This is a genomic window from Paenibacillus sp. FSL H8-0104, from assembly GCF_038050215.1.
In the GTDB taxonomy this organism is placed as follows: domain Bacteria; phylum Bacillota; class Bacilli; order Paenibacillales; family Paenibacillaceae; genus Paenibacillus; species Paenibacillus amylolyticus.
On record NZ_JBBOTC010000001.1, the window covers coordinates 5,882,499 to 6,113,184 of the forward strand.

Sequence of the window (230,686 nt, forward strand, 5' to 3'; positions counted from 1 at the left end):
TGTGTTATCCACGATCAAAGGAATTCCATGTTCATGAGCGATGGCTGCCACCGCTTCAATATCCAGTACATTCCCCTTTGGATTACCGATCGTTTCGGCATACAATGCTTTCGTTTTCTCCGTAATCGCTGCCCGGAAATTCTCAGGATCACTGGAATCCACAAATTTTACGTCCAGACCCAGTTTCGGCAAAGTCGTCGAGAACAGATTGTATGTACCTCCATACAAACTCGCCGAAGATACGATCTCATCACCTGCACCAGCAATATTCAGAAGTGAAAACGTTATGGCTGCCTGACCAGAAGCTGTAGCCAGCGCTCCAGCTCCGCCTTCCAACGCCGCAATCCGTTGCTCAAACACGTCGGTTGTTGGATTCATCAGACGGGTATAAATGTTGCCAAACTCTTTCAAACCAAACAAGTTAGCTGCATGCTCGGTGTCCTTGAATCCATAGGATGTTGTCTGATACAAGGGCACAGCTCGTGCGTTGGTGGTTGGATCAATCTCCTGGCCTGCATGAATTGCCAATGTTTCAAATGAAAGCTCACGTTCGTTTGACATAAATCTGAATCCTCCCTCAATATATACGTTCTTTAAGTTCCTGATGTCTTCGCATGGTGGCGTATGTTTTCCATATTCTCTCACAAGATGTCGCATTTGAAAAGACTTATTTCCGATTTTTCCGATAAGAAATATTAAATATGTATATTATCAATTTTTGTACCAAAAAAACCTTTGCACTCGCAAAGGTTTTTCAGCTACTTTGGCTTCGGTATGCAATACCTCATCCTGGGTTTGGTTAGACCCGAACTGCACTCCATACTTCACGCAAATGTTTGGCCGCAGGTACAGCTTCCTCCGCAGTTACGCCTTCAAGTGAAATATCGATATGTGGCTTATACGTTTTTAACAATTCAAAAAATAACGGGTAATCCAGTATCCCTGCCCCAGGTACCGGATTAAACTTCTCTCCCTGTGCATCAAAGGCTACATCTTTGGCATGGATCACAATCATGCGCTGATACAGCGATTCCATCACCTCGCGCAAGAAAGCCCCTTGATCTGCTGCATGTGGTTGTTTGATCAGATTACACGGATCGAACAGCATTCCCAGATTCGATGAAGGAATCTCTTCAAACAAACGTGTCATATGTTCATGGGTATGAAGAGTATGTGTGGACACAGGCTCAATCGCCGCATGCACCCCCCATTTCTCCGCTTCCTCAGCCAACTCCTCAACCGTTTCTTTCAGCACACTCCACGCCTTCTCTTCATATCCATCCGGATGTGTATCCTGATAGGTGTCCAAGCCCCCGGTCTCCGTTGCTACCATGCTGCAACCAAAATCCCGGGCATAACGCAGATGCTCCTTGAATCGATCAATGTCCGCACGTCGTCTTACCGGATCAGGGTCAATCGGATTAATATAACAGCCCAGTACTGCAATCTTCACCCCGCGCTGTGCAAATTGATCTCCAATCTCATTCGCTAGCCCTGGGCTCAGCTTGCCATTCGATGAGTCCACATCGGATAATGCTTTGGCCAGCGCCAGCTGTACGGAATTAAATCCGTTATCCGCAATCGTCTGCGCAAGCTGTGCTGTAGGCTGTTTGCCAAATGTATGTGCCAGAATACCAAGTTTCATCTCACTGCCTCCCTATGCTAATCCGATTATCAAGTGATTAACGTGCCATCCAGCCGCCATCGACATTCAGCACATGACCATTCAGATAATCCGAAGCGGCAGATGCCAGAAAGACAACCGGGCCTTTCAGATCTTCAGGTGTTCCCCAACGCCCAGCAGGAATACGAGCTGTAATATCCCGGTACCGATTCTCGTCCGCACGGATCTGGGTAGTATTATCGGTTTCCATATAACCAGGTGCGATACCGTTAATCTGGATTCCCTTCCCTGCCCATTCATTGGCGAGTGCTTTGGTTAAACCGGCAACGCCATGTTTACTGGCTGTATACCCTGGCACGTTGATCCCACCTTGATAGGACAACATGGATGCAATATTAATGATTTTGCCACTTCCGCGTTCAATCATATGTCTGCCTGCCAATTGGCTTAGGAAAAATACAGTGTTCAGGTTCAGACCAATTACATCATGCCAGTCCTGAACTGCATGATCAGCCGCAGGTGTGCGACGAATGATTCCGGCATTGTTGACGAGAATGTCAATTCTGCCCTGGAACGCAAGCGCCTGTTCGAACACAGCCGACAACTCATCTTCACGACTTAAATCCGCTTCAATCACATAAGCTTTGCGTCCGAGTGCTTCAATGGCACTTGCCGTTGCCGCAGGCTTGGAATACGAGACCAGCACCACATCAGCACCTGCTTCTGCCAAACCAATGGCCATCCCTTGTCCAAGTCCTCCCGAGGTACCTGTCACCAGTGCAACTTGTCCGCTTAAATCAAATGGGTTCATGAATGATTCCTCCGCATGGTTTTGATATGTAATCCTTAGATCCGTCCGTTCTTTTAATGCCATGAATAATGAATGAGGTTAACTTTGATAATCCACTGTGACACCGCTCTGCTCGTATAAGGCAGCCGTCTCTTCATCCAAACGACTATCGCTGATAATATAGTCCAGTTCCGAACACTGGGCGAAAGTTCGCAGTGCAAATTGTCCGAATTTATAATGATCCACAACGCCGTATACTTGCTGCGAGGCAGATATCATTGCTTTTTTCAAAGAAACCAGATCTCCCGTGTATATGGATAATCCAAATTCCGGATGAAGGGCTGTCGTGGATATAAAGGCTTTATGAATGTTAAGACTGGATATAAACGCAGCCGTATCATCCCCAACCAACATATTCCGTACACGAGCCCCGCCCGGCACAACCAGTCGCACTTGCTCCTTTTTGGTCAACTCCGCAATGATGAATAGATCATTAGTCACCACCGTCAGCGGTTGATTATCGAGACGTTTGGCCATCTCTAGCGTAGTGCTGCCACCATCGAGGGCAACGATATCTCCAGGTCGAATGTAAGCAAGGGCACGTTCAGCAATCTCCGTCTTCTCCGTATGATGCTTCTCGGTAACTCCGCGGCTATTCAAGATGCCGTACTGGTCATTCTGAGCCAGCATAGCACCACCATGGACACGTACGAGTAACCCCATACTCTCCAACTTGTCGAGATCCTCTCGCACAGTCTTCCCCGTCACCTGCAACAACTCACTCAGATCACTGACGGTTACTTCCTGGCGTTCCAGCAGAGCCTCCATAATTTTTTCATGTCTTTTCAATGGATTCATCATAATCAACTTCCTATACCACCTGAGTTAAATGGTAGTTTCGCACTTACACTTCGGGTACAGAAAACCTTCCGATCACTCTTATCCCCATATTTCCTTTGATCCCTTATTTAAAGGGAGAAATCTGGTGATAAAGGCGCACGCTTCGCTTCTTCTGGTCCTTTCTGTACCCTCCGTTCTAGTGTCTACCCTGTCCATTTAACTCAGACATCTGTAATTTATTATTTCAGGTCTTTCATCGCTACGCCGTCCATATCTTCGAACGTCTGGTTCTCACCAGCCATCGCCCAACAGAAGGTGTAATTGCTTGTACCCACACCACTGTGAATGGACCAGCTTGGGGAAATGATCGCCTGGCGATCACGTACAACTAGATGGCGCGTCTCGTTCGGCTCCCCCATCATGTGGAATACAACACCGTCTTCAGGCAAGTTCCAGTACAAGTATACTTCGGAACGGCGGTTATGGGTATGTGCAGGCATCGTGTTCCACATGTTACCCTTGTCGAGTTCGGTAATGCCCATCACCAACTGACAACTCTGAATTCCACCTTCTCCTTGGTGAATGTAACGATAGATCGTACGCTCATTGGAAGTTTCGATGCTGCCCAGATGATTCGGCTGAGCTTGTTCTTGCGTTGCTTTTACCGTTGGATAGGTGTGATGAGCCGGTGTGGATACAAAATAGAAATGGGCAGGTTGAGCCTTGTCACTGCTTGTGAACACAACTTCCTTAACACCTCTACCGATGTAGAGACATTCCTTCGCTCCAATCTCATAACCTTGTCCGTCCGCTGTCACTGTTCCGTGACCACCGACATTAATGATACCGATTTCACGACGCTCCAGGAAAAAGTTCGTTCCGATATCTTTCAGGTTCACTTCAAGGGTAATGTCCTTGCTCTCAGGTACAGCCGTTCCCACAATATAACGATCCACATGAGAATACACCGTTACCAATTCATCGGTTGCAAACAGTTGCTCCATCAAAAATTCCTCACGCAGGCGAGATGTATCATACGTTTTCACTTCATTGGGATGTGCAGCATAACGATTTTCCATTATTAATCCATTCCTTTCGTCATTTAAATTAGTTGGGATTGAGTTTGATAATGTTCATATAAGTTCATTTTAGTTCATTATGTATCTTTTGTGTACCTTTATTTTCGAAAAAGTAATTTATGTGATAAAACATTTATGATTCTAACTGCCTTCGATATAATACAAGACATGGTCAGTCAAAGGAGAGATGCAAGTTATGGATTACCAATCATGGATCGGAGTACCTACTCCTCCCAAGAAAATGGTTATTACCACAGATCAGATTGTCCAGTTCACACAAGGCTTTCCAGAAGAATTTCGTCCCGACGCAAGATCCATTCCTCTCACCTTTCCGATGATATGGTGGCAACAGACACACTTACCCTGGATGGAGCTTCCTGGGAAAATTATGATCCATGGCCAACAATCGTTTACATACGAACGTAAATTGAAGTATGATGCAGCTTTATTTTACAGGATTGAACTTGCAAACGTACGCGAAACAACTGGATCTTTGGGGAAGATCCAGCTCCTTGATTGTACAATGAAGGTTACGAACGTCATGAAACAACCCTTACTCGTTGCTAACACCACATTAATACTTCTAGACTCTCCAGCGTTGCAGCCTTCGTACTCCGAACTCGAGCCTGTGTATCCGCAATATCCCTCGGAGATTTATTATCAATGGGATGGGAAACACCGTCTCTCATCTGGTGAACTCCTGTTCGACGCTTGTCTTGGAACCATAACCAGTTCTATGCTCATCGCCTATGCAGCCGCATCGAGCGATAACAACCCAATTCATCTGGATGTTCTCAAAGCACATGAAGCAGGTGCACCTCGCCGAATTGCACAAGGTATGCTTATCGGTGGCATGATTGGAAACCGACTACAAATGCTGGGGTTGGATAACTGGATTCTATGCGATATAAAATACCGATTTCGCTCACCCGTGATGGAAGGGGACGTCGTCCATGTCCTCGTGAGTGTCATCAACACGGATAACCTCTCCCATCTGGCATGCAGTATCACAGTCTATATTGAACATCGACCGGGTGTTCCTTCTAACTCGCTAGCCTATGAAGGATCCGTTCGTTACACGGCCCGTTAATCCCACTCTCCAATTCGGACATGACCCTTGAGCAGATTGCGGGAAATAATCATGCGTTGAATCTCGTCTGTGCCCTCGAAGATTCTCCATACTCGCATTTCCCGATACCAACGCTCGATCGGCAAGTCCTTCGAATATCCGATTCCACCAAAAATCTGAAGGACCCGATCCACAATATCGTTTGCTCTACCTGCACCGTACAACTTGGACATCGTTGCATGATGTCTTGCATCCAGCCCCTGATCCACCCTCCAAGCAGTATATAATACCAGCCATTTCAGAGCCTCCAGCTCAACCGCAGAGTCGGCAATCATCCATTGGATGCTCTGCCGACTTGCCAACTGCTCTCCAAATGTCGACCTTTCTTTAACGTAATCAATGGCCATATGGATCAGCCTGCCAGATGCACCCACAGCAATAGCCGGAATCACCCAACGCCCTCGACTGATCCACTGCATCGCTGTTGTTAACCCCTGCCCCTCTTCACCGAGCACATTTCCGTTTGGCACGAACACTTGGTTAAACGTAAGTACAGAAGGACTTTTATCCCCACCCATCGTAGGAATCGGCTCTGACGTCCACCCCATGTCCCGGTCCACCAGAAAGCAAGTGATCCCTTTGCCCGGCTCTGCCTGGACATCAGTCACTGCAAAAACAATTGCAAAATCCGCCTCGTTTCCGTTTGTGATAAATACTTTCTCTCCATTGAGTACCCAACCATCCGCCACACGCTCAGCACTCATCTGAATTCGACTTGCATCGGAACCTGCCGAACGCTCCGTTATTGCAAAACAGGACTGTCTCTCGCCCGCAATAACGGGAAGCAAATACTTGTTCTGTTGTGTCTTGCTGTTGCAAAGGTACAGAATATTGTCCGCTTCCCCCCCGAAGACAAACGGAATACATGTGCGTCCTAGCTCCATTTTCAGGAGTGCACTAGTGACCGTCCCAAGATTTGCTCCCCCATACTCTTCTGGTGTCTCAATACCCCATAGGCCCTGTGTTTTCGCCTTTTGTTGAAGCTCTCTAATCTGTCTAAGTTCGATTCCGGGTCTTCCCTCACGCTCGTTACGCAATAATTCAGGTTCCAACGGAATCAGTAGCTCGTCCACAAAATGGCGTGCGGCGGATTGAATCTGCTTCTGTTGCTCTGTCAATTCAAAATTCATGTCAACCTCCCGTATAAAATGTCATCATTTGGGGCCAGAACAGCTGATCCATGATCACTTGAAAATTTCATGTTTCACAATTCCCCTGACTGCATACTGATGGTACAAGTCGATTAACTGATCTTCCGAAGGATGCTTGTAATACAAAACATCAAATTTCTCGTTAATACATTGGCACAAGATATCCAGGTCCGATGATGGTGTCTTATCTATAACCAACACTTCTCTATGGGCAGCTTCTGCCGAAATGGTCTGGATCAGTTCTGGGCCCTCGGCATAGACAACAATGATGCTGACAGGTAATCGATCCCCCTCGTAACCCTGATGTGCTCTTACAACCTTCTCAAAGCGAATATAACAATCCCACCATGATTTTCTAATCTCTGGGTCAAAAAATTCCTTTAAGATGTTTTGCGCCTGTACTTCAAACATCGGATGACATTCGAGGAAATAATCTAGATTCGTTTTCCAACCATCATAACGATTCTCATCAAACTCGGAAGGGTGAAAGATATGGAAGGTTAACGCTTTTTTGTTCAATACGAACGTTCCTCCAGCCTGTTGCAGACGATAGCCAAGCTCACTGTCTTCCAACCCCCATCCCTTGAACCCTTCGTCAAACATACCCGATCGGATCAGTACTTCTCTTGTTACCGAGAAATTGCAGCTGAAAGACAGATGCCACGCTGTGCGGAATGCGCTTCCATTTTCCGAAAAACGTTCCATGAGCTGAAATCGTTCATCTGCTTCTGATGATGTAATAGCAGTATGCACCCATCCCGAATTTAACGACGTTATATCGATGCTCTCTTCACCCAAATATCTTCGAAACCCTATGACAAGTTTCCCCTCGGCTAGCTTGTGCACTCTCAAATGTTCATAGATAAAGTCCGGTCCGGCGAGTTGATCTCCATCAAGGAACACGATCACATCTCCATTCGAGATAGTAATCCCCTTGTTTCGTGCCGCTGCCCGACTTGATTGCTCCGTAGAAGGAATGTAATTATATCGTATAGGAAAATCATACGTAAGCCTGCCGATCATCTCGCCCGTGCCGTCTATAGACCCGTTATCGATAACTACAACTTCGTATTGATCGCCTTCACACAAACGCTGTCTCGATAAGGAAGACAAACAGGCCTGAATCACTTCTTTCTGATTATGCGATAGAATAATTACACTAGCTTTCATACGTATCTCCTCCCACATGCCGGACTACCTTTTTATTTGCGTTTGGCACCAATAATAGTACAAATCCCAGGAAGGCAAGTGCTGCCGAACAGGCAATCACTATTTTAAAACCAAAATAATTTCCGACTGCTCCGGCTAGTAATCCACCACCCATGGAACCAATGATGTTTGCATTGTTGTACAACGTTGTGGCCGTACCTGTCATTTTAGGAACCAAATCCTGAAAAAAAGTCATTCCAACTCCAAGTACAATCGCGATAAAAATGGCACTGAATATCTGGATAGCAATGATCTGCCATCCCGATTGGGTAAACCAAAATAGTGAAAAATAGGCGACTCCAAACAATCCCGCGCATTTCATAACTGTGATACTACCAAACCTTTTGGCCAGTATTCCCAAAATGATCATGGTGGGAACCTGCAAGGCTGCGTTAACTCCCGAGATCATGCCAACGTCCAACTTCCCGCCTTGCAACTCTTGCGTAACATATAAGGGAGTTACAATTCCCCCCATCGTATTAGCCAACTCAAATGCCATGAAAGCAAGTAATGAAAATACAATCTGCGGTGCCATCAGCAGGCGCTTGAAGCTACGTACTGAGTCAGATGATAATTCCGTTCCGCCACCCGGTTCCCGAATCTCGTCTGCTCGAATCATCAGTACAAATACGGCAACGAGCATGTACATCAACGAAACAACCAGAAACAGGCCTGTGTACGAGAACTGGTAGATTATAAAAGAAGCCATTACAGGACCAAGAATCCAGGCCAGAGACACCAGAGCTCGCAATACAGCCATAACAACGGTGACATCTTCACTCGCCTCCCTCTCGACTACTTCTCTCGCAAGAGCAAATAATTGCGGAAAGGCCGAGAATGACAAGGCCATGAAAGTACAGGAAACCAGCATTAACACAATGTAACTGTCCGTATTTGCATAGAATACATAGCCTACAGAAGCAGATACACATGATCCAACAATGATCCACTTGCGCACAGGCTTTTTATCGGACAATCGACTAAACAGCGTACTAATGATAATGCCGCTTAACGATCCACACGCCATAAAGATCCCTAATGATAAGGGGCTCATTCCAGCCCGTTCTACTCCGAATAATGGCATGAATGGTAGCGTTAATCCGTATCCCAAACCAATAAAAAAAATACATACGGATAATAAAAGTAAGGCCGGACTTCTCAGGACAACCAAAAGACTTTTCAATAGAACCTTGCCCCCTCTTTACAACAACCGACGAATGAGTTCAGCTGCACGCTCGGCTCCTCCGTACTGCGAAGTACAGACGTTTTCCTTCAGCGCCATAGCCTTATCCATGTCTCCATTAGTCATCATCGCGTTAACGGTCTCAGCTAGAGCGGATCCCGTAACCTCATCTGGGGACATTACTCTGCCACCGCCAACGTCCTGTAACTGCTTGGCGTTAAACTCACGTTCTGCCCAGGTCGGAATGACCAACGACGGCGTGCCTGTTAAGATCGTCGTCATGCAACTTCCATGTCCGCCATGGTGAATCATGACATCGCTATGCTCGGCTGCCATAACTCCCGATACATATGAGGTGAAGTGTACATTAGGGGGAACTTCCACGCTGTCCCCTTCCAATGGATTAAAACCAGTAGCAATCAAAAGCTCCGTCGAAGTGTTACCGAGTGCTCTAACGGCTTCCCTGAAAATATGACCACCACTCTCCACACCCCATTCCACGAGACGACTTGTGTACACAAATACACGTGGCCTCCTGTCGTTGTCTGATTTCTTCAACCAGTTCGCAGGCATTCCTGTCTCATTTGTATCTCTCCATACCACGGGACCGATATATTCAATTGGAACGGGCAGCTTCCCGATCTGTACCGGATCAAAATCCGGTATGCTCGGAAGAAGGGCAAGATTACCCGCCAGAAATGTGAGAAGGTTGTCCGTTTTAGGCAGACCGTACTCAACCAACGCTCCGTTCAACACATTCGTGACATCTGGTATGTCTCCATATAATCCATAATTCGTTGTAAAAGGAAGACCACCTGGAAGTGTGCTGGACTGATTCATAGAAACGAGAGGAATGTCCAGCTTACAGGCAATGAACGCTGCGGGGACACTCGAATCGGAAATAACAAGGTCCGGTTTAAAACCGATGGTTACCCGCAGACGAGCTTCAAGCTCATTTCGCATGTAAACAGGGTCCGAGTACCCCATCATGGACAAAAAGTGATTCATATCCTTGAAGTTTGGGTGGAAAACCTGTCCCTTGGGAGCAGGAATAACTGGAATCGGAATATAGGTAAAACCCATCTGTTCCATCGCGCCCCCGGCATTTCCCCAGATTGTGAACGCCACCTCATGTCCCATCTCTCGTAACTTTAGTGCTATGGGAAGACAACGATTCACTCTCCCCATCCCGGCCATCATCCCAATAAAAATGCGTTTTTTCTTCAACAAAATTTCCTCCATCAATTCGTATATTTCGGAAATAGTTCTACACTTTCACGTAGGCTGACAACACTTGCTCAAAGAGTTCGCCTGCTTCCCAACCGTTCTCCCTACTGGATTGGGTGGCAACTATACGGTGCTCTGGAGGGGACCACACACCGATCTTTCCACCATTAACAGAGAAGATCTGACCGGTAACCCTACGGCAACGCGGCAGACATAAGGAAAGTATCAATTCGGCCACATCTTCCGTTGAACCTACTTTCCAGTACTCGGGAAACGACTCGCCTTTCATTTCAGCGGTCTGCTTCGCCCGTTCGATATAGGGCATTGTCATGTCAGTACGCGCTGCGGGAGAAACTGCATTCACATTAATGCCATAAGATTCAAGTTCCAGCGAAAGTGTCCACGTCATGCCTATCAATCCGGCTTTGGCAGCACTGTAATTTAATTGTCCGATCATTCCGGTCAAGCCCGCCACGGAGATCATATTAATAATGCTGCCTTCCCTTCGTTCCCTCATGCCCGGCAGAGCGGACCGGATACAAGCAAAGGCTCCCTTAAGATGCGATTTCAATACAAGATCCCACTCGGTTTCACTCATTTTATGGGCCATCTTATCGTGAACAACTCCGGCGTTGTTCACCAGGATATCAATCTTGCCAAATTCGCGAAGACCCTCCGATATGATGCGTTCACCACCGGCCATGCTTGCAACGGATTCAACGACCCCAATAGCGGTCCCACCCTGATCCCGAATCAACTGGACAACGTCCCATACCCCACCTTCTTGTACACCGTTGACTACTACCTTGGCTCCTTCTTGTGCCATACGTATTGCGGTTGCACGCCCAATTCCGCGGCTGGAACCCGTAATGACTGCTACCTGTCCCTCTAACAACAAAGACTGTTTCCTCCTATTCGCACTTCTCCCACAATGATGCAAGCCCGATCCCACCACCAATACCCAGTGTTGTGATTCCCCGAGCCCCCTTTATATGCCTCATCTCGTTGAATAGGCGTGTAACCAGGATGGCTCCCGATGCACCGAACGGGTGTCCAAGCGCCAGTGCCCCTCCTCCCACATTAACAATGTGAGTTGGAATATGCAGTTCCCTTAAAGAGGCCAGAACTTGTGAAGCGAACGCTTCATTGAATTCCACAAGATCAATGTCTTCCATTGCCAAGCGATTTCGGCTGAGCAACTTGGTAACGGCAGGGACCGGACCGATACCCAAGTAGTTCGGGTCAACCCCCACTGCCACACTGTCGATAAATTTCATTAGGGGTGTAAGTCCTAACGATAATGCTTTTCCCATTGACATGATTAAAACGATAGCGGCACCATCATTCAATGGACATGCATTACCAGCCGTCACTGTACCATCCTGTTCGAAAACAGATGGCAATGCTGCAAGCTTCGTAAGTGTTGTATTCGCCCGAGGACATTCGTCTGTATGAATGATTCTGAGTTGCTTACCCTCCGGGATAGACAATGGAACGATTTCGTTGTCGAAACGCCCGCTTTGTATTGAAGCAATCGCTTTCCTATGACTGGAAAGCGCATATTCGTCCTGGTCCATTCGAGTCACACCGTACTTCTTAGCAACGTTGTTAGCCGCCTTCCCCATATCCGGATCTCCGATCCATTCCGGAGAGAATCGTGTGCGAGTGATTACTTGAGGTACTACACTCCCGTACAGAGACAAGGGTTTCTCCAATCTCCAGGGTGCACGACTTGTGCTTTCGACACCACCAGCCAGATACACTTCCCCGGCACCTGATTGAATCAGCCTCGCTGCTAAATGAATAGCTTCAAGACCAGATCCGCATTGACGATCAATCGTCACGCCAGGGACCTCTACTGGGAGTTTGGCTTGTAACGCGGATAACCTGGCGATGTTGCCTCCCCCGCCTACTGCATTCCCCAATAGAACATCATCAATGTCACCGGGAGGGATGGGAATTTCGCTTAAAATGGCCTGAATGACTTCTGCAGCCAGTATCTCCGGCGGTGTCTCCTTAAACATCCCCCCGTATTTGCCGATTGCAGTTCGCTTCGCGGAAAGAATAACAGGAATCAACATATTGTTCATATCTTTATTTTCAGTAACTCGTTCAGTTTTGTTCGCGAAATCTTTCCACTCGTTGTATAGGGGAAGGCATCCACCCGCATAATTTCCTTTGGACACTTGTAGGTAGCAAGCTCACGACGGCACAATGATACAATCTCATCATCACTAACCTCGCTACCCATTCTGAGCTTGATAAGTGCGCTCACCTTTTGGCCCCAGTATACATCGGGTACACCTACAACGATGACCTCCTCAATGCCTTCCAATGTTAACAACAGCTTCTCGATTTCCTCCGGATATATATTAAGCCCTCCGCTAATAATCATGTTTTTCTTTCGACCAACCAGATATAAATAGCCTTCGGAATCTCGTGTTGCAAGGTCTCCCACAGTTGCCCATTCACCATGTACAACTTGGCTGGTTTCTTCCTCGGAACCATAATATCCGGCAAAGATCATCGGGCTCTTCACAAACAATTGTCCTACTGCGCCTTCGGTTACTTCCGTACTATCCGCTTCACGAATGGATACCTGCACACCGGCAAACGGTTTACCGATTGAATCAGGTTTATACCGATTTCCTTCCGGATCAAGTACTGTGACAAAGCTTAGCTCGGAGGCACCATAAAATTCATACAAACCTGCATTTTCAAATACCTCTTTCACCTTCCGTTTGGATTCTGGCGACCATTTATCACCTGACGTAATGAGAGATCTGACAGATGGCAGCGCAATAACTGAATCAGAAGCCATGAACGCTTTGTAGAGTGCTTCAAACATCGTAGGTACAAGATAAAGATGTGTAACCGCATGTGTTGCTAACGTCTCCAATACGTATTCCGCTCGGAATTTGCTTGTTAGATGGAATGTCCCGCCAATATACAACGTTTGAATGCACGCATATAACGTAAGTGAATAGACCAAAGAACCCGGCGCCAATACATGGTCTCCTGCATCATGCACGAATGTTTCACGCGCATATGCAAAGCTCTCGATCCATGAACGCTGAGAACGGAGATAGCCTTTCGGTCGTCCGGTCGTCCCGGAGGTATATCCCATGTAGAACAGGCTATCTTCAGTTGAGGATCGCTGTGGTTCGGCTTCTTCCCTTCTGAGAGAACGAGGTTCACCTGTATCCACAGTAATCACCCTTGTTGACGATGGAATATGAGGTATTCTGGCTTTGAACTCCACATCTATGACAAGCACACGAGGTTCACATTCATTAATAACCTCCGTCAGATTTGCATCGCTCCACTTGGGATCAAATACAGCAGCACACATTCCAATTTTGGTGGCTGCAAGAAAGTATTCGATCATCACGGCACTATTGTTCATCAGCAGGCCGACAAGAGGAAGTTCATCGGCTTCGAAATCTTCCTCAGTAGCCAGAATTGTATTTGCTGCCAGCTTTATTCCATGGTATAGCTCGGCGTACGAAATCTGCCGGGCATCATCAAAGATGGCAGTTTTCTCAGGATTCTGGGAAGCATGCATGCGTATCGCATCAGCCAGTAACATCATTTCACCTTCCTTACTGTATTAACTAAGGGGGTAGCCGGGAGCACTATCTCACCTGTTTTAACCAGATACAACCCTTTGTCCGATACACGAATATGCGGCAAATGTGAAGCTGTCAGAAATAAAAGAGAATACAGAGGATCACCAAATCGGTAACCGTGGACACGCATTTTCTCATTGAAATGATCCACACTAGCGCCGATTGATGCCACGCTCTCCAAGCTCATAGCTCCACTGAGAGGAAGAGGAATGTACAGTTGCTCCCCATCCACGAAATATACTAATATTCCTTCCCCGCGAACTTCCAACTCCTGAGACGCTTCGCGCATGGCAGACAGAGATCGCCCAAGTAAAAGTGTATCGTTCGAAGCGTTGTAAGTACTTGCTAATGCCTTGATCCCACACGCTAAACCTTTGATTCGGGTGTTAATCACCCAACTTCCGTTAACATCCAGCAATGTCATCCAGTTCTCATCCGTTTCCAATTCCGCTCGGGGATCAAAATGGTACGATTGGGTGATGACATCGTTCACCAGTTCAATACCGGTGTCGGTTCGAGTTTCCATCTGGTCCATCCTCAGGTTGACGATCGTTCGACGAGACGGAAAAGTGGAGCGCAACCAAGTGTGTATCTCTGCTTCATCTGGCTCTACTACTCGCCTTTGATTTTGGACCACCCACTCACCTCGTTGCAGGACATGTAGTGGATCAGGTTCATTTATGGAGGTTAAGACGTTCAAACAAGCCAGTCTGCCTGGTGCAATCCCGCCTAAGTCTTCATCCAGACCGTAATATACTGCCGGATTTAAGGTAGCAAGACGATAGGCATCCGCTACAGATATTCCCGTCTCCATACAGATCTTGATCATGCTGGCACAGCTCGTCCTCTTCACATAGTTTGGTGACGGGCCATCGCTGGTAAGCATCATTCGGTTCATATTGAACCGGGAATCACCTTTCATCCCTTTAAGGAGGTGTGGCAAATCAGGACGAATAGATGAGTATCGAAGAGAGGCGTGTAGCCCCGCTTTTAATCGTCTAAGTACATCTTCGGCATGGAGAGCTTCGTGGTCAGCTGTGATGCCCGCTGCAGCCATAGTACTTATTTTTTCATAAGATACGCCAGGCAAATGTCCTTCCGCCCTCATCCCATGATGAGCCTTCGTTAGATAAAGTTGCTCTACCAATACTTCGTCGTTCGCCAGCAGTTTGGGCCATTCGGTCAGTTCCCCGCTCTGTATCACAAGGTTATGTTGTAGCCACTTGTCCATAGTCATTGGATCAGCTCGATCAGGACGGTCAATGTTACACCACCATAGGAACATATGGTGACTTGTCTCCTCCAGCTTCTCAATGAATGACAAAGCTTCAGTTCCTAGAAACGTTAACAAAGACAGATTATCATTAATGGACAAGACCGTACCCTTCTGTAACAGAGCTTCTCCCCATGTATAAGGATTGTACATTTGGCATGGGTGTGCATGAGGTTCAATATATCCTGGAACAACAACATGACCTTTCTCCAATTCAACGACCTGGGTCTGGTCTGAAGTGGGTAGTTCCTTGGCTCCAACGTAGGCAATACGACTTCCGGACAGATAGATATTCGCTTGTTCAACTTCCCCTGTGTATACGTTCAAGTAAGATGCCTGTCTAATCCACATTGTCGCAGGCTGATCACCTTTAGATACTGAAATGAGTCTGTGATATTGCTGTAGATTTGTCGGGTAAATCCTCATAGCTTACCTCACTTTCGTAATGCCAACAAAAGTGCGAAACAAAAAATGGATATGATCAGCACTTTATAGTCGAGCTTTTTGAAAGCTAACGTTCTCAGTTGCGTTCGATTCATGCCAGGGCTATATCCGCGTGCCTCAACGGCCAGTGAAGCGCTTTCGGCTTTCTGGAACGCTAACAGAAGGATAGGGACTACAATTGGGATAAAACTTTGCAGACGACGAACGATATTACCGGAATTAAAACGAACACCTCTTGCCCGCTGTGCCTTCATCACGTTGTCGGTTTCATTCAACAGGATTGGAATAAAGCGGATCGTCCACGAGATCATCAACGCAAATTCCTGTGTAGGAACACCCAACCGCTTGGCAGGCTTCAACAGATCTTCAATAGCCTGTGCGAGATCACCCAGCTTTGTCGTAAGTGTCAACAATGAAGCGATGACGAGAAGAAGAATGATGCGAATGGCTATATTACCTGCTTTAATGACACCCTCCTCGTAGATCGAAAACACTCCCGCTTCAAGCCATAGCTCCCCCCCTTGTGTCAGAAAAATGTGAAACACAGATGTGACAATGACTATTAGCCAAACAGGTTTCAATCCTCTAACAATATAGGAGGGTGGTATTTGCGATATAGTGACTACACACACCACAAACACCGCAGACAATACGTATGAAAGCCATGAGTTCAACAGCATGACAGACAACATGAACAGGAACGCGATGACGAGTTTAGCTCTTGGATCAAGCCGGTGAATGATGGAGTTTCTGTGGACATACTGACCAATGATAAATGATTGAGATAAGGACATAACTACAATTCCTTCCTCTGAAAAAAATCAGCAATATATGACAAAATCCATTCTTTCTTTACCGACTCCAGCTGCAATTCAACGTTCAATTTTACATTTATGGCTTCCACGAGCTGGAGCGCTTTAGGCAGCTTTAATCCCATATCTTTCAACTCAACTTGATATTCAGTGAACAATTGGAGCGGAGTCGTATGTCTTTGCACTTGACCACGTTCAAATATAATCACTTCTTCGGCGTACTCGGCAACAGTCTCCATATCGTGCGTCACCATAATGATCGTACTCCCCTGTTCCTGCTGCCAGGAACAAAAGAGTTCCATCAGCTGCTCTTTTCCTTCCGAATCCAACCCTACCGTTGGCTCGTCGAGAATAAGTACCTCCGGGTTCATCGCTAACACACTTGCAATTGCCACTCTCCGCTTCTCTCCGCCACTTAATTCAAACGGTGATCTATTGCAGAAAGATTCGTCCAGACCTACCATGTGTAATGCATCCAAGCATGTACTACGTACTTTTTCGGCCGACCAGCCCAAGTTCTTGGGACCAAAAGAAATGTCTTTTATTACCGTATCCTCGAATAATTGATGCTCCGGGAATTGAAATACAATACCTACTTTATCGTAGAGAACGTGCGTTTTTTTTCGATCGGTTGTCATTCGAAAATCCCCTATATCAACTGTTCCATTTATAGGTTGCAAAAGCCCATTGAGCAGCTGTACAAAAGTTGACTTGCCTGATCCCGTTTTCCCCACAACAGCAATAATACGATTATCGCCCATGGTGAGTGTAATGTTGCTCAATACGTTGTTCTCCAGTGGTGTTCCAACATGATACGAGAAGTCCACTTCTTTTAGTGTAATTTGCATAAATCATCCACCAAATCTTCCAGAGTGAGTGCCGAAGAAGAGTGTAGCCCCTTCCGGTTCAGTGCCTCTCTTGCCTCGACAATAAAAGGAGCCGTTATCCCGGGAAAACGCCAGTATTCACCCTGAAACAAGACCTCGGGCGATCCATCATAACAAATGTCACCCTGATCAAGTACAATAACCCTCGAAGATGCTGCAATCTCCTCTAAGTCATGCGTAATTGTTACAATCGTAATTCCTTGTTTATGCAACTCTCCCATCAGCAATGCAATCTGATCTTTGCCTTCCGGGTCGAGCATTGAGGTAGATTCATCAAAAACAATAACTTCTGGTCCCATAGCGAGAACTCCCGCAATAGCGATACGCTGTTTTTGCCCTCCTGATAACGAATATACATCAGAATTATAATAATTCAGCATCCCCACTTGGCTCAATGCCTCTGTTACATGACGCTCGATATCTTCAGTAGGGACACAAACGTTTTGCAGGCCAAAGGCGATATCTTCAAACACTGTAGATGCTACAATTTGATTCTCTGGATTTTGAAAGATCATTCCAATTCTCTGACGAATGATACTTAAATCATTTTCATTGGATGTCACATAATCATTAAAAGTTACTTGGCCTGTGGTTGGAAGGAGTAACCCGTTCATTAACCTAGCTATGGTGGATTTCCCTGCTCCATTCCTTCCAGCAAACGCCACATATTCACCAGAACGAATATGAAGGTTAATATCGTTTAACATTGTTGCTCGGTTTGCATAACCAAACGTTACATTGGAAAAATGAATCACTGTAGTACCTCCATCACTTGGCGCGATTTACTTGTATAGAAGTGCTTAAGAATGTGCAGTCTCTGAATATCATAATGTTAGACCCCCGGAGTTTGCCTTTTCGTATCCTGGATCATTGTAGGACTTACCTTGAGAATTCTAACAGCAATAAGTGAAGCAAGCACTGCTTTGAGCAGGTCACCTGGAATGAAAACAAGGTTGCCTATGATAGCCTGTGTAATTGGTACATCCGTTATAAAGGACAGGAATGGAATACCCACTGCATACACAACAAGGATTCCGCCCACGATGTTGCTCAGTAGAAAGTTCCAAAATTTAATGCCTGCAACGGATGTACGTTGAACTAACAACCCAATCACAAAAGCAGCAATCGGATAACTAAGAACATACCCGCCTGTAGGTCCAACCAGAACACCCAAGCCCCCTCTGCCACCGGACAACAATGGAGCTCCTAAACCGATCAGAACAACAAAGAGCAAGAGACTTACCCCTCCCAATCGAGCACCAAGGATACTGCCTGCCAGCATCACGCCCAGCGTTTGGACTGTAATTGGCACAGGTATAAATGGTAGTGGAATCGGAGGTAACAGTCCAAGTACTGCAATAACAGCTGCCATAATCGCAGTAAACATCATATCTTTAATCTTCACAACAAGGCCCCCAATATGAATTAGTTATTAACTACGCATCCTTTATGTTGAGTTTTTCCAAGTCTTATGTACTACTGTATTAAGAGAACCTTCCCCTCGATACCCGATTCAGCCGCTGCAATAGCCTGTTGTACATTCGTTAGTTCATACGTCGCCCCAATGTTTGTCATGACAAGCCTCCCTGCTCTGACCAACTCCATTACCTCATGAAATACCTGTTCCCAGCGTTCTTGCGTACAGCGTTCCACCCAATGTTTTAACCAGAAAAGTTTCACATGAACTTGTGTTCCCCGGGTAACTTCATGCCATAACGGTGTGATCCCCGAAAGCAGTCCTACACTGATGACCGTGCCATTTGGCTTAAGGCAACTCACCAACTGTTCCCCATCTGTCCCTCCAATACAATCCACGGCTGCATCAGCACCGCACCCCTCTGTTAATTCCGTGATCCTAGCCTGGAGCAACTCTTTCGTTGTATTGATAACAGAAACTGCTCCAAGACGATACAGTTCAGCAGTATGACGATCATCTCTCGTAAGCGCAATCAATTTAAATCCATAGATTTTTGAGATCTGTGCAAAGATTCGCCCGATTGCAGATCCCCCTGCATTCACAATCAGGGTATCACCATACGTAAGCTTAAGCACCTCTGTACAGATCAACCAAGCCGTAACCGGATTAATATAGAGCTGACTTGCTGAGTGATCATCGATATCATTCGGCACAATGATTGTATGTTGCTCCAAAGTCTTCACGACGTCCTGCCAAGTATTCTCACCTTTTAGTGGCAAGACACGGCGACCCAACATTTGATTGGAAACTCCCGGCCCTACTGCTTCTACCACCCCCACACCCTCAAACCCGGGAACAGCTGGTAATCGGGTACGATGCGGGTAAGCTCCTCGAACAGGAATAATATCGGAGGGATTAATAGGTCGAGCATACATCCTCACTGCTAATTCACCGGGGCCAGGGGGTATCACATCTTTTTCTTCCATACATAATACTTCACTTGGTTCGCCAAAACGATAATAACGGATTACCCTTGCTTTCATTAGTACATCTCCTAAAATAATTTTGCTAAAATTGCTCTAACTAAAATATTGAATATATTTCCAGAGTGTATAACAATAGTATCACTGGTAAATTATTTCATCAACGACTTATTATGATATAATACAACTTTTTTTTCATTAAAATATGCGATAACTTCTGCTTAGAAAAAAAAGAGCCCCACAACCTTGAATTCCAAGGTCGTGAAGCTCTTTCATCATATCAATTAATGTGCAACAGCATTGTTAAGCATAATCCAGATCGAACCAATTACGATGGTCATCATAATCAGCAAACCGAAGATAAGAGCCATCACATTCCAGCGTGGTTTCTCTGTTTCACGGATATGCATGAAGAAGAAGAGTTGAACCACAAACTGAAGTGCTGCCGTGCCAAGAACAACAATGAGTGTTCCTGTTCTTTCCATCATATCATTGAGAACCACCACAAGTGGAATGATTGTCAGAACGACGGACAGAATGAAGCCGATGACATAAGACTTCAGTGAACCATGTTGCTCATGACCGTGGGAATCATGTGAGTTGTGCTCTGACATCTACATCACCCCCATGAGATAGACGATCGACAGGAGGAAAATCCATACGACGTCCAAGAAGTGCCAGTACAAGCTGATGACGTTAATTTTACCGCGAGTAACATCGGTAATACCACGTTTTTTCAGTTGTAACATAAGTCCAATCATCCAGATCAGACCAAGCGATACGTGAAGTCCGTGAGTTCCCACAAGGGTGAAGAATGCGCCAGAAGCAGCACTCGTTGTAAAGCTGAACCCTTCGTGAATCAACTCAATAAACTCATATACTTCCAGTGCGATAAAGCTTGCACCCAGAACGGCTGTAACTGCCAGCCAACTGATTAATTGTTTTACTTTGCCTTGATTCATCGCCAGTACGGCTAGTCCGCTCGTAAATGAACTTGTGAGCAAGATAAACGTTTCGGCAATAACACCAGGCATTTTGATCAATTCAGACAAAATCGGTCCGCCCGCCGTATTGTCACGCAACACAATGAAGGTTGCGAACAATACGGAGAACAGGATAACGTCGGAAATCAGGAAGAACCAGAAACCGAGAATTTTCATTTCCTGTGGATCATGATGTCCATGGTCGTGACCATGTGCATGATTCTCACCGTGCTTAGCGGCTGCTTGAGCCATCTATACCGACCCCCTTAACGACGCTTCGGTACGTTTAATTTCGTCAACCGGAATGTAATAATCCGTATCATATGAGAATGAACGGGCGATCATACAGATCCCTACGCCAGCGAGTCCGAGAATTGCCATCCACAACCATCCGAAGACAAAGCCGAAACCGGCGATGAACCAGAAGACAGACATGATGAACGGAATTCCAGAGTTCTTCGGCATATGAATCGGCTCAAGCGGTTGCTCTGGCGGATAGATGCCTTTGGCACGACGTTCTTTCTCTTCCCACCACTCATCAATATCATCTCCGCGCGGTGTAACGGCGAAGTTGTATTCAGGAGCTGGTGAAGGAATTGACCACTCCAGCGTACGGCCATCCCATGGATCGGCGGAAGCTTTGAGTGATTTGTATTTGCGAATACCGTCTGCGATTTGTGCAACTTGGAACAGGAATCCGACACCCATCAGGAATGCCCCGATTGTGGATACGAAGTTCAGTTCCCACCAGCCAGTATCCCAGCCGTATGTGCTCAGACGACGTGTCATACCCATTAGACCGACAGCGTACTGCGGCATGAAGCAGACATAGAAACCAATATTCCAAGTCCAGAATGCCCATTTGCCCAGTTTCTCTTCGAGTTGGAAACCGAACATTTTAGGCCACCAGTAGTACAGACCTGCGAAGTATCCGAAGACAACTCCACCGATCAATACTTGGTGGAAGTGGGCAATCAGGAAGTAACTGTTGTGGAACTGGAAGTCAGCAGGAGCAACGGATAACAGAACGCCTGTCATACCCCCGACAATAAAGCACGGGATAAAGGCAAGTGTCCACATCATCGGAGTCGCCATGCGAATCCTTCCTCGATACATGGTAAACAGCCAGTTGAATATCTTAACCCCTGTTGGAATAGCAATCAACATCGTAGTTACGGCGAAGAATGCATTCACGTCTGCTCCGGAACCCATCGTGAAGAAGTGATGCGCCCATGTGAAGAAGGACAGGAAGCTGATGATCAACATCGCGAATACCATCGATTTGTAGCCAAACAGTTTTTTCCGTGAGAAGGTACTCACAATCTCGGAGAAAACACCGAATGCCGGCAAGACGACAATGTATACCTCAGGGTGACCCCACATCCAGATCAAGTTTATATACATCATTGGGTTACCGCCCAGATCAAGTGTGAAGAAATGCGCCCCGGCAAACCTGTCGAGGAATAACAATGCAAGTGTCACGGTCAAGATCGGGAAAGCAAACAAGATAATGATACAAGTGGAGAATACCGACCATGTGAACATCGGCATTTTCATCCATCTCATGCCTGGCGCACGCATTTTAATGATGGTAACCAGGAAGTTGATACCGGTAGCCAAGGAACCGATACCCGATATCTGTATACCCCATATATAGAAGTTCTGTCCTACCCCCGGACTGTGTGACAGCTCCGATAGAGGCGGATAACTCAGCCATCCTGCATCCGGTGAACCACCGATAACGAATGACAGGTTAAACAGCATTGCTCCCAGGAAGAATAACCAGAAGCTCAGTGCATTCAGGAACGGGAACGCAACGTCCCTTGCTCCGATCTGTAATGGCACGATAACGTTAAATAGACCAAACATAAATGGCATCGCCATGAACAAGATCATGATCGTACCGTGAGTTGTGAAGACCTGATTATAATGCTCAGGATTCAGAAATTCATTGTTAGGCATAGCTAGCTGAAGGCGCATCATTAGCGCATCCACACCACCACGGAACAACATGATAATGGAAGCAATGATATACATGATACCGATCTTTTTGTGATCGACAGTCGTTAACCAGTTACGCCAGAGCCAGCCCCATTTTTTGAAATAAGTTAGCACCGCTACAATAGTAATCATGGTAATTCCGATAGCTACCATCGCACCATAAATGAGCGGATCACCGGTTACGAAAAACTCCGATGCAAACTCTTTAAGTCCCTCTAACATTGGGGGCCTCCTTTCGAATCTTTAGTTAGCACTCTTGTCCTCGTCTTGATTGGACGTATCAGTTGCATTTTGAATGGCTCCAGAAGCTTCTTTTGAAGTTCCATGCTTACTGTGAGCACTTTGACCATCTACTACATACTTGGTCACAATATTTTGGAACAATCCTTCTGGGAAGGCAGAATAATAAGCAACGTTGCTTGTGCCTGGCTCAGCCAGTGCTTTGTAACCTTCTGTAGTCAACGCCTGAGAACTCTGTTTCACTTCAGCTACCCAATTGTCAAAATCTTCGTCCGATGTAGCATTCACATCAAAACGCATTTCTCCAAAATGCTCACCTGTGAAGTTAGCGCCTGAACCCCAGTACTTGCCTTCATGATCTGCCTGCAGATACAAGGTCATCGCCATACCCGACATCGTATAAATCTGTCCTCCAAGTTGCGGAATCCAGAATGAGTTCATCGGTGAATCCGCAGTGAGTTCAAATTTCACGGGCCGGTCTGCCGGAATATTCAACGTATTAACCGTTGCAATTCCTTGTTCTGGATACATAAACAGCCATTTCCAGTCCAGTGAAGACACTTGGATGGTAATTGGTGCTTTCTCGTGAGCCAACGGCTTCGAAGGTTCCAAAACATACGTGTAACGAATCGTTACAATTGCAAGTATTCCAATAATAATAATTGGAATGGTCCACCATACAACCTCCGCTTTGGTGCTATGAGCCCAGTTAGGTTCATATGCTGCTTTGTTGTCCGGTTTCTCACGGTAACGCCATACGATTACGGCAGCCAAAATGAGTACTGGCACAATAATGACAGCACACAAAATTGTCGAGATGACAATCAAATCTCTCTGCGAAGCGCCAATTGGCCCCTTCGGATCCAGAACAACGTACTGTCCGCCTGCCAGCATTGGCCAGACAATCAATGCAATTGTAACCAACGTCAGGACAACCGGAATGATAATCCGGATTAGCGACCTAGGTTTCTTGTTCATTTTGATCCCCTCTCCTTAAATTCGCTCATACTGAAAAATCAGTATACTACTCTCTTCCTACTAAAGATATCAGAAATGAACAACTTTTTTGTTCTTGTTAACAAATTTGTCGATTTTACACCTTAAATGTGTGAATTTTTTCTCACAAATCGCTTGCATGCTTGATATTTGTACTTCGTAATCTTTACACTTCAAGTCACAAAATAAAACCCTTTGCAGTCCCGTTGAACAGTGTCAACGAATCCGCAAAGGGCTTTATTGACTGGATTCCGGGAACTCATCCAGTCTTATTATGAACGAATTAACGCAGGATTATAATCAATCGGCGCCTTCGTCTTCCCGGCGTGTATGAACAAGGCCAATCGCTTTGGCAATAACGTAAATAAACACACTACCTACAAGGAATCCAATACCAACCATCAAGCCAAGATTACGATCATTAAATTCGTTCAGATTGATCAGACACATGATCACTCCCGTAATGAGTGCGACCCATGCCAGAACTGTCATCGTCAAGACGGCGCGCCGCATATTTTTGTCTTTGCGCTCCAATTGGCTAACCATTGCTGTCTTCGATGCCATAGTAAACACTTCCTTTTCCCTTTTTGTAAGTGCTTTCCTTATACCAATATACCACATCAGTATGATTTTTAGTCAACAAATGTTCAAATTTTCTTCGCAATTTAGACACTTTATTTCAAATTTATCCGTTGACAAAACATTATTCATTTCTTTCTTACTTCTTATAACCCAAAAAACGTCTCTTCATAACAGGAACCGCACTTGACCTTATGAAACCTTTATGAACTACTCCTTTCCAACGGTAAAAATACAAAAAAAAGACGGCACATTGGAATACTCCAATGTTACCGTCATTCTCAGCTTTAATAAGGGAACCATATATAATGAGGACCTGCTCTACCCTTAAAACCTGCCAACCAACTATTGAGGATTATGTTCGTTCCGTGTCTCCAACCAATTATTCTTGATGACGTTCTGATACCAGTAATAACTCTCCTTCGGTGTTCTCACGAGTGAACGATAGTCCATATGAACAAGACCAAAACGCATACGGTAGCCTTCTGCCCACTCAAAATTATCCATCAGTGACCATGCCATGTACCCTTTCAGGTTAATACCGTCATTAATGATGCGGTGAATTTGAGCCAAATGCTGCTCATAATATGAAATCCGGCGATCATCGTTAATTTTTCCGTTCTCCAGGTCATCATTGATGCAGGCACCATTCTCTGTGATATATACATCCACATTGCCGTACTTTTGCAAGTAATGCATAAATTCATACAAACCACGTGATTCTACGGGCCAGCCAATATCGGTTTTGGTGAGGCCCATATCAACTTCTTCCGATTGCAGAGCACCTGCCTCAGGATTGAAGCGATTGATCCCCATCGTGTAATAGTTAATGCCGAGCAGATCGATTGGTTGCGAGATGATCTCCATATCGCCTTCCTGAATTGGTACGGTAGCCCCCGCTTCTGCGAACCAATCCACCATAAACTGCGGATATGAACCTTTGTAGATTGGATCAAGGAACCAATCGGTATTAAGCGCAATTGATCGGTCACACGCAGCTTGGTCCTCAGGAGATTTGCTGTACGGCTCAGCCCAGCACACGTTCGGAGCAATACCAATCTGACCGGTTGTTCCCAAGCGACGGAAGGATTGAACCGCTTTACCATGAGCAACCAGTAATCCATGTGCCACATTAATAGAAGTTTGCAGGTCTTTGTTTCCTGGCGCATGAATCCCCAGAAGGTTTGACAGGAACGCGATACACCATGGTTCATTGAATGTCAGCCAGAAGTTGATTTTGCCCGAGAATTCTTTGAAGATCACTTCGGCATATTTCACAAAAGCGTCTACAGTTCTGCGGTTGCCCCAGCCCCCGTCATCCTCCAGCGTTTGCGGAAGATCCCAGTGATACAGTGTGAGGAACGGTTCAATTCCAGCCTCGATCAATGCATCCACGAAGCGATGGTAGAAATCCAGACCTTCCCGATTGATCTCCCCATCTCCGTCTGGAATAATGCGCGGCCAGGCAATGGAGAACCGGTATGTATTAATCCCGAGTTTCTTCATCAGTTCGATGTCTTCCTCGTAACGGTGGTAACTGTCACATGCGACATCCCCATTGTCTCCGTTATATACCTTGCCAGGTGTGCGCGCAAACGTATCCCAGATGGATACCCCGCGTCCACCTTCCTGTGCAGCTCCTTCTATTTGATAGGAAGCTGTTGCTGTTCCCCAGCGAAAATCTTGCGGAAATTTAAAAATGGTCATGGTTGGCTCCTCCGTCTCATAATGACACGCGGATCGTCTGTCCTGCGGTCATGGTTAAAATAATTACATAATCGCCCTGAGGCGTAAGCTCTGCCTTGGCTTGTTCATGTCCTTCTACACGCAGCGGATAAGCACTGCGAACGGTCAGCGTGTCACTTCGTTCTGCTTTGATGACTGCTGACGCAAGCTTGTTGTCCGCCCATGTTATTCCCACTGTATAACTACCTCTTGCACGAAGCCCTTCAACTCGACCTTGAGTCCAGAGTTCAGGCAGTGCCGGCAGTAAATGTAACTCGTTCAAGTGACTCTGCAATAACATCTCGGCTATTCCAGCCGTGCCTCCAAAGTTACCATCGATCTGGAACGGCGGATGATCGTCAAACAGATTCGGATGTGTGGATCGGGCCAGCAACGTGCGCACAAACTGATGTGCCTGGCTGCCATCCAGCAGTCGTGCATACAGATTGATCAACCATGCACAGCTCCATCCTGTGTGCCCACCACCTTGTGAGATACGACGTTCAAGCGATACCCTTGCAGCTTCCACAAGTTCTGGTGTGTGCACTCGATTGATCTGCTCTCCCGGATACAGTCCATACAGATGGGAGACGTGACGATGCCCTGGCTCGGATTCGGCAAAATCCTTAAACCACTCCAGCAATTGTCCTTCGCTTCCAATTCGGAATGGATAGAGTTTCTCCAGAGCCTCACTCCACTCGCTTGCCAACATCTCATCTATATTTAGTTGCTTCGAGGCCTCAATACAGCGGCTGAACAGTTCACGAATTAACGTCATATCCATCGTTGAAGCCATGGATATACTGCGTGCCTCCCCAGCATCTGTGAGAAACTTGTTCTCTGGTGAAGTGGATGGAATCGTAACCAGATAACCATCGGGCCCTTCCACCAGCCAATCGAGACAGAACAGCGCCGCCTCTTTCATGATGGGATACGCACGTTCCTCAAGAAAACGCTGATCCCCGGTAAATTGGTAATGCTCCCATAGATGCGAGGTCAGCCACACGCCACCCATCGGCCAGAAAGCCCAGCTTGCATCTCCACCTGTCGGTGTAGAGGTTCTCCAGATATCCACGTTATGATGGGCAGTCCATCCACGGGCTCCATACAGAATCCGCGCCGTTCTTCGTCCTGTATCACTGAGATCGGTCAGCATATCAAACAGTGGCTCATGGCATTCACTGAGATTGCAGACTTCCGCTGGCCAGTAATTCATCTCCGTGTTGATGTTGATCGTGTAATCACTGTGCCATGGCGGCTCTACCTGATGATTCCAGATTCCCTGCAGATTGGCAGGCTGGCTGCCCGGACGCGAACTAGCCATTAACAGATATCTTCCATATTGAAAATAAAGTGCCTCCAGTCCAGGGTCTTGTTGCCCTGTCTGATAAGCCTGCAGCCGCTCATCTGTAGGTAATTCGGCGTTAGCCGATACCCCTAAATTAATAGAGACTCTGTTAAACAACGCGCTATGATCCTGAATATGTCGGTCACGAAGCGCTTCCGCGCCATGTGTGGTCGCTTTGGAGATCATCTCCTTGCATTCCTCTTCCAATACAAGATGATCCTTCACAGGTAACACATCGTAACTCTCAAAGGAGGTAGCCGCTGCCAGATAAAACACAACTTGATCAGCACCCTGAATATGTAACTTGCCTTCCGGATTGGAGACCTTCACCTGATCACCAGATGCCGTAAATGCTACACGGACAGCATAAGCCGTCCCCCGATCCTCTTCATAGAGAACGGATTCCGGGTGATCTCCGAAGTAATTGGACTCCACATGACTTGGGGTCCGACTGAACATGGTTAGAGCATCTCCCGAAGTCTCAACGCGATAAGGATGGGGACTGTCTAACGTAGCACTTACACTCACAGCGCCCTTCTGATCAGCAGTTAATGTACAGACCATCAGATCATCCGAAGCACTTGAATACACTTCACGTACGTATTGAGTTCCTTCCAATGAGTAGGTTGTGGTTGCAATACCCGATTCCAGATCAAGCTCCCGTTCAAATGCATCATATGAAAGATCATCCAGACCCTCATGGTGCAATAGAAAATGACCCATCGGTTGGTAGGCCTCTACATCACGACCAAGCATTTCACGGTTCAACAAATCCTCAGCTTCACCATACTGCCCAGACATGATCAACTCTCGCGTCTGTTTCAAATACCGCTGACTGCTGTATTGAATCGTATCCCGTGGAAACCCTGACCATAATGTATCTTCATTGAGCTGAATTCGTTCATCTGCTGCGCCACCGTACACCATGCCTCCAAGACGGCCGTTTCCGATGGGCAATGCTTCTTCCCAGCGTTTTGCCGGTTGTTGATACCATAGACGATTGATTTTAGGTTGGTTATTGTGTTGGGACATGATTAGCTCCTGTTCCTGAATAAGCAGTATATTTCTTATGTCATAAAACGTTTTCGGTAAGTGCTTACAATAATAAAATTATATGTGATTTCAAAATTTGCGTCAATGCAAATCATCACATCATTCCACAAAAAAAAGGCCCCATATAGGGCCCTTTCCTTGTGTAACCATGGATCGCAGACAATCCATATTATTTTACGTCTTTTCCTGTCCACAGAGAGACACGTTCCTTAACCCAAACCGTAAATTGTTTCTCCATTTCAACTGCACCCGCTTTGTCCAAATCAGCCAGTAAAGCATCATAGGTTGCATCAAAGTTTGCTGGTGTAGTCAGAACAGCTTCCGGAATCCGTTTACGGATGATATCCTGCGTTTTCTGGAACGTTACCTCATAGTCTGTACCGGAAGGTACGGACATGTTATACGCTGCGCCCCAATCCTTAACTGGCAGATCTTCTTCAGCCGGATAGAACTCTTTCCAAGTCGTGATACCGTAAGCTTTCAGCGTTTCTTTCTCTGCAGCCGTGTAACCAGCTACAATCTGCTCAGGGAAGTTTGTTGTGTAGTAGTTATCCGTAGAATCTTTTACACCATCACCGTATCTTGCGCTAAATATGTTATACATCCCAATTCCTGTTTCCTTGCTGAAATTGGAGTTGTCATTCGTTTTGCGGTCTTGAACGTCTTCTGGAATCACGCGTTTACCATCTTCTACGTTGTAATGTTCACCTTCGATACCCCAGTTTCTCAGAACTTGTCCTTCATCGGAAGCAAGCCAATCCATGAATTTGATGATACGCACTGGATCTTTGGCCGAAGTTGTAATCCCGATGCCATAACCGTCAAATCCGGCTGGTTGGAACGTATGATCCACAATCTCATCGTTAAGTGATACAGAGAAGTGAGCGTATGTGGCATCATCCTTACCTGATGATTTAAGCGCGTTCTCCGCTTCTTGATAGTTCCACTCTTGGTCAATCAGACCGAGGACACGGCCACTGGCAATTTTGGACTTGTATTGGTCATCCTTTTGAACAAAGGCATCTTTGTCCAGTAGGCCTTCATTGTACATTTTATTCAACCAGCGGAAATATTCTCTTTCCTCTGGACGTTTGTAGTGCAATTTGGCTTCATACGTTTCAGGGTCAATGTAATATTCACCATCATCCGGTGCACCTGTTGCCTGGAAAGCCGGGTTCGTTACCGTGATCATGATTTTCCAATCATCTGCATTCAATGTTAATGGAATGGTTGGTTGACCATCAATGGTTGGATGTTTTTCATAATAGGCTCTGAGTACATTCTCGTAATCCTCAAGTGTCTTCACTTCAGGGTATCCGAGCTCTTTCAATACTCTTTGCTGAATTTCAAATCCACCTGTAGCGTCAAACGTAACATTATCAACACCCATATTGGTTGGAATGGTATATATCGCTTGATCTTCCAAACTGTATTTCAAACGATTCATCTGTTCTCCGTAGATTTTTTTCAGATTGGGAGCATGCTCCTCAATCAGATCCGTGAGATCCAGCATCGCGCCTGCATCCACAAGCTTAGATAAGTTACCTTTAGGGTAGATCATATCAGGAAAGTCACCACTGGCAGCCATTAGCGCAATCTTCTGGTTACCACCATCGTTTACATCATACTCTGCTTCAATGGTAACGCCTGTTTGCTCCGTAATCTTTTTACCTACAGCATCTTGCATCTTGTTCCAGGTTGGACTAGCATCCGCCCCGAAGAATGTAACTGTGATCGGTTCGGTTCCGCTGGACTCCGAAGTCTCTTTGGTTCCCGAATTCCCGCAACCAGCTGTAACCAACATTGCACTTGCGAGCATCAACATTGCAAACGTCTTGGGTGTATTGCCTTTCATTTTGCCTCTCATTGTCTAGTTCCCCCTATTATTTATGAAGGTTTTATCTGTATAACAGGCTTTATGCCTGAGGATACCACTTTTTTTGAATGCGCTTTCGGTATCGTTCATTCCGACGTGTTTACTGAAGCTGACGTTTCGATTCTGCCAAAAGAAAGATTCTTCTTCTAACAAACGTAAAACGTTTTCGTAAATGGAATAAACCGCTTACTGAAAGTGCTTACATGATAGATTATAGGCTATCCATCACCTCACGTCAACAACAAAAAAAGCCCTTTCTCAAGGGCTTTTTTTGCTATGAAAATCAATAGCTTTCATGCTTGGTTTTCAAGCTTATTTCACATCTTTTCCAGTCCAGAGAGCTACACGTTCTTTGATCCAAACCGTGTATTGTTTCTCCATCTCCACTGCACCCGCTTTATCGAGTTCAGCCAGAAGACTATCATATACGCTGTCGAAGTTCTCAGGTTTGGCAAGGATCGCCTCTGGAATACGTTTACGTACGATATCCTGTGTTTTCTGGAACGTTACGTTGTAATCCGTGTCAGATGGTACAGGCATGTTGTATGCTGCGCCCCAATCTTTCAGCTTCAGATCATCGTCGGAAGGATAGAAATCTTTCCATGTTGTAATACCATAGGCTTTCAACGTTTCCTTCTCAGCGGCAGTGTAACCAGCTTGAATCTGTTCAGGGAAGTTCGTTGTATAGTAGTTATCCGTGGCATCTTTCACACCATCACCATATCTGGCGCTAAATATGTTATACATGCCTACGCCTGATTCTTTGGTAAAAGCAGAGTTATCATTGGTTTTGCGATCTTGTACGTCAGCCGGAATGATGCGTTTCCCATTCTCGACTTGGTAATGTTGGCCTTCAACGCCCCAGTTTCTCAGGACCTGACCTTCATCGGAAGCAAGCCAATCCATGAATTTGATAATACGTACTGGATCTTTGGCCGAAGTTGTGATTCCGATACCATAACCGTCAAATCCTGTCGGTTGGAACGTATGATCCACAATATCCTTGTTCAGGGATACGGAGAAGTGGGCATATGTTTTGTCTCCACCGTTAGATGATTTCAAAGCATTCTCCGCCTCACCATAGTTCCACTCTTGGTCAATTAGACCAAGTACACGGCCACTGGCAATTTTGGATTTGTATTGGTCATCCTTTTGAACAAATGTATCTTTATCAAGCAGACCCTCATTGTACATTTTGTTCAACCAACGGAAATATTCTTTTTCTTCAGGACGTTTGTAGTGTAGAACGGCTTCATACGTCTCAGGGTTGATATAATACTCACCGTCATCCGGTCCACCCGTAGCTTGGAATGCAGGGTTCGTTACCGTAATCATAATTTTCCAGTCATCTGCATTCAATGTTAACGGAATCGTCGGTTGACCATCAATCGTTGGATGTTTTTCATAATACGTTCTCAATACGTTCTCGTAGTCCTCAAGCGTTTTTACTTCAGGGTAGCCAAGCTCTTTCAATACTCTTTGTTGAATTTCGAATCCGCCCCTAGCGTCAAACTCAACGTTATCTACACCCATATTCGTCGGGATCGTGTAAATGGCTTGATCTTCCAAACTGTATTTCAGACGGTTCATCTGATCACCATAGATTTTTTTCAAGTTGGGAGCATGCTCCTCAATTAGATCGGTCAGGTCCAACATCGCGCCTGCATCCACAAGCTTAGACAAGTTGCCTTTAGGATAGATAATATCAGGGTAATCACCACTGGCAGCCATCAAAGGAATCTTTTGGTCACCACCATTATTCACATCATACTCAGCTTCAATTGTAACTCCCGTTGCCTTAGTAATTTCTTGACCGACAGCATCCTTCATGTTATTCCAGTTCGGACTCGCGTCTGCACCAAAGAATGTGAAGGTCACTGGACTGGTTGTATCTCCGGAATCAACCGGTTTCTCTGAAGCGTTAGTTCCTCCTCCACTGCCGCTGCATCCTGCTGTAATTGCAAGAGCACTGGCTAACAGAAGCATTGCGAATGTTTTTGGTGTTTTGCCCTTCATGTGTAATCCCCCTTATGGATATTAATGAAGCTGTATATTTGTATAACAGGCTGACCTGCAAATACCGTAACCAGATGAAACAAATGTTCTTCTCTTGCTTTACTTCCTCTTCATTCTGCAAATGTTTACTTTGAGATTCAGGTGTATGGCACGTGTTGTACAAGCGAATGTAAGTGCTTTCATACTTGAATAATAATCTCTCCTATATCCCTTGTCAATAGTGAATTTATAAAATTGAAAACGTTTTTTAGAAAACGTTTTAGATAAAAAAAGAACCCAAATATTCTGGGTTCTTTTTCGTTTTAGATCTGAATTGCTAATCGTTTATTTAGCTTCTTCACCGCTCCACAATTGAACACGGTTTTGAACGAGTTCTGTATATTGTTTCTCCATATCCTCTGCGCCTGCTTGGTTCACTTCTGTAATCATGCCGTCATAGATCGCATCGAACTGTTCAGGAGTACTCAGAATGGCTTCCGGGATACGCTTCCGGATGATATCCTGTGTTTTCTTGAAGATGACGTTGTAGTTGGAGTCACCTGGTGTTGGCAGATTGTATGCTGCTCCCCATGGTTTGATTGGGAACTCATCTTCACTCGGGAACAGATCTTTCCACGTCGTAGCACCGTAAGCTTTGAGTGTTTCTTTCTCTGCATCGGAATATGCTGCAACGATCTGTTCAGGGAAATTCGTAGTGTAGTAGTTATCCGTTGAATCCTTCACACCGTCTCCATAGTGACCGGACATATTGGTGTACAGTCCGATACCCGTTTCTTTCTGGAATACAGCTGCATTATTGGTTTTCTGATCCAGAATGTCGGCAGGAATGACACGTTTGCCGTCCTTCACTTCATACTGTTTGCCCTCAATTCCCCAGTTCATCAGCACTTGCCCTTCTTCAGAAGCCAGGTAATCGAAGAATTTGATCGTACGAACCGGGTCAGGATTCGATGTTGTAATCCCTACACCCCAACCGGATACAAAACCAGGGTCTTGGTAGGCATGATCCTTGATATCCTCGGACAGGGTTACTGGAAAGTGTGAATACGTTGCTTCAGTCTTACCAGCGGATTTCAATGCATTTTCTGCATCGGAATAACCCCAATCCTGGTCAATGACACCCAGAACACGTCCACTTGCAATTTTGGATTTGTATTGGTCTGTTTTCTGGATAAAGCTGTCCTGATCCAGCAATCCAGTGTTGTACATATGGTTCAACCAGCGGAAGTATTCTTTTTCCTCTGGACGTTTGTAATGCAGACTTGCTTCATACGTCTCTGGATCGATGTAGTATTCACCATCATCCGGAGCTCCTGTTGCCTGGAAGGCTGGGTTCGTTACGGTAATCATGATTCTCCAATCATCCGCGTCCAGTGTTAACGGGATGGTTGGCTGACCATCAATTGTTGGGTGTTTTTCTTTGTACGCCTTCAATACATTCTCGTAATCCTGAAGTGTACGTACTTCCGGATATCCGAGTTCTTTCAGTACACGGTGCTGAATGCCAAATCCACCACCTGCATCAAAGTACTTTTGGTCTACCGCATAATACGTTGGCAGCACATAAATAGCCTGATCTTCATTACTGTATTTCAACCGGTCCATGTAATTACCATACAGCTTCTTCAGATTGGGAGCATATTGGTCGATCAGATCTGTCAGATCGAGCATTGCTCCGGCATCCACCAGTTTGCTGAGTTCTCCTTTGGGGGAGACAATATCCGGATAGTCTCCGCTCGCCGCCATTAAGGATATTTTATCTTGACCACCACTAACGGCAAATTCACCGTTAAGGGTTATCCCTGTTTTTTCCGTAAGGACTTTACCTACTTCATCCTTCATGCCATTCCAGTTCGGACTGGGGTCAACGCTGAAGAAATCAAAAGTAAGTGGAGTTGTCTCTGCGCTTGTATCCTTGAACGACGTATCACTGCCGCTTCCTCCACCGCAACCTGCGAGTAAAGACATTGCAAGCACTGGTGCCAGTGCAATCTTCATTTTGGAACTTGCCATAATGGTAATCCTCCCTGTTTCATATGTCTGTTTGTCCGGGACTTTTTTGTCCCTGTCTATAGCTTCATGAATACCACACCGCAGCCCTATACGGTGAAGCGCAGACCAAATGGCTGCGCTTCGGGTATCCTGATGCTTCATTTGTAGATGTACGGCCGCTCTATGTGGCAGCCTGTACCCTATTGTTTAACCTTTTACTGCGCCCAGTGTCATACCACCAACAAAGTACTTCTGAAGGAATGGATATACAATGAGGATTGGAACCGTCACAACGATCGTAATCGCCATTTTGATCGATTCCGGTGAAATCTGTGTCATTTGCTGCGCCATATCATTGGCATTTCGTCCAGCACCTGAGCCCTGCTGTGTACTTTGCAATACTTTCATCAGCTCATATTGGAGCGTGGTCAGATGTGCCTTTGAACCATTATACAGGTACGTATCAAACCACGCATTCCATTGACCTACAGCCAGGAACAATGCGATGGTAGCAAGCACTGGTTTACACAGTGGCAAGATGATTCTGTAATAGATTGTAAAGTCATTCGCTCCATCCAGCTTCGCGGATTCCTGCAATGAGTATGGCAGGCCATCAATGAATGAACGGATGATAAACACGTTAAATGCACTGATCATGCCAGGCAATACATATACCCAGAATGTACCGATCAGGTCCAAGTCACGCATCAGGATGTACACCGGAATCAGACCACCGGAGAAATACATCGTGAGTGCGAGTGTTGTGGATACAAATTTTCTAAGTCCAAAGTCAGGTCTGCTCAGTGTAAAGGCGATCATAGATGAACTGATCAATCCGAGCACGGTACCTACAAGTGTACGCAGAATGGATATCTGCAAACCTTGTAACAATCCATCATATTGGAAAATCGTTTTGTAGTTCTGTAATGTGAATTCGCGAGGCCACAAGTAAATTCCGCCACGTACTGTATCTGTCGAGTTATTGAGTGAGATGGCTAGTACGTTAAGGAATGGATAAAGTGTTACAACCAGCACCATGGTCATCGCGAGGATGTTGAATATATCGAACAGTTTATCGCCCCGAGTAGCATTGAATGCTTTGTTCGCCATAATGTCGTCCCCTCCCTACATGATGCTTTCTTTTGTGAATTTTTTGAACAAGCCGTTCGCAGTAAACAGAAGGATGATACTGACAACGGAGTTGAATATACCTATGGCTGTACCATACGAGAATCGTCCCATATTCAAACCATAATTGAGCGCGTATAGATCAAGTACTTCCGAGTAGTCTGTGACCAGACTGTTTTGTAGCAAAAATTGCTTCTCGAAACCGATACTGATAAGATGTCCAATCGACATGATGAAAAGTACAGAAATCGTGGTCCGTATGCCAGGCAGCGTAATATGCCACATCTGTCTCCAGCGGTTGGCTCCATCTACACGGGAGGCTTCATACAGCTCATTGTCGATACCTGTAATCGCCGCCAGATAGATGATGGCATTCCAACCGGTTTCCTTCCACATATCTGAAGCGGTTACAATGTACCAGAACAAGTTCCCCTTGGCCATGAATTGGATCGGCTGATCGATAATGTTCAGTCCTACCAATAGATCATTGATAATCCCTCCATCGGTGGAGAGCATCTTCGTAATGATCCCGGCTACAACAACCCAGGATACAAAGTGAGGCAGATATGATACCGTTTGCACGGCACGTTTGAAGAACATGCCTCTCATTTCATTCAGGAGAATAGCGAAGAATATCGGTACGATAAAACCGACAACTAGTCCCATCAAGCTCATTGCAAGTGTATTTCGAAGTACCAGATAGAAACGATCATCACTGAACAGCTCTACAAAGTGTTTAAAACCAACCCACTCTTGATCACCAAACGATCTGGCAGGTTTATAATTTTGGAAAGCCATCGTCCATCCCCATAGTGGCAGATAGTTAAATACGAAAACCCAAGCTACGAATGGCAATGACATGAGATAGAGATATTTCTGCTGTTTCATTCTGTCCCAAATTCCGTTCCGCCGATTCTTTAAAGGCGGTTTGGGGTCACTGCTTCTGTTCGCGGAAGCGGATTTTTTTGTTAGCGTTTCCATCTCCGTTCCCCCTCCTCTGTTTTATAAAATAATCATACTCGATAGAGCGTTTTCAAAATACCATCTGGATTTTAGAGAAAATCATATAAAAATTAGATATCGACATATATAATCAGACATTAATTCGTTAAAATCAGTGATAAATTCTACTTTTAAATTATATAAAAGTAATATTAAGGTAAAATACTGTTGAAAGTGGTAAATATCGAAAACGTTTTATAGTAATCGTTTACTTCAATTACATGGCATACAAAAAGGACCCTTTCGGGTCCCTCTGGTTACAATGTAAACTGAATGGTTTGCAGTTTAACGATGCCGAGTAGTTGCGCTACGGATATGGAGGTTGCTGGACGGAATTGATCTCCATTCAGATACGCAAGCATCTCCTGAAATAAGTAGGCGGCTTCCGGACGCTTCATTACAGCCAGATTGGCAAACGGAAGTGAGGATATCAAAATCTTGCCCTTCCCTACTTTTGCCTCAAAGGCATAAGCGAGTCGTTTGGCCCGATGGAAATGGTCCACCACTTCGATCAGCGGCTCCACCCCGGGCAACGTATCCAAACATATCGCTGGTGTACCGTTCACCAAGTGATACCAATGCCAGTCCGAAGCCCCATCATGCGGGAAGGAGCCTAGTAGTGCTGGCCGATCTCTCAAATACATACCCATCGTTGCACCAGGCTGTGTAGCAAACATCAGGTAATTCCAGAATACAGGCAGATACTTGGTCTCCACTGAATCATATAACCCTTCTGCGGTTGGCTGTAGCCAAACACTCCCCCCGTTGACCACATAATCAACGACATTGGGTGTTAACGACTGAACGATAACCAAGTCAATCTCCCGATTTTTCAACAACTGGAATCCATCGATGCGATCTACGCAATCATCATGCGCTTCACCCAATAATGGCTTCAACTCTGCCACGGTATTCCAGAACCGATTCGAACCCGGATGAGACTCGTAAAAAGGAAACGACCAGCCATGCCATACATTCGCTACAGTTCTTTCCGAATCGCCTGATATCAGCTCCGCTTCGATCCGAAAAGATGCTGCCCCTTCATTAGGAGCGGTAGCGACGATGCTTCCCAGTGACATGACAGACCCACATTGGATATCTCCGGTCTTCCATGCCCCTTCAGTAAGCATCACATCATCGCTTATTAACCTCCACTGAATGACCGTGTCCTCAAGCGGCTCCTTACCGTAGTGAGAGATGCGTACATCGACATGAATGGGTTCTCCGGCGTAAAATGTACGCTCCTTGCAGCTTAACAACAGCACCACATCTGCGTTGAAACACATGAATTCTTCCGGTGTTGTAATGCCTTTGTCATCCCAAAATACATCCAGAATGCCCGTCGTAGCATGTCCCTGCCCTGGAAAATCACGAATGTCCAGAAGCTGTACGCCCGCAGCGTCCGGTGTTCGCCGAATTCGCTCCATGGCTTCTTTTAAGGAACGTACCAGATGGGTACCACTGACCTGTTGAAAATGCTCCAGGTCCCCCATCATACCTTTGTTTGTCAACGATTCTTCGATCGGTCGTAACCAGCTAGGACGCAATACGCCAGTATACTTCGCTCGCTCTTGGGGCCGCACATACATGGTGTACTGTGCATGTTCGTGCCCAATGACGGGATGCTCCGCGAGCCGAGTGACTGCATGATAGTCCAGCGTGGTATCCGGCACAGCAGAATATGCAGATTCCAACGGGGGATGCCAGTTCAAAGACTGAATATAATAATCACCTTCCCGCCCTTGCGCCGGAAGCTGTCCAAAACCTGTATTGTCCGTATATAACCGGGTCGGGTCCATATCCCTTGCCCTTGAGACCAATGCATTGAGTTCTGGGTGGCCATTCGGACCAATGAGTTCATTCCCCATGGAGAACATAACGAATGAGGGATGTCTATGCAGCGACTGAAGCACCCCGTCCAGTTCTTGTGTCAGATAGGTCAATACTTCAGCTGGCGCAGACTGATCCGATTGTTCAAAGAAACGAGACCAATGGGGAAGTTCTGCCTGCACCAACATGCCCGCTTCATCAGCAGCATCCCAGAAAGGCTCCGGCGCGCTCCACCCATGCAGTCGGACATGGTTAAAGCCATACGATCTGGCGATTCGAAATTGCTGAAGATAATGCTCCTTGTCCCAGACGGGATAACCCGTCAGTGGGAAGATACAGCAATCGACGTATCCACGCAAATATACTGGTGTCCCATTCAACTCAAGCTGCTTCCCGTTTGTTGCAAAGGAGCGTACACCAAATGATTGCTCCAGCCGATCCAGTTCCCGTTCACCGTCATGCAGACGGATCACTGCCTTGTATAATTCAGGGGATTCATCTGACCATCTTGCGACAGACTTTCCTGTCCCAAGTTCCAATCGCCACTGATCTATTAAAGCGTTGCTTTCATTTACACCTACTGAGCTTATATCCACATGCGCTGGAACACTCATATCCACATGACAACTATATCGATCAAGCCATGTGCCGTCCGGTTGCTGGATATCCACATGTAATTGCATCGATCTAGCGGAATCATTTGCGGGAGCGCTTACAGTACAATCAACCAGAATGGTTCCGTTCTCAGCATCTGTTTGAATATGTAACGTCTGTAATCGGCATGGGGGCAGACTGTCCAGATAAACACCACCCGTGATTCCACCCCAGGCTGTGGCCGTATGCAATGAATGAATATGGCTACCCGCCAGCGGAAGTTTCATCGTATTATCAACGCGCATCTCCACACGATTCACTTCTCCCTGCTTCACCAGAGAGGTAACATCCCACTTCTGTTGATTCACCAGACTATCCTGCTGCCCGGCATACTGTCCATTGATCCAGAGATGCGTTGTCCATCGGACACCTTCCAATCTGAATACATAGTGGCATCCGGGATCGTCTGATGGAACATGAACATCCTGAGCATACCAGGCTGAGCCTTCAAATTCGCGTACCTTGGTCCAAGTATCGAGCCTTTCGTATTCAGGCTCATCTCCGTATCCTTGCTCTTCCCATGAACCGGGAATCTGAATGGTCTCCCATGATGTATTTTCACACTGTGATGGCGGTAATATCTCTTGTTCAACGAGTATATCGGACTCCAGATCCAAACAAAACTGCCATGTTCCATTTAAGTTCAATGTATGACGCACAGCGCCTATATCAGACAAATTCATATCGTATAGCCATCCCTTCATCTGGATACTTGTAAATCCAGTCTAAAATGTGAAGCATTCGGTGACCATTGCTTATCATGGGAAGTGCATGGACAATATGATGAATCTGGAAATTTCTCAGGAATACCGAAAACGTTTTACACAATAGGTAGGGGCAAAGCCCAGCACTCCGTACTTATTCCTCGTTTATATCCGTAGCCGTTCCTTTAATTGATGATTGGGTTCTGGCCTGTTTGTAAGCGGATGGGGATTCCCCTACATATTTCTTGAACTTACCGTGGAAGTAGTCCACATTAGCATATCCCACTCTCGCCGCGACCTGATGGACCTTCAGTCCTTCGTCCAGCAATTCCTTGGCCTTTTCCATACGAACCTTGTCCAGAAATGCATTGAAATATTCTCCAGTATGATTCTTGAACAACTTACCCAAGTAACTGCTGTTATAGTTAAACACTTCTGCCAGCACTTCGAGTTTGAGATTTTCGCCAGGGTTACGCTGGATAAATTCAATCATCTGTTTCAATACAGTATCCTTGCTTCCCCCACCCATACGTTGAATAAGTCGATTCAAATGTTCCGATGCCATGACTTTGAGATCAGACATCGTAAATTGATGATAGACTTCATTAATCAGAACCGAATGTTCCTGCATAATGGAGTGCATATGTTGATTCGTCGCTGCAAGTTTGTTGAAAGCCAGGGAAAATACCTGTGAGAACGCCGTCTTAATCGCTTGCTCTGTTCGGTGATATGGAACCAGGCGCTCTTCCATCTCACCCAGCACCCGCATAACGGACTCACTACTGCGGATGTCTAACGCATAATACAGCTTGTCCGCGAGTTCGTCCTCAACTGGCTCATGTGCTCCGTCCACAGCTTCAACTTCTGGTTTAACAACGCTTTGGCCTTCGCTGCCTTCAGTCCACAGAATGATGCGTTGCTCCGTGAACAAGAAGCGTTCCCCGAGTAAACAATTTGCCTGCGTGTATGACTGCGCAATTTCAGAAGTGGAATGTACGGGTTCTCCTGCAGCACCATACATGTGAACCTCCCATTCTCCCAGCAGTCCTTCCAGCTCATCATACAGATTTCTTGCAGATGACTCGGATGTGATTATTTCCTTACTTAACAGTCCCAGACCAGAATGGAACGAGAATACAATGCCTCGGTCTTTATGGTCAAATGCTTCAATCAGTTTGCGTTTCATAACACTTCCCCGTTGCAGGTCGGGGGTTACATGCATCTCAAGCAGCACAATCTGATAGTGAGGCCAATGCAGCCCCAGACTATCTTCTTCCATGCTGCCCGCACCCTCCAGACTGTCAAAGAGCAAAGCCTCGATCTGATGCTCCCTAAAGACGGTATCTTCACCAGCATGACGTGCCATTGTCTCCCGTTCACGGGTCAGGATTGTAGCAATACGCTCCAGTTCACCAATAATCTCTTCTTCATCCACCGGTTTGAGCAGATAACCATCCACACCAAAACTGATGGCTTTCTTGGCATAATCAAAATCTGCGTAACCACTTAATATCAAAAAGTGCGAATCCGGATGATTCCGGCGCACTTCTTCAATCACATCCAGCCCGGTCATACCGGGCATGCGAATATCAATAATCGTCAGATCAGGCTCCAATTCCTCAAACCGGGAGATGGCCTCACGCCCGCTGGCAGCTGTAGCGATAACCTGGAATCCGTATTTTTCCCACTCGATAATGGTTGTCAGTCCCTCACGTATGCTCGGTTCGTCATCCACCAAAAACACTTTATACATGTTGGTCCCCTCCTGCTGGCAAAGTGAAAGAAACCTCTGTTCCTTCCCCATATACACTCGTAATCTGTAACCCATATGGCTCCCCGTACGTCAAGGTTAAGCGTTGATGTACATTACGCATGCCGATCCGACTCTTCTCCTGTTCCTCCGGTCCACAGATAAACTGCATCACCTCAGCCAGTCGTTCTGGCGTTATGCCTGCACCATTGTCATCCACACGGATCTGCACAATGTTCTCTACTAAACGAATACTTATATGAACACGGACTGTGCCCTCTTTGTTCTCCAGACCATGGACAATCGCATTCTCAACCAGAGGTTGAATAATCAAAGGCGGAATGTACATCTTCTCCACCTCGGGATCGATATGGATCTGGAACGCAAGTCGGTCGCCGTAACGAAATTTCTGAATTTCCAAATAGGAACGTACCATTTCAAGTTCAGCCCGGAAGGTTGTTTTTCCACTGCCAATCTCCAGACTCTTGCGCATTAGCTTGCCCAACAGCCTGACGATGTTGGCAATCTCTGCTTCTCCCTTGATATGCGCCTTCATCCGAATGGACTCCAGTGCATTAAACAAGAAATGGGGATTGATCTGGCTCGCCATCATTTTCAATTTAATCTCTTTTTGGGCGATTTCCAATTGATTGTTCTGTTCGGTCGCTTCTACCACCTGCGTCATGAGTTCATTGATACTTTTCACCATATAGTTGAACTGTCGTGACAGTTGCCCAATCTCATCGTTTCCATCAATCCGTGAAGTCACGTTCAGGTCTCCTAATGCCAGCTTGTTGAGGTGTTTACTCAGCCGGAGCAATCGATTCGAAGTGAGGAACGAGATAATATATACGAATAATAGGGCGATCACCAGCACCAGTATAATAAAAATCATGCCAATCAAGCTGACGGTGTTGGCGTCTTTGACGATATTTTTGGTGGCAAAAACCGAAATCACCTTCAGGCTGTTCATACTCGATCCAGGGCCCAGCTCATCAATAACAATATTAGATGGTTCCCCTCGGAAATCCCCCTCTATGGTGCCTTTCGCCTGATTCTGCAGATCAACGCCAAAATCAAGCTCATCCAGCGTTTTACCCACCAGCTCGGTATTCTTGGCCGCAACCACATACCCCTGCTCGTCCGTAATCATCGTCTCAAACTGTTCCTGACGCAACAATCCATTCAGCTCATCCTGATTGATCACAATCATCAACACGCCCTCGGTCCGATACTCGGCAAAAGGTACTTTGCGCACCAGGCTGAGCTTGTGTACAGGATTATCTTCCTTGTCCGGAATGTAGAACCACCCGATGCTGGTTGTTTTCAGTGCCTGTTGGTACCAGTAGCTCTCTTCCGTCTGCTTGTCTACCGGGATGAATTCGAGGTTGTTGATCAATGTTGGGTTAGTTGAGTAAAAACGAATGCCTGCTATCTCACGGTACAAACGCCTGTACTCCTGAAAGTCTTTGTATGCAAGATACGCTGAGGTTAGCTCTACAACGCTCTTGTACCGTTTATTGACGATCTCCTTGAGATCCGCATTAAACATTAATAGATTGGATATATCGGTTGGTACACGAAGCATGGTTGCCGTCTGGCTCTTGATTTTGTCCACATTGATGATCGTCTGTCCTATCGCATTGTCCAGGGCTTGCTGGCGAAAATAACTGGTCACAGCAAGACCAACAATCAGGACCGGAATCATGACAACCAGTACATAGGAAATGAGCAATTTATGCTTTAATTTGAGATTATTAGTGGTTCGTATCAACCTTTTCAACATGTCTGCACCTTCCGTCATCTGTATAAGCGCTTACATATAAACAGCAGGATCAGGATGTTCTGTCCTCAGAATTAATCATACCACATAACCGTCAGAATTCGGATTGTCATTGCAATGGGTACTATATTGCCAGGCTGTAAGCCAACCTACCTCTAGTAGAAGAGGCCGCCATTAACATGGCGACCGGGCTTACCGAATTTTTTCTACTGACAGAAGTTTAGTGACTCCTAGATGGGCGAAATCCCTGTTGAAGTGTTGGAAAAGCAAAAAAAGGCACTCCCACGATTGGAAGTGCCTCTCAGTATCAGATTTACTCATATGTTATTAAGGACGAGGTGTACTTACCCCATTGAGGATCAGTTTAGGATGAATATCGGCGCTCAGCGAAGCGGAAACTGCACAATATTTTTCCTCAGCCATCTGGATGGCTTTCCAGATGCGATAATCCGGGATATCGCCATCGACTTTGAAGATCAGATCAATGGATGTGAAGCCTTTGGGCATCTCTTCACTGCGTGTGCCTTGCGCTTCAATCTCAATCGACTCAATTTTGTCCAGGAAAGCGTCCAGAATCATCGTAATATCGATTCCCATACAGCCCCCGAGACCCGCCAGCAACAATTCCATCGGGGTCGCACCCTTGCTGTCACCACCATAAGCAGCAGTGGCATCCATGCCAACGGCGTAGCCAGAGGGTCCTTCGGAAGTAAACGCGCGTTTGCCTTTCCATACGGTTGTTACATTCATGATGTTATCCTTCTTTCTTACAATAGTTTAAGTTCAAGCGAAAAAGGTTTGCACTTGCCACTCCGATGACAGAATAACCTTCCGATCGCTGTTATCCCCAGATTTTTTTGATTCCCTTCTTCAAGGGGAAAATCAGGGGATAAAGGCGCACGCTCCGCTTCTTCAGGTTTCTTCCGTCCTCTCCATTCTTGTGCAAAAAGTTTAGTTGAACTGATATCGTTCATGACCTTAAATACCCGCTCGGAGTACGTTCGTTCTTCCGATCGCTGTTATCTTCATCAAAATTCAGTAATCTGTTGCAAGAAACGACGGGTGCGTTCTTGCGTTGGATGTTCAAAAAAGGCTTGTGGACTTGCCTCTTCCACAATTGACCCGTCCGCCATAAAGACGATTTTGTTCGCCACATTACGGGCAAACTTCAATTCATGCGTCACGACCAGCATCGTCATACCTTCCTCTGCAAGCTCCTTCATGACGGAAAGCACTTCTCCGACCAATTCAGGATCAAGAGCTGAAGTTGGCTCATCAAACAGCATCACTTCCGGCTCCATTGCAAGTGCACGTGCAATGGCGACCCGCTGCTGTTGTCCACCAGACAATCGGGATGGATACGCATCCTGCTTGTCCGACAAGCCGACCCGATCCAGCAGAATCCGGCCGCGTTCAGCCGCTTCGTCACGTTTGATTTTTTTCACCGTAACAAGACCTTCCATCACATTACCCAGCACTGTCTTGTGCGGATACAGATTGAATTGCTGGAACACCATGCCGGTCTGGCGACGAATCTCCAATACCCTGGCACGCTGGACTCGCAGCGGATCTGCGCTGTTAACCACAATGCCGTTCACTTCAATCTGTCCTCCGGATAACTCTTCCAGTCCATTCAGGCAGCGCAGCAAGGTACTTTTGCCTGAACCACTTGGGCCGAGCAATACAACAATATCTTTGGCATCGACATGAAGATCGATGTTCGTAAGTACTTCATTTTTCTGAAAACGTTTGGTAAGTCCAGTTGTTGTAATCATCGGTTCTCTCCTCCCATCAGTAAGCCCGGGCCAACCGGCGCTCCACTTGTTCCAGAATGGCCGAGAAGCCGATACTCATGATCCAGTAGATCACACCAATCGCCAGATAAAATGGCATGTTCAATGCATATTGTGATACCAGCAGTTGTGCTGAACGCAACAACTCGGTAACACCAATCGCCGCCACAAGTGATGTTTCCTTCAACATGCCAATGAAGGTGTTCCCCATCGGCGGAATCGCAATGCGCACAGCCTGCGGAAAGATAATCCGTCTCATCGCTTGAGCCGGGGTCATTCCCGTTGCATATGCAGCTTCTGTCTGTCCTTTAGGCACAGCCTGAATGGCTCCACGGAACGTCTCCGACAGAAACGCACCTGCATTCAGACTCAGTCCCAGACACGCTGCGGTGAGCGATCCCAAGGTCACTCCATAATCGACCAATCCGTAATAAATAACGAATAATTGCACCAGCAGCGGGGTTCCCCGCATAATGGATACATAAAACCTTGCGATCAACCTAAGCCACATCGGTCCCTTCAGACGAGCAATCGCAACAAGCACCCCGATGATGAACGCAAAAAACATGGAGATCACAGTTACATACAGCGTATAATAAGCCCCCTTCAGAAAGAAGGGGATATTCTCAAATACCAGTTCCATGGGTCAAATCTTCCCTTCGCCTTGCAGGTTCATTATTGCGCAGGCTCTTCACCAAACCATTTTTTGAAAATGGTATTGTACGTGCCATCATCTTTCATGCCTTTGAGAGCATCATTCAGTGCTGCTACGAGTTCCGGATTGTCTTTGCGAACAGCAATACCTGCCTGGTCACTCTTAATAGCTTCACCTACAGCTTTGATTTTCAATCCGTTGGCATCCACAATCGGTTTCAGAGCGTACATATTGTTGATTGTTGCATCAATCCGCCCAGCATTCAGATCTTTGAGTGAAGAGATGACATCGTCATAGGTTTTGATCGTGAAGTCTCCCACTTTTGGCAACACTTCATTACGCAGATATGATTCATCATTTGTACCCAGACCTACGCCAATCGTTTTCCCTTTGAAATCTTCCAGCTTGGTAATATCGTTATTATCTTCTTTTACAATAATTTTAACTTGGTTCGTAATATACGGATCACTGAAATCCAGTACTTTCTTACGATCATCGGTAATCGTCATCTGGCTAATGATCGCATCCAGCTTCTTCGCTTGCAGACTTGGTGTTAGACCGGAGAACTCCTGAGATACAAATTCAACTTCAACCCCAAGACGCTTCGCAACTTCACGTGCAATATCAGCATCGTAGCCGTCCATTTCTTTCTTATCGTTCAGGAAGTTGTACGGTGCGTATGTGCCCATCATGCCCACTTTGATAACGCCAGCAGACTTGATTTGCTCCAGTTCATTGCTTGCCTGTGCACCATTTGTACTTCCATTGTCTGCTGCTTTACTTCCACAAGCACTAAGTACCAGCACGGTCATCAGCAGAATTGCTGTCAAAGACCAGCCTTTACGAGTTTTCGATCCATATGTGTTGTTCATTACGTTAACTTCCTCTCAGTCGTGTATTAATCTGGATGTACATTGGGTTACTTTATTGTGACTAAACCGCAGTTGTACCCATTATTCCCTGCTATTTGTTTAATCATGTGAATCTTATGTGCCTAGCAGTCCGTAAAACTCAAAGCTTGCTGCCTCAGCTGCCAGCGATGAAGCTGTCATGGCTGAGAACTTGCTGTGCAACTCATCGGAACCGAACAACCAGCGTGATATCATGCCTTCAATCATGCTTACCAATAGCGCTGCTCGAAGTGGAACATTCATGCCCTTAGGCAACATGCCGAGTTCGATGGCACGTTCCATATTGTGACGAAACGCAGTTTCCACAGCATTACGTGTCTCCTCGACCAGGCGTTGTACGGATTCTTCCGTCACAATGCCCTTGAGTAACAGTTCCATAAAATAACGATTCTGCGCGGCAAACATGAACAGGTCAGTGAACAGCCTTTCCGATGCTTTCACCATATCTTCTACCGATCCGGCATCCTTGCGGTACCCTTGTCCAATCGACTCAAGTAACTCCTCCTTGCCCGTTAAGACAATCTCTGAAGCAATGGCTTCTTTACTCTTGAAGTGCCAGTAGAATGTTCCTTGCGCCACACCAGCCTCGCGAACGATATCGGAAATTTTCGTCTGATGGTAGCCTTGGGTTGCAAAACGCTCCATCGCTATGCGTATTATTTGGTCCCGGCGTTCTTCACCGGGTTCCAAACCGTTAATTTTGGTCATTCATGTAACCCTCCCGATTGATCAGTCAGTCAGTTAATTTATATCCTATGGGATAACTAGGTTTTTGTCAATATAGTTTTAAACAAATGGTTACAAGCATAAGTTGAAGTTGAGTGCATTTGTGATCATAATAGGTGATAGCCTTGTTCAAATGAACAGGCATGGTCAAGCAGGACAGCCTGTGCTGTCACCTGCATTTCAAGGAGGAAGAGAATTGGACATTATATCATCCATTATTATGGGCATCATCGAAGGTTTGACTGAGTTTTTGCCCGTGTCCTCTACTGGACACATGATTCTGACTGCCCATTTGCTGGGTTTATCGGAGGACAACGAGTCAGTCAAAACGTTTGAGGTGGTTGTTCAACTCGGAGCTGTACTTGCTGTTGTTGTACTGTACTGGAACAAATTCATTGATATGTTCCGCTTCACCGGAAGGAGCAGACCTTACTCCCGCCGCCTCAATCTGGGACATATCTTCCTGGCGATGGTTCCTGCCGTAGTCATCGGACTTGTATTCCGCGACTGGATCAAAGCACATTTGTTTGGTCCGGAAACAGTGCTGTACAGCCTCGTTATAGGTGGTATATTGATGATCGTAGCCGAACGCTGGAGTCGGAAGAGTGGGCGGATTACTACCCATGATGTCGATGATATTTCCTACAAACAGGCATTCGCGGTGGGTATATTTCAGATCTTGGCGTTGTGGCCAGGCTTCTCCCGTTCCGGGTCAACGATCTCAGGCGGTCTCTTTGCAGGGGTAAGCCGTGTAGCCGCTGCGGAGTTCACATTCCTCGTGTCTGTGCCAATTATGATTGGTGCTACGGGATATGACCTGTACAAAAGTATCGATCACCTGAACGGCAGTGATTTCCCAATCTTCGCGATTGGATTCATCGCTGCTTTCATCGTCGCCATGCTTGCGATCAAGACGTTCCTGTCCATTTTGAAAAAATTGAGCCTGACCGTCTTTGCTGTGTATCGCTTTGTCTTGGCAGCCGTGTTCTTTATTATTTTGATGTAAGCATTACAATTCAAGTAATTAGACAGGCAAAATCAATGGCGGCCTCACGTTCCCTTGGGAAGCGAGGCCGCCATATTTTATATTGCTATACTTCCTTTACTTCATCTTTCTGTTGCTTCACGATTCTGTTACTGCTCCAGAGACAGGAACATCCGTAATTAGAAGAAGTCTGATTCTTCATTACTTCCTTCTTTAGTGGGTTGGATCATTGGTGATGCCGACTAGGTTTACTATGTATCATGGACAACCATATTTATGTTCACTTCTGAAAAGCAGTCTGGCTAGTACCACTCTTTTACTTGAAAGTTCCGGTGTTTCTTTCGACTCTTCAATCTCTCACGCAGATTATATCTATTCTCCTTTTGTTCCTGCAGCAATTGCTTCACCCCGATCATCAACAATCGGTATCTTCGGTCATCATTGTGACTTAATTGGTGCATTTCTTCAAAAATTTCATTCTTCATACGGATCTTGTTCACTCCAAATATTCAGTTTGTTCTCACAGTATACATGGGAGCACTGAACAAATTCTAAACAAGCGTTGTTTCTCAACTTCAGTTATTCAAATGCACATTTGAATGCACATCATGCGTGCTGGGATGAAGCAGAAAAACCCCTTCCTGTCGCAGGACAAGAAGAGGTCTCCTTAGCTAAATTAATTAGTCAAACTGCTGATGCCTTTGTACACTTAAACTTTGGATTCAAGCGTCTCCAGATACTCGGAGATTTGAGCAGGTGTTTTAGCCCATTTGCTATGCAGATGTGCGATTTTCTTGCCGTTCTGGAAGACGAGCAGGCTTGGAATGCCGCGTACACCATTCTCTTCAGCAAACGGCTGGAACTTTTCTGCATCCAGCGCATAGAAGGTTTTGTCCGTATGTTGGTCGATAACATCCCCGATAAAACGATCCAGGTTTTTGCAATCCGGACACCAGGTTGTATCAAATTTAATGACGGTAAAACCATCAGAGTTAATTGTATCCAAATATTGCTGTTCACTTTGAATTCTTTCCATATGTCTTCTCTCCCTTATATGTTCCTTTTTTGGCTGATCTTCATTGTACCTCGTATAGTTACAATTGAAAATAGGCTTAATGGAGTTAACGATGCTGCTTGTACAGATTAGCGGGACTGAGTTCTCGTATTTCCTGAGTTTCCGCAGCGGTGAGTTCAGGCGAATTCGAAGCAGCAATATTATGCAACAACTGTTCTCTTGAACTGGCACCAGGGACAACTGTTGCTACGGCAGGATGGGATAAAGCGTAGCGAATAGCTGTCTGAGCCATACTGCGTTGGTCCGTAACAAGACGACTTAGCCCTTGCCGAATGGTATATAGTTGCTCTGGCGTATAGTCCAGATAACCTTTGTCTGCCTTGGCAGATCCGGAATCGGCAAGCACACCGCTAGCTACTGGTCCACGGGCAATTACGCTGATCCCCTTTTGTTCCAATAAAGGCAGTACTTCTTCTTCCGCTCTGCGGTCAGCAATGCTGTACTGGTTCATCACACTGACGATGGCTGCCCTCTTTACATACTCCCGAATCACATTGGGACGAATGGAGGAAATTCCGTAATATCGGATAAGTCCTTCCTTCTTCAGTTCCTCAAACGCTTCGATCGTCTCTTCGATAGGGTCGTCCAAGGTCCCGCCATGCAGCTGATACAGATCGATGTAATCGATCTGCAGACGCTTCAGACTTTCATGTACAGCCTGCTTAATGTAGGCTTTGGACGGGTCCCATGACCAGCCCTCTTTGCCAGGCAGACGACGATTACCTACTTTGGTCGCCACAATGACTTGGTCCCGACGCCCTTTAATAGCTTGTCCTACAATCTCTTCATTACGCCCTTCGTCATACAGATCGGCTGTATCCAACAGATTGACCCCATGATCCAGAGCCTCATGAATCAGACCCATAGCGTGCTCCATTTCAGTTCCAAGTGACATACATCCCAGCCCAATCTCAGACACCATCAGTTCGGATGTACCCAGACGATTTTTGTTCATATGTGCATCTCCCTCCATACGTTCTGCAAGTATCCATTGTATCATTCTTGCTGGCAAAAATCGCATTACACACAAAAACAAGGGACTGCTTTTGATTGCACAAAAAAACCTGGAACGACTTCATCTCCAGGTTTCTCATGATCATCATTTAAATTCAATCGATAAACGAACTATCGCAATCTATTTCACTTCCACACGTGGTCTGGTTTTACTTGTTCCATTGGACGAATTGGAGTTTTTCATCATACCCGAGACAGTGCTAAACAGCTTATCTCTTGCTTGTTTGTTCCTCATCAGATAAGTCACACCTGCGCCGATAGCCGTCATGATAATTCCTCTTCTTTTAGACATGTGCTTCTCCTCCTTCAGGATAAATGTACATCGTGTCTTGTTTGACAATTACCCTGTGGGAGCAAAACGAAACGAAGTGCAGGCTTGATCGCAGAAAAAAAGATGACCTCCGAATTAAAATTCAGCGGTCATCTTCCAATCGTCCTGTTGAAACATCAACCGAACGAGATAAATCATACAAGCTTTCGTACAATCAAGACAGACGTCCATGTCCAATTAATCAGATGGCGTTGCCACATGGGTCATTTCTTCATGTTTGTAGGTAGAACCATCGGCGGTCAGATAAAAGTGTCCGATGGGATGCAGATCTTCATCCAATTCGTAGACAAGCGGAATGCCTGTCGGGATATTGAGCGCCATCACGTCTGCTTCGGACAATTGGTCCAGATGCATGACGAGTGAACGGAGCGTGTTCCCATGCGCAGAGATCAGCACTCTTTTGCCAGCAGACACCATCGGTTTAATCTCCGCATTCCAGTACTCCAGTACACGCTTCGATGTATCCATCAAGTTCTCCGTAAAAGGGATGGTGCATCCGAGCCGCTTGTACTTGTCCAGATCCTGCACATATCGGTCATCGGTTTCGTCCAGTGCCGGGGGAGATACGTTCACGGATCGTCTCCATTCCTTTACTTGTTCTTCCCCATACTTCAGAGCAGTCTGCTGTTTATTCAGTCCTTGCAGCGCACCATAATGGCGTTCATTCAGCTTCCAAGTCTTCGTAATGGGAATCCACATGAGGTCCATTTCATCCAGCGCAATATCGAGTGTTCGGATAGAACGTTTCAGCACGGATGCATAGGCGTAATCAAAATCAAATCCCTGTTCCTTCATGATCTTCCCTGCTTTACGTGCTTCTGCGTAACCATCCGTTGTCAGATCCACATCAGTCCATCCGGTAAAACGATTCTCTACATTCCACATGCTCTGTCCATGGCGAATCAAAACAACTCTGTACATAAACGTGAACCCTCCTTCCATGGAAACATTACCAGCAAGTCAAACTAATTAGCACAGTGAAACGTTCATCACATTAATAATATGGTGCCATCATCAAGTATACTACGACACCTGTAGAACTGACGTACAGCCAGATTGGCATCGTCCAACGTGCAATTTTGCGGTGTTTCTTCAATTGATTCGTCCAACCCCACACAAGTGTGAACAACGCCAATGGAACAATCAGGGCTGCCAGTATACTATGGGTAATCAGAATGAAGAAATAGATCGAACGAATGATGCCCTCGCCGCCGTATTTGGACGTCTCTGGTGAGAGGTAATGAAACGTCAGATAGGTCACGAGGAATAACAGTGTCGTTGAGAATGCAGCAAGTATAAATCGTTTGTGCAGCTTCACATTCCGCTTGATAATAGCAATAAGCGCTGCGAGCAGGAAGATGAAGGTAAAGCTGTTAAACACGGCATTAAACCGCGGCAACACCGTAATATCAAAGGTTACATCACCTTTGTAACCAATCGATGGTGCGAAGAACAATAATAAAATAATGACATTAGCGAGAATGGAAATCGTGATAATGATGCCTGCGAAATTTTTATTACTCGTCGGGGACTGAATGTTCGGCTCCCCTTTGTTATTTTTGCCCAATGCAAAATCCTCCTCATATCCTAACTTCTATGTTCTATATCATTATATCTCGCCAATTCCGGGCTGTTAAGTGACAACACTCTGAACAAAAACCGCTTCACTCCCCTATAAAATGCCCCTTTGCGGCTATTTTCACTCAAATCCAATCCGGCTCCCATTTACCGAATCCTTCATTTGTGGTATAATTAACGCAATTAATCACATACGCGTTGAAACTGGAGGAGCCTGTCACCAAGGGCCCCTCTTTGTCTTTTTCAGGCACAGAACGGCACTCTGCTAATGCCGTTCTGTGCCTTTTTGTCTGTTTGAAGCGGAGGATGGATCGCCCTTGGGTTGGTTAACCTATATACGCTACTACTGGAGGGAAGAACACCTATGGAATTTATTTTGGTTCTTGCACTTATTTTAATCTTTACCAAACTCGCTGGTGATCTATCCGTAAGATTGGGTCAGCCATCCGTTTTGGGGAAACTGATTGTCGGTGTCATCCTCGGACCTGCAATTCTCGGTTGGGTTCAGCAAAGTGATTTCGTGCATTATATGGCTGAGATCGGGGTATTGCTGTTAATGTTCATTGCCGGACTGGAAACCGATCTGGAGCAGTTAAAGAAAAACTGGAAGGCGGCCTTTGCCGTAGCAGTCGGCGGTATTATTTTGCCTTTTATCGGAGGATACGGTTCGGCCGTAGCCTTTGGTATGTCACAGACACATGCGCTGTTCTTTGGACTTTTATTCTGTGCCACTTCCGTCAGCATATCGGTTCAGACACTGAAAGATATGGATCAACTCAGCTCGCGTGAGGGTACAACAATCCTTGGGGCAGCTGTCGTAGATGATGTCCTGGTCGTTGTCATTCTTGCCGTTATGATGAGCTTGCTGGGTACTGGTGGAGGAGACACTTCGATCTCTTTGCTTATTGGTAAAAAGCTGTTGTTCTTTGTTATCATCATCGCTGCCAGCTGGTTCCTTGTTCCACGCATCATGAAGTGGATGGCACCACTGAAAGTTACCGAGACCGTCATTACTGCGGGATTGATTATTTGTTTTGGCTTCTCGTACTTTGCAGAGTGGATGGGTGTTGCTGGAATCATAGGTGCATTTGCCGCTGGTATCGCCATCTCCCAAACTAACTTCAAACATGAAGTCGAAACCAAACTGGAACCGATCGCCTACGGAATTTTTGTTCCAGTTTTCTTTGTCAGTATCGGCTTAAATGTCACCTTTGACGGTGTCGGTTCACAAATCTGGTTTATTGTCGTTATCAGTCTTATCGCCATTGTTACCAAACTTATCGGTGGTGGAGCTGGTGCACGACTGACCGGATTTAATATGTCATCTTCATTAGCCATTGGCTCAGGAATGATTTCAAGAGGTGAGGTTGCACTCATTATCGCTTCAACCGGACTTGCCTCCGGATTACTTGATCCAGAATACTTTACCAGCGTTGTAATCATGGTTATTGTTACTACACTGGTTACTCCGCCACTCCTCAAAATCACCTTTGCACGCAAAAAAGGGGAAAAGCAAGTCGAAAGAGGAATTGAAGATTCTCATTTAAGTGGGTAAGGTATTGAAATCATTCTGTATTTAAAGCACGCCGCTTTGTTCCATTCTCTCCTTCTATCTCGAAGGTTGGAAATGGTCAGAGCGGCTTTTTATATATTCACAAAGTTATCCGTCCGTAGCCGTTACTCATTCAAGTTCGCTAAACTCATAGAAAAACAAAAAAAGACCACCTTACACTCAAGAGGTCTTCCATCCTTGCCTGTTGTTACAACAGGCTGTCCCATTTTAAGTTAACACGCCAACATAAAAACCAATCGAGATAAAGACAACACACCAGACGAATGCACCAATGCCCGATACAACTACGTACCTGCCAATTGCCATCTTGCTAATCCCGGAGAAACAACACATTAGATGACGAATGCCTGGAATGAAGTAACCCAGGATGATGGACCAATACCCATATTTGAGGAACCACGACTCCACCCTGCTGAATCGTTTGGCATTAACGCCGACCCACTTGCCGTATTTTTCAACCAGCGGCCTGCCCGCTTTTTTGCCAATCATGTAGCTAAGCAGCCCTCCGGTAAATGCACCACCAAAACTGACGGCGATGGATACGGAGTAATTCAATACCGAGATGGAGGCGAGATAACCAACAAAAGTCATCATCACCTCATCCGGAATCGGCATGCCAATAACGCCAAGAGCCAGTAGTCCGTATATTGCGAAATAACCATATTGACCAATAAATTCTTTTGCAAATTCCATACTGACTCGCTCCTTATTTCGGTTCCACAATATCCTTCTCATGTGAGGCTAACACTTGTTTTAGAGACGGGAATCGGATTTGGCTCACCATGAGACCGGATAATACAATAATGACAAGATAGGCTACACCATGTGTGAAATAAGGACTCCAGAGTGCGAAAAAGGACATCAGACCTCCCGCAAATGTAATCGGCATTCCGACAAAACCACTGCTTGGTGTCTTCTGACAGTTATAACGGGCCAGACGCAAAGCACCGCAAATCGGAAACAATGCAGTCAGTGCCATCCCCAGCACACTCACTTCAATCATGGAGTTCAGGTACAGAATCAGCACGGGCGCTGTTCCGAATGAAACTACATCCGCAAGCGAGTCCAGGGACTTACCGAACTCACCCTCACAATGCAATTTACGAGCCGCATACCCGTCAAACAGATCAAAGAACATCGCTACCCATATCATCATTACAGCCAGGGCAAATTCACCATGAATAGCCATAATGATTGCCAACATGCCTGAACTCAGATTCCCCAAGGTTAAAATCGATGGTAAAGACTTCATAAGATTTGACTCCCTTTCGTACTAGGCTTTAGGAAAAACAATATAAAAACGGACTCCATCCGGTGTATTCTCCACTCCATAACTGCACCCATGCAGATCAAGAATCTGCTTCGCAATGGCCAGACCAAGCCCGGTCCCCCCCATTTTACGATTACGTGAGCGCTCTACCCGATAGAACCTCTCCCATATATACTGCCGCTCAGTTTCAGCTATCTGCTCGCCCTTGTTCTCAATGGAAATATGGACAAAACCTTCACGCCTGCTGATCTCAATAGTTATATCGGTATGTGGTATCGCATGACGTATAGCATTCATCATGATATTGAAAATAACTTGCTCCAGCTTGCTTCGGTCACCCTCAACCGTCTGTTCTGTTGTGGATACAAGCACCACATCCAATCCTTTGTCCTTCAGTTGCGGACCCAGACGGCCGGCGATATCTTCAATCATGTCTGCCAGCGCAACAGCATCCGTATTTAATTGAACCGCTGAGGATTCCAGTCGCACCAGATCCAGCATCTCTTCAACCATCGTTTCCATTTTGATCGCCTCATCGGCAATGATCTCAATGTAACGCTCCCGTTTGCTCTCACTCACGCCATCTTTCAGCCCTTCAGAATATCCCTTAATAATGCTGATTGGAGTCTTAAGTTCATGTGATGCATCGGCAAAAAACTTGCGCTGACGCTGTTCAATCTCCTGCTTCATTTCCATATCTGTACGCATCTGCGTGTTGGCCTGCCTCAGCTCTTCCAGTGTCTGACCCAAGGTTCCCGATAAGGCATTAAGGCTGTTAGACAGACTGCCGATCTCATCATTACGCCGGATGGGTGATTTCACCGTGAAATCCAGCGTAGACATTTTCTTGGCGACATGGTTCAACGCCAAGAGCGGCTTCGTAATAATTCGGGACAGGAGTAACGCCAGCAACAGAATCAATATAAATGCCCCTATGCCGAAATACGCATAGAACAAACGTGTTGCCTCATTCGCTTCCCTCATCTCCTGTAGAGAGGTGAGCGAAAAGATCAGTTGTTGCTCGGGTCCGGAACGATGCACTGGAGCAATGGTGATGACATTGCGAACACCGCTCCAGCTATCCATCCATTCTTCATTGAGCATTTTGCCATTCGCCAAGGCAAGTTGGTCTTCGGTAGATAATGGGAACCGGCTATCCAGTGCTTGCACCAGCAGTCCCTGCCTCTGACTCCACGTTGCCAGATTGGGAAGAACTACCTCGGTTAATACGCCTGACCATTCCTTTACCGGTTCAATTGATTCCTGAAAGCTTTCTGTTCCCCATGCGGCAGAAGAAGCATCCTGGATTTTGAATGGATAGACCATGGATTCGCTTGCCGGACCTTTCACCGTCAGTTCTTGCCCATATTTCAGATGGGATGTAATCCAGCCAGCATTCTCACTATTGATAAACAAGGACAAGGACACTTTCACTTGACTTCCATCCTCTTGAAGCAACGTAATGTGGAACGGGTCATTAACCAGTCTTCCGGTATTCGTCAGAATGACCAGATGTGATTGATTCTGACGCATGAACTTCCCGGTCTCCTTAGCCAGCTGTAAATCACTCCAATGTCCATTGGAATATTGCTGTTCGAACTTGGACAGCTTTTTCTTCATACTGCTGACCTTTTGATGCTGATAGAAGTCGGGGAACCAGACCAACTGGGCAAAAACCGTCGTCCCATATAGAAGAACCAGACATCCTGCCATGACCAGGAAAAGCTTCATCGTTACGCCATTTCTTCTCATGCTTCTGCCTCGAAACGGTATCCAGTGCCAATCACCGTCCGGATACACTTGGCTTCATCACCCAATTTGCTCCGCAGCTTCTTGATGTGGGTATCTACAACACGTGAGTCCCCTTCAAAATCAAATCCCCAGATCCGATTCAAAATGGCATCCCGGGACAACACAATGCCTGCATTACGTACCAGATAAAGCAACAGATCATACTCCTTTGGTGCAAGTTCCACTTCAATTCCGTCCTTCTCCAGACGTCTGGCCCATGGATCAAGGGTTACCTGTCCGAAGCGAATCACACCTTGCTCTCGTCCAAATGCACCTTCAACACGCTTCATTAATGTCTCTGCACGTGCAACCAGCACACGTGGACTAAACGGCTTGGTAACGTAATCGTCTACGCCCAGCTGAAATCCATGAATTTTATCGTCATCCTCGGACCGTGCAGTCAGCATGATAATAGGTACGGTGGATTGGGATCGAATATGCCCACATAACGTCCATCCATCCATTTCGGGCATCAAAACATCCAGAATAACCAGATCCACCTCATGCAGAGCCAACAGTCCCAGTGCCTGTACTCCATGTTCTGCTTCTATGACGTTCCATTGTTCTTTTATGAAATAATCGGCCACAATCTCACGAATGCGGCTTTCATCTTCCACCAGAAGCACTGTTCTGATCATGGCCGACTCTCCTTTTTAGATTTCTGATGATAACATACCTATTCCATGTGTCGTTCATGTGTCCACACATGTTTTGGAATGCTCCCATGATATATACGATTAATATAAGCCAAAAGTTACTAGTTTTTATAAAAATTCGCATAAAAAAGAAGCCATCAACGAGCAAGCTCCTGCTCATTGACAGCCACTTGAATGAAATCGAAGTGTGTTATCCAGAATTGATGCGCTACTGTGCGCTCCCTGGCAACACTTAACGTTGTTGCTCCAGACGGTGTGCCACATGAAGTGTCGGACCAACAAAACGGTTCAGCGGGAATCCGCCGGCAATCGCTTTGGTCACGAAGGCTTTACCTTCACGAACAGCCTCTTTCACTGAAAGACCACGAGCCAATCCTGCGGTAATCGCCGCAGACGTTGTGCAGCCCGCACCATGAGTATATCCGGAGCCGACAACATCGGCTTCAAACCATTCGTAGTTGGTTCCATCATAGAGTAGATCCATTGCTTTACCCGGGCTAATGACACCTCTGTCCTTGATCAGAACATGTTTCGAGCCATGGGCATGAATTGCTGCTGCCGCTGCTTCCATTTGTTCCTTGGAGCGAATAGGTCCGCTCTTCGCCAGTTGGGATGCTTCGAACAGATTAGGTGTAACCAGATCAGCACCTGGCAACAGGAATTCGATCATCGCTTCCGTATTTTCCGGTTGCAGTACTTCGTCTGTACCTTTGCAGACCATTACCGGATCGATAACGATCTGTGGCAGACCGCTGCGGCGAATATGTTTTGCTACCAGTTCAATAATATCTACAGAACCGAGCATACCTGTCTTCATTGCATCGAAACCGATGCCGTCCAGAACCGTGCGAAGCTGCGCTTCAACCACATTTAATTCAACAGGAAAGACCTGGTGATCCCATGTTTCGGGCTCCATTGCCACAACCGTAGTAAGTACGGTCATGCCATACACACCCAGCTCCTGAAAAGTTTTCAAATCAGCTTGAATACCTGCACCGCCGCTCGTGTCCGAACCAGCTATTGTTAATGTTTTTGGAATCGTCATGGTAGTTGCATTCTCCTTCGTGTCTCAGTTGACATTATCCTATCCCTTGTACGAGCGGATGTCAATGGCATCTGAAGCCATACAGAGCATGGTTTTCCGAATGATTCAGTTCACATCTTTTGTCTCCAGACGAACCATGGACATCGAAGCAATCCATATCCCTATTGCTCCAAGGGTCAGAGGAATAATAATAAGAGAATGAATGGAAACTTCCGACCCGTTGAATCCGGAGCAGACAATCGAAACCAGCAAAATGGACGAGACCATTGTAGTTGTAACAGAATGCTTACGCATACCGAAGAATAGGGGAATGAGTGCCATACACGCAGCCGATAAAGAACTTATACTGTACTTCACCAGAAGTCCCAATATATCCCGATTCGTCAGTGATTCAGGAATGAAGGAGTAGAATTGATTAACAATCAACAATAGTGAGCCCATGAACAGATCGTTAACCATAATCATCACAAATGTAAAACCAAACACGATAATCAATTTGGCAGCGATGATTTTATGACGCTGGATGGGATAGGTGAACATGACGTTCATCGTTTTATTTCTATACTCACTGATCACCAGCTTGGATAATAAAGCTCCTGCAAATATGATAAAGGTCGCTCTCACAAACGTATCAATAATCATAAAGGCGGTCTGGTAATCGGCATAGGCATAATCTTCTGCTCCCACATCCACGAATCCAATCATGATCAGGAAAAGAAGAATGGCTATGCTGGCAATACCTGCACCTGCAAAATTACGTGCAAAACGGTGCTTCCGCATCTCAAGTCTGATTAGTTTAAGCAACGTCTTCATCCCCTTTCACAAGCTTCATGAAGTGTTCTTCCAGGGAATGAGCCCGTTTGGATATCGATTCGATCTCAATGCCGTGTTGGATCAGCTTGGTGTTCAGTTCTGATGGAATAATTCCCGGATCATAGATGCGTAACGTTTGGTCGTCAACCAGTTTATAATTACTCAAACCAAGCTGGTGTTCAATGACATAGGTCGCTTTGCGGATATCCACCGCCTGTAACTCGATGTACTCATTTTGACTTCCACGAATGCTCTCCATCGATACTTCCTCCACCAAACGACCGCCGCGAATGACACCAACTGTGTCCGCAATCTGCTCTATCTCGCCAAGAATGTGACTGGAGACCAACAGGGTAATGCGATACTCATTACTAAGGCGCTTGAACAAATCTCGCATCTCCCGGATCCCTACAGGGTCCAATCCGTTGATCGGTTCATCCAGAATGAGCAGTTCAGGTGTGGTTATAAGTGCACGAGCCAGTCCCAGCCTCTGCTTCATGCCCAAGGAGAAGTCTTTGACCGGTTTCTTGCCCGTATCCTTCAGCCCTACCATTTCCATCGTGTTGTCGATGATCTTTTTGTTGTGAAACCCCATGTATTCACAGTGAAGCTCCAGATTCTCGCGAGCAGACAGCCTATCGTAAAAAAAAGGATATTCAATTATGCTGCCCATTCGCTTCAGCACTTCATAGGAGGTCGGCGTTAGCTTCTCCCCAAACAGTTCTATCTCCCCTGTGGTTGGTTTGACGAGATTGGTGAGCATCTTCATGATGGTTGTTTTACCAGCACCATTCGGACCGAGGAATCCATAGATCTCACCTTGCTTGATATTCATATTGACGTTGGATACAACCTCCACCCCTTCATATACTTTGGTCACATCTATTGTTCGTGCGATATAATTCATCGTCCTTGTTCTCCTTTACGTCCCCTGTCCGGGTTCCTATATCTATATTGTAAAGAGAAAAGTCTTCTTTTTTATTAATCAAATCTTACAAAAACCTTAAGTCTGACCGGACACGCCAACGCAGGGTCTACCAAGCCTTTAAGGTAACCGAGAATACAGTCCGTTGATGTGGCACACTATGCAAGTGAATACTTCCACCCATCCGCTCAACTAGCCGTTTCGTAATGGTCAGACCCAGGCCACTGCCTTGATAGAGTCGATTGCGGGAATCCTCCAGTGTATACATGCGTTCAAACACACGGCTATGCTCGCTCTCAGGAATCCCTTTTCCCTGGTCCCAGATCTGTAGCGTCACAGGTCCACCTATCGCATGATCAAGTGAAAGCCCCAGTACCTTACCCTCTGCTCCATATTTCATTCCATTGGTAATGAGATTATCCAGCACACGGTCCAATGCTTCTTCATTCGCTTGCACGAAGATATCACCCGCAGGTATCTCCAGCTCCACATGCAATCCCAGATTCGTCAACATTTCATAAAAGGAAAGCATCTTCAACCGGCATAATTCACTTATATTCACTCGACTAAGCACTAGCTCCGTGTCTCCAGATTCCAGCTTCGCCAGATCAAAAAAGGAATGGATCAAACGCAGCACTTCCTGCGCCTTATCTTGTATTTTCTCCGTCATAATATTCCGTTCCTGATCGGTCAATGATGGGCTGTGCAGCAAGGTCTCGCTATAACCCAGCACAACGGTGAGTGGCGTTTTCAGATCATGCGAAATGTTGGAGAGCATATTACGCATCTCCTTCTCCTGGTTTGCATACCCTGCTTTGGCGCGGTGCGCATGATCCAGCAGCTGGTTCATGTCTTTCAGAAGCTGACTGACTTGGTCATCACTATTGAATACAAGCAAACGCTCAAAGGTGCCTTGATCCAAAATAGCGGATATTTTCTGATGAATATAGGACAGGTGTTGGGTGCGTTTCCGGAATTTCAACCACAATACAATGAAGGCAATGGACAGAATACCCGTCGTGATGGCAAAAATCAGTGTCATCCCTGCTCCGCCTCCAGCTTATATCCGATGCCCCAGAGTGTCTTGATATACTGGGGATCCGAAGGGTCCGCCTCCAGTTTCTCACGCAGACGACGCATATGTACGTTAATGATATTTTCGTCTCCATAATAGTGATCGTTCCAGACGGAAGCGTAGATCTGAGCCTTGGTGAACACTTTGCCAGGATGGGTAACCAACAGCTTCAGAATTCCAAATTCCTTGGATGTCAGCTTGACGGGTGTACCTTCACGTTCCACCTCGTACGTCTCCATGTCAACTACGAGTCCTCCAATGTGAATACGTTGATCTTTAGCCACTTCAGCCACAGGGGGAGTAGTATAATTGGCGCGGCGAATCGCGGCTTTGATGCGGGCAGTCAGTTCGATTAACGAGAAAGGTTTGCTCAAGTAATCATCTGCACCGAAGCCCAGACCTAACGCTTTGTCCACCTCCCCATCCTTCGCAGACAGAATGAGCACAGGTACCAGACTGACTGCCCGAATGGTTTGCAGCACATCCATCCCACTTTTGCGGGGCAGCATCAGATCCAGAATAACCAGATCATACCCGGGTTGTGACTGGCTGAACTGACGTTCTGCCTCTAAGCCGTCATATGCATAAGTGACGTCGTAGCCCTCTTTTTCCAAGTACGGCCCGACCATCTCACTAATTGAACGATCATCTTCAACAAGCAACAAGCGGTGACTTAACACATGTTTCCCTCCAACATGAACAGTTTTCTTTATTACCTCACAGTTTGTTTGAATTGGCAATGACATACGAAAAAACCTGACAGGATCACCACTTTGACATCAAGTGTATTTCCTACCAGGTCTATGAGAGTTTATAGATGAATGCTGTGCGTCTAATCTCTGTATCCGTTCTCGCTGTGTATCCAGCACAGTCCAATGGTTCCTGCACCTGCATGGATACTCACCACAGGGATAAACGGCATGATTTCGGTCTTTAATCTAGGCAGCAGAGCTGCAATTTGTTTTTTGATTGTAACGGCTTCTTCCTGATTGTTCGCATGCATAATGCACACATGCTTTACTTTCTCCATATCCAGCTTAAGCATATCCAGCATGCGCTCTTTTGTCCGCTTGAACGTGCGAATTTTCTCATTCACAACCACTTTGCCCTCTTCAAATCGAAGCAGCAGATGGATCTTGAGCAGTTGACTGATGATCAGCTGTGTGCCCGACACCCGGCCACTGCGGTGAAGATGCTGAAGACTGGCCGGAATGAGGTAAAAGGACATGTTATCAATCATCTGTTCAATGTTTACTTTGATCTCGGCAGCTGAACATCCCTGCTTCTGCCATTCCAGTCCTTGCATAATCATCTCACGGTGAGGATAGGCACCTGCCTTCGAATCAATTGCGGTCACCGTCACTCCTGCAATCTCTGCAGCCTGCATGGACGTATGCAGCGTTCCGCTAAGCTCTGTAGAGCAATGAATCGTAATAATCTCATCGTACTTGTCTTTGAGCGACTCATACAGTTCAATGAATTCGCCAATGGGTGGCTGCGAACTGCTCGCACGTGAAGCCTCCGCAAGTTTCTCATAGAACATTTCAGATGTAATGTCATCGGTTTCCCGGTAACATTCCTCTCCAAATACGATGCGCAGCGGTACGATGTAGATATGATTTTGCTCCGCAAAAACGGGATCCAGTGTACTGGTACTATCGGTGACCCATGCAATTTTCTTCATGACATCCTTCTCTCTTGCCGGATTGTTCGTTCTGTATCCTCAATCGTCAAGCACAAGCCCGGCGGTTTATTTAAAATTTGAATATTTCACATTGTAAACGTTTGCGATACTACCTCTCAATTATAAATGAACGGACAGACCGTTGTCTTGTGGCGCAATCATGAACACCCCTGTTAATACCATTATTAGCTAAAAAAATGTCTTGCCTGTGAAGGAATAAATTGGTATGCTGTTGTCCTTCTCTCTTTTTCGCCTTGACTGAAGTGAACGGAAACGCCGTTCAATCCACTTATCGGAGGTGTCACATGCTTTATTTCACTCTGGCTTCCAAAGCCTACTCCCGGAATCTGCAATACCGCGGGGCACACATGGTACATAACTTGGCAAGCGCCATGTTTGGTTACATGTATGCCTGCCTCTGGATCGGCATCGGGGCCGACCATACTCTCGGAGAATATGGGACACAGGGAATGATCAGTTACATTGCGTTCACGCAATCCTCTCTCTGGATCTCGGGTTTTCTCACGAACGGATTGGGTATTCCCTTATCCGTCAGGACAGGGCAGATCGCACTGGATCTGATGAGGCCTGTTCATCTGTTCACCCACCTGATGGCACGCGAATGGGGGCAGATTGCCTACCAGTTCGTGTACAAAAGTATTCCGATCTACCTGCTCTTCTCCATTGTCTTTTCCCTGCATTGGCCCTCAGACGTTTCAACACTATTCTATGCCGCACTTGGTCTTGCCGGCGCCGCATACTTATCCATCTGTATGAACTACATCATTGGTGCCACGTCGATGTGGACCACGGAGTCCTCTTGGCTTCACTGGGGCAATCACGCGATGATGAATCTGCTGGCTGGTTTTTTCATTCCGCTGGAATGGCTACCGAACTGGCTTGAACAACTTGCCTGGATATCATCCTACCCTTTCCTGCTCTATGTACCTACCCGAATCTATCTTGGTTTCGAAGATGGCTCCTTGTTATGGGGAACCTTGCTTTGGTGTGTCTTTATGACGTTGATCTGTCTTGCGATTACCCAAGTGTTACGTCGTAAAGTGGAGGTACAAGGCGGATGAAGCGAACTTCCTGGTTCAATTTATATAAAATGCTCATTCGAACAAGCATCCGCAGTCGGATGCAATACAAGTTCAATTTCATCATGGCGTCCGTACTGGCCGCTTTAATTCAGATCTCCGAGTTTCTGATGGTTGCTCTCGTGCTGCACAAATTCGGAGCAATTAAAGGCTGGTCCCTCCATGAGATCGGTTATCTCTTTGCCATCATGACGTTATCCAAAACACTGTATCGAACGTTCGGAAACGAAGTTCATCATCTGGAAAAATATCTGGTTAATGGTGAGCTTGATCAACTGTTAACACGTCCCATGCCCGTATTGCTAGCACTGCTGCCGCAAAACTTCCGCATCATGGCTGGGGAAGTCCTGCAAGGCGGGTTCATTCTCTGCTGGTCAGTGGCAGGCATGATGCATAGCGGACAGATTGGCTGGATCGCCATTCCCTTCTCCCTGCTCATTATTCTGACGGGCGCAGTCATTCTCTTTTCCATCGGACTTGCTACCGCCACACTCGGATTCTGGACCACACGTATCGAGGAATTACAGACGATCACTGAGGATGCAGCACGAACAGCTGCCCAATATCCGCTAACGTTATATCCCAAATGGATGTCTGGCATTCTGCTAACGGTGATTCCGGTAGGATTCGTCAACTACATTCCGTCACTTTACCTGTTACGGGGTGAAGGAGGAGCGTGGATTCTTGTTGCTGTTGCGGCGGTTGCCGTACTGAGTTTGGCTGCAAGTCTGCGTTTCTGGCAATTCGGCATGACCAAATATCAAAGTGCAGGTAGCTAAGGAGGCGTAACGAATCATGAACATGATCACAGCAAGGCATCTGCAAAAGGAATTCAAAACTCCTGTTATTCGCGAAGGACGTTTCTCCGGTCTACGTACGTTATTTTCACGTGAGTATGTGTCCAAGGAAGCGGTACGCGATATCAGTTTTGATATCGGTCCAGGGGAGTTTGTGGGTTACATCGGTCCGAACGGGGCTGGCAAGTCTACCACGATCAAAATGCTGACAGGTATTCTGCACCCAACCTCGGGTGAGGTAAGGCTTGACGGTATGAACCCGCATCAGGACAGGCGCAGGACCGTTGGTCGACTGGGCGTTGTGTTTGGACAGCGCAGTCAGCTCTGGTGGGATCTGCCCGTGAAAGATTCATATGATATTCTGGCCGAGATGTACGGCGTTCGTGCCGAGGATAAAAAGAAACGGCTGTCCCAGTTCGCCGAGCTGCTGGACCTCGAATCGTTCTGGGCCACGCCTGTCCGCAAGCTCTCGCTTGGACAGCGCATGCGTGCGGATCTCGCAGCTTCCATGCTGCATGATCCCGAACTGCTTTTTCTCGATGAACCAACGATTGGACTGGATGTGAACGCAAAGCGGAACATTCGTCAATTTCTACGTACATTAAATGAATCGTTTGGCAAAACGATTTTGCTTACCACACATGACATGGACGACATTGAGCAGTTATGCAGCCGGGTCATGGTGATTAACCATGGTCAACTGACATATGACGGCACGATCTCGTCACTTCGCGAAACCATCGGACTACCTACGCTGATTCGGGTAACGTTCCGAGGAGCGTTTCATATCCCGGATGTTGTGTCGTCCGCGATACATATTACTGGAATGGAAGGACAGATTGTCACCGTCGAAGTGAACCGGAAGGAATGGAGCACAATGGACATTCTGAAACAGTTGGAGCACTGGGGTGAGATTGAAGATGTAGAGATGAAAGAACCCGATTTTGAAGATATCATTCATCGGGTATATTAGTCGGCCCATTTTGTGAGGAAATAGGATGAAGACCTGTTCTTACGCCGTTACATGAAAGAGGGACATGGCGTACTGTAATAACGGAGGTGAAGTGTCATGCTTGTGACCAAACATGTCCTTCTAGCATCCACCGTACACGCTACTCCCTACTTCATTGTACGTGGCATGATGCCGGGACCCGTGATGTTCATTACATCCGGGGTTCACGGGAATGAAACGGCGAGTATGGCCGCTGCGCAAAAACTCGCAGATGATATTGCGACAGGTCGTCACGCCATTCAGCGAGGGCTGTTAATTATCGTGCCACGCGTGAACCAGCAAGCCTACGCTAAGAAAATCAGAGGCAAGCCAGATCTGAATCGTACGTTTCCACGTCGTATGTCAGGCAAGGCCAAGCATCCGCTCGCTGCGGCAGTTTTTCAGCTGGCGCGTGAACATCGGGCCGACTGGTGGCTTGATCTGCATGAAGCTAACGGCCTGTCACAGCTTAGTTCACGGGTGCTTGGACAGACGTTGATCACTAATCCCGGCAGTGGGACGATTCCAGCTTGCAGAAGAGTTATCGAACGGATGAATCGGTCGATTGCCATTCATGATCGTCATTTTAACCTCAAGCAGCATGAATTGCCGGGATCTGCCCGTACAGCGGCTTCAAGACTATTACAAGCCCGTTCCGTCACAGTGGAGACCTGTTGGAGTCTGAAACGCTCGACCCGTATCAAGTATCAGACGAAGATTGTGCACCATTTTCTGCGTGAAGCGGGTATGTCATGATCAAGACTATTAAGATAGAACGAAAAAAAACCTCCAACAGAGAGCGCCGAAGTACATCCTCAGGTGATCTCTATTGGAGGTGTTTTTTTATCTCTGCATCATGGCTTCCAGTATTTTATTACCCACGGGATCCAGCGGCATGAGTGGATAAAGGTCTTTTTTAGTTATAAACTTGAATATCGCATCCAGATACTCATCCACAATTGAGGCTGATCCAAAACAATAATTGGACAATAATACGATGCCTATACCCTGTTCCTTGTTTAAGGCTAAATAACTGCTAAAACCAAATGTCCCCCCGTTATGCCAGAGAATATTCTGATCTAAGAGCTTATCCTTATGCCATCCTAAATATAAATCCGAATCTCCAATCATTATAGGAACATGACTTTTTTGTATTGCAGAGGCTACCGGATGATCATCATTAAGGTTGGCCTGAACAAATAAACTCATATCGTGAACAGATGACTTGATCGCCCCAGCCCCTGCATGTACACTAAGATCCCAGTGAGGCATCTTTTTCCCCGTTGACGTATGTCCATCTACAAATCTGCCATTCTGTTCTGCATTCAGCATAGCTGCTGTCTCCGTCATGTTTAATGGACCTGTGATATATTTTTTCAGCAGATCGTCATATGTACTGCCTGATACTTTACATAGGATATAGCCCAGTAAGCCCACGCCGGTATTGGAATACTCAAATGAACCCATCTGATCCGCAAAGTCAGCATCCGATAAAAAAGCAAGTAAATCATCCTCGGTATAATCTGAATACGGATTCAATCGGTTTTTCGTGGGGTTCAGATTTGTGGCAAGTCTAGGTAATCCAGAGGTATGCGTAGCAAGACTTTTTAAGGTAACCTTATTCAAATAATCGTTTTTGCCATTGTGTATGTACTTGCCAACCGTGTCATCAGTGGAAAGCTGCTGTTGACGTTCCAATTCTAACAGAAGGATCGATGTAAAAACTTTGCTTACAGAGCCGATTTCGAACAATCTGTGTTCGGGAGAAGCCACGCTCTTCTTTTTGGGATTGCCCAATGAATGATATTCGATAACTCCCTTTGTAATAACGCCAATCTCAAGATGCAGATGTTTCTTTCCTTTGATGTAATCGGATACAAAACCTTGCAAATCCCTCATAGAAAATGTTACTCCTTTTGTGGTGTGAGTTTCATTATTGAAATTATTGAAATCACGTTAAACACCATTATGTATTGGCAAACTACACTATGTATTCTTTCTAAATCTCCGATTCCCTGCTCGTTAGTCAACTCCTGTTTTCTGCTAAACAGGAAAAGAGCCGCTATTACGGCTCTTTCTTTTGCACCCTGAACGATTGAATATAATTGTCGATATCGTCCTCCGGTGTATGCAACAGTCGTGCCAGATTAATCTGCAGCTGTTCCAGATGGTCAATATGCTTCTGAATGTCAGTGATGCGTTCGCGTACAAGGGTTTTTAACGTTTCCTTTTCCATGTCTTCCTGACTGAGTAACTGTAACGTATCCTGTATTTCCTTTAGAGAGTAACCCAGCGACTGGGCATCCTTAATAAATTTAATCTTCACCAAATAATCCTCAGTATACACCCGGTATCCGTTGGAGGAACGACCGGGAGCGGGCAGAATCCCGCTGTCCTCATAATAACGGAGGGTTGCCATACTTACACCGGTACGCTTAGCCAGCTCTCCTCTTGTCATGGTTTCCATAGATACCCTCCATCCTTCTGCTGGGTTATTCCGCTTTTTGGTGACGTAGCTTGGTATACTTGGTATCATAAGTGGCCTCAGGGAATTTAGATGAAGGGCCTTGCAACAACGGCTGCTCCTCCCCCTTCAAATAATGATCAAAGAAGGCCAGCGTATAGGATCTGGTAATATCCACATTATGTTCTGGCGTCATACCTCTGGCAAACATTTTTGGTGAAATTAACGAAATATCCGTAAAGCTTTGATGAAATAAATTCTCCACTGTCAGATAATAGGTATCATTAAGACTGTTTGACATCACCCGATCCAAATCAGGCTCAAACTCGGGATAAAATACTTTATCCTTGGCAGTGGCGTCCGGGTCCAGACTTTTGGCTGTCCCACCCGACATGATATACATAAACGGCTGTTTCAAGGCTGTTGTGGATACTTTACCCCAGAAACCGCCTTCCAAACTAAGTCCTGCTTTGAAACGGTCATCCTGAGCCAGCGCTTCCGCCGTGGTTGCACCGCCGTAGGAGTGACCAAAGATACCGACAGAATCCAGATCAAGCTTGCCTTCGAGCAATTGATTCGGATCATATGAATTCCACTGTGTGAGAGTGTCCAGTACAAAGCTTGCATCCTCTGCACGAATACCTATACCTTTTATATTATATTGATATAGTTCTTTGGAGGTTGGGAAGTCAGGGTCCGGCTGATAAGAAGCGACATCGCCATCCGAGAATGTAACTTGTGCAGATGTATACGGATGGTCGATACCAACCACAATGTAGCCGTTGCTCACAAGTTCCTCAATCGCGGTCATACTTTGAAAGCGAGTAGAACGTATCCCTGGTGAAAACAGTAAAACAGGATACTTGCTCTGTGCGGCAGATACCTCGGCACCTTTAACAACATGCGTCGGAATCGTGTCAAGGTAACTGAATACCACTGGTGGAATACCAAATACCAGGCTGATCGCCTCTCCCAATTCGGCAGGATAATGCTCTAGCGGCAATCCTTTGGCTGTTTCCTGATCTACAGGATACCAGACATTGATCATGAGTTCCCGCTTGTCGCCCGGTTCAACCGATTTCGTTTCTTCCCGGGAATCATCCGTTAACTGCTGCGAAAAGGTTCCTATGGCAAATGAACCCGTCGATTCGGGCATCGTGAATGCAGGGAATAACGACGTCAACACCATTGTACCTGCACTAAGAGCCAGCACCAGAATGGATGCCAAAATGGTTTTGAACCACGATCGACGTTTCTGTTTCTGTGTATTCTGAATATTGCGCCGTGACTTCCATAATTGAACGGACAATACAATCAGTAAAACAAAGGCCACGATATAGGTAGGCATCAACTGCAAACGAAAATGATCCATTCCCCCATGCAAAAGGATAGCCAGTGCCAGTGCCGACAACGTACCGCCCCCCACTACCCGATGTTTGGGAGCCACCCAAATAACCACTGCGCTAATAACTGTCACGATTACCAAAATCCATTCTAAAATTCTCATTATTCAGCCTCCAATATTTCTTGATAAAAAAAGAATAAACCTTGAAGCATACTTCAAGGTCAAGGCTGTATTTTAGAAAAGATTTTATCGAGGAATTCGTAAATCCCATTTCCGAAGTTCGGTCAACGTGCACGTTCCGGACGAGAAAGCCTTAATACCTGTTGAGTTCGGCCCAGGATAGATCCGTCCTGTCATCACTTGCTCCCCCTGCTGAATGAACACCTCAATGGAGCTGACATCCATAAAGATATGAAGTTCCAGTTTCCCGTCAAGCAGTTCCACTGTTGCAGCTCGTTCTCCGCCCGGCCCTTGTCCGGCCTGCTCGCGATTCAAGCATAAACGCCGCTGCTCTACATCATAGGAAATCACGGTTTCTTCATCCTCACCCGTGCGCAGCTTTAACCCAAAGTGTTGTGCCTGTTCCGCTTCGAATACAGCATACAGTTCGTAACGGTCTCCACTGATTCCAAGATCAAAATCATGTTCATCACCATTTAAATGTATACCATACTGCTCGTTGCCTTCCGACCTGTACTGTATAAGTTCGGGAAGTGGCTGGAATATCAAGCGTTCTCCCCTACGAATTAGTTGTCTCGGCAAAGTCATTGCTCCAGCCCACGCATGGGACTGTTGTGTCGGGATTTCCGTTTCCCACGTATCCATCCAGGCCACCATGATTCGTCTTCCCTGTGCATCAACCATCGTCTGAGGTGCGTAAAAGTCGAAGCCACAGTCCAGCGGAACGTACTGCTCGTACTTCAACACACCCCGGTCTTCATCCAGCGATCCCATCATATAAACGGTCGAATGTAAGTTGCGATAGTTGTCTCCCTGTGCAGGCATGCGCTGCGGAGACATGATCAGAATATCTCGGCCATCAAGTGTGAACAGATCGGGACATTCCCAATTGTCACCAAGCGTCCCGTCACTCTGGGCCATAATGTTGACATAACTCCAATCCAGCAAGTCCGTTGAACGGTATAACAGAATGACACCTTTGCCAGCAGCATCATTTGATCCAAGTACACAATAGTACACACTGTTTCGTTCAAACACTTTCGGATCACGGAAGTCCTTCGGACTGGTATGCTCTGGGATCTGATCCAGCCGAATGACCGGATTCATCGCGCTTTTGACAAAATCAATCCCATTGTCCGAGACAGCGATATTCTGTGTCTGTAAGTAATCGTTATCCTTGTCGGGTCCAGTCACGACATGTCCCGTGTACATCAGCACCAACTTGCCATCCTGCACGATTGCACTGCCGGAGAAACAGCCTCCACTGTCGTAGCTCTGATCAGGTGCCAGTGCAACAGGCAGATAAGACCATGTAACCAAATCACGGCTCACCGCATGGCCCCAGTGCATCGGCCCCCATACCGGTTCGTAGGGATAATGCTGATAGAACATATGATACATCCCATTGAAGTATATGAAGCCGTTGGGATCATTCATCCAGCCCACCTCTGGCATCAAATGATAGGCCATTCGATAGGTTGGATCAACCTGGTGTCGATGCGCCTTGATATATGCGTTCGCCCGGGCGAGTGTATAACTCTCCTTCGTTTGAGCCGAAGAACTCGTCAGTCCAAGGTCTGTCTCTTGCCTTGTGTCTATTTCCTGCTTCTCGTGTCGTTCCTGGTTCATATGTCCTTCACTCCTGTCTCTCTCTATATCACCCGACTGAACTTATTTGATTGCCCCTTGCATGACCCCCTGAATAATGTACTTCTGCGCAAACAGATAAACGATCAGGACAGGTAGCAGGGTCAACACCAGACCAGCCATCAATGGACCGTAATCCACTGTATATGTCCCATAAAAATAAAACGTGGACAACGGCAGCGTACGCTGCTCGGATGAAGTCAGTACTAGAGAAGGCAGCAAAAAATCATTCCATATCCACAATACATTCAGCACGCTAATCGTTACGGTTGTTGGCAGTAACACTGGCAGTACGATACGGAAAAAGGTCTGCACTCTGCCGCAGCCATCCATTAGAGCCGCTTCTTCAAGCTCCAGGGGAATACTTTTGATAAAGCCATGGTAGATAAATACGGCGAGCGGACTGCCAAAGCCAATATACATGTAGATCAGCGACCACTTGTTATCCAGCAGGCTGAGCGAGCCGTATATTTTAACCAATGGAATCATAATGGCCTGGAACGGAATAATCATCGCAGCTACCATCAGGAAAAAGAGATACTGATTCACCTTGCTTTTGTGACGAACAAAGTAATGGGCTGTCATCGCCGCAAAAAGAGCAATCAGTAATACACCTGCAATGGTAATGAGCAACGAATTGCTGAATGCGGATACATATCCCATTTTGTCAAACGCATTGACGTAATTATCGAATTGAAAGGAGCTTGGCAAGCCCAGCGGATCGGAGGTAATTGCCTGGTTAGCCTTGAACGAATTGACGATTAGAAGCACAAACGGAAATACAAACAAAATCATCACAATGATTAATGCAATAAACTTCATCCAGTTGAGAATGCGCGATTGTCCAGCCATCATGCCTCGACCTCCAGTTTTTTGCTGAAATAGACCTGGAGCAATGTAATGGCGGCTACAAGGATAAACAGAACAAAGGCTTCTGCCTGACCCAATCCGTAGTCACGAGCAAGAAAGGCCTGCTCATAAACATGCATGGATACCATCTCTGTGCTCTTGAAGGGCCCGCCACTGGTCAAAGAGACGTTCAGATCATACACCATGAATCCCCGTTGCAGTGACAAAAAGATGCATACAATAAACGAAGGAACCATCAGTGGCAATACAATGCGCGCCAGCATTTTGCGATTACTTGCCCCATCAATACTGGCTGCCTCCATAACATCCTTCGGCACATTCATCAGTCCTGCAATGTAGATAACCATCATATAACCGGCATACTGCCAAACGGTCAACACAACGAGAGCCCAGAACGCTTTATCCGGATCAGCTAACCAAGAGGTGGAGAACAGCGTGAGATTCATTTTTTGTCCTGCAAAGACGAGTACCTGATTAAAAATAAACTGCCAGATGAAACCAAGCACGATTCCACCCACCAGATTTGGCAGGAAAAATCCAGCCCGAAACCAGCCCTGTGCCTTCATTCCCCGAGTTACAACGTAAGCGAGCAGGAAGGCAACCGCATTGGTCAGCACAACGGTAATAAATACGTACTCCAGCGTCATCCCAAATGATTTCCAGAACACGGTGTCCTTGAACACACCGATGTAATTATCCCAGCCAACAAAGTTTTGATCGATGGCAATGCCATCCCAGTTCGTAAACGTCAAATAAATACCATACAAAAATGGAATAATCATCACCGTAGCAAACGCAAATAATGTCGGGCCAGTAAAGATCAGGCGGGTGCGCAGACGTGTCCATAATCCTTTTTCGGTCAGCATTGTCAACCTCCACTCTATCCAAATGATTAGCCTGGCGGTTATACCGGAAACAAGTCGAACAGACCTCGTGTGGAAGCTGTATGTTCACCATCTCCGGCGTACCGCAAGTCTCTCTCTATGTGCTGCACAGGGCTATGATTAATTCCTTTATTTCACGTTGCTCCAGTATGCCTGAATTTCACTGGCAAGTCCGGCACGGTCAATGACGTCAGCCAAATATTTCTGCATGGATGCACCCAGTTTGGACCAGTGATCCGCAGGAAGTGTGCTCATTGATTCCTCGATTTTGCCTGCCTTGATGTATTCACTAATGGATTTGCCAAGTGGATCGGTTGGCTCCAATGTAATGTTGCTGAATGCCGGAATAATACTGGCTTGATTCACCAGGAAATCCTGACCTTTTTCGTTATAAACGATCCAGTCCAAAAATTTCTTCGCTGCTTCCTGCTGCGCTGGTGTGCTCTTTTCCTTATCCAGCAATATTCGTTTGGATACGGCAGCAGAGATTTGCGTATTACCGAAATCATCTGGATTATTGCTCACAGGTACCGGGAGGAAGCCATATTTTCCATCTGCTGTATCAAAGCTTGAAATTTGTGGCCATGCCCAGTTGCCCTGGAACCAGATACCTACCTCACCCTTGCCAAGCACTTCAGGTCCACGCTCATAGGTTCCGGACAGTGGAGAAGCCTTGTCAATATTGTAGGTTTTCATCAGATCAAATGTATCTAACAAGCCATTAAACACGGCATTGGAAGCAAGGTCCACTTGACCTGCCTTCAGATCAGTAATGAATTGATCCACCTTCGCACGGTCTGAAGACTGCCCACCATATGCAAGCCCCAGATAATGCGCACCAAGCGACCAATCCATCGGAGATACAATCAAAGGTGATTTTCCAGTAGCAGCGATCTTTTGGAACAACTCATCAAGCTGTGCAGTGGTCTGTACAGACTTTGGATCGAATGTCCCACCTACCGCCTGATCCAAGACATTCTGGTTATAGATGAATCCATATCCTTCAATAGAGAACGGGAAGGCATAATTTTTGCCATCAAACGTTGTAGCCGCTGTGCTATTCTCCACAGCATCCTTCATCCAAGACTCGGATGTGAGGTCCAGAACACGATCTTTGAATTTCTCGACATCCCCTGTATCCAGCATCATCATCGTTGTAGGGCTGCCAGAGGCATACAAAGCAGACGCTTTTTCAAACGGAGACTGTCCACTGCCTACAGGTACAATTTCAAGTGTTATATTTGGATTTTCGGCATGAAAGTCTTTAGCCGCTTGTTCCAACTGACTGTTAATTTCCGACTTTGAATTAAGCAAGGTGATTTTGACACTCTCACTGTTGCTACCCTCTGAGGAGGAGTTGGACTCCGTCGCTGCTTTACCTCCACATGCCGACAATACAAGCATCATAATCAATGACAATACCGATAATTTCATCCATCTCTGTTCTCTTTTCATCTTGTTATGGCCCCCGATCAATAGTTTAAAAGGAAACGCTTACAAATCGAATTATAATGTCAAAGGTTTGACATGTCAATCGTTTGACATACCATTCAAAAAAAATTTCTACGACTTCATTTTTCCGTTGCAAAAGGACGAATATGAAAAAACGACCTGTATCAGGTCGTCTCTCTCTCCACGATGGTAACCGGCAAAATATGCTCCATTCCGATCTTCTCTTCCGCGAGTTGGCGCCGAATCAGATCAATCGCCAGCTTAGCCATGGCCTCCACCGGCTGCCTGATCGTTGTTATGCCAGGCATCGTATACGCTGCCGCACGACTGTCATCATAACCTATAATAGCGATATCGTCGGGTACCTTGCGCCCACCTAACACGATCTGCTTCAGCGCATGCACCGCCATCAGATCACTCGTTACAAAGAGACCGTCCACCTCCGGGTGCTGTACAAGCAGCTTATCCACCAATTCTGTATACTGATGCTGATCAAACACATTCAGATCGGTTTCATGAATCATGACCGGTTTGACTCCATGAGCCTGCAAGGTATCAACGAAACCTGTCGTCCGGCGATTGGACAGCATTTGCAATTCCAAATTACCGCAGATATGTGCCAAATGTCGTCTGTTCTTCGAGAGCAGCAATTCAGCAGCCATAACCCCTCCCTGATAGTTATCAGATGAGATAAACGGGATGTCTTCACCGATCTTACGATCAAAGGTCACGATTGGGGAATGCAGATTCATATACTCATCAACTTCCAGTGTATGACTTCCCATAATAATGCCATCCACGCGATTACCCTTAAGCATTTCCACATATTCACGCTCTTTGGAAGGGTCCATGTGGGAATTGCATAACATAATTTTAAATCCATTCTGGTAAGCATGATACTCAACATAGCTAGCCAGTTCTCCAAAAAACGGATGGGATACATCGGGAATAATCAAGCCTATTACATTTGATTGCTTACGCAGAAGAGAACGGGCAATTTCATTGGGTCGATAGTTCAGTTCGTCCATGGTTTGATACACTTTGTCCCGAGTCTTCTGACTGATATATCCCCGGTTGTTTAATACACGCGAGACGGTAGTTACAGAAACTCCTGCCCTGAGTGCAACATCATGAATAGTTGCCATAACAGCCTCTTTTCCTACAACATTCTTCATACCTTTAACATTATAAACCTATTGCTAAACCTGAACCAAAGCCTTGGTACCCGCCTGCTGCTTCATTCCGCTACAATTCTCGCTCTCGGCATGCTATGCATAGCTCCGTGCGTAACATGGACCTGTACCACATACGTACCTGGTTCTTCAAAGGTATGCTGGATTTCATACTGCCCTTCCTCTGCCTCCTTGGCAGTTATAGCCCCCTGATTCTCCAGTTCGTCCGCTGTCATCATACCTTGCTCCGGAGATACAGAAGGCGGATCATCAAGCTCATTCCAGATCTGAAATTGCACATGGTCAGCATGACTTAACGGTGCATCTCCCTGTGTAAGCTTCACCTGCAACCGTGTTGGTTCATGAAGAGAAGCTTTCTCTGGAACGTCAAGTTTCACTTTGATCATCTCCGGCATCTCGCCCGATTGTGACTGTTCTTCATAAGAGCATCCCACCGTCAGGAGGAGCAGAATAACGAAGGGCATGAACCAACGAGCTTGTCCGCTCATCACCATCTATCCTTTCTTATTAAGAAGATTTTGGTGTTTTGCCGATACCCCATAGCATCACGATGATGATAATAAAGGCGATCAGTGCCAGTAATGGAATCGTGATGAAACCAAACCAGTTCAAATAGTCGGTATAACATGGAACCTTACCGCACGCGACGGCATTACCTGTAGCCGAAAAAATACGCTGGATCGTTACATGATACAACGAAATGCCACCACCGACGAAACTAAGTGGGAGTACGTATTTGGTGATACCCACGTCATCCTTAAAGTAGGCAATGCCCAGCAAAATCGTTAGTGGATACATGAATATGCGCTGGTACCAGCACAGATCACATGGAAGAAAGCCCTTGATCTCACTGAAATAGAGACTCCCCCCTGTTGCGATAACGGAAACGGCCCAAGCGACAAATAACCGGGTATCCACATTTCTCGCTGGGCGCTCCGATTTTGATGATGTACTCATTCCTCTGTCCCCCTCTTCATTTTGCTTATACCAAATTATCATACATCATTCTAGACTCCATCGGCTATTCAAGCTGTTATGTAGGTCATTACTCGATGATTATACCAAATATTTGAACTTTTGGGTGAATACAAAAAAGCTGCCGTATGGGGCAGCTCTTTTGTTTGATTCATATGAAAACTTTATATTACATCGATTTAGTCAGCGTAATGGAACCATCTTTTTGTGCCCATTTCACGTCCCAGTTCAGAAGTTCAGCAATGAAGCGCAGAGGAACTTGCGTACGTCCATCTTTGTTTACAAATACAGTTGCACCCACATTTTTCTTCACGCCGTTTACTTCCATAACGTTGTTGTTCACCCAGAATTCAAGGGTATCATCGCCAGCCATTACCGTTACTTGTTGTGCTTTTTTGTCCCATTTCACCGTTGCACCGATACCTTCACTCAGGAAACGCAATGGAATGTATGTTGTGTTTTTCCAAAGCACTGGTGTGGTATCCATGTTGGTTGTTTTATCGTTAATTTTCAGCATTTTGCTGTTCAGTTGCATCCACACCGTTGTCATATCTGGCGCTGGTGCTGGTGTTGCTGGCTCTTGGAATTTGTCGTTGAATTGAGTCACGATGGCGTTACCCAGAGCTTGACCTACACCAAACATCACTTTGAAGCCTTCACGATTTGTTGTGTAAGAAGCATCATAGTTACCTGCTGCATATTGATTCAATACGTTTTGTACTTGATTTTCATGCGTTGTCAGCGCTTGTTGTCCTGCTGCTTTTGGCAGATTGCCAGCTGTTGCTGAATCCAGGAATGTAGCAAATTCTGTTGTAAATCCATCAATACGTTTCTCTACTGCTGCACGAGCCGCAGCATCGTTGTTTTTAACAGCTTTTACATAGTCGCTTTGTGCGTTAACGTGGTTCGTTACCCAAATTTTCTCGAAAGCATTGGCACCATCGTTACCGTAAACGGAAGCAATTGCTGCTTTGAAGTCAGCTGTGTTTCCAGCTTCAGTTGTAATCAGTGCGTTGGAAGCGGCTGTACGTCCATCAAATTGCTCTTGCATTTGCAGAGCCGAAAGCGCAAAGTGTTCGGAAGCCAAGTGGTTGAGTGCAGATCTCAGATCAGCTGCTTTTGTATCTGCTTTGGTATTTTCGAATTTCTCAGGCATTTGTGTAGTAATCGCTGTGGAGAGTGCTTTACTTACGTCGAACATTTCTTTGAAGCCTTCACGGTAAGCCTTGTATGCATCAGCGTAATCTCCAGCTACATACTCATCAAATACTTTTTGCACGAGATCTTCATGCACTTGCAGAGCCTGTTTAGCTGCTGCTTTTGGCAACTTGCCTTCGGTTGCTGTGCTCAGGAATGTGGAGAACTCATCCACGAAACCGTTGATGTTTGCCTGTGCTTGTTTGATTCCAGCCTGGTTGCCCATTTTGGTTGCTTTCACCAGATCATCTGTGTATTTGTTATGAGCGCGGAAGATGCGTTCGAATTCTTTGGCACCTGCGTCACCATATAGGGAAGCGATTGCTGGTTGCATATCCAGTGCATTCTGGTCGAGTGCTTTGTAGGCTGCATCTGCATCTTTTGCTCCGTCATATGCTTTGGCCATTGCCGTTACGGCGAGTGCAAAGTGCTCGGACAACAGGTGGTCCAGGTTTGCTCTCAGGTCAGCCGCAGGTGTGTTCACGGATGCTTTCATCATGGTCATTGGTGTCTGTGGTGCGGCAGCTGCTCCAGCGATCCCCGGCATCAACAGTGTCAAGCTAAGTACAGGTGCGATAAACTTCTTCATTTTCATTTTCATTACGTGTTCACTCCTCGATTATGTTGTGTGTATAATTTCTTTCCTCGTCGTCGTCTTCATAGGGTGTAACGCAGGGTTCTCTATTCTGGATCACTCTGTGGGCAAAAAAAGTTCACAGCTTTCAGTGAAGAAAGCTGCGAACTCCTGTTGTATCAAGGTTTTTTTGAATTAAAAAAATATAAAATTGTAGTGATCTTTCCGATCCAAGACCACATACATACTGTAATATAGATACTTCATTTTCCTTTATTTCTCAACTAAAGCTTACATCAAAGGTTATCCTGAAGTACAATAAAGACATATCATATTATTCGCGAAGGAGGTCCATTCATGACCTGGTTGCCTTATGTTTTAATTGTGGGTATCGCCTTGTTTGGAGGTATTGCTACCATGATCATCGGAAATTCCAAAGCCAATCAGACCAGCAACCCCGAATATGACCGCCGCACAAAGCAAAACCTTAGCAAACTTTCCTATGTATACGTTGGTGCGATTGTACTTGGTTTTGGCGGACTAATCCTCTATCTTTTTAACTAAAATGTTTCGATTCGGCAAAGAATACGTTCAACACACCAAGCAGCTTCCGTTTTCGTTCTACATTCTCCGTTTATATACACATGTTTACAAGTTGGAGATAATTCAGAATTATTCTGGATATGTTCGGGGTTTAATATAAAGCCATAAGGGACAGCGAGCCCATTAAACAAAACTAACCCCCAACTTGAAGGAGAGATATATGATGAAAAAAAACATGAAGAAATCCGTAGCAACGATGATGGTACTGGGCATGACATTAACAGGAGCAACGGGTGTATTTGCCGGAACGCAACTGGAGAAAATCTCTGCATACCTTAACCATGGAATCAGCTTTAATGTCGATGGCGCGGCTTACTCACCAACGGATGGCAATGGCAACAAACTTGCGCCAATTACTTATAACAACTCTACTTATCTGCCCGTACGAGCGCTTGCCGATGCACTGCATGTGCCTGTATCCTATGACGGCAAAAAAGGACAGGTCATTATCGGCCAAGCAACAAGCAATCCATCAGCTTTGACAAATGTAACGTATAGCGCAGCACAAAAAGAGGCGATTCAAAAAGCTTTTGCACAATTCGATGGGTTCGAGACCGCTTATGCCCCTCAGCAGATGATCGCAGGTGACACGTTCAAAAGTGTAGGTGCGGGTGGCGACGGCGTCAGTTTTGTTTTCAACCATATGAAAGTGGATGTGTCTCCAAGAGATTATTCGGACGGTTATACGAGCAAAGACGTGAAACTGTCCAATGGTGTTATTGCCAAATGGTACACACCAGATCAAACGGGCATGCTCACATTCCAACTGGATGATCGCTACGTTACCCTTAGCTCCCCGGATCATAAGCTGAGCCAAGCTCAGTTGCAACAAGTCGCTGTCTCTGTTCAAAAAGCCAACAGCAACAATGATCAAGGGATCACTGCATTCGCAGATGTGAACTATAGCAAACAACAATTGGATAACATTCGCAAAGCATTTGCGAAGTTTGACGGGTTCACAACAGCCTATGCCCCACAACATATGGTTGCTGGAGATACGTTCAAAAGCGTAGGTGCGGGTGGTGATGGTGTAAACTTTGTTTTTAATCGTATGAATGTAACGGTATCCCCTAAAGATTACTCGTTCAGCTATGATGGCAAAACGGTAAAACTGCCTAATGGCGTATCAGCCAAATGGTATACACCAGACCAAACGGATATGCTCACATTCAAGCTGGACGATCGTTATGTAACACTCAGCTCACCGAATAACCAATTGACTCACACTCAACTGGAGCAAATGGCGGTATCTGTACAAAAAGTGAAATAAACAAAAATAAACACACATCATTTCGGTCCCGCTCCATGAGCTGGGGCTGATTTGATGTGTGTTTTTTTGAATCTTTAGAATTTATTTTTATCAAATGGTTCTGGAAGCTTTAAGGAGTACACCATCGTTGATTTTCCTTCTTTCACGGGAACAATCACGTTAAGCACACCATCTTGTAACATGTTTTCTGGAATCTTGGCTGTGCTAAATCCCCACTTCCTCTCAGGTATGTCCGTTAAAGATACTTTCCCGAGCACCGAAGTGTAGTCTGGATTGATGAACAGCAACTCTGTAATTGAATCTTTAGAGGAGGAAATGGTCAATGTTCGATCAAAATTAAGCACCACACCATCAATTCGGTCTGGCACAGCTGATTCCATCGGCCTTGTATTTACCGGATCTAATTGGTAACTCTCCCCTACCCGATCCATCCATCGTGCTCTTGCATGAAAAGGAAGAATTTTGGAATCCATGGCTAGATCAGTTCCCTTTTCTTCATCGCTCATGCTTAATTGTTTGTTGTAACCAGTTGCTTTTGTTTCCGACACTTTGAGCCCCAAGTCCTTACTCCACTGACCTAAAGGAATAAAGGTCTGATTGTATAGCGTCAACAATTGTTTTGAAGGTTGATTCACACTGGAAGAACGCTGACCACGAGTGAAGGTGAGCCGATCCTTCCTGAGATTATATTGAATATGAAATGCTTTAGTGAATTCTTCTAAAGGAACATAATGCTGACCTTCCATATAGAAGGTGGGCTGCCCTTTATACTCCAATACACCCTGATCAGACTTAATAGCTACAGGTTCCATCGGGAAAAACACATTAGAGAACTGAAAAGAATTCCAATATTTTTTCCAGTCACTGTACGTACCATAATTCAATTTAAGATGTTTATTTTCTGAAATAACATATAAGGATGGCGGGTAAGAGCCTGGATTGGAAAAATACTGTTCAATAATATACTCATCCTCAGTAATCCACTGGATACTTTCGGTACGAGCGCGATAAGGAGAATCATAGGAACGAATCCGCTTAAGGGTCTTCAAATCATAGACTTGTACCTTGGACGACTCCATTTTACTATCCAGACCGTTCTCTGTGACCAGAACCAATGTTTTTCTTTCGGGTGAGATAAATGATTGCACATAGCCCACTCGCTCTTTAATCAGTGTAGTTTTTTTGCCATTTTTGGTTACAACCACAGTCCAGTCTGATTTCCGATCCCTCGTGTTGCCTTGAGAAACATTTAGATGAACATCTGCACTTACCTGAAAAGCTTTAGTAGACAAGCCCGTCTTCTGGTCGGGCTTCATCCACAAGTCGCTTACTTTGGCCTTCTTCCCCTTTATACCGCCATATTCAAGATAGTGACAATCTAAAGTATCTGTGCAATAAACCCCAAAATTACGGGTTTGTGGAATCGGTGATACCACATATTTGGTATCTGTAAAATCCCTTTCCAGCAAAAGCTTTCCGCGAGTGTATACTTTTTTTCCTGTGACCATGGAATAGTAGTTGGATTTAGGTACGTTTTTCTCATAGATCGTATAATATATTCCGATTTGAGGTTCCAAGTGGATACGGTTTTCGCCCTCATGGACCTTGCGAAGTGTGTTCGAGCTATAGTCATACTCGTACAAAACGTAATAATGCTGCTTATCATCCGTGGCATAATAAGTTATGTATCCTTTTAACCCTGCTGGTGTGTCACTAACGATAGGATCATACTGATGGGAAGTTGTCGTCAGACCGGTATGTATTCTAGGGAGAATAGCTGGATCGGTAAAATGGTACTCATTTTCTTTGAGTTCACCAGTATCAAAACTCGTTCGAAGCGTAGTCACGGTCACCTCCGTGCCTCTGATTGCAAAACGAATGTTATGTTGCACCCGATCTGTGGATGAAATGGATCGCTCTGCGTTCTGAGCCGTTTGAGTTATTGAAGTGGACGCTGAGACTGTGAATTGCGACATGCTGAGTATAAAAATTGAAACTAAACTGACGATGAGCCATTTGGATACTCTGGACATACTTAACTCCTTCTCTGTGTAATGGATTTGGTTGAGACTCGTTAAGTATAGAACTTTTGATCTAAATATTCATTACTTTTTCTTCCATCTTCTGGCCCTAATGGAACATTCCAAAGGACAGCGACAGATCTATTCATTTATCTGTCAACTGCCCTTTAGAATTCACTAAATCTCTTTCTACGTATGGATGCTACCGCTTAATAGCTGTTTCGGTTAACCCATCAAACCTTTAGTTCAGCCAAACGAACAACCCTACGATACATCATCGTATCCATCAAATCCTCCCAGTCAAGTTCGCTGGCATTCATGTCTCGATAATAGACCGCAGCAGCAGGCAAGAAACCAACCAGCGGCCCTGTTCCACCACATATCAGGCTCCCGCCGTCTCCGCCTTTGGGCATCACATCCCCAGACGAATCGAGCGTAAGCTCATACTTGTAGGGATCACCAGCAAATTGCGCCCCGAAGAAATTTGGCATTTCGAGATCATAAGGACAATCATCCTTTTCTTCAACCCGTGAAGAGGCCGTCTCTGCCAATCCATCCACAATTTCATCCACGCCTTCCAGACTTCCAAAGTGCTTCAATCTCATCGTATAGTCGAAGCTGTCACCCCAGGGAAATAACGTGCGACAACCGCCGCCATAGATATACTCCCATTCGTCTTCGGTTAGTAAACCAAAACCCGCTGCAGCTTCCTCCCTCACAACATCTTCCAACTCTATTCCTTCGTTGAACCACAGGATTCGGACTTCATTCTCACTTTGGCGAATCAGACGGAATTGTTGATGCAATTCATATTCACGTATTTCCGACTGCTTAAACTGCTCCAGTGCTGACGGGAAATCAGAATTTTCCTGTGCAAATGCTTCCTCCTTGGACACTTCAATCCAGCCAAGTGAGATCAGTTCGCATTCAACAAGCATCGGCGCAATGTTGACCATTCTTACAGGTGACATCTGACTCGCCAGAAACGAATCCACGTCCTCCACACCATACTCACTGACCGTTTCATGCAGGTCGGCTGAGGTCTCTTCGTTCATACCATGCTGCCAACGATACCAGCCGAGTGTTACTTGATCCCCAGGGACAAACACAAATCTCAGCCCATCCTCCGTAAATACACCTGTCTCCATCCGCTGACCAAATCGTTCAAATGTCTCGAGGCCCTCATATACCATACCATCTGGTAACTGACGAACAAGCTTACGCATCCAAGCCTCTTTGTCCTGAGCATTCAACGCCTGCCACATGTCTCGTCTCAATGCCTCCACAACTTCCCCCACCTTTCCTTATGCACTTTCACTTCACTAAAATACTTACTGGCTGGCACAGCACAATCTTACTTGTGTTGTTTACATTTTTATTTCTCTGCGGCCTGCAAAAGTTCCATCAATAATTCCTTCCGTCTTCCCTCGGCCTTGCGAGCAAGCGTTGAGAGTTTCTCCACTTTGCCAAAGATCGGATAGAGTACACGTTCCGCTTCATAATGCTCAAGTTCTTGAATTTGTCTAACCAGCAGTTCGAGTATTTCCTCATTCTCCAGTTCGGGCTGAATCTTCAGCTTCAGACTATCGGTCGAACGACGCAAGCTGGCGACTAACGCAGGTATGGCTTGAGCCGTGACACCCTGTTGTTCTACAAATGCCGCAATGAACTTATCCTGAATCAACTGATGCTCATCATCCACTTCACCCATGTAATATTCAACCAACGGGAAATACTGCTCATCCACAAGCCCCAGTCCAAAGGTTGCATAACTGCCCGGCATACAGCTTTTCTCTCCCTCGGTATCCTCGTAGAACTCAAACTCTTGGATAGCCTCACGCGCATACTCTTCCAGGAGTGGATGTAGCTCCGGGTACTCCAGTGCATTGGCAAAGAATCGGTGGGTATCCGACTTCGCGAGCCCTTTGATCGGCAAATACTGCTTTACGCTGGACTTGAGCTTGATCTTATAACTTTTCGGAAAGCCCTGTTTCAATAAATGAGTGATAAAGGTAAGTGCCTGTTGATAGGCACCAGCCTCTTCCTTACGAATGTGAATAGTCATCAGAGCAAATACATCATTTGCTTTGCATTCTACTTCTTCCGTTTTCACATGAATATCGTCCTTCGCATACGTTCCGCTACCTTCTGTCATCATACGTGCCGCACGTTTGCTACCGAGTTGCTTCGCGAGTTCCAGAAAAGTCACACCTTTGGATTTACTATAACTGGGCTCAAAACGTAGAATCATGACCGCCGCATATAATAGCAGATCGATTGATTGAGTTTCGGATGTTTGCGCCTTCCTAGGCTCGTCCAAATGTTGGCCTTCCTGTGTCTCAACGTTCGACTCCAGCGTTGCTCCTGGTTTTAGTGAATACTCATTGGTACGATAAGGCGAAGACTGAACATCATAATACTGTGGCAAAAACTGATTCTCCGCCCATGCCGTCACTGCAGAAGTTATCTCACCACGATGTTCCGCAAGTGCCTCCGGACGCCCCTGATTCAACTCTTGTATCCGGTCATACTGCCTGATCGTCCATGCTACATCCAACTCCGGGAACAACTTTGGATCGAGCAGATGACTTGTCAAAAAGAAGGATTCCAATGGCTTCGTTGGATATGTACTGTTCTCCAGATTCTTGTCCACATAGGTATGAATACGCTCAAGGAGCAGCTTTCTTTTCTCTGCGTTGATCCATTCCAATAAAGTCAGTTGCAGCTTGCCTTCGGTTGTTGGGAATTTCCCTCGCAAGGTGAAGCGGTAGTCAATCAACGGAGTATCTGCCAACTTGTCCAATCTTCCCTGAACAACCTCTACAAGCTTAGGCCCGATCTCGTTACGTACCTCTTCCTCGGTAAAGACTCCTGCCTGCTTTGATTTCACATCATCATCATCCAAACCCAGATCCAGGCTGTCTACCGTGGTCCGTCCAGGTTTGTAATCCAGTACAATATCATTAAAAATACCCATTTGCAGTGTGGTTCGCTTCACAACACTTTCCAAGTCATCCCGCTTTTCCTGTTCATCAAACCATTCATGGATCGTCGTCATCATCTCTTCCATCGCCTGATCATAAAGTGTACTCATCTAATCTCCTGCCTTCCCATGCATCTTATGATGTTCATCAAACACACTTGAACCTCTATGAATCCCGGGTCAATCCGGGACATCTATGTTATACATACGTATTGATGTTCGTATACTACCTATTATTTTACTCTCTCAAGTACAACGGAACAATAAGGCTTACGCACGGTTGCTTGCTAGTAAGAGAGATCTACGGATTCCTTTTTTTTCATATCTATGTACGCTCTCGGCATGCCCTCGCTATCGTCATCCCCACGTTGTATAATCATTGTATTCCTTTTCAGGAGGTCTGACTAAATGAGCTACAGCAAATACTTCCCCTTGGAAAACTATTTGAATCAAGTTTCAATCACCCTTACATACGCAGAGCTTGAGGAGATTCTCGGATTTACGTTACCCCCTACAGCGTATAATCGCGAACAATGGTGGGTGAATAATTCCAATAATCATACACAAGCACTATCCTGGTTAAATGCCGGATGGAAGGTTGAGAATGTGATTCTAGGAAAACAAGTAACTTTTGTCCGCTGCGAGTCATAATCGATCTGTACGATATAGATTAATAGTTATAACTCCAAAGGTTCTATTTTCCATAAATGTTATTCGAGACAAAAAAAGCAGGGTAGACTGATGAATTCATCAGTTCTCCCCTGCTTTGTAAATTAATTAACTGTCTTATACCACTCGTTCACTTCGGCGGTAATATCATCGCCGCCCATGGATTTCCACTTCGTCACAAACGCATCAAATTCCTCAATGCCTACCTGACCATAGATGATCTTGCTGAACGTATCTTTCTCCAACTTGTCGATTGCGTCCTTCTTCATTTTCATCGTCTCGGTTGGTGCCCCGGTGAACTTATTCTTAATGGCGTTATCTTTATTCGCAACGACCACCTCAGCGGCTACAAATACTTCCGGTTTGTTGGCAATCTTCGTATTTTTCTCAAAAGGAGTCTCCGGTTCCTTGCCCTTCGCAAGTTCCGCCAGCGTATCCATCATGAGATTCGGAATCCGTGCACCATCATACGTAATCGTATATTTGAGTGGTGATACGCCGTCCTTCACTTCAGCTTCACCAACGACTTTGCCATCCACGATGTCATAATCATATCCTTGTGCGAAGCCATGTTCGAACTCGCTTCCCACTTCCGGATTAGCAAAGTTGTCGAACAGATAATTTTGGTACGTGAAGAAAATCTCCGGGTTCGCCATGTCTTTGTTAATCAGTACAACGCCGTTACTTGCACCAGAACCATGCTGGTGGCTCTCACCTGTTGGTCCTGTAGGTAAAGCAATGGCCTTGTACGTGGCACCGTCCACATTTTTCTTCACATCATCAATCGGCCAGTTTGGCATCCAATGTGGTCCCACAATAATGCCTGCTTTACCTGCGGTGAACAATTCTGCTGCCTTGATCTCGTCATAGACACCCGCTTCTTTGGGCAGGTAACCTTTGGACAACCAATCTTTCATCGTTGCAAGGCCTTCCTTCACACCTGGCTGAATGGAGCCATATTGCAGTGTTCCGTCTCCGGCATCATTCCACTGTCCAGGCATCGTGTTGTACATGCCGAAGATCCAGCCGGATTCCGTCATCCAGGTATTGAGCGCATTTTTCATGCCCACGGTCAGACCATACGTATCTTTCTTACCGTTCCCATCCGGGTCCTGATTCGTAAAAGCATCCATGACCGTAACCAGTTCATCCATGGTTTTTGGTTCTTCCAGTCCCAGCTTCTTCAGCCAGTCTTCCCGGATAAACATGACCGAATCGCCGTTGTAGGCATAATCGAAGATTGGAATGCCATAACGCTCGCCCTCATACATGTATGGATACCATTCCTCGGATGCTGATTCGGATGCCTGTTTCCATGTGTCTGAAGCGTATTTGTCAAACAACTCGCCTGCATTGGCAAATTTGCCGGACTCAATTAATTCCCGGACCAGATTGTAGTCTCCCCGAATGGAGACGATATCCGGCAGTTCTTCGTTAGCGGACAGGGACAAGCGTAATTTCGTGTAAAATGCATCATTGGTCACCGATACAGCCCATGGCGTAGTCAGATCGATGCCAAGCCGTTCCTTGGCCCATTTGGTATGCACATTGTTCTGGGCTGTTTCCCCGTTCTTGAATTTCGTATCATCATTCCAGGCCCGCAAATAACTCATCTGTACCGCCGGTTCATACTTCCCATCTTGCAGAGCAAGTGGTGCAGCGGCTTCCTTCGCCGGTTCTTCCTTGGCCCCCGAACTACATGCCGTTACAGCAACCATCGTGATTGCGAGCAATGCCGTCATCATTTTTCTATACATGAACTAACCCCTCCTCAGGTAACTTGGATACCCTTACGTGCCAAATGCACCTCTGCATTTGCCATCATTCGATTTCAACCGCTCACGGGTACAAAATATGGACGAACAACACCATTTCGATCCTTATTTTGCTGATGCAAGTCGCTGATTGGATTGATGCCAAATGCACCTTACATGAAAAGGATAGTGCAGCCGGGGAGGCAAACATATATCACAATTTCAATGTTCATATCGATTTGTTAACCGTTCCGAAAATCTTGCGGGGTCAGTCCATAATGTTTGCGGAACACCTGAATGAAATAAGGTGTATTATTGTACCCCACTTCCTGACCAACTTCATAGATCTTCATCGCCGTATGCTTCAGCAAATGAACCGCACGTTCCATTCTGGAACGGATAATATAATCACTAATGCCTTCACCTGTGGATTGTTTGTACATTTTCGACAGATAGACGGGGTGCAGATGCACCTCTCCTGCAATGACTTGTAACGATAAATCCTCGCCAAGATGATGGTCAATCCATTGCTGTACCTGCCTAATCAGCGTTGATCCGGCATCCTGTCCCACATCGCTTGTGCTCTCTGCCCACTGCTGCATTACAGACCGAGTCCACGTTTCCAGACTACGCAGCGAGATACCATAACCATCCTTGAGCAACTGCTGGTACTGCTCCCCAAGCACTTCGGCTAACTGTCTTCCTTCCCGATGAGCCATATAGGAGAATGCTGCCGCCAGATAATGAAAAGCCACATACACATGTTCCGGGAACACACTGTTCGACAGTTCGGCAAAGATCTGATCAATCTTGCGGTGTGCATCCTCCATGCGCCCGGCTTCCAGTAACGTCGTCAGACCCGGTGGTTCATACAGCGCTGCAAGAGACTTCAACGTGGCCCCATTGGTTCCTGCCGCCGCATTCAAATGTAATCTTTTGCCCGCCTCGGCCTGCTTGCGAAGTGCACTCACAGCTTGATGATATAGCTGCGGCACCTGATCTGGGAAACGCCCCCTACGACTAACGGACAGGGAAATGGTCGCGTTCAGATACTGCCTCACACTGTGGATCAACCGCTCTCCAAGTCGGCCCATTAACATTTCTGGTTCGGCCTGAGTTTGTTTGGGACTGGCCATGAAGACCAGATCATCATAGGCATCATCCGTATGGCAGAGATGATAGGTACTGCCGTAGATCTCTTCCACTACATTCGAGATGGCGTACTTCATCAATCGAAACGCTTTATGTGTAGGTTGATGGTCATCATACCGGATGAGCAGCAGTTGCATTTTATCCTGTGGACGGAACTCAATCTCCAATTGCTCCAGCTTGCCTTGGAGTTCAGCATCCGCAAATTTATGGCCTAACAATACATCCTTCATCAGTTCTGCCCGCTTCTCGGGCAGATGTTCCCTCACGGAATACATGGCCCGCTGATGCAGCATTTGTTTCTCACCCTCAAGGCGAATCTGCACTACGGCCTGCTGCACGGATTCGATCAGTTCCTCATCTCGGACCGGCTTGAGCAGATAACTGACTGTCCCATGTTTGAGTGCCTGCTTCGCATAATCGAAGGAAGCATGCCCCGATAAAATAATACATTTGGTCTGTTCCCACTTTTGGCGGATGTGACTGACCAGATCCAGACCGGACATACCCGGCATACGGATATCCGTGATAATAATATGGACCTGATGTGATGCCATATGTTCCAAGGCTTCTTTGACTGAATAGGCTTTGAATACTTGACCAATCCCGTGTTCTCTCCACGGTATCGAGACAGCGATCGACTCGACTGCCGAATGTTCATCATCCACGACCATCAGATTCATCATGCGGTTGTTCCTCCTCAAACCATCGAATTTCTACACTAAGTCCACCATAGGGAATCGCTCCAAAATGAAGCCCCGACGACATCCCATATCGCGTAACGAGACGCTGGTGCACATTCCACGTGCCTGTTCCAATCTCCTCACCCATCGGTTCATTGATCTCCCGTTCCAATTCGGCAATCTCTTCCGCTGTCAGCGTGACACCATCATTGTCAACAAACAGGCTATATCTTGTATATTTCCGACCCTCAATATGTTCGGGTACCGCCATCCCCGTTACGACGACATGCCCACTGCCCTCCATCGGCTCAATGCCATGGATCACCGCATTCTCTACGATGGGTTGAATGAGCAGTCGCGGAATGTGAAGCTGCATCAGTTGCTGCGGTACGGCAATCTCGTAGGTCAGCCGGTTGGTCCGCATCTGTTGAATGGACAGATAATGGTCCAGCAGCCGAATCTCTTCTTCCACTGTTGTCATGTCATTCTCGCCCCGCGTAATGTAGCGATAGTAGTCTCCCAGACTTAGCGACATGGCAATAACCGCTTCACGGTTGCCAAGCTGGGTCATATTTTTGATATAAAACAGGCAGTTGTACAGGAAATGGGGATTGATCTGTGATTGTAGATGTTTCAATGTGGCTTCCCGTGAACGGATACGTTCCTCATATACCTTCTCGATCAGTTCCTGAATCTGCTCTGCCATATGGTTGAAGCTCTGGGTGAGATACGCGAATTCATCACGGGAGTGATCGACCGGAATCCGTGTAGACAGCTGCCCTTTGCGAATCTGTTGCAGCCCTCTCATCAAACGATGGATGGGCACCTGAACTTTTCGATACAAAAGCAGTGCAGCCCCGATACTCAGCACGAGCAGTAACAAAATGGAGGTAATAAACATATTTCGGCTCTTGTCCATCGGGGTTAACAAATCATCCAATACCACCGGGTTCACGTATACCGCTTGCAGTTGTTTGGAGTGCACATAGCTGACCAGATATTGTTTACCGCCCACCTCCAATTGATGATTGCCTTCCCTCTCCGGCCCGTTAAAGGGCATATCACGCATAATCGCTTCGACCAGTTCGGGGTCCGCCATACGATTCAGCAACGGATCGTTACCTGGTACCAGCAAGAAAGGATCTCCGCCTTGTGTCTCTTTGAAATCATCCAACATGGCAACCACGTTCATCGGGTCAAAATTAATCTCCATCACCGTTCGCACGCCTGTATTCACCGGTTTTTCATTCCACTCGTAGTTATCCGTGAAAAAGTAGGTGAAACTCCCCTTCTCCAGCTGCCATTGGCCAGGTTGCGGAAACGTCAACATCTTCTCATCGTAGACCGTCCGGCTGGACATGGTGGATAACACAAGTTCCGCTTGTGGCAGGACAATGGTAATATCGTTCTTCCAGCGGCTGGTGGACTGGTACAACGATAATTTGTCGAGAATATCCAGATAGATACTGTTCTTCTCATATTGGCTGGTGGAGTCCGTCATGTAACGGTAATGCAGGATACTCGGATCTCGCAGCAATGTCAGGCCATACAGCGAGAGCTGCTCGATATTTTTATCCACCTGCGAACTGAAATAATTGAACTGGTTCAGACTCGACTGTTGTTTCTCTTCAACGACCATGTCCACATTTGCCTGGTTCGCGTATGTATACAGCAGCAGAATGGGTACGAGCAGGCAGATTAAGAGAATGACCGTCTTCGCAAATACTGTGAATTTCATTGTTTCACCCTGTCCCTGAATTTGAAGTCGTTCTACACCGAAGTCCTATTTTATATTGAAAGCCCTTACAATTCTATATGATTTTTTGTTCTCCCGTTTTCCTATGACTTGAAGACCTCTGTTTCCTCAACAAGTTAATATTTCAACATCCGCATTGAAATGTTGTTCTATAGTCGACCTTTCTCCGTTGCTATAATTCAGTTGCTCCACTCTGTACAGAGGCTTATTCGCCTCACTTTCAGGGCTGGACGAGATAAAGGAGGGACCCTGATGGCTATCGAACAACCGTTAACAACCAATACGCCGGTGCGAAAAATGACACCCCATCCACGCAAACGTACCCGCTGGAATTTCAAACGCACGTGGCCGTTGCATCTGATGCTGCTGCCTGCTGTACTGCTCACATTACTGTTCGCCTATGTGCCCATGGGCGGCATTATTATTGCTTTTCAAGACTTCAAACCGTGGCTGGGGTTCACTGGATCCAAATGGGTGGGCTGGGATAACTTCAGGTTCATGTTCGAATATCCCGACAGCGTTCAGGTCATCTGGAACACGGTGCTGATTGCTTCGATGAAAATTGTGGCCGGACTTGTGGCCCCCGTGGTGTTCGCCATTTTGCTAAATGAGGTTCGGAACTCTACATTCAAACGTTTCTCACAGACCTTGGTGTATCTGCCCCATTTCCTGTCCTGGGTTGTCCTGGGCGGCATTCTGCTCGATATGTTATCACCGGAAGGTGGGCTGGTAAACCAGGTTTTAGCCGCGGCTAGTGTTGAACCGATCTTTTTTCTGGGAGATGGCGACTGGTTCCGTGTAACGGTGGTTGTCAGTGATGTGTGGAAGGAGTTTGGATTCGGAACGATTGTATTTCTGGCAGCACTGGCGGGTATTAACCCGGCATTGTATGAGGCTTCGGAGGTGGATGGGGCAACACGGCTTAGACAGACATTACATATTACCCTGCCTGCACTCGTACCGATGATTATCGTGGTAGGTACGTTATCGCTGGGCAACATCCTGAATGCAGGTTTTGACCAGATCTTTAACCTGTACAATCCGCTGGTATATGAGAAAGGCGATATTATCGATACCTTTGTCTACCGGATGGGAATTCTGAATGGCAAAATGAGCTTTGCGACCGCTGTTGGACTATTCAAATCATTTGTCGCGATGTTCCTGGTCATCTCTGCGTACCGGATGGCGTACAAAATCGCCAATTACCGTATTTTTTAAGAAGCATTTTGCATAAATCCAGACAGCGACTTTCAATAAGAAAGATAGAGATCGAAATGGTTCAGTTCGTCTATATCTTGTACACGCGAGCGATTCAAATCGAATTATGCAAAATGCAGAGGAGGAATCAAGGTGTATCACAAAACAACCGGGTACCGTATATTCAATGGTTTCAACCTGATATTCATCGCGGCCGTCTCGATCCTGTGCATCCTGCCGCTCGTCCATATTCTGGCGGTTTCCTTCAGTGGTAAAGCGGCAGCATCCGCCAATCTGGTAACACTATGGCCGATTGATTTTACGGTGGACGCCTATACCAAAACATTTGGTAACAGTAACTTTATCAGCGCACTCTGGATTTCAGTCCAACGTACCGTTCTTGGCACACTGCTCAGTATGACACTTGTTTTCCTGACGGCTTATCCGTTATCCAAGGAGAGTCTGCACTTTAAAGGACGTTCGTTATATGCGTGGTTTTTCATCTTCACGATGCTGTTCAGCGGGGGATTGATTCCATCCTATATTTTGATCCAGAAGCTTGGATTGATGAATACGATGTGGGCTCTCATTTTGCCGGGAGCGGTGGCTGTCTGGAACCTGATTCTCATGATGAACTTTTTCCGCAACGTGCCAAAAGAGCTGGAAGAAGCCGCATTTATCGATGGAGCCAACCATATCACAACCCTGTTCAAAATCTATCTGCCTGTTTCCATGCCCGCCATTGCCACGATCTCCTTATTCACCATGGTAGGTCAATGGAATTCCTGGTTTGACGGTTTGATCTATATGAATGATGCTTCCAAATATCCACTCGCCACGTTAATGCAGACCATAATTGTACAGCAAGATTTCTCCAACATGAACGTGGATGCAACGCAGCTCCAGAACATGTCTCAACGTACGGTGAACGCGGCTCAGATCTTTATTGGGGCTCTGCCGATTCTGCTCGTATATCCGTTCTTGCAGCGTTTCTTCGTAAAGGGGATTGTGCTCGGGGCGGTAAAAGAGTAAGGCAAACACACGGAATCCCTTCTTGGAATTCTTTGTTCAGAAAGATCATGATTTCAGTTGATTCGAGATCGTTCTCCCGCGAGTTGCATTGTTATATTCATTAATTAACTCATCCAGCACCATGGATTGGCGAATAACCTCCGGATGCCATAGTTCCGGGTATTGAGCTGCAATCTGGTAGAGCCTTTGCCGTGCATGTTCGATACATTCCTGAATGGTTTCCGGATTATGTACCATACTCCCGCCCCCTGTTGTCCTTGAATATCATCATCCAAAAAAGACCATCTAATATAATATTCGGAACAAGAGGGGATTTGGATTACCCCAAAATTAAAATTTTGGTTATTTTTTCTTGTAAAAGTTATGATTAGCGTGGATCACATGAGTTGATGTGCATATATGTTCAATACAAATAAACCGGATCGGCTGCGCCTGTCCGGTTTTATTCCTGCTGAGTTTTTCAATTTTCTCTATCATGCTCCATTCATCTTAATCCAACATCCTTAAAACGATTGCCTATCGTCTCTGGAAAGGCACGTTTAATCGCATCAATGGCACGTTGTTCCGTAGCCCCTGCCTTCCGGATAAGCTCAATTACTCTTTGCACACATTCCGGTTCTCTCGAATCCCAAGAGATGGAGTTGTCTATTTCCTCAATGATCATTGTGTACAGGTTTGCGAGTAGCTCATACTCGTCTATGAGCTGGTCCATTTGAATGGACAGATGCTTAAGTCCTGCAACATAAGAGGCAATATCCAATCTTGATTTGGCATAATAGCGAAGTACAGTTGCCGCTTGTTCTGCGTCATATGTTCCTGACTGCAAAGCAGCAGCAATAGCGGCATACGCAGCCGCTCCACAGGCGTAATCTTGGGGCGGCAGCATATAGTCATGGGTTTCCCATTTGTACACGGCCTGGATTAACGATTCCTTGCAGACTTCCCATAAATCGATAGGTGCACAGGCTTCCAGAACCTGATAATACCAGTAGGGTGTACTGTTCCTCCCAAACGAATCATAGGGCAGACGAATGATTTCATTACCTTTACTTTCACAGATGAATAACACCCGTTCCGCATCATCATATCCAATAACAATGACAAATTGATCGTGCCAGAGAATCGCACCTACGCCCCGGTCAATGGAAGCTTTGATATCCAGCAGAGCCTGCTTCTGATAGAGCGGAAAAGTCGGTTCAAATGAAAATCCACCATGTTGTCCCGTTGTCACACCAATGAAGTCTGCTGCGACAAAGTTCTCTGCCATCCAATTGTATGCGGAGATTGACTCTGACGTCAGACGCCGATCCACCACTAATCGGAATGCACTTGCTGTCATGCCTGCAATCATGTGGTGTGGCAAAACTGTCCACTGTTTATGTAATAAAATGCGAAACAACGCATCTGTATATGCGCTCACACCGCTCCATGATCTATATTCATCCGCAGAGGTTGGGGCTTGCGGGAAGCGAATAAAGTCCTGCAATACTTTGGCTGCCATCATCCGTCACTCCTTCCTCCCTCATTCTATCGTGCTGAATGTGCCCCCCACCGTGGTACAGTGGACCGTTTACGGTCAGGATACTTCCTGGATATCACTCGAAAATAATCAATAGCCTGCTCTTCCAATGCTTTTGCCTTCACTAGTACCCGTGCTAGATCTTCTGTCGTATCTGGTCGCAAGACACGTCTATTTTCCTGCTGAACTATATATCCTTTTATTTGCTCAATTAACGTCCCAAGCTGTTCATAACATGCATAAGCCTGGTCCAGTTCGTTCCATATCCCTCCAACATCCTGCAAATACATCCTTATTTCAGTTCGAGCATGGCAGAAGGATTCCAAAATATAAGCCGCACCGGATTCATCAAAATCCCCACTCCGTAGGGCCTCCACCCACACATCATATGCCTTTCTACCTGAAGCAATATTCTGATCAGGTAACAGTCGATAGGGAATATCCCAATCCTCAATCGCCAGTCTCAGGGATTCCAGCAGCATCTGTTGTTCAGGGATGCGGACCTGATCACCAAATACCTGACAATACCAAAATCCGGTAAAGTTCAAGCCAAAATTGTCATACAACAAAATCTGCGGTTCCTTGCTCCATCCGTCTTGCACATAAAAGATGCGGTCACTGTCATCATATCCATGAATAACACCGAACTCAGGAATCCAGTAAATCACACCAGTGCCTTCATCAATACTCCGTCTCACCCAATTCACTGCATCCTGCTGATAATAACCGAACGTGGAATGACGTGTACGTCCCCCATCCCAGATCGTGAATATCCCCAGGTTATCGACTCCGGGACGATGTGCTTCCCCCCATTGTCCATACGCTGTAACCGACATGGGAAGTAGTCTGCGATGTACCGACAGCTTGAAAGCCATGCCCGTATATCCGGCAAGTACAACCTTGGAACCTTGAAACTGGCCTGTATGGGTTAGTATCGCATGCAGACTATCCACGTACGATTTGGACTCCCGCTTCATGATGAGGTTATCTAAAATGTTCTCAGCCAAGGATGGATCTTCTCCTCTCTATGCTGCTTTATTCCACGTTTTGCTTACCTTGTATCGCGAGCCTGTCAATTAATCCTTCTGCGCTTTGCTGAAGCTTGCGTCTAAGCCACCCAGGAGACAAAAGTTCCTCCCATTCACTAACAAACAAATGCTGTAAGAAAGCGTCCGTGTCATAAAATTCAATTGAATAAATCTGATCGTGCCTAGCCTGGATACGATACCCTTGCCATAGGTCCATTTGCTGCAATTCCTTCAAGCGAACCTCAGCTACAAACGGTTTACGCACAGGCAGTGTTTCTTCCCATCCACCTAGGAGAGCATCTGACTTGTACTCAAATCTCTCATTCAAGATCGATACATGAACAATGCCCTCCAAGCGAATGGCCACTTGCTGTACAGGGTCTGCTTCATAACCCACCACGTAATCGGCGTTAAACTGGGAAATCATCTTTAATGGACACAAGGAAAACTGCCGTTCTCCATCGTGATCCCTGTAATGAATATGTACTCTGCGCAAGTCGGTTATGGCGTGGGACAACAATTCAAAGAATTGCAGCTGCTTCGGTTGCGCCGAAAACACTGGGAGCTCACTACTTCCCATCTGTTGTTCCTCCAACGTAAAACGCTCCAGTAAATGCGCTACACGTTTCACCGCATCCGATTGATCATAATCGTAATGCCGGTAACGATGCGCCAGATATTTCAGCACACGCTGCTCTTCTTCGGTCATATACAAATGGGGCAATCGAAAAGTCTGATCCTCATAACAATAGCCCCGATATTTTGCCATATACACCAAAGGGGCTCGCAAGGAACTTGCCATATATTCAATATCACGCTGAGCCTGACGACGGGAGATTTCAAATTCACGGGCAAGCCAGCTGCTATTCGGAAAACGTCCACCCCGAATCTGTTCGTCAAACCAGTGAATCCGATGCATGTTACTCATCTTCCCGCCCCCATCTCATCCATTCTTAATATATTCGATTATATCAAAAGACATGGCCCGTTCCGAAGAACAGGCCAGTTATGTTATACATGTGCCTTATCCACTCTGGATTGCACGGCTTTGAAGCATTTCTTGCATACTTTCAGACTTGTACCGTCTGTTTTTGTTTGCGTATACAACAATTTAATTCGGGTACTGCTACACACCGGGCATGTTCCCCGGCCTCTGGAAGGAAGACTCCACAAAACGCGTCCTCTTTTAGTTTTTGCCAATGGTTGTGAACCTCTTTTCGATATGGTTTGTGTGTTCACCGTTATTATATAGGGCCTGGTACGACACAGAATGTCGCATCAGTTTTAGAAGTATTTCAAAAAATAAAAATGTCCCCTCTTCGACCTGAAGAAAGGACAACCTTTAGGAAGGATCTGTGCTCGACTGAGTTGCGGCCTGCAATAACGGTTGCAGGAGTCCTGGAAAGCGCGTTTCCAAATCATCGGATCGCAGGGTGAGAAAATGCTGTGTGCCCTGCACTCTGACCCGAATGACTCCAGCTTCTCGCAGGGTCCGAATGTGATGCGACATCGTTGACTTCACAACAGGTGCATGAAAATGACTGCACGGTTGCTCCCCGCTTCTCGCTGCTTCGGCAACAATCCCAAGACGGGTCGGGTCGCTTAACGCATACAATACGGAGGAAAGTTCAATATCTGACACCTGTGGATGATGTAAAATCTTCATACTGTAGTCCCCTTTTCTCAGACTATCCATTGTATTTTAACACAGATCCATGATATATTTCTAATGTTCGACACCAATCGAACTTTAATGATTTCGTTATGTAACCCCTGCCTGTTTGGCACGGGATTGACATCATACTACATTTTGCAAATGTTACACACCGTTTCTGAAATGTTGCGAAATACACATCACTCTAGGAGGTTTTTATGAACAACACCGCAACCGCATCATCAGGGGAACGGACCGGAATACAGGAAGGATTAATTGTAAGCTTGCTTGGCTTCACCGTTGTACTCGTTGTGATGAATACAATGATGTTTAATCTGGCCCTGCCCAAAATTGCAGCCGAATTTATGCTTACATCCGTCGCTTCCTCATGGATTGTTACAGGGTATTCTATTGTATTTGCCATTTCTTCGATTACGTTCTCACGTCTATCGGATTTCATACCTATTCGTACATTATTCACGACCGGGCTTACGTTACTTGGTGCGGCATCCGTTCTCGGGTTCTTCAGTAATCATTTCATCATTTTGCTCATTGCACGTCTGATCCAGGCTGCGGGTGCTGCTTCGGTTCCGGGGCTTGCCATTGTGCTAATTACCCGGTACATTCCGAATGATCGCCGGGGTAAATCGATGGCTGTCATCATGTCCGCCAGTTCACTTGGTCTTGGACTCGGTCCCGTCATCGGCGGAAGTATTACTCAGTTTCTGGGATGGCATGATCTGTTTATCGTTACAGGATTAACGTTATTCTTGATTCCTGTATTTTTCAAACTGCTTCCTCGGGAAACACCGCAAAAAGGTTCATTTGACCTGCTGGGTGCCGTGCTTCTCGCCATCGGTACTACCGGTGTGCTGTTATTCCTGACTTCCCGTCAGTGGTTCACGCTTGTCATCGGTGCTGCGGCACTGCTTCTGTTCTGGCTCCGAATTCGGCGCGCGGCAGATCCGTTTGTTCAACCTGCTTTGTTTAAAGACAAAAAATATATGATGCTCAGCTCGCTGGGGATTGTATCGTACATTAATAACTTCTCAACGTTGTTCCTGTTACCTCAAATTTTGGCGCATCTATATGGACTGACACCTGCTCAATCGGGACTCGTCATCTTCCCGGGTGCAGTTGTGTCCATGCTGCTGTCCAACCGGATCGGCCGCATGATTGACCGACATGGCAATACGTTGCTACTGAAGTTTGCCCCATGGCTACTACTGGCAGCTGCCGGACTATTCGCCTTATTTGCAGACAATAACATCTACGCCATCATGGCCGTGTATGTCCTGCTCAGCGTAGGCTTCTCTTCCCTAACCACCAGCGTGTCCAATGAATTGTCTGGAAATCTGACTATGGATCAGGTGGGCGCAGGTATGGGGCTGTTCCAACTCAGTCAGTTCTTCAGCGGTGCTTTCAGTGTTGCTGTTACTGGCGTAGCATTAACGGCGATGCAAAACATGCCACTGTCCTCAGCGTACACCAATATTTTCTGGGGCATGACTGTGGTCGCACTGGCATCCGTTATTTTCTCTCAGGTGTATCTGAGAATGCAGTCACGGAAAGTCACGAAAACAAGTCATCAGATTTAATATCATAACTAACCAAAAGAAGTCAGCAAGGGACCCTCGGGTTCTGAACCTGGCTTTTTTTCTACCTATTTTCTATGCATGATGCATGTGTCAGCTGCCCTCTTCCACTAACACAAAACAGCCCCAAGGATGCGTTCATCACACTCCTCGGGGCTATTATTTTATGGTTGACCAACTTCTCTATTCTTCTAAACTGAGTATACTATTCAAACAGGTCCAAACGAAGACGTTTCAGACTTGTATGTTTGATGTACCACTGGCCGTCGATTTTGACAAAAGTTTCGTGGTAATGCCCAAATCCGTGGAATGATTTGTTCTCATTGCCCTCCGGGAACGTGACCCAATCTTCCATTGGGGAGATGACCTTTGCTTCGTTCTCAGATACAAATTCAACTTCGGCGCTATGAACATGGTGCACGGTTACGGCAACATCCACCAGATCACGGAATACTTGTACGATCGTATCACGGCCTGTTAATACCGGAATTGGATTGCCTTCTGTGCTGAAATCGGCCACTGCATCCGGAGCAAACACATCACTCAAGGTATCCCACTGTTTCGTATCAATATAGCGGCAATAACGTGCCTTGGTATTCCGAATGTTTTCAAGCGCGAGCAATTGTTCCAGTCCTGTGATCGTTGATTGGCCCATGTGTTGTCCCTCCAGAGATGTAAAATGTGATGTAAGATTAGGATCATGTATGTATGCATACTATACCTTCCTTATTGTACCATTCGCCTTCTATTAGGTACAACGATACAAAAAAATCTTTCCTTACCTCTCACGAGGTTGAGGAAAGATCTGGATATACCTATGTGGCAGACGAGTTAACCACGTCGATTGAAGCTTCACTTCTATCTGCAAGTTACAGGGAATGTGCACCCTTCATCTGGGAAGCCAGTTCTGACATTTTTTTATTGTTCAAAAAACTTTCCATCTCTTCTTCCGCCTGCACCATCACCTGCTGGATCAAACAGCCTGCGTTATGATTCTGGGAACATTCGAACAGGGACGCCTGACCTTCAATCGCATGAATGATCTCCAGGAAAGAAGGATCCGGATTTTTACGACTAAGCCGGTAGCCACCATTGGCGCCAGAAGTTGATTCGATCATGCCCGCCTTAACCAATTTGGTCAATATTTTGGACAGATAGGTTGGGGATACCTTCTGCAATTCTGCAAGTTGGTGTACACTAACCAGCTGTTCGGGGGCAGTACTTACAAGATGAAGCATCGTATGCAAAGCATAATTTGTCGCTTTTGAATATTTCATGAGGGCACCTCATTATACACGGATTTAATTTATCCATAATAGACTTGATTGAGCTCTGTGTCAAACCACTATACCTCAAGCACTGGCAACATCGAAAAGATACGGGTTAATTGTGATACAATCCGCGATAATCCGTAGGTGTCATCCCCTCATGGGCCATGAACTGGCGGTTAAAATAACTGGCATTGGGATACCCCGCTTCCTCCGCGATTTGTCCAATGTTGGCCGTAGGCCGTTCGAGTAACCATTGCTTCGCCATCTGTAGTCGTGAACGAGTGATAAATTCCATGGGCGTCATCTCCACAGCACTCTTGAACATTTTGCAAAAGTAATACGAACTCACACCTGCAAGATCCGCCCAATCCTGCAACAGGAAAGGTTGACAGGCCTCCTGCTGCATCTGTGGAAGAAGTGCAAGAACCCGATTCTCCGCCTTACTTGTGGTACGTGTACTCTTTAAAGGTACTGCATGCTGCACGAACTCGGCGAGTACGGCATAGGTCAGTGTGGATAGCTGAGCCGGACGCAGCATGGTGTTCTGTTCCGCTTCAGTGAGCAAGGCCAGATGAGCCTCTTCCCAAGAGCTGCGTTGCCGCAGTGTCCACAATAGATTGCGATGTAACCCCCGCTCGATCATATAATCATGCAGACGTTCACCGTAAAAATGAACCCATCGTACATCCCATGGATCATCTTCACTACTATAATAATGCTGCCGCTGCTGCGGGAAATAGAGAAACGCCTGACCTGCGCGAAGCTCATGCACCACCCCGTCCACTTCTACATATCCCTTGCCCGAAGCGACGTAGTGAATATTAAAGTTGTTCAGTGCGCCGGCCTCACGCAACACGGCATGCTGGACGTGGTCCATATAATGTCCAACGGACTCGGGATAACAAAAATATGGAATATCCTGCAGGGTAAGCAATACGGTTTGTCTCATCATAGCCGGTTCTCCTTGATCAACAATATTGTGTTAACTAACTTCAATATATTATCATTTTAATTCATTGATCTATTCTTTATAATCACAATATACATTTATAAACGGGAGGATACAACACATGAATTCAGTTCAAAAATTGCGTTGGGGCATTCTTGGTAGCGCTAGCATTGCTGTGGAATCCGTAATTCCAGGCCTGCAACAATCCGAGTTAAATGAAGTAACCGCGATTGCCAGTCGAGACGAAGATAAAGCCAAACAGACGGCCGAGAAACTTGGGATCGACAAGGCTTATGGCAGTTATGAAGCTTTGCTCGCTGATGATTCCATCGATGCCGTATATATCCCACTGCCGAATCATCTTCATCGAGAATGGACGATCCGGGCTGCTGAAGCAGGCAAACATATTTTGTGCGAGAAACCACTGGCTCTGACAGAACAGGAAGCTCAGGAGATGGTTCAAGCTTGTGCAGATGCAGGTGTGCATCTGGCTGAAGCATTCATGTACCGCCATCATCCAAGATATGAGCAGATCCGAGATATCATTGCCAGCGGTGAGATTGGTGAGATTCGTGGTATGCACAGCACATTTTCATTTAATAACTCCAATGCATCCGGCAATGTCCGCTTTCGGCGGGATTGGGGCGGAGGTGCACTGTATGATATCGGATGTTATTCCATCAGCGTAGCACGTCTGCTGCTTGGTCAAGAACCAAGTGCAGTTACCGTTATTGGAATGTTCTCCCCACAGCATGATCAAGTCGATATGATGGCTTCCGGACTGCTGGAATTCGATAATCACGTTGGCGTGACGTTTGACAGCAGCATGTGGGCAGCATTCCGCAACACGCTGGAGGTATTGGGATCCGACGGGATTATTGAAGTCCCTTCGGCATTTATCAGCGGACAGGGCCGCAGTTCCAACTTCTATGTAACGGCTGGTGGTGAACGCAGAGAGATTGAAGTCCCGCAAGTGAACCACTACTCTCTACAGGGAGATGATATGGCACGTGCTGTACTTCAGGGCAAGGATCTGCGCTTCGCCCCTTCCGATGCGGTAGCTAATATGAAAGTACTGGAAGCTTGCCTTCGTTCAGCGGAAGAACGTACACGAATTACACTATAATTGAGAGGATGAACTGACTTATGGAATATATCGAAATTGCTGGTGCAGGTAAACGTGTCTCCAGATTGATTAAAGGAACCGATTATTTCGTGCATAATGCCTACGATAAAGCAGCTACGAACATGGATGCTTTTCTGTCGATTGGCGGTAACACTGTAGATACAGCACATATCTATTGTGGTGGACAGAGTGAAGAAGTCCTTGGTCGTTACATGAAAGAACGTGGTAACCGCGACCAGATCGTCATTCTCACCAAAGGCGCGCATCATGACCAGAATGGGCCACGTGTGAACGCTGATGCCATCCGCAGTGACTTGATGGAAAGTCTGGAGCGTCTTCAGACAGATCACGTAGAGATGTATGCCTTGCACCGGGATGATCCCAATACCCCTGTCAGTGTTATTCTTGAAGCACTGAACGAACATATTGAATCCGGTAAAATCGGCGCAATTGGCGCCTCCAACTGGACCTGGCAGCGGCTCGAGGAAGCCAATGCATATGCTGCGGCAAATGGCCTGAAGGGCTTCACATTCAGCAGTCCAAATCTCAGTCTCGCCAAAGCAAACGAACCGTTCTGGGAAGGCTGTGTGTCAGCAGATGCAGAGACGTTGGCATGGCATGAGCAAACCAAACTACCATTGCTATCCTGGTCCTCCCAAGCACGTGGTTTCTTCACTGGAAGATTCACACCTGAAGTTAGGGATAACGAAGATCTGGTGCGTGTATTCTACAGTGATGATAACTGGGAACGGTTGCATCGGGCCGAACAATTGGCTAATTCGAAGAAAACATCACCTATTCAGATTGCACTCGCTTATGTATTGAATCAGACGTTCCCAACCTGTGCGCTGATTGGTGCCCAGAATCAGGCGGAGCTGCTGTCCTGTGACGAAGGTTCCCGCATCACGCTGACTCCTGCTGAAATAACATGGCTGGATCTGGGCAGTAATGTACCGGCTGGCATCTAAAGAAAATTAATCATTCATCAACAAATACAGAAGGACTTACCCCAGAGCACATCTCTGAAGGTAAGTCCTTTATATCATAGATTAAGCCATATAGAATGTTAGAAATTGCAATGTCATTCGGTTGGATTACAGTTTAACGATCTGACCTGTTTTCTCGGATTCGAATGCTGCCAAGATCACTTGCAGGGAACGCAAGCCCTCTTCCCCGGAAATCGCTGGAGGTGTTTGAGTGACAATCGACTCTACAAATGCGTCAATCACACCACTCGGCACTTGTTTCTCGTTGGTAGCCATGGCACCAACTTTGTACGTCTCAACTGTACCATTGGTCAGCTCAACGATAACTTCATCGCCTTCCACTGTTCCGATCTTCATAACACCATTCTCGCACCACAGCACTGTACTGTTGTCTCCAGCTCTGTATTGTGTCCAGCTTGCTACGAGCGTTCCGATCGCTCCGCTCTTCATACGCAGCAAACAAGTTGCGTTATCGTCAACTTTAGTGCCTTCCTTGTGCAGTGTGCTGATGAAACCAGCTACTTCAGATACTTCATCATTGAGCAAGTAACGGATGAAGTCTGATTTGTGCACGCCCAGGTCGCCCATAGCGCCCATAATCGCTTCTTCTTTACGGAAGAACCAGCTTTCAGCTCCGTCCACACTCCATCCTTCCGGACCCGGGTGACCAAATGATGTACGGAAATTCAGGACTTTACCGAGTTTGCCGGATTCGAGAATTTCTTTTGCTTTTACGTGAGGAGGCATCAAACGCTGGTTGTGTCCAACCATCAAATACACGCCATTTTTCTTGGCAGCTTCGATCATTTGCTCGCCTTCTTCAGTGGATACTGCCATTGGTTTCTCAACTAATACATGCTTGCCTGCATTTGCAGCAGCAATCGCCATTGGCGCATGCAGATAGTTTGGTGTACACACACTAACGGCATCCACCGTCTCGTTTGCAAGCAATTCTTCGTAACTGGAATACGCTTTACCGCCGTAAGTCTCGGCCATCTTCTCCGCACGCTCCACAATCGGATCGGCAAAAGCGACAAGTTCTACGTTCTCATTGGCAGCGTACTCTGGAATATGTCTGCGCTCGGCAATGGCTCCACAGCCGAATACAGCAACTTTAATTTTACTCATGTACATAAGTCTCCTTTGACAAATAGATTAGCATTTTTCATGGTCCGATGGTCCATTAGAATTGATTCAGGTAGTTTTCTTTCAACCAGTTGTAGCTGTTGGATACGCTCTCAAGCGGAGGATTCTGACATACGTCTTGTTCCACGATCAGCCATTCCACGCCTGCATTCGTAGCGCCTTCAATAACAGCTGGCAGGTCAACCGAACCTTGTCCCAATTCCAGTGTTTTCATCTGGCCCTGTTCGTCTTTGCTGAAGTCCTTCAGATGAAGCAGCGGCAAGCGACCCGCATATTGTTTAATATACTCGATCGGATTTTGTCCCGCAAATTGTACCCAACATACGTCCATTTCCACTTTTACCGCTTCCGGTGATGTTTGAGCGAACATGGCATCAAAGGCATTGGCATCGCCAACCTGGCCGTGGAATTCAAAGTCATGGTTATGGTATCCGAAGATCAACCCTTGTTTCGCTGCTTCAGCTCCATATTGTTGTAACTCAGCGAATAGCTTGGTCCAACCTTCTGCATTCTCAGGACGATCTTCTGGCATCAGGTAAGGGCAAATGATATATTGTGCACCAATTGTTTTTAGGTAATCGATTTGTTTTTGCAAGTCTTCGCGCATCGCATGTAGTGAAACGTGGCTGCTGAATCCTTTCAGTCCAAGTTCATCTAGTAGCGCTTTCATTTCCTCAGCTGGAATATCGCCATATCCGGCAAACTCCACACCTTCATATCCAAGGGCCGCTACCTTACGCAACGTACCACGAAAATCTGCTGCAGTTTCATCACGGAGTGTAAACAATTGCAAACCAATATTAAGTTTTTTCATGTAGGATACACCTCTGTTCTCAAATTTGCTTTCATTGCTCTATCTGGTATCATCCTAACGCAAAACAGGCTAGAATGAACATATACAATATAGTCAGAACATGAACTATCTGATCAAATTTTATTTCCATCATTTTGCATCAATTGAATGTACCTAATTTCAACTGAAGATATTTACACTGGCACTCCGATGACAGAACAACCTTCCGATCGCTGTTATCCCCAGATTTTTTTAATTTCCTTTTCAAAAGGATAAAATCCGGTGATAAAGGCGAACACTCCGTTTCTTCAGGTTCTTTCTGTCCTCTCCGTTTTCGTGTAAATGTTAAGTTAAACTTATGATGTAAAAGGATGTACATATTGGGGGATTTTATCTTTGGATACGTTAGAGACATCTGTACTGATCTGTGACTACTCATACCACTATAAGGCGTTCACTCATAATATGAAGGGCGAGTTGCAAACCTATCTGTTCCGTCTGCAGACCGAAGGCTCGTGCAAAGTATATGTACAGGATGAAGAATTCAGGATGACTAGCGGGGATTTGCTGCTCTTAAAGCCTGGTGACGACTATCATCTCGTGGTCGATGAACCACATAAGGAAGGACGTTTGTCCAGCGGAGATTATTATCTGTTCTGCGAGGGCAGCTGGATCGAGAACTGGTGGAAACGGCAGCACCGATCTACCGTGAGCCGAATTGGACTGGATGACAAGCTCATCAGCCTGTGGAGAAATATGTTACTTGAGAAACGTCGCGGACCTCTTGAGGAAAATGCGGAGCTAAAGGATGCGTTACTGCGCGGATTATGTCTGTATATCGACCGGGCAATTAAAGAGAATATTCAGACCGATCGGGCAGTTTCCTCTGCGCTGAAGTTAAAACGTTTTATAGAGGAGCATGCCACGGTTACGTTCAAGCTTGATGAAGCGGCTCGTTATGCGGGCCTCAGCCTGTCACGTGCAGTCCGTTTATTTAAGGAGCACTACAATCAGACCATGATTCAATATGCGATTGAGATCCGTTTGAATGCGGCGCTGGAACGAATGAAATACAGTGAAATGACACTGGAGCATATTGCCGAATCCTGCGGTTTTGCAAGTTACTCCTATTTCCACCGGGTATTCCGGGCGCACTTCGGTGTGTCTCCGGCGGAGTATCTCAAATCCAGACAGCATGAGCCTATCGATGATCTGGAACATGTATGATATTCAGTATCAGAAACCCATGACCTTAAAGAGTTCATGGGTTATTTTGATACATTGAACTGTAATCAATTTTCAGTACGACTGGAAGTCAGAACGTTTTTTATAAAATGAAGTTCACTTCAATATTTTTTCATGTGACTCCTACAGAACAAGACTGTACAATTATAGAGACAGTCACTTTACAAATTCATACATATCCATTAAATTCACATCTATCATACTGGAGCGATACATATGCTAACCCACCAGCGCAAAGTCCTCATCATCGAGGATGAATCAGATATTTCGCGCATTCTGCGAGATTATTTAACCAAAAATCAATATGAAGCCGCCGTGGCAGCCACTGGACAAGACGGACTTCAGATTATGGAGCTTATTCAACCAGACTACATCATTCTGGATATCATGCTTCCGGACATGGACGGGATCGAGGTCTGTCGAGAGATCAGAAGGCGCAATAATATCCCCATCCTCATTCTAAGTGCCAGAGGCAGTGATACCGATAAGGTACTTGGTCTTGGCTTTGGAGCAGACGACTATATGACCAAGCCCTTCTCGCTGAGCGAATTGTTAGCACGAATTAATGCCCACTTCAGGCGTTATGACAGCATGACATCCGTTGGAGACAGAACAGATCTGCTGCATCTTGGAAACCTGGTGATTGATAAAAAAGCCTATAAAGTTACATTAAACGGATCGGAAGTTTCTCTGTCTGCCAAGGAATTTGAACTACTTCATTACTTGGCAAGCCACAAGAATCAGGTATTCTCCAAAGCCCAGTTGCTCGACGCCATCTGGGGATATGCAACCTACGGTGATGAAAATACCGTAACCGTATACATTCGCAGACTGCGTGAAAAAATTGAGGCAGATGCCTCGCATCCGACCGTTCTGAAGACGGTATGGGGTGTCGGTTACAAATTCAATTACGAATAAGTGAGATTGGAGGCACCCACATGTCATTGAACAGCTGGTCCAAACGCTGGTTGTTAACAACACTTGGGCTTCTCATTATTATCGTTTTAAGTACCCTTGCACTGTCGATGATGCTGTTACAAGATCGAAATTCAGGCGAATCCAATCTGTCCCTGAATCAGGTTCGACTCAAGGTCAATCCGATCTTACTCGCTTTGGAGCAAAATCATCAGCATCTTAATGAGCAAAATATTCGTGAAGTCATACGTTCCACCGCCAGAGAGACCGGGGTTCTGCTTACCTATCTAAACTTGGATGGAAAAGTCATTCTGTCCTCCGACCCCACCTCTGAAGGAACGCAAGTTAATCTGCGTTCAGCCCTTCATTATGATCTGCATCATGCCACGCAGGCCGCGGACGGTAACGATTTGCTTGATATTGCGTTTCCCGTGATGGACGGACCGGTGGGAAGTCAGATCGGCAATGCTATCTTTTCCATCCCCCAAGCCATGGTTACGGTTCAGCAATCGATGACTTTTCCGGTTATATTGATTAGCGCACTCATACTCCTGTCACTGATTCTGAGCTTATTTCTATTCTGGATGAAACGAAAACTGGACAAACACCTGCTCTCTCCCATCCATCAATTGAAGCAACATGCGGAATCCATGCTTAAAGGCAATTATGAGGAAAAAATCCAGTACAACCGAAACGATGAATTGCTCGAAGTATATGCCATGTTTGATCTAATGCGCACAGAGATTAAACATATGAGCGAGCAGCGTATTCAGCAGGAACAAGCACAAAAAGAACTCATCACCAATATATCTCATGACATTAAAACACCAATTACCACAATAAAAGCATACATAGAAGCTATTGAGGAAGGACTATGCAACGATCAGGAGACGCTAATGGAATACATGGGAGTCATGCGAACCCATACGGATAAAACAGTCCGACTTGTGGAGGATCTGCTGGTTCATGCACTTCAGGAACTGGGGCAAATTTCGGTGGAAACCCGTGAAATATACAGTGGGCCTATACTAGAGACGTTGTTGAAACCTATTGAACATGTTGTCCTAACAAAGGGGCTTAGCTATAAAGGACCCAACTACATCCCCAATGTGTTAATCGCTATCGACCCCACTCGAATTGAACAGGTGATCTCCAATCTTGCCGCCAATGCCCTCAAGCATACAGTTCCAGGAGACACGATCCGTATAGATATGGAACTGGAATCCGGACACTTGAAAGTGACGATTGCCGATTCGGGTCAGGGAATACGTGTACAGGACATGCCGTTTGTTTTTCAGCGTTACTTCAGAGGCCATACGAGTCATGCAGAACAACATATTCAGGAAGGTACAGGGCTGGGCCTTTCTATCTGCCAAAGCATTATTGAAGCACACAGAGGTCATATTTCCTTTACTAGTAAAGAAGGACAAGGTACAACCTTCCGGTTCTATCTGCCGATCTGCTGAGCACCCTCCACAGCTGTAATACTTTATTCATAATTTGATAAGGCTTCCTCAACATCCCTCCTCTAGAATGAATCCTATACTGTACTCGGGAGTGATTCAATTTGTCGAAAAAGGTGATTATCCGTGCACAGAATCTGTGCAAAACGTACAACAGCGGAAGTGAGCAACATCATGCCATCCGTAATGTTGATCTCGATATCTATGAAGGGGAATTCACGGTCATCATGGGTAACTCTGGCTCTGGCAAATCAACCCTCCTATATCTGCTAAGCGGACTGGATCAGATTACAGCAGGTGAGGTTTATTTTCGTGACCAGCGGATTGACGCTTATAGTGAACGGGCAATGTCCGACTTCCGCACCCGCCGAATCGGTTATATCTATCAAAGTATCAATCTGGTCCCAGACCTTTCCATCAAAGAGAACATTGCTTTACCGGGATATATTGCAGGAAACAAAAAGAAGGACATCCTATCCCGCGCTGCTGAGCTGATGAATGCCATGGATATTGATGGACAGCGTAACCGCCTCCCATCCCAAACTTCCGGAGGACAGCAGCAACGAGCTGCGATTGCACGGGCTTTGATCAATTCGCCGGATATCATTTTTGCGGATGAACCGACCGGAAGCTTAAATATGGAACATGGCACAGCCGTTCTCGATATCCTTACAGAAATTCATCGAAAAGGACAGTCTGTTGTTATGGTGACGCATGATATCAAGGCCGCCTGTCGGGCAGATCGCCTGATCTATATTCAAGACGGCAAGATTGGCGGAATCCTTGAGTTTGACACCTATGACAAACATCAAATTCAGGATCGTGAAGCGATTATCTTCGCTTTGGTTACGGGGAAGGAATAACGATGGCAGTCATATTTAAACTTAGCTTGTCGTATCTGAGTAGGAACAAAATACAAAATGCGCTGATTGCGCTGCTCCTGCTTCTCTCGACACTTCTTGTATCTACAGCTATTGTCATTCTGGCGAACACAGGCAATCAGTTTTATGAAATGCATACCCGAACTCATGGATCTCATCAGATCCTGACGTTTGAAAAAGGGCTCAATGACCCTGACGCTGTGCACAACTGGTGGGCTTCTCAGGATGGAGTTCAGGTGTCCCCTTTGCTAACGTATCGTACATTGTCAGGCATCATTTTGAATGAAACTCACATCCCTAACATCTACCTGTACATGTTTAATACGCCTCCGCCGCCTTGGGGTGTGGATGAACTGATTTTCTCAAGCGGGACGCCCGACACAGTTCCCGAACAAGGCTCCGTCTGGATTCCAACGTCCATGGCAAATACCTATCATATTTCCGTAGGTGATACCATTGGCTTCAAAACCGGCTCAAGCACACTCGAATTGAATGTATCGGGCATTGTCATCGATGTACCATACGGGGCACCATTCTCCAATACAGCACGGGTCTGGATGAATCCTACCGATTATCAACATGATCTCGCGACACTTGCTGGCAACGAGAATCGTATGATGGGCATCCATTTTAACGATTACAGTATGAATTCGGTGTATTGGGAACGGTACAATCGTGAGACAGGTATTCCGTTTCTGGAATCCAAAATGGAGTTCGAGGCCATTGCCTCTTTCTATCTGATCATCAATCAGGTTATTGGATTCATCATGATATTCATGGGTGTTGTCATGCTCTCTATTGCCCTGATGACCATCGGGTTTACGATTGCGGATGCCATCCTGGCCAATTACAGAACAATAGGAATCCTCAAATCACTAGGTCTGACTTCCCGAAAAACGATAGGCACCTATGTTATTCAATATGCATTGATATCCATCGTAGCCATTATCCCTGGACTTGCACTCAGTATATGGATATCCAAATGGATCATTAATATTTCTGTATCCTCTCTTCGAGTGGGGAATCAGAACATTCCAGTCCAAGGATTGGATGCGGCCATACTGGCCGGCGTACTACTATTTGCTCTAGTGATTCTGTTCACTGTGTTATATGCCAAAAAGGCACGCAGCATACAGCCCGTGCAGGCTATTCGTTATGGTATGTCGGAGACAGATCACAGCCGGATGGCTGGGAAAATGAATTCGCCATGGGCACACTGGATCGGATTTACACGACTGCCTGTCACCGCCGTACTTGGATTCCGACATGTGTTCAAAAACACCAAAAGCTCTGTTCTAACACTCCTGCTAGCCACCATGGCTTCCTCCGTACTTGTTCTGGGTTATGTTCTGCTGACCAGTATAACCGGAATTGAACAGACCGCAGCTAAATGGGGATATGACAATGCCAATATCGCAGCAGTAGTCGTGAACAAAGGTACCTTTCCAAAGACTGAACTGAAACAAACGTTAGAAGAGGATATACGGATTAGTAATGCAGGCTGGCAAGGGAACACAACGGGTGTAATTAGCCCGGAGTCTTTGGCATCAGTAGAGGGCCAATCCATCAGTCTCAACTTGAGTGTACTGGACGGGAGTTATCAGGAACTTGGATTCGAAACGTTAAAAGGGGTTAACCCACAACATGCAAATGAAATTGCCATTGGTGTAAGTATAGCCAAAACATCAAATAAAGATCTCGGTGATCTTATCGATATCTATATTGAAGGAGAAAAGCGTACATTCCTCATCACAGGCATCTATCAGGCGATCGCCAACATGTCTGTTTCAGGCAGAATCACCATTGATGCCATGAGAAGTGTGAACCCCGGTTATAGTGAATTTGATGTTATCTTCATCAATGTGAATGATATGGCACAAGCGGGTAAGGTTGCCTCTGAATTAAATGAGCAATTTAAAGATTTTGCTTCGGTAGTCACTCAGAAGACTTTGCTTGATTCGGTTTACGCGGAAGCCGCTAACATCCTGATCTATCCGATGAGCCTGATCGGATTGCTGTTTATCATTGTGACGTTCATCATTATTTTCAGTACCTGTAGAATCAATATTCGTAAAGAAAGCAGAAAGTACGGGATATACAAATCGCTGGGAATGACATCCCGCCAAATCCGGTTGTCGCTCACCATGGGAATGTTCATACTGTCCTCCGTGGGAGCCATACTGGGTATTTTCGTCGGCGTATATCTGCTGCCTCTTCTACTCGAAATGATCCTTTCCGGTTATGGTATCGTACAACTTCCACTGATCCTGCATTGGGGTGGAATGGTACTGTTCACCTGTCTAAGCATCATTGCAGCCAGCCTTGGATCGTGGTTCTCTTCGAGAATCATTCGGGAAGCATCGCCACGTATGCTGGTTATCGAATAATGTAATCAGAATGCCTAACACAATAAAACAAGCCCTTCCATACCTCTATAGGATGTGGAAGGGCTTGTTATCATGATATGAACTATTTCCGCCATTTCTTCGCAAGTGCACCAATCTGATGTGGCGTAGTGCGGCAACAGCCGCCAATAATTTGCGCGCCCGCAGCAACCCACTGCTCCGAAGCATCACTCATGCTGCCACAAGTACCCTGTCCGCTCCACGTCTTCGTTGCTGCATCATATACTTCTCCCGAGTTCGGATACACAATAACAGGTTTATCGCTGGTACGGCTCAAAATACCCACTGCTTCCGTCACCACTTCCATCGGAGCACAGTTCAGGCCAATCGCCGCAACCTGCGGCTCGGAGCCAAACGTCTGTGCACATACCTCAAGCGGTGTGCCCTCGCTGATGCTTGTCCCGTCTTTTAAAGAAAATGATAACCAGGCATACGCATGAGGAAACTCCTTCAGTACATCAACCAGCACCTGTGCTTCCTGCAGGGAAGGAATCGTCTCAAACGCCAGAATATCAGCACCCGCTTCAAGCAGCGCCGCCATACGTGGACGGTGAAATGCGGCCAGCGTCTCATCCGACACGCCGTAATGTCCCACATACTCTGAACCATCCGCCAGATAGGCGCCGTACGGACCAACGGACCCGGCAATAATTGGACGTGGACGAAAACTGTCTCCTTCGCGATCTACTGTACGATCTGTTATATGCTCCTCATTCTCTACGTTCTCGGAACGTACCGAAGGAGCTTCTACAAGCTGACCTGTCGAGCTTTCTCTCCCTACTAAACTACTCTGCACTTCTGCCCACACGTCATCTCTCGCCTGTACAGCCAGTTCCACCGTCTTGCGGATCAGCTCCAGTGCTGACTGTTCATCGATCCCTCTCTTACGGAAACCATCCACCGTCGCCTGATAACTGGATGTAATCGCACAGTCGGCTCCTGCTCGAAAATAATCTGCATGGACCTGAACAATAACATCCGGATTCTCAAGCAACACACGAGCAGACCATAGTGGATCATCGAGATCACATCCATGCTGTTCGAGTTCCGTAGCCAACGCTCCATCCAGAATCATGACCGGATGTTCACGAAGGATCTGTTCTATGGGGTTAGTCTGTTGTTCTTGCGTCATGTACTTGTCCTCTTTTCTTATTCACACGTTCTGTCAGATAATAAGCAGCGTAACATACTGCGATAAACGGAACCCCACAATACAGCGCAATTCGCTGTGTCGGGTCAAAGGCAATACCTATGCATGAAGCCAGGCATAATATAAATGAAACAATTGGTACCACCGGATACAGTGGTGTGCGGTAGACCAGATCTTTGACCGCATGTCCTTCCCGGATATATTGTCTGCGGAACATGTATTGGGAGGCACTGATACTCATCCATACTGCAACGACAGCCAGACCTGAAATGGAAACCAGTGTAATATACACGGTACCTGGCGCAATGATGCTGGACAGCAAGGCCAGCGCACCACCCACCATACTAATCAGAAGTGCATTCAGCGGTACTCCGCTTTTGGTCAATTTGGCAAACCACGGAGAGATCGTTCTTTTGTCAGCCAGAGACCAGAGCATACGTGAAGATGCATACAGGCCTGAATTGGCAGCAGAGAGAATCGCCGTCAGAATAACAAAGTTCATAATGTCTGCTGCATAGGGTACACCCACCCGCTCCATTACCGCTACAAACGGACTTTCCAGTACACTGGCATCCGACATGGGCAGCAAGGCCGACAAGATAATAATCGTTCCGATGAAGAAAATAACCAAACGCCACAGCGTTGTATGAATAGCCTTTGGTATCGTCTTTTCCGGGTTCTCCGTCTCACCGGCGGCAATGCCGATTAACTCGGTGCCTGAGAAGGCAAAGTTTACAGCAAGCATGGTCATCAATATCGCTGTAGCCCCATGAGGGAACCACCCGGATGCGGTAATATTCGATAGAAATGGAGCCGGTTCAGAATCCGCCATGGGAATGAACCCAAACATGGCTGCGCCACCGATAATAATGAAGATTACGATAGTCACTACTTTTACAGATGAGAACCAGAACTCGGATTCCGCAAAAAATTTCACCGTTAGAGCGTTAAACAGAAAGATCATCAGTGCAAAAACCGCGCTCCATATCCATACGTTTACCGATGGGAACCAGCGCTGCATAAGCAATCCGGCGGCTGTGAATTCGGAGCCAAGCGCAACAGTCCAGGTTAACCAGTATAACCAAGCCACCGTGTAACCTGTTGCCGGTCCGATATATTTGGCTGCATAACTATGAAATGCTCCCGTCTCTGGCATATGAACAGACAGTTCACCAAGACAGAGCATCACCAGATATACAACGATGGCTCCAATCAGATAGGACAGAATGGTTCCCAGTGGTCCCGCCTGCTGAATCGTGTAACCTGAGCTGAGGAATAATCCCGTTCCAATGACTCCTCCGAGAGAGAGCATGACCACATGCCGTGCCTGCATTTTCCGCTGAAAATGCCCTTTGTCGTTGTTGTTCTCCATACCTGCTGCTCCCCTACTTCTTCATCCAGAAAAAACAAAAAAGACCCACTCTGCCTAAAGAGTGCGCCGTTACTGACAAATAAAAACAAACGCTCCTATCTATCAGGCTTTCACCCGCTGGAATTAGCACAGTATCCTTCAGATCTGTTGCTGAGGTTTCTAAGGGCCAGTCCCTCCACCTCTCTGGATAAGAAAATGATTTTTTACTAATATAGCGATCTATCATGAATGTGTCAACAATTAAATAATATATGGCACACCTCGCTATTCGGTGGAAGACCCCGGATTCGTGATGGTGGTCTTTACCTCATAGGTGATCGGCACGGTGCTAAAAATTTTATCCCAATCGTCTTTGACTTTTTTCCATGTTTTAGGTTCTTTGATACGTAAGCTATCCCGAAAATCCGCAACATCTACTTTATAGGTATGCTGCAGTTTGTATAACAACTGTCGAATCTGTTGTTTGGCAAGTTCAGCAAATTCTTTTTCCAATTCACTGAGATACGCACCTTTTTCCTCTTCCTCGGGAGCACGCCAATCCTCCATCAACCAGCCTTCGGATTCAGTTTTCACATGGAATGAAATATCATCGCCAACCACTTTTGGAATTATTGTTGTTTTTTTCTTCTTCATTTCATATACAACAGTGAACCCCTCTTTATTGTATGTCTTCAAGATACCTCCTTTTTCTTTAGGTCTGAGCCAAGATAGCCCTTCTAGATCCGTTTGGCTGAGTTCCCCGATGAATTTTGTTGTTTTCCCATCAAAGATACTGGCACCGGAGAACTTGTCCTCTCCATTGAAGTTCAGTACATTCTGGAGCAAAAAGCTGGAACCGGATTGCATTTGTGCATCTAATTTGGAGAGTAGAACGGGGTCCAGGATTTTATTGGACAAGTATGAATTACCGGTAATACCTGTAAGATAAAATGCTGGAATCCGGGAAGGATCATCTGAAGTCAGTACATCAACAGCGCGATGATGGCTAATCAACACCAGACAGTTAGGACGAATATCGTTATCCCGAAGTACAAAATCCAGCAGCTGGTCCAGACCATACTTTTTGGCGATATCCTTGGACACAACGATAACCTTCAGATGATGTCCGATGAGCGGATGATCTCGTCTCAGTGCAAACTGACGAAAGATTTGTAGCAAGGAATCTCCGGTAAGCTGTTCATTGGAATAGGACGTTTTACCAGAAGCAGGCGAACCGGATTGTTGGCTCTTCTGACTGCTGGAATTACCGGGAGCAATCTGTACCGTGGCTGTCACATTGTTCTGCTTGGAATACCCTCCTCCCTGATTGGCGATGTTCTCCTCAAATTCCGTCTCTTTGCCGATATCGATCCCGAGACCAACGTAGACACTTAGATCCTCTATCTCTCGACTGCTCCAACATCCGGATATCGTTAAGAGAATGCATAATACAGTGGCTAAGCGTAACAACATGCGGAATGTAATCATGCATGCTTGCCTCCTTTTTTGCGAATCAGACTTAACAACAGTAGTACCAGAGGTAAAATTCCAAACAAAAATACGGACACATTGCCTAGCATATCTCCTAGTACGAAGGTATCATCCACTGTTTTGGGTATCATTGCTGTCAGATAAATGAACGGCAGCAGGCCGTACATGATGCCTTTGATTTTTTTGGAACGAAACAAATCACGAATACCCACCGAAGCGCAGTAATGTGTAATTGCTGTAGTCGAAAAGATTTGCATAATCCAGATGACCAGCAATAAGGATTCAAAACGCTCGAATATCAGACCCTGGATTTCGAAGCTTCTTACCAAATCCAGCGTTGGCCAGGTTCGAGTTTTGATGCCATCGAGCGATAAACTGCCTATAACCATCACCACCGTGATCAAGTAGATAATAGTGGATATGAGTATCCCCCAGGTCATCGCTTTATTGCTCTTCTTCGGATTTTTCATATAGGCAGTCATGATTAACATCACCTCATAGCCCGTATAAGATAATAGTGAAGGCTTCAACCCTTGGAAAACGGGCATAATCCCATCACCGAGGACGGGTCTCAGATTGCCAATCTCGAATAGCTGATTACTAAGCAAAATTTCAATCACAAATATAATAATCGTAATCGGAAGGATGATCTCAAACACGCGTACGATAACGCCAAGCCCGCCTGAAATCATATATACACCGATCCACATGAAGACCATCACAATCGCCCAGGTGGGGGTGCGTTCGAGCAGATACATCCCAGTTACTTCAGCCATAACTCTGATTTCGAATGCGGCAATAACTATGAAATACATAATCATAGACAATCCCAGTATGTAAGCAATCCAGCTGCCCGTAATCTCACGGGTGAACTGGAAGACGGTTTTCTCCGGAAATCTTCGACACAGGGTAACCAGAATTATTCCGACACCTATGATAATGAATCCAGATAGGATAATGGAAATCCAGACATCGGGTGTTCCGACAGCTTTGCTGGTCGTTCGAGGTAACGTCAATATCCCGGCACCAAGCATGTAATTGACAATAATTACAACAGCCTGTGTCGTGGTTAGCTTTCCTTGGGAGCCATTCACTTTAGTTCACCTCCAGACCTTCAGTAGATGGAATTCCATTTATTTTTTCCGATCATCATCGATCGGATTAGTCATTTTGGGACGCATTCTCATCATATTTAGCGGTGCACGGATAACAAAATCCTTCCATTCATTCATGTGATAGGGAACGGCTGGTGCAACATAAGGTACGCCAAAGCTTGAGAGTCGTGCCAGATGTGTACACACAAGCAGAAAGAACATAACCACGCCAAACAATCCGAGTACGGCTGCGCTGAACATAGCGGCAAATCGTAGAATCCTTAGCGTTAATCCCGCACTATAGACCGGAATCGTAAAGGAAGAGATGGCTGTTACCGCAACGACAATGACCAGAAATTGGCTTATTATTCCCGCTTGCACCGCTGCTTGTCCAATAATCAGACCTCCTACGATACCCATCGCTGGCGCAATCGGTTTGGGCAAGCGTATCCCAGCCTCCCTCAGAATCTCAATCGAAAGCTCCATGATGAGTACCTCAATAATTGAGGGGAATGGCACTCCAGTACGCGTTTCAATAATCGTCAATACTAGCTTGGTTGGAATAAGACCCGGATGAAACGAGATAAACGAGATATAGAGCGCAGGAGCAAGCAATGCCAGCATCGCGGCCATAAAACGAAGCACTCGCAAAAATGTTCCGGGAATCCAGCGTTCATAATAGTCCTCTGGAGACTGAAGCAACATGCTAAAGGTCACCGGTACAATTAATACAAATGGCGTTCCATCCAACAAAATTGCCACTCGGCCTTCCAGAAGGGCACCCATCACCCGGTCAGGTCTTTCCGTATTCAGTACCTGCTGAAAAGGACTCAGCGTATTATCTTCGATGAGTTGTTCCACATAACCTGATTCGAGCATTGAATCCATATCCATCTCTTCGATTCGCTTGCATACTTCTGCAACGAGATTTGGATCGGCAATATCCTGAATATAGGCTATCGCCAAATCTTTTTTGATCCGTGAACCCACTTCATACTTCTTAATAAACAGGCTCTGATCACTTCCATAACGACGTAAAATGCCTGTATTATCGCTTAATTGCTCTGTAAAACCAATACGAGGCCCACGAAGCAGTCCCTCTGACAAGGGTTCATTCATACCTCTTGTTTTGATCTTATGAGCTCCGATTAATAAAGCACCTGGCAAACCATCAACCAGCAGTGCATTTTTCCCAAACAACACACCAACTGCGAGTTCTTGGAGGGACTTCGTCTCCTCAACCAGACTGACAGGAAGTAATTGATCTTGCAGATATGCCGACAGTAAGTGTGCGTTGTCTGGATGAAGGAAACCCTCCTGCTTAAGTAGAGGAACACCTTCGAACATCAACGGTGTAATCAAGTGATCATCAACTAAGTCTTGATCTACCAGGCCTTCGGTATAAATGACCGCAGCCCGTGTATTCGTTCCCCTAATAATAAATTCCCGAATATGCACGTCTGCATTGAGTCCAAAGCTTTCTTTCACACTCGTCAGATTTATGCTGTACTTTTCGGTTAATTTAATATTGGCATAGTGGCCTGTTTCGGTCCCTTCACCCTGCCCTTTGGCTGCTGGCGAGATATCCTTCGAGGATATGGACGATGGCTTCGAACGAGAGAAGCTTCCGCGCTTAATGGCAGCATTGATCCAGCGCATGCTCAATGTAATACCAATTGGAATGATGAAGACCAAGAATGCCTGAATCCATATGGACCAATCCGGCACGTAGGATACAATTGTTGACCACATGTTCCCACCCCAACATTTCTCTGCATGACATAGCTGCAGGTATTCCCAAGTATTGTGTCCCCGTTTGATCACAATAATTCCCGTTTTTTTGAGTACTGAACGACAAAAAAACGGTTCCTGTGCAAGGAACCGCTATTACTATATATTGTTATACGATTCTGGTCACATGCTCCGCTTTGGCATCCAACAAGTGAGCTGAAGCAGCAATTGCTGTAAAATCATTCAATGCGATCTCAATCTGCTTCTGGCTCTGCTCCACATATTCTTCTACTTTTTTGGTGCCACCTGTGATATTGCCAATTTCCTTGGTTATTCCAGTCACGCTATCTCGAATCTCATTAATCGAACTCTCCACCATTGCGGATAGTTTCTTAACTTCCTTGGCCACGATATCGAATCCTCGTCCGTATTCTCCTGCATGTGCAGCCTCAATGGCAGCATTCAACGCGAGCAGTTGCGTCTGAGACGAAATCTCGCGTATCGTTCGTACCACGCCCTGAATCGATCCGGCCTGTTCCTGCAAATGAGTCAGCGTTGCACGGTTAGAAGTTGACACCTCTGAGATATAGGAGATACTGGACATCAATTCCTGACTCCGTTCAATACCTACATCTGCCTGCCCATTCAGTTCATGAGACATCGTTTTTAGCTCATTCACTACGACAGAAATGTTGTTCTGACGGTTGGTAATGTTGGTGGCGATTTTGGAGACACCCAGTATCTTCTGATTCGTCTCATCGTACACCGGCATATATGTCGCTTCAAGCCATACAGAATTCCCCTTTGCATCCTTGCGTTCAACCTTGTCCTGGAAGCTGACACCATTAAATATGCTATTCCAAAAAGCATCATATTCCGGAGTATTTGCAAATTGACCGAAGCACAGTTGCTGATGCTTCATGCCGTACATCTCATCTACCGTATATCCCATCGTCTGGGCAAAGACTTCATTCACGTAGGTTACCCGGCGATCCAGATCGAATCGAATGATAGCAAGACTTTTCTCCATCGCCTTGATGACCATTGCATCGGTGACAACATCTTTCTTTTCCATATCTAATATAGACACTTGATAACCCCCACAGTTCATTCCATAATAGACAGCCTTTAACTAGCAAAAAACAATCATAACAACATATGTATCCATCAGGTTCTAGATGGCTCTACTATGGATACCCGATTTGCAGCATTTTGGATCACCTGTTGTTATTTATTTTTATTGCAACCCTGTGAAGTCAAAATATATAGTTGTTCCTTCGTTTCAATGCTTCTTCAATATCCTGGATAAAAGGGTTCCATCAACATACTTTCGGAGCATATTCATCGTCCAGAAAAGAGACGTTATAACTTATCTTATCCGTAAAATATCTCTGTATCTACTAGTACGTATCGTAACATAAGGCAAAGAGGTATACACTTCTGTATTTGTAACGTATTTGTAACATAATTTCTGTTTTTTAATAACCGTTTAACCCCTATATACAAGAAAAACAGAACGATTTATCATGCATCGTCCTGTTTCTTATCCAGTCTCATCTCCATTATTTCTTTCGTGGTGTCCAGCGCTTCGTTTCACTGTGATTCGGATACTGAATGCCCGCAGGATAGGAGATCAGCTCGATCAGCATCCCCCAAGGTGCTCTTCCATACACAAACTGATTGCCTTCTCCACCTTCAATATGACCGGTCAATGCCCCAGGCTCTGTTAGCAACACCCCGCCCGCTTCCTTGAAGTGTCGTGCAGCTTCTTGCATATCGTCCACATACAACGCCATATGCTGCAATCCGTAATCTGATGCCCTAACTGGCTCCGATTGCGCTGTATTCGCGTACTGAAATAACTCTATACTAGCGCTCTCCCCGAGCGATAACATCCGAATATGAATAACCTTTGCTCCTGAACGCAGTCCTAATTCAAGCTCTGCCTCGGGTCCTTCCTGTGGGGGATCATCCGGCGTTATATGGTCATAGGCAAGTTGAGCTCCAAACGCCTGTTGTAGAAATAGTGTCGCCTGCTCCATGTCCGGTACAGTTATTCCAATATGGTCAATTCCTCTCGTAATCATGTTATCCCTTCTTTCCTTTATCCATTGAACTTGCTTGTACACAGCGACATCCGTACCTATATGATTTACACGAAAAGGGGTCCGCTATAACCATCGGTTGCTCGAACAACCTTGTATAGAAACCGAAGAAAGAAGAGCGCATGATATCCATGGCTCTTCTTTTTTTGATGTTTTTAAGTTAGTTACAGGTTTACATACCGAGTGCTTAACCGGGGGCCTGAACTCATTTTAAAAATCGTGTACAGTTACACATAGCTGAATCGCAATGCCAAATGGGTCCCGTACAATCCCATAACCTGGGCTGAATTCATTTTGTTCATAAGGTACTAGTACCTTCACACCCTCATGTTGCATCAGAGAATGATACAGTTGATCGATTGTATCTTTATCTTTGGACTGAATACATAGTGACGTGCTGTTCCCCAGCTGCCATGCTCTCTCCGTGTCCATTGCTTCTTCCGCAATCATGACTTTGTTAACCCCAATCTCCAGCACCGAATGTGTAATATACTCATCTTGACCGGCAGGGTACTCGAAACCCGGGTTCATTTCCTTCATCTCTTTATAACTTTTCTTGAATATCACCTTGGCGCCCAGAAACTCTTCATAAAAAGCAATGGCTGCCGCCGCATCCCCGTTCATCGACAAAAATGGTATCACTTCAAAATTCATTATATTGCCTCCTTGTTCCTATTGGATTACACTTATCACTATAACAACGAAAGGTGCCAATCTATGGCACCATTAAGAGGGTTTGATATGAAAAAATCAGAACGTATGAACCAGATGCTGCGCTTTATTAACCAAAAACAACAGTTCACCCTGCAAGATCTCATGCAGGAGTTCCAGATCTCCAAACGAACCGCGTTAAGAGATATCACTTCATTGGAAGAGTTAGGTGCGCCCATCTATGTCGAATATGGACGCTACGGCGGATATCGACTGTTGCAACAGATGCAGCTGCCTCCCATTTCGTTTAATACGGGGGAGCTTCATGCCCTATATTTTGCGATGCAGGCTCTTCGCAGCTTCTCCAGCCTACCCTTTCAAATCTCTTTCCGTACCATTCATGAGAAATTTATGAACGCGTTATCCGACAAGCAACGACAGGATATTGAGAACATCCAACACCGGGTTTACTTCCAACATACCGAGCAGATCCGCGATAGTGCACATTTGGAATTTCTGTTGATGGCTGCTGTGCAGAATATAGTGATTCAGATTACGTACGCTAATCAGCGTAGATCCTCTGATCAAAGGCCATCTTCTACAAACACCAATATCCGCACCATTCAACCCATCGCGCTCTATACCAGGAAAGGTTATTGGTATTGCCAGGCCTATGATCTGCATAAACAAGCGTATCGTGTATTTCGCTGCGACCGCATCATTTCAGCCGAAACAACGGAGATTGAACCTTTAACTCATGTAAAGGAACTCTATTCACAGGATGCCCAATCTCTATGGAAACCATCGGAACAAGCAATTCCATTCAAATGCCTGATTGATGAAGCCGGGATGGAGCTATTCCAGCAAGAACATTTCCCATCTATGCAGATCATCGAGCAGATGGGACACATGTATCTTGTCGGTTCGTATGAACCTCACGAGCTTGATTTCATAGTGAGATATCTTGCAGGCTATGGTAAATCGATTAAGATTATGGAGCCCGTCATCTTACAGAAAGCATTAAGGCAGTACTATCTGGACTTGTTGGATCATGTATAAAGATCATATTTCTATCCATTTTACTTTACATGCCTTTTAGCTCTGCTCCTGGCTAACTTTTAAACTTTTTTTATTGCCAATAGCAACTTGAACGATAATCTGCAACACGATGATGATAGCCAAACCATAAAATGCTTGCACAAAGCTGCCTGTTAGATCGCGGAGCCAACCAATCGCCAGCGGTCCAAGTGCTCCAAGAATGTAGCCACCAGATTGAGTCATAGCCGACCAGCTACTTGCTTCCTGAGCATTGTTTGTCTCATCAATCGGCAACATAAGTGCAATCGGGAACAGTCCACCTGCACCAATCCCGAGCGGAATCGCAGCGAGCCACGGACTGACAGAGAGATTCAGCATCAGGACACCTATTAACTCCAACATCGCACATCCAACAAGCCAGAAGACACGTTTTTGGTACCGATGTACAAGCATGGGAATGAATAACGTTGAGGGCAGTGATATCAATGTAAATAACGTTTGAATGTTGCCAGCAGTCTCTTGGCTATATCCATGGCTCTGAATGGCTGGTGCAAGCCAGGCGGTTAATGAATAGAAGATCGCGGCCATCAATCCGAAGAACAGTGTCAGCACCCATGCACGCCTGTTCTTCACCGGAAGTGGTGCATGGACTACAGCCGAAGTTTGTCCGGATTGCCGCTCTGTACGCGCAGACCAAGCTAATTTTAACCAGATTGGCAATGCAATGGCAGCGAGTAATGCCCATGTAGCCAAAGAACCTCTCCAAGATTCACCCAACGTATGCTGAAGCGGAACCGATAATCCCACACTAATGCTGGCCCCCATCACCATTGCTGTTGAATAGATGCCGACCATGGCTGCCACTCGGTTAGGGAAATACTGCTTAATGAAGCTGGACAACAGCGGCCCTGCCAATGCAATCCCTACACCTGACAGAAAAGAAGTGAACATCATCAACGGAGTTGCGCCTACAAACAATCGTAATCCCGTACCTATCCCAATAAGGATTAAAGCCAGCACAATGGCACCTTCGTTCCCCCACCTTCTACTTAGTCTTACAGAGAATGGAGCGAATATGCCCATACATAATACCGGTAGTGTAGTTAAAAGACTGGCGGTCATGCCGCTCAAACCCAGATCATTCTGTATGGTACTCATCAGAGGAGAAATGGAAGTAATCGGTGGTCTTAAGTTCAGTGAAGCCAGAATAAGCGCCAATACAATATAAAAAAGTTTCATTATGGATCACCTCATGGGAGTAGTATTCTTGCCTTCACCAAAGATCCTATTTGTTAATGTCAGGATCTTTGAGTGTTGCACGATTAAGTATAGATTCATTATAATGATTGAACAATACTATTGTTTCTATTAAAATGATTACCAAAACCAATGATCAGAGGTGAATTCATGGAGATTCGTCAAATGGAAAACTTTATTACAGTGTGTGAGGAGCTTCATTTTACACGGGCAGCTGAGAAACTTGGCATATCTCAACCTACGTTGAGTCAACAGATACGTGGGTTGGAGGATGAACTCGGTGTTCCTTTGTTTGACCGTGTCGGCAAAAAAATAGTGATGACCCAGGCAGGCACTCTGTTTCTGGAGCACTGTGTACAGATGATCCGGCATTTACAGAATACCCAGGATGCGCTAGCTGAATTTCGGAATGATCAGCGGGGACGATTGGTTATTGGTGTTCTTCCGTCGGATTTGGATTACCGTATCACTCCGTTGCTCGTTGATTTTCATGCCCGATTCCCCAAGGTGCAATTGAAGGTTATCTCTTCGATCTATGTCGTAAATCAAGTGTTGGAAAATGAAGTCGACATCGGCATCGAGATCACGTCTGCCCCGGATAGGCGGCTTGTGCGCATTCCTTTGTGCAGTGAAGAATATGTACTGGTCGTATCCGAGAATCATGATTGGGCTGAACGAAGCACAATTGAAATTCAGGAGCTACGTAATATCCAAACGGTGATGTTTCCCGAAGGATTTACAGGCAGAGAATTGGTCGACGGCTATTGCCGTAAATATGGATTTAGCCTAAATACCATCATGGAGACCAGTTCAGCAACCTCCATCATTAGCCTGGTCAAAGCCAACGTTGGAGGAACACTGCTGCCTTATCCTCTGATCCAAGCCATGAATGAGCCCACGCTACGTTGCATCCGAATTACAGACGATCCGCCATACCGGCACTTTGAGATCATCCATCGGTCCGACCGTTACCTGACGCAATCGGCCAAGGCATTTATTGAGAAAACAATCGAGTATTTCAATCAAAGGTGAGATTAAAGGAGGATAATGAAATGATAATAAGAGAAGTTGGTTTGTTGACACATCAGGTCGAGGCCATAAAAGAGTTTTACGGTACACTACTGGAACTGGATCTTGTGGAGGATAATGCAACATGCGTTTCATTCCGTGCGGGGAACTCGGTCCTCTCTTTCAAGAAGGCGCCAGAACAAGAAAAGCCCTACTATCATGTAGCATTTACGATTCCAACGAATAAACTTGCTGATGCAAAAAGATGGGCTCAAGACCGTAACATTTCATTGCTATCCAAAGATGGACAAGATGAATTCTATTTCCCCTACTGGGATGCAACAGCCTTCTATTTTTATGATCCAAGCGGCAACTTGATGGAATTTATCGCTCACCATTCACTAGATAATGGAGTTGATGAAGCTTTTGAAGCGAAGCATCTGTTATGTATTAGTGAAATCGGTCTGCCTGTCGATGATGTTCCTGAGACAATGAACACATTGAATGAGCATTATCAACTTGAACCATTTGCCGGAGACGGAAAACAATTCTCCCCCACGGGTGATGCAGAAGGCATGTTTATTGTCATTGATAAACAGATGCCTTGGTTCCCAGACGGACGTATGCCTGGTGTATTTGTTACAGAGGTGAAGGTGGAAACTGGGCAGACCGGAGGAGTATCGCTGCAGAATGAATTGTACTCTATTGTTTCTAATTAAAGTAGAGAGTGTGTTTATTTATCTCGGAACACTGGATTTCATTTTTACATCACAGTCGAAAAAGGGTTCCAATGACAGCTGTTATTGGAACCCTCATTTTGTCTCATCGATGAAATACAATTGCAATTTTAAAATATATAATTCAGACGATCCGGACACATTTAATTGATTTCAATTAAGTGTGTATATTCCCAAATACGCCCTTCATCCTCATTAATACCATAATCCGCTGGTTCATTTACATCATTATAAAGTTTCAGGCCACATTTAGTGCAAACTGCTTTACAAGAGTTAAAGTAATGCTTCCCTTTATTAAGTTTATGAGCAGAAGAGTAATCTATATCAGGATAAAGGAAAAGAGTATCATAGCTACATACAAAACAAGTTTTTTTCGATTTATCTTTTAAATCGTAAATTACTCTCATTAAATCTTCTTCATAGATACTTTCCAGAGATCTTTCCAGTGGCCTTTGGTAAAGTGCTAATCCAACCGCTTTATAGAAAGCAATCGCTCTATGATCTATAAATCCCTCTTTAGGCATATTAGCAAGATATTGTATTGGATCAATATCGCAATTCTCGTAATCATAGCACCAATACTCTTTTATTTCTTCACCATTCCACAGTTCTTCACATTTATAAAGTATATCTTGAACTAACGGAAGAATTGTTCTAACAACGAATTCATCTAGTTGCCTATAAAGTAAAAAGCGTGCTCCTCGATGCAACAACATATTCCTTAATATATTAATCTCTTCTAAAGCTTCTTTATGCTGCATTAAAATCCCCTTTATTGAGCTGTTTGGCAATTCCAGTGCTCTTTTCAAAGCTATATTATATTCGACCGACATGTCCTTGAATTTTATCTCACCAATATCTCTTCCATCTCTTAAATGCTGAAGCAATGCAGCCTCGTTTATTTTACTATCTCCTAACTTGTTGGCGAGATGTTCATTATGGAACCTTAGTGCATCTTTAATAACTAGTTCTATGAAATGATGAAAGTGAATAATAGCTTGCATGTAATTTTCATGGTAGTCTGTAAACTCACATAATTGTTTCTCTTGTGCTTCTGTGAAATTATTTAGATTGAAATAAAAATTATGAAGAGTATTATATGTTCTGAAAAAGCCTTTCAGTGCTGAGGTTAAAGATGTTAAGGCTGATGGCGTAATATTCTTACAAGTAAAATAATCATCCATAAATTCTGTTATAACTAATAAATTTCCGGAAAATCTTTTCTCATTCACTCCCAATTAAAACACTCCTTAATTTCATGTATATTTTATAAGCTGCTGATTATATTTGTATTATCATTCATTTTTCTAATTTGGAGCAGGGTGAATGTATGGCGAACAAATTCTTTTCATTAATATTAAAAAGATTACATATACAAGCAACAAAAGAAGCTCGATCTTATATCGAGACTTTCTTTATAGTTCTGTTTGTATATTTCCTGTCAGGTGTTAAAAAAGTTGTGGCACTTGATGTTAGATTCCTGTGGTAGATTTTCCCCTTTCATTTTTTTTTTAAAAACCGGCAGGATGCGTACCGAGAGCAATACGGCATACACCCAAGCCGGATAAAGATTAGAAAATAATATCAATAGCCTCTAGCTCATCTTGCTCCTGTTCGGATTGGCCGTTCAGGGAAATATCCTTGAGCAGCACCGAAGGCTGTTCGCCAATTTGGGTGATGATCACGAGCAGGTCCTGAGCGAAATTGTCGATCAGATTGCGCGTAAACAACTTCGTCGCATATTCAAACTGCCCGTTCATTCCCTCATCCAGCAACGAAATGACCAAGGTAAGGTCAAATTGGGAAACCGCTTGCGTTTCCGGATAAGATTCGATCTGGATATCCCCGAAGTTTTGAACGTTATCTTCCTTCGTTTCCAGCGCAAACATGACATCAAATACAGGATTGCGGCTTTGATCTCGCGGCACCTGCAGCTTTTTCACAAGCTCTTCAAACGGATAATCCTGGTGGTCGTAGGCCCCCAGCATCGTTTCTTTGACTTCGTTCAAGTAAACAAGGAACGTCTTCTCCCCGGATGGATAATGGCGAATCGCCAACGTGTTGACAAACATTCCGATGAGCGGCTCCAGGTCGGCATGTGTGCGGCCCGAAACCGGTGTGCCTACAATGAAATCTTCTTGTCCCGAGTACTTGCTGAGCAGGATTGAATAGGCCGCCGATAACACCATATATAGGGTAACACCGTTCTCATCGGCAATGCGCTGCAAGTTGTCCGTCATCTGCTTGTCGATACTGAAAGGCAGCACATCTCCCTCAAAGCTGCGAGCGGCAGATCTGACAAAGTCCGTAGGTAGCTCAAGCGTTGGCAGTTCACCTTCCAGCATGTCCAGCCAGTAGGCTTCCTGGCGTTTCAGCCGTTCTTTTACAGGTTCGGACTGCTGCCAAGTGGCAAATTCCTTGTATTGAATCCGAAGCGGTTCCAGCGTCTCACCGTTATACAGGCGTAGCAGCTCTTCGATGAAGATACCCATCGACATGCCATCCGTGACGATATGATGAATGTCCAGCATAAGCAGATGACGTTCCGCTTCCCATTCAACTAAGCCCACACGCAGCAGCGGCGGCTGCTCCAAATCAAAGACACGTACAAAGGCATCCGCAATGCTTTTCGTTTCACTTTCCGTCGCCTTTGTATACTCGACGGCAAACTCCAAGTCCGAATAAATACGTTGTACCGGTTCGCCGTCGACCATTTCGAAGCCGGTTCGCAAAACTTCGTGACGAGCGATTAATCCTTTGAGCGCCGCCTCGAATTGATTCCGCTCCAAGCGCCCGACGAGAACCGTCATGCCGGACATGTTGTAACTAAGCTCGGCCCCTTCCATCTGCTGCTGGATGTACAGCCGCTTTTGCACAGAGGAAAGCGGATAATACTCCCTTTTATCCAGAACCGGAATGGAAAGAAACTCCTGCTGCTCCAATCGGCTAATCACTTCAGCCATCGCTTCAATAGTCGAGTACCGGAATACATCGCGTAGTGGCAGGTCCACGTGCAGCTCCTTGTGCACCTTGCTGACCAGCGTCGTCGCCCGCAGCGAGTGACCGCCGAGGTCGAAGAAGTTGTCCGTCACACCAATCGTAACTGACCCAAGCACGTCCTGCCAGATGGAGACCAGTTTCGTCTCCAGATCGGTGCGCGGCGCCACGTATTCGCGTCCTGCACTTGCTCCCTCTTCCGGCGTCGGCAGCGCTCTCCGGTCGATTTTCCCGTTTGGTGTCAGAGGTAAATGCTCCAGCTCCACAAAGTACGACGGGATCATGTAACCTGGCAGCTCGCTGGAGATCGCTCGTTTCAGGTCGGCCGCCGTCAGTTCGATATCCGTTGTGTAGTAGGCGCACAGCGCCTTTTGACCGTTCGCATCACTTCGAACCAGCACCACCGCTTCGCGTATACCTACCACCCGCAGCAGCTGCGACTCAATCTCACCCGTTTCGATCCGGTAGCCCCGGATTTTCGCTTGATTGTCGATCCGGCCGATGAAGTCCACGTTGCCGTCCTCCATCCACCGCGCCAAATCTCCCGTGCGATATAACCGCTCACCCGCGGTGAAAGGGCTATCTACAAACTTCTCTTCCGTCAGCTCTGGACGGTTCAAGTACCCACGTGCTACCCCAACGCCGCCGATGACCAGTTCGCCCAACACACCGACTGGAACAGGATTTAGATGTGCATCCACGATGTAAAACTTCGCATTCAACCACGCTTTGCCAATCGGCACATGGCCTGTCTGCGGCAGTTTCGCCAATTCTTCGTCATAGAAACTGGAGTCAATTGCCGCTTCCGTCACACCATAGGCGTTAATGATGCGGAACGACGAGCCAAACCGCTCCTGCAAGGTACGGTAATCCGCTACACTGCAGCTGTCCGAGCTTGTGATCAACAGCTCCATACCGCTTAACTTTTGCCCCTGCTCATGCACGTATTCCATAAACGGCACGATCAGTGCTGGTGTTGATTCAAAGATCGTCACTTGCTCCTGCTCTATCCAGTGGTGCAGACGAGACGGATCAATCCGGTCGTCCTTCGGTACAATGACCATGGTGCCTCCGTTATACAACGTGCGTGCGATATCGCCCACGAAAACATCAAACGAGAAGCTTGCGAGTTGCAGCAGTCGCACCGGGAACTGATCCAACCGGTATTCCCGTCGGTAGCCCGCTGCCGTGTTCACTAGGCTGCGATGCTCGATCATCACGCCTTTTGGCTTGCCCGTCGTTCCCGACGTGTAGATGACGTACGCCAGATCCTCCGGACGGGCTTCATGGAAGCTGTCCATACCGACAATATCAACATCATTTGGATGACTCTCGCCATCACCGTTCACAGCCCCCGTTAGCTTGCCGTTGACTCGATCGGGAGCACTGTTGGAGCCTTGGCCAAAGTCCATTGGCACATTGCTTCGTTCCTCGCTGTATGACGTTTCGTCGTCAAGATACAGCACCGTCGCCAGTGCCAGTTCCTCTTCACCGAGCCAGGCTTCGGCACGCTCTCGCAGCGGCGTTTGCGTCAGCAGCACCTTCGCTCCGCTGTCTTCGAGCATAAACCGCACACGGTCTGCCGGATAATCCGGGTCAAGCGGCACATACGCCCCTCCCGCTTTCCAGACGGCCATCACGGCCACCAGCAAATCGACCGAACGCTCGGCGAGAATGCCAACAATCTCCTCCCGACCGATGCCGCTTGCGCGCAGCGTGGCCGACAGACGGTTCGCCCGCTCGTTCAGCTCCACATACGTCAGCCGATCGTTTTCGTAAACGACAGCTTCAGCTTCGGGCGTGTGTTCCGCCTGTTCCTCGAACAGTCGATGGAACGCTGCCATAGGAGCCTGTTCCGGTTGCGCAGGGTTAAACGCGCCGACAATCTGCTCTTTTTCCTCTGCCGTTAACAAGTTCAGCTCGGCAATAGTCGCCGACGGGTTGCAGAGAATGGATTCAAGCAGCTGCAAGTAGTGAACAGCCAATTTCTCCACCGTTTCGGTTTTGTATAGAGCTGTGGCGTATTCAAACAGATATTCCAAGCCGTCCTCAATCTCGGTGACGTCCAAGCTGAGATCGAATTTGGAAACAATTTCTTCGCTGGCATACGTCGACAGATGCAGTCCCGGAAGCTGAATTTCCACATTTTCTGTATTCTGCAAAGCAAACATCGTATCAAACAGTGGATGACGGCGTAGATCACGAGCCACGTTTACCTTATCCACCAGTTCCTCAAACGGATAATTCTGATGTTCAAAAGCACCAAGCGTTGTCTCCTTGATTTCCTTCAAGTAGTCAAGGAACGTTTTACCGGCAGCCGGGTAACTGCGGATGGCCAATGTATTAACGAACATCCCGATCAGCGGTTGAACGTCACTGTGATTTCTGCCCGCAATCGGCGTACCAACCACCACGTCTTCCTGACCTGAATATTTATGCAGAAGCACGTTATACGCCGCAAGCAGAACCATGTAAAGCGTTGCGCCGTTTTCAGCTGCAAGCCGTTTCAGACCTTCGCTTTTCTCAATATTCATAAACAATTGCAGCGTGCGGCCCTCATAGCTCTGCATAGCAGGGCGCGGATAGTCCGTCGGCATTTCCAGAACTGGCAGTTCTCCGCGGAACATGTCAATCCAGTAGGCTTCCTGCTTGGCAAGCTGCGTTTTCTGCTCGTCCGATTGCTGCCATACTGCATAATCTTTGTACTGAATGCGGAGTGGCTTGAGCGGCTCCCCGCTGTACAAGTGCACAAACTCTTCGATCAGTACGTCCATTGAAACGCCGTCCGATACGATATGATGTGTATCGAACATCAGGATGTGCCGGTCCGGCGCGAGTTCGGCAATGCCCACCCGCAGAAGTGGCGGCTTCGCTAGATCAAACGCACGAACAAATTGGCGCACCGTTTCTTCCGCCTGCTCCCCGCTGATCTGCACATATTCCACCTGGAAGGTGACTTCTTCGTAAATCCGCTGAACCGCTTCGCCCTCAACCATCTCAAAGCCGGTACGCAGCGTTTCATGACGAGCTACAAGCCCGCGGAATGCTTCTTCAAACTGCTGCCGGTTGAGCTGCCCTTCGAGCAGCATAGCTCCTGGTATGTTGTAGCTCAGCTCGCCTCCTTCCAGCTGGTTCAAAATATAGAGACGTTTCTGCGCAGAAGAGAGCGGATAATACTCGCTAGGTTCCGCAGCCGGAATAGCCATAAACGAGCCGATCTCCAAATGCTCCATAGCCACAGCCATTTCCTCAACTGTCGAGTAGCGGAATACGTCGCGAAGCGGGAATTGGGCGCCCAGCTCCTTATGCATTTTGCTGACAAGTGTTGTCGCCCGCAGGGAGTGTCCTCCGAGGTCGAAGAAGTTGTCCGTTACGCCTACCGCCTTCTCCCGAACAAGCACTTCCTGCCAAATGACGGCCAGTTTTGCCTCCAGTTCGGTGCGCGGTGCCACGTATTCGCGGCCTCCGCCTGCTCCCCCTTCCGGCGCTGGCAGCGCCTTCCGGTCAATTTTCCCATTTGGCGTTAGAGGCAATTGCTCCAGTTCGACGAAATACGACGGAATCATGTATCCCGGTAGCTCGCTGGAGATCGCCCGTTTCAAATCTGCCGCCGTCAAGCCTTTTTCCACTGTATAATAAGCGCACAACGCTTTCTGCCCTTCTTGATCTTCCCTGACAACAACGACCGCTTCCTTCACGCCACCTACACTCAGCAACTTTGCTTCGACTTCGCCCGTCTCGATCCGGTAGCCCCGGATTTTTGCCTGGTTATCGATCCGCCCGATGAAGTCCACGTTGCCGTCCTCCATCCACCGCGCCAAGTCTCCTGTGCGATACAGTCGCTCACCAGCGGTGAAAGGACTGTCTACAAACTTCTCATCCGTCAGCTCTGGACGGTTCAAGTACCCGCGCGCCACACTGAATCCGCCGATAACCAATTCGCCCAGCACGCCGACTGGCACCGGGTTCAGATGTGCATCCACGATGTAAAACTTCGCATTCAACCACGCTTTGCCAATCGGCACATGGCCTGTCTGCGGCAGTTTCGCCAACTGCTCGTCATAGAAACTGGAGTCAATTGCCGCTTCCGTCACGCCGTAGGCGTTGATGATGCGGAACAACGAGCCAAACCGTTCCTGTAAGGTCCGGTAATCTGCCACACTGCAGCTGTCCGAGCTTGTAATCAACAGCTCCATACTGCTTAACTCTAGCCCCTGCTCATGCACGTATTCCATGAACGGCACGATCAGTGCTGGTGTTGATTCAAAGATCGTAACTTGCTCCCGCTCTAACCAGTAGTGCAGACGAGACGGATCAATCCGATCGTCCTTCGGTACAATGACCATCGTGCCGCCGTTGTACAACGTCCGCGCGATATCGCCCACGAATACGTCAAACGAGAAGCTGGCGAGCTGCAACAGCCTTACCGGGAACTGATCCAACCGGTATTCCCGCCGGTAACCCGCCGCCGTGTTCACTAGACTGCGGTGCTCGATCATCACGCCTTTTGGCTTGCCCGTCGTTCCCGACGTGTAGATGACATACGCCAAGTCCTCCGGACGGGCTTCATGAAAGCTGTCCATGCCGACAACATCAACATCATTTGGTTGACTCTCATTACGGTAGTTCACAGCACCCGTCAGCTCGCTGGAGATCAGACCTGAAACCATGCTGGAGCCTTGGCCGAAGTCCATTGGTGCATTCGCTCGATCTTCGCTGTATGACGTTTCGTCATCGAGATACAGCACCTTCTCCAGTGCTAGTTCCTCTTCGCCGAGCCAGGATTCGGCACGCTCTCGCAGCAGCGTTTGTGTCAGCAGTACCTTCGCTCCGCTGTCTTCCAGCATGAACCGCACGCGGTCCGCCGGATAATCCGGGTCAAGCGGTACATACGCCCCTCCCGCTTTCCAGACGGCCATCACGGCCACCAGCAAATCGACCGAACGCTCGGCGAGAATGCCAACGATGGTCTCCCGGCCTATTCCGCTTGCACGTAGCGTGGTCGACAGGCGGTTCGCCCGCTCGTTCAGCTCCGCATACGTCAGCCGATCCTTCTCGTATACGATGGCCTCCGCTTCCGGCGTGCGTTCCGCCTGTTCCTCGAACAGTCGATGGAACGCTGCCACAGGAGCCACTTCCGGCTGCACCGGATTAAACACGCCGACAATTTCTTCTTTTTCCGCCGCCGTCAAAAGCTCTAACTCATGTACACGAACATTCGGATTAGCCGCAACCTGCTCCAATGCACGGGCAAAATGACCGTGGATCTGCCTGATGTCTTGATCTCTGAATGTCAGTGCATTGTACGTAAACCGCAGCAAAATATGCTCTTCCGGAATGACCGTAATGTCCAGATCGTAGTTCGTTTGTTCCGGCGATTGGATATTAGCGATTTTCAGCGCTTCTTGGCCTCCGCCGACAACCTGCTCAATCTGTTCTTCCATCGGATAATTTTCAAAGACCATAATATGGTTGATCAAGTCGCGCTTTTGCTCGCTCAGCGACTGAATTTCGAAGAGCGGGAACGTTTCGTAAGCTCCCGATGTCAGCGCTTGATCCTGGGTTTTTCTCAAAATATCGGCTACCGTCTCCTCGGCTTTGCCTTGAATACGGACGGGGATCGTATTAATAAACAGACCGATCATGCTTTCGATACCCGGAATCTCCGCTGGACGCCCGGATACGACGGAGCCAAATACAACATCATCGCTGTTGTTGTATACCTGCAGAACCAGTCCCCATACGGTCTGCATGAATGTATTAAGCGTCACCTGATGCTGGCGCGCCACCCGCTCGATTTGCCCAGTCAGTCCCTTGCTGAGTTCCACATCGATTTCAGCCATTTCAAAAGTATGCTGTTTCAGCTGCGTTCTCTCCTGCGGCAGCTTGGTCTGCTGATCGTAACCCGCCAAATACTCCGACCAGTAACCCGAAGCTTTCGCTACATCTTGAGCTTCCAGCCATTCGATATATCGGGAGTACGAGGTAACCGGAGGAAGCTCCAGCGTCCGCTGCTCCTGGAACGCGAAGTAGGTGTCGAACACTTCCTTGATCATTAAGGACATGCACCAGCCGTCCAACAAAATGTGATGGTGACTCCAGATCACTTGGTAGGACTCGTCGCCCGTACGCAAAACTGTAACGCGCATCAGAGAGCCTTGAGCCAAATCGAACTTGTTCGCTTTATCCGCGCTGACAAAATCGGCTATCGTCTTCTCCGGGTCTTCATCGCTTACTAAGCGAATATCTTCGAAGTATACTTCACATTTCCGCTCGCGGAATACCACTTGAATCGGCTCGTCTCTCCAGCCGGTAATAAAGTTCGTCCGCAGCGCCTCATTTCGCTGTACCAGCGTATCCAATCCGCGGGTGAAGGCTTCCACATTCAGGCTTCCATACAGATCGAAGGTCACCTGTTCGAAGTAGGCTTCCGAATCGGCATCCAGCAAGCTGTGGAACAACATCCCTTTTTGCAGCGGAGTCAGGGTGTATACATTCTCCAGTTCGCCGAGTGCCGTCGTATGTTCTGACAGCCGCTCCAGTTCCTCCACCGTCACATCTTGAAGCAGTACGTCACTAGGCGTAAGCTCCGGCCGCTCTTTCGATACGCAATGGCTGATGACTTCACGCAAACTCGATTGAAGCAGGGTGCCCAGGCGCTCAACCGTCTCCCGTTGATACTGGGTTTCCCCATAACGGATCGTAAGTTCCAACACGCCTTCCGATACCACACCGTTGATATCGAGGACATAATTCATCACAGCATTCGGGCTTGAATCGGAGCCCGGACTGAACGGAGAAGGCTGCGAGCCGCTGCTTTCGTAATCCTGGTCGAACTGACCCAGATAGTTAAAACTGATCTCCGGCTCTAAAGCAAAGCGCTCGCCGTCATGCGGCGCCGACAAATAACGCAGGATGCCGTAGCCGATTCCTTTGTTCGGAATGCGGCGCAAGCTTTCTTTCACCTGTTTCACCTGATGACCGAGCGCCTGGACGTGACCCGGCTCCAGAACGACAGGGAATTGGCTTGTAAACCAGCCTACCGTCCGCGTAATGTCCACATCCGGCAAAAGTTCTTCCCGACCGTGGCCTTCGAGATTCACCAGCACGCGTTCCCGACCGCTCCAAGCTTGTACCGCGAGGCCAAGCGCGGCAAGCAGCAAATCGTTCATTTCCGTATGGTAAGCACGGTGTGCCTGCTTCAGCAGCTGTTCGGTTTCCTCCGCCGTCCAGCGGACGGTCACGATCCCGCTGTCCTTCAGCTTGGATCTGCCTTGTTCAAAATCTTTCGGAAGCGGCTCATAGGTCAATTGCTCGATATGCTGCCAATACGCTCTCTCGCTTTCCATCGCCGGACCATTCGCATAATCAGCGAGCTGTTTCGCCCACGTTTGGAATGAATCCGTTTTGAGCGGCAGACGGATCAGCTGCCCTTGCAGCGCCTGCTCATAGCCGGCAGCAAAATCCTCAAGCAGAATCCGCCAGGATACGCCGTCTACGACCAAGTGGTGGATCGCGATCAGCAGATGATCTCCATCCGCACAACGGAACAAGCCGAGCTTCAGCAAAGGCCCTGCCTGCAGGTCAATGCTGCGCTGAAGCTCGTTCGCCTTGGCTTCGATCGCCTGCGCGCAGTCCGTCATTCCGCGGAAATCGATCACTTCTAGGCTGTAGAGCTCGCCGTCACTTTCCTCGATTGCCCGGTTCCATGCCGCATACCCGCTCACGGTCCGGCTGAAGACGAGGCGCAGCGCATCGTGATGCTCGGCCAGCTTCCGCACGGCCTGACGAAGTGCCGCTTCGTCATAGCCTTCCTCCCGGTACAGCATCACCGCCTGGTTAAAGTGGTGCAGCTCGGCGAACGACTGCTCGAAGAACCAGCGCTGAATCGGCGTCAGCCCCGTCTCTCCCGTAGCTGCCCCCTGATCGGCGCGTCTTAAGACCGACTGGAGATACGGGCTTAATTCCGCTACGGTCGGATATTTGAACAAATGCTTAATTTCCAGCTTGTACCCGGCCTGATGTAGCCTGGACGACACCTGGATCGATTTAATTGAATCCCCGCCGAGCTCGAAGAAATTGTCCATCACGCCGATCGGACGACCCGTTCCCAGCACCTTTTGCCACACCGCAACCAACGTCTGCTCCGCCGCCGTCCGGGGTGCCACGTATTCCGTTCCAACGAGCATACTGCTTTCCGGTGCGGGCAGCGCCTTGCGGTCGAGCTTCCCGCTGTGTGTGAGGGGCATCCGCTCCAGCTGCACGAAGTAGGACGGAATCATGTACGCAGGCAGATCCTCCGCCAGCGCGCTTCGCAGCTCGCTCGCCGCAAGCGGCTTGTCCGCCACGAAGTACGCGCAGAGCTGCTTCTGACCGGCTTCGTCCTCTCTGGCGATGACAACCCCCTCTTGGACGGACGCCGCTTTCAGGACCTGTGCCTCCACCTCGCCGAGTTCGATCCGGTACCCGCGGATTTTCACCTGATGGTCGATCCGGCCCATATACTCGATGTTGCCGTCCGGCAGCCATCTGGCCAGATCGCCCGTCCGGTACATCCGCCCGCCCGGCGCAAACGGACATTCTACGAATTTCTCCGCGGTCAGCTCGGGACGGTTCAAGTAGCCTCTAGCCAGACCTTCGCCCGCGATGCACAGCTCGCCCGGCACGCCGACCGGCTGCAGCGCTGTCGTCCCTTCCTTGACAATATGCAGCCGGATGTTCGAGATCGGCTTGCCGATCGGCACCGATACATACGCCTCTTCCGGTCCGCATTCGTAGTACGAGACATCAACCGTCGCTTCCGTAGGCCCATAAAGGTTGATCAGCTGCGCTTGATTCACGGATGACGAAATCCACTGCCAGAACCGGCTCACATGCGATGTCGCCAGCGCTTCCCCGCTTGCAAACACCCGTTTCAGCGAAGACAGCTTGTTACCCAGATCTTCGCTCGGCTGACGCTCGACATATTCGAGGAAGACGTGCAGCATCGACGGCACAAAGTGCATCGTCGTGACGGCTTGCCGTTCGATCGTGTCCAGAATCGTCTCGGGATTCTTCTCTCCGCCCGGCGGCAGCAAGCAAACTTTGGCCCCCGTCCAAGCCCACCAAAACAGCTCCCACACGGAAACGTCGAAGGTGATCGCCGTCTTTTGCAGAATCGTATCCCTGGAGTCGATCGGGTATGCATTCTGCATCCACAGCAGCCGGTTGATCACCGGACGGTGCTCCACCATGACGCCTTTGGGCTTGCCTGTCGAGCCCGATGTGTAAATGACGTAGGCCAAGTGCTCCGGTCCGCTCGCCGGCTCCAGGTTCGAGCCGTCTTCGTCATACGCGGATGGATCGTTCAGATCGACGAGCGATAGACCGCCAAGTGGCTCTGTCCCGGTAAATGACGCGCTTTCCCGCAAATGGCTCTGAATCAGCAGCAGCCTAGCGCCCGAATCTTCGAGCATGTAGCGGATGCGCTCCAGCGGGAATTGCGGGTCGATCGGCACGTAGGCGCCCCCGGCCTTCAAGATCGCATAGATGCCGACAATCATCTCCAGCGAGCGCTCGGCCATGATCGCGATCGGCTGATCGGCCTGCGCGCCAGAGGCACGCAAGGATCTCGCCAGCCGGTTCGCCCGCTCGTTCAACTCCCGGTAAGTCAGGCTGCTGTCCTCATAGACAACGGCCACCTGCTCAGGCGTTCGCTCTGCTTGCTCCTCGAACAGCTCGTGGATCGTTCTCTCTCTCCACGACTCATCCGCTTCCAAGCCTGGACCCTCTAAGGCGGATTGCTTCGCCAGAGCCGAAGACGACACGGCAAACCCGACCAGCAAATCATGCTTTTCGCTGTCCTTCAAGATGTTCAAATCCGAGATCGTCGCACCCGGCTGAGCCAGGATCGATGCCAAAAGCTGCTCGTAATGACCCGCCAGCCGTACCATCGTTTCCTGTCTAAACAACGAGGTAGCGTACTCGATCTTGCAAACCAGCTCGTTACCCTCTTCCACGATATCCAGGCTAAGATCAAACTTTGCTCTCTTTTCCTCGATGTCAAACAGCGACCATTGCAAGCCTTCCAGGGCTAAATCCAGGCTTTCGTGCTTTTGCAAAGAAAACATGGTGTCAAACAACGGATTCCGGCTTAAATTCCGGCTCACCTGAAGAGCTTCTACCAGCTCCTCGAACGGATAGTCCTGGTGCTCGTAGGCTCCAAGCGTCGTTTCCTTCACATCCTGCAAGTAATCCAGGAACGTCTGCTCTGCCGTCGGACCCAAGCGAAGGGCCAGCGTATTGACAAACATGCCGATAATCGGTTGCAGGTCGGCGTGAGAACGAGCGGCAATCGGAGTGCCGACTACGATATCTTCCTGTCCCGCGTATTTATGAAGCAATACGGAGTAAGCAGCCAGCAGAAGCATGTACAGCGTCGCCCCCGAATCTCCGGCAAGCCGTTTTAGAGCTTCGCTTTTCTCCGCATCCAGCGCGAACGTGAGCGTTTGACCGTCAAACTGCCGGACGGCTGGGCGGGAAAAGTCAAGAGGCAGCTCAAGAACCGGAAGCTCGGAGCTGAATACCCCGCGCCAGTATTCCTCCTGCCGTTTGATACGCTGACATTGCTCGTCGGATTGCTGCCAAACGGCGTAATCCTTGTATTGAATCCGTAGCTCCGGCAATTCTTCCCCATTGTAAAGCCCCACAAATTCGCGTAGCAGCACGTCCATGGAAAGACCGTCCGAACCAATATGATGCATATCCAGCGCCAGCAGGAATTTCTCTTTCTCAAGTATGATCAGCAGGGCGCGCAGCAAAGGCGGCTGGGTCAAGTCAAAAGGCTGAATGAAACCTTCCAGAATGGCCGCGACCTGATCTTTGCTTGCTTGAAGCTTCTCGACCTTGAAATCTACGAGCGGATGAATACGCTGAACCGGCTCTCCATTCACGATTTCAAAACCCGTGCGCAGCATATCGTGTCGGGCCACCAAAGTAGTCAGCGCCTTTTCCACTTTGGCCTCGTTCAAATTCCCTTTCAATTGCAAGGCGCTCGGAATGTTGTAATTCAGCTCCGAGCTATCTAGCTGGTGCAGGACATACAGCCTTTTTTGCGCAGAGGAAACTGGATAGTACGCTTTCTCTTCCGCTTTTGGAATCGAGCTGTGCTGCGATTCTTTCAAGCTGGCAATAGCTTCTGCCATAGATTCTACCGTCATATAGCGGAACACATCGCGCAGCGGAAGTTCAACGTTCATTTCCTTCCGAATCTTGCTGACAAGGTTTGTCGCCCGCAAGGAATGCCCTCCGAGCTCAAAGAAATTGTCCAGGACTCCAATGCCGGAGTTGCCCAGCACTTCCTCCCAGATCTTCACAAGCTGGGACTCCGTAAGGTTACGAGGAGCTACGTATTCGACGCCCGTTTGCAGGCTACCTTGCGGCTCCGGCAGCGCTTTGCGGTCCACTTTGCCGTTAGACGTCAGCGGCATGCGCTCCAGCTGCACGAAATACGACGGGATCATGTATCCCGGCATTCCCTGTGCCAGCGAGGTTCTCATTTCGCTGACTGTCAGCATCCGGTCTGCAACAAAGTAGGCAACAAGTGCCTTCTCTCTTTCGTTGTCCTGACGGGCGAGCACCACCGCTTCTTCCACGCCCTCCACGTTCAGAAGTTGCGTCTCGATTTCGTCCAGCTCAATCCGGTACCCGCGGATTTTGACCTGATGGTCGATCCGGCCGAGGTATTCAATGTTGCCGTCCGGTAGCCAGGCCGCCAAGTCACCCGAACGGTACAGTTTTTCCCCCTCCGCAAACGGGGAATCAACGAACTTTTCCGCCGTCAAATCCGGTCGATTCAGGTATCCTCTTGCCAGGCCTTCACCGGCCACGTACATTTCGCCTGCTACGCCGATCGGAACAGGACGACGGTTTTCATCCAGAACATACACGCTCAGCGTCGGGATCGGCTTGCCGATATTACTCTTTGCCGCCTCCATCTCGATCCATGTAATTTCCTTATACGTCACGTGAACCGTCGTTTCGGTAATACCGTACATATTGATCAGCTTTGTCTCCGGGTACTTCGTCTTGAAACCCTTGAGCAACAGCGGGCTGAGTGCTTCGCCGCCAAAGATGACGTTGCGAATCCGCAGATTGTACGGATGGTCCGCTAAAACCTCACGCAGCAGTTGGTAGAAATATGTTGGCGTCTGGTTCAAAATCGTGACCTGTTCGCGGCTCAGCAGTGCCAGGAACTCGGCCGGATTTTTCGCCGTAAGCGGCGGTACGATAACCAGCTTTCCTCCATTCAGAAGTGCCCCGTACATCTCCCAGACGGAGAAATCGAAGCAGAACGAGTGGAATAACGTCCACGTGTCGGACGGCCCAAAGTCGAACAGGTTCTTGTCGTTGAACAAAAGGCGCACGACGTTTTTATGCTCAATCAACGTGCCTTTGGGTTTGCCGGTCGTTCCCGATGTGTAGATGACATAAGCCAGGTTACCCGGCCCGGAAATCGGTTCTAGATTCGAAGCGTCCAGCGCACCAGCGGAGTCCGCACCTTTGTCGCTCCAAACGAAATCGTCCAATTCAAGGCGCGTTCCTGTGAAGTCGGTCTTCTCATGCAAATGCTTTTGAATCAGCAATAACGGTGCGCCCGAATCCTCAATCATGAAGCGGATGCGTTCCTCCGGGTAGTCGGGATCGACAGGCACGTAGGCTCCGCCCGCTTTGAGAATCGCCAGAATGCCGACGACCATATCAAGTGAACGTTCGGCCAGAATCGCTACCAACTGATCCGCTTCGACTCCTGTCTCCCGCAGCTTACGCGCAAGGCGGTTGGATCGCTCGTTCAGTTCGTGGTAGCTCAACTGCCGCTCATTCATGACGGCGGCCACGTTATCCGGGTAAAGCTTCGCCTGCTCTTCGAACAAGCCATGAATCGTCTGCTGACGCGGGTAGTCTGCCTCCGAATCATTAAAACCGCGCACCAGTTCACGGATTTCCTGCTCGGTTAGCATTTCCAGCGAAGCAATATCCCCTTCCGGCGCTGTTGCGATAGTTTCGAGTAGCTTGTCATAATGTCTGGCGAACCGCTCCGCGGTCTCCTGTTTATACAAAGCCGTAGCGTACTCCAACCGGCATTCGAGCTGACCATCCAGCTCCGAAATATCCAGAAGCAGCTCGAACTTGGACGTTCGGTTTTCCAACGGATAAAACGATTGCTCCAGCCCCTCGATGACAATTTGCTCATTCTCCGTATTTTGCAGAGAGAAGAACGTATCAAAGAGCGGATTCCGGCCGGTCGCGCGCGGAATATGAAGACTTTCCACCAAATCTTCGAACAAATAATTTTGGTGTTCAAAAGCCCCAAGTGTGATTTCCTTCATTTCTTCCAGGTACTTAAGGTACGGCTTGGAACGCTCCGGATGGCTGCGAATGGCAAGCGTGTTGATAAACATACCTACGATTGGCTGCACTTCTTCCTGCGTTCTTCCGGCAATCGGCGTTCCCACGATCAGATCTTCCTGACCCGAATATTTATGCATAAGGATAGAGTAAGCAGACAACAGCACCATGTACAGGGTCGTGCCCGTCCGTGCGGCCAGTTCTTTCAGCTTTTCCGTCCGTTCTTTCCCAATATCAAACTTCACGGTCCGGCCGTCAAAACTTTGCACCGCAGGCCGCGGGAAGTCCGTCGGCAGTTCCAATACAGGCAGCTCGCCCGACAGCTGTTCCAGCCAGTACTCCTTCTGCGGCTGGATCAACTGCCCGTAGGCTTCGGAATGCTGCCAAACGGCATAATCTTTGTATTGAATACGCAACGGAGCCAGCTCCTCACCCCTATACAGGCGGCTGAACTCGTCGAAAAGCAATGCTGTCGAGATGCCATCCGAGACGATGTGATGCATATCGAACAACAGGATGTGGCGATCCTCGGCGACTTCGATCAGGCCGATGCGAAGAAGTGGCGGCTTGGTCAGATCAAACGGGTGAAAGTATGCTTCCATCACTTGGTCCACTTCTCGCTCGCTCGCCTGGAAATAATCTACAGCAAACTCCACCTCGTCATAGATGCGCTGCACAAGCTCACCTTGAACCTGCTCGATCCCGGTACGCAGCGTCTCATGGCGCTGAATCAGGGCCCGGAACGCGTACTCTACGCGCGTGCGGTCCAGCTTGCCTTCGAGAAGAAGCGCCGCTGACATATTATAGCTACGCTCGGCCGCGTCAAGCTGGCGCAGGACGTACAGACGCTTTTGCTCGGATGAAACCGGATAATACTCGGCCTCTGCCGCCTTTATAATCTCATAGGTTTCCTGCTGCTTTAAACCGCTAATTCTTTGGGCAAGCTGTTCGATCGTGGTGTAGCGGAAAACGTCCCGCAGCGGAACCTCGACTTGCAGCTCTTTTCGAATCTTGGAAACAAGCGCGGAGGCCCGCAAGGAATGACCACCCAGGTCAAAGAAATCGTCTTGGACTCCAACTCGCGCAATACCCAGCACCTGCTGCCAAATAAGAGCAAGTCTTGTTTCCAGCGTTGTGCGAGGAGCCACATACTCACGGCCGGCTTCTATCTCTCCGGTCGGCTCAGGTAGCGCTTTACGGTCAATCTTGCCATTCGGTGTGAGCGGAAGCTGATCAAGAGACACCAGTCGGGCCGGGACCATATGGGCCGGCAGCTCTTGCTTCAATTGGGACAGCAGATCGCTCAGCTGCAAGGAAATATCCCCCGCCACGTAACCGCACAAATACTTTTGCCCCTGCTCATCCGTACGGTCAGTCACCACAGCCTGCTTGACCCCCGGGAAACTGAGCAGGGCCGTTTCAATTTCGCCGAGTTCGATCCGGAACCCGCGAATCTTCACCTGATAGTCGATCCGGCCGATGAAGTCAACGTTGCCGTCTTCCAGCCAGCGGGCCAAATCTCCTGTCCGATACAGACGTTCTCCAGGCACAAACGGGCTGTCTGCAAACTTCTCGGTGGTTAGGTCCGGACGGTTCCAATACCCGCGCGCCACCCCAGCGCCGCCGATGACAAGCTCCCCCGGAACCCCTACAGGAACCGGCTTTAACCCGGCATCTACAATGTAAAACCGGGCGTTCAGCCAGGCTTTGCCGATCGGCACATGACCCAACGATGGCAGCTTGTCCAGCGGCTCATCGTAAAAACTGCTGTCAATGGCCGCTTCGGTAACGCCGTAGCTGTTGATGATGCGGAATTGTCCGCCGAATCTTTCCTGAAGCAATCGGTAATCGGTGACACTGCAAGCATCCGAGCTGGTAATCAGCAACTGCATGGAGCTGACGTCCAGTCCTTCTTCATAAATATGCTGCATGAACGGTAGGATGAGCGCAGGTGTCGATTCAAATACCGTAATGTTTTGGTCCCGAATCCAGCCGTATAAGCGGTTCGGATCAATCCGGTCATCCTTTGGCACAATTACCATCGTTCCTCCGTTATACAGCGTCCGCGCGATGTCTCCAACGAACACGTCAAACGAGAAGCTCGCCAGTTGCAGCAACCGCACCGGGAACTGATCCAACCGGTACTCACGGCGGTACGCATCTGCCGTATTCACTAGACTACCATGCTCGATCATGACGCCTTTTGGGCGTCCCGTCGTACCGGAGGTGTAAATCACATAAGCCAAGTCTTGCGGGGCACTGTCAGCAAATTCAAATTCCACGGCTGAGGTATCCCCGTTATACATCTGTTCATCGTCCATCGCATAGACTGCTTGAAGCTTCAGCCGGTCATCGGCCAGCCAACCTCCGGCCCCCTCCAACAGATGACGCTGCGTAAGCAGCACCGATGCTTCGCTATCGCTGAGCATGTACTCAATCCGCTCCGCCGGATAATCGGGGTCCAGCGGTACATAAGCTCCGCCGGCTTTCCATACGGCGAGCACACCGACCAGCAGTTCCACCGAACGCTCTGCCCAGATCCCCGTAATCGTCTCCCTTCCCACGCCCTGTTCACGAAGGAGCGCAGCCAGCCGCTCAGCGCGTTTGTTCAATTCGCCGTAAGTCAGCTTTTTGTCCATGTAAACAACTGCCGGGTGATCCGGAATGTCTCGGGCAAACTTTTTGACATACCGATGAAACGCTATTCCCTCGCTCAGTGCTGCCACCGGCGGGTTAAACACGTCCAGAATACGGTGTCTCTCCTCATCGCTCAACAGAGAAATCTCGCGCACCCGCAGTTCGGGAGTCTCAAGAAACTGGTCCAAAACGGTTACATACTGCTCCATAATGCGATCAATCTCGGTCGTCTCGAACAGGCCGGTACGATAGGAAGCATGGAGAATGACATGGCCTTCATTCAGCATATGGTCGAAGCGCAGCAGTAGATCGTCCATCTCGTGCCTAGCAAAGTGAGCCTCCAGACGTACCTTGATTTCTTCATACTCCACGATTTTCAAAGGCAGATATTCAAGTGACGTGCGGAACAACTCCGAAAGATCGTTGCGGCCGTGTTGTTCACGTAAATCCTGGATCAGTTGGTTATAAGGATATTTCTGATGCCGCAGATCCGCCGTATTTTCCTTGGAAACCGTTTGGATCAAGGAAAGCACGGACTCAACTGGATTCAGGCTAATCCGCGTAGCCACGGTGCTGACGAACATACCGATCGTTTCTTTTTCCTTCTTGCTGGTGCGATTGGCAAAAACCGTGCCGACTGGAACATCGGTGCTGTCGGTCAGCTTATACAATAAGACGTACATGGCGGACAAAAATAACGTATATAAACTAACCTGATATTGTTCGCTAAAAGCCAGAATGCGGTCATAGCGGGAACCATCCAAAGTGATGGAACGTTTATTCGATTCGCTGCCAATCGAGAATGGCGGAACCGATTTAATGCCGCTCGTTTCAGGCAAAGTCTTGTACTTGGTTAGCCAATATTCCTTGCCTTTTTGATAACGCTGCGATTGCTCATATTCATGCTCAGTTGAAATATAATCCAGATAGGATGGGGCCTGGTAACTGCTGAAGATGCCATTGCGCAGTTCCAGGTATTTTTCCATCACCGCATGCAGCAAAGCAGTGACGGACAAGCCATCGGCGATGATATGATTTATAGTCAAATTAAGCCATACTTGGCCGTTCGCAAAATGGATCATCGTAAATTGATAGAGGTGTTCGTCGAACACACTCGCCGGTTTTTCGGTTACTTCTTTCACCCAAGCATAGAATTGTTCGGTTGTGCCTATTTCGAGGTGGCTTATCCTGGTTTGGACATTCTCCAGCTCTTCGAACCACTGCGTTGGATTCTGCATATCCCCGCTAATGCGGATTCGGAAAGCGTCATAGGTTTTGACAATCTCTGCCGCCGCTTGCTCAAGCAGCTTGGTGTCGATCTCGCCCGTAATCTGGTAGGTCGCGGAAAGCATCGTGATGGATGTGCCCGGATTCATAATTTCCATGAACCATATCCGGCGCTGGGCTTGCGTTAATCCATATTGCTTGTTCGTATTCTCTCTCACATCGACACACTCCCGTATTAGAGATTGTTTGTAGATAGGCTTTATACCTGAATATCAGCAGGAAGCCGCCCGCCGAAAAGCGGGTCTAGCCGTACAGCCGCGCGTAGTAACCTCCGAGCGCCAGCAGTTCCTGATGGCGGCCCCGTTCCACGACCGTTCCTTGATTCATGACCGTAATCAAATCCGCATGTTCCACAGTGCTGAGACGGTGGGCAATCAGAATGGTGGTGCGCCCCTTCATCAATACGTTCAGAGCTTGCTGTACCCAATGCTGGGATTCGTTATCCAATGCAGAAGTCGCTTCGTCCAGCAGTAGAATCGGGGCGTTTTTGAGAATCGCCCGGGCGATCGCAATTCGCTGCCTTTGTCCACCTGACAACGACGCTCCTCTCTCTCCCACCGGCGTTTTATACTGTTCAGGAAGTTCCTGAATAAAATGGTGAGCGTACGCCGCTTTGGCCGCTTCAACCACTTCTTCATCCGTTGCATCCGGGTTGCCATAGCGGATATTTTCCTCAATCGTGCCGGTAAACAAAAACGGTTCCTGCGGAACGTATGCAATCTGCCTGCGGATTTCTTCCAGCGTGTAATGGCCGAAAGGTTTACCCTGAAGCAGGATATCTCCGCTGTCCACAGGATAAAAACCGAGCAGCAGCTTGATCAGCGTACTTTTACCGCTGCCGCTGGCTCCTACAATCGCAGCGACCTGACCAGGAAACACTTGCATGGACATGTCGACAAGTACCTTTTTATCCGACTGATAGGAAAATTCCACATCGCGAAACTCCACCGCAGCCTCCGATACAAGCTCGCTATGAGAAGATCCCAAACGCTCCGGTTCCTCTTCCTCGCTTAGTACCTCTTGAATCCGGTGAGCACCCGCGAGCGAATTTTGGGTCATCGACAGAACCATCCCCAAGTTCAACAAGGCGTGCGTCAGATTCACTTGCAAAACTGCCAGAGCGGCGACGCTTCCCATTCCCATCAATCCGTAGGCATATAGAAGACTGCCGATGACGATGATGCCGCAAAACGTGACGTAGCTGATAAAATGGTTCACCGCAGCCTGCATACCATTCTTTTTCGCCGTTTGCCGAAGCGTTTGCGTCATTTGTTCGTTCAACGCCTCGTACTGGCCGTAAATCGTGCGGATGCGGAACAACTTCACAATTTGAATGCCGCCCATAAAATCTTTGAATTTTTCGGTCATTTTACCGAGCGTACGCAAGCCTTGTTCGGACAAAGCGCGGATATCCCGTGCAAATTTCAGGCTGACCAGAGAGGACAGCAGCAGAATGACGAAGGATACGCCAGCAAACCGCCAATCGATCACCGCCATAGAGACAATGGAGCCGATGCAGAAGACAACTTGAAGCAGCAAAACGAAGTAAACCTGCGAGAATGTAAACTCAACGGTCGTTACGTCGTTGTTCACTCGCGACAGCAAGTCCCCATGGTGGTTCTGCTCCAGGAATCTCGGCCGCACCCGGCACAGCTTGTCATAAAGACGTTTGCGGATATTCAGCACAGTCAGCTCGACACTGCGCTGGTATAAGTAAATGAACCAGGGAGAAATTATATTTTCGAGAAACAGGGCCACGCCCAAAATAACAAAAGCTTCCACCATCAGGGACGTATCTCGGGACACGGCGAAATCAACCAAGTTATGTACGACCAAGCTGAAGGCAATCAGAAACAATGTCTGGGTGAGCGCCGTTACAGCAAGGCCAATCGCGTACTGGGTTTTGCGCTTGCGGTTCATAAACGTGAGCAAGTAGCCGAGTTCTTTCACTTGTGATAGCCTTCCGCCCTTTTTCATGTGTACGACACCTCCCTGCGTTCGGCAGACTCGGTAAACTCCTGGTAATACGACTGGGCGTACAGTCCCTTCCTCTCGAGCAATTGTTCATGAGTGCCCTTTTCGACGATACTTCCTTGTTCCATAACCCAAATTTCATCGGCGTTTTGTACCGTAGAAAGCCGGTGGGCAATCACCATGGTCGTTCTCTGCTTCATCAATACGCCCAACGCTTCCTGAACCGCGCTTTCCGACTCCGGATCAAGTGCCGATGTGGGCTCGTCCAACAGCAGAACGGGAGCATCCTTCAGAAACGCCCGAGCCATTGCAATGCGCTGCCGTTGCCCACCGGACAAAAAACCGCCGCGCTCTCCGACATACGTCTGGTAACCGTCCTCAAGCTGCATAATGAAAGAATGAGCCTGAGCGGCTTTGGTGGCTTCGATAATCTCGTCCATCGACGCTTCTTGCCGCCCATAGCCGATATTTTCGGCGATCGTACCGCTAAACAAATATGAATCTTGGGTTACCACGGAAAAATGCGACCGAAGCTGCTCCGGATCTGCACCGTGGATCAGGCTTCCGAACACGCGAATCTCGCCCTGATCCTCCCGAAGTGGATAAAAGCCGCATACCAGCTTAAACACCGTACTCTTCCCTCCGCCGCTCGCTCCGACAAGCGCAATCGTCTTGCCTTCCGGCACCGAGAAGCTAACATTCCGCAGAATCGGGGAGCTCTCTTCATACCCGAAGGTTACGTTCTGAAACTGGATGGGGGCGGCGCTCGCTTTTGGAAGCAAACGGCCATTTTCCGTTTCGGTCGGCTGCTCGACGATTTCGGAGACCCTTCTCAGGGCACCGGTCATTTCGAACGTGCGCGTGATGAGCTCGGGAATATGCTCCAGCGGCTCCAGACACAGATTAAGCAAGTACAGGAAGGCGATCAGTTCTCCCGCGCCTAGCTGCCCGTTGTAGATCAAATAGCTTCCGTAACTGACGGCGAAAATGATCGGGCTAATCATCAGCGTAGAAAGCAGCGGGTTGACCCAGGCTTCCCGCTTTTTCACGGCCAGCTTTTTTTGAGCCGTCAATTGTAGCAGCACTTGGTAGGAGCGAGATAACATACCGGATAGCAGGTAGCTTTTTACAATAGGCATCCCCCCAAGCGTATCCTGGAGGTTGACGTTCATTCGGCCCATGTTCGCCTGGGCTTCCTCCGTCAACTGTTCCAACTGCTTGCCGATCCATTGGGAAACCAGCAGTGCTACGGGAAATAACAGCAGGCTGTACAGCATCAGCTCCCATTGGAGATACATCAAATAAGCGAAACAGCCGATAAATAATAGCGGATGATAAAACCACTGGGCGAGGTCCCGAATCATAAATTGCTGGATGAGCTGCAGATCGTTGTTGATCCGCGACAACACGTCGCCGGAGTGCTGCTTTTCCAAATAGGGGACCGGGAGTTTGCCGATATGACGCATGACATGGTTGCGGATATCCTGCACCGCAGAGGCACTGCTTCGCTCCACACCAAAGCTCATGAAAAACTTCGCCGGCACACCGATCAAGATGACCACAAAGACCGTGTACACGATCTGCAGAACGATAGGCCCCGCCCCATTCTCGGCCTGTGTGGTCAGCTGCTCGACCAAACGTCCCGTCCATATCTCAATAACCGCGGCGGCAATTGCGGACAGGATACCAACGATCATCCAGCCTTTGTGACGGCTTACATAGGACATCAGCCAGCGGAACGCTTTCCAGGTGGCATAAGCGGTTCGGCGCTTGGAAGGCGCCGCTGTGCCTTGTTCTTGAACAGAAGTCTGCCGGTCATCTCCCATGCAGGACCCCGGCCTCCGCTTCCATCTGCTGCTTGATTTGCACTAAGATGTCACGGATGACAACGGCCGTTTCGTCCACGCGCGCGAGTTCCAGTAACTCCTCGTGTGCGCCCTCCAGCCGGTAATCGGCGTAAGCTTGCGTCGTTGCCCTCTGCCAAGACGGCAACTGGTGCTCCAGGCGGAACGCTTCACTGTCCTTCGCAATCAGTTCGTAAATCCGGGCAGTTATCGTTCCTGAATTAATAAGCTGCGCTTCGTACGTTAAGGTGGCTTTGATCTTCCGATGAACACGCTCCCGCACGAGCGGATTGCTCATTAATTCCTTCTCTTCTTCGTCGAAATCTGCAAGCATCTCTTCAAGCTCTTTCTCAGACGTTTCATAAGGCGTGAGTGTGTCCTTAATCCATGAGTCCACCATGACCACGTCCGTTACGGAGTACCCTCTTCTTTCCATCGATTTGGCTACCTCGAACGTCAGGTTGCCTCCGAAGCAGTAACCGAGCAACACGTAAGGTCCTTCAGGCTGGATACGAACAATCTCATCCACATAACGGTTCAGCATGGCCTCGTAATCGATGGCATCGTCGATAAAATCAATGCCGTAAAGCACGAATCGGCCGTCTAGTCTGCTTGCAAGCTCTCGGTAACCGATGCCGAATCCGCTGCCTGGAGGGAAGCAGAACACGTTCAGATCCCCTGTTTTATTTAGCTTAATGAAGGAGTCTCCCCCTTTATCCAGACCCAGATCCTCCTCTCCAAAAGCCATGGCTTCAACGGTTACATGATGGAATTGGCGATTCAGCGGTATCTCGATGCCCGTTTCATCGTAAACGGCTTGAACGAGCCTAATCAGACTTAAGGAATTGCCTCCCAGCTCAAAAAAGTTATCCTTTACGCCAACCTGTGAAATGCCAAGTGTATCCTGCCAGACACGGGCGATCTTCATCTCGAGCAGTGTTCTCGGCGCAACATATTCCGTTCCTACAGTGGCGGCTTCCTCTGGTGCGGGTAGCGCTTTGCGGTCGATTTTCCCGTTCGGGGTCAGCGGCATCCGCGAAAGCTGCACGAGGTACGAAGGAATCATATATCCCGGAAGCTGCTTGGCGAGCTGCTCCTTGAGTTCATGCGCCGCCAGCCTCGTTTCCGCAACGTAATAAGCGACAAGCTGCTTATGGCCGTTCGCGTCGTCGCGGGCGAGCACCACCGTTTCTTGCATGGCGGCGATCTTCAGCAGCTGCTCTTCAATCTCGCCGATTTCGATCCGGTAGCCGCGGATTTTCACCTGATGATCGATCCGCCCCCGGTATTCGATGTTGCCGTCCGGCAGCCAGCGGGCGAGATCTCCCGTCCGGTAAAGGCGTTCTCCCGGCACAAACGGATGTTCCACAAACTTCTCTGCCGTTAGCTCCAGATGGTTCAGGTAACCTCTCGCAAGCCCTACGCCTGCCACGCATAACTCGCCGTCCACTCCCGGAGGCACAAGCTGCAGGTGGGCATCCAAAATAAAAATCCGGTGATTGGACAGCGGGCGCCCGATCGGAATAACTCTGCGCTCCGGCTGCTGCTCATCCGCATCCCAAAGCGTTGTAACAATCGAAGCTTCAGTAGGCCCGTAAGCATTGAAATAGTGGACCTTCTCCTTCCACTGCTGCACAAATTCGGCCGATACCGCCGAACCTCCCGTTACAAGCTTCGTTAAGCTGGGAAGGCGGTCCGGGTTCAAATATGCGCTGTACGTCGGAGGCAAAATCGCCGCCGTAATCGCATGCTCGTTCATATAACTCTCGAACAGGCGGTTGTCGAGAATCGTCTCGGCTGTCGGGATGTACAAAGTCGCGCCAAAATAGAGCGCTTTGAACACTTCCCAGCAGGACGCGTCGAATGACAGGCTGGCGAATTGAACGATCCGGTCATGCTCCGTGATGCCCAGCCTGTCCGCGAACATCAGCTTTAAACTGACCAAACCACGATGCTCCAGCATGACCCCTTTGGGTTTGCCCGTCGTACCTGATGTATAGATGACATAAGCCAGATCATTCGGACCGCTGGCCGGCTCCAGATTCGAAGCATCCAGCACACCAGTGGATTCCGCCCCGCTATCGCCCCAAACAAAATCGTCTAATTCAAGGCGTGTTCCTTCAAAGTCGGTCTTCTCGTGCAGATGTTTTTGAATCAGCAATAACGGTGCGCCTGAATCCTCGATCATGAAGCGGATGCGCTCCTCCGGGTAGTCGGGATCGACAGGTACGAAGGCTCCGCCCGCTTTAAGAATTGCCAGAATGCCGACGACCATATCAAGTGAGCGTTCGACCAGAATCGCTACCAGCTGGTCTGCTTCTACTCCTTTTTCCCGCAGCTTCCGCGCAAGGCGGTTGGATCGCTCGTTCAGCTCGCGGTAGGTCAATTGCCGCTCGTTCATGACGACGGCCACGTTATCCGGGCGATGCTCCGCCTGTTCTTCGAACAAGCCATGAATCGTTTTCCCCCGCTCGAACTCGGTTTCGGTGTCATTAAATCCCTTGAGCAGCATCTCCCTCTCGACTGGGAACAGCATATCGACTTGTCCAAGCTCCAGATCTGGCTGAAATAAAAGCATGGACAGCAACCGAACAAGATGGTCGGCCGCCTGCTCCATAAATGCCCGCTCGTACCGCTGTCCGTCAAAGCTTATTTCCAGCTTGATGGAGTCGTTTTGGCGGTCGAAGCGAAAAACGGTATCAGCCGCCACACGGTTACCCAGCGGTCCCGGATGAATCGGGGCGAAGGATGCGATGGTGTTGACGACCGGGAGGCCATGCCCCGTATAGTCCAAATGGAGCGGCTCCACCATTTTTCGAAAAGGCAGGTGCTGATGCTCCAGCGCCTCGCCGATGGAGCCTTTGATGCCCCCAAGCAGCGTTTTCAGCGTAGTCTGGCTGCTTACCGATGTCTTGATCACCAAGATGTCTTGCGGCGGCGTCTCGCCCTGGTCTGCGCTATACGAAGGCATGCCGACAAGCACTTGGTCCCGCCCGGTATATTTGAACAGCAGGCTTTTGACTCCTGCCAAAACAATCATGTACAGAGCCAAATCCGAACCGCTGGCGAGGCCAATGATTCTCTCCGAGAGTTCGCTCGGCAGAGTACGGTGAAGCAAGTCCGGCTCAGCCGCAGATTCCCCGCCCTCGAATAATTTGGAGGATTGACTGTATGGAAGGAAGCTCAGGCTATCATCTGCGTCAAACTTGCCGCTCCAGTACCGTTCTTCCTTTTCAAATAAAGATTTCATTCGTACCTCCCCTAAAAATGAAGTGACCGCATACCCCGACGCAGGTCTGGAAAGGCTTGCTTTCGACCTGCGCGTTTACGGGCTTGATTTACGGACTAGCAAGTTGTTCGCCGTCTTTCTTGGGATGCGCACCACTTTCGGTTACGGCGGAGCGCGCTTGTCTTATTAGAACGCGAATTCGATCGTATCGACGGCACTCTTTGCGCCTGCCGCCGGTTTATGACATTCAATTCGGCTTAGCTCGAGTTGTGGATTTTCCGCAATTTGAGACAGTACCCGCAGGTAATCCTCAGTCAAGGTGCGGATCATCGTTTCTTTGAACAGCTTGGTGGCGTAGAAGAAGCCCCCGCTCAACGCCCCTTCGTTTTCATACATAAACAGCGTCAGATCAAACTTCGCTTCTTCCAATGGGTCAAGCTCGTAATTCTTCAGGCTGACCCCTTCCAGTTCGGCGTCTCGTTCTTCGATATTTTGCAAGTCGAAAACGGCATCGAACAACGGGAAGCGGCCCGGCTCCCGCTTCACATTCAAACGCTCCACGAGATCCTCGAATGGATAATCCTGGTTCTCAAAAGCACCCAAAGCCGTTTCCTTCACTTCTTCCAGGTAGGACAAGAACGTTTTGTCGCCAGACGGACGATTGCGGAGCGCCAGCGTATTAACAAACATGCCGATGACCCGCTCCAAATCGGCGTTAGTTCTTCCAGCCACCGGGGTGCCCACGATCAAGTCCTCCTGACCGCTGTACTTGGACAGCAACACAGTATAGGCCGCAAGCAGCACCATGAACAGTGTGCTTTCACACTCGGCAGCCAATTCGCGCAACCGCGCCGAGAGAGAAGCTTCGACGTCGAACTCCACATGCGCGCCTTCGTAGCTACGAACGGCAGACCGTTCGTAGTCCATCGGCAGGTCCGCCGTCGGCAGTTCGCCTTCGAAGGTTTGCAGCCAGTACGCTTCCTGCCGCCCGATTCGCTCTCGGTGGGCCTTCGACTGCTGCCAAACGGCATAATCCTTGTAATGAATGCGCAGGGGTGGCAGCTGTTCTCCGGCGTAGAAACTCGAGAACTCCTCCATCACAATCGCCATCGATACACCGTCAGACACGATATGGTGCATATCGAAAAGGAGAATACGCAGGTGCGGCTCCAGCTCGATGACCCCGGCGCGCAGCAGCGGCGGTTGGCCGAGATCAAACGGACGAACGAAGTTCCGGACGATCTGCTCGATTTGATCTGAATCCTCTGTATCCGCTTGATGATGCTCGATAGCAAAATCGACCTGTGGGTATATCCGCTGAACCACTTCGCCCTTCATCATTTCAAAACCGGTGCGCAGCGATTCATGCCGTGTTATCAATTTCCGCAAGGCGGCTTCCAACCGGTCTAAATCAAACTCACCTTCCACCTGTACCAGTTCCGGCATGTTGTAAAGCTGATCTGCTCCATCCAGCGTGTGCTGAATGAACAGCCGTTTCTGCGCGGAGGACAGAGGGTAGTACTCTCTCTCTTCCGCTTGAGGAATGGCCTCATGCTCCCGCCGTTCCATCCGGGTGATCGCCTCGGCCATCGCCGCAATCGTTGAGTGACGGAATACGTCGCGCAGCGGCAGGTTGACGTTTAATTCCTTAAATACCTTACCTGCCAGTGACGTCGCTCGCAGGGAGTGGCCGCCGATGTCGAAGAAGTTGTCGTAAACGCCAATCTCCTTCGTAAGCCCCAGCACCTCCTGCCAAATTACCGCCAGCTTCATTTCCAGCTCATTGCGCGGTGCGACATACTCCGTTCCGCTTCCCGCTTCCCCTTCCGGCGCTGGCAGCGCCCTCCGGTCTATTTTCCCGTTCGGTGTCAGAGGCAGACGCTCCAGCTCCACAAAGTACGACGGGATCATGTAACCCGGCAACTCCTGTGCCAGCGCACTGCGCAGATCGTTCACCAACAGCTTCGCACCGGTATCCGGCGTGTAATACGCACACAGCGCCTTCTGACCGTTCGCATCACTTCGAACCAGCACCACCGCTTCGCGCACACCTTCCACCCGCAGCAACTGCGACTCGATCTCACCCGCCTCGATCCGGTAGCCCCGGATTTTCGCCTGGTTGTCGATTCGGCCGATGAAGTCCACGTTGCCGTCCTCCATCCACCGCGCCAAGTCTCCTGTGCGGTACAGCCGCTCACCAGCGGTGAAGGGACTGTCTACAAACTTCTCTTCTGTCAGATCTGGACGGTTCAAGTACCCACGTGCTACCCCAACTCCACCGATAACCAATTCGCCCAGCACGCCGACTGGTACGGGATTCAGATGTGCGTCCACGATGTGAAATTTCGCATTCAGCCACGCTTTGCCGATCGGCACATGGCCTGTCTGCGGCAGCTTCGTCAGCGGTTCGTCATAGAAACTGGAGTCGATCGCCGCTTCCGTCACACCGTAAGCGTTAATGATGCGGAACGACGAGCCGAAGCGTTCCTGCAAGGTTCGGTAATCCGCCACACTGCAGCTGTCCGAGCTTGTAATCAACAGCTCCATCCCGCTGAACTCCAACCCCTGTTCATGTACGTATTCCATAAACGGCACGATCAACGCCGGTGTTGATTCGAAGATCGTCACTCGCTCTCGCTCTATCCAGTAGTGCAGACGAGAAGGATCGATCCGGTCGTCCTTCGGCACAATCACCATCGTGCCTCCGTTGTACAGTGTCCGGGCAATGTCGCCCACGAACACGTCAAACGAGAAGCTGGCGAGCTGCAGCAACCGCACCGGGAACTGATCTAATCGGTATTCCCGCCGGTAACCCGCTGCCGTATTCACCAGGCTGCGGTGCTCAATCATCACGCCTTTCGGCTTGCCCGTCGTTCCGGACGTGTAGATGACGTATGCTAGGTCCTCAGGGCGGGCTTCATGGAAGCTGCCCATGCCAACATCATTGAAAACATCCAGATGGTTCCGATCCGCACCGTTCACAGCCCCCGTTAGTTTGCCAGAGTCCCGGCTGGAAGCCATGCTGGAGCCTTGATCAAAGCACATCGGGGCATTTGCCCGATCTTCGCTGTACGACGCTTCGTCGTCGAGGTACAGCACCGACATCAGCGCCAGCTCCTCTTCGCGGAGCCAGGCCTCGGCACGTTCTCGCAGCGGCGTTTGTGTCAGCAGTACCTTCGCTCCGCTGTCTTCGAGCATAAACCGCACGCGGTCCGCAGGATAATCCGGGTCGAGGGGTACATACGCCCCGCCGGCTTTCCAGACGGCCATCACGGCCACCAGCAAGTCCACCGAACGCTCGGCGAGAATGCCAACGATTGACTCCCGGCCGATGCCATTTGCACGCAGCGTGACCGCTAAGCGGTTCGCTCGCTCGTTCAGCTCCACATACGTTAGGCGGTTATTTTCATACACAACGGCCTCCGCTTCCGGCGTACACTCTGCCTGTTTCTCAAACAGACGGTGGAACGTAGCCGCAGGAGCCGCTTCTAGCTGCGCTGGATTAAACGCATTGAGAACTTGTTCTTTTTCCTCTGCTGTCAGCAAGTTCAGCTCGGCAATCTTTGCATCTGGACGGTTTACAATTGTCAGGAGCAACTGCTCGTAATGTTTTGCCAGCCGTTCAATCGTCTCCCTTTTGTAAAGAGCTGTCGCATATTCAAAGCTGTAATCCAAGCCGCCGTTCTCCTCGCCCACATCCAAGCTGATATCAAACTTCGCAGTATCAAGTACGCTCGGATAAGGAATCAGGCGAAGCCCTTCAAGCTCAAATTGCTCGTTCTCCGTATTCTGCATCGTAAACATCGTGTCGAAGAGCGGATTGCGGCTTAAATCACGGGTGATTTGCACCTTGTCCACCAATTGTTCAAACGGATAGTTCTGATGCTCAAAGGCACGCAGAGTTGTTTCTTTGACTTCGTTCAGATATGAAAGGAATGTTTTCTCCGAAGACGGATAACTGCGAATCGCCAGCGTGTTTAGGAAAATCCCGATCAACGGCTGCACATCTCCATGATTCCTTCCGGCAATCGGCGTACCAACGATTACGTCTTCCTGACCTGAATATTTATGCAAAAGCACGTTATACGCCGCAAGCAACACCATAAACAGCGTCGTGCCCGTTTCCGAAGCCAGCTGTTTCAGGCCGTCGGTTTTTGAAGCGTCGAAGGAAAACTCCAGCGTTTGACCTTCGTAGCTCTGTACAGCCGGACGTGGATAGTCGGTCGGCATTTCCAGCACCGGAAGCTCGCCCTGGAACATGTCCAGCCAATACGCCCCCTGATGCTGAAGCCGTTCCTGCTGCTCCTGCGAATGCTGCCAAACGGTGTAGTCTTTGTACTGAATGCGCAGCGGCTCCAATTGCTCTCCACCATACAAACGTACGAATTCTTCAACAAAGATTTCCATTGAAACGCCGTCAGAAATAATATGATGCATGTCGTACATCAGAATATGGCGTTCCGGAGCCAGCTCAACAAGGCCTACCCTCAACAGCGGTGGCTTAGCCAAGTCAAACGGACGGACGAAACCGTGAACCACCGCTTCGACCTCTTGCTCATCCGCTTGATAGAACTCCACCGCAAAATTCACGTCCTGGTAAACCCGCTGTGATGCTTCTCCATCCACCATTTCAAACCCGGTGCGCAACATTTCATGCCGCGCCACGAGCTTACGGAACGTTTCTTCGAACCTTGCCCGGTCCAAAGCACCCTCCAGCAGCATCGCTTCCGGCATGTTGTAGCTAAGCTCCGCAACTTCCAGCTGATTCAGAATAAAGAGACGTTTTTGAGCAAAAGATTGCGGGTACACCTCTCGGACATCCGTCACCGGAATGGAAACAAATATCTGCTGATCCAGCCGAGAAATGGCGGTAGCCATGCTCTCGATCGTGGAATGGCGGAACACTTCGCGCAGTGGCAGATCCACGTTCAACTCTTTATGAATCTTGCTGACCAACGTTGTCGCTCGCAGGGAGTGGCCGCCGATGTCGAAGAAGTTGTCGTAAACGCCAATCTCCTTCGTAAGCCCCAGCACCTCCTGCCAAATCACCGCCAGCTTCATTTCCAGCTCATTGCGCGGTGCGACATACTCCGTTCCACTTCCCGCTTCCCCTTCCGGCGAGGGCAGCGCCTTCCGGTCTATTTTCCCGTTTGGTGTCAGAGGCAAGCGCTCCAGCTCCACGAAGTACGACGGGATCATGTAACCCGGCAACTCCTGTGCCAGCGCACTGCGCAGATCGTTCACCAACAGCTTCGCACCGGTATCCGGCGTGTAATACGCACACAGCGCCTTCTGACCGTTCGCATCACTTCGAACCAGCACCACCGCTTCGCGCACACCTTCCACCCGCAGCAACTGCGACTCGATCTCACCCGCCTCGATCCGGTAGCCCCGGATTTTCGCCTGGTTGTCGATTCGGCCGATGAAGTCCACGTTGCCGTCCTCCATCCACCGCGCCAAGTCTCCTGTGCGGTACAGCCGCTCACCAGCGGTGAAGGGACTGTCTACAAACTTCTCTTCTGTCAGATCTGGACGGTTCAAGTAGCCTCGTGCCACGCCGACTCCGCCGATAACCAGCTCGCCCAACACCCCGACCGGTACTGGGTTCAGTTGTGCATCCACGATGTAGAAATTCGCATTCAGCCACGCTTTGCCAATCGGCACATGGCCTGTCTGCGGCAGCTCCTTCAATTCTTCGTCATAGAAACTGGAGTCAATTGCCGCTTCCGTCACGCCGTAGGCGTTAATAATGCGGAACGATGAGCCAAAACGCTCCTGCAAGGTCCGGTAATCCGCCACACTGCAGCTGTCCGAGCTTGTGATGAGCAGCTCCATCCCGCTCAACTCCACCCCTTGCTCGTGCACGTATTCCATAAACGGTACGATCAGTGCTGGTGTTGATTCAAAGATCGTCACTTGCTCCCGCTCTATCCAGTGGTGCAGGCGAGACGGATCAATCCGATCATCCTTCGGTACAATGACCATGGTGCCTCCGTTATACAACGTGCGTGCGATATCACCCACGAACACGTCAAACGAGAAGCTAGCGAGTTGCAGTAGCCGGACTGGGAACTGATCCAACCGGTATTCCCGCCGGTAGCCCGCTGCCGTGTTCACCAAGCTGCGGTGCTCAATCATTACACCCTTCGGCTTGCCTGTTGTCCCCGACGTGTAGATCACGTACGCTAGGTCCTCAGGACGAGCTTCATGAAAGCTGTCCAAGCCAGTAACCTTCAGATGACTCGGATCATCGCTGTTCACAGCACCCGTCAGCTCGCCGGAGACTTTACCGGAAACCATGCTGGAACCAAGCGGTGCATTCTCCCGGTTTTCGCTGTATGACATTTCGTCGTCGAGGTACAACACCTTTGCAAGTGCCAGCTCCTCTTGGCTGAGCCAGGCTTCAGCACGCTCTCTCAGCAGCGTTTGTGTCAGCAGCACCTTCGCTCCGCTGTCTTCAAGCATAAACCGCACGCGGTCCGCCGGATAATCCGGGTCAAGCGGTACATATGCCCCGCCTGCTTTCCAGACGGCCAGCACGGCCACCAGCAGGTCCACCGAGCGCTCGGCGAGAATGCCAACAATCTCCTCCCGGCCGATTCCACTTGCGCGCAGCGTGGCCGCTAAGCCGTTCGCCCGTACGTTCAGCTCCGCATACGTCAGCCGATCGTTCTCGTATACAACGGCTTCCGCTTCCGGAGTGCTCTCCGCCTGTTCCTCGAACAGTCGGTGGAACGCGGCCACAGGAGCCACTTCCGATTGCATCGGGTGAAACGCGCCGAGAATCTTCTCTTTTTCATCTGCCGTCAACAAGTTCAGATCAGCGATCTTTGCATTCGGATGGCTTACAATCGCCGCAAGCAAATGTCCAAAATGAATCGACAGCCGCCGGATCGTGCTTTCTTTATAAAGAGCCGTTGCGAATTCAAAGTTGCACTCCAGTCCGCCATTTTCTTCCGTAACATCCACACTCAGGTCGAACTTGGCCATACCATATTCGCTAGGGTACGGGGACAATTTCAGCCCTTCCAGCTCAAACTCTGACTCCTCCAGGTTTTGCAGGGAGAACATCGTGTCAAACAGCGGGTTGCGGCTCAAATCCCGGCTAACCTGCACTTTATCGACGAGTTCTTCGAACGGATAATTCTGATGCTCGTAAGCGCCTAAAGTCGTTTCTTTCACTTCTTCCAAATACGACAGGAAGGTCTTCTCCGAAGCCGGATAATTGCGGATCGCCAGCGTGTTGACGAACATTCCGATCAAAGGCTGCGTGTCGCCGTGCGTTCTGCCCGCAATCGACGTTCCGACGATCAAATCGTCCTGACCTGTGTATTTATGCAAAAGCACGGTATATGCGGCAAGCAACACCATATATAGCGTCGTTCCTCTTTGAGCGGCCAGCTGTTTCAAGCCTTCGTTCGTTGCCTCGTCCACGAAGGACGTCAGCGTATGTCCCTCATAGCTCTGTACAGCAGGACGCGGATAGTCCGTTGGCATTTCCAGAACCGGCAGCTCGCCCCGGTAACGGTCCAGCCAGTAAGCTTCCTCGCGGTTCAATTGCACTTTTTGCTCGTCCGATTGCTGCCATACCGCATAGTCCTTGTACTGAATGTGCAAAGGCTCTAATGACTCACCGCCATACAGACGAACGAGTTCCTCAACGAACACGTCCATCGAAACCCCGTCGGAGATGATATGGTGCATGTCAAACATCAGTAAATAACGATCGGCTGCCAGCTCTACGAGCTCGGCACGCAGCAACGGTGGCTTCGCCAAGTCGAAAGGTCTGATAAAAGCCTGCACGACTGCAGACGCTTCTTCCTCGTTCGCATGTCGACACACGACGGAAAAATCAACGCTCTCGTAAATACGCTGTACCGCTTCGCCTTGTACGACCTCAAATCCGGTTCGCAACGTTTCATGACGTTGGATCAGTCCGCGGAAAGCTTTCTCCAGCAGGCTATGGTCAATTGATCCTTCGAGCAGCAGCACACCCGGCATGTTATAGCTCTGCTCGGCTCCTTCCAGCTGATTCAGGATAAACAGCCGCTTCTGAGCTGAGGAAAGTGGATAATACGCTCTTGCGCCTACCAGCGGAATCGACGAGAACGAATGTTCTTCGATCCGGGAGAGGGCGAGAGCCATCTGTTCGATCGTTGAGTAGCGGAATACGTCGCGCAGAGGCAACTCGACGTTCAACTCCTGATGCACCTTGCTCACCAGTGTCGTTGCCCGCAGGGAATGGCCGCCCAAGTCAAAGAAGTTGTCATGAACCCCGATGCGCTCCAATCCAAGCACGCTTTTCCATATTTCAGCCAAGCTGGCTTCGAGCGGAGTCCGAGGCGGAGTATGTCCTTCGCCCGGTTGCAAGCTCTCCTCAGGTGCCGGGAGGGAGCGGCGGTCAACCTTGCCATTCGTCGTCAGCGGGAGACGCTCCAACTGGATCAGGTACGTCGGGATCATATAGGCCGGCAGTTCCTGAGACAGCACGCTCTTCAGCTCGGCCGCCGGAAGCTCACAGTCCGCTTCATAATAGGCGCAAAGCTGCTTTTCGCCGGACACGTTTTCCCGCGCAAATACTGTCGTTTTCCGAATTCCCTCCACTTTCTGAAGCTGAGTTTCGATCTCGCCCAGCTCTATGCGGAAGCCACGGATTTTCACTTGGTCGTCCGTTCGTCCCACATATTCAATCGTGCCGTCCGGTAGCCATTTCGCCAAATCCCCCGTCCGGTACATGCGCTCTCCTGACGTAAAAGGATTGTGCACAAATTTCTCCGCCGTCAGTTCCGGCCGGTTATTGTAGCCCCGTACCAAACCTTCTCCGCCGACACATAGCTCCCCGACCACGCCGATCGGCAGCAGCTTATTCCGGCTGTCGACGATATACACCGTCGTATTGCTGATTGGTCGTCCGATAGGAACGGTAAGCGCCGACTCATCAACGAAGTCGACCGGAAGGTACGTGGTAAATATCGTGCTTTCCGTCGGTCCGTATACATGGTTGAGCCTACCCGCTCCAAGATGGGCGAGTGCTTTACGTACATGACCAACCGAGACACGCTCTCCTCCAAACAAAATCGCCCGGACATCCCGAAAACAATTGACATTCACATCTACAAGCACGTTGAAGAAAGCCGTCGTAATAAACATGACCGATATGCGCTGGCGCTGGATGAGATCCGCCAGTAGACCAATTTCCAGCAACGTCTCGCGGGGAACCAGCACCAGCCGCGCCCCGTTGGTCAAAGCACCAAAAATATCGAAAATCGCTCCGTCGAACGAATAGCTCGAAAGCTGGAGGACATGATCGCGATTGGTGATGTCGATATAATTTGTATTTTGCACAACGCGCACGATGTTGCGGTGTGAAACAAGGTTTCCTTTTGGCTTGCCCGTCGTGCCTGACGTATAGATCACGCAGGCCAGATCTGTCGCTTCAATCCCTTGATTTAGGTTTGTTCCGTCCTCGTGATAGAAAGACTCGTCATCCAGTAAAATCACCGAGTCCAAACCCGCCAGTCGCTCGCGCAAGCGGCTTTGTGTCAGCATGACCTGCGCTCCTGAATCCTCTATCAAGAAACGGATACGCTCCTCTGGATATTCCGGGTCAATCGGTACGTAAGCGGCTCCGGCTTTGTGTGCTGCCAGTATACCTATAACCATTTCGATGGAACGCTCAGCCATAATGGCGACCAGACGTCCTTGGGATATCCCGTGGCTGCGCAAGGTACGGGCAAGGCGGTTGACACGTTCGTTCAGCTCGCGGTAAGTCATCTCTTGCTCATTAAAGGAAATGGCGGCTGCATCCGGGATGTACTCCGCCTGCTCTTCGAACAATTGAATGAGTGTCTTCCCGCGCGGAAATTCCGTCGTGGTGTCGTTAAAACGTCCGAGAAGTTCGGCCTTTTCTGCCTCGGTCACAAGTTCCAGCTCGCCCACGGTAATTTCCGGGTTATCCGTTACCTGCTCCAGCAGATGCACGAGATGCCCCTTGAGCCGCTCGATGCTGTCTTTATCAAACACTTCGGCGTTAAAGTCGAATCGAATTTCGATCTCGGCTCCCGGCATCACAGTCACGTTGAAGTTATAGTTCGTCTGCTCCTCCATCTGAACGTCAGCAATTGTCAGGCCGCCGTGCTGCTGGTCCCCCGCCTGCTCCATCTGTTCGTCCACCGGATAGTTCTCGAAAGCGATGATATGGTTGATCAGATTCTGCTTTTGCACGCTACGCGCTTGAATTTCATACAGCGGATAGTAATCATAACGCCCGGAATCCAGAGCCCGCTCTTGGAGCTTCGCCATCAGGTCGGCGAACACGGTGTCCACTTCGCTATTGACGCGGACCGGCACCGTATTGATGAACAGCCCGATCATAGACTCAATGCCCGGGATTTCCGCCGGTCTTCCGGCAACGACACTGCCGAATACGGCATCGTTTGTTCCGTTATATTTTTGCAGCATCACGCCCCAAACGGCTTGCAGCAGCGTATTGACTGTAACTAGGTGCTGTTTCGCCACCCGGTCCATCCGTTTGCTCAAGTCCTTGCCTAGTTCGGCGGTGACGTGATCAGCCGTAAATCTGCCGCTCGGCGCTGGTTCCTTTTGCCCCGGAAGTACGGTTTGCCCTTCGTAGCCTGCCAGGAACGCTGTCCAATAGCCGGATGCCGCCTGATCGTCCTGTTTCTCCAACCATTCGATATAATCGCCATAATCCGATCCTTTACCTCCCGCTGGCTGCTTCCCAGAGGTCAGGGCCGAGTATATCTCAAACAACTCCTGCGTCAGCTGAGCCAGGCACCAGCCGTCCATTAAAATATGTTGGAAACTCCACAGAACGTGATAACTTTGCTCTTCGGTGCGCAGAATCGTAAACCGAACGAGCGCATCATGTTCCATGTCGAAGCCACGAAGCTTGTCCTCCTCGGCCTTTTCATCCAAGTAAGCTTGTTTCTCATGTACCTGCAAATGAAGCAGCTCTTCATATTCAAAGCCGACTGGCTTATCGCGGTATATGATTTGCAGCGGCTCGCCCGCTGGTCCATTCACAAAATTCGCCCGCAGCACCAGATGACGTTTTGCAAGCTCCATCCAGCTCCTCTCAAAAAGCTGGACGTCGAGCGCTCCCCGCATCGTAAACCGCGTCTGCTCAAAGTAAGCTGCCGTTTGCCGGTCAAGCGCGCTGTGGAACCACATACCCTTTTGCATCGGCGTCAGCGAGTAAATATTTTCGATTTCCCCGAGATGACTCGAGCGCTGGGCGATTTGCTCCAATTCTGTGATGGTCAAGCCTTTAAATTGCACGTCGCTTGGCGTCATTTCGGTGTTCTCTTTGCCTGCGCAGTGGGTAATGAGCTCTCGGAGACTTTGCTCAAGCCGCTGAGCGAAGGCTTCCATCGTTTCCTTCCGATACTGCTTCCGGCTGTAGCTGAGATCGAGTGATAAAGCACCGTCCAGCACCATACCGTTGATATCCAGCACAAAGCTGCGGGCCTGCCGGTCGCTAGCCGGGCTGCCACTGGAATAAGAAGATATGCCGATCTCGCCCTGGTTGACATCATCGTCGAACTGGCCGAGGTAGTTAAAATTAATTTCCGGCTCTGCGCCCCAAACCAAGCCTTCCTCCGATTTCGAAAGATAGCGGCATATGCCGTACCCAAGCCCCTTGTTCGGAATGCGGCGCAAGTTTTCCTTGACCTGTTTAATCTGATAGGTCAAATCCCGGTCAGTTTCCGGCTCTAGGACGACCGGAAACTTGGTCGTAAACCAGCCGACTGTACGCGTGATATCGATATCCGTTCCGATCGATTCACGTCCGTGTCCTTCGAGATTGATCCGCACCCGTTCGTGCCCCGTCCATTTGCGTAAGGCTATGCCGAGCGCCGTTACCAAAATATCATTCATTTCGGTGTTGAAGGCACGGTGAACCCGCTTCAGTAGCAGCTCCGTTTCTTCGGGAGCCAAACGGACAAACAGCGATTCGCTGTCCTGCTGTGTCGTAACGTCCGCCTCCATATCCTTCGGCACGGCAGGAACCTCCATTTGATCCACGGCCTGCCAATAGGCCTGTTCCTTCTCCATCTCCGGGCTTTGCGCGTAAGCAGCCAACTGCTCGGACCAAGTGCGGTACGCATCTGTTTTCGCCGGGAAACGAATTTCTTCGCTTTTGCCAGTCTGCTCGTAACCTAGAGCGAAATCCTCCATTAAAATGCGCCAAGACACGCCATCTACCACAGCATGATGAACCCCGAGCAGCAAATGATCACCGTCCGCGCACTGGAATAGTCCCGCCTTCATGAGGGGCCCGTTCTCCAGATCGATGCCCGCTTGAATGTCCGTTGCCTTCGCTTCCACAGTCTGCGTGGGATTCTCCGCATCTTTGAAGTCGAACACGTCCAGCGTGAACATCTCGTCTTCCTGAATCGCGCGGGTCCGTGCGCTAAACCCTTGTTCCGTTTTGCGGAACACCATCCGTAAGGCGTCATGATGCTCGGCCAGCTTTTGCAGCACCTGACGTACCATCTCTTCGTCGAAGCGTTCCTTCCGGTACAGCATCACCGACTGGTTGAAATGATGCGGGTCCTTAAAGGAGCTCTCGAAAAACCAATGCTGAATCGGCGTCAGCGCCGTTTCACCCGTAATTTCGCCTTGATCGATGGTACGTCCGATCGGTATCACATGCAGGCTAAGCTGTGAGATTGTCGGATATTTGAACAAATCCCGAATTTCCAGCTTGTACCCGGCTTGATGAAGCCGCGAAGATACTTGAATGGACTTGATCGAATCTCCGCCCAGCTCGAAGAAATGATCCGTTACCCCAACGCGATCGGCGTTCAATACCGCCTGCCACACATCGGCAAGTGTCCGCTCGGCTTCATTGCGTGGAGCTACGTACTCGCCGCCGGTCAGTGCGTTTCCTTCCGGGGCAGGCAAAGCCTTGCGGTCGATTTTGTCGTTCGGGGTGAGCGGCATCTGCGGAAGCTGAACAAAATGTGCCGGAATCATGTAATTCGGCAATTTTTGCGCCAGCGCGCTTCTCAGCTCGCCGAGCGTAAGAGGGAGACTAGCGACCAGGTAAGCGCACAGTTCTTGCCCACTTTTGCCTTCCCGCGCAATCACAATCGTCTCCTGTACCGAGTCGATCTTCAGAAGCTGCTCTTCAATCTCACCGACCTCGATTCGGAATCCACGGATTTTCACCTGATGGTCGATCCGGCCCAAGTACTCCATATTACCGTCCGGCAGCCAGCGGGCCAGATCTCCTGTCCGGTAAAGGCGTTCTCCCGGCGCAAACGGATGTTCCACAAATTTCTCTGCCGTCAGCTCCGGTTTGTTCAGGTAACCTCTCGCAAGCCCCACGCCTGCCACGCACAGCTCTCCGTCCACTCCCGGAGGCACAAGTTGCAGGTGGGCATCCAAAATGAAAATCTGATGATTAGCCAGCGGGCGCCCAATCGGAATGACTCTACGCTCCGGCTGCTGCTCATCCGCATCCCAAAGCGTCGTAACAATCGAAGCTTCGGTAGGGCCGTAAGCATTGAAATAGTGAACCTTCGCTTTCCACTGCTGCACGAATTCGGCCGATACCGCCGAACCTCCCGTTACAAGCTTTGTTAAGCTGGGAAGGCGGTCCGGGTTCAAATGAGCGCTGTACGTCGGAGGCAAAATCGCCGCCGTAATCGCATGCTCGTTCATATAACTCTCGAACAGACGAGTGTCGAGAATTGTTTCGGCCGTCGGGATGTACAAAGCCGCGCCAAAATAGAGTGCTTTGAAAATCTCCCAGCAGGATGCGTCGAAGGACAAGCTCGCAAATTGAACGATCCGGTCATGCTCTGTGATGCCCAGCCTGTCTGCGAACATCAGCTTCAAGCTGACCAAACCACGATGCTCCAGCATGACCCCTTTGGGTTTGCCCGTTGTACCTGACGTATAAATGACATAAGCAAGATCGTGTGGACCACTGGCCGCCTCCAGGTTCGAGCCATCGTCGCTATAGGCCTGCTTGTCATCTAGCGCCAATACGGTCCCTTCGAACGGGACTTGCTGTAACAGCTCTCTTTGAGTAAGCAGCAGCTGCGCGTTCGAGTTCTCCAGAATGTAGCGAATACGTTCTTCCGGGTACTCCGGGTCGATCGGCACGTAGGCACCGCCAGCTTTCAGAACCGCCAAAATGCCAATGACCGTCTCCAGCGATCTCCTGACCATCAAGCCTACCAACTGATTGGGCAGCACACCGACCGATCGTAGCGTACGCGCCAGCTGGTTCGCCCGTTCGTTCAATTCTGCGTATGAAAGCCGCTGCCCCTCAAAAACAACCGCCGTCGCCTCGGGTACACGCTTCGCTTGCTCCTCCACAAGCTGATGAATCGTCCGATCACGAGGATAGTCCTTCTCGGTATCGTTGAAGCTTTGTATTAATTGAAATTTTTCGTCCTCCGACAGCATGTCCGCTCGCACGATGTCCAGCTCCAACTCATGAAGCCCCACGGACAGTAGGCGATTCAGATGGCCGACGACCCGATTCATGAACTCGGAGTCATATAAGTGCTCGTTATATGACAGCGCTAGCTGTATCGTCCCGCCGGCTAAACTGAATTCAAAGGAACAGTCCGTGACCACGTTTTGCCCAATTTCGTCCAGATGCAACTCCTTAAGGGATACTAGCGTATGGACGAAGGGTATCCCTTCTGTATATTGCAGATCCAGCTTCTCCGTCATTTTCAAGAACGGAATATGTTGATGCTGAATGGCTTCCGGCAAGGAAGTCCTCAGTTCGCTCAGAAGCGTCTTAAAAGTTGCCCCCACCGAAAGCGAGTTTTTCAAAATGACCGTATGATTAACGGATCGACGCGTCTCCCCCTTTTTCGGCACAACCGGCATACCGACCAGAATGTCTGAAGCACCTGTATATTTATGCAAGAGTGCCTGAACACCTGCGAGCAAAATCATAAAAGCAGCCAGCGGAGCACCCTTGCTCATTTGAAGGACCCGCTGCGCCGCTTCCTCCGAAAGCGAACCGCCAACGGTTTTCACATTGGGCACCAGGGAGTTTGGAGCCTTGCTGTAAGGCAACCGCGTCAAGGTATAATCGTCACTACCGAATTTTTCGTTCCAAAACAACGTTTCTTTTTCAAAAGCCATCTGGATCGTTCCCCTCTCTTCATCGGTAAAAGCAATCCGGCGGAGCATATGCCGAAGCAACGCTCCACTCCTTTTCAAACATTTGACAACAATATCAATGGCTTACGCCATGTCACCGCTTATTGCCCGGTTGATCGCATACGGCAATCCTCTGCCTAGCAGCTGTACCGCTCGGCTCCCATGCGTAGAGGACAACAAACATCGTTCTACGCAAGAGATGCGGCTACTTCGGACTCCTCTGCTTCAATAAGATTGCTGCGGACGAGCCACCCGAAGACGGGATTTGGTTTAACTTGGGGTTCGGAATTGGATTTGGGGATAGACGACAAGGAATGTTCCTCCTGTCGATGTAAGGCTTGCCGCAGGGTTCCGGCCGTCCAGCAGGAAGTCGATCGTACCTCCTGATTTGGTACCCGAGCTACCTTTGACGAAGCCTATGTTTAAGGGGTATTGATACACTCTATGTACGATTTGATTATTCCCCCACAGCCCTGGTGTGGCTAAGTAAAGATTCGGCTGCGGGGTAGTGAGCTTTTCCTGACGATTAAATTTAACGAGGGTACTGCATGAGGCTCAAAGAATGCTCCGTATGGCACGAACGGGACTGCGCTTGGATTGCCGGAGAATTCCATGCTGATTGACGTTACCGCAGGTAGCATGAGGTGAAAGCGCTACCTTAACATCAAGTCCGCACGCCCTCCGGAAGGCACTTTCGTGCCTCTTGCCGGGGGCGACCATCGGCTTGGCCAAGCTTAGGTCGTTACTAGTAAATCCTTGGTCTCCTGAGAGATCACCTGCTGCATACTGGACTTGATAATGTCGCAGCCGGCGGCCAGATGCTCCATCGAGACGGTCAGCGGAGGCATGATCTTCAGCACACAATCTCCTCTGCCGGCTCTTTCAATGATGAGCCCGTTCTCGAAGCTGATATCCGCCACCCGCTTCGCCCCGGTTTCATCCATGAACCCCGAGACGTCAATGCCCCAGATCAGGCCGAGTCCGCGGATGGCGATGGACGGATGTAGAGGCTTAATTTCTTGATCAAGGAACGAGCGCACATATTCTTCCTTCTGCTTCACCTGAGCTTCCAGTTCGGTTCTGTCCCGGAACTCGAGAGCAGCCTTCGCGGCCACAAAAGCCAGCTGGTTGCCGCGGAAGGTGCCGTTGTGCTCGCCCGGCGTCCAGATATCCAGTTCGGGCTTCAGCAGCAGGAGGGACATTGGCAGGCCGTACCCGCTGATCGACTTCGACAGGGTAATGAGATCCGGCTCGATCCCCGCACGTTCGAAGGAGAAGAATTCGCCTGTCCGGCCGCATCCTACTTGAATCTCGTCTGTAATGAGCAGAATATCGTGCCTGCGGCAAATCTGCTGCAGCTCACGTAGCCACTGCGCGTCGACAACGTGAATTCCGCCTTCGGCTTGTACCGTTTCAAGCAGAATCGCAGCCGGCTTGTCGATTCCGGAGTGCGAATCAGTCAGGATATTCTCGATATAACCGAGCGTATCCATTTCTGCGAAAGCCCCGCTCGGGTGCGGCATGAACGTAACTCCGTCCAGAGGAAGCCCCGCCCCTTCTCTCATGGACTTGGAGCTTGTCGCCGACAGACTGCCGAGCGACATGCCGTGGAAGCCACCCATGAATGCGAATATTCCACTTCTCTTCTTCGCCTTGCGTGCGAGCTTCAGGGCCGCTTCCACCGCATTCGTCCCTGTTGGACCGCAGAATTGAAGCTTGTAATTCAGCTTCTTCGGCTCCAGGATCCGCTCGGAGAAGCTCTGGATGAATTCACGCTTGGCCATTGTATACATATCCAGACCGTGCATAATCCGGTCGGAGGTCAAGTAATCGAGAACCCGGTCTTTAATATAATCGTTGTTATGGCCGTAATTGAGTGCCCCGGCACCTGCAAAGAAATCAATATATGCTCTTCCGTCCTCAGAATATAAAAGGTCTCCCTTGGCCCGGTCGAATACCACCGGAAAGCTTCTGCAGTAAGATCTTACGTTGGATTCCAGCTTTTCAAAAATGCTCACTCGCTTCATCCTCCATCGGAATTGGGATAAGGTTGGCTCTATCTTTCCGAACCTTCCTTTCTAAACCTTCTGACGTCATGGAGCAACATATTCTAGGCTGTCATTTTCCACAATTGTTGGTCCCCACATGCCGGCTTGTTGGTAAGCCAGTATACTGGTCTCTCGCACACAGCTTGGATGGGTATAAAAAACCCTACAATTCCATTTATTAGAATAATAGGGAATAAGACCTAGGTTGAATTATATCAAAATTTACAAGAATGTATAGTGAAATTTTTGTTAAATATAGTCATTATATTGTTAAATTTGGTTCATAAAACATTATGTGTTAACATTTTTCGTTAAAAATAGTGAATGGAGAAGAAACGTTGGGCATGATTTGACATCAATCAAGGAATTCGACGAGTGTTGACATTCAGTCATTTAACAGGTAAATTTGGTATATATTCCCTTTAAATATTCTTTGCCGGTGTTCCGATTCCTTGCACTTTGTAATTTTCAACATGATTACCTGACCAATTTCTGAAAGCCTGGCTGGAAACTGGTCACAGCGTCCGCACGGATGGTAGCCGACATCGTTTTGTATCACGCCTTCTTCTCTACGCCTCTGTTAGAGTAAAGGGTAAATATATTCTGCTCCTCCTCGTCAAACCGTAGGTGAGGTTTTCCCTTATACGCTTTCCGATGTCCTTCACTCATTTACATGCAGATTACAATCGCGTTCTGAGTCCGAATTGAACGGTCAATAATTTTACTTCGCGTAATAAGCTTCTTCATCGAGCGCATTGTTGCTTCTTGGCATACCATTTTGTGAGTTGCTGAAAGATGTACCCGTCACGTTCAGTCATCTTCCTTTACCATTCAAATGATCTTTTATGCCCGATCCGCATCCTTCTTGGGGATATATTTGCACTTACGAGTTGCGAAGGTTAATGATTCTCTTTAAGAAGTTGATTACATTCGTGCACGAAGAATATTTCAAATGTGAGAATTACAAAAGGATACTCTTCCTAAGATACTTTATAATCTGATGGATTTTCGTCCAATGAATGACCGCAATTTACAATGAAAAAACACAAATAAGGTGGTTCTAATATTTAGAACCACCCTCCTGAAACATCAAAAAAGTCCTGATGACTTAGAGTCATCAGGACCATTATTTTGTCCATACTTTATTAGTTTACTGAATCTATTGATCAACCCGTTATCCATGTCATCCGACAATAAACTAATTTGTACAGAATACCTTACTCAACCGTTACACTTTTCGCCAGGTTACGTGGTTTATCTACATCATGACCCAGTGCCAGGGAAGCATAGTATGCTAGCAATTGCAGCGCAACTACAGACAAAGCAGGGCTAAGCAGTGGCAGCGTCTTAGGAATCGCAAACGCTTGGTCTACGGATTTCAGCAATGGTGCTACGTGCTCTTCATACGTAATTGCCAATACATCTGCGCCACGTGCTTTTACTTCCTTAATGTTGCTCACTGTTTTCTCAAGTACGTTCTCCTGCGTTGCCAGGGCAATAACAGGGATACCGTCTTCGATCAATGCAAGCGTACCATGTTTCAACTCACCCGCAGCATACGCCTCGGAGTGAATATAAGAGATCTCTTTCAGCTTCAAAGATCCTTCTTGAGCTACTGCATAGTCAAGACCACGGCCAATGAAGAAGAGATGTTCATGTTTGGAGATTTGCTCTGCATATCCTTTGATTGCTTCCGCTTGCTCCAACATGGATTCCACTTGCTCAGGCAATGCTTGCATTGCTGCCAGCGTGTGTTCAATCTCTTCTGCAGATTGAGTACCACGAACTTGTGCAAGGTACAGACCAAGCAAGTTAAACGCGATCAATTGCGAAGTATACGCTTTGGTAGAAGCTACTGCAATTTCAGGACCTGCCAATGTTGCGATAACATCATCTGCATCACGTGCAATGGAGCTACCCACTACGTTTGTGATTGCCAGTACATGTGCACCATTGGATTGTGCTTCACGCAATGCAGCAAGCGTATCGGCAGTTTCACCGGATTGGCTCACTACGATTACAAGTGTATCTTTGTGCACGATTGGGGAACGGTAGCGGTACTCGGAAGCCACATCTGTTTCAACCGGAATACGTACCAATTGCTCAATCACTGTACGTCCAACCAGGCCTGCATGGTACGCTGTACCACATGCAATGATTTGAACGTTACGGATATTTTTAATTTGTTCTTCAGTCATTTTCAACTCAGGAAGTTGAACTTTTTTGCCTTCATTATCGATGCGACCCAGCATAGTATCACGATATGCTTTTGGTTGCTCATGAATTTCTTTCAACATGAAGTGCTCAAATCCGCCTTTTTCTGCGGTTACAGCATCCCAATCGACACGAATCATTTCCCGAGAAATAAAGTTACCTTCAATCGTCATCAATTCGACAGCATCATGTGTCAATACAGCCATTTCACCATCATTCAGAATGTACACGTTACGTGTATGTTCCAGAATTGCCGGGATGTCGGAACCAATGAAGTTCTCGCCTTCACCAATACCAATAATCAATGGGCTTGCTTGACGCACAGCCACGAGTTTCTCAGGCTCATGCTCTGTCAATACACCCAGTGCAAATGCGCCACGCAACAACGTGATCACTTTTTGAACTGTTTTGACGATATCACCATTGTATTCACGTGCGATCAGGTGAGAGATAACCTCAGTATCTGTCTCGGAAGTGAACGTGTGACCTTGAGCCATCAATTCGTCCTTCAGATCCAGGTAGTTCTCAATAATACCGTTATGCACAACAGAGAACTTTTGGCTTCCATCCGTGTGTGGATGAGAGTTCTCATCCGATGGTTTACCATGAGTTGCCCAACGTGTGTGTCCGATTCCGGCATTACCTACCAGTGGTGCACCATCCAGCTTGGCTTCAAGATTCGCAAGACGACCAAGAGCTTTCGTGATTTGCAGACCTTCCGGTGTGAATACTGCGATACCTGCAGAATCATAACCACGATACTCGAGTTTCTTCAATCCTTCGACCAATACCGATTGAGTGTTCTTATTACCAATATATCCAACAATACCGCACATAATTTATTTCCTCCGTTTGTATATGAATACTGTGTCACGAAGAGAAACAGGCAGAGGCGGCATATCGGAAAAATGAGTGATTGCCTAGCGTTTCATGAATACTTGGTACTTATTCAATTATCAATGATCAGAGCGACCTCGTGTCGCCCCGCTGTCATCATAAGCTGTAATGAATGCAATCATGAATGTACATCATTTTCCCGTCCGCGTACTGTTTACGCTCTTCACGCACATTCATTTGAATTTTAGTTTAACTCTTGCACCTGCACCGGCGCGTTGTGTGGACAGTCACCTATCCATTTTCCGCAATCCGGTTTACGGCTCTGGTGCTTCACCGGGAGGTCCCCGCCGAACAATCCGAACACCTCCACCTCGTCAGCTTGATTGCCGTTGATCTTAATCAGCGTTCTTCAACCTAGAAGAAATCCTGATCAACATCATCCCGCGCAACTCCAAGCTCTGGCGCTTGTATAACTGTAACCTTACGTTCCTCACTTTCTGTGTCTGAATGACGACTCCACTCATTATATGCACGTCAGGTCCATTTTGCAATGGAGCAAAGTACCTGTGACAATTTTAGCATATTTACCTACAATCCCGACCGGATAAACAGACCTATGGTCTCATCAGGTCGGGACGCAGGAATATCCATGCATAAGTCCTAAATCATGTTATATTAAGCCTCTTACATCTTCCAGTCCTATACCAGCTCTTTTTGCACCACATCTGCGATTTGAGACACGAATTGTTCAAGTTCGTCTTTATCTGGTCCTTCCGCCATAACACGGATCAGAGATTCAGTACCTGAAGCACGAACGAGTACACGTCCATTATCCCCGAGTTGTTGTTCTACTGTAGCAATAGCTTGCTCGATTGCAGCATTGCCCTCGTATTTACTCTTATCTTCAACACGCACATTCACCAATACTTGTGGGTACTGGGTCATTAGCGCTTTTAGTTCACTCAGTTTTTTACCGGAAGCCTTGAGCGTATCCACGAGTTGAATCGCAGTCAGCATACCGTCTCCGGTTGTATTGTAATCCAGGAAAATAACATGGCCAGATTGTTCTCCACCCAAGTTGTAACCGCCGCGACGCATTTCCTCCATCACATAACGATCACCTACTGCCGTTTTAGCTGTTTTCAGTGCAAGTTTCTCTGTTGCTTTGTAGAATCCGATGTTACTCATAACGGTCGATACAACAGTACTGTCCTTCAACTTGCCTGCACGATTCATCGCATCACCACAGATACACAGAATGAAGTCTCCATCCACCTCAGCGCCTGTCTCATCAATAGCAATCAGACGATCCGCATCCCCGTCAAAAGCAAGACCCAGATCTGCTTTATGTTTGAGCACTTCTTGTTTCAGGTTCTCTGGATGAGTTGATCCACATTGCTCATTAATATTCAGGCCGTTAGGCTCAGCGCCAATGGCAATGACTTCTGCACCTAGTTCACTGAACAATTTTGGTGCCAGCTCATAAGCTGCTCCGTTTGCACAGTCCAAAACAATTTTAAGTCCAGAGAACGACTGATTTACAGTCGTTTTCAGGAAATCAAGGTAACGATAACGGGATTCTTCATCTGTCGTTACAGTACCCAGCCCGCCACCAACTGGCCGTGGCAATTGATCTGTCTCCGCATCCATCAGTTCTTCAATCCGGTTCTCTGTTTCATCAGACAGCTTGAAGCCATCTCCACCAAAGAACTTGATTCCGTTATCCTCAACCGGATTGTGGGAAGCCGAGATCATCACGCCCGCGTCAGCTTTCAACAAACGTGCAATATACGCCACTCCCGGAGTGGATACAACGCCCAGACGGATCACATCAGCGCCAATGGACAACAGACCTGCAACCAGTGCGGATTCCAACATCAATCCCGAGATACGAGTATCCATGCCGATAACCACTTTTGGTCTTTCCACACCACCTGCAAGCACATAACCACCACAACGTCCAATGCTGTAAGCCAGCTCTGCCGTTAACTCTTTATTGGCAACCCCTCTTACACCGTCTGTACCAAAATATTTCCCCATGATTTAACTCCTTCTATTCGCATCATATACGAGCACAATTATTATTTTTTTGAGAATTTTAAAATTAGAACGTTTACGGATTCGCGCCACTTTTACTGCCAGTACCGCTGTTATTATTATTTAAATTACCTCGACTGCTTGTGCTCCCCTGTTGACCCTGATCCTGAGTATCCGTATTCGATTCCGTTTCTTCTTCATCAGGAACAGGCTCTGTTTCCCCATTTTCAACCTCTGCTGGTGTTGGGTCAGGTGCTACCGTTCCCTCGTCCGTCGGTTCTTCGCCAGGAGTGGTCGTGGTATCTTCAGCCTTTTCGCTAATTTTGACCGTCGCACTCAATGCAGTGGATGATTCATCCAGTTTGGCATAACGGGGCAGGTCGGCTTCAAGCTTGATCTCATGCGTTCCGACCGCAAGTCCAGCAAGATCCCCAGTTAACGTGAGATCATCACTACTCAGACCCTCAAGCATACTTGCTGAGCCTGTAAGTGTGAGGTTCAGACCGCCGCTTCGAGGCGTAACCAGCGTCCCTTCCAGTCCATTCCCCGCACCGGTAAGTGTGATGGGGACGTTCGGAAAGACTTTGGTTGTCTCCTCTGCCTCGTCAAATGGTGATATGGTTACCTTGATCTGAATCGAACTAGGCTCGATTTTCTCAAAACCGGAAGGCGGCGTCAAGTCCACGTTAACTGTCGATGTACCCGACTGATCAAACTGTGTAAGATCAAGGGTTACTTGGTCGTAGGACTGTATACCTGCAAGCGCATCCTCTGATCCATAAACCGAGACTTCTTTCACGTTTGGCTCTACCGTGGAGAGTACCAGGCCTTCCGGAAGCTGTCCCGAATATTTGATTCTTAAGGGTACAGATGTATAGGGCTGATTGACCGGAACTCGGACTTCAACCGTTTGAGGCGTTATAATCGCATTTTCAAGGACCTTGCCTTCAGCATCGTATGCTTGAAGTTTCACTTTTTTCTGTATGACATCTTCCTTGGCATCTTTCACGCTCACACTGCCCTGGACCTTCGCTACAGCCTCGAGTTGCCCTTCGGGCAGAGTTACCTTAACCGGCGTCGAAGGTTCAGTTACGGGCGTTCCAGCGCTGTATCCGGCGGATGGTTCCCCTTCGGGTACAATATTCACATTGAAGGATTTGGTGCCCAATTTTTCTACGTTCACCGTAACCATGGAAGGTTCCATGCTGACCACTTCTACCCCGGAAGGCAAATCAGGTACAAGTGGCAGTGTATTGGACCCATCTTTCACCTGACTCAGATCGACCAGTACCTTGTAATCGTCATTCGTAAAAATCGATGTTAGCATCGAGCGCTGTCCTTTAATCTCCAGCCGGACCTCATCCGTACTTAATGAAGTGAGCACATAGCTGTTGCTGTCTAATCCATAAGGTTGAACAGGCACCGTACGTTCCACAACCTTGTTGGTTGTCCCTGTTGTAATCGTAGGGGTGGTTGGTACTTCATCCAGATGAATCATGAACCAGAGCAACAGGCTCACCGCAAGCGCAAGTATTTTGGCAAAGTTATTATTGTTAAACCACTTATCCATTGTTACGTCCTCCCTTCCGTTTCCAGAAGGTTGTCCAGCCATTCTTTTTCAGATTGGATGTAGGGCGCAACTCCTCATACAGTTTGGCAATCAGCGATTCTTCCTTAATATCACGAACGACCTGTCCATTCATTGCAAGTGACACTTGTCCAGTCTCCTCGGAGACAACCAAACAGATCGCATCTGCAACTTCGGTAATCCCGATTGCTGCACGGTGACGTGTTCCCAATTCCTTACTGATAAAAGGATTCTCTGATAATGGCAAATAACAAGCTGCCGCCGAAATCTGTTTTCCCTGTATAATAACGGCTCCATCATGGAGCGGTGTATTTGGAATAAAGATGTTAATCATCAGCTCCGAGCTGACCAGAGAATGCATCTTAATGCCCGATTCCGTGTAATCGTTCAGACCTGTTTCACGTTCAAATACGACCAAAGCGCCAATTTTACGCCGTGACAAATAATTAACTGACTTAATAATCTCACCAATTAACACGGTTAGTTCTTCATCACTCGCTGCCGCTGAACGTCCAAACAGCTTACCGCGTCCCAATTGCTCCAGACCACGACGTAGTTCCGGCTGAAAGATAATGAAGACCGCAACGACACCAAACGTAAACATCTGGTTCATTAACCATTTGAGCGTATACAAGTTTAGCCACGTACTTAATGCCCAGATCAGCACAAGGAACAGAATCCCTTTTAGGAGCTGAACCGCACGTGTCCCCCGCACAAGCAAAATCAGTTTGTACATAATATAGGTAACGATCAATATATCGATAACGTCCTTAATGGACTCTGTCCACGTTAAGTCAGCAAAATAATTCATAAGCCAGCCCCCGCTATCCCCATTGATGAGTAAACCCTGATCTCATATTAACCCATTAGGATTTTATATAATCCTTTGTCTCCGCATTTTTGCATTATTTGATTTGTGCAAAATGCTTATCTATATGTAGTAGTATGTTCTCTTTAGTATCTAGGTTATAACGTTAACGTTCAGGTTGCAAGTTACGGCAGTCTCAAACTGCACATAAACATCACATTTACCATTAATTACAAAGTTTGCGTATAAAAAAAGAGTACCCCATGCAATCTGGAGGTACCCTGCTTGGTATATACCATTGAAGAATTTTACCCTGTTCTAGCGATAAGCCACTTCATTTACCATATTGGTTATTTTGTACCAGAACCAGTCCAGCGCCTGATCAATACTTTTCACCTGACCTGAAATATGCGCCGTTGAAGCCTGAAACAGTTGTCCGTCGATAACCGTCAGATTGCCGTTCACATCACCATATACTTGTGCGGTTCCATTTTCTATCGTAAGATCGCCAGCAATTGACTTACCTTCAGGAACAATAACCGTGTTACCCTGAATCACGATCTGGTCCAGATTATTTCCCTTAACAACCATTTCGTTATTCTGATTCCAGAAATTCAAGGCGCTAAAGAGCATCACGACCAAAAAGAAGGCTGCCGCCGTCAGCGCGGGATGTCCTTTGACCCATTTGAGCCATGCTTGCTGTCTCTTGGGCTGGGGCAGAGCATTCATAATTCGATTGGTCAGCTCATCAGAGGCAGACGGTGAATAGTGTTTCATGGCAAAGAGTAACATTTCCGTCTGTTCCAACTCTTTAAAGCGCATGCGACAATCCGGACAGATCACAAGGTGACTTTTCAGTTCAACCTTCTGGGCCGGGGACAACGACTCATCCAAACATTCATGCATTAAAGAGACGGCCGAGTTGCAATCCATATGAGAGCCAATCCTTTCTTAAATCACTTAGTCCATGTGCCATTAAAAAGCACGCATAAGACTTGCATACATTACATACGCATCCGTTTCGGATATGTTTCAAATAATTTCGCCCATATTTAAAGGCGCTTAACATTTATAACTTATACTCCAATTTTTTACGTAGAAAATCACGGCCCCGATGAACGCGTGTCTTGATCGTTGTTACGGGCATACCTGTCACATCACTGATTTCCTGTAGCGACAAGTCCTGTAAATATCTCAGAATCATAACGGACTTATACTTGGCTGGCAAACTGTCAATGGCCTCACGAATGAGTGTCTGCGTTTCTGACAGGAGCGCTTCACTCTCCGGTGTACGATCATCACTCGGGAGCATCGCATAACCATCAGATCCTTCCTGATCATTCAGTTCAGCATCCAATGAGTATGAAGGTTTCTTTCTGCGCAGTCGGTCAATACACAGATTCGTTGCGATCCGGTAGATCCAGGTTGAGAACTTCTGGTTCGGATCGTACTTCTCCATATTACGAAACACACGCAAAAACGTCTCCTGCACAACGTCTTCAGCTTCATGACGATTGTTCAGCATCCGATATGCCAAATGAAATAGCTTGTCCTTATATAGTTCAACGATTTCTGCAAAGGCTCTCTGGTCGCCCTTGAGCACCAATTTAATAAGCCTGTTCTCCAAATTGTCCACCCTTATTCCCCCAGACATGCTGATGGGTCTTCCGTCTTCTGATACCCGTCCACACTTGTAATTCACCAATCAAATCGTAAATCAACTTTGGTCAAAAATCAAGACTGTATGACAAATATCCGCCAAAAACAGTAAAAACGGGAACTCCCGCAGGAGTCCCGTTTCATCTCTTACTCCGTAGAGCAGAGAATGGAGCTTTTTAGTTTATAAAGTAATGGGTACTTTGTTACATATAATCATCATTCACAACAAATTGATAATCAACCTGTATTACGAAGTCCTGCAGCGATTCCATTGATTGTCAGCAACACTTCTCTAAGCAGTTCCGTATCATCCTCACCACGTTCACGCATATCTCTGAGCTCGCTCAGAAGTTGAACCTGCATGTAGGACAACGGATCCACATAAGGGTTACGAAGGCGAATGGATTCTTGAATAACCGGTACATCATCCAGAATTTCAGCTTCTCCCGTAATTTTCAGAATCAGCTCTTTTGTGAGCTTGAATTCGGCTTCAATCTGACCGTAGATGCGATCACGGGCTTCCTTGTTCGAAGTCATGGCTGAATATTCTTTGGCAATGACCAGATCAGCCTTGGCTACGGCCATCTGTACCGTATCAATTAATGTACGGAAGAATGGGAAGCTTGCATACATTTCTTTCAGGACAACCAGATTTTCCTCTTTATCCTGATAGTAACTTTGCAATCCTGTTCCTGCCGCATACCATGCCGGAAGCAGATAACGACTTTGCGTCCAAGCAAATACCCAAGGAATTGCTCTCAGATCTTCAAACTTATCGCTATTTTTACGCTTGGATGGACGAGAACCAATATTCAGCTCACCAACCTCCGGAAGCGGCGTTGATTCTTTGAAGAAGGTGAAGAAGTCTGGATCACGGAAAATCAGATCCTGATATTTCGTCAGAGATACTTCCGAAATCTCTTTGATGATGCTGTCCCAATGACGTTCGGATGCTGACTCTTGCGGCTCAAGCCCATTAAGTGCTGCTGTGATTAGAGCCGAAGTTGCCTGCTCCAGACTGCGGTATGCAATCCCCTGAAGGGAATAACGGGAAGAAATAACCTCTCCCTGCTCCGTAATCTTGATGCCCCCACCAATCGTATGTGGTGGTTGAGCAAGAATACTGCGGTTGAGTGGCATGCCGCCACGTCCAAGAGCCCCGCCACGTCCATGGAAGAACTTCAGCTTAACGCCGTGTTCATTACCTACAGCCGTGATGGCATTCATCGCTACGCGCAGTTCCCAGTTGGCAGTAACCACGCCGCCATCCTTGTTACTGTCTGAATAACCAAGCATGATTTCATGCAGTTCATTCCGTCCTTTTACGCTTGCGCGGTATACAGGAAGGTTGAACAGCTTCTGCATAATGTCCGAAGCCGCATGTAGATCATCAATCGTTTCAAACAGCGGTACCGCTTGAAGTGTAGATACAACGTCACCATTGTGTCCTTTGGTGAATAATCCCACTTCCTTGGCAAATACCATAACCTCCAGCAAATCACTTGCGCCCTGCGTCATACTGATCAGGTAACTTGTGATACAGCCGTTCCCAAATTCGTTCTGGGCACGCTTAATGGTACGGAAGACATCCAGACATTCTTTGGTTCCCTCCGTGTATTGATGATAAGGAGAAGTAAGCGGACGTGGATCATCCAGCAAACGAGCAAGCAGATCGATTTTACCGTCTTCAGTCAGACGTGCATAATCCTCTACAATGTTCATTTTCGCCAAAATCTCCGACATCGCATTTTCATGTTCCTTACTGTGCTGACGCACATCCAATGCTGCGGTATGGAAACCAAACAACTCGACTTGACGAATCATTTTGCGAATGGTCGTATCTGCTACGTAATCCGCAAAATGATGGCGCAGACTTCGATCAATAATCATCAGTTCATCAATCAAATCCTGTGCGCTATGATAACGGTCAGGCTGACCTAATTTGTTTTCATCCAGTACATTGTTCAGCTTGGCAATCATATAAGCCAATTTGATGCGGTATGGCTCTTTTTCATTCCGCCAGATATCTACTTTTTTCAATGTAACAGAATTGCGATCCTGCTCAATCGACTGCACCAGCTCATCCGATACATGAATGATGTTTGTGCTGAAGCTGAGATGACCCATAAGTTCAATCATAATCCGTTGGTATTCACGCAAAGCGAGCTTGCGTTGCATCAACAACGTCTGCCATGTTACATCTGAAGTTACCGAAGGATTTCCATCCCGGTCTCCACCGATCCAGGAACCGAACCGCAAATACGTCGGCACATGCCAGTCATGGTCAGGATAAAATTTGTTCAGGCAACGTTCCAGCTCCTGATATACATCCGGAAGTACGTGGAACAACGTTTCGTGAAAGTAGTACATCCCGTTCCGCACTTCATCGAGTACAGTCGGTTTGCGGTCGCGAAGTTCATCTGTCTGCCAGAGTGTAATAACCTCATTCAGCAGTTTCTCACGCAACTGTTCACGTTCACGCAACGTCAGCGTAGGATTATCAAGAAGCATGACATCTTCAGATATCCGTTTATGGATGTCCAGAATAACCCGGCGCATGGCTTCGGTTGGGTGAGCTGTCATAACGAGTTCCAACGACAAATCGTCGAGAATCTCTTTCACCTCTGTATGAGACAATCCACGTTCCTTAAGATCCTGTACTGCTTTCTCAATCGATCCTGGCTGCACAGCGTTCCCTGCAGAACGTTCATAATCCCGTTTACGCCGGATCCGATGGTTTTGTTCAGCAATATTAACTAATTGAAAATAAATAGCGAAAGCCCGAATAACCTGATGACGATTGTCCGAGTCTAATTCCTGGATCATCGTTTTGAACTCTGCATACAGTTCTGGCAAAAATTCTGCACGTAACGATTTGCTCGTTTCCCGAATCTTCTCAACGATATCTAGAAGCTCCGTGCCGCCTTGATGGACAAGAACTTCTCCGAGTATATTGCCCAGGAACCGCACGTCTCTACGAAGCAGGTTGTTGGATTGGCTTTTGCTGGCGGTTACCATAGTTTCAGTCATGCTTATCCTCCCATCTGATCGTTCCATTCGTACACGTAAATTTGACACCTTCATAACATCATACAATAAAATGGTACGAAAATCTTTATTTTTCTACTAGAAAAAATGGGGATTATCCCCGATTTACAGCATAAAAACACGCTTTTTTATTCATTTTCTTGTTCTGCTTCATTTAATGGTCATATGCTGTCGCATGATACCTTTTTCACGTACTTTACATAAATCATATGTCTCATACCTATACTTAAAAATTCATAAATATACAGTTCTTTTAGATATGATCCCATGTACCTGATATTAAGGTTAAACCGCATAATTTCATTGTTTGAGAACAGATGATATACAAAGAAACATGACCGGCAAAGCAAGCTTTTGTATACTTTACCACAGTGACGCAATAAATTAAAGATGTAATTATAATTTTCTTCCCACTACAGTCTGCTTACTAGGCAAGTTTCTTATGTATGTTGTTATTCGATTGGACTCAAAGGTATATCTTAACAGACTATTTCTACATATTGTCCTTGTCTTCTTGGGCAGATTAATCTGTAGCTCTAACCAAAAAGGAGGAATTCAAATGATGAAGAAAGGTACTACAATTATTGCTTCCGTGCTTCTGGTGGCCGCGATGGCTGGCCCTGCTGCTGCTGATGGTCATATGTCCAAAGGAATGGATACAACCGGCTCACGTGTCCGGTCTTATCAGGACACCAACTACATGGACCGCACAAACACTAATTCCAACATGAATATGAACATGGATGGAAACTACCGCAACAATGGTGACTATCGTACCAACAGTGTTCGTGCAAACGCCACAACAACCGACCGTGACAACGGCATGGATTGGGGCTGGCTCGGTTTGCTGGGACTGCTTGGATTAGCTGGCATGCGTAAAAGAGTGACGGATCACAACGAACGTTAGATTGTACTCACGTCACGTTACAATAGCTGCTACGTCTTAGAAGCAGCTCATCGACAGAGATAAACAGAAGAGCCAAGACCTCCCTATTTGGATAGCAAAGGGGTCTTGGCACTTTTTTAAATGAACCTGTATTATACTTTACATAAATTATTATATAAAATAACTGCTGATTATTTCGTTAATAAAAATAAAAAAGCCTCTACATCTGCAAAGGCTCTTTCATTATGTCCTGTAAGCGGGTGATGGGAATCGAACCCACGCTATTAGCTTGGAAGGCTAAAGTTCTACCATTGAACTACACCCGCGTAAACAAAAATCGGGATGACACGATTTGAACATGCGACCCCCTGGTCCCAAACCAGGTGCTCTACCAAGCTGAGCTACATCCCGATACTAAAAAAATAATGGCGCGCCCTGAGAGATTCGAACTCCCGGCCTTTTGATTCGTAGTCAAACGCTCTATCCAGCTGAGCTAAGGGCGCAAAAATATTGGAGCGGAAGACGGGAATCGAACCCGCGACCCTCGCCTTGGCAAGGCGATGCTCTACCGCTGAGCCACTTCCGCAAATAAAGGATGCGCGTGGAGGGACTTGAACCCCCACGTCAAAGACGCTAGATCCTAAGTCTAGTGCGTCTGCCAATTCCGCCACACGCGCATATGATGGTGAGTCATGAAGGGCTCGAACCTTCGACACCCTGATTAAAAGTCAGGTGCTCTACCAACTGAGCTAATGACTCATACTAAAATGGCTGGGGATATAGGATTTGAACCTATGCATGACGGAGTCAAAGTCCGTTGCCTTACCGCTTGGCTAATCCCCAATAAAAATATGGTGGAGGCTGAGGGGATCGAACCCCCGACCCTCTGCTTGTAAGGCAGATGCTCTCCCAGCTGAGCTAAGCCTCCAACTATATGACCCGTAGGGGATTCGAACCCCTGTTACCTCCGTGAAAGGGAGGTGTCTTAACCCCTTGACCAACGGGCCCCATTTCCAAAGCTCTCAACCGGGATCGAACCGGTGACCTCATCCTTACCATGGATGCACTCTACCTACTGAGCTATGAGAGCAAATGGCTCCCCGAACAGGGCTCGAACCTGTGACAACTCGATTAACAGTCGAGTGCTCTACCAACTGAGCTATCAGGGAATAATATGCATTTGCAGGGCAAATGCAATTCATCGTACAACGTCCACATGCAGAGCCTGTTTTCTATGTATGATGAAAGAGTTCGCTTGGCGGCGTCCTACTCTCCCAGGACCCTGCGGTCCAAGTACCATCGGCGCTAGAGGGCTTAACGGTCGTGTTCGGGATGGGTACGTGTGGAACCCCTCCGCCATCGCCACCAAACGCGTAGCTTACATTTCAGAGTTCTTGTTCTCTGAAAACTAGATTCGAAACGAAACATGCGAATTACAACTTGCTATTGGATAAGCCCTCGACCGATTAGTACTGGTCAGCTCCATGCATTGCTGCACTTCCACCCCCAGCCTATCTACCTCGTCGTCTTCAAGGGGTCTTACATACTGGGAAATCTCATCTTGAGGGGGGCTTCACGCTTAGATGCTTTCAGCGTTTATCCCGTCCGTACATAGCTACCCAGCGGTGCTCCTGGCGGAACAACTGGTACACCAGCGGTACGTCCATCCCGGTCCTCTCGTACTAAGGACAGCTCCTCTCAAATTTCCTACGCCCACGACAGATAGGGACCGAACTGTCTCACGACGTTCTGAACCCAGCTCGCGTACCGCTTTAATGGGCGAACAGCCCAACCCTTGGGACCTACTTCAGCCCCAGGATGCGATGAGCCGACATCGAGGTGCCAAACCTCCCCGTCGATGTGGACTCTTGGGGGAGATAAGCCTGTTATCCCCAGGGTAGCTTTTATCCGTTGAGCGATGGCCCTTCCATGCGGTACCACCGGATCACTAAGCCCGACTTTCGTCCCTGCTCGACTTGTAGGTCTCGCAGTCAAGCTCCCTTATGCCTTTGCACTCTTCGAATGATTTCCAACCATTCTGAGGGAACCTTTGGGCGCCTCCGTTACTCTTTAGGAGGCGACCGCCCCAGTCAAACTGCCCACCTGACACTGTCCCCGCACCGGATTACGGTACCAGGTTAGAACCTAGATACGATCAGGGTGGTATCCCAACGTTGCCTCCACGCAAGCTGGCGCTCACGTTTCAAAGGCTCCCACCTATCCTGTACAGATCGTACCCAAATTCAATATCAAGCTGCAGTAAAGCTCCATGGGGTCTTTCCGTCTTGTCGCGGGTAACCTGCATCTTCACAGGTATTAAAATTTCACCGGATCTCTCGTTGAGACAGCGCCCAAGTCGTTACGCCATTCGTGCGGGTCAGAATTTACCTGACAAGGAATTTCGCTACCTTAGGACCGTTATAGTTACGGCCGCCGTTTACTGGGGCTTCGGTTCACAGCTTCGGATTGCTCCTAACCACTCCCCTTAACCTTCCAGCACCGGGCAGGCGTCAGCCCGTATACTTCGCCTTACGGCTTCGCACAGACCTGTGTTTTTGCTAAACAGTCGCTTGGGCCTTTTCACTGCGGCCCCCTCGTGCTATTCACACTACCGGGGCACCCCTTCTCCCGAAGTTACGGGGTCATTTTGCCGAGTTCCTTAACGAGAGTTCTTCCGCGCGCCTTAGAATACTCTTCTCGCCTACCTGTGTCGGTTTGCGGTACGGGCACCATCACCTGGCTAGAGGCTTTTCTTGGCAGTGTGAGATCATGACCTTCGCTACTATAATTTTCGCTCCCCATCACAGCTCAGCCTTACAATGTGCGGATTTGCCTACACATCAGCCTTACTGCTTAGACGGACATCCATCAGTCCGCGTCACTACCCTACTGCGTCCCCCCATTGCTCATAACGGCTTACGGTGGTACAGGAATTTCGACCTGTTGTCCTTCGACTACGCCTTTCGGCCTCGCCTTAGGTCCCGACTTACCCTGAGCGGACGAGCCTTCCTCAGGAACCCTTAGGCTTTCGGCGGATCAGATTCTCACTGATCTTTTCGTTACTCATACCGGCATTCTCACTTGTATAATGTCCAGCGCTCCTTACGGTACACCTTCAACCCTTATACAACGCTCCCCTACCCCTGATGCAAAGCATCAAGCCATAGCTTCGGTGGTGTGTTTAGCCCCGTTACATTTTCGGCGCAGAGTCACTCGACCAGTGAGCTATTACGCACTCTTTCAATGATGGCTGCTTCTAAGCCAACATCCTGGTTGTCTGTGCAACTCCACATCCTTTCCCACTTAACACACACTTGGGGACCTTAGCTGATGGTCTGGGCTGTTTCCCTTTTGACAATGGATCTTAGCACTCACTGTCTGACTCCCGGAAGTAAGTCTATGGCATTCGGAGTTTGACTGAGCTTGGTAACCCTTGCGGGCCCCGCACCCAATCAGTGCTCTACCTCCACGACTCTGTTTTCCGAGGCTAGCCCTAAAGCTATTTCGGGGAGAACCAGCTATCTCCGAGTTCGATTGGAATTTCTCCGCTACCCCCACCTCATCCCCGCATTTTTCAACATGCGTGGGTTCGGGCCTCCAGTGCGTGTTACCGCACCTTCACCCTGGACAGGGGTAGATCACCCGGTTTCGGGTCTACGTCCACGTACTCATTCGCCCTATTCAGACTCGCTTTCGCTGCGGCTCCGGCTCTTCACCTTAACCTTGCACGGGAACGTAACTCGCCGGTTCATTCTACAAAAGGCACGCCATCACCCCTAAAACGGGCTCTGACTTTTTGTAAGCACACGGTTTCAGGTTCTATTTCACTCCCCTTCCGGGGTGCTTTTCACCTTTCCCTCACGGTACTGCTTCACTATCGGTCGCTAGGAAGTATTTAGCCTTGGCAGATGGTCCTGCCGGATTCATACGGGGTTTCACGTGCCCCGCACTACTCGGGATCCGTCTCGGAGGGAACCAACTTTCAACTACAGGGCTTTTACCTTCTTTGGCGGGCCTTTCCAGACCTCTTCGCTTAACCGGTTCCTTTGTAACTCCATGTGAGACGTCCCACAACCCCAAAGAGCAAGCTCTTTGGTTTGGGCTTCTCCGCGTTCGCTCGCCGCTACTGACGGAATCACTATTGTTTTCTCTTCCTCAGGGTACTTAGATGTTTCAGTTCCCCTGGTATGCCTCTACATAACCTATGTATTCAGTTATGAGTAACTGGAAATTACCCCAGCTGGGTTTCCCCATTCGGACACCCCCGGATCAAAGCTTGCTTACAGCTCCCCGAGGCAGTTTCGTTGTTCGCCACGTCCTTCATCGGCTCCTAGCGCCTAGGCATCCTCCGTGTGCTCTTAGTAGCTTAACCATTTTGTTCCGGTTTCGGTCGCTCGCTTCCCTTGGTTTGGACTACGTCCAAATCCAAAAGTCGCTCTCACCCGATACCATCACAAAAGCAATTTGACTACCGTTTTTATTGAAACTTGTTTAACACAAGTTCAGCTAAAAAGGAATGTTCTAATTCGCGTTTGTTTCGTTTCGATATCTAGTTTTCAAAGAACAAACTTGTAAAACATTTTTGGTGGAGCCAAGCGGGATCGAACCGCTGACCTCCTGCTTGCAAGGCAGGCGCTCTCCCAGCTGAGCTATGGCCCCATATAAAGTTTAAAAGTATAGATGGTGGGCCCTGGTGGACTCGAACCACCGGCCTCACCCTTATCAGAGGTGCGCTCTAACCAACTGAGCTAAGGGCCCACATTACATATACTATTTGAACCCAAAATGGGTTACGCTTGGCGGCGTTCTACTCTCCCAGGACCCTGCGGTCCAAGTACCATCGACGCTGAAGGGCTTAACGGTCGTGTTCGGGATGGGAACGTGTGGAACCCCTTCGCTATCGCCACCAAACGTTTGAGAGTTTAAGCTCTCAAAACTGAGCAACGAGTGAGTTGCTTGTGCTCTTCAGTTCATCCACACCGAAGTGACGGACCGAAATGAATCGCTGTTGCAGGTTCTAAGAACCTGCGTATTTGAATGTTTCCGTTGCAGGAAACGATTCTCCATAGAAAGGAGGTGATCCAGCCGCACCTTCCGATACGGCTACCTTGTTACGACTTCACCCCAATCATCTATCCCACCTTCGGCGGCTGGCTCCTTGCGGTTACCCCACCGACTTCGGGTGTTATAAACTCTCGTGGTGTGACGGGCGGTGTGTACAAGACCCGGGAACGTATTCACCGCGGCATGCTGATCCGCGATTACTAGCAATTCCGACTTCATGCAGGCGAGTTGCAGCCTGCAATCCGAACTGAGACCGGCTTTGTTGGGATTGGCTCCATCTCGCGATTTCGCAGCCCGTTGTACCGGCCATTGTAGTACGTGTGTAGCCCAGGTCATAAGGGGCATGATGATTTGACGTCATCCCCACCTTCCTCCGGTTTGTCACCGGCAGTCTATCTAGAGTGCCCACCCGAAGTGCTGGCAACTAAATATAAGGGTTGCGCTCGTTGCGGGACTTAACCCAACATCTCACGACACGAGCTGACGACAACCATGCACCACCTGTCTTGAATGTTCCGAAGAAAAGGTACATCTCTGCACCGGTCATTCAGATGTCAAGACCTGGTAAGGTTCTTCGCGTTGCTTCGAATTAAACCACATACTCCACTGCTTGTGCGGGTCCCCGTCAATTCCTTTGAGTTTCAGTCTTGCGACCGTACTCCCCAGGCGGAGTGCTTAATGTGTTAACTTCGGCACCAAGGGTATCGAAACCCCTAACACCTAGCACTCATCGTTTACGGCGTGGACTACCAGGGTATCTAATCCTGTTTGCTCCCCACGCTTTCGCGCCTCAGCGTCAGTTACAGCCCAGAGAGTCGCCTTCGCCACTGGTGTTCCTCCACATATCTACGCATTTCACCGCTACACGTGGAATTCCACTCTCCTCTTCTGCACTCAAGTCACCCAGTTTCCAGTGCGATCCGGGGTTGAGCCCCGGGATTAAACACCAGACTTAAATGACCGCCTGCGCGCGCTTTACGCCCAATAATTCCGGACAACGCTTGCCCCCTACGTATTACCGCGGCTGCTGGCACGTAGTTAGCCGGGGCTTTCTTCTCAGGTACCGTCACCTTGAGAGCAGTTACTCTCCCAAGCGTTCTTCCCTGGCAACAGAGCTTTACGATCCGAAAACCTTCATCACTCACGCGGCATTGCTCCGTCAGGCTTTCGCCCATTGCGGAAGATTCCCTACTGCTGCCTCCCGTAGGAGTCTGGGCCGTGTCTCAGTCCCAGTGTGGCCGATCACCCTCTCAGGTCGGCTACGCATCGTCGCCTTGGTGAGCCGTTACCTCACCAACTAGCTAATGCGCCGCAGGCCCATCCCCAAGTGACAGATTGCTCCGTCTTTCCAGTTTCCTTCAGGCGAAGAAAACAATTATTCGGTATTAGCTACCGTTTCCGGTAGTTGTCCCAAACTTGAGGGCAGGTTGCCTACGTGTTACTCACCCGTCCGCCGCTAAGTATCAAGGAAGCAAGCTTCCTATCAACTCCGCTCGACTTGCATGTATTAGGCATGCCGCCAGCGTTCGTCCTGAGCCAGGATCAAACTCTCCAATAAAGTATTGAAAAGAGCGATAAGCTCATTTTGAATCTGACGAGATTAAAAATCTCATTTGTGCTCCAGTCGATTCAAGCCAAGGCTTGTTTCAAACATTCGCGTTCATTCTGCAAGCAGAATGTTTACTCACTCGTTGTTCAGTTTTCAAAGATCAAACATTCAATTTAGTGCTGTTTTTCATGTTGTCGTCGTTTCAGCGGCGACTTTTATAATATATCATGTTGAAGTTCTCTTTGCAAGCATTATTTTTTCGATTATTTTCAATCGCTTTATTTTCATGCTTGTTTCCGTGAACCGCTCCTAAAAAAGGAACGAAAATTAATTTACCATATGAAATTAGAAAGGTCAACCCTTTTTCGACAAAAAGTATGAACCCCTCAGCAATTTCACATTCTCATAGTTCAGAGGTACAGCACCCGCTATGAAGAGCCGCACCTCCCTTCCACTACTGTAAATCGAATATATGACCAGCTTCAGCATTATGGCTTCGACTTTTTCAGCTTCCCACCTCTGGCGTACTTGGACAACTCTTTTGGCGGGGCAAAGCGTGCATACATGCGGAACACAGTCTTATATCGGCTCGCGATAGCATATTTGATCTCTTGGTCAAGACGATTATCACTTAGATCGAAAAGCATCTCATCTAATTCTTTACGCAGCACATAGTCTAGTTCCTTGCATTCCTTCTCGTTAAACAACATACCCAGCATTAGAGTTCTCCTTTTTGTGCATAGCCTCTTTATCACACTTACACAAGTTTCATGCAACACCCCGTGCATTCTCGCTTTTGTGGGTGCTGCTGAAACCCGTTTTATTGTTATGGTCAACTTTCTGAAAATTTATGAATGCCAACCATCACAAAATTTTATCCTCTCACCAGAGTATACGTAAGTGTGCTTTCGATGATTGCTGCAACAAGAAGCAAGATGACAACCCAAAAGGATGCCGTTAGCGTCCTATTCATGAATGCTCTCCACCGGGTACCCATCGTATTTCGCTTGTCACTTCCAAGTTGTGCAAGGCTTTTGATAACCAGACCACCAAACTTCAGTCCGAAGGCGCAAGCAATAATAATGACCGGAATCTCAATAATGCCATGCGGGAGTAAACCTTTAACCACAATATCATAGAAGCTTGCTCCATAATTCATCGTGGTGTGCACCACAAATCCAAGGACCATCCCATTGATCAGCAGGAAGATGACAGGCAGAATTCCGAAGAATATACCGGCATAGATGACAAGTACACTTTTGATGGCATTATTGAAAAAGATGAACAGGAAGAAGTTCCATTGCACATTGCCCCCCTGCTCCAGCCGTTCACTGACTTCACGTAATCCTCCGATTTGGTTCAATAACAGTTCTTCCAGCGGCCCTGTACTCACCCACCCTGCCCCTATACCAACAGCAAACAAAACTACGGACCAGATTAATGCACTGCGGATGGCACCAAGATCTCTAAGAAATGTACTGAATTTTAACATAATAACCTCCTGTAGAATCTAAAATGATGGACAAACAAGGATCAGTGACGAATAACTGGGCAGTACGAGCATACATTGGAGAGTAAACAAGCATTTCTTATGGGAGAGGGGCGCTTATTGAAATGAACTCGTTCTATGTATTTAGCGGCAAAAAGATTAAACGGTACCTGATTGTCCTCGTTGCTGCCATCTTTGCGATCGGTATTATCTACCTGGAGAGAGGCAATGTCTCCGTATTCTCGGAGGAAGCACCATCAGCCGTCTACAGCGTTCCAACCGAGAAGAAGGTAATCGCACTTACCTTTGACATTAGCTGGGGGGATAAACGGACAGAGCCGATTCTGAAAGTTCTTCAGGAGAATAAAGTGCATAAGGCAACCTTTTTCCTTTCCTCCCCCTGGAGCAAGACACACCCCGAAATTGTTACTGCCATCAAAGAGGCAGGATATGAAATTGGCAGCCATGGTCACAGACATGAGAACTACAGCAGCCTGACTGAAGAAGAAATTCGCAAAGAAATTTCGACAGCTCATAGCATTTTAACCGATTTAACGGGAAAAGAACCGAAATTACTACGTCTGCCCAACGGGGACTTTGACAAGCGAGTGCTTCAGGTAGCCAATAGTCTGAATTATCAGGTTGTGCAGTGGGATACCGACTCCTTGGATTGGAAAAACCCTGGTGTACAGACCATTGTTGATCGCGTAGTAAGCAAAGCACATCCGGGTGACATCGTACTGCTGCATGCAAGCGATTCTTCTAAACAAACTCATGAGGCACTCCCTGTCATTATCGACAAATTAAAAAACCAGGGCTATGAATTCGTTACCGTCTCGGAACTGCTGAACCATTCTAGTGTCGAGGGCAAAGAAGTTCGTGACCAAGCCAGCGGTCAATGATTACTCAATTATGAGCTATAGCTCAAATAGGTGCGTAAAAGTTGAAAAGAGCTAACCAGGTTAGCTCTTTTTGGTATGTTTTTTATGCAAAATGCATTCTATGCTCGGCTTTCTTTCAACTGTTCTGCCTTTCCACTTACACTCCGGTTCGTCGATACATCCACCAGCCTGTGCAATATCAGCATTTGGTATGCATTACATAGGAGCAAAGGAACCACAATAAATATGGTTGCAGCATTCACATCAATACGTAATACGCCGATCGTCTCCACTATGGTGACGGCAATCATGAAAAAAAGTGTAGGTACAAGCGCAGAGATATGAGTCAGCTTTACTTTAACGTAAGCGGTAACAATTGCAGCTGCCAAAATAATGATACCTAACACAATATCCGATATACGCTCTCGGTCTCCCCCAACAAACAGGCGTAAAAACATCACGTCAAGCAGGGCTAACACCGTTAGTACAATCTGCACGATCTGCCAACCGCGCTTTGGAAATACACCTTTACCCATATAATTCAATATCAGATATGCAAAGAAACCCATTTGTGAATACACGCTGATCATAACCCCTGATCCAAATAAGATCAAAAGATACAGAAGAAAATCATTCAATCCATTTGTTTTCTCCCCGTTCACCAGCATCATAATCAATCCTGTACCCAATGCTCCCGCGGCCCCAATAAGCAAGGCTGTCCAAAACAGGAAAAACCATCTACGTAAATTCAAATGTTTTCCACCCCCGAGTGTTTATTTTACCAACCTTCTCAGCAAAAAACCATCATTGCTCAACATATTTCCCCCTTTCCCATCACATACTACATCCAGTATCTAATCAAGGAGGGATTGTACACATGAAACGGCCTTTGTGGCAGCTATGCTGTGTCGTACTGGGGCTATCCGTCATGCTTGCCGGCTGCGGTTCAGATCAGAGTTCTTCGCCTCCTCAGGGCAGTTATAAAGAGATGAAAACAATGGTTGTAGATATTTTAAAAAGTGACGAAGGCAAGAAAGCGGTGGAGGAAGCTCTTACAGGTCAAAGCTCATCCAGCGGAAGCAGCGGTTCTGAAGAAGGTGGCGGTTCGGGTGGTGCTTCAGGATCCATTGGTATGAAAATGTTAATGCCTGTGCAATCTTCGGAACAAATACGTATTGCAGTAAAAGATACCATCACAGCTCCCGAATATAAGAAGGAATTCGAAAAGATCATGACCGATCCGCAGTTTGCGGGTGAATTTGCCAAAGTGATCAACGCACAAAGTAAACAACTTCATATGCAATTGATTAAAGATCCCACATATCAAAAGTCTGTTGAAGACATCATGAAGTCACCTGAGGTATCCAAGATGTTCATGGATATGACGAAGACTCCCGATTATCGTAAACAGACGATGACTGTCATGCAGGAAGTGATGCAAAACCCGTTGTTCCGTATGGAAGTACTCACTTTGCTTAAAAAGGTTGTGCAGGAGGAATTACAACCCAAAGTAGAAAGTGGCGGACAACAGGGGCAAGAGCAAGGCGGACAGCAAGAGGGTCAGGGCGAAGGTGGTGGTGATGGCGGAGATGGTGGAAGCAGTGGAGATTCGGGCGGCGGATCATAAACAGTAGGTGTAAATACGCACCACAGATACTGAAAAGCCTGCATCCAAATGGACGCAGGCTTTATTTGTATTTATAACACTCATACCATTAGAATTTGGAGTCAATGGACCGGGCAACTTCATCGTAGATAGCCCCTATACGGGAATCTGCTTTGTAAACCGAAGGTGAGAAATCAGGCTCGGAAGGATGATTATCCGGCGTGCCTAATGGAATCTGGGCAAGCAGGCTTGTATGCAGACTTTCCGCAAGTCTTCCCCCGCCTCCACGGCCAAAGACATAATCCTTCTCTCCGCAACTGCCGCACTCATAATAAGCCATATTCTCAACCACACCAAGTAACTCATGATCGGTTTGAATGGCCATCGCACCCGCACGTGCTGCGACAAAAGCTGCCGTTGCATGCGGCGTGGTAACGATGATTTCCTTACTCTGTGGCAACATCTGATGCACATCCAAAGCAACATCTCCCGTACCTGGTGGCAAATCCAGTAATACATAATCCAATTCGCCCCACTGGACATCCGTAAAGAATTGACGAAGCATCCGACCTAGCATGGGTCCACGCCAGATTACCGGGTTGTTCTCCCGAATAAAGAAGCCCATCGACATGACTTTGACGCCAAAACGTTCAACCGGTTGAATAACACCATCTTCAACGACCGGATATTCTTCAATCCCCATCATGTCGGGTACACTGAAGCCATAGATATCCGCATCAATTAAGCCCACTTTCTTGCCTTGACGTGCCAAGGCTGCAGCCAGATTAACGGTTACCGTTGATTTACCAACGCCACCTTTACCACTGGCCACAGCAATAAAACGAACACCTGATTCAGGACTTAACAGCTCATGTCCATCCAGACCCGCTGCGTGACCTTTTACGAGCACTTCGTCCCGATCTGGCTCATTATCGGGTTGTCCCATATTCAGGCTCTCACGATCATGCTCAGAAGCTGCACGCACACGAATATGTACATCCTTCAGTCCGTGCTGGGACAACAGATTACGCGCTGCATCACTCAAGGCTGTTGTGTCCTCAGGTCGATTTTCCAGTGTCACTATGGTCAGAGCCACATGATTTTCTTTCACCATAATATCTCGAAACCATTCCAGTTCGGTCAGACTTACTCCCAATTGTGGTTCTTGTAATGGCTGTAATAGTTCAAGTATCTGTTCTTTTGATAACATCAGACAGCACCTCAGCTTTATCTATTGGCATGTAATTAGGTATGCTGATCCAATTATATCATTACCTATCTTGTTCTGACTAACTTTTAGGCCGTTCTCCTGAGGAATATCTGAGAATTCCATTATAGATCGATGCAGCTACCTTGCGTTGATAAGCTTCGTCAGCAAGCATACGTGCCTCTTCCGGATGAGAAAGGAAACCCACTTCTACCAGCGCTGAAGGGATCTTCAGAGCCTGTAACAGATAAACCGTATTCACCGTTTTGGCGATTCGATCTGTATTCTCCAGATTACGAACCATCTCTTGTTGAAGCAGATTAGCCAAACCTTCGTTATCCGGATGGTTCGTTGTATAGAAAACCTGCGCTCCACTCCATCGGTTGGATGGGACACTGTTCATGTGAATGCTGATAAAGAGATCTGCTTGCTTATCCTCTATCCGTCGTACTCTTTGTTTCAGATCTTCCGTCTTGCGTTTGGAGTACCCCTTGGTGTCCGATTCCGCCAAATCAGTGTCTATTTCTCGTGTCATAACCACTAAGGCCCCTGCCTGTTGCAAATAATCTCTCACATACAGGGCGATAGACAGGTTGATATCTTTTTCAATAACCCCCTGTTTACTTACCGCTCCTCCATCTGGACCTCCGTGTCCTGCATCAATGGCAATGACTTTACCCGCCATCGGCAAACTCCAATAACCTGACGTCTTAGCGGAAGGCAGTTCATAGGACATTACCGCCACTAACATGGCCAGCAGACAGAGACTCAGCATGACCCTTTTGATTGTTTTTAGCCTAATCCAGACTACAAAGTGTTTCCCCATATTTTTACGCATAAAAAAACCACCTCGTCCCTATAAATGACTCTAATCATCTATATGGGACAAGATGGACAAATATACCGCTAGGACCGGACTTGCTCCGCCATTCCTTCAATCAGCACCTCAGCTACCTCAGGACGTGTAAATTCAGGTGGAGGGCACTGGCCGTCACGAAGCAACCCGCGTACTTTGGTGCCTGAAAGCGCCATATGATGTTCTTTATCATGTGGGCAAGTTTTGCTGGATGCCATGTTTCCACATTTGGTACAGAAGAAACTATGTTCGAAGAACAACGGAGTGATCCCCAGTTCCTCTGCTGTAAAGTTAGTAAATATCTCCTGTGCTTCATATGTTCCATAATAATCACCAACACCCGCATGGTCACGACCAACAATAAAGTGGGTACACCCGTAATTTTTGCGAACCATCGCATGGAAAATAGCTTCACGTGGACCGGCATACCGCATGGCTGCGGGGAACACACCAAGGAACGCACGATCAGCCGGGTAATAGTTCTCCAGTAATACCAGATAACTCTTCATCCGAACATCTGCGGGAACATCGTCCGACTTCGTCTCTCCAACAAGCGGATTCAGGAAGAGTGCATCTACAATCTCCATAGCGCTCTTCTGAATGTATTCATGAGCCCGATGGACCGGATTACGTGTCTGAAAACCAACTACGGTCTTCCAACCCTTCTCCTGAAAAATCTTCCGGGTATCTGCAGGATCATAATAGAATTCTTCGAATTTCGAAGGTTTTGGACGGTTCAACACTTGGATTGGACCTCCCACGTATGTTGCAGGACGCTCCAACAGTTTTTTAACACCCGGGTGCTCGGGATCATCTGTTTTGAATACACGCCGGGCTTCTTCGCCCTGATCCACCTGGTATACACTTTGGACTTCGAGCAATCCATAAGTGACTCCATCTTGATCACCAACAAGTTTCACGCGTTCACCAATCTGGAGGGATGCGGCTTGTTTATCGTCAACAGCAAGTGTAATCGGTATACTCCAGACTGTTCCATCGGCGAGACGCATGCGAGACACCACCGAAAGGTAATCTTCCTCATTCAAGAAACCTTGAAGTGGTGAGAACGCACCTACACCAATTAGATCCAAATCTGATATTGTCCAGGTATTAATACGCAAAGAGGATAAGTTTTTACTGTCTTGCAACAATTGCTCCCGTTCTTCTCCTTGTACGATACGCTGAACCAGCATACCTCCATGAGGCAGAATCGATGTCATCTTGTCAGCTCCTTGTATATCTATTATTTATGAAGGCCACATTCCGTTTTATCATTACCAGACCAGCGTCCGGCACGTGGGTCCTCGCCAGGCATAACTTGACGTGTGCAATGCTCACAACCAATACTTGGGTAGTTCTGATCATGAAGAGGGTTATATACAACGTTATTGTCACGAATATATTGCCATACATCCTCAGTCGTCCAGTGCGCAATCGGATTAAACTTCATCAGGCCAAATTTGGAATCATATTCAACCTTCTTTGAGTTTGCACGAGTTGGTGCTTGATCTCTGCGGATACCTGTAATCCATGCATCATACTGAGAAAGAATGCGTGTTAACGGTTCGACTTTGCGAATGTTACAGCACCCATTGGGATCAGACTTCCACAACTCTTCACCGTGCTCAGCTGCCTGCTCTTCTGGAGTAATCTTAGGTGACACACGTACAAATTCAAGGTTGTAGTTCTCCTGCATCTTATCACGTGTTTCGTATGTTTCTTTAAAGTGAAAATCTGTATCCAGATAAAAAATATCTGTGGATGGGCTGATTTTCTGCACCATATCTACAAGTACAACATCTTCTGCACCAAAGCTACATGCAAAAGTGATATTTGGGAATGTTTCAATAGCATACCGAATAATATCCTCTGGACTAGCATGTTCCAGTTCCTCTGCCTTCGTCCGTGCCAAATCTTCTTTCTCCAACAAGTTCATCTGTGAATTTCCCCCATTCTGCAATTCAACACATCTTAAAGCCGACTAATCTAATATGAATTATGTTTAGTATAAATCTTTCATTGGGGATGTCAATGCCTGCCATATGGTAAAATAAATCAGTTTTTGCCCATTACTTATCGTCGCTCTCAAACATTATTTTGGTTCAATTTATCCATTTCTCTGTTAATGAGATAAAAACAATGATATTGGCCCAGGTCATTAGACAGGTAAAAATACATCGCTTAGCCTGGGAAACCTTTGCTGTTACTGGGTTTGGACAGTTCTTGTCATCGAGAACTGCATCAAAAAAACACTGGGTGATTGAAAATGAAGGAAGAAAAGCTAAAGTTTTAAGGGGAGCAACGTTGCGAATTTTAGCTGTTGATATGTAAGGGACTTTTATCGTTTCCATAAGAAATACTGATAAGGTTTGCAATAAAGAATTAAGTGCAAAAACAGTAAGCCGAGTGCATTCAAGAAATCACGCATGAGTTCTAATCGATGATTATAAAAGAGCTGTTATAAAATGTGTGGTGAGCGATGGGTGAGAGCGTAAGAGCAAATTCAATGATATAAACGATTAGAGAGGTTCAGTAAGATGTAGATGTATCAACGTACATATTATAGGACTGTATTGAGGGACATTAAGAGCACATTGAAAAGGCAATGAAGGAAAAATGCAGAAGCTTGGGGAGAGACATCAGAGATATAAGAGCTATCGCACAAACTAATATAATATATGGCGTAATATTCATGAATATAAAAAAAAGCCTTTGACCGAGGCCAAAGGCTTTTAATATTAACGTTTGGAGAACTGAGGTGCGCGACGAGCCGCTTTAAGACCGTATTTTTTACGCTCTTTCATACGTGGGTCACGAGTCAGGAATCCTGCTTTTTTCAGGGATGCACGGTATTCCGGATCTGCTTTGAGCAGAGCGCGGGAGATACCATGACGGATTGCGCCGGCTTGACCGGAGATTCCGCCACCATGAGCAATAACAAGAACGTCATAGTTGTTGAGCGTTTCTGTCAAGTTCAGTGGTTGTTTTACGATCAGTTTGAGTGTTTCCAAACCGAAGTATTCATTAATATCACGTTTATTGATGACAATGCGTCCTTCACCCGGTACAAGGCGAACACGTGCTACCGAATGTTTACGACGACCTGTCCCATAGTATTGTACTTGTGCCATGAAACTGTCCTCCTTTTAATTAACCGCGAAGTTCGTAAACTTCTGGTTTTTGTGCTGCATGTGGATGCTCAGTGCCTCTGTACGCTTTAAGTCTCAACTTCATTTTCTCGCCCATGCGAGTTTTAGGAAGCATACCGCGAACAGCCAATTCCAACATACGCTCAGGTTTGTTTTTAACCATCTCTTCAGCTGTAGTTACTTTCAAACCACCTGGGTGCATTGAGTGACGGTAGTATTTTTTACCTTGCATTTTCTTACCAGTCAATACGATTTTCTCAGCATTGATGATAACAACGAAATCGCCAGTGTCCACATGTGGAGTGAATTGTGGCTTGTGTTTGCCGCGAATCAAAGCTGCTGCTTCGCTCGCCAAACGTCCGAGGGTTTTGCCTTCAGCATCAATGATGTGCCATTGGCGCTCAACTTCGTTAGGCTTCGCCATGTACGTAGTACGCATGAAAAGTTCCTCCTTAAAATGTTCAAAATCATCATTTTCATTTATCTTCGTTCGTTAAGTTATAACTTTAGGTGTTGATGGATTGTAAATTTGATGTGAACCTCTTAATTGGGGCTGTGGGAAAGCCATTAAGAAAACACAACTTTTATATTACATGATAGGAGATTAAATCGCAAGTGTTAATTAAGCTTTTCACTCACCAAATTTAATCTTTTTTGTATTCAAGATCCCAGAGCATTAAACCGCAGCTAACTGCAGTAGGTCCTGCAGCAGATCGATTACATGCAACAATCATATTTGGTACATCAGAGGCTTTCCGTTTGCCCTCTCCGATCTCCAGCAGTGTACCTACAATGATACGAACCATATGCTGCAAAAAGCCGTTACCACTCACATAAATGTGAATGACACCCTGATCGCGCGGATGGTCTCTGCACATTGATCGGTCCACTTCCATCCATGCTTCGTACACCGAACGGACATGATTCTCTTTCTGAGACTTGCGTGAAGCAAAAGAGGTAAAATCATACGTCCCTATGAAATGTCGTAAGCCCTCCTGCATTGCCATAATATCAAGCTTCGCATGATGATGATATTGCAGTCTTCTGTTGAATACATCCGGAAATTGATTCGCATTGACTGTATAACGATACGTTTTCTTTTTCGCTGCATAGCGAGAATGAAAATCAGCCGAAACTTCAATCGCATCAATAACGACAATATCGGAGGGTAATCTGGAGTTGAGTGCAATACACCAACGTTCAATCGGGATCTGGGACTCCGTAGGAAAATTGAAGATTTGTCTGCGGGCGTGAACACCTGCATCTGTTCGGCCTGAACCTGTAATTTTAACCTTCTCACCGGTTAAAGCACGAATCGCATCTTCAAGATGATCCTGAATGGTATTCCCACCCGGCTGTACTTGGAAGCCGAAATAGGCAGTGCCATCATAAGTTAACGTCATACATAAGTTCCGCATTATTACCACACCTTTGTTCCATACTATACATATCCCTATCCCGAACAGCAAAAGAAGCCCCTTACGGAGCTTCTATTACAGCACGAATTCCGAAATGAAGAGAAAAAAAGGGTTAATCCAGAATCGTTGATTCTGTCCCCTTTCCTCATCTCATCTGTTTTACGCGCGGTCTACCAGTTCCAAGTAAACCATTGGCGCTGCGTCACCACGACGAGGTCCCAGTTTCAAGATACGAGTGTATCCACCTGGACGCTCAGCGTAACGACCGGACAATTCGCTAAACAGTTTTTGGATTGCATCTTGCTCACCATCGATAGTTTCGCGGCGAACATAAGCTGCCACTTGGCGACGGGCATGAAGATCTCCCTTTTTCGCTTTAGTGATCAGTTTTTCAGCAATAGAGCGAACCTCTTTTGCTTTCGCTTCAGTTGTCTGAATGCGTTCGTATAAGAACAGGTCGGTTACCAGGTCACGGAACAAAGCTTTACGTGCGCTGGAATTACGGCCCAACTTTTGGTATGCCATTGTTTTCCCTCCTTCACTTCAAGCACTCGGCTGTCTATTCTTCTGTACGGAGTCCCAAACCAAGTTCCTCAAGCTTCTCTTGAACTTCTTCCAAAGACTTGCGTCCGAGGTTACGGACTTTCATCATGTCTTCTTCCGTTTTCGTAGTCAGCTCTTGCACGGTATTAATACCGGCACGTTTGAGGCAGTTGTAGGAACGAACAGAGAGATCCAGCTCTTCGATCGTCATTTCGAGTACTTTTTCTTTTTTGTCTTCTTCTTTTTCGACCATGATTTCTGCATCTTTCGCTTCGTCTGTAAGACCCACGAAGAGCATCAAATGCTCAGTCAAAATTTTAGCGCCGAGGCTTACAGCCTCTTCAGGACGAATACTTCCATCAGTCCAAACTTCCAACGTGAGCTTGTCATAGTTGGTCACTTGACCGACACGCGTATTTTCCACAGCGTAGTTAACGCGACTGATCGGGGTGAAGATGGAATCGACTGGGATGACGCCGATCGGCTGGTCATCGCGTTTATTCCGATCTGCCTGGACGTAGCCGCGACCGCGATTGGCAAAAATACGCATGTGAAGTCTCGAACCTGGTCCGAGCGTAGCAATGTGCAAATCCGGATTAAGGATTTCCACATCGGAGTCAGCACGGATATCTCCAGCCGTAATTGCTCCTTCGCCTTCAGCATCAATCTCGAGCACTTTCTCCTCGTCTGAATGAATCTTAAGCGACAAAGCTTTCAGGTTAAGAATAACCTCCGTTACATCTTCCATTACGCCAGGAACTGTAGCAAATTCATGCAGAACGCCATCGATTTGAACCGAAGACACTGCCGCACCCGGCAGTGACGAGAGCAAGATTCGGCGAAGCGAGTTTCCAAGCGTCGTACCGTATCCGCGCTCAAGCGGTTCTACTACGAATTTCCCATAGGTGCCATCATCGTTGACGTCTACCGTCTCAATTTTCGGCTTTTCGATTTCAATCACTGCAATACCCCTCCTTCAAAACGTCGGTCCTCTATGAAACATTTACCTTCTCTTGCGAAAACATGTAGTAGTATGCCTAAACAACCATTATTAGCAGATTGTGCCGGAAATATACCACACGCAGGGGCAAATCTCATTAGACACGACGACGTTTTGGAGGACGGCATCCGTTATGCGGGACTGGAGTTACGTCTTTGATCAGGTTAACTTCAAGACCAGCAGCTTGCAAAGAGCGGATCGCTGCTTCACGGCCTGCGCCTGGTCCTTTAACCATAACCTCAACGGCTTTCATCCCATGTTCCATTGCAGCTTTGGCAGCAGTCTCAGCAGCCATTTGTGCAGCAAACGGAGTCGATTTACGGGAACCTCTGAATCCGAGGCCGCCGGAGCTTGCCCACGAAATTGCGTTTCCGTGAGGATCCGTAATAGTAACGATAGTGTTATTGAAAGTGGAACGGATATGCGCCACGCCAGATTCAATATTCTTACGGTCACGACGTTTAGTACGTACGACTTTTTTCGGTTTAGCCATTTTCTCTTATCCCCCCTTATTATTTCTTCTTGTTCGCTACTGTACGACGAGGACCTTTACGAGTACGAGCATTCGTTTTCGTACGTTGTCCACGAACAGGCAGACCACGACGATGACGAACTCCACGGTAACAACCGATCTCCGTCAAACGTTTAATATTCAAAGAGATTTCTCGACGCAGGTCACCTTCTACTTTGACCTCTTTATCGATACTTTCACGCAATTTGCTGACTTCATCTTCCGTCAAATCACGAACACGAGTGTCCGGATTGATGCCTGTTGTGCTCAGAATTTTCTGGGAAGTCGTTTTACCGATTCCGAAAATATAAGTCAAGGCGATCTCAACGCGCTTATCACGTGGCAAATCCACACCAGATATACGTGCCATTTTACGCTACACCCCCTTCTTTAACCTTGTTTTTGTTTGTGTTTCGGATTTTCACAGATAACCATAACATTCCCTTTGCGGCGAATGACTTTGCACTTTTCGCAAATCGGCTTGACCGAAGGTCTTACCTTCATGTGAATTACCTCCTCAAAGTTTTGCTAAGCAAAACCCTCTTCGTAAGCATTGACCTTGTTCTACTATTGTAAAACCGGCTTCGAAGCTTTCGCAAGTTTTGCCGGGCAAAACCCGCTACATAAGCTTCACAGTTCATTGCAACTGTCTACTACTATTTACGGTAAGTTATGCGACCTTTTGTTAAATCATAAGGCGACAACTGAACAACTACTTTGTCTCCAGTCAGGATACGGATAAAGTGCATCCGCAGTTTTCCGGAAACATGAGCGAGAATTTGATGACCGTTCTCAAGCTCAACCTTGAATGTTGCATTCGGTAGCGGTTCGAGAACCGTACCTTCCACTTCAATGACATCTTCCTTAGCCATTAGTCAGTCTCCTTTCTCTTCAGCTTGAATGTTGGTGGATTCCAGAAATGAATGAACCGCGTAACGGAGCTTTCCATTTGTCACCCGACCACTCTCGTTTAAACTGTTCACAACCTCGCTGCTAATCATGGGCTGGAGCTCAAGATGAAGAAGATTCTTCTTCTTTGGTTGATCAAACTTACGTTTGTCTCCATCCGCAATATATACGAACTTACCGTCCGCTATAGCAACAATTACTGCGGCTTGGTCCGCATTGCGGCCTTTACGGATCTTCACAAGTTGACCGAGCTGCGGATTAGACTGACTGTTCATGCCTCATCACCTACGCATTCAGTTTCGTGAAAATTTCCATACCATCTGGTGTAACTGCTACGGTGTGTTCAAAGTGTGCACATAACTTACCATCAACCGTGACGACAGTCCAGTTATCTTCCAACGTTTTCACATACCGTCTACCTACGTTAACCATCGGCTCTATGGCCAGCACCATGCCCGCTTTAAGCCGTGGTCCCCGATCGGGAAGACCATAGTTCGGAATCTGTGGTTCTTCGTGCAGATCTGCGCCTATGCCGTGACCGACATATTCACGAACTACGGAGAACCCTTCATCTTCAATATATTTCTGAATCGCATGAGATATTGTAAACAAGCGAACGTCCGGTTTTACCAGCGCCAGACCTGCGTATAACGAAGCCTCGGTAACGTCCAGAAGACGACGGGCTTCTTCGGAAATACGGCCGACCGGATAAGTCCAGGCGGAGTCTCCATGATACCCCTGGTACTGCGCGCCAATGTCAAACGTAACGATATCGCCCTCGTTCAACTTGCGTTTGCCGGGAAATCCATGTACCAACTCTTCATTGACTGAAGCGCACACACTGGCAGGGAAACCGTTATAACCTTTGAAAGACGGCACAGCTCCTTGACTGCGGATATATTGATCAGCCATATGGTCAAGTTCTCCAGTCGTAATACCGGGAGCGATATGCTCTGCCAAGAGACGATGCGTTTCCGCAACAATTCTCCCTGCTTCCCTCATCAAGCCCAGTTCCGTTTCGGACTTACCAATGATCATCAATTAACCTCTCAGTAAGGACACGATTTCTTGAGAAACTTGATCGATATCCTGTTCTCCGTTCATTTGACGAAGAAGACCTTTAGTCTCATAGAACGTGAGGAGTGGTGCTGTTTTGTTGATATACTCGTCCAGTCGTGTACCTACACTCTCTTCATTATCATCAGAGCGTTGATACAACTCACCAGCGCATTTATCACAAATACCTTCCTGCTTAGGCGGATTGAATACCACATGATAAGTGGAACCGCAGTTTTTACAAATTCGACGACCCGTCAAACGAGCGAGCAATTTGTTGCGATCCACTTTCAGGTTGATTACATGATCGAGACCTGAGTTCAATCGATCCAGAATGCCATCGAGCGCTTCTGCTTGTGAAAGGGTTCTTGGAAATCCGTCCAAGAGGAAACCTTCTCTGCAGTCAGGCTGCTGCAAACGTTCTTCAACGATGCCAATGGTTACATCATCTGGTACAAGCAATCCTTGATCCATATATTCCTTGGCTTTCATGCCAATGGGAGTTCCCTGTTTGATCGCGAGACGAAATGCATCGCCTGTTGAAATATGGGGAATACCGAACTCTTTCACGATGACGTCTGCTTGCGTTCCTTTTCCTGCCCCCGGAGGGCCCATGAATAGGATGTTCACGTTATGTCACTCCCTCCAAGACTACCCTACATCAACAAACAGCACAATAGGTGCCGGCAAGTAAATCTTCACTCGACCGGTACCTATTGCCTATTTATTGATAAAACCTTTGTAGTGGCGTTTGATCAATTGGCTTTCGATTTGCTTCATCGTATCCAGCGCAACACCGATAACGATCAGGAGGGATGTTCCTCCAATTTGCGCAGATTGAGGCAAACCAGACAGTGCCCCCAAGATTACAGGCAGAACGGAAATGACTGCCAAGAACATGGCACCGGCCATTGTCAAACGAGTCATGACACGGGTCAGATATTTCTCGGTTGCTTTACCCGGGCGAATGCCTGGGATGTAACCGCCGTTCTTTTTCATATTATCAGCCATCTGCTGTGGATTCATCTGTACGAAAGTATAGAAGAATGTGAAACCGAAGATCATCACGACATACAACAACATACCCAGAGGTTTGTGTGTAGTCAGGTTCTGTCCGATCCACTGTGCCCAAAGGCGATCTGCCCAGAAGTTGGCGATGATCGTCGGGAACATCAACAGCGATGATGCGAAGATGACAGGGATAACACCTGCTGCATTAATTTTCAGCGGGATATGTGTATTCTGTCCACCGTACATTTTGTTACCTACGACACGTTTAGCGTACTGTACCGGAATTTTCCGAATCGCCTGCTGAATGTAAATGACCCCTATGATGATCAACACAATAACAATTGCGATGATAACACCTTTAAGAATATTCATAAACAGTTGGTCAGGTTGAATGAAGTCGGATTCGATCGTTTGTTTGATAATGTTAGGCACCGTAGATAGGATACCCGCAAAGATCAAGATCGAAATCCCGTTTCCTATGCCCTTCTCGGTGATCTGCTCACCAAGCCACATCAGGAATGAAGTACCGGCCGTAAGTACAATCGCGATCAAGATATAATCTGCAAATGTAGCGTTAGGAATCATGTCTGTATTGTACAAGCGGTTGAATCCGATCGACGTACCAAACGCTTGAATCAATGCCAGGCCAATCGTTAAATAACGGGTTAATTGTGCAGATTTCTTCTTACCTTGTTCACCTTGCTTTGCCCACTCCGCTAATTTAGGAATAACGTCCATGGAAAGCAACTGTACTATGATAGACGCAGTGATGTAAGGCACGATCCCGAGCGCAAATATCGAGAACTGGAAGAGCGCTCCACCCGAGAACGTATTGAGAAGTCCAAAAACTTCTTTACCCGCAGAATTTGTCGCTTCGAACACGTCTTTGTTAACTCCCGGTACGGGAACAAAGGAGCCGATGCGGTAAATGATCAGTACAAAAAGGGTAAATAATACCCTTTTGCGCAGATCTTCAACCCGCCAGATATTCTTTAGGGTCTTGAACATTAAATCACCTCGGTTGTACCGCCGGCAGCTTCAATTTTCTCAATAGCAGATTGAGAAAACTTGTTAGCTTTAACAGTCAGCTTCACAGTGACATCACCGTTACCCAGGATTTTGATTCCGGATTTAGCGTTTTTAACTACGCCGTTCGTCATCAAGAATTCTGGAGTTACTTCAGTACCCGCAGCAAAACTGTTCAGGTCTTCAGTATTCACAACTGCATATTCTTTGCGAGTTGGGTTTACAAAACCACGTTTTGGCAAGCGACGATACAATGGATTTTGTCCACCTTCGAAGCCTGGACGTACTCCACCGCCAGAACGAGAATTTTGTCCTTTGTGACCGCGACCTGATGTTTTACCTGTACCACTACTTGGACCGCGACCAAGACGTTTACGTTCTTTGCGGGATCCAGGAGATGGTGAAAGCTCATGTAACTTCATCGTTCGTTGCACCTCCTTAAAGATTTGTGGGATTAACCCGATATTAAGCTTCTACTTCTTTAACAGCAACCAAGTGGCTTACTTTGTTAATCATACCACGGATGGCAGGATTATCGTTTTGTACCACTTTGCTATTGATTTTGCGCAAACCCAATGTTTTCACAGTTGTTCTTTGCGTCTCCGGACGTCCGATCAAGCTGCGGACGAGGGTAATTTCTAATTTAGCCATGAGAATTCCCTCCTTAACCCAGAAGCTCTTCGACGGATTTTCCGCGCAGTTTAGCCACGTCTTCAGCACGCTTCAAACGGGACAAACCTTCCAAAGTCGCATTGACCATGTTCATGGAATTCGAAGAACCCAGAGATTTTGTCAAAATGTCACCTACACCAGCAAGTTCGAGAACCGCACGTACAGGACCACCAGCGATAACACCAGTACCTTCAGATGCTGGTTTCAACAGCACGCGTCCTGCGCCGAACTTACCTGTTACCAAGTGAGGAATCGATGTTCCTACGAGTGGAACGTGTACAAGGTTTTTCTTAGCGTCTTCAATACCTTTGCGAATTGCATCAGGTACTTCGCCCGCTTTACCGATACCAGCTCCAACCCAGCCGTTGCCGTCGCCGACTACAACCAGTGCGCTAAAGCTGAAACGGCGTCCGCCTTTTACTACTTTAGCTACGCGATTAATATTTACAACTCTTTCAGTCAGTTCCAAAGTATTCGGATCTACACGCAAGTCGTTAACCTCCTTTTGAAAAATATCTTAAAACTCAAGTCCTGCTTCACGAGCCGCTTCAGCCAATGCTGCGATACGACCATGGTACAGATAACCGCTACGGTCAAATACGATGTTGGAAACACCTTTATCTTTCGCACGTTTAGCAACGAGTTCGCCAACTTTACGAGCTGATTCAACAGATGCACCATTTTTGATGTCAGTGCTCAATTCTTTGTCTACGGTAGACGCGGAAGCGATTGTTACACCAGCAACATCATCGATGATTTGAGCATACATATGTTTACCAGAACGGAATACGTTCAAACGAGGACGTGCTGCCGTTCCTTGGATTTTCTTACGAACACGAAGGTGTCTTTTCAGACGAGCCTTATTTTTATCTGGTTTCGTAATCATCTCAAAGATTCACTCCTTTCAGGTTACCTCGCTGGCTTCAAAGCAGAAGCCACGGGGTATATTAGAAACACACGAAGCAAGCAAGCCGAAAGCCGCGCAAAGGCGGTAAGAGAAATCTTATTTCTTCTTACCGGCTTTACCTTCCTTACGGATGATACGCTCGCCTTCATATTTAATACCTTTACCTTTGTACGGCTCAGGTTCACGTACGGAACGGATTTTAGCAGCGTAAGCACCTACACGCTCTTTGTCAATTCCGCGAACGATGATTTTTGTATTCGAAGGTACTTCGAATTCGATTCCCGCTTCCGGTGTAATTTCAACCGGGTGAGAGTAACCAACGTTCAGAACGATTTTATCTCCGGACTTGCTTGCACGATATCCGACCCCAACCAATTCCAGAGATTTCGCGAATCCTTCAGTAACGCCGCTCACCATATTGTTTACAACGCTACGCGTTGTGCCGTGCAAAGAACGGTGAGTTTTGTTATCGGAAGGACGCACAACTGTGATTTCGTTATTTTCAACTGTAACCTTCATGTCTTTATGAAGCTCACGAGTCAAAGTTCCTTTAGGTCCTTTTACCGTAATAACGGTGTTGTCCAGGGTGATGTCTACACCACTTGGTACTGTGATTGGTTTGCGACCAATACGAGACATATGTTGCACCTCCTATCTTGTGACGTTATATTACCAAACGTAGCAAACGACTTCTCCGCCGGATTTCGATTGACGAGCTTCTTTGTCCGTCATGATACCTTTAGATGTCGAGATGATCGCGATTCCCAGGCCACCAAGTACACGAGGTACTTCGTTGCTTTTCGTGTAAACACGAAGACCAGGTTTACTGATTCTTTTCAGACCAGTGATAACGCGCTCGTTATTTTGACCGTATTTCAGGAAAACACGGATAATCCCTTGTTTGTTATCATCGATAACTTCAGCGTCACGGATGAAACCTTCACGCTTCAGGATATCGGCGATTTGTTTTTTCATTGTTGAAGCAGGCATTTCTACCGTTTCGTGACGAACAGTGTTCGCGTTACGAATACGAGTAAGCATATCTGCAATTGGATCAGACATAGTCATTGTGAGTTAACCTCCTTCCCGTTCAGGACTTTTTACCAGCTTGCTTTTTTCACGCCAGGGATCTGGCCTTTATAAGCTAATTCACGGAAACAAATTCTGCAAATTTTGAACTTTTGCAGGACCGAATGTGGACGTCCGCAACGCTCACAGCGTGTATATGCACGTACTTTAAACTTAGGTGTACGTTGTTGTTTAACTTTCATCGAAGTTTTTGCCACTTAGCCTGACACCTCCTAAATAATTTCGGAGAAAAGGGAGTCTTTCCAGACACCCGGAAACGTTATGCCAACATTACTTAACGAAAGGCATTCCCATTTGCGTAAGCAATTCACGGGACTCTTCGTCTGTTTTCGCCGTTGTTACAATGACAATATCCATACCGCGGACTTTATCAACTTTATCGTATTCGATCTCCGGGAAGATCAATTGCTCTTTCAGACCCAGTGTATAGTTACCACGTCCATCAAAAGCATTACTCGATACACCGCGGAAGTCGCGGACACGAGGAAGCGTTACGTTGAGCAGCTTATCTAGGAAGAAGTACATACGCTCACCGCGTAATGTAACTTTCGCACCGATAGGCATATTCTCACGCAGTTTGAAACCTGCGATAGATTTTTTAGCACGAGTGATTACAGGTTTTTGACCCGCGATCAGTTGCAAATCGTTTACTGCAGAATCCAACACTTTAGAGTTTTGGACAGCGTCGCCCACACCCATGTTGATAACGATTTTCTCGATTTTCGGCACTTGCATTACCGTTGTATAGTTAAACTTCTGCATCAAAGCAGGAGCGATTTCTTGCAGGTAACGTTCTTTCATTCTTGATGCCATGAATCATAGCCCTCCTTTCTCATTCGGTTCAATTAGTCGATAATTTCTCCGGAACGTTTAGCAACGCGCACTTTCTTACCGTTATCCAAAACTTTGTAACCTACACGGGTTACTTTTCCGCTCTTCGGATCGATGTGCATTACGTTGGAAACGTGAATCGGAGCTTCCTTCTCGATAATGCCGCCTTGCGGATTTTGCTGGTTAGGCTTCTGGTGTTTTTTCACCATGTTAACACCTTCCACAAGGACGCGGTTCTCACGAGGATAAGCAGCGATGACACGGCCTTTTTTACCTTTGTCTTTACCGCTGATCACCATAACCGTATCTTCCTTTTTAACGTGAAGTTTGTTGTTATGGGATTCCAGAACTTTTTTCACTCTTGGCATTTCGTACACCTCCTGTTTCTAACATCACGAGATTAAGCTTTAGATAACTTCTGGAGCCAAGGAAACGATTTTCATGAAGTCTTTATCGCGAAGTTCGCGAGCAACTGGTCCGAAAATACGTGTTCCACGTGGGCTTCTGTCGTCTTTTACAACAACCGCTGCATTTTCATCAAAACCGATGTAGGAACCGTCTTTACGACGTACAGAACGTTTCGTACGAACGACAACCGCTCTAACTACATCACCTTTTTTGACAACGCCGCCTGGTGTTGCTTGTTTAACAGAACAAACGATCAGATCACCGATTTGAGCTGTACGACGTCCCGTACCGCCGAGTACGCGGATACACATCAGTTCCTTCGCACCGGAGTTGTCGGCCACAGTCAAACGTGTAAATGGTTGAATCATTTAGTATTCCTCCTTTCAGCAATGCTGCTGATGCATTAGATGATAACCGCTTTTTCTACGATTTCAGTAAGTCTCCAGCGTTTATCTTTCGAAAGCGGACGAGTCTCCATGATTTTCACCGTGTCACCGATTTTCGCAGTGTTTTCTTCGTCATGCGCTTTGAATTTTTTAGTAACCTTAATGCGTTTATGGTACAAGTTGTGTTTTTTGTAAGTTTCTACAGCAACAACAATCGTTTTGTCCATTTTATCGCTGACCACTTTACCAGTTTGCACTTTACGTGCGTTACGTTCTTCGCTCATTGTTGGCCTCCTTCCTGATTACGGACGGATTGTCCATCCTATCCCTAATTAACCGATTCCCAATTCTCTCTCACGGATAATGGTTTTAGCACGAGCTATTTCTTTCCGCACATCACGGATGCGAGTCGGGTTATCCAGCTGACCGGTAGCTAATTGAAAGCGGAGGTTAAAGAGTTCTTCTTTAAATCCGGCAATCTTTTGCTCGATTTCAGCAGAGGTTAGGTTGCGAAATTCACTAGCTTTCATTTGCTTCACCACCCAATTCTTCACGTTTCACGAACTTCGTTTTGATTGGCAGTTTGTGAGCGGCAAGACGCATTGCTTCGCGTGCAATTTCCTCCGGTACACCAGCAAGTTCAAACATGATCTTACCTGGTTTCACTACTGCAACCCATTTTTCTACGTTACCTTTACCGCTACCCATCCGAACCTCGAGAGGCTTTTGAGTGATTGGTTTGTCTGGGAAAATTTTGATCCAAACTTTACCACCACGTTTGATGTAACGAGTCATCGCAATACGAGCCGCTTCGATTTGACGGTTCGTAATCCAAGCCGGTTCCGTAGCTTGCAGACCGTATTCGCCAAAGTTCAGAGTCGTTCCGCCTTTAGCTTGGCCTTTCATATGTCCACGTTGTTGCTTACGGTGTTTTACGCGTTTTGGTACCAACATGATTAGTTGCCTCCTTCCTTAGCAGCTTGTTTCTTAGCCGTAGGAAGAACCTCTCCACGATAGATCCATACTTTTACGCCGATAAGTCCGTAAGTAGTATGAGCCTCTGCTGTACCGTAGTCAATGTCAGCACGCAGTGTGTGCAGTGGAACAGTTCCTTCGCTGTAGCCTTCAGAACGTGCGATCTCAGCACCGCCAAGACGTCCGCCTACTTGAGTTTTGATACCTTTAGCACCGGAGCGCATAGTTCTTTGAATTGCTTGTTTCAGAGCACGACGGAAAGAAACACGACGTTCCAATTGTTGTGCAATGCTTTCAGCTACAAGAACAGCGTCCAAGTCTTGGTTCTTAATTTCAGAAATGTTGATGTGTACTTTTTTACCGCCAGCAATTTTCGTAATTTGGTTACGAAGATTTTCAACTTCCGAACCACCCTTACCAATAACCATACCTGGTTTAGCAGTGTGAATCGTTACGTTTACGCGGTTAGCCGCTCTCTCAATTTCTACACGAGATAAAGCGGAGTCTTTCAATTTATTTTTCAGGAATTCACGAATTCTCACGTCTTCCATCAAAAGATCACCGAAGTCTTTGCCTGCATACCACTTAGATTCCCAGTCACGGATAATTCCGACACGGAGTCCGACTGGATTTACCTTTTGGCCCACACATTTCCCCTCCTTCTACTTCTCAGATACCACCAAAGTAATGTGGCTAGTACGTTTGTTAATACGACTTGCACGTCCCATTGCACGAGGGCGGAAACGTTTCATTGTCGGTCCTTGGTTCACGTAAGCTTGCGAGATAACCAATTTGTTAACATCCAAAGAATAGTTATGTTCCGCATTCGCAATAGCGGAGTTAAGCAACTTCTCAACGATTGGAGAAGCAGATTTCGGAGTGTGACGGAGAATGGCAACCGCCTCACCTACTTGCTTGCCACGAATCAAGTCAACAACGAGTTGAGCTTTACGAGGAGCAATCCGGATAAACTTAGCATGTGCTTTTGCTTCCATTGTGTAACCTCCTTTCAAACATTAAAGATATTCATTTATCTTCTTGTTTTCTTATCATCAGCAGTATGGCCTTTGTACGTACGGGTTGGAGCGAACTCACCCAGTTTGTGTCCGACCATGTCCTCAGTTACATACACTGGCACGTGTTTACGACCATCGTAAACGCCAAATGTGTGTCCGATGAATTGCGGGAAAATTGTAGAACGACGGGACCAGGTTTTGATCACATTCTTCTTACCTGAAGCTTCCATCTCTTCTACCTTTTTAAGCATGTAGCCATCAATGAATGGCCCTTTTTTCAAACTGCGACCCATGTGGAGATCCTCCCTTCAAACATAGCTATTATGCATCCGCAGATGCCTCACGAAGTTATGCACAGTGTGTATTACTTCGTGCGGCGGCGAATGATGTATTTATCAGAAGCTTTATTTTTCTTACGCGTTTTGTAACCAAGTGTAGGTTTACCCCATGGTGACATTGGCGATTTACGTCCGATTGGAGCACGACCTTCACCACCACCGTGTGGGTGATCGTTAGGGTTCATTACTACACCACGAACCTCAGGACGTTTACCCAACCAACGGCTACGACCGGCTTTACCGATTTTGATGAGCTCGTGGTCTTGGTTACCTACAGATCCGATTGTCGCGCGGCAAACTTTCAAAATACGACGAACTTCTCCGGAAGAGAGACGAACGGAAACGTATTTTTCTTCTTTACCAAGCAATTGAGCTTCTGTACCAGCAGCACGAACCAATTGTCCGCCTTTACCTGGTTTCAACTCGATGTTGTGGATAACGGTACCTACTGGAATGTTTTCGAGTGGCAGTGCGTTACCGATTTTGATGTCTGATTCAGGTCCGGAGAATACTTGATCTCCAACTTTCAAACCTTTAGGAGCGATGATATAACGCTTTTCACCATCAGCATAGTGAATCAGAGCGATGTTGGATGTACGGTTCGGGTCATACTCAATCGTAGCAACGCGGCCCGGTATTCCATCTTTAGTACGTTTGAAGTCAATGATACGGTATTTACGTTTGTGTCCACCACCATGGTGACGAACTGTAATTTTACCTTGGTTGTTGCGGCCTGCTTGTTTGCTCAACGGGGCCAACAACGATTTCTCCGGCTGATTTGTGGTGATTTCCTCAAATGTAGAAACGGACATGTTCCGTCTTGCCGGGGATGTTGGTTTATACTTTTTGATTGGCACTGGGTTTCCCTCCTTACTTCAAAAATTCAATTATACAGTTTCAAAGAACTCAAGCGTTTTGCTGTCTTTTGTCAACGTTACAAACGCTTTTTTCCATTCGCTAGTATATCCGGAATAACGTCCGTACCGTTTCGGCTTAGCTGGAACACGAAGCGTGTTCACGTTTTTCACTTTTACATTGAAAATAGCTTCTACTGCCTTTTTGATCTCGGTTTTGTTTGCACGGATATCGACTTCAAATACATATTTCAAGTCGTTCATCATGTCAGCAGTACGTTCCGTAATAATCGGACGTTTTACAATATCACGAGGATCCTTCATTACGCGAGCACCTCCTCTACCTTCTGAACTGCTTCTTTCGTAATGATCAATTTGTCGTGCGAGAGCACGTCAAGAACATTAATACCGTCAGCAGCTACGAATTTCACGCCTGGAATATTCCGTGCGGAAAGAGCTACATTATCATCATAGCTAGGAGCTACGATCAAAGCTTTACGTCCCACTTTGAGGTTACTCAAGATGGCTGCAAATTCTTTAGTTTTAGGCGTACTCAACGTGAGAGCGTCCAAAACGATAATGTCATTGTCAAGCACTTTGGATGAAAGGGCTGATTTGATCGCCAAGCGGCGAACTTTCTTAGGCAGTTTATACGCATAGCTCCGTGGTGTTGGACCAAATACGATACCGCCGCCTTTCCATTGTGGTGAACGAATTGAACCTTGACGAGCGCGACCTGTACCTTTTTGTTTCCAAGGCTTACGTCCACCGCCACGAACTTCAGAACGTCCTTTTACTTTGTGGGTACCTTGACGAAGGGAAGCGCGTTGCATAAGAACTGCATCGTACAGAACGTGTTGGTTCGGCTCAATTCCGAAAACCGCATCGCTCAATTCAACTTCGCCTACTTGGCTACCATCTACATTGTAAACTGATACTTTTGGCATTTTGTGTTCCTCCTTTCTTCAGTGGTTATTTTTTCACCGTTTCTTTAACTCTAATGAGACTGTTTTTCGGTCCAGGAATGGAACCTTTCACGAGCAACACGTTACGCTCAGCGTCTACTTTAACTACTTCAAGACGTTGAATTGTAATAGTGTCATGTCCCATGTGTCCTGGCAGGCGTTTGCCTTTAGGAACGCGGTTAGCTTGGATCGAACCCATTGAACCAGGGCCACGGTGGTAACGCGAACCGTGTGACATAGGTCCAGTGCTTTGTCCCCAACGTTTGATAACGCCAGCAAAACCTTTACCTTTAGAAATACCCGTTACGTCAACGAATTCGCCTTCAGCGAAAATGTCAGCTTTCAGTTCTTGGCCAACTTCATATTCTGCGATGTTGATACCGCGAACTTCACGAACGTAGCGCTTAGGGGCAGTGTTCGCTTTTTTAGCGTGACCTGCTTCTGGCTTGTTAGCATTTTTCTCTTTCTTATCGGAGTAACCGATTTGAATTGCTTCGTAGCCATCGTTCTCAATGTCTTTCTTTTGCAAAACAACACAAGGGCCTGCTTCGATAACCGTTACTGGAACGACGTTACCTTCAGGAGTAAATACTTGAGTCATTCCGAGTTTTTTTCCTAAGATTGCTTTCATGTTGACACCTCTTTTCCTTTATACATGGTCTTTGTTGTAGCTTATATTACAATTTAATTTCGATATCTACACCGGACGGCAGATCCAAGCGCATCAAGGCATCCACAGTTTGTGGAGTCGGGTTAACGATGTCGATCAAACGTTTATGTGTACGTTGTTCGAATTGTTCCCGAGAATCCTTGTACTTGTGCACCGCACGAAGAATAGTAATGATTTGTTTTTCAGTAGGAAGCGGAATCGGACCGGATACACCAGCACCCGAACGTTTTGCTGTTTCAACAATTTTCTCCGCGGATTGATCAAGAATTCTGTGGTCGTAAGCTTTCAAACGAATACGAATTTTTTGCTTTGCCATTTTAGTCCCTCCTTCTATCGCCCAATTTTTATCGGACATACTCCGTGAAAATTTTCTAGCCACTCTCCCATGGCAAAGGGGCCGGGTGTGCCAGTAACCTCTCACATCATCGCAACGTCACAGAACAACATTCATTATTATATAGAAAAGATAGGCGTATTGCAAGCATATTTAAGAAAAACATTTAAACTTATCTTTTCTGATGAAATGACTTCGTTTATTGCAGTGTTAATCTTCAATATCCAGGCTGCCTTGCCAATCCTTCTAAACACGTAAATGATGTTCATTTCGTATGACGCAGGTTCCGAACTTTAAACATAATAAAAGAGTTCTTTATCCGATGTCGGATAAAGAACTCTTCCGAAGCTTCGTTACAATACAATGTTACTCGTTCCAGTACACTGTTACATATGCTTTATTCAGCGTTAAGCCGAATTATTTTTGGATAGATGCTACGGAACCGGCACCTACTGTACGTCCGCCTTCACGAATGGAGAATTTAGTTCCTTCTTCAATCGCGATTGGGGAGATCAGGGAAACAGTAACAGTGATGTTATCACCAGGCATTACCATTTCAGTACCTTCAGGCAAGTTGATGATGCCTGTTACGTCAGTTGTACGGAAGTAGAACTGTGGACGGTAACCAGTGAAGAATGGTTTGTGACGTCCGCCCTCTTCTTTAGTCAGAACGTAGATTTGAGCTGTGAATTCTGTGTGTGGCTTAACAGAACCTGGTTTTGCAAGTACTTGACCACGCTCGATTTGAGTACGGTCAACACCACGCAACAATGCACCGATGTTGTCACCCGCTTGAGCGGAATCCAACAATTTACGGAACATCTCAACGCCTGTTACAACGGATTTTTTAGTTTCTTCAGTGATACCAACGATTTCGATCTCTTCGCCGACTTTAACAGTACCACGCTCTACACGGCCAGTAGCAACAGTACCACGACCAGTGATGGAGAATACGTCCTCGACAGGCATCAAGAAAGGCTTGTCAGTTTGACGCTCAGGCAGTGGGATGTAAGTGTCGATCTCTTTGAACATCTCAACGATTTTTTGAGCCCATTCGCCATCTGGGTTTGCCAGAGCTTCACGAGCGGATCCACGAGTGATTGGAGTATCGTCACCTGGGAACTCATATTCGTTAAGAAGGTCGCGAACTTCCATCTCAACCAATTCCAACAACTCTTCGTCTTCAACCATGTCACATTTGTTCAAGAATACAACAATGTAAGGTACGCCTACTTGACGGGAGAGCAAGATGTGCTCACGAGTTTGTGGCATTGGGCCGTCTGCTGCGGATACTACCAAGATAGCTCCATCCATTTGAGCCGCGCCAGTGATCATGTTTTTAACATAGTCGGCGTGACCTGGGCAGTCAACGTGAGCGTAGTGACGAGTGTCAGTTTCGTACTCAACGTGTGATGTGGAGATTGTGATACCGCGTTCGCGCTCTTCTGGAGCTTTGTCGATTTGGTCGAATGCAATTGCAGCACCACCGTAAGTTTTGGACAATACAGTTGTGATTGCAGCAGTCAGAGTTGTTTTACCGTGATCGACGTGACCAATAGTACCGATGTTAACGTGGGGTTTATTACGTTCGTATTTAGCCTTTGCCATTTGAACGTGGCCTCCTTAAAATTATAATTTTATGTTTTCACTGAATGAAGTGCTCCGAATTAAATTCTTATGCACTTGCATCCAGTGTGAAAAAACTACTCGGTGCCTTTTGTTTTAGCAACGATTTCTTCAGCGATGCTCTTAGGAACTTCTTCATAGTGAGAGAGTTCCATGGAGAATACGCCGCGTCCTTGAGTACCGGAACGAAGAGTTGTAGAGTAACCAAACATTTCAGACAGAGGTACCTTAGCACGGATGATTTGAGCTCCACTACGGGAATCCATACCTTCGATGCGGCCACGACGGGAGTTCAACATACCCATTACGTCACCCATGTACTCTTCTGGAACAGTTACTTCTACTTTCATGATAGGCTCTAGCAGAACTGGTTTACACTTGTCTTTAGCCGCTTTAAGCGCCATAGATCCGGCAATTTTAAATGCCATCTCATTGGAATCGACATCATGGTAAGATCCGTCTACGATTGTAGCCTTAACGTCAACAAGCGGGAAGCCTGCAATAACGCCGTTTTTCATTTGCTCTTCAATCCCTGACAGTGCAGGTTGAATGTATTCTCTTGGTACGGAACCACCGACAACCTTACTTTCGAACTGGCTGCCTGTACCCGGCTCGAGAGGTTCGAATTCAACCCATACGTGACCGTATTGACCACGACCACCGGATTGACGTACGAATTTACCTTCAACGCGCGCTGGAGCACGGAATGTTTCACGGTAAGCTACTTGTGGTTTACCCACAGTAGTTTCAACCTTGAACTCACGACGCATACGGTCGATGATGATATCAAGGTGAAGCTCACCCATACCTGCCAAGATCGTTTGGCCTGTTTCTTCGTCAGTATGAGCACGAAGAGTTGGATCCTCTTCAGTCAACTTACCGAGAGCAACACCCAGTTTATCCTGGTCAGCTTTGGTTTTAGGTTCAACAGCGATTTCGATAACCGGATCAGGGAAGTTCATTGACTCCAGGATAACCGGATTTTTCTCATCACATAGTGTATCACCTGTACCTGTATCTTTCAAACCTACGGCAGCTGCAATATCACCGGAGTAAACTACAGTGATTTCTTGACGGCTGTTCGCATGCATTTGAAGGATACGACCGATACGCTCACGTTTGTTTTTAGTGGCATTCAATACATATGATCCGGATTGAAGAACACCAGAGTATACGCGGAAGAATGTCAATTTACCAACGTAAGGGTCAGTCATAATTTTGAATGCCAATGCGGAGAATGGCTCTTCATCGGATGACTTACGAATTGCTTCAGTTCCATCTTCAAGATGTCCCGTGATCGATGCAACATCTGTTGGAGCTGGCAAGTAGTCGATAACAGCATCCAACATCAGTTGAACACCTTTGTTACGATATGAGGATCCACAGATAACTGGGAAGATCTTAACATCTACAACACCTTTACGGAGTACGGTTTTGATCTCATCAATTGTGATCTCTTCGCCTTCCAGGTATTTCATTGTCAAATCTTCATCCAGTTCAGCAACGCGCTCAATCAACTCGTTGCGAAGTTCTTCAACTTGATCTGCAAACTCTGCAGGAATGTCGGTTTCTTCGATATCTTGACCAAGGTCATCTTTGTACATATGAGCTCTTTGTGCAACGATATCGATGATACCTTTGAAATCATTTTCAGCGCCGATTGGAAGTTGAATCGCAACAGCGTTCGCTTGAAGGCGATCACGCATGTCAGATACAACGTTCAGGAAGTCAGCACCGATGATATCCATTTTGTTTACATATGCGATACGAGGTACGCCGTACTTGTCAGCCTGTCTCCATACGGTTTCGGACTGAGGCTCAACGCCTTCTTTCGCACTGAATACACCAACTGCTCCGTCCAATACACGAAGGGAACGTTCAACTTCAACAGTGAAGTCAACGTGTCCCGGGGTATCAATAATATTAACGCGGTGGCCTTTCCAAGCAGCGGTAGTTGCAGCGGAAGTAATCGTAATTCCGCGCTCCTGTTCCTGTTCCATCCAGTCCATTGTCGCAGCGCCTTCGTGTACTTCACCGATTTTGTGCGTACGTCCTGTGTAAAACAGGATCCGCTCAGTTGTCGTGGTTTTACCCGCATCAATATGAGCCATGATCCCGATATTACGTGTATTTTTTAAGGAGAACTCTCTAGCCATGAAATGGGTCTCCCTTCAAAATTGAAGTTTTTTTATTGTGAACTGAATCCTACCAACGGTAGTGAGCAAACGCTTTGTTCGCTTCAGCCATTTTGTGCGTATCTTCACGTTTTTTAACGGAAGCGCCTGTGTTGTTGGAAGCGTCGATGATCTCAGCCGCCAAACGCTCTTCCATTGTTTTCTCACCGCGGTTGCGGGAGTAGTTCACGAGCCAACGTAATCCCAGAGCAGTACGTCTCTCTGGTTTCACCTCGATTGGTACTTGGTAGTTGGCACCGCCGACACGGCGAGCTTTAACTTCCAGGACTGGCATGATGTTCTTGATTGCTGCTTCAAATACTTCCATAGGGTCATTACCCGTACGTTCTTGAATCAACTTGAACGCATTATACAGAATGCTTTGAGCAACACCGCGTTTTCCGCCGATCATGATGCGGTTGATTAAACGAGTAACCAACTTGCTGTTATATAACGGATCAGGCAGAACGTCTCTTTTCGTAACTGGACCTTTGCGTGGCATGGATATCCCCCTTTCTTTCTTGTTCAGCAGATCCTGTACCTTCCAGACTTAGACCAGAAGGCTTTCAGGCTATCTGCCTATAATAGTTTAGGCTTTTTTAGCTTTTGGACGCTTAGCGCCGTATTTCGAACGAGCTTGCATACGGTTGTTTACACCAGCAGTATCGAGAGCTCCACGAACGATGTGATAACGAACTCCTGCAAGGTCTTTAACTTTACCTCCGCGGATCAATACCACACTGTGCTCTTGAAGGTTATGTCCGATTCCCGGGATATAAGCAGTAACCTCGAGACGGTTCGTCAAACGAACACGGGCATACTTACGAAGTGCAGAGTTTGGTTTACGTGGAGTCATTGTACCTACACGAGTGCAGACACCACGTTTTTGTGGGGCACTGATGTTAGTAGATTCACGTTTCAAAGCGTTGAATCCTTTTTGCAAAGCTGGAGATTTTGACTTCTCAACTTTTGCTTGACGTCCTTTACGAACCAGTTGGTTAATAGTTGGCATGTGATTGCCACCCCCTTCCTCAAATATTCATGTTTCTTTATAAACCTCTTTGCACTAAGTCCACAGACCCAGGCGGTTCATAAAAAGACAAATGAAAAGTTTTTGCCTTGGAGAATCCTTAAAAGTTCTCGGACAAAAACGTTCCTTACCCTATGATTTTACGACAGCAGCCATAGCTGCTCCTACTCCAATCCCGCAAGCCTTGCCGAGATTTTTCATTGTATCCACTTTCGTGCATTTTACATTGTGTTGTTCACACAAAGCAATGATTTTGGAAGTAAGCTGCGGATCACTATCTTCTGCGACATAGACTTCAGAAGCCATACCTGTCTGCACCATCCGCATGGTCTGTTTGGTACCTATTTTGACATGAGCATCTTGCAAGGCTTTTTCATTAGACATTGTGTATTCCTCCGAATAGAACCATGTACAATCAGCTGCCCACGCACCTTTGATATATTAGCATCTAGCGCAAGCATTGTCAATGCTAATCCTAAAACATTTTTTAAAAGTTTACGTGCATCAGGATTCGTCCGCCTGTATCATACAAACGTCCGTCTCCTGACGCACAAAACTTTCACTCTCCTCTAATGAGGAGAAATATATTTAATCAACCGAAACTGGCTCAAGTTCTTCTACTGAAGATTGGCCATCTTCTGGCTCAGCAAATTTGATGCTGCGGTAACGGTGCATACCTGTACCTGCAGGAATCAATTTACCGATGATTACATTTTCCTTCAGACCGAGCAACTGATCGACTTTACCTTTGATCGCTGCATCTGTCAATACACGTGTAGTTTCTTGGAACGAAGCCGCCGAGAGGAAGGAGTCTGTTTCCAGGGATGCTTTCGTAATACCGAGCAGGATTGGTTTAGCAACCGCCGGCTCTTTATCACTAAGAATCGCAATTTTGTTAGCTCTTTCGTACTCATGCATATCCACGAACGATCCTGGCAACAGCGTTGTATCTCCTGCATCTACGATACGGATTTTACGCAGCATTTGACGGATCATAACTTCAACGTGCTTATCGTTAATTTCTACGCCTTGGTTACGATATACGCGTTGTACTTCCTGCAGAATGTAGTTTTGTACACCACGTATACCTTTAATCCGTAACATCTCTTTTGGATCAATGGAACCGTCTGTCAACTCGTCACCCGCTTCAACTTCCGCGCCTTCGCTTACGCGCACACGGGAACCGTAGGTAACGGCGTATACTTTGGATTCCGCTTCACCTTGAATTTCGATTTCACGACGATCTTTCGCTTCGCGAATCTCTTTAACCACACCATCGATTTCACTGATCGTTGCTTGACCCTTAGGATTACGAGCTTCGAACAACTCCTGGATACGTGGCAAACCTTGCGTAATATCGTCTCCGGCTACACCACCGGTATGGAACGTACGCATTGTAAGCTGTGTTCCTGGCTCACCAATGGACTGTGCTGCGATAATACCAACTGCTTCACCGATCTCCACGTGTTTACCAGTCGCGAGGTTGCGACCATAACACTTCTTGCAGACACCATGACTTGCACGGCAGCTGAGGACGGAGCGGATTTGCAATTTAGTAATACCTGCTTTGATAATCGCTTCTGCTTTATCGGAGTCAATCAATTCATTGCGACCTACAATGATTTCTTTCGTTTCCGGATGACGAAGTGTCTCGAAGCAGTATCTGCCTTCAATACGGTCGTAGAGATCTTCGATAACCTCTTTACCATCCTGGATACGACTTACCGTAAAGCCTTTATCTGTACCACAATCATCATCACGCACGATTACGTCTTGGGCTACGTCTACGAGACGACGAGTCAGGTAACCTGAATCGGCTGTACGCAGGGCTGTATCCGCCAAACCTTTACGCGCTCCGTGAGTGGAGATAAAGTACTCGAGTACCGTCAGACCTTCACGGAAGTTCGATTTGATTGGGAGTTCGATAATTCGACCAGATGGGTTGGCCATCAGACCACGCATACCGCCCAATTGGGTGATTTGCGATTTGTTACCCCGTGCTTTGGAGTCTACCATCATCATGATCGAGTTGTAACGATCCATGGACTTCATCAGAATCTCAGTGATGTCATCTTTGGATTTTGACCAGATATCAATGATACGGTCATAGCGCTCCTCATTCGTAATCAGACCACGACGGTACTGATTCGTAACGATTTGTGCTTTTTCCTCAGATTGTCTAAGAATTTCAAACTTCTCAGGAGGAACGATAACATCAGATACCGCAACCGTAATACCGGCACGTGTAGAGTATGTGAAACCAAGTTGTTTGATTTTATCCAAAATAACGGCTGTTTCCGTTGTGTGATAAATTTCAAAACAACGTGCAATGATGGAGCCGAGGTATTCTTTACCGACACCGCCAGCCAGAGGAGCATTCATAATAGCTTCTCTGAGATCAGCACCTTTTTCATATACAAATGAGTGATCTGCAGTACCTTGGTACAGGTTAGCACGAGTCGCATCATTGATATACGGGAAGCTTGCCGGGAAAATTTCATTGAAGATAATTTTACCGACAGTTGTCAGCAACATTCCTTCTTGTTGTTCTTCCGTGAAGCTTGTTTTACCAAGCGCCTTAACAGGAATAGCTACACGCGCATGCAGACCAGCAGTACCACGTTGGTATGCCGATACAGCTTCGTTAACTGTACGCAAGATCATACCTGTGCCCTTTTCTTCCTTGTTATCCATAGTGAGGTAGTAAGAACCAAGCACCATATCCTGGGAAGGAGTAACAACCGGTTTACCGTCTTTCGGGTTCAAAATGTTACCCGATGCAAGCATCAGGATACGTGCTTCCGCTTGAGCTTCAGCGGACAACGGAACGTGCACGGCCATTTGGTCACCGTCAAAGTCGGCATTGTATGCCGTACATACGAGCGGGTGAAGACGAATTGCTTTACCTTCAACGAGAATCGGTTCAAATGCTTGAATACCGAGTCTGTGAAGCGTAGGGGCACGGTTCAACAGAACCGGATGCTCCTTGATTACTTCTTCAAGAACATCCCATACTTCAGGACTTACACGCTCAACTTTACGTTTTGCGCTCTTGATGTTGTGGGCAAGCCCTTTATTTACAAGCTCTTTCATAACAAAAGGCTTGAACAATTCAAGTGCCATATCTTTTGGCAGACCACACTGATACATTTTCAGGTAAGGTCCGACAACGATAACGGAACGACCAGAATAGTCAACCCGTTTACCGAGCAAGTTTTGACGGAAACGTCCTTGTTTACCTTTCAGCATGTGGCTGAGAGATTTCAATGGACGGTTACCAGGACCCGTTACCGGGCGTCCACGACGACCATTATCGATCAATGCATCAACAGCTTCCTGCAACATCCGTTTTTCATTTTGCACGATAATATCCGGCGCGCCCAGATCAAGCAGACGTTTCAGACGGTTATTCCGGTTGATTACACGGCGGTACAAGTCATTCAGGTCAGACGTTGCAAAACGTCCACCATCCAACTGTACCATTGGACGAAGTTCCGGCGGGATAACAGGAAGTACATCCATGATCATCCACTCTGGCTTGTTGCCGGAGTTGCGGAATGCTTCGATAACTTCCAGACGTTTGATTGCACGATTACGACGTTGTCCTTGCGCAGTCCGGAGCTCTTCTTTCAGGAACTCGAGCTCTTTGTCTATGTCAAGGTCTTGAAGCAATTTTTTAACCGCTTCTGCGCCCATGCCAGCATGGAAACCATAGCCGTATTTTTCACGGTAGCTGCGGTATTCTTTCTCGGACAACAGCTGTTTTTTCTCCAGTGGAGTTTCTCCTGGATCAGTTACAACATATGATGCAAAATAAATAATCTCTTCAAGAGATCTTGGAGACATATCCAGAGCAAGACCCATACGGCTCGGAATACCTTTGAAGTACCAGATATGCGATACCGGAGCAGCGAGCTCAATGTGGCCCATCCGTTCGCGGCGTACTTTCGCACGTGTTACTTCAACGCCACAACGATCACAGACAACGCCTTTATAACGGACGCGTTTGTATTTACCGCAATGACATTCCCAGTCTTTTGTAGGGCCAAAAATCTTTTCGCAGAACAGCCCTTCTTTTTCCGGTTTCAACGTACGATAGTTGATCGTTTCCGGTTTTTTCACTTCTCCGCGGGACCAAGAACGAATTTTCTCTGGGGAAGCAAGCCCGATCTTCATGTATTCGAAATTGTTGACGTCCAACAAGGAGCAACCCTCCTTAACCAATTCCTGTAATCTAGGTTACGCCCACTCCGGCCGAAGCCGGAGCAAGACGTGAGCCTGATGAAAAACGCCGGTCATCATGCGCTCGAAGCGGTTTATTCCGCTCCGACCTCTGTACCCTCAAGGTTGAGGCTGAGCTTATCGCTCGCAGCGTCATCTTCATCGTCCATTTCTCTCATTTCAATCTCTTGCTCATCTTCACTCAAAATCTTAACGTCCATACCCAAGCTTTGCAGCTCTTTGATCAATACTTTGAATGATTCAGGAACACCTGGTTCCGGAACATTCTCACCTTTGACAATGGATTCATACGTTTTAACCCGACCAACAACGTCATCGGATTTAACAGTCAAGATTTCTTGCAGTGTATAAGCAGCACCGTATGCCTCAAGCGCCCATACTTCCATCTCCCCGAAGCGCTGTCCACCAAATTGAGCTTTACCACCCAATGGCTGTTGCGTAACAAGTGAGTAAGGACCCGTGGAACGGGCATGGATTTTATCATCAACCATGTGTGCCAGTTTGATCATGTGCATGACACCTACGGTAACTTCACGTTCAAACTCTTCACCTGTACGACCATCATACAGGACAGTTTTACCATTACGTTGCATACCTGCTTCTTCCATCGTATCGAAGACGTCATACTCCTTCGCTCCGTCGAATACAGGAGTTGCTACGTGAATACCCAGTTGCATCGCCGCCATACCCAAGTGAACCTCGAGTACTTGACCGATATTCATCCGGGAAGGTACGCCCAGTGGGTTAAGAACGATCTGAACCGGTGTACCGTCTGGCAGGAAAGGCATATCTTCTTCCGGCAAGATGCGGGCCACGACCCCTTTGTTACCGTGACGTCCAGCCATTTTATCACCCTCGGAAATTTTCCGTTTTTGAGCGATATATACACGAACGAGTTGGTTAACACCTGGAGGCAACTCATCACCGTTTTCGCGGGTAAATACTTTCACGTCTACTACGATACCATCAGTACCATGTGGTACACGCAAGGAAGTATCACGTACTTCACGTGCTTTCTCACCAAAGATCGCATGCAAGAGACGTTCTTCTGCTGTCAGCTCTGTTACACCCTTAGGTGTTACTTTACCAACCAGAATGTCGCCAGCACTGATCTCAGCACCGATGCGGATAATACCGCGCTCATCCAAGTTACGCAACGCTTCTTCCCCAACGTTAGGGATGTCACGTGTGATCTCTTCAGGTCCGAGTTTGGTATCACGTGCTTCTGACTCATACTCCTCGATATGGATGGATGTGTATACATCTTCCTTAACGAGTTTTTCACTGAGCAAGATCGCATCCTCGTAGTTGTAACCTTCCCAAGTCATGAAGGCAACAACAACGTTACGTCCCAGAGCCAATTCACCCATTTCCGTTGAAGGACCATCAGCGAGGATATCGCCAGCTTTGACAGCGGCACCTCTTTTAACAATCGGACGCTGGTTAATGCATGTTCCTTGGTTCGAACGCATAAATTTGTGTAATTTATATTTAACGATATCGCCTTTAACTTCCTGACCGTCCACTTCTTCAACACGACGGACCCAAATCTCGTTCGCAGTAGATCGTTCAATAATTCCGTCATAATCGGAGACAATACATACACCGGAATCTTTCGCGGCTTTGTGTTCCATACCTGTTCCCACAAGTGGTGCTTTAGGAATCAAAAGTGGAACGGCCTGCCGCTGCATGTTTGATCCCATGAGCGCACGGTTGGAGTCATCGTTCTCAAGGAACGGAATAAGCGCTGTAGCGACGGATACAACTTGCTTAGGAGATACGTCCATGTAGTCAACGCGCTCACTCGGCATCGTAAGGATGTTATCCGACTGTTTGTTATAACGTACAATGATCGCTTCTTCTTCAAATGTACTATCTTCATTCAGCTTCGCATTCGCTTGCGCGATAACATAGTTGTCCTCTTCGTCCGCTGTCAGGTAATCAATTTGCTCGGTTACAATACCTGTCTTCGGATCAACCCAACGATATGGAGCTTCAATGAAGCCATATTCATTCACACGGGCGAACGTAGACAAGGAGTTGATCAAACCGATGTTTGGTCCCTCTGGCGTCTCGATTGGACACATACGGCCATAGTGGGATGGATGGACGTCACGCACTTCCATACCTGCGCGCTCACGTGTCAAACCACCGGGTCCGAGTGCGGACAAACGACGTTTATGTGTCAACTCACCCAGCGGGTTCGTTTGATCCATAAATTGTGACAACTGAGAGCTACCAAAGAACTCTTTAATCGATGCAATAACAGGACGTATGTTGATCAATGCCTGTGGTGTAATTACGTTAGCATCCTGAATGGACATTCTCTCACGAACCACACGCTCCATACGGGACAAACCGATACGGAACTGATTCTGCAGGAGTTCACCCACCGAACGCAAACGACGGTTACCCAGATGGTCAATATCATCCGTGCTACCAATTCCCTGCAGAAGGTTAAGGAAATAACTGATGGACGAAATGATATCCGCCGGCGTCACGTTTTTAACGGACTTGTCAATGATTCCATTGGCAATCAGTTTGACTACTTTGCCATCTTCTGTTGGTGAAAATACATCGATCGTTTGCATAGGAACATCATTAGCATCCAGAACACCGTTACCCACGTGATACGTGCGGAAACCAACGCTCTTCTCCAGATACGGCATGATTTCATCCAACAAGCGACGATCCACCATTTGACCCGCTTCAGCAATAATCTCGCCTGTTTCAGCGTCAACAAGTGATTCAGCCAAACGTTGGTTAAACAAACGGTTTTTGATGTGAAGCTTTTTGTTCATTTTGTAACGACCTACATTAGCCAGGTCATAACGTTTTGGATCAAAGAAACGTGCTACGAGCAAGCTTTTCGCATTATCAAGCGTTGGAGGCTCGCCCGGACGAAGACGCTCATAGATCTCAATGAGTGCTTTCTCCGTGGAATCCGTGTTGTCTTTGTCCAGTGTGTTGCGGATATATTCGTCATTACCGAGCAGATCCAGAATCTCAGCATCTGTGCCAAAACCAAGTGAACGCAGGAGAACCGTAACCGGTATTTTACGTGTACGGTCGATCCGGACATAAACAACATCCTTCGCGTCCATCTCCAGTTCCAACCAAGCGCCGCGGTTAGGAATAACTGTAGCGGTATACGTTTTTTTGGCGTTTTTATCTACTTTGGTACTGAAGTAAACGCTAGGAGAGCGAACCAACTGGCTGACAATAACCCGTTCCGCACCATTAATAATAAATGTGCCCGTGTTGGTCATCAGCGGGAAATCTCCCATGAATACTTCCTGCTCTTTGACTTCGCCGGTTTCCTTATTAATGAGCCGGACTTTGACCCGAAGCGGTGCTGCATACGTAACGTCACGCTCTTTTGCGTCGTCTACTGTATACTTCGGTTCACCGAGACTGTAATCGATAAATTCCAAAATCAAGTTACCTGTAAAATCCTGGATCGGCGAGATATCCTGGAACATTTCGCGCAACCCTTCCTCCAAAAACCAATCATAGGATTTTTGTTGGATTTCAATCAGGTTCGGAACTTCGAGTATCTCGTTAATTCGTGCATAACTGCGCCGAGTGCGTCGACCATATTGAACAAGATGTCCTGCCAACTTAAACTCACCCCTCAATGTCTACTCACTTTAAAAATTTCGTTGCGAACCTCTGTTTGTAACCTTATAATGGTACACATACAGAGCAAAGCAATGCATCCACAAATAAAGAAAAGCCCTTACTCGAAATGTCGTTCGAAAAAAGAGCAACTTTGATCGGCGGATGTCTTTCCAAATCATTCTTATCCCCAGTTTGCCCAAAATGTACATATTATACGCCAAACGTAGGCATAATAAGCCCGTTCGGCGTAAAAAAAGGTTGACATTTTTAGTTAGCTAAAGCCAAGTAGGGCATCTTAATACTGACATTTTACAACTATACCACGACCTGAATTTCAAGTCAATAGTCCTATTGCAAAAAAAATGATCCCCTGCTTACTTTACAAACTCGGATTCAGCTTTTAGTAGATACCTCTTCCGATTTCACCGCTTTGAAAATCCGATAGCCTTTATCCTTCGTCACTTCTTCCACTCTTCCAAACAAAGATTCCAATTTTGCTTTCGCTGACGGGGCTCCTTGTTTCTTCTGAATGACAATCCACAACGAACCGCCTACCTTCAGATGGCGATGTGCCTGTTCGAAAATAGTATGAACCGTCTCTTTCCCAGCCCGTATAGGCGGGTTGGTTAGGATAACGTCAAAATCTTGCTTTTTTACTTCAGCCAGTAGATTACTTTGCAATACCGTAACATTGTTAATTCCGTTCGCTTTTGCATTTTCCCTGGAAAGTTCAACGGCTCTCTCGTTGATATCGATCATGGTGACATGCCCATCCGGTACAAGTTTGGCTGCTGTAAGACCCATTGGCCCGTATCCACAGCCCACATCGAGAACATGAGCCCCTGATGGCAACTCTATCGCATCAATCAATACTCTGCTGCCATAATCGATTCCGTTTTTGGAAAACACACCGGCATCCGTCACGAATCGCAGACTGAATCCGCGAAGAACCACTTCAGTTGCTCTGCGATCATGCGCCACTTGTGGTTTGTCCGAATAATAATGATTGGACATGCCCTCACT

182 protein-coding genes, 13 tRNA genes, 4 rRNA genes and 1 riboswitch (1 of these 200 running past the window's edge) are annotated in these 230,686 nt (G+C 47.4%); of the genes, 27 read left to right on the plus strand and 172 right to left on the minus strand.

The window, feature by feature from the left end; translation table 11 throughout:
• The 5 genes from NST38_RS26015 to kduI all read right to left on the minus strand — a co-directional run.
• Positions 1-561, minus strand: the 5' end (the start) of a protein-coding gene (locus tag NST38_RS26015) for a homocysteine synthase (protein ID WP_036606925.1). Its footprint begins 747 nt before the window's first position; 561 of the gene's 1,308 nt are visible here — the first part of the coding sequence; the start codon lies at positions 559-561; its stop codon lies beyond the left edge, outside the window.
• Between the two features lie 238 nt (positions 562-799).
• Positions 800-1,645 (minus strand): sugar phosphate isomerase/epimerase family protein, encoded by an 846-nt coding sequence (locus tag NST38_RS26020; protein ID WP_074096473.1) that lies wholly within the window; start codon positions 1,643-1,645, stop codon positions 800-802.
• Positions 1,646-1,682: 37 nt separating this feature from the next.
• Entirely contained in the window at positions 1,683-2,435 is a 753-nt protein-coding gene (kduD, locus tag NST38_RS26025; RefSeq protein WP_036606921.1) for a 2-dehydro-3-deoxy-D-gluconate 5-dehydrogenase KduD, read from the minus strand.
• Positions 2,436-2,513: 78 nt separating this feature from the next.
• Complete coding sequence (locus tag NST38_RS26030) at positions 2,514-3,272, minus strand: DeoR/GlpR family DNA-binding transcription regulator (protein ID WP_036607086.1); 759 nt, start codon at positions 3,270-3,272, stop codon at positions 2,514-2,516.
• A 221-nt stretch (positions 3,273-3,493) separates the two neighbouring features.
• Positions 3,494-4,333 (minus strand): 5-dehydro-4-deoxy-D-glucuronate isomerase, encoded by an 840-nt coding sequence (kduI, locus tag NST38_RS26035; RefSeq protein WP_341344146.1) that lies wholly within the window; start codon positions 4,331-4,333, stop codon positions 3,494-3,496.
• Between the two features lie 196 nt (positions 4,334-4,529).
• Between kduI and NST38_RS26040 the strand changes: the two genes are divergently transcribed.
• Positions 4,530-5,423, plus strand: a complete 894-nt coding sequence (locus NST38_RS26040; protein ID WP_341344147.1) for a MaoC family dehydratase — start codon at positions 4,530-4,532, stop codon at positions 5,421-5,423.
• On the opposite strand, the gene NST38_RS26045 is transcribed toward NST38_RS26040, so the two are convergent.
• From NST38_RS26045 to NST38_RS26205, 33 genes are all read right to left on the minus strand, one after another.
• Entirely contained in the window at positions 5,420-6,592 is a 1,173-nt protein-coding gene (locus NST38_RS26045) for an acyl-CoA dehydrogenase family protein (protein ID WP_076328887.1), read from the minus strand. The genes NST38_RS26040 and NST38_RS26045 overlap by 4 nt on opposite strands.
• Positions 6,593-6,646: 54 nt before the next feature.
• A complete protein-coding gene (locus tag NST38_RS26050) occupies positions 6,647-7,783 on the minus strand; it encodes a glycosyltransferase family 2 protein (RefSeq protein ID WP_339185695.1) in 1,137 nt (378 codons plus the stop codon).
• Positions 7,773-9,005: a sugar efflux transporter gene (locus tag NST38_RS26055; RefSeq protein WP_100529841.1), complete on the minus strand. Its 1,233-nt coding sequence runs from the start codon at positions 9,003-9,005 to the stop codon at positions 7,773-7,775. The genes NST38_RS26050 and NST38_RS26055 overlap by 11 nt, the downstream gene beginning before the upstream one ends.
• Positions 9,006-9,023: 18 nt before the next feature.
• Positions 9,024-10,232: a glycosyltransferase gene (locus NST38_RS26060; protein WP_340028343.1), complete on the minus strand. Its 1,209-nt coding sequence runs from the start codon at positions 10,230-10,232 to the stop codon at positions 9,024-9,026.
• A 40-nt stretch (positions 10,233-10,272) separates the two neighbouring features.
• Entirely contained in the window at positions 10,273-11,130 is an 858-nt protein-coding gene (locus tag NST38_RS26065) for an SDR family NAD(P)-dependent oxidoreductase (RefSeq protein ID WP_341344148.1), read from the minus strand.
• A gap of 13 nt (positions 11,131-11,143) precedes the next feature.
• Entirely contained in the window at positions 11,144-12,322 is a 1,179-nt protein-coding gene (locus NST38_RS26070) for a thiolase family protein (protein ID WP_305955693.1), read from the minus strand.
• A complete protein-coding gene (locus NST38_RS26075; protein WP_341344149.1) occupies positions 12,319-13,821 on the minus strand; it encodes an AMP-binding protein in 1,503 nt (500 codons plus the stop codon). Before NST38_RS26075 ends, NST38_RS26070 begins: the two co-directional genes overlap by 4 nt.
• Positions 13,821-15,485 (minus strand): adenine deaminase C-terminal domain-containing protein, encoded by a 1,665-nt coding sequence (locus NST38_RS26080; RefSeq protein ID WP_341344150.1) that lies wholly within the window; start codon positions 15,483-15,485, stop codon positions 13,821-13,823. The genes NST38_RS26075 and NST38_RS26080 overlap by 1 nt, the downstream gene beginning before the upstream one ends.
• Positions 15,486-15,568: 83 nt before the next feature.
• Entirely contained in the window at positions 15,569-16,372 is an 804-nt protein-coding gene (locus NST38_RS26085) for an energy-coupling factor transporter transmembrane component T family protein (RefSeq protein ID WP_076253569.1), read from the minus strand.
• A 2-nt stretch (positions 16,373-16,374) separates the two neighbouring features.
• The gene (locus NST38_RS26090) at positions 16,375-17,238 is read right to left on the minus strand and encodes an energy-coupling factor transporter ATPase (protein ID WP_076253568.1); all 864 of its coding nucleotides are present in this window, start codon (positions 17,236-17,238) and stop codon (positions 16,375-16,377) included.
• A complete protein-coding gene (locus tag NST38_RS26095; protein WP_341344151.1) occupies positions 17,223-18,032 on the minus strand; it encodes an energy-coupling factor transporter ATPase in 810 nt (269 codons plus the stop codon). The genes NST38_RS26090 and NST38_RS26095 overlap by 16 nt, the downstream gene beginning before the upstream one ends.
• Before the next feature lie 77 nt (positions 18,033-18,109).
• Positions 18,110-18,682 carry a biotin transporter BioY gene (locus tag NST38_RS26100; protein ID WP_036668056.1) on the minus strand — a complete coding sequence of 191 codons (573 nt, stop codon included), beginning with the start codon at positions 18,680-18,682 and terminating at the stop codon, positions 18,110-18,112.
• Between the two features lie 71 nt (positions 18,683-18,753).
• Positions 18,754-19,737, minus strand: coding sequence for a zinc-dependent alcohol dehydrogenase family protein (locus NST38_RS26105; protein ID WP_076319666.1), 984 nt, complete (start codon positions 19,735-19,737; stop codon positions 18,754-18,756).
• A gap of 224 nt (positions 19,738-19,961) precedes the next feature.
• Positions 19,962-20,291, minus strand: coding sequence for a cytochrome o ubiquinol oxidase subunit IV (gene cyoD / locus NST38_RS26110; RefSeq protein ID WP_036606914.1), 330 nt, complete (start codon positions 20,289-20,291; stop codon positions 19,962-19,964).
• A complete protein-coding gene (gene cyoC, locus NST38_RS26115) occupies positions 20,292-20,912 on the minus strand; it encodes a cytochrome o ubiquinol oxidase subunit III (protein WP_036606911.1) in 621 nt (206 codons plus the stop codon). It lies immediately after the preceding gene.
• A complete protein-coding gene (locus tag NST38_RS26120; RefSeq protein WP_036606909.1) occupies positions 20,913-22,883 on the minus strand; it encodes a cbb3-type cytochrome c oxidase subunit I in 1,971 nt (656 codons plus the stop codon). It abuts the gene before it with no gap.
• 21 nt (positions 22,884-22,904) lie between these two features.
• Positions 22,905-23,879 (minus strand): ubiquinol oxidase subunit II, encoded by a 975-nt coding sequence (gene cyoA, locus NST38_RS26125; RefSeq protein WP_036606906.1) that lies wholly within the window; start codon positions 23,877-23,879, stop codon positions 22,905-22,907.
• Positions 23,880-24,197: 318 nt separating this feature from the next.
• A complete protein-coding gene (locus NST38_RS26130; RefSeq protein WP_036606904.1) occupies positions 24,198-24,461 on the minus strand; it encodes a hypothetical protein in 264 nt (87 codons plus the stop codon).
• A 360-nt stretch (positions 24,462-24,821) separates the two neighbouring features.
• The gene (locus NST38_RS26135) at positions 24,822-26,183 is read right to left on the minus strand and encodes a GH1 family beta-glucosidase (protein ID WP_091038517.1); all 1,362 of its coding nucleotides are present in this window, start codon (positions 26,181-26,183) and stop codon (positions 24,822-24,824) included.
• A gap of 16 nt (positions 26,184-26,199) precedes the next feature.
• Positions 26,200-28,581 carry a glycoside hydrolase family 95 protein gene (locus tag NST38_RS26140; RefSeq protein ID WP_341344152.1) on the minus strand — a complete coding sequence of 794 codons (2,382 nt, stop codon included), beginning with the start codon at positions 28,579-28,581 and terminating at the stop codon, positions 26,200-26,202.
• Between the two features lie 190 nt (positions 28,582-28,771).
• Positions 28,772-30,469 (minus strand): ABC transporter substrate-binding protein, encoded by a 1,698-nt coding sequence (locus NST38_RS26145; protein WP_370511447.1) that lies wholly within the window; start codon positions 30,467-30,469, stop codon positions 28,772-28,774.
• A 321-nt stretch (positions 30,470-30,790) separates the two neighbouring features.
• On the minus strand, positions 30,791-32,494 hold the full coding sequence (locus tag NST38_RS26150) for an ABC transporter substrate-binding protein (RefSeq protein WP_036606898.1): 1,704 nt from the start codon (positions 32,492-32,494) through the stop codon (positions 30,791-30,793).
• Positions 32,495-32,818: 324 nt separating this feature from the next.
• Positions 32,819-34,507 (minus strand): ABC transporter substrate-binding protein, encoded by a 1,689-nt coding sequence (locus tag NST38_RS26155; protein ID WP_076328875.1) that lies wholly within the window; start codon positions 34,505-34,507, stop codon positions 32,819-32,821.
• A gap of 186 nt (positions 34,508-34,693) precedes the next feature.
• Positions 34,694-35,596: a carbohydrate ABC transporter permease gene (locus tag NST38_RS26160; RefSeq protein ID WP_127546605.1), complete on the minus strand. Its 903-nt coding sequence runs from the start codon at positions 35,594-35,596 to the stop codon at positions 34,694-34,696.
• A gap of 15 nt (positions 35,597-35,611) precedes the next feature.
• Positions 35,612-36,595 (minus strand): ABC transporter permease, encoded by a 984-nt coding sequence (locus tag NST38_RS26165; RefSeq protein WP_127546607.1) that lies wholly within the window; start codon positions 36,593-36,595, stop codon positions 35,612-35,614.
• Positions 36,596-36,873: 278 nt separating this feature from the next.
• A complete protein-coding gene (locus tag NST38_RS26170) occupies positions 36,874-39,783 on the minus strand; it encodes a glycoside hydrolase family 2 protein (protein ID WP_341344153.1) in 2,910 nt (969 codons plus the stop codon).
• A 175-nt stretch (positions 39,784-39,958) separates the two neighbouring features.
• Positions 39,959-41,557, minus strand: coding sequence for a response regulator transcription factor (locus NST38_RS26175; protein WP_341344154.1), 1,599 nt, complete (start codon positions 41,555-41,557; stop codon positions 39,959-39,961).
• Positions 41,550-43,340, minus strand: coding sequence for a sensor histidine kinase (locus tag NST38_RS26180; RefSeq protein WP_127546612.1), 1,791 nt, complete (start codon positions 43,338-43,340; stop codon positions 41,550-41,552). The genes NST38_RS26175 and NST38_RS26180 overlap by 8 nt, the downstream gene beginning before the upstream one ends.
• Before the next feature lie 324 nt (positions 43,341-43,664).
• Positions 43,665-44,087: an OsmC family protein gene (locus tag NST38_RS26185; protein ID WP_036606882.1), complete on the minus strand. Its 423-nt coding sequence runs from the start codon at positions 44,085-44,087 to the stop codon at positions 43,665-43,667.
• Positions 44,088-44,365: 278 nt separating this feature from the next.
• Positions 44,366-45,112, minus strand: coding sequence for an amino acid ABC transporter ATP-binding protein (locus tag NST38_RS26190; RefSeq protein ID WP_100529852.1), 747 nt, complete (start codon positions 45,110-45,112; stop codon positions 44,366-44,368).
• Positions 45,113-45,128: 16 nt separating this feature from the next.
• On the minus strand, positions 45,129-45,773 hold the full coding sequence (locus tag NST38_RS26195; RefSeq protein ID WP_017692207.1) for an amino acid ABC transporter permease: 645 nt from the start codon (positions 45,771-45,773) through the stop codon (positions 45,129-45,131).
• 32 nt (positions 45,774-45,805) lie between these two features.
• Positions 45,806-46,657 carry a substrate-binding periplasmic protein gene (locus NST38_RS26200; protein ID WP_036606877.1) on the minus strand — a complete coding sequence of 284 codons (852 nt, stop codon included), beginning with the start codon at positions 46,655-46,657 and terminating at the stop codon, positions 45,806-45,808.
• Between the two features lie 114 nt (positions 46,658-46,771).
• On the minus strand, positions 46,772-47,404 hold the full coding sequence (locus NST38_RS26205; RefSeq protein ID WP_036668073.1) for a TetR/AcrR family transcriptional regulator: 633 nt from the start codon (positions 47,402-47,404) through the stop codon (positions 46,772-46,774).
• Between the two features lie 214 nt (positions 47,405-47,618).
• Here NST38_RS26205 and bacA point away from each other — a divergent pair, with 214 nt between their 5' ends.
• Complete coding sequence (bacA, locus tag NST38_RS26210; protein ID WP_341344155.1) at positions 47,619-48,428, plus strand: undecaprenyl-diphosphate phosphatase; 810 nt, start codon at positions 47,619-47,621, stop codon at positions 48,426-48,428.
• A gap of 281 nt (positions 48,429-48,709) precedes the next feature.
• Here bacA and NST38_RS26215 read toward each other — a convergent pair whose 3' ends face one another.
• The 6 genes from NST38_RS26215 to NST38_RS26240 all read right to left on the minus strand — a co-directional run bounded on the left by NST38_RS26215 (position 48,710) and on the right by NST38_RS26240 (position 52,394).
• On the minus strand, positions 48,710-48,892 hold the full coding sequence (locus NST38_RS26215) for a hypothetical protein (RefSeq protein WP_036606873.1): 183 nt from the start codon (positions 48,890-48,892) through the stop codon (positions 48,710-48,712).
• Between the two features lie 224 nt (positions 48,893-49,116).
• Positions 49,117-49,443, minus strand: coding sequence for a thioredoxin family protein (locus tag NST38_RS26220; protein WP_017692202.1), 327 nt, complete (start codon positions 49,441-49,443; stop codon positions 49,117-49,119).
• Between the two features lie 85 nt (positions 49,444-49,528).
• A complete protein-coding gene (locus NST38_RS26225) occupies positions 49,529-50,437 on the minus strand; it encodes an aldo/keto reductase (RefSeq protein ID WP_076253556.1) in 909 nt (302 codons plus the stop codon).
• 180 nt (positions 50,438-50,617) lie between these two features.
• Positions 50,618-50,788, minus strand: coding sequence for a hypothetical protein (locus NST38_RS26230; RefSeq protein ID WP_017692200.1), 171 nt, complete (start codon positions 50,786-50,788; stop codon positions 50,618-50,620).
• A 216-nt stretch (positions 50,789-51,004) separates the two neighbouring features.
• Positions 51,005-51,748, minus strand: coding sequence for a 2,3-diphosphoglycerate-dependent phosphoglycerate mutase (gene gpmA / locus NST38_RS26235; protein ID WP_341344156.1), 744 nt, complete (start codon positions 51,746-51,748; stop codon positions 51,005-51,007).
• 73 nt (positions 51,749-51,821) lie between these two features.
• On the minus strand, positions 51,822-52,394 hold the full coding sequence (locus NST38_RS26240) for a DUF420 domain-containing protein (RefSeq protein ID WP_074096493.1): 573 nt from the start codon (positions 52,392-52,394) through the stop codon (positions 51,822-51,824).
• Between the two features lie 375 nt (positions 52,395-52,769).
• Between NST38_RS26240 and NST38_RS26245 the strand changes: the two genes are divergently transcribed.
• Positions 52,770-53,960, plus strand: a complete 1,191-nt coding sequence (locus NST38_RS26245) for a cation:proton antiporter (protein ID WP_076253554.1) — start codon at positions 52,770-52,772, stop codon at positions 53,958-53,960.
• A 225-nt stretch (positions 53,961-54,185) separates the two neighbouring features.
• Here NST38_RS26245 and NST38_RS26250 read toward each other — a convergent pair whose 3' ends face one another.
• The 10 genes from NST38_RS26250 to NST38_RS26295 all read right to left on the minus strand — a co-directional run bounded on the left by NST38_RS26250 (position 54,186) and on the right by NST38_RS26295 (position 63,237).
• Positions 54,186-54,671, minus strand: a complete 486-nt coding sequence (locus NST38_RS26250) for a DedA family protein (protein ID WP_036606861.1) — start codon at positions 54,669-54,671, stop codon at positions 54,186-54,188.
• A gap of 13 nt (positions 54,672-54,684) precedes the next feature.
• Positions 54,685-55,230 (minus strand): CDP-diacylglycerol--serine O-phosphatidyltransferase, encoded by a 546-nt coding sequence (pssA, locus tag NST38_RS26255; RefSeq protein WP_315370942.1) that lies wholly within the window; start codon positions 55,228-55,230, stop codon positions 54,685-54,687.
• 21 nt (positions 55,231-55,251) lie between these two features.
• Positions 55,252-57,000, minus strand: coding sequence for a sensor histidine kinase (locus NST38_RS26260; RefSeq protein WP_341344157.1), 1,749 nt, complete (start codon positions 56,998-57,000; stop codon positions 55,252-55,254).
• Positions 56,997-57,677: a response regulator transcription factor gene (locus NST38_RS26265; RefSeq protein WP_341344158.1), complete on the minus strand. Its 681-nt coding sequence runs from the start codon at positions 57,675-57,677 to the stop codon at positions 56,997-56,999. Before NST38_RS26265 ends, NST38_RS26260 begins: the two co-directional genes overlap by 4 nt.
• Positions 57,678-57,927: 250 nt before the next feature.
• Complete coding sequence (thiD, locus tag NST38_RS26270; RefSeq protein ID WP_017692191.1) at positions 57,928-58,740, minus strand: bifunctional hydroxymethylpyrimidine kinase/phosphomethylpyrimidine kinase; 813 nt, start codon at positions 58,738-58,740, stop codon at positions 57,928-57,930.
• A gap of 105 nt (positions 58,741-58,845) precedes the next feature.
• The gene (locus NST38_RS26275; protein WP_076319681.1) at positions 58,846-59,544 is read right to left on the minus strand and encodes an ABC transporter permease; all 699 of its coding nucleotides are present in this window, start codon (positions 59,542-59,544) and stop codon (positions 58,846-58,848) included.
• Entirely contained in the window at positions 59,537-60,460 is a 924-nt protein-coding gene (locus NST38_RS26280; protein ID WP_100529857.1) for an ABC transporter ATP-binding protein, read from the minus strand. Before NST38_RS26280 ends, NST38_RS26275 begins: the two co-directional genes overlap by 8 nt.
• 127 nt (positions 60,461-60,587) lie before the next feature.
• Positions 60,588-61,520 (minus strand): sensor histidine kinase, encoded by a 933-nt coding sequence (locus NST38_RS26285; RefSeq protein WP_341344159.1) that lies wholly within the window; start codon positions 61,518-61,520, stop codon positions 60,588-60,590.
• Positions 61,517-62,233 (minus strand): response regulator transcription factor, encoded by a 717-nt coding sequence (locus tag NST38_RS26290; protein WP_340028326.1) that lies wholly within the window; start codon positions 62,231-62,233, stop codon positions 61,517-61,519. Before NST38_RS26290 ends, NST38_RS26285 begins: the two co-directional genes overlap by 4 nt.
• Positions 62,234-62,385: 152 nt before the next feature.
• Positions 62,386-63,237 (minus strand): DegV family protein, encoded by an 852-nt coding sequence (locus NST38_RS26295; protein ID WP_076212843.1) that lies wholly within the window; start codon positions 63,235-63,237, stop codon positions 62,386-62,388.
• 305 nt (positions 63,238-63,542) lie between these two features.
• Between NST38_RS26295 and NST38_RS26300 the strand changes: the two genes are divergently transcribed.
• The 4 genes from NST38_RS26300 (at position 63,543) to NST38_RS26315 (ending at position 66,881) form a co-directional block, all read left to right on the plus strand.
• Complete coding sequence (locus NST38_RS26300) at positions 63,543-64,319, plus strand: ABC transporter permease (protein ID WP_341344160.1); 777 nt, start codon at positions 63,543-63,545, stop codon at positions 64,317-64,319.
• The gene (locus tag NST38_RS26305; protein ID WP_341344161.1) at positions 64,316-65,116 is read left to right on the plus strand and encodes an ABC transporter permease; all 801 of its coding nucleotides are present in this window, start codon (positions 64,316-64,318) and stop codon (positions 65,114-65,116) included. The genes NST38_RS26300 and NST38_RS26305 overlap by 4 nt, the downstream gene beginning before the upstream one ends.
• Before the next feature lie 22 nt (positions 65,117-65,138).
• A complete protein-coding gene (locus NST38_RS26310; RefSeq protein WP_341344274.1) occupies positions 65,139-66,107 on the plus strand; it encodes an ABC transporter ATP-binding protein in 969 nt (322 codons plus the stop codon).
• Between the two features lie 96 nt (positions 66,108-66,203).
• Positions 66,204-66,881 carry a succinylglutamate desuccinylase/aspartoacylase family protein gene (locus NST38_RS26315; RefSeq protein WP_339191334.1) on the plus strand — a complete coding sequence of 226 codons (678 nt, stop codon included), beginning with the start codon at positions 66,204-66,206 and terminating at the stop codon, positions 66,879-66,881.
• A gap of 87 nt (positions 66,882-66,968) precedes the next feature.
• Here the strand turns inward: NST38_RS26315 and NST38_RS26320 are convergent, their stop codons facing one another.
• The 11 genes from NST38_RS26320 to NST38_RS26370 all read right to left on the minus strand — a co-directional run bounded on the left by NST38_RS26320 (position 66,969) and on the right by NST38_RS26370 (position 78,927).
• Entirely contained in the window at positions 66,969-68,024 is a 1,056-nt protein-coding gene (locus NST38_RS26320) for a serine hydrolase domain-containing protein (protein ID WP_341344162.1), read from the minus strand.
• A 166-nt stretch (positions 68,025-68,190) separates the two neighbouring features.
• Positions 68,191-68,592, minus strand: a complete 402-nt coding sequence (locus NST38_RS26325; protein ID WP_036606833.1) for a MerR family transcriptional regulator — start codon at positions 68,590-68,592, stop codon at positions 68,191-68,193.
• A gap of 25 nt (positions 68,593-68,617) precedes the next feature.
• Positions 68,618-70,096 carry an alpha/beta hydrolase family protein gene (locus NST38_RS26330; RefSeq protein WP_282320188.1) on the minus strand — a complete coding sequence of 493 codons (1,479 nt, stop codon included), beginning with the start codon at positions 70,094-70,096 and terminating at the stop codon, positions 68,618-68,620.
• Positions 70,097-70,180: 84 nt separating this feature from the next.
• Positions 70,181-71,743 (minus strand): glycoside hydrolase family 32 protein, encoded by a 1,563-nt coding sequence (locus NST38_RS26335; protein WP_341344163.1) that lies wholly within the window; start codon positions 71,741-71,743, stop codon positions 70,181-70,183.
• A 42-nt stretch (positions 71,744-71,785) separates the two neighbouring features.
• Positions 71,786-72,613, minus strand: a complete 828-nt coding sequence (locus tag NST38_RS26340; protein WP_036607075.1) for a carbohydrate ABC transporter permease — start codon at positions 72,611-72,613, stop codon at positions 71,786-71,788.
• A complete protein-coding gene (locus NST38_RS26345) occupies positions 72,613-73,497 on the minus strand; it encodes a carbohydrate ABC transporter permease (RefSeq protein ID WP_341344164.1) in 885 nt (294 codons plus the stop codon). Before NST38_RS26345 ends, NST38_RS26340 begins: the two co-directional genes overlap by 1 nt.
• A 147-nt stretch (positions 73,498-73,644) precedes the next feature.
• Positions 73,645-74,970 carry an ABC transporter substrate-binding protein gene (locus NST38_RS26350; RefSeq protein WP_083684891.1) on the minus strand — a complete coding sequence of 442 codons (1,326 nt, stop codon included), beginning with the start codon at positions 74,968-74,970 and terminating at the stop codon, positions 73,645-73,647.
• Between the two features lie 161 nt (positions 74,971-75,131).
• On the minus strand, positions 75,132-76,112 hold the full coding sequence (locus tag NST38_RS26355; RefSeq protein WP_076253542.1) for a LacI family DNA-binding transcriptional regulator: 981 nt from the start codon (positions 76,110-76,112) through the stop codon (positions 75,132-75,134).
• A 92-nt stretch (positions 76,113-76,204) separates the two neighbouring features.
• Positions 76,205-76,648 carry a FixH family protein gene (locus NST38_RS26360; protein ID WP_076253541.1) on the minus strand — a complete coding sequence of 148 codons (444 nt, stop codon included), beginning with the start codon at positions 76,646-76,648 and terminating at the stop codon, positions 76,205-76,207.
• A gap of 19 nt (positions 76,649-76,667) precedes the next feature.
• Complete coding sequence (locus NST38_RS26365; protein WP_047841622.1) at positions 76,668-77,117, minus strand: disulfide oxidoreductase; 450 nt, start codon at positions 77,115-77,117, stop codon at positions 76,668-76,670.
• A 187-nt stretch (positions 77,118-77,304) separates the two neighbouring features.
• A complete protein-coding gene (locus tag NST38_RS26370; RefSeq protein WP_076253609.1) occupies positions 77,305-78,927 on the minus strand; it encodes a copper amine oxidase N-terminal domain-containing protein in 1,623 nt (540 codons plus the stop codon).
• 336 nt (positions 78,928-79,263) lie between these two features.
• Here NST38_RS26370 and NST38_RS26375 point away from each other — a divergent pair, with 336 nt between their 5' ends.
• Both NST38_RS26375 and NST38_RS26380 read left to right on the plus strand, forming a co-directional pair.
• Positions 79,264-79,470, plus strand: coding sequence for a hypothetical protein (locus tag NST38_RS26375; protein ID WP_017692174.1), 207 nt, complete (start codon positions 79,264-79,266; stop codon positions 79,468-79,470).
• A 202-nt stretch (positions 79,471-79,672) separates the two neighbouring features.
• Positions 79,673-80,779: a stalk domain-containing protein gene (locus NST38_RS26380; protein WP_341344165.1), complete on the plus strand. Its 1,107-nt coding sequence runs from the start codon at positions 79,673-79,675 to the stop codon at positions 80,777-80,779.
• A gap of 74 nt (positions 80,780-80,853) precedes the next feature.
• Here the strand turns inward: NST38_RS26380 and NST38_RS26385 are convergent, their stop codons facing one another.
• From NST38_RS26385 to NST38_RS26395, 3 genes are all read right to left on the minus strand, one after another.
• Positions 80,854-82,812 carry a hypothetical protein gene (locus NST38_RS26385; protein ID WP_340387644.1) on the minus strand — a complete coding sequence of 653 codons (1,959 nt, stop codon included), beginning with the start codon at positions 82,810-82,812 and terminating at the stop codon, positions 80,854-80,856.
• A 221-nt stretch (positions 82,813-83,033) separates the two neighbouring features.
• Positions 83,034-84,086, minus strand: a complete 1,053-nt coding sequence (locus NST38_RS26390) for a hypothetical protein (protein ID WP_341344166.1) — start codon at positions 84,084-84,086, stop codon at positions 83,034-83,036.
• An 89-nt stretch (positions 84,087-84,175) separates the two neighbouring features.
• Positions 84,176-85,894, minus strand: coding sequence for a DUF6138 family protein (locus tag NST38_RS26395; RefSeq protein ID WP_341344167.1), 1,719 nt, complete (start codon positions 85,892-85,894; stop codon positions 84,176-84,178).
• A 297-nt stretch (positions 85,895-86,191) separates the two neighbouring features.
• Between NST38_RS26395 and NST38_RS26400 the strand changes: the two genes are divergently transcribed.
• On the plus strand, positions 86,192-86,434 hold the full coding sequence (locus tag NST38_RS26400) for a DUF7662 domain-containing protein (RefSeq protein ID WP_036606815.1): 243 nt from the start codon (positions 86,192-86,194) through the stop codon (positions 86,432-86,434).
• A gap of 122 nt (positions 86,435-86,556) precedes the next feature.
• Here NST38_RS26400 and NST38_RS26405 read toward each other — a convergent pair whose 3' ends face one another.
• The 3 genes from NST38_RS26405 to NST38_RS26415 form a co-directional block, all read right to left on the minus strand.
• Positions 86,557-88,209, minus strand: a complete 1,653-nt coding sequence (locus NST38_RS26405; protein ID WP_076328860.1) for an extracellular solute-binding protein — start codon at positions 88,207-88,209, stop codon at positions 86,557-86,559.
• Positions 88,210-88,448: 239 nt separating this feature from the next.
• Positions 88,449-90,041 carry a response regulator transcription factor gene (locus tag NST38_RS26410; protein ID WP_101314580.1) on the minus strand — a complete coding sequence of 531 codons (1,593 nt, stop codon included), beginning with the start codon at positions 90,039-90,041 and terminating at the stop codon, positions 88,449-88,451.
• Positions 90,016-91,776: a sensor histidine kinase gene (locus NST38_RS26415; protein WP_101314579.1), complete on the minus strand. Its 1,761-nt coding sequence runs from the start codon at positions 91,774-91,776 to the stop codon at positions 90,016-90,018. The genes NST38_RS26410 and NST38_RS26415 overlap by 26 nt, the downstream gene beginning before the upstream one ends.
• A gap of 315 nt (positions 91,777-92,091) precedes the next feature.
• Between NST38_RS26415 and NST38_RS26420 the strand changes: the two genes are divergently transcribed.
• A complete protein-coding gene (locus NST38_RS26420; protein ID WP_101314588.1) occupies positions 92,092-93,012 on the plus strand; it encodes an ABC transporter permease in 921 nt (306 codons plus the stop codon).
• Positions 93,013-93,144: 132 nt separating this feature from the next.
• Entirely contained in the window at positions 93,145-94,023 is an 879-nt protein-coding gene (locus NST38_RS26425; protein ID WP_036606808.1) for a carbohydrate ABC transporter permease, read from the plus strand.
• A 45-nt stretch (positions 94,024-94,068) separates the two neighbouring features.
• On the opposite strand, the gene NST38_RS26430 is transcribed toward NST38_RS26425, so the two are convergent.
• The 6 genes from NST38_RS26430 to NST38_RS26455 all read right to left on the minus strand — a co-directional run bounded on the left by NST38_RS26430 (position 94,069) and on the right by NST38_RS26455 (position 98,236).
• Entirely contained in the window at positions 94,069-94,260 is a 192-nt protein-coding gene (locus NST38_RS26430; RefSeq protein WP_036606805.1) for an aspartyl-phosphate phosphatase Spo0E family protein, read from the minus strand.
• Between the two features lie 247 nt (positions 94,261-94,507).
• On the minus strand, positions 94,508-95,524 hold the full coding sequence (locus tag NST38_RS26435; protein ID WP_341344168.1) for a hypothetical protein: 1,017 nt from the start codon (positions 95,522-95,524) through the stop codon (positions 94,508-94,510).
• Positions 95,525-95,550: 26 nt separating this feature from the next.
• Positions 95,551-96,549 (minus strand): C39 family peptidase, encoded by a 999-nt coding sequence (locus tag NST38_RS26440; protein ID WP_256720159.1) that lies wholly within the window; start codon positions 96,547-96,549, stop codon positions 95,551-95,553.
• Between the two features lie 28 nt (positions 96,550-96,577).
• Positions 96,578-97,498 (minus strand): helix-turn-helix transcriptional regulator, encoded by a 921-nt coding sequence (locus NST38_RS26445; protein WP_341344169.1) that lies wholly within the window; start codon positions 97,496-97,498, stop codon positions 96,578-96,580.
• Positions 97,499-97,581: 83 nt separating this feature from the next.
• Complete coding sequence (locus NST38_RS26450) at positions 97,582-97,770, minus strand: hypothetical protein (RefSeq protein ID WP_074096524.1); 189 nt, start codon at positions 97,768-97,770, stop codon at positions 97,582-97,584.
• A gap of 142 nt (positions 97,771-97,912) precedes the next feature.
• Positions 97,913-98,236: an ArsR/SmtB family transcription factor gene (locus tag NST38_RS26455; protein WP_341344170.1), complete on the minus strand. Its 324-nt coding sequence runs from the start codon at positions 98,234-98,236 to the stop codon at positions 97,913-97,915.
• A gap of 206 nt (positions 98,237-98,442) precedes the next feature.
• Here NST38_RS26455 and NST38_RS26460 point away from each other — a divergent pair, with 206 nt between their 5' ends.
• Positions 98,443-99,822, plus strand: a complete 1,380-nt coding sequence (locus NST38_RS26460) for an MFS transporter (protein ID WP_076253531.1) — start codon at positions 98,443-98,445, stop codon at positions 99,820-99,822.
• A 202-nt stretch (positions 99,823-100,024) separates the two neighbouring features.
• Here NST38_RS26460 and NST38_RS26465 read toward each other — a convergent pair whose 3' ends face one another.
• From NST38_RS26465 to NST38_RS26475, 3 genes are all read right to left on the minus strand, one after another.
• The gene (locus NST38_RS26465; protein ID WP_338707066.1) at positions 100,025-100,474 is read right to left on the minus strand and encodes a nuclear transport factor 2 family protein; all 450 of its coding nucleotides are present in this window, start codon (positions 100,472-100,474) and stop codon (positions 100,025-100,027) included.
• 214 nt (positions 100,475-100,688) lie between these two features.
• Positions 100,689-101,096 carry an RrF2 family transcriptional regulator gene (locus NST38_RS26470; protein ID WP_017692155.1) on the minus strand — a complete coding sequence of 136 codons (408 nt, stop codon included), beginning with the start codon at positions 101,094-101,096 and terminating at the stop codon, positions 100,689-100,691.
• 106 nt (positions 101,097-101,202) lie between these two features.
• A complete protein-coding gene (locus NST38_RS26475) occupies positions 101,203-102,042 on the minus strand; it encodes a helix-turn-helix transcriptional regulator (protein ID WP_036606789.1) in 840 nt (279 codons plus the stop codon).
• Between the two features lie 118 nt (positions 102,043-102,160).
• On the opposite strand from NST38_RS26475, the gene NST38_RS26480 reads away from it, so the two are divergent.
• Entirely contained in the window at positions 102,161-103,165 is a 1,005-nt protein-coding gene (locus NST38_RS26480; protein ID WP_341344171.1) for a Gfo/Idh/MocA family protein, read from the plus strand.
• 20 nt (positions 103,166-103,185) lie between these two features.
• Positions 103,186-104,133, plus strand: coding sequence for an aldo/keto reductase (locus tag NST38_RS26485; RefSeq protein WP_341344172.1), 948 nt, complete (start codon positions 103,186-103,188; stop codon positions 104,131-104,133).
• A 126-nt stretch (positions 104,134-104,259) separates the two neighbouring features.
• On the opposite strand, the gene NST38_RS26490 is transcribed toward NST38_RS26485, so the two are convergent.
• Entirely contained in the window at positions 104,260-105,279 is a 1,020-nt protein-coding gene (locus NST38_RS26490; RefSeq protein WP_341344173.1) for a Gfo/Idh/MocA family protein, read from the minus strand.
• A 55-nt stretch (positions 105,280-105,334) separates the two neighbouring features.
• Positions 105,335-106,111 carry a sugar phosphate isomerase/epimerase family protein gene (locus tag NST38_RS26495; protein WP_047841639.1) on the minus strand — a complete coding sequence of 259 codons (777 nt, stop codon included), beginning with the start codon at positions 106,109-106,111 and terminating at the stop codon, positions 105,335-105,337.
• A gap of 375 nt (positions 106,112-106,486) precedes the next feature.
• Between NST38_RS26495 and NST38_RS26500 the strand changes: the two genes are divergently transcribed.
• The 5 genes from NST38_RS26500 (at position 106,487) to NST38_RS26520 (ending at position 112,981) form a co-directional block, all read left to right on the plus strand.
• Positions 106,487-107,317 carry a helix-turn-helix domain-containing protein gene (locus NST38_RS26500; protein WP_076253526.1) on the plus strand — a complete coding sequence of 277 codons (831 nt, stop codon included), beginning with the start codon at positions 106,487-106,489 and terminating at the stop codon, positions 107,315-107,317.
• A 234-nt stretch (positions 107,318-107,551) separates the two neighbouring features.
• Positions 107,552-108,253 (plus strand): response regulator transcription factor, encoded by a 702-nt coding sequence (locus NST38_RS26505; protein ID WP_036668131.1) that lies wholly within the window; start codon positions 107,552-107,554, stop codon positions 108,251-108,253.
• 20 nt (positions 108,254-108,273) lie between these two features.
• Positions 108,274-109,716: a HAMP domain-containing sensor histidine kinase gene (locus NST38_RS26510; RefSeq protein WP_341344174.1), complete on the plus strand. Its 1,443-nt coding sequence runs from the start codon at positions 108,274-108,276 to the stop codon at positions 109,714-109,716.
• A gap of 101 nt (positions 109,717-109,817) precedes the next feature.
• Entirely contained in the window at positions 109,818-110,576 is a 759-nt protein-coding gene (locus NST38_RS26515; RefSeq protein ID WP_341344175.1) for an ABC transporter ATP-binding protein, read from the plus strand.
• Between the two features lie 2 nt (positions 110,577-110,578).
• A complete protein-coding gene (locus tag NST38_RS26520) occupies positions 110,579-112,981 on the plus strand; it encodes an ABC transporter permease (RefSeq protein WP_341344176.1) in 2,403 nt (800 codons plus the stop codon).
• A gap of 82 nt (positions 112,982-113,063) precedes the next feature.
• Here the strand turns inward: NST38_RS26520 and mmuM are convergent, their stop codons facing one another.
• From mmuM to NST38_RS26560, 8 genes are all read right to left on the minus strand, one after another.
• Positions 113,064-114,131, minus strand: a complete 1,068-nt coding sequence (gene mmuM / locus NST38_RS26525; protein ID WP_341344177.1) for a homocysteine S-methyltransferase — start codon at positions 114,129-114,131, stop codon at positions 113,064-113,066.
• Positions 114,109-115,521 (minus strand): S-methylmethionine permease, encoded by a 1,413-nt coding sequence (gene mmuP, locus NST38_RS26530; RefSeq protein WP_076253521.1) that lies wholly within the window; start codon positions 115,519-115,521, stop codon positions 114,109-114,111. The genes mmuM and mmuP overlap by 23 nt, the downstream gene beginning before the upstream one ends.
• A 92-nt stretch (positions 115,522-115,613) precedes the next feature.
• Positions 115,614-115,715: riboswitch (SAM riboswitch) on the minus strand.
• Between the two features lie 70 nt (positions 115,716-115,785).
• Positions 115,786-116,988, minus strand: coding sequence for a Ger(x)C family spore germination protein (locus NST38_RS26535; protein WP_076253520.1), 1,203 nt, complete (start codon positions 116,986-116,988; stop codon positions 115,786-115,788).
• Complete coding sequence (locus NST38_RS26540) at positions 116,985-118,085, minus strand: spore germination protein (protein WP_076253519.1); 1,101 nt, start codon at positions 118,083-118,085, stop codon at positions 116,985-116,987. Before NST38_RS26540 ends, NST38_RS26535 begins: the two co-directional genes overlap by 4 nt.
• 39 nt (positions 118,086-118,124) lie before the next feature.
• Positions 118,125-119,837, minus strand: a complete 1,713-nt coding sequence (locus tag NST38_RS26545; RefSeq protein WP_036668138.1) for a spore germination protein — start codon at positions 119,835-119,837, stop codon at positions 118,125-118,127.
• Positions 119,838-119,985: 148 nt separating this feature from the next.
• Positions 119,986-120,891 (minus strand): methyl-accepting chemotaxis protein, encoded by a 906-nt coding sequence (locus NST38_RS26550; protein WP_036607056.1) that lies wholly within the window; start codon positions 120,889-120,891, stop codon positions 119,986-119,988.
• A gap of 487 nt (positions 120,892-121,378) precedes the next feature.
• Positions 121,379-121,903 carry a VOC family protein gene (locus tag NST38_RS26555; RefSeq protein WP_341344178.1) on the minus strand — a complete coding sequence of 175 codons (525 nt, stop codon included), beginning with the start codon at positions 121,901-121,903 and terminating at the stop codon, positions 121,379-121,381.
• Positions 121,904-122,131: 228 nt separating this feature from the next.
• Positions 122,132-122,575: a VOC family protein gene (locus tag NST38_RS26560; RefSeq protein WP_076253518.1), complete on the minus strand. Its 444-nt coding sequence runs from the start codon at positions 122,573-122,575 to the stop codon at positions 122,132-122,134.
• An 87-nt stretch (positions 122,576-122,662) separates the two neighbouring features.
• Here NST38_RS26560 and NST38_RS26565 point away from each other — a divergent pair, with 87 nt between their 5' ends.
• The gene (locus NST38_RS26565; RefSeq protein WP_341344179.1) at positions 122,663-123,631 is read left to right on the plus strand and encodes a helix-turn-helix transcriptional regulator; all 969 of its coding nucleotides are present in this window, start codon (positions 122,663-122,665) and stop codon (positions 123,629-123,631) included.
• 36 nt (positions 123,632-123,667) lie between these two features.
• Here the strand turns inward: NST38_RS26565 and NST38_RS26570 are convergent, their stop codons facing one another.
• Positions 123,668-124,849, minus strand: coding sequence for an MFS transporter (locus NST38_RS26570; protein ID WP_341344180.1), 1,182 nt, complete (start codon positions 124,847-124,849; stop codon positions 123,668-123,670).
• Positions 124,850-125,017: 168 nt separating this feature from the next.
• Between NST38_RS26570 and NST38_RS26575 the strand changes: the two genes are divergently transcribed.
• Positions 125,018-125,899 carry a LysR family transcriptional regulator gene (locus NST38_RS26575; RefSeq protein WP_341344181.1) on the plus strand — a complete coding sequence of 294 codons (882 nt, stop codon included), beginning with the start codon at positions 125,018-125,020 and terminating at the stop codon, positions 125,897-125,899.
• Between the two features lie 20 nt (positions 125,900-125,919).
• A complete protein-coding gene (locus NST38_RS26580) occupies positions 125,920-126,594 on the plus strand; it encodes a VOC family protein (protein WP_341344182.1) in 675 nt (224 codons plus the stop codon).
• Positions 126,595-126,755: 161 nt separating this feature from the next.
• On the opposite strand, the gene NST38_RS26585 is transcribed toward NST38_RS26580, so the two are convergent.
• The 15 genes from NST38_RS26585 to ppc form a co-directional block, all read right to left on the minus strand.
• Positions 126,756-127,850 (minus strand): hypothetical protein, encoded by a 1,095-nt coding sequence (locus tag NST38_RS26585; RefSeq protein ID WP_211084984.1) that lies wholly within the window; start codon positions 127,848-127,850, stop codon positions 126,756-126,758.
• Between the two features lie 333 nt (positions 127,851-128,183).
• On the minus strand, positions 128,184-147,077 hold the full coding sequence (locus NST38_RS26590; RefSeq protein WP_341344183.1) for a non-ribosomal peptide synthetase: 18,894 nt from the start codon (positions 147,075-147,077) through the stop codon (positions 128,184-128,186).
• Positions 147,078-147,162: 85 nt separating this feature from the next.
• Positions 147,163-148,896, minus strand: coding sequence for an ABC transporter ATP-binding protein (locus NST38_RS26595; protein WP_338707078.1), 1,734 nt, complete (start codon positions 148,894-148,896; stop codon positions 147,163-147,165).
• Complete coding sequence (locus NST38_RS26600) at positions 148,893-150,719, minus strand: ABC transporter ATP-binding protein (protein ID WP_341344184.1); 1,827 nt, start codon at positions 150,717-150,719, stop codon at positions 148,893-148,895. Before NST38_RS26600 ends, NST38_RS26595 begins: the two co-directional genes overlap by 4 nt.
• On the minus strand, positions 150,709-153,987 hold the full coding sequence (locus NST38_RS26605) for a non-ribosomal peptide synthetase (RefSeq protein WP_341344185.1): 3,279 nt from the start codon (positions 153,985-153,987) through the stop codon (positions 150,709-150,711). The genes NST38_RS26600 and NST38_RS26605 overlap by 11 nt, the downstream gene beginning before the upstream one ends.
• Positions 153,988-154,152: 165 nt before the next feature.
• Positions 154,153-169,107, minus strand: a complete 14,955-nt coding sequence (locus NST38_RS26610; RefSeq protein WP_341344186.1) for an amino acid adenylation domain-containing protein — start codon at positions 169,105-169,107, stop codon at positions 154,153-154,155.
• A gap of 206 nt (positions 169,108-169,313) precedes the next feature.
• Positions 169,314-169,436 (minus strand): hypothetical protein, encoded by a 123-nt coding sequence (locus NST38_RS26615; RefSeq protein WP_256721367.1) that lies wholly within the window; start codon positions 169,434-169,436, stop codon positions 169,314-169,316.
• 423 nt (positions 169,437-169,859) lie between these two features.
• Entirely contained in the window at positions 169,860-171,143 is a 1,284-nt protein-coding gene (gene ectB, locus NST38_RS26620; RefSeq protein WP_036614038.1) for a diaminobutyrate--2-oxoglutarate transaminase, read from the minus strand.
• Between the two features lie 1,247 nt (positions 171,144-172,390).
• Entirely contained in the window at positions 172,391-174,223 is a 1,833-nt protein-coding gene (glmS, locus tag NST38_RS26625; protein ID WP_036668148.1) for a glutamine--fructose-6-phosphate transaminase (isomerizing), read from the minus strand.
• A 700-nt stretch (positions 174,224-174,923) separates the two neighbouring features.
• On the minus strand, positions 174,924-176,264 hold the full coding sequence (gene glmM, locus NST38_RS26630; protein ID WP_341344187.1) for a phosphoglucosamine mutase: 1,341 nt from the start codon (positions 176,262-176,264) through the stop codon (positions 174,924-174,926).
• Positions 176,265-176,337: 73 nt separating this feature from the next.
• The gene (locus NST38_RS26635; RefSeq protein ID WP_076328833.1) at positions 176,338-177,831 is read right to left on the minus strand and encodes a CdaR family protein; all 1,494 of its coding nucleotides are present in this window, start codon (positions 177,829-177,831) and stop codon (positions 176,338-176,340) included.
• Complete coding sequence (gene cdaA / locus NST38_RS26640; RefSeq protein WP_017692119.1) at positions 177,824-178,660, minus strand: diadenylate cyclase CdaA; 837 nt, start codon at positions 178,658-178,660, stop codon at positions 177,824-177,826. Before cdaA ends, NST38_RS26635 begins: the two co-directional genes overlap by 8 nt.
• Before the next feature lie 315 nt (positions 178,661-178,975).
• Positions 178,976-179,590 (minus strand): zf-HC2 domain-containing protein, encoded by a 615-nt coding sequence (locus tag NST38_RS26645; RefSeq protein ID WP_036614042.1) that lies wholly within the window; start codon positions 179,588-179,590, stop codon positions 178,976-178,978.
• 136 nt (positions 179,591-179,726) lie between these two features.
• Positions 179,727-180,293, minus strand: a complete 567-nt coding sequence (gene sigW / locus NST38_RS26650) for an RNA polymerase sigma factor SigW (RefSeq protein ID WP_036614044.1) — start codon at positions 180,291-180,293, stop codon at positions 179,727-179,729.
• 260 nt (positions 180,294-180,553) lie between these two features.
• On the minus strand, positions 180,554-183,346 hold the full coding sequence (gene ppc / locus NST38_RS26655) for a phosphoenolpyruvate carboxylase (RefSeq protein WP_341344188.1): 2,793 nt from the start codon (positions 183,344-183,346) through the stop codon (positions 180,554-180,556).
• 577 nt (positions 183,347-183,923) lie between these two features.
• On the opposite strand from ppc, the gene NST38_RS26660 reads away from it, so the two are divergent.
• On the plus strand, positions 183,924-184,271 hold the full coding sequence (locus NST38_RS26660; protein ID WP_076254974.1) for a WGxxGxxG family protein: 348 nt from the start codon (positions 183,924-183,926) through the stop codon (positions 184,269-184,271).
• 234 nt (positions 184,272-184,505) lie between these two features.
• On the opposite strand, the gene NST38_RS26665 is transcribed toward NST38_RS26660, so the two are convergent.
• From NST38_RS26665 to NST38_RS26755, 19 genes are all read right to left on the minus strand, one after another.
• Positions 184,506-184,576 (minus strand) — tRNA-Gly (locus NST38_RS26665).
• Positions 184,577-184,587: 11 nt separating this feature from the next.
• Positions 184,588-184,661: transfer RNA gene (locus tag NST38_RS26670), tRNA-Pro, on the minus strand.
• A gap of 15 nt (positions 184,662-184,676) precedes the next feature.
• Positions 184,677-184,753, minus strand: a tRNA-Arg gene (locus NST38_RS26675).
• A gap of 8 nt (positions 184,754-184,761) precedes the next feature.
• A tRNA-Gly gene (locus tag NST38_RS26680) sits at positions 184,762-184,836 on the minus strand.
• Between the two features lie 10 nt (positions 184,837-184,846).
• A tRNA-Leu gene (locus NST38_RS26685) sits at positions 184,847-184,927 on the minus strand.
• A gap of 6 nt (positions 184,928-184,933) precedes the next feature.
• A tRNA-Lys gene (locus NST38_RS26690) sits at positions 184,934-185,009 on the minus strand.
• Positions 185,010-185,018: 9 nt separating this feature from the next.
• A tRNA-Gln gene (locus NST38_RS26695) sits at positions 185,019-185,093 on the minus strand.
• 9 nt (positions 185,094-185,102) lie between these two features.
• Positions 185,103-185,178, minus strand: a tRNA-Val gene (locus tag NST38_RS26700).
• Between the two features lie 7 nt (positions 185,179-185,185).
• Positions 185,186-185,257, minus strand: a tRNA-Glu gene (locus tag NST38_RS26705).
• A gap of 10 nt (positions 185,258-185,267) precedes the next feature.
• A tRNA-Thr gene (locus NST38_RS26710) sits at positions 185,268-185,340 on the minus strand.
• Positions 185,341-185,343: 3 nt separating this feature from the next.
• A tRNA-Asn gene (locus tag NST38_RS26715) sits at positions 185,344-185,419 on the minus strand.
• Between the two features lie 84 nt (positions 185,420-185,503).
• Positions 185,504-185,620, minus strand: a 5S ribosomal RNA gene (gene rrf / locus NST38_RS26720).
• Between the two features lie 76 nt (positions 185,621-185,696).
• Positions 185,697-188,622 (minus strand): 23S ribosomal RNA (locus tag NST38_RS26725).
• Positions 188,623-188,833: 211 nt separating this feature from the next.
• Positions 188,834-188,909 (minus strand) — tRNA-Ala (locus NST38_RS26730).
• A 22-nt stretch (positions 188,910-188,931) separates the two neighbouring features.
• Positions 188,932-189,008, minus strand: a tRNA-Ile gene (locus NST38_RS26735).
• A 36-nt stretch (positions 189,009-189,044) separates the two neighbouring features.
• Positions 189,045-189,161 (minus strand): 5S ribosomal RNA (gene rrf, locus NST38_RS26740).
• Between the two features lie 158 nt (positions 189,162-189,319).
• Positions 189,320-190,872: ribosomal RNA gene (locus tag NST38_RS26745) — 16S ribosomal RNA — on the minus strand.
• The 16S, 23S and 5S rRNA genes sit together here with 13 tRNA genes alongside, the layout of an rRNA operon.
• Positions 190,873-191,351: 479 nt before the next feature.
• On the minus strand, positions 191,352-191,582 hold the full coding sequence (locus tag NST38_RS26750; RefSeq protein WP_017692114.1) for a hypothetical protein: 231 nt from the start codon (positions 191,580-191,582) through the stop codon (positions 191,352-191,354).
• 155 nt (positions 191,583-191,737) lie between these two features.
• Entirely contained in the window at positions 191,738-192,355 is a 618-nt protein-coding gene (locus NST38_RS26755; RefSeq protein ID WP_338707116.1) for a stage II sporulation protein M, read from the minus strand.
• A gap of 122 nt (positions 192,356-192,477) precedes the next feature.
• Here NST38_RS26755 and pdaB point away from each other — a divergent pair, with 122 nt between their 5' ends.
• Positions 192,478-193,254 (plus strand): polysaccharide deacetylase family sporulation protein PdaB, encoded by a 777-nt coding sequence (pdaB, locus tag NST38_RS26760; protein WP_341344189.1) that lies wholly within the window; start codon positions 192,478-192,480, stop codon positions 193,252-193,254.
• A 98-nt stretch (positions 193,255-193,352) separates the two neighbouring features.
• Here the strand turns inward: pdaB and NST38_RS26765 are convergent, their stop codons facing one another.
• Entirely contained in the window at positions 193,353-193,985 is a 633-nt protein-coding gene (locus NST38_RS26765; RefSeq protein WP_047841115.1) for a KinB-signaling pathway activation protein, read from the minus strand.
• 125 nt (positions 193,986-194,110) lie between these two features.
• On the opposite strand from NST38_RS26765, the gene gerD reads away from it, so the two are divergent.
• Positions 194,111-194,860: a spore germination lipoprotein GerD gene (gene gerD, locus NST38_RS26770; protein WP_076254717.1), complete on the plus strand. Its 750-nt coding sequence runs from the start codon at positions 194,111-194,113 to the stop codon at positions 194,858-194,860.
• Between the two features lie 88 nt (positions 194,861-194,948).
• Here gerD and NST38_RS26775 read toward each other — a convergent pair whose 3' ends face one another.
• From NST38_RS26775 to NST38_RS26790, 4 genes are all read right to left on the minus strand, one after another.
• Positions 194,949-196,049 carry an Mrp/NBP35 family ATP-binding protein gene (locus NST38_RS26775; protein ID WP_076254719.1) on the minus strand — a complete coding sequence of 367 codons (1,101 nt, stop codon included), beginning with the start codon at positions 196,047-196,049 and terminating at the stop codon, positions 194,949-194,951.
• Between the two features lie 79 nt (positions 196,050-196,128).
• Positions 196,129-196,884 carry an N-acetylmuramoyl-L-alanine amidase CwlD gene (cwlD, locus tag NST38_RS26780; RefSeq protein ID WP_036607212.1) on the minus strand — a complete coding sequence of 252 codons (756 nt, stop codon included), beginning with the start codon at positions 196,882-196,884 and terminating at the stop codon, positions 196,129-196,131.
• Positions 196,885-196,952: 68 nt separating this feature from the next.
• Positions 196,953-198,122 (minus strand): sulfate adenylyltransferase, encoded by a 1,170-nt coding sequence (gene sat, locus NST38_RS26785; RefSeq protein WP_341344190.1) that lies wholly within the window; start codon positions 198,120-198,122, stop codon positions 196,953-196,955.
• A 23-nt stretch (positions 198,123-198,145) separates the two neighbouring features.
• Positions 198,146-198,838 carry a phosphoadenylyl-sulfate reductase gene (locus tag NST38_RS26790; protein ID WP_076320297.1) on the minus strand — a complete coding sequence of 231 codons (693 nt, stop codon included), beginning with the start codon at positions 198,836-198,838 and terminating at the stop codon, positions 198,146-198,148.
• Positions 198,839-199,041: 203 nt separating this feature from the next.
• Between NST38_RS26790 and NST38_RS26795 the strand changes: the two genes are divergently transcribed.
• A complete protein-coding gene (locus NST38_RS26795; protein ID WP_338707122.1) occupies positions 199,042-199,233 on the plus strand; it encodes a hypothetical protein in 192 nt (63 codons plus the stop codon).
• A gap of 407 nt (positions 199,234-199,640) precedes the next feature.
• Here the strand turns inward: NST38_RS26795 and rpsI are convergent, their stop codons facing one another.
• From rpsI to NST38_RS27005, 42 genes are all read right to left on the minus strand, one after another.
• Positions 199,641-200,033, minus strand: a complete 393-nt coding sequence (rpsI, locus tag NST38_RS26800) for a 30S ribosomal protein S9 (RefSeq protein ID WP_017692105.1) — start codon at positions 200,031-200,033, stop codon at positions 199,641-199,643.
• 19 nt (positions 200,034-200,052) lie between these two features.
• Positions 200,053-200,490 (minus strand): 50S ribosomal protein L13, encoded by a 438-nt coding sequence (gene rplM / locus NST38_RS26805; RefSeq protein WP_024633564.1) that lies wholly within the window; start codon positions 200,488-200,490, stop codon positions 200,053-200,055.
• A 205-nt stretch (positions 200,491-200,695) separates the two neighbouring features.
• The gene (truA, locus tag NST38_RS26810) at positions 200,696-201,469 is read right to left on the minus strand and encodes a tRNA pseudouridine(38-40) synthase TruA (RefSeq protein ID WP_338707123.1); all 774 of its coding nucleotides are present in this window, start codon (positions 201,467-201,469) and stop codon (positions 200,696-200,698) included.
• A 159-nt stretch (positions 201,470-201,628) separates the two neighbouring features.
• Complete coding sequence (rplQ, locus tag NST38_RS26815) at positions 201,629-201,994, minus strand: 50S ribosomal protein L17 (RefSeq protein ID WP_017692102.1); 366 nt, start codon at positions 201,992-201,994, stop codon at positions 201,629-201,631.
• A gap of 34 nt (positions 201,995-202,028) precedes the next feature.
• Complete coding sequence (locus NST38_RS26820; protein ID WP_017692101.1) at positions 202,029-202,973, minus strand: DNA-directed RNA polymerase subunit alpha; 945 nt, start codon at positions 202,971-202,973, stop codon at positions 202,029-202,031.
• A 136-nt stretch (positions 202,974-203,109) separates the two neighbouring features.
• On the minus strand, positions 203,110-203,505 hold the full coding sequence (rpsK, locus tag NST38_RS26825) for a 30S ribosomal protein S11 (protein ID WP_017692100.1): 396 nt from the start codon (positions 203,503-203,505) through the stop codon (positions 203,110-203,112).
• 19 nt (positions 203,506-203,524) lie between these two features.
• On the minus strand, positions 203,525-203,893 hold the full coding sequence (gene rpsM, locus NST38_RS26830) for a 30S ribosomal protein S13 (protein ID WP_036607200.1): 369 nt from the start codon (positions 203,891-203,893) through the stop codon (positions 203,525-203,527).
• 20 nt (positions 203,894-203,913) lie between these two features.
• On the minus strand, positions 203,914-204,027 hold the full coding sequence (gene rpmJ / locus NST38_RS26835; RefSeq protein ID WP_003333770.1) for a 50S ribosomal protein L36: 114 nt from the start codon (positions 204,025-204,027) through the stop codon (positions 203,914-203,916).
• 152 nt (positions 204,028-204,179) lie between these two features.
• Complete coding sequence (gene infA, locus NST38_RS26840; RefSeq protein ID WP_017692098.1) at positions 204,180-204,395, minus strand: translation initiation factor IF-1; 216 nt, start codon at positions 204,393-204,395, stop codon at positions 204,180-204,182.
• A gap of 3 nt (positions 204,396-204,398) precedes the next feature.
• Positions 204,399-204,707, minus strand: coding sequence for a KOW domain-containing RNA-binding protein (locus NST38_RS26845; protein ID WP_036607194.1), 309 nt, complete (start codon positions 204,705-204,707; stop codon positions 204,399-204,401).
• 10 nt (positions 204,708-204,717) lie between these two features.
• Entirely contained in the window at positions 204,718-205,470 is a 753-nt protein-coding gene (gene map, locus NST38_RS26850; RefSeq protein ID WP_036607191.1) for a type I methionyl aminopeptidase, read from the minus strand.
• 3 nt (positions 205,471-205,473) lie between these two features.
• Positions 205,474-206,118 carry an adenylate kinase gene (locus tag NST38_RS26855; RefSeq protein ID WP_036607188.1) on the minus strand — a complete coding sequence of 215 codons (645 nt, stop codon included), beginning with the start codon at positions 206,116-206,118 and terminating at the stop codon, positions 205,474-205,476.
• 90 nt (positions 206,119-206,208) lie between these two features.
• A complete protein-coding gene (gene secY / locus NST38_RS26860; protein WP_017692094.1) occupies positions 206,209-207,507 on the minus strand; it encodes a preprotein translocase subunit SecY in 1,299 nt (432 codons plus the stop codon).
• Positions 207,507-207,947 (minus strand): 50S ribosomal protein L15, encoded by a 441-nt coding sequence (gene rplO, locus NST38_RS26865; RefSeq protein ID WP_017692093.1) that lies wholly within the window; start codon positions 207,945-207,947, stop codon positions 207,507-207,509. The genes secY and rplO overlap by 1 nt, the downstream gene beginning before the upstream one ends.
• A gap of 43 nt (positions 207,948-207,990) precedes the next feature.
• Entirely contained in the window at positions 207,991-208,176 is a 186-nt protein-coding gene (rpmD, locus tag NST38_RS26870; RefSeq protein ID WP_017692092.1) for a 50S ribosomal protein L30, read from the minus strand.
• A 13-nt stretch (positions 208,177-208,189) separates the two neighbouring features.
• Positions 208,190-208,687 (minus strand): 30S ribosomal protein S5, encoded by a 498-nt coding sequence (gene rpsE / locus NST38_RS26875; RefSeq protein ID WP_017692091.1) that lies wholly within the window; start codon positions 208,685-208,687, stop codon positions 208,190-208,192.
• A 27-nt stretch (positions 208,688-208,714) separates the two neighbouring features.
• Positions 208,715-209,083 (minus strand): 50S ribosomal protein L18, encoded by a 369-nt coding sequence (rplR, locus tag NST38_RS26880; RefSeq protein WP_017692090.1) that lies wholly within the window; start codon positions 209,081-209,083, stop codon positions 208,715-208,717.
• 117 nt (positions 209,084-209,200) lie between these two features.
• Complete coding sequence (gene rplF / locus NST38_RS26885; RefSeq protein WP_017692089.1) at positions 209,201-209,743, minus strand: 50S ribosomal protein L6; 543 nt, start codon at positions 209,741-209,743, stop codon at positions 209,201-209,203.
• A gap of 30 nt (positions 209,744-209,773) precedes the next feature.
• Entirely contained in the window at positions 209,774-210,172 is a 399-nt protein-coding gene (rpsH, locus tag NST38_RS26890) for a 30S ribosomal protein S8 (protein WP_017692088.1), read from the minus strand.
• A gap of 32 nt (positions 210,173-210,204) precedes the next feature.
• Entirely contained in the window at positions 210,205-210,390 is a 186-nt protein-coding gene (locus NST38_RS26895) for a type Z 30S ribosomal protein S14 (RefSeq protein ID WP_013312154.1), read from the minus strand.
• A gap of 73 nt (positions 210,391-210,463) precedes the next feature.
• Complete coding sequence (gene rplE, locus NST38_RS26900; protein WP_017692087.1) at positions 210,464-211,006, minus strand: 50S ribosomal protein L5; 543 nt, start codon at positions 211,004-211,006, stop codon at positions 210,464-210,466.
• Positions 211,007-211,038: 32 nt separating this feature from the next.
• Positions 211,039-211,392 (minus strand): 50S ribosomal protein L24, encoded by a 354-nt coding sequence (gene rplX, locus NST38_RS26905; RefSeq protein WP_017692086.1) that lies wholly within the window; start codon positions 211,390-211,392, stop codon positions 211,039-211,041.
• Positions 211,393-211,431: 39 nt separating this feature from the next.
• The gene (gene rplN, locus NST38_RS26910) at positions 211,432-211,800 is read right to left on the minus strand and encodes a 50S ribosomal protein L14 (protein WP_017692085.1); all 369 of its coding nucleotides are present in this window, start codon (positions 211,798-211,800) and stop codon (positions 211,432-211,434) included.
• Positions 211,801-211,835: 35 nt separating this feature from the next.
• The gene (gene rpsQ, locus NST38_RS26915) at positions 211,836-212,102 is read right to left on the minus strand and encodes a 30S ribosomal protein S17 (RefSeq protein ID WP_017692084.1); all 267 of its coding nucleotides are present in this window, start codon (positions 212,100-212,102) and stop codon (positions 211,836-211,838) included.
• Positions 212,103-212,150: 48 nt separating this feature from the next.
• Complete coding sequence (gene rpmC, locus NST38_RS26920; RefSeq protein WP_017692083.1) at positions 212,151-212,348, minus strand: 50S ribosomal protein L29; 198 nt, start codon at positions 212,346-212,348, stop codon at positions 212,151-212,153.
• Positions 212,338-212,772, minus strand: a complete 435-nt coding sequence (gene rplP, locus NST38_RS26925) for a 50S ribosomal protein L16 (RefSeq protein ID WP_017692082.1) — start codon at positions 212,770-212,772, stop codon at positions 212,338-212,340. Before rplP ends, rpmC begins: the two co-directional genes overlap by 11 nt.
• Before the next feature lie 2 nt (positions 212,773-212,774).
• The gene (gene rpsC, locus NST38_RS26930; RefSeq protein ID WP_036607182.1) at positions 212,775-213,440 is read right to left on the minus strand and encodes a 30S ribosomal protein S3; all 666 of its coding nucleotides are present in this window, start codon (positions 213,438-213,440) and stop codon (positions 212,775-212,777) included.
• A 15-nt stretch (positions 213,441-213,455) separates the two neighbouring features.
• The gene (gene rplV / locus NST38_RS26935; protein ID WP_036607180.1) at positions 213,456-213,788 is read right to left on the minus strand and encodes a 50S ribosomal protein L22; all 333 of its coding nucleotides are present in this window, start codon (positions 213,786-213,788) and stop codon (positions 213,456-213,458) included.
• 35 nt (positions 213,789-213,823) lie between these two features.
• Positions 213,824-214,102, minus strand: coding sequence for a 30S ribosomal protein S19 (gene rpsS / locus NST38_RS26940; protein WP_017692079.1), 279 nt, complete (start codon positions 214,100-214,102; stop codon positions 213,824-213,826).
• Between the two features lie 71 nt (positions 214,103-214,173).
• Positions 214,174-215,004: a 50S ribosomal protein L2 gene (rplB, locus tag NST38_RS26945; protein WP_017692078.1), complete on the minus strand. Its 831-nt coding sequence runs from the start codon at positions 215,002-215,004 to the stop codon at positions 214,174-214,176.
• A gap of 30 nt (positions 215,005-215,034) precedes the next feature.
• Positions 215,035-215,325, minus strand: a complete 291-nt coding sequence (gene rplW, locus NST38_RS26950) for a 50S ribosomal protein L23 (RefSeq protein WP_017692077.1) — start codon at positions 215,323-215,325, stop codon at positions 215,035-215,037.
• Positions 215,325-215,948, minus strand: coding sequence for a 50S ribosomal protein L4 (rplD, locus tag NST38_RS26955; protein WP_338707125.1), 624 nt, complete (start codon positions 215,946-215,948; stop codon positions 215,325-215,327). Before rplD ends, rplW begins: the two co-directional genes overlap by 1 nt.
• A gap of 25 nt (positions 215,949-215,973) precedes the next feature.
• Positions 215,974-216,597 carry a 50S ribosomal protein L3 gene (rplC, locus tag NST38_RS26960; protein ID WP_017692075.1) on the minus strand — a complete coding sequence of 208 codons (624 nt, stop codon included), beginning with the start codon at positions 216,595-216,597 and terminating at the stop codon, positions 215,974-215,976.
• Between the two features lie 46 nt (positions 216,598-216,643).
• The gene (rpsJ, locus tag NST38_RS26965) at positions 216,644-216,952 is read right to left on the minus strand and encodes a 30S ribosomal protein S10 (RefSeq protein ID WP_017692074.1); all 309 of its coding nucleotides are present in this window, start codon (positions 216,950-216,952) and stop codon (positions 216,644-216,646) included.
• A 435-nt stretch (positions 216,953-217,387) separates the two neighbouring features.
• Positions 217,388-218,578, minus strand: a complete 1,191-nt coding sequence (tuf, locus tag NST38_RS26970) for an elongation factor Tu (RefSeq protein WP_017692073.1) — start codon at positions 218,576-218,578, stop codon at positions 217,388-217,390.
• Positions 218,579-218,673: 95 nt separating this feature from the next.
• Positions 218,674-220,752 carry an elongation factor G gene (gene fusA, locus NST38_RS26975; RefSeq protein ID WP_036607177.1) on the minus strand — a complete coding sequence of 693 codons (2,079 nt, stop codon included), beginning with the start codon at positions 220,750-220,752 and terminating at the stop codon, positions 218,674-218,676.
• Between the two features lie 49 nt (positions 220,753-220,801).
• Positions 220,802-221,272: a 30S ribosomal protein S7 gene (rpsG, locus tag NST38_RS26980; protein WP_017692071.1), complete on the minus strand. Its 471-nt coding sequence runs from the start codon at positions 221,270-221,272 to the stop codon at positions 220,802-220,804.
• Positions 221,273-221,359: 87 nt separating this feature from the next.
• Positions 221,360-221,782: a 30S ribosomal protein S12 gene (gene rpsL / locus NST38_RS26985; RefSeq protein ID WP_017692070.1), complete on the minus strand. Its 423-nt coding sequence runs from the start codon at positions 221,780-221,782 to the stop codon at positions 221,360-221,362.
• A gap of 150 nt (positions 221,783-221,932) precedes the next feature.
• Positions 221,933-222,184: a ribosomal L7Ae/L30e/S12e/Gadd45 family protein gene (locus NST38_RS26990; RefSeq protein ID WP_036607175.1), complete on the minus strand. Its 252-nt coding sequence runs from the start codon at positions 222,182-222,184 to the stop codon at positions 221,933-221,935.
• Positions 222,185-222,388: 204 nt separating this feature from the next.
• Complete coding sequence (rpoC, locus tag NST38_RS26995) at positions 222,389-226,003, minus strand: DNA-directed RNA polymerase subunit beta' (protein ID WP_036607173.1); 3,615 nt, start codon at positions 226,001-226,003, stop codon at positions 222,389-222,391.
• A 113-nt stretch (positions 226,004-226,116) separates the two neighbouring features.
• Positions 226,117-229,662 (minus strand): DNA-directed RNA polymerase subunit beta, encoded by a 3,546-nt coding sequence (rpoB, locus tag NST38_RS27000; protein ID WP_036671573.1) that lies wholly within the window; start codon positions 229,660-229,662, stop codon positions 226,117-226,119.
• A 394-nt stretch (positions 229,663-230,056) separates the two neighbouring features.
• The gene (locus tag NST38_RS27005) at positions 230,057-230,677 is read right to left on the minus strand and encodes a class I SAM-dependent methyltransferase (protein WP_036671575.1); all 621 of its coding nucleotides are present in this window, start codon (positions 230,675-230,677) and stop codon (positions 230,057-230,059) included.
• Positions 230,678-230,686: the final 9 nt, after the last annotated feature.

Bases quoted from the DNA above. Each gene is read 5' to 3' on its own strand.
- NST38_RS26020 (WP_074096473.1), bottom strand. From the start codon at position 1,645: ATGAAACTTGGTATTCTGGCACATACATTTGGCAAACAGCCTACAGCA.
- kduD (WP_036606921.1), bottom strand. From the start codon at position 2,435: ATGAACCCATTTGATTTAAGCGGACAAGTTGCACTGGTGACAGGTACC.
- NST38_RS26030 (WP_036607086.1), bottom strand. From the start codon at position 3,272: ATGAATCCATTGAAAAGACATGAAAAAATTATGGAGGCTCTGCTGGAA.
- kduI (WP_341344146.1), bottom strand. From the start codon at position 4,333: ATGGAAAATCGTTATGCTGCACATCCCAATGAAGTGAAAACGTATGAT.
- NST38_RS26040 (WP_341344147.1), top strand. From the start codon at position 4,530: ATGGATTACCAATCATGGATCGGAGTACCTACTCCTCCCAAGAAAATG.
- NST38_RS26045 (WP_076328887.1), bottom strand. From the start codon at position 6,592: ATGAATTTTGAATTGACAGAGCAACAGAAGCAGATTCAATCCGCCGCA.
- NST38_RS26050 (WP_339185695.1), bottom strand. From the start codon at position 7,783: ATGAAAGCTAGTGTAATTATTCTATCGCATAATCAGAAAGAAGTGATT.
- NST38_RS26070 (WP_305955693.1), bottom strand. From the start codon at position 12,322: ATGAACAATATGTTGATTCCTGTTATTCTTTCCGCGAAGCGAACTGCA.
- NST38_RS26075 (WP_341344149.1), bottom strand. From the start codon at position 13,821: ATGTTACTGGCTGATGCGATACGCATGCATGCTTCCCAGAATCCTGAG.
- NST38_RS26080 (WP_341344150.1), bottom strand. From the start codon at position 15,485: ATGTGGATTAGACAGGCATCTTACTTGAACGTATACACAGGGGAAGTT.
- NST38_RS26085 (WP_076253569.1), bottom strand. From the start codon at position 16,372: ATGTCCTTATCTCAATCATTTATCATTGGTCAGTATGTCCACAGAAAC.
- NST38_RS26090 (WP_076253568.1), bottom strand. From the start codon at position 17,238: ATGCAAATTACACTAAAAGAAGTGGACTTCTCGTATCATGTTGGAACA.
- NST38_RS26105 (WP_076319666.1), bottom strand. From the start codon at position 19,737: ATGAAAGCAAGGGTAATCCGTTATTATCGTTTTGGCGAACCAAGTGAA.
- cyoD (WP_036606914.1), bottom strand. From the start codon at position 20,291: ATGTCAGAGCACAACTCACATGATTCCCACGGTCATGAGCAACATGGT.
- cyoC (WP_036606911.1), bottom strand. From the start codon at position 20,912: ATGGCTCAAGCAGCCGCTAAGCACGGTGAGAATCATGCACATGGTCAC.
- NST38_RS26120 (WP_036606909.1), bottom strand. From the start codon at position 22,883: ATGTTAGAGGGACTTAAAGAGTTTGCATCGGAGTTTTTCGTAACCGGT.
- cyoA (WP_036606906.1), bottom strand. From the start codon at position 23,879: ATGAACAAGAAACCTAGGTCGCTAATCCGGATTATCATTCCGGTTGTC.
- NST38_RS26130 (WP_036606904.1), bottom strand. From the start codon at position 24,461: ATGGCATCGAAGACAGCAATGGTTAGCCAATTGGAGCGCAAAGACAAA.
- NST38_RS26135 (WP_091038517.1), bottom strand. From the start codon at position 26,183: ATGACCATTTTTAAATTTCCGCAAGATTTTCGCTGGGGAACAGCAACA.
- NST38_RS26140 (WP_341344152.1), bottom strand. From the start codon at position 28,581: ATGTCCCAACACAATAACCAACCTAAAATCAATCGTCTATGGTATCAA.
- NST38_RS26145 (WP_370511447.1), bottom strand. From the start codon at position 30,469: ATGAGAGGCAAAATGAAAGGCAATACACCCAAGACGTTTGCAATGTTG.
- NST38_RS26150 (WP_036606898.1), bottom strand. From the start codon at position 32,494: ATGAAGGGCAAAACACCAAAAACATTCGCAATGCTTCTGTTAGCCAGT.
- NST38_RS26155 (WP_076328875.1), bottom strand. From the start codon at position 34,507: ATGGCAAGTTCCAAAATGAAGATTGCACTGGCACCAGTGCTTGCAATG.
- NST38_RS26160 (WP_127546605.1), bottom strand. From the start codon at position 35,596: ATGGCGAACAAAGCATTCAATGCTACTCGGGGCGATAAACTGTTCGAT.
- NST38_RS26165 (WP_127546607.1), bottom strand. From the start codon at position 36,595: ATGGAAACGCTAACAAAAAAATCCGCTTCCGCGAACAGAAGCAGTGAC.
- NST38_RS26170 (WP_341344153.1), bottom strand. From the start codon at position 39,783: ATGAATTTGTCTGATATAGGCGCTGTGCGTCATACATTGAACTTAAAT.
- NST38_RS26175 (WP_341344154.1), bottom strand. From the start codon at position 41,557: ATGTATAAAGTGTTTTTGGTGGATGACGAACCGAGCATACGTGAGGGA.
- NST38_RS26180 (WP_127546612.1), bottom strand. From the start codon at position 43,340: ATGTTGAAAAGGTTGATACGAACCACTAATAATCTCAAATTAAAGCAT.
- NST38_RS26185 (WP_036606882.1), bottom strand. From the start codon at position 44,087: ATGAATGTAACAACCGTATGGAAAGGCAAACGCGCGTTTACTTCCGAA.
- NST38_RS26190 (WP_100529852.1), bottom strand. From the start codon at position 45,112: ATGATTACAACAACTGGACTTACCAAACGTTTTCAGAAAAATGAAGTA.
- NST38_RS26195 (WP_017692207.1), bottom strand. From the start codon at position 45,773: ATGGAACTGGTATTTGAGAATATCCCCTTCTTTCTGAAGGGGGCTTAT.
- NST38_RS26200 (WP_036606877.1), bottom strand. From the start codon at position 46,657: ATGAACAACACATATGGATCGAAAACTCGTAAAGGCTGGTCTTTGACA.
- NST38_RS26205 (WP_036668073.1), bottom strand. From the start codon at position 47,404: ATGACCAAAATTAACGGTTTGGAACCCGGTGAAGAACGCCGGGACCAA.
- NST38_RS26215 (WP_036606873.1), bottom strand. From the start codon at position 48,892: ATGAAGAATGAAATTTTTGAAGAAATGCACCAATTAAGTCACAATGAT.
- NST38_RS26220 (WP_017692202.1), bottom strand. From the start codon at position 49,443: ATGGAAAGAATTCAAAGTGAACAGCAATATTTGGATACAATTAACTCT.
- NST38_RS26225 (WP_076253556.1), bottom strand. From the start codon at position 50,437: ATGAACAAAAATCGTCTGGGTACATCCGAACTGATGGTGTCTGAGATT.
- NST38_RS26230 (WP_017692200.1), bottom strand. From the start codon at position 50,788: ATGTCTAAAAGAAGAGGAATTATCATGACGGCTATCGGCGCAGGTGTG.
- gpmA (WP_341344156.1), bottom strand. From the start codon at position 51,748: ATGTACAGAGTTGTTTTGATTCGCCATGGACAGAGCATGTGGAATGTA.
- NST38_RS26245 (WP_076253554.1), top strand. From the start codon at position 52,770: ATGGAATTTATTTTGGTTCTTGCACTTATTTTAATCTTTACCAAACTC.
- NST38_RS26250 (WP_036606861.1), bottom strand. From the start codon at position 54,671: ATGGAATTTGCAAAAGAATTTATTGGTCAATATGGTTATTTCGCAATA.
- pssA (WP_315370942.1), bottom strand. From the start codon at position 55,230: ATGAAGTCTTTACCATCGATTTTAACCTTGGGGAATCTGAGTTCAGGC.
- NST38_RS26260 (WP_341344157.1), bottom strand. From the start codon at position 57,000: ATGAGAAGAAATGGCGTAACGATGAAGCTTTTCCTGGTCATGGCAGGA.
- NST38_RS26265 (WP_341344158.1), bottom strand. From the start codon at position 57,677: ATGATCAGAACAGTGCTTCTGGTGGAAGATGAAAGCCGCATTCGTGAG.
- thiD (WP_017692191.1), bottom strand. From the start codon at position 58,740: ATGACGATTCCAAAAACATTAACAATAGCTGGTTCGGACACGAGCGGC.
- NST38_RS26280 (WP_100529857.1), bottom strand. From the start codon at position 60,460: ATGAATTATATCGCACGAACAATAGATGTGACCAAAGTATATGAAGGG.
- NST38_RS26285 (WP_341344159.1), bottom strand. From the start codon at position 61,520: ATGACACTGATTTTTGCCATCACGACGGGTATTCTGTCCATTGCCTTC.
- NST38_RS26295 (WP_076212843.1), bottom strand. From the start codon at position 63,237: ATGAAGAAAATTGCATGGGTCACCGATAGTACCAGTACACTGGATCCC.
- NST38_RS26300 (WP_341344160.1), top strand. From the start codon at position 63,543: ATGCTTTATTTCACTCTGGCTTCCAAAGCCTACTCCCGGAATCTGCAA.
- NST38_RS26305 (WP_341344161.1), top strand. From the start codon at position 64,316: ATGAAGCGAACTTCCTGGTTCAATTTATATAAAATGCTCATTCGAACA.
- NST38_RS26310 (WP_341344274.1), top strand. From the start codon at position 65,139: ATGATCACAGCAAGGCATCTGCAAAAGGAATTCAAAACTCCTGTTATT.
- NST38_RS26315 (WP_339191334.1), top strand. From the start codon at position 66,204: ATGCTTGTGACCAAACATGTCCTTCTAGCATCCACCGTACACGCTACT.
- NST38_RS26320 (WP_341344162.1), bottom strand. From the start codon at position 68,024: ATGAGGGATTTGCAAGGTTTTGTATCCGATTACATCAAAGGAAAGAAA.
- NST38_RS26325 (WP_036606833.1), bottom strand. From the start codon at position 68,592: ATGGAAACCATGACAAGAGGAGAGCTGGCTAAGCGTACCGGTGTAAGT.
- NST38_RS26330 (WP_282320188.1), bottom strand. From the start codon at position 70,096: ATGAGAATTTTAGAATGGATTTTGGTAATCGTGACAGTTATTAGCGCA.
- NST38_RS26335 (WP_341344163.1), bottom strand. From the start codon at position 71,743: ATGAACCAGGAACGACACGAGAAGCAGGAAATAGACACAAGGCAAGAG.
- NST38_RS26340 (WP_036607075.1), bottom strand. From the start codon at position 72,613: ATGGCTGGACAATCGCGCATTCTCAACTGGATGAAGTTTATTGCATTA.
- NST38_RS26345 (WP_341344164.1), bottom strand. From the start codon at position 73,497: ATGCTGACCGAAAAAGGATTATGGACACGTCTGCGCACCCGCCTGATC.
- NST38_RS26350 (WP_083684891.1), bottom strand. From the start codon at position 74,970: ATGAAAAGAGAACAGAGATGGATGAAATTATCGGTATTGTCATTGATT.
- NST38_RS26355 (WP_076253542.1), bottom strand. From the start codon at position 76,112: ATGGCAACTATTCATGATGTTGCACTCAGGGCAGGAGTTTCTGTAACT.
- NST38_RS26360 (WP_076253541.1), bottom strand. From the start codon at position 76,648: ATGAGCGGACAAGCTCGTTGGTTCATGCCCTTCGTTATTCTGCTCCTC.
- NST38_RS26365 (WP_047841622.1), bottom strand. From the start codon at position 77,117: ATGAGTACATCATCAAAATCGGAGCGCCCAGCGAGAAATGTGGATACC.
- NST38_RS26370 (WP_076253609.1), bottom strand. From the start codon at position 78,927: ATGAAAATGAAGAAGTTTATCGCACCTGTACTTAGCTTGACACTGTTG.
- NST38_RS26375 (WP_017692174.1), top strand. From the start codon at position 79,264: ATGACCTGGTTGCCTTATGTTTTAATTGTGGGTATCGCCTTGTTTGGA.
- NST38_RS26380 (WP_341344165.1), top strand. From the start codon at position 79,673: ATGAAAAAAAACATGAAGAAATCCGTAGCAACGATGATGGTACTGGGC.
- NST38_RS26385 (WP_340387644.1), bottom strand. From the start codon at position 82,812: ATGTCCAGAGTATCCAAATGGCTCATCGTCAGTTTAGTTTCAATTTTT.
- NST38_RS26395 (WP_341344167.1), bottom strand. From the start codon at position 85,894: ATGAGTACACTTTATGATCAGGCGATGGAAGAGATGATGACGACGATC.
- NST38_RS26400 (WP_036606815.1), top strand. From the start codon at position 86,192: ATGAGCTACAGCAAATACTTCCCCTTGGAAAACTATTTGAATCAAGTT.
- NST38_RS26405 (WP_076328860.1), bottom strand. From the start codon at position 88,209: ATGTATAGAAAAATGATGACGGCATTGCTCGCAATCACGATGGTTGCT.
- NST38_RS26410 (WP_101314580.1), bottom strand. From the start codon at position 90,041: ATGATGAATCTGATGGTCGTGGATGATGAACATTCGGCAGTCGAGTCG.
- NST38_RS26415 (WP_101314579.1), bottom strand. From the start codon at position 91,776: ATGAAATTCACAGTATTTGCGAAGACGGTCATTCTCTTAATCTGCCTG.
- NST38_RS26420 (WP_101314588.1), top strand. From the start codon at position 92,092: ATGACACCCCATCCACGCAAACGTACCCGCTGGAATTTCAAACGCACG.
- NST38_RS26430 (WP_036606805.1), bottom strand. From the start codon at position 94,260: ATGGTACATAATCCGGAAACCATTCAGGAATGTATCGAACATGCACGG.
- NST38_RS26435 (WP_341344168.1), bottom strand. From the start codon at position 95,524: ATGGCAGCCAAAGTATTGCAGGACTTTATTCGCTTCCCGCAAGCCCCA.
- NST38_RS26445 (WP_341344169.1), bottom strand. From the start codon at position 97,498: ATGAGTAACATGCATCGGATTCACTGGTTTGACGAACAGATTCGGGGT.
- NST38_RS26455 (WP_341344170.1), bottom strand. From the start codon at position 98,236: ATGAAGATTTTACATCATCCACAGGTGTCAGATATTGAACTTTCCTCC.
- NST38_RS26460 (WP_076253531.1), top strand. From the start codon at position 98,443: ATGAACAACACCGCAACCGCATCATCAGGGGAACGGACCGGAATACAG.
- NST38_RS26465 (WP_338707066.1), bottom strand. From the start codon at position 100,474: ATGGGCCAATCAACGATCACAGGACTGGAACAATTGCTCGCGCTTGAA.
- NST38_RS26470 (WP_017692155.1), bottom strand. From the start codon at position 101,096: ATGAAATATTCAAAAGCGACAAATTATGCTTTGCATACGATGCTTCAT.
- NST38_RS26475 (WP_036606789.1), bottom strand. From the start codon at position 102,042: ATGATGAGACAAACCGTATTGCTTACCCTGCAGGATATTCCATATTTT.
- NST38_RS26480 (WP_341344171.1), top strand. From the start codon at position 102,161: ATGAATTCAGTTCAAAAATTGCGTTGGGGCATTCTTGGTAGCGCTAGC.
- NST38_RS26485 (WP_341344172.1), top strand. From the start codon at position 103,186: ATGGAATATATCGAAATTGCTGGTGCAGGTAAACGTGTCTCCAGATTG.
- NST38_RS26490 (WP_341344173.1), bottom strand. From the start codon at position 105,279: ATGAGTAAAATTAAAGTTGCTGTATTCGGCTGTGGAGCCATTGCCGAG.
- NST38_RS26495 (WP_047841639.1), bottom strand. From the start codon at position 106,111: ATGAAAAAACTTAATATTGGTTTGCAATTGTTTACACTCCGTGATGAA.
- NST38_RS26505 (WP_036668131.1), top strand. From the start codon at position 107,552: ATGCTAACCCACCAGCGCAAAGTCCTCATCATCGAGGATGAATCAGAT.
- NST38_RS26510 (WP_341344174.1), top strand. From the start codon at position 108,274: ATGTCATTGAACAGCTGGTCCAAACGCTGGTTGTTAACAACACTTGGG.
- NST38_RS26520 (WP_341344176.1), top strand. From the start codon at position 110,579: ATGGCAGTCATATTTAAACTTAGCTTGTCGTATCTGAGTAGGAACAAA.
- mmuM (WP_341344177.1), bottom strand. From the start codon at position 114,131: ATGACGCAAGAACAACAGACTAACCCCATAGAACAGATCCTTCGTGAA.
- mmuP (WP_076253521.1), bottom strand. From the start codon at position 115,521: ATGGAGAACAACAACGACAAAGGGCATTTTCAGCGGAAAATGCAGGCA.
- NST38_RS26535 (WP_076253520.1), bottom strand. From the start codon at position 116,988: ATGATTACATTCCGCATGTTGTTACGCTTAGCCACTGTATTATGCATT.
- NST38_RS26545 (WP_036668138.1), bottom strand. From the start codon at position 119,837: ATGTGGTCAACAATTGTATCCTACGTGCCGGATTGGTCCATATGGATT.
- NST38_RS26550 (WP_036607056.1), bottom strand. From the start codon at position 120,891: ATGGAAAAGAAAGATGTTGTCACCGATGCAATGGTCATCAAGGCGATG.
- NST38_RS26555 (WP_341344178.1), bottom strand. From the start codon at position 121,903: ATGATTACGAGAGGAATTGACCATATTGGAATAACTGTACCGGACATG.
- NST38_RS26560 (WP_076253518.1), bottom strand. From the start codon at position 122,575: ATGAATTTTGAAGTGATACCATTTTTGTCGATGAACGGGGATGCGGCG.
- NST38_RS26565 (WP_341344179.1), top strand. From the start codon at position 122,663: ATGAAAAAATCAGAACGTATGAACCAGATGCTGCGCTTTATTAACCAA.
- NST38_RS26570 (WP_341344180.1), bottom strand. From the start codon at position 124,849: ATGAAACTTTTTTATATTGTATTGGCGCTTATTCTGGCTTCACTGAAC.
- NST38_RS26575 (WP_341344181.1), top strand. From the start codon at position 125,018: ATGGAGATTCGTCAAATGGAAAACTTTATTACAGTGTGTGAGGAGCTT.
- NST38_RS26580 (WP_341344182.1), top strand. From the start codon at position 125,920: ATGATAATAAGAGAAGTTGGTTTGTTGACACATCAGGTCGAGGCCATA.
- NST38_RS26595 (WP_338707078.1), bottom strand. From the start codon at position 148,896: ATGAAAAAGGGCGGAAGGCTATCACAAGTGAAAGAACTCGGCTACTTG.
- NST38_RS26600 (WP_341344184.1), bottom strand. From the start codon at position 150,719: ATGGGAGATGACCGGCAGACTTCTGTTCAAGAACAAGGCACAGCGGCG.
- NST38_RS26605 (WP_341344185.1), bottom strand. From the start codon at position 153,987: ATGAAATCTTTATTTGAAAAGGAAGAACGGTACTGGAGCGGCAAGTTT.
- NST38_RS26610 (WP_341344186.1), bottom strand. From the start codon at position 169,107: ATGGCTTTTGAAAAAGAAACGTTGTTTTGGAACGAAAAATTCGGTAGT.
- glmS (WP_036668148.1), bottom strand. From the start codon at position 174,223: ATGTGCGGTATTGTTGGATATATTGGTAATAAGAACACTCAATCGGTA.
- glmM (WP_341344187.1), bottom strand. From the start codon at position 176,264: ATGGGGAAATATTTTGGTACAGACGGTGTAAGAGGGGTTGCCAATAAA.
- NST38_RS26635 (WP_076328833.1), bottom strand. From the start codon at position 177,831: ATGGATAAGTGGTTTAACAATAATAACTTTGCCAAAATACTTGCGCTT.
- cdaA (WP_017692119.1), bottom strand. From the start codon at position 178,660: ATGAATTATTTTGCTGACTTAACGTGGACAGAGTCCATTAAGGACGTT.
- NST38_RS26645 (WP_036614042.1), bottom strand. From the start codon at position 179,590: ATGGATTGCAACTCGGCCGTCTCTTTAATGCATGAATGTTTGGATGAG.
- ppc (WP_341344188.1), bottom strand. From the start codon at position 183,346: ATGACTGAAACTATGGTAACCGCCAGCAAAAGCCAATCCAACAACCTG.
- NST38_RS26660 (WP_076254974.1), top strand. From the start codon at position 183,924: ATGATGAAGAAAGGTACTACAATTATTGCTTCCGTGCTTCTGGTGGCC.
- NST38_RS26750 (WP_017692114.1), bottom strand. From the start codon at position 191,582: ATGCTGGGTATGTTGTTTAACGAGAAGGAATGCAAGGAACTAGACTAT.
- NST38_RS26755 (WP_338707116.1), bottom strand. From the start codon at position 192,355: ATGTTAAAATTCAGTACATTTCTTAGAGATCTTGGTGCCATCCGCAGT.
- pdaB (WP_341344189.1), top strand. From the start codon at position 192,478: ATGAACTCGTTCTATGTATTTAGCGGCAAAAAGATTAAACGGTACCTG.
- gerD (WP_076254717.1), top strand. From the start codon at position 194,111: ATGAAACGGCCTTTGTGGCAGCTATGCTGTGTCGTACTGGGGCTATCC.
- NST38_RS26775 (WP_076254719.1), bottom strand. From the start codon at position 196,049: ATGTTATCAAAAGAACAGATACTTGAACTATTACAGCCATTACAAGAA.
- cwlD (WP_036607212.1), bottom strand. From the start codon at position 196,884: ATGCGTAAAAATATGGGGAAACACTTTGTAGTCTGGATTAGGCTAAAA.
- sat (WP_341344190.1), bottom strand. From the start codon at position 198,122: ATGACATCGATTCTGCCTCATGGAGGTATGCTGGTTCAGCGTATCGTA.
- NST38_RS26790 (WP_076320297.1), bottom strand. From the start codon at position 198,838: ATGAACTTGTTGGAGAAAGAAGATTTGGCACGGACGAAGGCAGAGGAA.
- NST38_RS26795 (WP_338707122.1), top strand. From the start codon at position 199,042: ATGATATTGGCCCAGGTCATTAGACAGGTAAAAATACATCGCTTAGCC.
- rpsI (WP_017692105.1), bottom strand. From the start codon at position 200,033: ATGGCACAAGTACAATACTATGGGACAGGTCGTCGTAAACATTCGGTA.
- rplM (WP_024633564.1), bottom strand. From the start codon at position 200,490: ATGCGTACTACGTACATGGCGAAGCCTAACGAAGTTGAGCGCCAATGG.
- truA (WP_338707123.1), bottom strand. From the start codon at position 201,469: ATGCGGAACTTATGTATGACGTTAACTTATGATGGCACTGCCTATTTC.
- rplQ (WP_017692102.1), bottom strand. From the start codon at position 201,994: ATGGCATACCAAAAGTTGGGCCGTAATTCCAGCGCACGTAAAGCTTTG.
- rpsK (WP_017692100.1), bottom strand. From the start codon at position 203,505: ATGGCTAAACCGAAAAAAGTCGTACGTACTAAACGTCGTGACCGTAAG.
- rpsM (WP_036607200.1), bottom strand. From the start codon at position 203,893: ATGGCACGTATATCTGGTGTGGATTTGCCACGTGATAAGCGCGTTGAG.
- rpmJ (WP_003333770.1), bottom strand. From the start codon at position 204,027: ATGAAGGTAAGACCTTCGGTCAAGCCGATTTGCGAAAAGTGCAAAGTC.
- infA (WP_017692098.1), bottom strand. From the start codon at position 204,395: ATGGCTAAGGAAGATGTCATTGAAGTGGAAGGTACGGTTCTCGAACCG.
- NST38_RS26845 (WP_036607194.1), bottom strand. From the start codon at position 204,707: ATGAACAGTCAGTCTAATCCGCAGCTCGGTCAACTTGTGAAGATCCGT.
- map (WP_036607191.1), bottom strand. From the start codon at position 205,470: ATGATCATTGGTAAGTCCGAAACGGAACTGGGCTTGATGAGGGAAGCA.
- secY (WP_017692094.1), bottom strand. From the start codon at position 207,507: ATGTTCAAGACCCTAAAGAATATCTGGCGGGTTGAAGATCTGCGCAAA.
- rplO (WP_017692093.1), bottom strand. From the start codon at position 207,947: ATGAAGTTACATGAGCTTTCACCATCTCCTGGATCCCGCAAAGAACGT.
- rpmD (WP_017692092.1), bottom strand. From the start codon at position 208,176: ATGGCTAAATTAGAAATTACCCTCGTCCGCAGCTTGATCGGACGTCCG.
- rplR (WP_017692090.1), bottom strand. From the start codon at position 209,083: ATGATTACGAAACCAGATAAAAATAAGGCTCGTCTGAAAAGACACCTT.
- rplF (WP_017692089.1), bottom strand. From the start codon at position 209,743: ATGTCTCGTATTGGTCGCAAACCAATCACAGTACCAAGTGGTGTAGAC.
- rpsH (WP_017692088.1), bottom strand. From the start codon at position 210,172: ATGACTATGTCTGATCCAATTGCAGATATGCTTACTCGTATTCGTAAC.
- rplE (WP_017692087.1), bottom strand. From the start codon at position 211,006: ATGGCATCAAGAATGAAAGAACGTTACCTGCAAGAAATCGCTCCTGCT.
- rplX (WP_017692086.1), bottom strand. From the start codon at position 211,392: ATGCCAAGAGTGAAAAAAGTTCTGGAATCCCATAACAACAAACTTCAC.
- rplN (WP_017692085.1), bottom strand. From the start codon at position 211,800: ATGATTCAACCATTTACACGTTTGACTGTGGCCGACAACTCCGGTGCG.
- rpsQ (WP_017692084.1), bottom strand. From the start codon at position 212,102: ATGAGCGAAGAACGTAACGCACGTAAAGTGCAAACTGGTAAAGTGGTC.
- rpmC (WP_017692083.1), bottom strand. From the start codon at position 212,348: ATGAAAGCTAGTGAATTTCGCAACCTAACCTCTGCTGAAATCGAGCAA.
- rplP (WP_017692082.1), bottom strand. From the start codon at position 212,772: ATGTTGGTACCAAAACGCGTAAAACACCGTAAGCAACAACGTGGACAT.
- rplV (WP_036607180.1), bottom strand. From the start codon at position 213,788: ATGGAAGCAAAAGCACATGCTAAGTTTATCCGGATTGCTCCTCGTAAA.
- rpsS (WP_017692079.1), bottom strand. From the start codon at position 214,102: ATGGGTCGCAGTTTGAAAAAAGGGCCATTCATTGATGGCTACATGCTT.
- rplW (WP_017692077.1), bottom strand. From the start codon at position 215,325: ATGAAGGATCCTCGTGATATTGTAAAACGTCCGATTATTACGGAACGT.
- rplD (WP_338707125.1), bottom strand. From the start codon at position 215,948: ATGCCAAAAGTATCAGTTTACAATGTAGATGGTAGCCAAGTAGGCGAA.
- rplC (WP_017692075.1), bottom strand. From the start codon at position 216,597: ATGAAAGCAATCTTAGGAAAAAAACTCGGAATGACTCAAGTATTTACT.
- rpsJ (WP_017692074.1), bottom strand. From the start codon at position 216,952: ATGGCAAAGCAAAAAATTCGTATTCGTTTGAAAGCTTACGACCACAGA.
- tuf (WP_017692073.1), bottom strand. From the start codon at position 218,578: ATGGCAAAGGCTAAATACGAACGTAATAAACCCCACGTTAACATCGGT.
- fusA (WP_036607177.1), bottom strand. From the start codon at position 220,752: ATGGCTAGAGAGTTCTCCTTAAAAAATACACGTAATATCGGGATCATG.
- rpsG (WP_017692071.1), bottom strand. From the start codon at position 221,272: ATGCCACGCAAAGGTCCAGTTACGAAAAGAGACGTTCTGCCTGATCCG.
- rpsL (WP_017692070.1), bottom strand. From the start codon at position 221,782: ATGCCAACTATTAACCAACTGGTTCGTAAAGGACGTCAAGCAAAAGTT.
- NST38_RS26990 (WP_036607175.1), bottom strand. From the start codon at position 222,184: ATGTCTAATGAAAAAGCCTTGCAAGATGCTCATGTCAAAATAGGTACC.
- NST38_RS27005 (WP_036671575.1), bottom strand. From the start codon at position 230,677: ATGTCCAATCATTATTATTCGGACAAACCACAAGTGGCGCATGATCGC.